Origin of the sequence: Ohtaekwangia koreensis, from assembly GCF_900167975.1 — a bacterium.
Taxonomy (GTDB): Bacteria; Bacteroidota; Bacteroidia; order Cytophagales; family Cyclobacteriaceae; genus Ohtaekwangia; species Ohtaekwangia koreensis.
Genome location: NZ_FUZU01000001.1, coordinates 1275980 through 1506665, shown reverse-complemented (window position 1 = coordinate 1506665; position 230686 = coordinate 1275980). Strand labels below are relative to the sequence as shown.

Below are 230686 nucleotides of genomic sequence, written 5' to 3'. Positions count from 1 at the left end.
AGAAAACACTTCCGGATATCAACGCACTCGTCCGAAGAAACATCCTGACGATGAAACCGTATTCATCGGCACGGGATGAATTTAAAGGCGAAGCAGAGATATACCTGGATGCTAACGAGAACCCTTATCAATCTCCCTATAATCGCTATCCTGATCCGCTGCAATGGAACGTGAAGAAAGAATTGGCAGCGATCAAGCATATAGATCCAAAACAGATTTTTTTAGGCAATGGAAGCGATGAAGCAATTGATCTCTTGATCCGTGCTTTCTGTGAACCGAACCAGGATTCTATACTCATTACAGAACCAACGTATGGCATGTACTCCGTATGTGCCGAAGTAAATGCGGTAAATGTTCAACCTGTGTTGCTTACACCAGACTTCGATATAGATCTCGATGCTTTCCCAAGAACGTTTGATGCTACTACGAAAATCATTTTCCTGTGTAGTCCTAATAATCCGACCGGGAATTTGCTAAGCCGCGATAAAATTCTTGAAGTTCTGAAGAGATTTTACGGACTGGTAGTTATCGATGAAGCCTATATAGATTTCGCGAAGAGTAAAAGTTTCATTGACGATCTCGCTAAGTATCCGAACCTCGTGGTGCTGCAAACTTTTTCAAAAGCCTGGGGACTTGCCGGTTTACGCCTCGGTATGTGCTTCGCTTCCGAAGATATAATCAGCATCCTCAACAAGATTAAGTATCCTTACAATGTAAACATTCGAACACAGGAGCTTGCACTCGACGCTCTTGAAAATGTTCGCGTCATGGAAGACTGGGTAAAAGAAATTATCAAGCAGCGCACGAAGCTTATGAAGTCGCTGGAAAAGTTATCGATCACCGAACGTGTTTTCCCATCCGATAGTAACTTTATACTGGTACGTGTGAAGGATGCACCGGCAGCATATCAATATTTACTCGAGAACAAGATCATAGTGCGCGACCGTTCTCGTGTAACACTGTGCTATAATTGTTTGCGTATCACAGTCGGTACACCAGAAGAAAATGACCGCCTCATTAAAGCATTGGAAGAATTATGAAAAGAGTATTATTCATAGACCGCGATGGCACACTCATCCTTGAACCTGCGGATGAACAAATTGATTCATTGGAAAAGCTTGAGTACTATCCGGGTGTATTTACCTGGCTTGGAAAGATCGCTGCAGAAACTGATTTCGAATTGGTGATGGTAACAAACCAGGACGGTCTTGGTACGAGCAGTTTCCCGGAAGATACATTCTGGCCTGCGCATACTAAAATGATGAAGACGCTGGAGAATGAAGGTATATACTTTCCGAAGATTTTTATAGACAGAAGTTTTCCGAAGGAAAATAAACCAACGCGTAAACCGGGCATCGGTATGCTCACTGAATTCTTCAGCGAAGCGTATGATCTTAAAAATTCATTTGTACTCGGTGACCGGCTGACAGATATAGAGCTCGCCAAAAATCTTGGAGCAAAAGGAATTCTCCTGAATGACGGAAGCCTCCAGGAAAAAGTGACAGCGCAAAATCTGGATGCACACTGCTCACTCACAACTACCAGTTGGAAAGATATATATACTTTCCTGACAAAGCCGTCACGAAAAGCCGTAGTGAAACGTACAACAAAAGAAACCGACATTGACATTGCGATTGACCTCGATGGAAGTGGCAAGTCCAGCATTGAAACCGGACTGGGCTTTTTTGATCACATGCTTGATCAGCTTTCCAGGCATGGAAATATAGACTTGACTATAAAAGTTAAAGGTGATCTTCACATTGATGAACATCATACTATAGAAGATACTGCACTGGCGCTGGGAGAAGCTTTTCTAAAAGCACTCGGTGACAAGCGTGGTATAGAACGCTATGGTTTTTGTCTGCCGATGGATGATTGCCTGGCACAGGTAGCTATAGATTTCGGAGGACGGCCATGGATTGTGTGGGACGCTGAATTTAAACGCGAGAAGATCGGTGAAATGCCAACTGAAATGTTCTATCATTTCTTCAAATCATTTTCAGATACATCCAAAAGTAATCTGAACGTTAAAGTAGAAGGAACAAACGAACACCATAAAATTGAAGCTATATTTAAAGCTTTCGCGAAAGCGATAAAGATGGCTGTAAAGAAAGAGGGCAACCAACTTCCGAGCACCAAAGGAATTTTATAAAGACAGATTGGCAATTTTGTGAAAGTATTACCGAAGGAGCACAAGTTTAAAACACCGCTATGAAGTTTGTAATCATCAAGTATAATGCAGGCAACATACAGTCTGTTTCTTTTGCGCTGGAGCGATTGGGAATTGACTTTACGATCACTGACAATGCCGAAGAAATCATGAAAGCAGACAAGGTATTGTTTCCGGGGGTTGGTGAAGCCAGCACCACGATGGCATACCTGCGTGACAAAAAACTCGACCAGGTAATTACCAACCTGAAACAGCCCGTGCTGGGTATATGCCTGGGTATGCAACTGATGTGCAAATATTCGGAAGAAAATAATACAGATTGTATGGGTATATTTGGTGAGAGTGTAAAACTCTTTATACCAAAAGACAATTTGAAGGTGCCACACATGGGATGGAATAATTTAACACTCTCCAGTGGATGGCTCGATCCTGCCATTGAAAATCAGTTCGCCTATTTTGTGCACAGTTATTATGTACCGGTCAATAGTTATACATCAGCTATCACAGAGTATATAAATCCTTTCAGTGCGGCCATGCATAAAGATAATTTTTATGCTGTCCAGTTTCACCCTGAAAAATCGGCAAAGACAGGCGAACTCGTCCTGAAAAGCTTTTTAAAAGTATAGCTATAGAATAAAGTATAGCACATTATCAACCAGTGACCTAACGATTCAACCCCATGAGAATTATTCCTGCCATCGACCTCATAGACGGTAAATGTGTACGCCTCACGCAAGGTGACTATGCACAGAAGAAGATATATAATGAAAATCCGCTTGATGTCGCGAAATCTTTTGAAGACCAGGGACTGCAATACCTTCACCTGGTAGATTTAGATGGCGCGAAGGCTGGGAAAGTTACAAACTGGAAAGTTGTTGAGAGTATAACAAAGCATACGAAGCTATTGGTAGATTTTGGTGGCGGTATCAAAACCGATGACGAGATGAAAAAGCTTTTTGATGCTGGCGTAAAGCAAGTAAACCTCGGAAGCATTGCTGTGAAGGAGCAGCAAAAAGTGATTCGATGGATCGGTGAATTCGGTTCAGATAAAATAATACTGAGTGCCGATGTAAAGAATAACATGATCGCAATCAGTGGATGGCAGGAAAACTCTTCACTCCCCATTACGGGTTTCCTTCGCGACTATGTTCAGAACGGAATACAGTATGTTACCTGTACCGATATCAGTACAGACGGTATGTTAACAGGGCCGAACATTGAACTATATAAAACATTAATCCTTAATTTTCCACAGCTTCACCTGGTGGCCAGTGGCGGTGTTAGTAACATGGACGACCTGCAGGAGTTGAGAAGAATTGGTGTAGATGGTGTGATTGTAGGCAAGGCTATTTACGAAGGACGCGTGAAGCTAGAGGAGTTAGCATTGCTCTGATTTATAGCCGCGCATATAACAACAAGTACGAATCAAATAATCTTATAAACAAAGAATCCAGTGCTGACAAAAAGAATTATACCCTGTCTTGATATTAAAGATGGTCGCACGGTAAAAGGCGTGAATTTTGTTAACATTCGTGATGCGGGTGATCCGGTAGAGCTGGGCACTTTATATGCGCAGCAAGGTGCCGATGAACTTGTGTTCCTCGACATCTCTGCTACCAATGAGCAGCGCAAAACTTTTGCTTCGCTGGTGCGGGATATAGCACGCCATATAAATATACCGTTTACGGTGGGTGGTGGTATCAGCAGCGTTGCTGATGTGGCGCCATTGCTGGAGGCGGGTGCCGACAAAGTGAGTATCAATTCTGCAGCGGTGCGCAACCCGAACCTCATTGACGAGCTATCGCGTGCGTTCGGTGCGCAATGTATAGTACTGGCAATCGATGCGCGTAAGATCGACAACCTATGGACAGTACATACACACGGGGGTAAAAATCCTACCGATAAAAAACTTTTCTCGTGGGCTAAAGAAGCGCAGGAAAGAGGTGCCGGCGAAATACTTTTTACAAGCATGGATCACGATGGTACAAAAAGCGGCTTCGCGAATGACCCGCTTGGCAAGCTATACGAGATGCTGCAAATCCCGGTGATTGCCTCTGGAGGTGCAGGCACGAAAGAGCATTTTATAGACGCCTTTGTACTCGGCAAAGCCGATGCTGCGTTAGCCGCGAGTATATTTCACTTTGGCGAAGTAAAAATTCCGGAACTCAAATCGTTTCTAAAGAGTAAAGAAATTAATGTACGAATGAACTAGGCGGTTGTTTTATAGTATATATACAACCGTCAACGACAATTTTAGCAAATGAAAGATCTCACTATAAATTTCACCAAGCTCAACGGGCTTGTTCCTTGTGTGGTACAGGATGCACGCACTTCGCGTGTTCTTATGCTGGGCTTTATGAATGAAGAAGCCTACCAGAAAACACTTCAATATAAAAAGGTAACTTTCTTTAGCCGGAGCAAACAACGGCTTTGGACAAAAGGAGAAACTTCCGGAAACTTCCTGGAGCTTGTAGATATATTATTGGACTGTGACCAGGATACGTTGTTGATAAAAGCGAATCCAAAAGGCCCTGCTTGTCACACGGGAGCAGACACTTGCTTTAATGAAAAGAACGACCACTGGGATCTTTCATCTCTGGAAGCAATCATCAAAGACCGCAAGGCAAATCCGCAGGCGGGTTCTTATACCAACAAACTTCTGGAATCCGGAATTAATAAGGTTGCCCAGAAAGTTGGTGAAGAGGCTGTTGAACTTGTTATTGAAGCGAAGGATGACAACAAAGAACTTTTTCTCGGTGAAGCATCAGACTTGTTATACCACTACCTCGTACTACTTACGGCCAAAGGCTATTCGTTAAATGAAGTATTGGACGTACTGAAGAAACGTCATTCAAAATAGATATATACCTCAGGGGAGAAAAAAATATATAGGGCAGCACGCAGGTGTTGCCCTATATATTTTAATGCGTTCTAAAATTTTATATCAGCATATATACCGCTCATGCTTGTACGGCACGAAAGTTTACCCTTCAACACATCCGGTTTAAAAAGAGATTTACCGAGTAACATACGCACGCATTCCTGTATGCCTTCCGTAATGGACGGATGGGGATGAACACATTCCGCCAGTTCTTCTATACCTTTATTCATCCAGATCAGTAACGCCACTGCCTGAATCGCGCTGGATGCCTGATTACCGATGATCTTCACACCGAGCACGTTCATCGGCTCATCGTTTGTCACCAACAGTTTAATAAAACCCTGCGTATTGCGTTTCGCTATAGCACGTGGTATACAGCTATAGTCCAGCGTCACCACTTTATAATCTATACCTTTCTCACGGGCTTGTGTTTCATTTAGTCCTACACCAGCAACCTCCGGACTCAGAAACATAATGGTGCTGATATTCTCATATACCAGCTTACGTTCGGGCTCGCTAAATATTTTTTCAACAGCATAGCGTCCTTCGAGCTCACCTACATTTACCAGGGATATATCTGCGGTAATATCGCCCACAGCATATATATTGGATATGTTAGTCTGTGTATCATTATCTTCAATACCGCGCTTCGAAATACTGATGTCTACATTCGGCTCCCAGAGGTCTTCGTAATTTGGAATTCGACCTACCGCTACAAGCGCCTTCTCAACATTAAATACCGACTTCGTTCCATCGTTATATTCCAATTCATACTCTACACGGTCATGCTTTATCTCCATGCGAATCAAGCGCGAATTCCGGTGGATCAGCACACCGCTGTTCTCCATGTTCCGTTCAATCACACGCACTACATCTTCGTCTTCAAAGGGAAGAATGCGATCACCTTTATCAATGAGATGTACCTTCGTTTTTCCGAAGCCAGAAAATATAGTAGCATACTCGCAGCCTATAACCCCCGCTCCTACAATCACCATGCTTTCCGGAAAATCCTCCATCGCCTCAATGCCTTCACTGGTCATCACAATCTTTTCATCGATGGGCAACTCCGGAAGGTAGCGTGGCCTGCTACCAGTAGCAAGTATAATATGATCAGCCCATACTACTTCTTTTGTAAGGTCGCTATATTCGATCTCAATTTCATTTTGACTGAGCAGTTTTGCAGTGCCTTTTTTAAATGCTAACAGATCTGCATAGTGCGACTCCTTCATCATTTGCAAATGTTCTTCCAGCATGCCTTTGCGTTCATCGATCGCACGCATTACCTCAGCCTGAATCTCTTTGTAATTAATAGTGGGCACCTGCAGATTAAATCTTTTCAGGTTCTTCAGGAATGAAGCCGTCTCTCGCGAAAGCTCCCACCACGTTTTGGATGACAAGGCACCATTTGAAACTCCGGCACCACCCACAATATTTTTTTCGATCAGAAGTGTTTTCTTTCTGAAATCCAATGCACGCATCGCAGCAGCATACCCGGAAGGTCCTGCTCCGATAACGACCAGATCATATTTCTCCATAATAAAGCACGAAAGACAGTAACTATTATTTATACCCCAAGGTACACTTAACCGCGTTTTATTAAAAGGAAATTTTAACACAACAGATGATTGGTATGTCTCAAATGATTAGTAACACGGCTAGCCTTTGTCAGCATTGTGTTTTACCCGAATTGTTGTTACCGTTTATTGTTTAAATTTGGAACAAAGCCCTTAATCGCTTGGTTTTTTTGGATGAAATTTATCTACTCGATTATCTTTTCCGGCCAGCACTTTACAAAGACGTTAACTGAAAGACGCGGAGTCGCTATCTCCAATGCTATTGGAATGAGTTTGCTTTTTTTAAGCCTTGTTCTCTTCGTCTTTTATTATATATGGTATGGATGGAGTATCGTAACAATCGCCATCCCTTTTGTTGGTCTGCTCGCATTTGGCACCGTGCTTTTAAACAGAGCAGGGCATATCTATAGCAGCCGCATCTGGACGTGCTTGATTATACCCGTTATCATTACAGCACTCTCTATATACTCCAAAACAATTTACTATAGCACCCCCGAAGAACTTGATTATTTTACATTCCGTTTTATAATTCTTGGAAGTTGTTCTTTCCCCTGGGTGTTGTTCTCTATATATGAAAGAAAATCTCTTCTATTCTGTTCACTGGCAGGTGTATTAATTCTGATCGGGTATGATCCTCTTCACGAATTATTCGGTGTAGGTTACTCGCAGGATACACTCAAGGCATCTACATATTATTTTGCCAATGTTGTGATTTTCATATCGTATTGCTTACTGGTAAGTGCACTTGCATTTCTGAAATGGATGTCGGAGCGGAACGAAATTAAAAACATAGAACTGATCGCTGAACTTAATAATACCAATGAAGTGCTCACGGAAAAGAATGCCGAAATCGAAGCACAGTCTTCGGAGTTGCAGGCACAAAGTGAAGCCCTCGAGGTGAACCAGAAGCAATTGATGAATGCATACCGGATGATCGAGGAACATAAGAACAGGTTGCTCACTCAAAACGAATCGCTTACATCCGAGTTACTGGAGAAGAATAAAGACCTGACGCAAACCAACACGGAGCTGATCAAACATAACAATGAGCTCAGGCAGTTTTCCTATACTGTATCGCATAACTTACGCGGACCTGTTGCCAGTTTACTGGGCTTGATTCACTTGCTGGAGCCTACACTTGTTAAACCTGAAGACTCGGAAATCCTTGATCACATACGCACTTCTTCTGAACGACTTGATGTGATCATCAAGGATCTCACCAAGATCATCGACATCCGTCATGATATTTTTAAGATCCGCCAGAAGATCGATGTAGAAGAAGAGATCGATGAGACCTTTAGCATCATCCAAAAAGAAGTAAAGCAATCCGGCATTTCTATCATCAAAAATATAGAAACAGAATATATATATTCCGTGAAGCCGATGATGCATAGTGTTCTGTATAATCTGATCAACAATGCGATCAAGTATAGATCAGCAGAGCGAAGTCCTGTCATTGAAATTTCTTCCCGCGAAAATAATCAATACTATATTCTACAGGTGCAGGACAATGGGTTGGGGATCGACCTGAAAAGGAATAAAGAGAATTTATTTAAACTATATAAACGTTTTCACTTTCATACAGAAGGAAAGGGGCTGGGACTATATTTAGTAAAGCTCCAGGTAGAGGCGCTGGGCGGCTATATTACGGTTGACAGTGAAATTAACCGGTATACAACTTTTACAGTATATCTTAAAAAGCCGGAAGACATTCAACGTCAGGTATTGTTCAAGGAACGTCACGCTGAAATTTTCTTCGATGCACATCTTAATTCCACGGGTATTATCTGGAACGGGCCTATAACCAGTGACCTGTACCGAAGTGCTTTTTCGAAAACACTCGATTTTGTAAAGATATATAACACACCCAACTTTATTACGGACCTTTCGCGTCAGGGACACATTGACAAAGAAGATCAGCTGTGGATGTTTCATGAAATTATACCGGAGGCGGCACGCAATGGACTAATCCGGATTGCTGCCATTCGCCCGGATGCTGCAGATGACCATATTCATGACTACCTTCGCAGCATGAATGAATCGATCCTCAAGCTTGGCATTGAACAACGGTTCTTTTTATCAATGAAAGAGGCGGCTGGGTGGATTGAATCTGAAAACGAAAAAATAGCTCTGAAATTAAAATCGAATGGAAACGCTGATTGAGCTCGATAAAAAATTAATGATATTCCTGAACGGTTTCCATACACCGTGGCTCGATCCTGTTATACTTTTTGCAACCCAAACGTTAACCTGGCTTCCCCTCTATGCCTTCCTGGTATATCTTATTATTAAAGAGTATAGAAGAGAAGTATGGATGGCGTTGATCGCGATTGCCATTACAATTGTGTTGGCTGACCAGATTACCAGTGGCCTGATGAAGCCTTACTTCGAACGGTTTCGCCCTTCGCATGAACCTAGTTTAGAGGGCTTGCTCCATTTCGTAACAGGACCTGACGGGAAAGTATATAAAGGTGGCCTCTATGGTTTTGCATCCAGTCATGCTGCGAATACATTTGGCGCAGCAGCTTTTTTCTTTTTCCTCTTGCGTAAAACCAGAAAATGGATTGGTGTATTGTTTGTCTGGGCGCTATTTGTGGCGTATACCAGAATATATCTTGGAGTACATTATCCGGGCGACATCCTGGTTGGCGGACTAATCGGGGTTGGATGCGGCTGGATCGGTTATCGGGTCTATAAATTACTGCATCATTGGTTTGGAAAGAAGCAACTTGAATCAGCCTGATATACCCGCAATTATATACCGGGTATATTCAGCAACCGCTTCACATACTTTCCGATAATATCAAATTCAAGGTTAACAACATCGCCAGGCTTTAATTTGTGAAAGCCTGTATTCTCGTAGGTATAAGGAATGATCGCGATCGTGAAACTATTCGCAGTTGAATTAAAACACGTCAGGCTTACTCCGTTGATCGCGACTGATCCTTTCTCAACCGTAACATTACCAGTAGAAGCATCATACTCAAAATCAAAAAGCCAGCTTCCTCCTACTTCTTTTATAGCCTTCACGATTCCAGTCTGGTCTACATGTCCTTGAACAATGTGGCCATCGAAGCGGCCGTTGTTCAACATGCAACGCTCAATGTTTACTTTACTTCCTTGCTTCAAATTTCCAAGATTCGATTTTTGTAAAGTCTCCTGCACCGCTACCACCCAATGTGCACCATCTTCAATCTTCACCACCGTGAGACAAACTCCATCGTGTGATACGCTTTGATCAACTCTCAATTCGCTGCTCAGAGCACTTTTAACTTTAAAATGACGGTTCGTACCCTCATTCTGAATGGCCGTTACTTCGGCTACGGTTTCAATGATCCCTGTAAACATGCTCCAAAAATAGCTAAAAAGCCGATATTCTAAATATTTTGGTTTATAACATAAACCAGTTTACATTTATCATCGTATAACCACCCTATATGAAAGAACCCGAGAATCTCAGCGCTCAACAAAGTCTGTCCATCATTACCAGCATGATCGATCAGGCCAAAGGAAATGTTCAACGTAACAGCTTCTATTTTCTTTTGTGGGGATGGGTAGTAGCGCTAGCCAACCTGGGCATGTTTGTGCTTTCCATGCTTGATTATCAACGTCCCTATATTGTTTGGGTCATCACGATACCTGCCTGGATCTATACTATATATAGGAGCATTAAACAGAACGCAGACAAATCTGCTTCGTCACATTTTGACCGGATCAGTGCTTCACTTTGGATGTGCTATGCTATCTGTATTTTTACAGTGGTAGCTTTTGGCTATAAAATCAATTTTCAGATCGGACCGATCATATTGATCATGAGTGCCGTACCAACCTTTGTGTCGGGTATAATTCTCCGGTTCAAACCTTTAATGATTGGTGGAATTCTGTTCTGGGTATTTGGAATCATCAGCTTCCTGGTGCCGAATGAAATGCAATCGCTTGCTGGTGCTGTGGCTATACTCTGCGGCTACCTGGTGCCAGGCTATATATTGAAGAACAAGCACGAAGATTAATGTTCAACGATCTCGATCCTCTGTTACACTCACAATTACGACTGGCGGTCATGTCTTTATTGATCAGTGTGGAGTCTGCTGAGTTTACCTTTTTGAAAGAGAAAACAAAAAGTACAGCGGGCAATCTAAGTGTACAACTTGATAAACTTTCAGAAGCCGGATATATACAAATCGTAAAATCATTCCGCGGCAAGAAGCCTCTTACTACTTGCAGCATCACAAAGAAAGGTATTAAGGCTTTCGAAGACTATGTTAATAACCTGAAACAATACATCAACAAATAAACACCCCCTATATGAAAAACCTTCTGATTTTAATTCTCTCCATTTTACTTCATGCAATTACTACCGGAACACTTTTCGCACAAGAGACAGGCGACAAGGAGAAGATGAAAGTATTTGCTGCCTGGGTTGGCCGCTGGCAAGGTGAAAGCTTCATGCGCATGGGGCCCGGTGAACCGCGCAAAGCAACCATGGATGAACGCATCGAATCAAAACTTGATGGAATGATATTGTTGGTTGAAGGAATTGGTAAGACATTTGATCCTGCCACCAAGCAAGACTTCGTTGTTCATCATGCGCTGGCTATACTTTCGTATGATAAAAGTACTGACCAGTATAAATTTAAATCATATCTGAAAGATGGCCGTAGTACAGATGCCTGGGTAAAGGTTACGGGAGAGAATACATTTCAATGGGGATTTGATATACCGGGGCGTGGAAAGATGCGGTATGCAATCGCGCTTGATCCTGTAAAGAAGACCTGGGACGAAACCGGTGAGTTCTCGCAAGACGGAACCACATGGAATAACTTTTTCAACATGCATCTTACTAAAACTGAGTAATCCAAATATACTATATCATATACGTATATAAATCACCAATACTATGAATGCAGCAACGGAACGAAAAATCATCCGGTGGTTTCACATTCTGGCAAGTATACCGATCATCGGTTTTGTATACGGCCCGGTATCGACTATAGCTGAAGCTGCTGCAATGGTTCGCTGGGTAATCCTTCCATTGGTTATACTCTCCGGTTTCTGGATGTGGAAGGGGCACGTTGTAAAAAAATGGTTGCGATAGCTCCTTCCAAACCTTTGGATAAAGTTTTCCGATACGGTATCTTTCACAATGGAATTCGGACGCATAACTTCAGAAGAGCTTGAGAAAGTTGATTTCAAACTTCCTCCTGATCGCCAGGAAACAACGCAGTTGTTAAAATCAAATGCTTCGAAGAAGAAGCCTGAAATTTTTGTTGGCTGTGCCAAGTGGGGACGCAAGGATTGGGTTGGAAAGATCTATCCGAAGGGAACCAAGGAAGCCGACTTCCTGAAGCACTATGCAAGTCATTTTAATTGCATCGAGTTGAATGCTACGTTTTACCGTATGCCTACCGTTGCACAGACACAAGGCTGGGCTGGTAAAGTGACAGAGAATTTTAAATTCTGTCCGAAGTTTACAGACCAGATCACACACATGAAACGGCTGAAAGATGTGAAGGAATTAACAGACCGTTTCCTGGAAGGTATATCTGGATTCAAAGATAATCTCGGTCCTATATTTTTGATGCCGCATCCGGGCATGGCTCCAAAAACACAAGATACCATCGAGGCGTTTATACAATCTTTACCAAAAGATATAGAGCTCTTTGTTGAGTTCAGACATGCTGAATGGTTTTCAAATGAAACTGCTTTTCAAGCTGCATTCAATATGCTGGAAAAGAATAAAGCCGGTGCCATTATTACGGATGCTTCCGGCCGCAGAGATTGTGTACACATGCGGCTCACAACACCTACTGCCTTCATACGTTTTGTCGGCAATGGCTTACATCCCAGTGACTATACGCGCATAGATGATTGGGTACAGCGTATTAAAAGCTGGATGGAGCAAGGCATTGAACAGGTATATTTCTTCATGCACCAGCACGAAGAGCTGCATTCACCCGAACTAAGTAAATACCTGATTCAGCAATTGAACAACCACTGCGGTTTATCTATACCCGAGCCGAAGTTCGTAGAGCAGGAAATGGAATTATTTGGAACAGCTGCAGAGCCTCCGAAAAAAAGAGCGCCTCGTAAAAAAGCTTCGTAAGGTTATCAGGATTAGAATAGTTTCTTTTGCAGACTATATAGTTAGCCTTTCAAATAACAACGTTCTAATTATTTACGACATCCCTAAGCCAGGCTAGCGCAAGCTGATCATCTTTGAAATACCTTTGAGTTAAACCATTATCTGCTTCTTCCATCATCTCCCGTATAGCTTCAACACTGGTTTGTGCCCACTCATTCTCGGGTATCACAACAGCAATATACCTGGCGTCAAGCCGACTGAGCCTCGGCGTCCAATCCTCCATCAGCCATTTTATATCTATCTCTAATAAAGGCTCTGCTTTCCCGGTATCCGTGAGAAGTCCAATTTTATTTTGGTGTAAAGGCATTTTTTCTTCCAGCAATTCCAGCAATTTATTATGACGACTTTTAACTTCTTCGCTCAGTGAAAAGCCTCGGATCACGCAACGCAAACAAGGAACATCCGGCATATACTCTATAAATCCCCAACTTGCTTCGTGAAGTATTTCGGTCGTAGTGTTTGATATACTCATAATTAACTTTTCACGCAAAGCTATGTCATAAACATCGCCCTGAAATCCCAACGAATACCGGTTCGCTCTTCAGTAGTTATACTTAGTTATGAAATATAGCAATTAGGAACATACTGGAATCGCATGACGAAGGCTTTACTATAGATGCACATACGCTAACAGCTAATCATAAGATCAGATTACCTACAGCGCATGTTTACCTCGACTTTTTTTCTGCGGATGATAATTCAGAGCTTGTCAGAAAAAAAGCCCGCAATTATTCTTCAACAGCTATAGTATCAGCATCTTGGGTTATTGTTATCAACGTTTCTTCAGCATCCTCTCCTGCACTTAAGAATTTTTGTACATCCTTCCAGGGTAATTGAATGATGGGCTTGCTGCTATAGGTGTATTCTTTCTTCTGTTTAATGATTTCGGCAGCGCGCTCTTTTGTATCCGGGTGTGTGCTAACCCATGCAAGCTCCTCCGGTATATCATCTTTTCTCGCCAGGCGAAAAAAGAAATTACTCAAGTGCTGCGGATCAATGTCTGCTTTTGCCAGACTTTCAACAGCGAAGGCATCCGCTTCACGTTCATGTTTACGATCAAAGGCCGTAGAGGACAACACCCTGGCTGTCTCACGCGATATATCATTCCCTGCATCACCGGCAGCTATAGAGAAAAGCATTTCAATACCGATCTCTTTCACCAGCTTTTTCATGACGTGATTCTTTTCCATGTGGCCGATCTCATGCGCCATTACACCCGCTACTTCTTCTGCATTATTAGCATAATCCAGCAAGCCGGTATATATCACCATGTGATGATCGGGTAATGCAAATGCATTGATATCACTACTGCGAACCAGATGTATCTTTATCTTATCGCAGTCCAATTTCTCGGCACGGCATATACGAACCTTGATGGAATCAAGTACTGCTTTTACTTTCTCATTATCGATCTCATCATGCGTAGCGGTAATCGTCTCCAGAATGATTTCACTGAGTTTACGCTCGCTCTCTTTTGCGAATCGCTGCACATCGCCATCACCTATATATTCGATTCTGCTCAGCAAAAACCAAACTCCGAAAAATGATATCGCAATAATTGCGAACTGTGTTAAGATCTTGCCAGCCATAATCAGGATTTACAAATTTGATCGGTTAACGGACCGAAGAACCAAAAGTATACATGTTTACCTTTGCGCGTATTGACAGCGGCATAGATCGTCATGCAAAACTCCGCGATATTAAAAATCACGATCGTGATGATATAGGCTATATAGGTATTGGAAATTGTATTATCACCAAAGATAATAGAGAGCGTCCAATAGAAGCCGGCACTGTTCATAAAGAGTATCAAGAGCTGTGAAAGCAACGCCTGCATACAATGCCAGCGGACAAAGAATGTTCCCTTGCGATTACTCAACCAGAAAAAACCGGTAGCCAGCAGGTTGACAATGGGCAACGGCAGTCCTGCAATGACGGCTATGAGCGACATGAGGTAACTGTTCGATGCCTTTTCACTTTCGTAGTCATCGGGGTGGTACGCGAACGAAACAACTTCAGCCATATATATTTATAAGTCTTTCATGATATTCCATCCCCAGTTGATAACAATCAGCAGGATCAATGGAATGTAAATTCTTTTTTGAGTACGGATCTTTTCTTCCGCCCATTGAAATGTTATACCCAGACTTTGCTGGTTCAACACGAGGTCACGCAGCAGCATCGGTGGAATTACAATCAGTAGTATAGCGGCAATTATACCCAGCGGATTTATTAAAATCGCTTGCCAGACATTGCCTTGAAGAAGGTAAAGTACTGACCGGGTAACTCCGCAGGAAGGACAAGGCAATCCTGTGATGTTCTTGAACATGCACAAGGTTACAGCCTCCTGGTGGCGATCATGCATTAGTAGATGATAGCCCAGCCATATATACCCGGCCAGTGAAAGAAGGAATAGGGTCCAATATATTTTCCGGTTCTTCGGATCCATATCGGAATTTATAGCGTCTTACCCTACAAGTTGAAAGAATTTCTGCGCGTTGATTTCGCGTGTACGGCCCATAATGATGAACCAGTCAACGATCGTCCAGATACCTAAACCACCGCAGGTCAACAATTTAGCAACCGCCAAACCTGTATCACCAAGCATGAAACGATCAATAGCAAAGCCACCACCAACGATCGATACAATCAGAATGGTTGTAGGATCTTTCAGGTTAATAGCGTGTAATTGAGCGAACCGTGATTCATCCAACGCCAGGAGTCTTTCGCGGATCATCGGGATTTGATGACCTTCGAAAAATTTCCCATTGGTCATAAGGTACATGTCAACTTTTTGTGCATCCATAAAATAGGTAGATTAAGATTTTGCTGAAAGATATTTATAAGCACAGTAAATTCCATGAACATGAGAGAAATGTTATGACTTTCAGCAAAATCGTACCTTAAAATGGGGCCATACCCAGAAAAAGTTTCTCTCAAACACCTGATATCGATACTGTCCTGGCCTTTCCTTGTGAATCGTACACAATAATCGACTTCACGCCTTTCGGAATGCTAACCTTGCGTGTAGACTGCGACAGGTAACCAGCTCCGTAATAAAACTCCACTTTCTGCTTGTGTCCATCGCTATATACAAACTCCGCATAGGCATCACGTTGTTCAGGTCTGAATTCCTGAAAAGCAGCCGGGCGGGCGGGCGAAAATACCTTCAAGCTATCTTTGTTTTGAGAGGCAATAAACAATTGCCCTTTTGTTCCTGATAAACGAGCCAGCGCTTTGGCATCACCGGGCACATAGAAACCACTCGTTGCTGAGGACATCACACTAAAGTCACCTTTACCATCGCCTAACAATACCAGCCCAGTAAAAGCATCGTAGCGACCAGCAAAGACTTCATTGCCATAATCATTACCGATCATGAGCACATCGAGGTTGCCATCGTCATTGATGTCGTAGGACACTAAACCCTTAACCGGAGCAACCTGCACTGGCATAGGCAACGCATGGAGCGCAAACTTGCCGTTGCCTTGGTTTTCTATATAGCTTGACTTCATGTTATTCGCTTCGAGCACTAAAGCATCTTTCAAATCCTCTTGTGGCAGAAGTTGTTCCATGGTTGCCTTACTATATTGTTTATAGCGTGAATACTTATTTCTGAATTTAGGGCTTTGAGAATTAAGTTCATCCCAGAAATGCACGGGGTATAAATGCATTTCGGCCACGTCCATAGACTGGCGCATATAGCAGGCCATCACAGGATCTACGCTTCCATTACCATCAAAGTCTTTCGCGAAAACTTTTAACGGAGATTTTTCCGATACCTGGTAATTATTGTTCAGTCCGAGATTTCCGGCTATATAGTCTACATCACCATCCTGATCGAAATCGCCAGCGGTTATACTATTCCACCACCCTATATTATTTTCAATTCCGGATGCCTCCACTTTAGTAAATTTATTGCCATCGTTTTTAAAAACCATGATTGGCATAAATTCACCGACTGCGATCAAATCAGTTTTTCCATCGTTATTGAAATCAGTCCATATAGCATCGGTGATCATGCCCGCGTTGTGTAGTGCCGGAGCTACATCTGACGTTACATCGAGAAATTTACCATTCTCATTTTTCAAAATATAGCTTCTGGCAGGCAAAGGATAATTACGGGCTACCACTCTCCCACCTACAAACAGGTCCAGATCACCATCACCATCGTAGTCTGATGCGCGCACACATGATCCGCTTGATTTTGTATCGGGCAACGCTTCTATAGCATTGCTGAAGTTCGCTTTACCGTCATTTATATAGAGCCTGTCCTGGTAATCATCATCGGTTGCACCTTCAATACTTCCGCTTACTATATATAGATCGAGGTCTTTATCACCGTCTGCATCAAAGAGCAGCAATGCCTCATCTTCCTCCGGTTTTAATTTTGCTTTTTGTGTGATTGATTTTTGTTCGAATGCCCCGGAAGCGCTTTGCAGAAATATAGTAGGCATTGAATTAACGGAACCTCCCACGACAAAATCTTCGCGACCATCCTGATTGACATCGCCTACGGCAATACCGGGACCATCCTGCGAAAACTTATGCGGCAATGTGCGTTGAAGATTGAAATCAATTTTATCCTCCTCTGTATGCTTAAAGTATATATTGAGTCCCGCAGAAGTCTCCTGCAACACATTTGGTTGAGATGCAGCAGGAGCTATCAACTGGCCATCTTTGCTTTCTTTATAATCTATGGTAATTAACTGATTAGCTTTTATGCTTTTCACAACGGATACCCTACCGTCCGGCCACTGCACTGCAACTGAATCGGCTTGTGCACCAGTACCTAAACCAAAATGAATTATACCCTCCACGGAAGATAAGAATCCGCGGTATATAGAGTTCTCCTGGTACTGGATTTTACCTTGTTGATAAAGCGTCACTTTTGCACCGAGGGCCTGCACGTTGTGTGCGGGTCCGACCAAACGAATACGCAGGTAATTATTCTTTACAGAATCCTTTTTAGCATCGTCAGTATACAGAGTATTCTCGTATACAAATGCATCTGCATTTATATTATTAATCACATAATCGAGATCTCCATCATTATCAAAATCAACAAAAGCAGCACCGTTGGAAAATGAAGGTGTGGTGAGTCCCCACTGCGTTGTGACATTGCTAAAGGTAAGATCACCGTTGTTGCGAAAGGCATAGTTGGGAATTTTTATAACGGGTATCGAATCATTCAAATGTCCGATGCTTGCAAAGTTTCCGACATCTGCGCGGTAGTTAGCAAAGTCCTTATCCGTTATATCTTTCGGAAATCCGTTGGTGATCAATATATCTTTCAAGCCGTCATTGTCAATGTCTGCCATGAGTGGCGACCAACTCCATTCTGTTTGGTGTACACCTGATAACTGCCCGATCTCACTGAATTTTATACCCTGCGCTAAACCATTATTAAGGTGAAGCATGTTCCGCACATACTGATATTCATATTTATACTGTTCTGTATTAATATAGGTTTGATAACTTTTATTGCTGATGGTTGTCTTCTTACGGTCATTGGTTTCCGGAAGCATATCCAGGGTAATGATGTCGGGCCATGCATCGTTGTTAAAGTCAGCAGCATCGTTCCCCATAGAGAACTGGCTTTGATGCCCTATATATTCCGCTGTCTTATTTTGGAATGTCCCGTTCTTTTGATTGATATACAGAATATCATTGGAGATATAGTCATTGGACACATATATATCCGGCCAGCCGTCTTTATTAAAATCAGAAATAGCTAAACCAAGTCCGAATCCCTCGAATGTTATACCTGCTTCGTTCGTAACATTGGTAAATGTTTCATCTCCGTTGTTTCGATATAGCCTGTCGTTATTGGGCGAACTGCCATCCGTTATTTTCGGGCGATAATTTGTTGGAAAGTTATTGAGTCGTTGATTGATTAAAACATACAGATCAAGATCACCATCGCGATCATAATCAAAAAAAGCAGCGGCAGTGCTATACCCTGAATCCGCCAGCCTATATTTCTCTGCCTGATCTTCAAAGGTGGGCACACCTTCCTTGTTAAGACCTTTATTGATCAGCAACATGTTTTTGCGATCGGCTGAATCGGCTTTCATCGTAGCCGTAACGTATAAGTCCATCCAACCATCGTTATTAATATCCACTACGGTAACACCAGAACACCAACGTCCGTTGCCTGATATACTTGCCGCGTCAGATATATCTTTAAACTTGAGATCCCCCAGGTTTATATAGAGTTTGTTGGAGACAAGGTTACCTGCAAAGAATACATCTTGTAACCCATCATTGTTAAAATCTGCTACACCAACACCCCCACCGTTGTAAATATACTCGTATGACAAAATGTTAAAGGAGTCGTTATCCTGAATCACGTTATTAAATGTGATTCCCGTCTCACCAGAGGGCAACAGCCGAAACAACGTTTTACTTTCTTTCTTACAACTGCTGATGAGCAGTGCTATAAAAATAATCGGGTAAATCAGGAAGGGCGTTTTTTTCATATTACTAAATAAAAAAAGCAAGGCCAATAAACATATTGACCTTGCTTCTATAATACAAACTATTTTCTATTAATAACCTTTGTTCTGTTTCAGAACGTCTGACCCTTGCAAGTCAATCTGACGTTGTGGTATAGGTAAGAACTGATCGGTTGCTGAAAAAGCAGCACCACCCAAGTTATTAGTAAGTTTACCGCCATCATAATCGAGGTAATCATTAAGCTCGTCTACAGCGATGCCCCAACGAATAAGATCGTAGAAGCGTTGGCCTTCAAGCGCCAGCTCAAGTTTACGTTCGAAGCGTACAGCAGCACGAGCTTCTGCAAGACTCAGCGCGCCATAGGTACCAATGTTATAGCTGGCAGCATCTTCATCCAAATCCATTATAGGCTTCTTATAGTCGGTCTTGCCATCTGTTGTTCCAAAGCCTGTTACACGTCCTTTAACACGTGTAGAAGTTTGCGCACGGTCACGAACCATATTGATATAGTCCACCGCGAGGGCAAGATCTCCGCCACCTTCAATTTCTGCTTCCGCAGCCATCAAGAGTACATCTGAGAATCTGATGATCATAAAATTGATAGAGTGATATCCAGGTGTCCAAGAGCTGCCATCCTGATATTTACCTTTATCAGATTTCCGATATGAGTATTTCTTCTGTGTAAACGGACCAGCGTATGATTGATCACGAATCCAGTCGAAGCCAGGATGCGGCATCCAATCCAGAAACTGTACATATCTGCGACCGATGGTAAGATCAAGACGTGGATCTACATCTTTCGTATAGTCAGCAGTAAACTCTTCATCACTTTTTATACCCTGATCATCGGCTAATTCATTGGAAGGATCTCTATAGCTGTTATCCAGTAAAGGCAAGCCACTGTCATCGGTTCTATATGAATTCACAAGATCGAAACTTGGCGCAAAAAATCCGCAGCACTCACCTGGTCCATTCGGGCCTGTGTTGTATGGATAGTTCATCGCTAAATCCTGGTTGGTGTTGTTGATATCACCGGTTCCTGCAGCTGCCTGAAAAGCAAATACAGATTCAGAGTGATTTTCTTTTTCACCTTTGAATACATCTTCAAAGTTCGGCAGCAATGCATACTTCAATCCATTGGTAGTGGTACCGTTGGTTATAACATCTGCAAACACCGTTCTTGCCTGAGTATATTTCGCAGGGTTTGTAACGATCACACCATCATTGTCCGGCCAGCTTGCCTCATATAAAAGGATCTTGCCTAAATATGCACCGGCAGCCCATTTGTTGGCACGACCTACTTCGCTTTGTGTTGCAGGAAGATTGTCGTACGCAAATTGCATGTCAGCTTCGATCTTCGGCCATATATCAACATTGTTTGGAATGTTACTCTTATCAATGATCTCCTGATCGGATTCACTGGCAGGACGGCTTGTTGTTTCATCTACCCAAGGCACATTGTTGAAGTTCTTTTTCAACTCGAAATAATAATGTCCTCTCAGGAATCTTGCTTCTGCTATGATTCTAGTCCTAACGTCTTCTGCTATATCCTCAAGAAGAACGTTATCCGGATCATCTCTCAACATGTATAGCACGTTGTTAGCACGGTTCACACCTTCAAAGCTACCTAGCCATTTGCCGTTCACTTCTCCGTTTACAGCATCCACTTCAAAGCGCTGCACGGGGTTCATGGCGTTAAAGTCACCAGCGTTGGTTCCTTTATTTGCATCACCACCACGAATACTTCCCCACATCCAGTTGGAAGCACCGGAGTGCCAGCCGTTGCCACGTCCGTTCAAAACGGAATACGCACCAATCAGCAAACCTTCCACGCCCTTCTGGTTCGTTATCTGTCCTTCCTGGAGTTCGCCCGTTACCGGCACCTCCAGAAAACTTTCTTTACAGGCGATGGGTCCCAGCACGATCGCTGCCATCAACACCAGTATAGCTGTTTTTTTATTGCTATATTTTAATTTCATATCTGTATCTCTTTTGATAATTATAGTCCCAGGTTAACACCGATATTGAAACCTCTTGTTACAGGAGGATTACCGAAGTCTAGCCCCAGCGTTGTATCTGCTTGTCCGCCTACACCTGGATCAAGACCTGAGTAATTCGAGATCGTGAACAAGTTGGTTGCCTGCAGATATATTCTGGCGCGTGTAACACCATAACGACTTAACATGTCAGAAGGTAAATTATAAGCGAGCTGCAAGTTAGTTAAACGTGCATAGTTACCTTTCTCGATGTAATAAGAGTTTGATTGTGTATTGGTACTGAAGTTCGAAACATTTTCAAAAATCGGAACGGTATTTCCGCCTCTCTCAAATGTCCAGGAATCTTTTACATTAGTCCCGATCGCAGCCCCGGTAAAGGAAGGGTAGAAATCAGTAAACCACTTGGAGAAGTTATAGTTCTCGAAGCCAAGGAATAACCCAAGGAATGTTTCAAGTTCAAAGTTGTGATACTTCAATTTGATGTTGATACCACCTGAGAAATCAGGAACAGGATCACCTAAATATGTTCTATCATCAGCATTGATCTTTCCATCACCCTGACCGGTCAGATTACCTTCAGCATCGCGGCCATTAATATCCGCATACTTGAAGCGGCCGGGAGCAGCGCCTTCCTGTGTAGGAGAGCCTGAAACATCGGCAGCATCCTGAAACAGTCCGACAACTTTATATCCAAAGTATGAAGATATAGCCTGACCTACCTGGTTGCGTATAACGTTACCGTTGCGGGTATTTCCACCATCAAAGTATTCAACACCTGGTACAAGCGATACGATTTCGTTTTTCAGGAATGATCCGGTTGCTTTTACTTCATAGTTGACACCAGAAGAACCTACGTCACCACGGGTAGTAATTTCAATATCCACCCCTGCGTTACGCATTTTTGCAATATTGATAGAAGGATCTGTCGCCAAAGGACCAACCAAGGCAGCAGTCTCAGAACCGTATAGCAGATCGCGTGTATTTTTTCTCCACACATCAAATGCTATATCTACTTTACCATCCAGTAAAGAAGCATCGAAACCTATATTGGTTGTAGTTGAAGTCTCCCACTTGGCGTTCGGGTTACCAATACGTGAACGATATAGTCCTGGCTGTACACCTGAGTTTGATCCTGTGATATCATATGCTGCAAGACCTAAGCTTGCATTCCATAAGCTATATTGGTTGTTTGGATCAACGTTGTTAGAGTTACCCATTTGTCCCCAACCACCACGGATCTTCAAATCAGAAATAAAGTTTACACCTTTCAGGAATTCTTCTTCAGACACTCTCCATGCAGCAGATACTGCAGGGAAAACACCGAATCTGTTTCTGGAAGCAAAGCGCGATGCGCCGTCACGTCTGATCACACCGGTAAGCATATACTTCTCATTGTAGTTATACTTCAATTGACCAAACGTTGAATAGAAGTTAACACCTTTGCTATACGTACTTCCGGTTACACGACCACCGGGCTGTGTATTGGTTACAGATATATAGTTTATATCGAAAAGGAAAGGATTCAAACCTGAACCATTTACGTTTCTTCCTGTACCCGTATTGAGGGCTTCAACACCTACCAGGGCGTCTATACTATGCGCACCAAATTTGTTTTTGTATTGCGCTGTATTTGTAAACGTCCATGTAGCAAAAGAACCAGCTCCTTCAGAATATGTGAATGAAGAGTTGTTTTCCGAATTCTCGTATGATGGAGGATTGTAGCTATTGAAGTAATTGTTACTGAATCCACCGCCAAAACTTGTACGCCATGTCAGGTGTTTCAGCAGATCGAGTTCCAGGTATATATTACCGAAACCAAGAATGCTGTAAGATCCATTGTCAGAAGCTCTGTCGCGTGCAGCCACAGGGTTGCGTGGGTTGTTGAAACCTTTTGCAATCGTTCCGGCATATCCACCGAAGGCATCATAAACAGGAATGATAGAAGGCATACGGAATGCAGACAATACATCGCTCTCTTCATTGGCAGCACCACGACCACCGCTACCGCCTATAATTCCTTTTCTGGAAAGATAGGTGAACTGAACGTTTTGTCCGATTCTTAAATTCTTAAGAACGTTGTGTTCAGAGTTGATACGGAAAGTATAGCGTTTGAAATTCTGGTGTGTCAAAATACCATCCTGATCATATAAACCAAGACTTACATAAAAAGCACTTCTGTCACCACCACCTGAGAAGCTCAGGTTATGACGATTAAGTCTTGCGGGGCGAGTGATCTCATCCCACCAGTTAGTACCTGCCTTGTTCGAAGGGATTACCAGATATACCGGTCCTTTAGAAGCATCGTTGTTATACTTAACTCTTTCAGCAGCGAGATCAAGCGTTCCGGTAACACCAGATGCATCACCAACTTTTAAATAGTCAGGCAATACAGGTGTAGTTCCGTTTCCATACTGATCACTTTTAAACTCAGGTGTCTGACCTAATTGCGTTGCTGTGTTACGAATTGCTTGCCAGGTCCAGTCTGCTGTTTCCTGAGGATTCAAAATGTTATCCACTTTGCCTGGAACAGTTACACCTAATACGCCATCGTAATTTATTTTCAGCTTGCCATCAGACTTCTTTCCTCTTTTGGTGGTATATACAATTACACCGTTAGCAGCACGTGCTCCATATATAGAAGCAGAAGCTGCATCTTTCAACACTGTAGTTGATTCGATATCATCGGGAGAAAGGAAATCACTGGCGCCTACTGGCAAACCATCGATGATGATAAGAGGATCGTTACCACCGAACGCACCGAAACCACGAATACGAACAACACTGGTTGTACCAGGCTGACCGTTGGTGATTACCGTAACACCGGGTACACGTCCCTGAAGTTGCTGCTCAACGTTACCAGAAGGAACAGCCACAAGTTCTGCAGGTCTGATCGTAGATACAGCACCTGTTACTTCGCGTCTGTTTTCAGTTGTATATCCAGTAACAACAATCTCCTGGAATGTTGTAACGTCTGGCTCCAACTGAACATCAACAACTGATTTTGCACCAACAGCAACTTCGGATGTAGAATAGCCAACAAAAGTCACAACTAATATGGCACCGTCATTTGGCACCGCTATTTTAAATTTACCGTCAACATCAGTTGCCGTTCCGAGAGAAGATCCCTTCACCAGAACGTTCACACCGGGCATCCCGGTACCTGATTCATCAGTGATTGTGCCGGTCACAACTCGCTCTTGTGCCAGCGCCACTGAAGCAAGCATCAGCATCATTGCCAATGACAAACTCAAGCTCCTGTAGAGTTTTTTCATAGATAGATTTTGGGTTAATTGATTTGGTTAAAACTGCATGCGCAAAACAAAATTCCGAATTGCGCATTATTCGAAAGTAAAAATTTTGATTCTTCGATTAACAAAAAGCACATAAAATACTTTCGTAAACGTTTCCACAATCGATTACGGATTCGATAGTGGAAGCGTTTGTGTACCCGGTTTCAGGAAAAAGATTGTTTTGCATTGTTGATTTTTAAGTTGATTGAGAAGAAAAAGAGACGAAACGTTGAATAAACGCTATGTAAACGTTTGCTAAGCTCCTAAATATTAAAAGATAAAGCAAGAAACCAAGAGAAAAGGTTTTGCGTGTGCACGGTAACACGAAGCTTTGTAAATATCATCATTTCATAAAATGTGTACCTGAGCGGCGTTGAATTTGTTAAAAAACACATAACGCATTCGCTAAAAGCGTTCGTTATCTTTTAAATAAGTATTTTGGCCGACTTTTTAAATTATGTCGCTTTACGAAAAATATCCGGTTCATCTGTCCAATTCTTTGGGAGGTAAAAAAGAATTATTTCAACCTGTTAACGCGGGCCATGTAGGCATGTATGTCTGCGGGCCTACAGTATATAATGATGTACATCTTGGCAACGTACGCACCTTTCTCACCTTTGATATAGTAACGCGTTACTTTCGCCACCTGGGATATAAAGTGCGTTACGTTCGAAACATCACAGATGTAGGACACCTGGAGAACGATGCCGATGAAGGAGAAGACAAGATCTCAAAGAAGGCACGCATTGAACAACTGGAACCGATGGAAGTAGTGAAGCACTATACCGAAGGATTCCACGAGGTGATGCGGCAATTCAATATACTGCCTCCAAGCATCGAACCCTCAGCAACAGGACACCTTGTAGAGCAAATTGAAATCACAAAGAAGCTGATTGAAAAAGGATTGGCGTATGAAGTCAATGGCTCGGTATATTTTGATGTTCTGAAATATCATGCGGATCATAACTATGGTATACTCTCCGGCCGCGTGATTGAAGATCTTATGGAAAGCGGACGCAAGCTCGACAGCCAGGATGAGAAGCGTAATAAAATCGATTTTGCACTTTGGAAAAAAGCATCGCCGTATCACATCATGCGCTGGCCTTCACCCTGGAGCGTTGGCTTTCCGGGATGGCATATTGAATGTACGGTAATGAGCACAAAATATCTTGGAGAGACCTTTGATATACATGGAGGTGGAATGGATTTGAAGTTCCCGCATCATGAATGCGAGATAGCACAAGCTGTGGGCGCGACAGGCAAACAGCCTGTTAACTACTGGATTCACTCGAACATGCTTACGGTAAACGGACAGAAAATGAGTAAGTCTCTTGGCAACTCGTTTCTACCGCGTCAGCTTTTTACAGGTGACCATCCCCTGCTTGAAAAAGGATTTGGCCCTATGCCGGTACGGTTCTTTATGCTGCAGTCGCACTACTCAAGCACACTTGATTTTTCAAATGAAGCGTTGAATGCTGCTGAAAAAGGATTTAAAAAATTATCCAATGCACTGGGTATATTAAAAAAACTCGTGCACCCGGGTGGTGGAACAGATGCGACAGAATTACGCGAAGATCTTCTCAGGATGATTGACGCTTGCTATCTAAACATGAGCGATGATTTCAATACGGCCAAAACACTCGCAGCTTTATTTGAAATGTCAGCACGTATCAACGATTTTAAATCGGGTAATATAGCGCTGAGTACTATTAGTGAAGAAACGTTTAATATTTTCAAAAGTACATATATAGGTATCATGGAAGATGTTCTTGGCCTTCGTGAAGAGGAAGAACATAATCATGAATTACTGGGTGGTGTCATTCACGTATTGATTGACTTGCGCAAAAAAGCAAGGCAGGATAAGAACTTCGCACTGTCGGATAAAATTCGTGACGATCTGAAAAACCTTGGTGTACAGTTAAAAGATGGTAAAGACGGAGAGATCAGTTTTACCATCGAATAAAATATAGGCCCTCATCCCGGAATCTTTCTTCACTAAAAATGATTCTGAGATGAGGGCCTATACATAATTCATGCTTCGTAAAATTTTCATATTACCCATCCGCTTTTATCAGCTCGCTATTTCTCCACTGCTGGGATCTAACTGCAGGCACACACCTTCATGCTCACAATACACCGTTGAAGCTATTCAGGAATGGGGTGTGGTGAAAGGAATCTGGCTCGGAACAAAACGAATAGCACGGTGCCATCCGTGGGGAACACATGGATATGATCCCGTGCCTAAAAACACACAGGCGCACAACACCGATCATCATCATAAATCGCCAAGTCAACACAAATAAGAAGTAGCATTTCACGAGGAAAGATTTACTTTTAGTTAAATCTTATACCTTATTATGCCCGATTTTCAAATTAAAGAAACTTCAAAATCGTACGATGTCTGCATCGTAGGTTCAGGAGCTGGTGGCGGTATGGCGGCTTATACGCTTGCTAACGCTGGTGTTAAAGTAGTGATCATCGAAGCAGGGCCGCTATATGATCCTGCCAAGAATGTAATGCAATTGAAGTGGCCATGGGAATCTCCCCGCAGAGGCGCGAGTACATACTATAGGGGCTTTGGAGATTTCGATGCTGCCTATGGAAGCTGGGAACTGGAAGGCGAACCCTATACGCACAAGAATGGAACACAGTTCGATTGGTTCCGCTCGCGCATGGTAGGTGGACGTACAAATCACTGGGGAAGAATTTCACTGCGCTTCGGTCCGAAAGATTTTAAACACAAGAGTATAGATGGTTTCGGAGACGACTGGCCTATAGGTTATGAAGATGTAGCTCCGTACTATGATAAAGTTGATCAGCTCATTGGTGTATTCGGATCAAAAGAAAATCTGCCCAATGAACCGAATGGTATATTTCTGCCACCACCGAAGCCGCGTCTGCACGAACTCTTTATTAAAGATGCTGCAACCGCGGTAGGTGTACCGGTAATCCCTTCTCGCTTATCTATACTTACAAGACCGCTATCAAACAACAAAGATCGTGGTGCATGTTTCTTCTGCTCTCAGTGTAATCGTGGTTGCACGGTACATGCCGACTTCTCTTCGTCTTCTGTATTGGTAAAGCCGGCACTGGCAACCGGCAATGTCGATATCATTCCGAATGCAATGGTGCGCGAAGTGTTAACCGACAACGAAGGCGTGGCTACTGGTGTATCTTTTGTGAATAAAGATGACTTTCAAGAATATACTGTTAAGGCGAAGATCGTAATTCTCGCAGCGAGTGCCTGTGAATCCGCAAGGTTGCTTATGAACTCGAAGTCATCACGTAATCCCAACGGACTGGCTAACACGAGTAACGTTGTTGGTAAATATCTTCATGATTCAACCGGCTCTGCTATGGGCGGCTTCCTTCCTAAACTTGTAGGACGCAAACGCTATAATGAAGATGGTGTTGGTGGTATGCATGTATATACTCCATGGTGGCTGGATAATAAAAAGCTGGACTTTGCGCGTGGGTATCATATTGAATATTGGGGAGGTATGGATATGCCGAGCTATGGTTTTGGTTTTGGTATGGATAGTCTCAATGGTAAATATCCAGGTAGCGATGGCAAACAAAAAGCTGCGGGTGGTTATGGTGCTGCGTTGAAAGATGACTATCGCCATTTCTTTGGAGCAACCTTCGGCATGGCCGGACGTGGTGAAGCCATTGCACGGGAAGATAATTACTGTGAGATCGATCCGACTGTTGTCGATAAGTATGGCATTCCTGTATTACGCTTCAACTATAAATGGAGTGATCAGGAAGTGAAGCAAGCCAAGCACATGCAAGAGACATTCGAAGAGATCATCCATAAGATGGGAGCTGAAATAACGTGGGGAAAAGTTGGTGCTGAAGGTAATTATGGACTCGAAGCGCCTGGTAGAATTATACATGAAGTTGGTACTACACGCATGGGCAATGATCCCAAAAAATCTGTGGTAAACAAATTCAACCAGGCACACGACTGTAAAAATCTGTTCGTTGTCGATGGAGGTCCTTTTGTGTCACAGGCCGATAAAAATCCAACGTGGACTATACTTGCACTTTCCATGCGAGCTTCCGAATACATTATTGACGAAATGAAAAAACAAAATCTATAAATGAATTAAGGGTTTCTGATAAGATATCTGTCTTATACTATAGGAGCCTTTCTCTAAACATCAACATCATGGATAGAAGAAAATATTTAAAAACACTTGCAGTCACTACGGCTGGCGCAGGTATACTTTTCCAGGCGTGTGATCCCGAAAAGAAAAAAGAAGTCGTAGAGGCTCCCAAACCCTTTACCATCGATCGTACAAAGGCAGAGCTTGTGCGCGAAGAAAAACTGAAAGGAGAAACTTTCTTTGATGCCCACGAGATGAAGACCATTACTGTTCTCGCGGACATCATTATACCGAAAGATGCTGTTTCCGGAAGTGCTTCCGATGCCGGTGTACCTGATTTTATAGAGTTTATCGTAAAAGATAAACCGGAATATCAGATCCCTATACGCGGTGGTATAAAGTGGCTTGATGTTCAAAGCATGAAACAATTCAATGCTGACTTTGCTTCGTGCTCATCACAACAGCAAATTGAAATAGTCGATGACATTGCCTATCCTGAAAAAGCAAAACCTGAATTGAAACAAGGTGTAGCATTTTTTAATACGATGCGCGATTTAACAGCCACTGGATTTTTTACCAGTAAAATTGGAATTAAAGATTTAGGCTATGTAGGAAACAGACCGAACCAATGGGATGGCGTTCCACAGGAAGTACTGGATCAGTATGGCTTGAAATATGACGACCGCACGCTGGAGATCAGTGTAAAATTTGATTCGTAGATATACTTGAAATTCCGGAGTGCCTATATATACTATCAATATACAGGAATCCGGAATTTCTTTTTTATTATATATAGATCATTAACCAAACCCACAGCCGAGATGCCACTAAAAAAATCAACTCCTCCAACCACCGATCTCTCCCGGAGAAATTTTATTAAGAACGCAGGGATGACTGCAGCTGCCTTTACCATTTTACCACGCTTTGTATTGGGTGGTAAAGGTTATCGTGCGCCAAGCGATACCCTCTACGTTGCAGGCATTGGAGCGGGAGGTAAAGGCGAAAGCGACATTGCTAATTTTGCGAAAAGTGGTAAAGCACAGATCTCTTATCTCTGCGATGTAGACGACCGCAGGGCTGCTAAATCTGTTGCTGCTTTTCCGAAAGCAAAATACTATAAAGATTTTCGTGCCATGCTCGATAAAGAGCATAAACACATTGATGCCGTATCGGTATCTACTCCCGATCATAACCATGCTATACAAGCACTCGCTGCCATGCAGTTGGGAAAGCATGTATATGTGCAGAAGCCTTTAACGCATGATATATATGAGGCTCGCACGCTTACAGAAGCTGCGAAGAAATATAAAGTTGTTACGCAAATGGGAAACCAGGGAGCGTCTGGTGACGATGTGCGCAAACTCATGGAATGGTATAATGCAGGATTGTTGGGAGATGTACATACGGTTTATTGCTGGACGAATCGTCCTGTATGGCCGCAAGGTATAGAGTGGTCTACGCAGAAAAAGGAAGTGCCTAAAGAACTGGATTGGAATCTTTGGCTTGGCACGGCTCCCTATAAAGAGTATGTTGATAAACTTGTACCTTTTAACTGGCGTGGCTGGTGGGACTATGGAACAGGTGCTCTTGGAGATATGGGTTGTCATATTATAGAACCACCTTTCCGTGTACTCGGTCTTCAATATCCTACCGATGTAACGGCTAGTGTTGGAAGTGTATATGTAGATGAATTCAAGCGCGGTTATTTTCCGGAGAGCTGTCCTCCCTCCTCTTATATAGTATTAACATTTCCTGGCAGAAACGGCAAACCTCCTGTAAAATTGCATTGGATGGATGGTGGCATTCAGCCTGAAAGACCTGAGGAATTAGACCCGAATGAACGCATGGGTGATGGCGGCAATGGTGCGCTATTTATAGGAACGAAAGGTAAAATGATGTGTGGCACCTATGGTATGTACCCATCGTTATTACCAACTTCTAAAAACAAGGAAGTAAATATACCACAGACTATAAAGCGTGTACCCGGTGGAGCAGATGGTCACTATGCACAATGGGTAGAAGCATGCCTGGCAGGGTATGGAAAGATGGAAGTAAGTTCACCCTTCGAGATTGCTGGCCCGCTGACTGAAACTGTATTGATGGGTAACCTCGCTATACGGAGCCATGATGTTCGCTACCCGAAGAAGGACGATCCGAATCAATTTGATTACCCTGGCCGCAACATCAAGTTGTTATGGGACGGTGCGAATATGAAAATTACCAACTTCGAAGATGCTAATCAGTTTGTGAAAAGAGAGTATAGAAAGGGCTGGTAAACCTATATGAACCTGTATATATGCAAAAAAAACCGACCCTTTTAAGGTCGGTTTTTTTACACATTCAAACTTCTCATTCGTCCCACCAAACAGCATCGCTCATATGAAGGGTTGCCGATGCAGCTTGTCTCTTTACAGCTTCATTTACATTCTCTGCGTTCAAGGCATATTCACAGCTTTTTTTTTCATTTATACTATATCTATCAATTTACTTTGTATCCCAGAAAACTCTGTTCGTTACAACATCACCACCGATGGCAGTAGCTGCAGAAGTATAATTATCACCATTTGCCGTTTGCTCGGAGTTCGGATACGTATAGCGAATAGGAAAATCGCCATTGGTTACCGGAGGTACGTTGAACGCAGGAAAATCCAGTCTTCTATATTCTGTCCACGCTTCCAGACCGCGATTGAAAAGTGCTATATATTTCTGACGTGCTATCTTCTCAAGATTGGTTCCTGATGCTGTCGCAAAAGCTATATTCGGGTCTGCTAAAAAAGCAGTAGCACTAACTTCGGTACCACCCCAATATGCAATGGAGGCACGTATACCTGCCTCATAATGTTCTTCAGCAGTCCCACCTACGTTAAAGCCACGCTCTGCTGCTTCTGCCAGATAGAACTCTGTTTCAGAATAATCCAACAGTACACCTGGAAAAGTTTCTGCAGTCATGGTCGTTCCTGCTTTTGAATAGGTTACGTAAGAGTTACTTCTTCCGTAAATACCACCGGAATAACCACCCGCATTATCTTTAGTATAGTATAAAGGAATGCGTGGATCATCTATCGCAGAACTTTGCATCAGGTCCATCATAGTATTGGAAGCTACGAAGTCTTCACGTTCGCTCTGAATCAGGTTAACCCATATCGGATTTGTATTGGGTGTTGTACCAAGATATACCAAGACTGCATTGTCGGAATTCGACTCAAACACATTTGCAGCAGCAGCTTCTGCTTCTGCTTTTGCCTTCGTAGGATTTATATCCGCCAATGTAACGGCCATACGCAATTTAAGTGTGTTACCAAATTTGGTCCATTTTTCAATGTCTCCATCATAAATCAAATCTGAGCCATCCGCAAAACTTTCTTCTGAATCATTCAAAGAGGCCAATGCATTATCAAGACGAACGAATAAGTCGTTATAAATAGCAGCGGCATCATCATACTCAGGCGTAAGGTTATCAGAATCCAAAGCTTCTGATTTTAAACTCGTATCTACAGCACCGGAGTATGGTATATTTCCATACGTATTCACGAGCAGAGAATATGTATATATCTCCACCAGTTCAATAATGGCAAGTTTATTTTTCGTTATGTCCGGATATAGGCCTGGATTTTCTGTTATTACAGTCTTTGCTTCTTTCAAATCAAGCAATACATCCCGGTATAGTGATACCCAGAAAGCACTACCAACATTCACCAGGTTATAGCTGCTGGCATCGAAATATGTTGTTTCAGCAAATTGCTGCGCCAGTATTTTGAAAGTCATACCATATGTGATGGCATCCACCAGATTTCTGCTGGCGTTGCTGAAGAACATTTCTCCGGGAACTGTTCCTGATTGGTATGCTTTCGGATTATTGTTCAAAGAGGTAATATCATCCAGGCAAGATGTAGCCAGGAATAACATTACTATATATAGTGATCGGATTACTATCTTCATACAAATACTTTTAGAATGTCGCTTTTACATTGAAACCTATCGTTCTGGTGTTTGGCAAACTACCTACCTGTACACCCTGAATATTGCCCGCACCCAGGTTGTCTTCCGGATCGGCATAAGGAAGGTTCTTATGAATGATCCACAGGTTTCTTCCTACGGCAGATATTGAGACACTCCGCAGTGGACTTAATTTTGCAATAAGCGATGAAGGCAGGTTATAGGTAAGAAGTACTTCTCTTAACTTCACATAGCTTGCATCGTAAACATATTTATGAGTGGGTCCGGTGGTCTGTGTTCCATTCATAGGATAATCCAGCATGTTCAAGCGCGTCTTGTTCGGACTTCCATCGGGGTTTACACCCGGTAAAAGTATACCGCCATCTTCCAGTACAGGACTTCTTACGAGTTTTCCCAATTCGTTTAAGCCAGCAGTTTCCTTATATAAACCAGTAGCCAGTCCGTAATACATATCGATAGAAAGAACATCGCCACCATGCTTTGCATCAATCAGGAAACTAAGGGATACATCTTTATAGGTAAATGTATTTTGAAAACCTCCTGTCCAATCAGGGTTGATATTACCAATGGGATTTGTGGCCGTTGAAGTCCGTTGATAACGTCCTGTTGCTGCATCAATCGTAGGCTGTCCATTGGTATATATATAGTCTGTTCCGTAGAGTGTACCATAGCTTCCTCCCAATGGTGCATTCGATGAACCACTTGCCTGGAAGTCTCCGTTAGGCAATGTAAAGTTCTTTACATCAGCATATAGCTCTGTAACCTTATTGCGGATACGCGTCCAGTTAACACTGATGTCCCATTTGAAAGATTGTGTTTTTATAGGCGTTCCCGTCAGCGTTAATTCGATACCTTTATTTTGAAGGGTACCTGCGTTAACATATTTAGAATTATAGCCTGTTGCTGTTGATACTGATACAGGTACAATCTGATCGACAGATTTGGAATCGAAATACGTTGCATCAAATCCAAGACGTCCGTCAAAAAATGTTAATTCTATACCACCTTCATAACTCTTGGTCCTTTCTGGTTTTAACTCCGCATTGTTTTTAGTACCGGGTACAGAGAACAACGGAATAGAACCAAAACCAGTGGGTTTATCATATTGATCAGCGAGTGCGTTAAACGGCGCATCGGCTCCTACCTCTGCATAGTTAAGACGTAACTTCCCAAATGTAAGCGTTGGATTTTCGGGTATAAATTTCGTAAAAACAAAACTGGTAGAGATTTGGCCGTAGTTATAGGCGTTGTTGCCTTTTTTCAGAGTTGATGAAACGTCTCTTCTGAACGATCCATTCAAAAACAAGAATTCTTTATAGCCAACTTCAGCGTCGGCAAAGAAACCATTTACCTGCTTGTCGAGGTAATAATCTTTCTCATTCGGAGCTTCGATGGGATTCACGGAATTTGACAACGCATAAATCTTAGGCACTACGAGTCCGCCATTGGTTTGCGATGAAACACCGTCCTGCTTGGTTCTTCTTATGTTTATACCCAATGCACCTTTTACGGAAACAGCATCATTAAGATTTTTATCTGCTGTCAATAAGAAATCATAATTATACTCTCTGAAAGAAAGATTACGTCTTATATACTCACCGGCTGGGAAATTTATACTTCCCACTGCAGTTCGCTCTTCCTGTATCTGATCGTAGGAGTCAAGGGAAATTCTTCCCATGGCATTCAGCCAGTCGGTTATTTTATAGTCGAGCTTTACATATCCCAGGTAACGCGATCGGTCATCGGTAGTATAGTTTTCATATGCAGCAAAGTATGGGTTGTCCCAGTATATTAATCCTGTACTTGCAGGTAAACCTGAAGACCAGTTCCAGGTCATATTCTCCCTTCTTCTGAAGTATGCACTCTCAAGTTCTTTAACATCAACATTCATTTGCCACCATTGACGGAAGCTGGAAATATTGTTATTACCGCCATACCCTATAGCATACCGGCCACGCCCTCCTACATCTGAGAAGTTAATAGCGGCTGTTGCTGTCAGTTTTTTTACGATCTCATAAGAGGCGCTGAAATTCAGATAATCCTTTTGAAGTTTGCTGTTGGGTAAAATACCGCTCTCTTCGTTTCTGGTATAACCAAGTTTAAAAAATCCTTTTTCACCACCACCATCAATCGTAAAGCTATTGCTATAGGTTACTGCTGTTTCATAATATTCATTGGGATCATTTTCAGCGGCTACCCAAGGAGTAGCCTGCCGATATTTTGGAGATGTAGGATCACCAAATGCATTCCACTGGTATACTAATAAATTCGGATCGAATGGCGCACCTACGGAAGCATCTTCATAGGTGGGTACTATATAATCAGCCTCGCCATCACCGTCTACATCAGCTTCGTCAAAATAACCATTCTTTGTTGGACCATAGTATTTACCGTACCCGCCACCATATTCTTTTTGATAATCGGGAAGTGTGCTCTTGTCTGCGAAGCCAAAGGTTACACCTGTATTCAGGCTAAACCCGATTCCTCTTTTGCGGCCTTTCTTGGTTGTAATATATACTACACCATTTGAAGCACGTGAACCATACAACGCAGTGGCTGCTGGTCCTTTCAATACTGTTGTAGATTCAATGTCGTCTGGATTTATATCCGCTGCAGCGTTACCAAAATCATATCCGGCAGTTCCTCTGCTGGTACGAGACGCGTTGTTGGTGGAGTTATCAATAGGCACGCCATCAACAACAAATAAAGCTTGATTGGATCCGTTCAAAGATTTCCAGCCCCGAATGATGATGGCCGTTGAGCCACCCATACTGTTGTTCTTTTGAATCTGAACACCCGCTACTTTTCCGGAGAGCGAGTTCACAATGTTTGCATCACGCGTGTTACTCATGCTCTCACCGCTAACGGTTTGAGCTGCATACGACAACTCGTTTTTTGATTTGAGTATACCTTGCGCTGTTACGATAATCTCCGTTAACTGCTGAGCATCCTGACTCATTTGCAAATCAACGGTAGAGCGATCACCGATTTCCACTTCTTGTGTCTTGAGGCCGATGAACGAAAAGACAAGTGTAGTTCCTTCCGCAGGCACTGATAAAGAATACAGACCTTCAGCATCTGTAACGGTACCGCTGGTGGTACCTTTCACTAATACGTTTACGCCTGGTAAGCCTGAGCCGTCTTCAGCGGATGTAAGCTTGCCTGTGATTGTTCGGTTTTGTGCTCGCACTTCATAGGATAGAAATGCGAACACAACTCCTAGCATTACTAGTAGTTGTTTCTTCATAAGTTTTAAAGTTTAGGTATAACCAAACTACTGGCAATATTTAAGACCGCAAAATCACAATACCACCAAACGAGGTATTGAATAATTCTTAAATACCAGAATAATCATCCGTTTTGCGGGTTAAATCGTTTGTGTAGAAAACTTGAAAAATTTGAAAATTATTTTGGGAGAGAATCCTGGAATCGATTCCGGAAAGTTATTTTGGGACGACCTACATTAAAATATAGTGTTATCTTAGAAGAAAAATAGCTTCATGAAAAGAATCCTCCCCCTTCTGCTGATGCTTGCCGGTTATTTTTCCAATGCTCAGCTAAGTATATTAAAAGACATAAACCAAACCTCCGACCCGAATAATTCAGGTATAGATGCCTACTATACTACATCAATAAACGGGGTATTATTCTTCAGTGGTCGCTCTGGAGCCGGTCAGGAACTTTGGAAAAGTGATGGAACTCCTGCTGGAACTATACTCGTAAAAGATATATATACCGGTAGTAACTCTTCAAGCCCAAGCAACTTCGTGGATGTTAATGGAACGCTTTTCTTTCTAGCCAATAATGGAACATCCGGATCAGAACTTTGGAAAAGTGATGGAACAGAAGCCGGAACCGTACTTGTAAAAGATATACAGGCAGGCTCCGGTTCATCGGCTATATCGAATATGATTGCTGTGAATAATATACTATTCTTTACGATTACTGACGGCTCTAATTTTCTTGATCTCTGGAAAAGTGATGGCACTGCTGCCGGCACAATTCTGGTGAAGAACAACATCATCACCACAGGCTCTCCTAATTTTGCCAATGTAAACGGCACACTTTTCTTTGCAGGTCAGGATGGCACCAACGGTGTTGAACTTTGGAAAAGCGATGGCACTGCAGCAGGAACTGTATTAATAGAGGATATATATACCGGCACAAACTCATCTGCTCCTGATAATTTCTATGCAATTGGAAATATACTATATTTCATAGCCAACAACGGTTCTTTAGGATATGAGCTTTGGAAAAGTGATGGCACTGCTGCCGGTACAGATTTGGTAGAGGATATTTTTAATGGCGTGTCGGGTTCATCTCCTGATAATCTTATAAACTACAACGGTTCTCTATTCTTCACGGCCTTTAACGGAATCAACAATGCATTGTGGCAGAGTGATGGAACAGAAGCAGGGACAACCATTGTCAAAAGTCCTTTTGATGAAAACAGCACTATAGACAACGTTACGGTTGCAGGAAATACACTATACTTTACAATCGATGCTTATGACCTTTGGAAAAGCGATGGAACTCCCGCGGGAACTACCGCCTTTAAAAATATAGGAGGCTATGCTGCAGACTTCACCAATATGAATGGTGAACTATATTTCGTTGCTCAGAAAGAACTCGCTGCCGGTAGCAGTTTTCAGATCTGGAGAAGTAATGGTACGGAGGCTGGAACCGTTCTGGTTACTGATCTACCGAAAGGAACAGCACCGGGCACACGGCCTCCCAACAGTCTTGTAGCGATAAGCAATACACTATATTTTGTAGCGGATGATGGTACCAATGGAAATGAGCTTTGGAAAACAGACGGAACTCCTTCGGGCAATATACGTCTTACAAATTTACCAGCGACTAGTGCATCGTCCGCTCCGGATTACTTTACCGAGTTCAATGGTAATCTATACTTCACGGCAACCAGCGGAGATTATGGTCGTGAACTTTGGACAAGCAACGGTACCTCGGCCGGCACAGTGTTGTTAAAAGATATAGCGGCCGGTGCTGAAAACTCATCTAATCCCGCACATTTAAAAAAGATTGGCGATAAGATATACTTTGTTGCCAAAACCGGAACAGATAACAAATTATGGGTAACGGATGGTACTCTTGCAGGAACCGTAGAAATAGGCGGTAATGTTTCAGATGGCTCTGAAATAACAAGTGCAGGAAGTCTGCTATTCTTCCCTAACTATTATATCAACTCAACGGTAGAATTATGGAAGAGTAATGGAACGACTGCCGGTACAAGCCTTGTAGATAATATAGGAGGCTCCATCAGCGCTAATCCAAATTCATTGGTAAACTTTCAGGACAAACTATATTTCATTGCGAATGACGCAGGAACATCTGGCTTGTGGACGAGTGACGGAACGGCTGCGGGAACTGAATCAATAAAAACATTTACATTCCTGAAAGGACTAAAGAATGAGAATGGTGCGCTATACTTCTTTGCTGATGATGGCACCAGTGGCCTTGAGCTATGGAAGAGCGATGGAGCATTGGGAGGAGCAGGTACTGTACTGGTGAAAGATATCAACGCAGGTGGAGCAGGCGGATTTGTGAGCACAGATATATTTCAATTTGAAACCGTTGATGGCATTGGCTACTTCGTTGCCAATGATGGCGCACATGGAAAAGAACTTTGGAAAACAGACGGCACAGCCGCAGGAACTACTTTAGTGCTTGATATCTACACGGGTGCTTCATCATCCAATATCAGCCAACTTACAAGTGCTAATGGATTGCTATACTTCACTGCCGACGATGGTATACATGGTGTAGAGCTTTGGAAAAGCGATGGCACGGAAGCAGGTACACAACTCGTTTCAGACATTTATACCGGAACCTCAAGCGCTTATCCCTACAACCTCCTTGAGTTGAATGGCTACCTATACTTCTCATCATTCGATGGAACCATTCGGACACTTTGGAAAAGTAATGGCAAAGAATGTGGCACAATCAAAGTAACAAACAACACAACCGTAAATGCCGGCGGGGTAAATGAAAAGATCATTGCTATAGATGATAATATATATATCACGGGGTATGCTGCTGGTCCTGGCAACGAAATTTTTATACATAATGTCGCTACAGATTTGTCATTGCCTGCAGGATGCCGTTCCCCACAAACTATAACCTTTACACTTGGAACAAAAACATACGAAGATGTTCCTTTTACATTGGGAGCTACCAGTGATGCTGGTCTGCCTATTGAATATGTTAGTTCCGATCCCTCCATTGCATCGATCAGCGGAGACATAGTAACCATTCTGAAAGCCGGCACTGTAAAAATTACGGCCAGCCAGGAAGGCGATGTAAATTATGAACCTGCTGCACCGGTTGAAGTTTCTCTTGTCATTAACAAAGCTACTCAGACCATTACCTTCCCTGCTATCACAAACAAAACGATGGGCGATGCTCCATTTACACTCACAGGCTCGAGTACTTCAGGGCTTGCGTTAAGCTATAACACGACTACACCAACGAAAGTGACAATTGCAGGTGATCTCGTTACATTAAAAGAAGCCGGCACTGTACGCATTGTTGCAAACCAGGCAGGGAATGAAAATTATAGTCCTTCCACTGCCGTAGAGCAAAACTTCTGTATAAATCCTGCGAAGCCTGTCATCACTCTCTCACAGGTTATAGGTTCGACCGGAACTCTTACGTCCAGTAGCCCAACCGGTAATCAATGGTTTCTGAACGGAACAAAACTTACCGATGAAAAAAATGTAACACTCACTGTAACGGAAGGTGGTATATATTCTGTACAGGTCACCATTGACGGATGCACCAGTGTAATTTCAGATAACGTCCCTGTGGTGATCACCGACATTGAAACACAGCTCGGACAGAGTGTATCGGTATATCCTAACCCGGTATATGATAAAATGACAATCTCACTTCCGGGTGCTGGCAAAAAAGAAGTGTCCATAGTTGGTATTCATGGTAAACAAGGACAACGCTTTATTACTGACCAATCCTCGCTTGAGTTGTCAGCAGAAAACTATTCTTCCGGTGTTTATACCATTAGCGTTAAGACTACGGGAGGAACATCCTATCTCAAATTTGTAAAACACTAGTTTAGTGTTGCCTTGAAGCTATAGCCCAGAACCTACAGCATGAACGCTATATTCTTTGTGATCTGATGTCAGATCACAAAGAATATAGTCGTCATCGTCATATATCCAGTGATTGAGATTGACCGTAAAAGGTCACAGTTGTTTTTTAATAGCTTCCGCTACTTCGGCGAGGGCTTCTTTTGAAGGGCTGAGTTTAGAACGTGTAAAGTTTACATCATCCGCAGAGTTCATGGGTACTAAATGTACATGCGTATGAGGCACCTCCAATCCGATAACGGATACACCAATCCGCTTGCACGGTACGGCGTTTTTTACAGCGATGGCTATCTTTTTGGCAAAGACCATTAATCCTGCCAGCGCTTCGTTTTCAAGTTCAAATATATAGTCCACTTCTTTTTTAGGGACCACTAGTGTGTGTCCTAATACCAGCGGACTTATATCGAGAAATGCTATATAGTTCTCATCTTCGGCAATGATATAGCCGGGAATTTCACGGTTAATGATGCGGGTGAAGATCGAAGCCATTGGAAATATAATTATATAGTATAGCTGATCTGCCTTTAATACCTAGGCAGTGATATTGACAACTTCAAATTCAATTTCTCCGGCAGGAGTCTGAATCTTGGCAACCTCGCCTTTCTTTTTACCAAGCAATCCTTTACCAATGGGCGACATGGTAGAGATACGACCTGCTTTCAAATCAGCTTCTTCTTCAGACACTAATGTATAGGTTACAGAAGCACCATTCTTCTTATTCTTGATTGTTACTTTAGAAAGGATCGATACTTTGGAAGTATCAATGTTATTCTCATCTAATAAACGCGCGTTGCTTACCAGGTCTTCCAATTGAGCGATCTTCGCTTCGAGATGTCCCTGAGCATCTTTCGCAGCATCATATTCCGCATTCTCACTGAGATCACCTTTATCACGAGCTTCTGCTATCTGGCGAGCTATATCTGCACGACCTTTAGATTTTAATTCGGCTAACTCATTTCTTAGTCTGTCCAAACCGTCTTTCGTATAGTATGAAACTTTTTTGCTCATAGCTCAAAGTAATTCGTTGCTGTTTTATTTGTTCTTGCTATCAAAAAAAGAAACAACGGTCTCGTCTCCGAGACCGTTGCTTTTGTAAAGGTAACACTTTTGTTTTTATCTCACAAAATCAGGCACCTACCAACTCCGGCAGATTCGTTTTGATAAGCTCCAATATTTCTTCATCGAACCGGGCAAGGTATAATGTTTTTACTTTGGCAAGTTGTTCAACACTTAATCCTTTGGCACCACGAAGGTCAGCTTTATATAGACTGGCATTTTCAAAATCAGCTCCCATCAGATAACAGTTCTGGAGGTTTGCTTCCATCAGAAATGCATTATTGAAATTCGCTTTGATCAGGAATGCATTTTCAAATTGTGACTTTATCAAAAATGCATCTTTGAAATTCGCTCCACTCGCATAGGCGCCTTTCAGGTTTGCCTGGTTAAGATTCGAGTTCTCGAAGTTCGTTTGATTCAGGCGTGCATTTTCCAGATTTGACTCGATCAATGTTGACTGTGATATATTTGCCGAGTTCATGTTGGATGCCGCCAGGTTTACATAGTTGAGGTTCGTTCGTGGCAAGTAACAATTTACCAGGTTAATCTCATGAATCTTATGACGATTCAGACGCTTGATATTACCCACTGTACGAAAGGCAGCTTCTTCCGATTCCCACAAGCGAAAGTCATCAATCTCATCTTTATAGGTACGAATACGCTGACGGATCTCCCCATTCTGATTCAGCCAAAAAATCAAAATACCAATCACAGCAATATCGAAGATCATCCCGTGTGCCTCCGCAAGAATCTGCGGCACGAAAGTATCAAACTCATGCAAGTAATATTTTAAGCTCAGCCCCAGTACAAGGACTGTGACCAACACGAGTACAAGCGAAGATGTCAGTAACGGTTTTTCAATGATCGAGTTAAAAAACTCATTTACACTCTTCATCCGCTTTTCTAAAAAACGCATGCGATAGCTTTGATTGTTTATTTTAAACTAATGATAACAAAATTAATGCACCAATTCAAGCGCCTTAATTTTCTGTATCAAAGCTACGTTAATTTTCACGTGCGACTCATACGTCCAGCCTGCAATATGAGGGGTGAATATTACATTGTCCTTTTTGATCAAGGTATCGAAGGACTCTTTTTGAATAGGGGTAAGCGTATTTAGTTTTTCATTTTCCAACACATCGAGCACTGCTCCGCGAACTTGACTTGTCGCCATCGCTTGTACCAGATCCGGCAGTGAAACGATTTCTCCGCGCGCTGTATTGACAAGTATAATTCTCTTCTTAAAACGATCTAAAAAATTACGATCAACAAGTTTTTTTGTTTCCGCTGTCAACGGAATATGAAGGCTTAAGATATCCGTTTCAACAAATAGATCTTCCATGGATGCCGCTTTACAGTATGCATTGGCATAAGCGGTTTTATATTTATCGTACGCTAAAACATTACATCCGAATCCGGAAAGACGCTTCGCAAATGCTTGTCCCATGTTGCCATAGCCTATTAACCCAACCGTTTTATCCATAAGCTCTTCGCCACGATTTCCTTCGCGCTCCCAAATCATCGTACGAACTTCACGGTTTGCTTTCGGAATGTTTCGCATTAAACTCAACAACGCTCCTATAGCATACTCTCCTACGGCATCCCGGTTTCCTTCCGATGCATGCAATACATATATACCTTTTTCTTTCAGGTAATCAAGATCAAGATTATCAAGCCCCGCTCCTGCACGACCGATAAATTTTATAGTAGGATTATCGCCTAGCAGATCACGGTCTATCGTTGTTTTACTTCGAACGATCAATCCCTCATAACCGTGATGTATAGTTTTGATTTCATCGCGTGTAATGGATGGAACTGATACTGCTTCCCATCCTATTTCCGTTAACATCGGAAAAATACTTTCATGCATGGGATCAACAATCAAACATTTCAAAGGAGTCATCAGAGGATAAGGTGGACAGTGAAAAAATAAAGTGTGAGGCCCAGCAGGTCGTTGGTTGTTGTAATGAACGGACCTGCGGCCAATGCCGGATTAAATCCAAAGCGATTTAAGATCAAGGGTGTGATCGTTCCTATAAAGGAGGCGAATAATACTACACTGAATAACGCGATCGACACCACGAACGACAAGCTATACTCCTGGAACAAGAGTATATTTGCGCCCAATACTAGTATTGATAAAAACAATCCATTCAGTATCGCCACAAAAAATACTTTCACAAGACGTTTCCATAAACCTTCGTCTACAAAATTAGGATTCGCGAGACTTTGTACAATCAAGGATGATGATTGGATGCCTACATTTCCGCCGGTTGCCTGAATCAGTGGTGTAAAAAAAGCAATCGCTGTTACACGTGCAAGCTCCGCCTCAAAAAGTCCCATGAACTTTGCATTCATCAACCCGCCAAATATACCGATAAGCAACCATGGTAAACGCGCACGCGTATTACGCCAGATGCTGTCGTCTTCTTCCACATTCTCACTGATACCCGCCATCATCTGACGATCTTCTTCTGCCTGCTCTGTAATCACGTCAACGATGTCGTCAATGGTAATTCTTCCGACTAGATATCCATGAACATTTACAACGGGTACTGAAACGAGTTCATACTTCTTCATGATCTCGGCAACTTCACGGTCCTCCATATAGGTCTCTACGGAAACTATATCTTTCTCATATATATCTCCTACGAGTTTACGTGCATCCGAAATGATAAGGTCTTGCAGGGATAATCGCCCCAACAATTTATCGGTCTCATCAACTACATATACCTGGTAAAACTTGGAAACATTTTCAGCTTGCTTGCGAATCTCCTCCACACACTGTACAACGGTCCAATTAACACGGGCGCGAATAAGTTCTTTCGCCATCAAACCACCCGCTACATAAGCTTCATAACGAAGCAACTCCGTTACCTGTCCGCGTAGTACCGGTTCAAGATCAAGGAGTACTTCTTCTCTTTCTTTTACAGGAAGTTCATGGAGTATATCTGCAATATCATCCGACAATAAATTATTCAGCAGAACCGATATATCATTCGGTTTATATAGCTTCAGATATCGCTTGCGTGTATCAGGCTCAAGATCTCGAATGATTTCAGATTGAACTTCAACGGGCAACAGATCCATAAAGTACTTGGATTCCTCTATGGTAAACTCATATAGTAACGTAGTTATATCCGCTGCCTTTACTTCATGGAGTATATTTTGGATGAACACATCATCATGATCATCCAGCGCCTGCTGAAAGCGGTCACGAAATTCTTTTGTCAACTCAAACTCCAGTGCTTGCTGTTCCACGGCTCGATTCGATTAATTGCGTGAGGTGTACAAACTCCTCCACGGAAAGCTGCTCAGCGCGTTTGTCAAGCAGTTTAAGGGACGAAATTTCGGGAAGCAAAGCTAGAGGTTTTAGGGCGTTGCGCAAGGTCTTCCTACGGTTGTTAAAACCTTGCTTTACCACCTTTACAAAGAGTTGTTCATCACACTCAAGCCGGGTTCTGCTATTGCGTTGAAGCCGTATCACAGCCGACATCACTTTCGGTGGTGGTATAAATACTCCGGGTGGTACTTTGAATAAAAACTCAATATCATAATAAGCTTGCAGCAACACGCTTAAGATGCCATACGTTTTGCTTCCATGTTTTTCAGCAATACGTTCGGCAACTTCTTTCTGAAGCATGCATACCACTTGATCAACCTGATCACGATGTTGAAGTACTTTAAAAAATATCTGCGATGAAATGTTATAGGGGAAATTACCAATGATCGAGAATTTACCAGGAAATATGTCGGTCAATTCCATCTTCAGAAAGTCACCTTCTATAATGTTACTCTTCAATGCAGGGTAATGTGTATGCAGATACTTCACTGAATCGCGATCAATCTCGATAAGCTTCAGTTGAAGCTTTTTATCAGTAACCATGTACTGCGTGAGCACACCCATGCCTGGACCTATTTCCAAAACCGGATGACTTTCGCCTTCAATCTTTAATGATTCAACAATTTTACGCGCAACACCCTGGTCATGCAAAAAATGCTGTCCCAACGATTTCTTCGCTCTTACTCTATAAATTGACTTGTCCATGAAGTGCTAAAAGTACAAAGAGAATGTAAGATGTGGGCTATGCAAAATTTAAGATAGGGAAGGTGAGACGGAAAGTCAGGAAGACGGGAAGTATACAGGGCCCTATAATATCGTAGCGCATGGCTATATAATTTATAGTCAGATGAATCAGCTTATCGTCTTCCTCTTTCAAACTTCTACATCCTTCTTCCGGACTTTTCCGTCTTCCAGACTTCCGGACTTTGCCACATTCAACACCTCTACTTTTCTCTCCTTCCGTCTTCCTGACTTTACGACACTTTCGGACTTTCCATCATTATTTACTAAATCGCAATGAATTCATTCCTTAGCTTACATGACTCAAACACAAAAACCTCGCATTGGTATTACTCTTGGTGACCTGAATGGCGTTGGGCCTGAAGTGGTGATCAAAGCACTGGCAGACAATCGCCTGCTCAATCTAATTACTCCGGTTATATATGGATCTGCACGGGCGATTTCATTTTATAAGAAGCAGTTAAACATTGAGGAATTTAATTACTCCCAGGTTCGTAACAAGGGACAGTTCACTGTGAAGACGATCAACGTGGTGAATAGTTGGGAAGATACTGTTGAGATCACTCCGGGAAAAGCATCCAAGGAGACTGGCAAGGCAGCACTGATTGCTTTAAAGCAAGCGTGTGAAGAATTAAAGGAAGGATTAATTGATGCGTTGGTAACGGCTCCTATCGACAAACTCAGTATTCATAGTGAAGAGTTTCCATTCAAAGGTCATACAGAATTTCTTACCACATACTTTGGCGCAACGGAGAGCCTGATGTTTATGGTAAGCAACACGCTGCGTGTTGGTTTAGTAACAGAACATATTCCGGTAAAAGATGTAGCAGCGGCTATATCAAAAGAGAAGATCGAAGCTAAGCTTCGACTCATGGAGCACTCGCTTCGTAAAGATTTTGGAATCGCTAAACCTAAGATTGCTGTACTCGGATTGAATCCACATGCTGGCGATGGTGGTTTAATAGGCCAGGAAGATGAGTTGATCATTAAGCCCGTGGTTAATGACCAGCGAAATAAAGGCAAGTTGGTATACGGACCGTTTCCGGCTGACGGCTTTTTTGCTTCAGGACAATATGCCAAGTATGATGCCGTTCTGGCCATGTATCACGACCAGGGTCTTATCCCTTTCAAATCTATAGCCTTTGATGAGGGAATAAACTTCACAGCCGGGTTGCCCATCGTACGCACCTCTCCTGACCATGGCACGGGCTATACGATAGCAGGTAAAAACCAGGCAAGTGAGAGCTCACTTCGCGAAGCCATTTATAGAGCACATGATATTTTTAAACATCGATTTGAACCATCCACAGAAAAATAAGCTTACTTAGGTAGGCCATTTTTACCACTTGACCAGACTGGTAAGGTTAGTTTTTATTAATGGTTATATTTGATCTTCAAGTATTAGTTGAAATGGATATCGTCACTAAGAAGCAACTGAACATACTTATTCAACTGGCTGAAGCCGACAAGCACTTTGCTAAGATCGAGCGTGAACTGATTTTTAAAATTGCCAGAGAGCGTAAATTTCCGGAAGAAGAAGTGCTGGAGCTAATCCGTAACCCAGAACCTATCGATTCGTTAGGTGCTCTTTCTTTGGATCAGAAGTTCGATTACCTGATGTCTAGCGTGGAGCTGGTGTTTGTGGATCAGAATGTATTTGAAAGTGAGATCATTTTCACAAAAAACATTGCGATCAAACTAGGTTTCAAAAAAGGTGTTATCGACTTTTTTATCGAAAACTATGGTAAAAAATCACGTCAGGAATTAAAGGATGTAGCCATCCATGAATACATCTAAATCTTTTCAGCTCGTATTCTGACCTGTTTATTACTTTAAAAATGCCGTCCTAGACGCCTGGAATTGATGATTTACGCAATTTCTGTACACGTTCGTGTAGAATTTCATTAATTCTCCTAAATTTGCCGACTAATTTTAAAAGCCTTTCGGGGCGCGATTTGTGGGGGCTTATAGCGTAAATATTATCAGCCTGAGCAACAAAATTCACCATTTCAATTATGATCTAGGTGATACGTTTTTCAGGGAATACGGAACTGACCTTGTTTCGCAAGGGAGCTTCCATGCTGATGTAGCGCTTAATAAACATGAAACGTTCATTGAAGCTGACTTTATAATTAAAGGAAACGCAGTGCTGACTTGTGACAGAAGCCTGGAACCCTTTGATTTTCCAATCGAAAGCGATCATCGTATTCTTTTCAAGTTTGGTGATACCAATGAAGAGATGAGTGATGAGATTATCATGATTCATCGCGATACCGCTACGCTGGAACTTGGTCAGTATTTATATGAATTCATTGCCCTGGCTATACCGATTAAAAAACTCCATCCGAAATTTCAGGAAGCTGAAGACGATGAAGATGAAAACCAGGAAGGTAAGATTGTGTACACCTCTTCTTCTGATGAAAAAGGTGGTGACAACGATGATAATGATGGAATCGACCCTCGCTGGAATATATTAAAGAAATTAAAATAAACAGTTTTTAGACTATGCCGAATCCGAAACGAAAAACCTCGAAAACCCGCAGAGATAAAAGAAGAACGCATTACAAAGCAACTGCAAAGCAGTTAGCGGTATGCCCTACTACGGGAGAAAACCACCTGCCACACCGTGCTTTCTGGCTTGAAGGCAAACTTTACTTCAATGGTAGAGTGGTGATGGAAAAAGAAGTTCTGGCGTAATTGCATGAACGGGTCTGCACTCGAAAACATTCAGTTCGCTGAACGTGTGGCGTATACTACAATCGGGAAAGACAATCACCCTATGATTATCTCGAAAGAGATTGATTAATTAAAAAAATCAATGCTCGGTGTATATATACACCGGGCTTTTTCTTTTTTATCGGTTGCCAGGGCTGACAACCATTCTTGAAATTAAAAACTTGTATGACTAAAATCAGAGCAGCCATTACCGGAGTTGGAGGATACGTTCCGGATTATATACTTACCAATCAGGAGCTTGAAACCATGGTGGAGACAAGTGATGAATGGATCACGTCACGCACGGGTATAAAAGAAAGAAGGATCCTGAAAGGTGAAAATCAAGGAGTATCTGTATTGGGTATAGCAGCTGTAAATAACATGCTGGCTAAAACCAAAATCGATCCGAAAGAAATTGATTGCGTCATCTTCGCTACGGTTACTGCTGACATGACCTTTCCTGCTACGGCTAACATCGTAGCCACCGCAGTGGGTGCTGTGAATGCATTCAGCTTTGATATGGGTGCTGCCTGCTCAGGTTTTATATATGCACTTACCACAGGCGCCAGCTTTATTCAGTCTGGTATGTACAAAAAGGTTGTTGTGATCGGTGGCGATAAAATGTCTGCGATCATGGACTATACCGACAGAAGTACATGTATCATTTTTGGTGATGGTGCCGGCTGTGTTTTACTGGAACCTACTACAGAAGATGTAGGCGTAATCGATGCAGAGTTGAAGAGTGATGGCGCGGGTGAAACATATCTGCATATGAAGGCCGGTGGAAGCCGCATGCCTGCATCACAGGAATCAATCGACAAGCGCTTACACTATGTATATCAGGAAGGCTCGGCTGTATTCAAATTCGCTGTAACCAACATGGCTGATGTAGCGGCACAAATTACTGCCAGAAATAATCTCACTCCTGAAAATATAGCATGGCTTGTTCCTCACCAGGCCAACAAACGTATTATCGATGCAACGGCACATCGTGTCGGCATTACAGAAGATAAAGTAATGATGAACATCGAACGCTATGGGAACACGACAGGAGGTACTATACCTCTTTTGTTATGGGACTATGAAAAGCAACTTAAGAAAGGAGACAATCTCCTGCTTGCTGCGTTTGGTGGTGGTTTTACATGGGGAGCTGTTTACCTGAAATGGGCTTATAACAGTTAATCGTTATCGGTTATTTGTTAATAGTATATATCCACGCGATTCACTATTAACAAGCAACGGGTATAACGGATAGGCAGCTGTCAACTTGTATTTATTTAATTGATTCGTAACTTAATGACCTAATTTTTTTATGGCAACCGTATCTGATTTAAGTAAGGGAAACTTTATGCGCTACAACGGTGAAGTTGTGCAGGTAGAAGAACTGCAACACCGCACCCCCGGAAACTTGCGTGCATTCTATCAAATAAAAATGCGCAACGTACGGAATGGTAAAGTAGCAGAGAACCGTTTCCGTCCTGGTGATGAAGTGGAGATTCTTAGAGTTGAAACAAAAGAATATCAATATCTATATGCTGATGGTGAAAGCCTCGTGTGTATGGATAACGAAACATTCGATCAGATTTACCTTGACAGAGCCTTACTGGGTGACGCTGTAAACTATATCAAAGAAGGTGTAACATTGCTGATCGCATTTGAGAACGGTGAAAGCGCTATCACTGCAGAAGCTCCTTCTCATGTGACCATGGAAATTCAATATACTGAGCCAGGCGTACAAGGCGATACCGCTACACGTACGCTAAAATCAGCTACGCTGGAAAACGGTGTAGAAGTACGTGTTCCGCTTTTTGTAAATACAGGTGATAAAATTAAAATCGATACACGCACCGGTGCCTATATCGAACGTGTAAAAGAATAAACGAAGGATCATGAGCAAAACCCCAGCATCAAAAACAACTGCTAAAAAAGGAACAACAAAACCTTCAAGGGCAACAACAGAATCTACAGCAACAGCATCAACGCAGACTGAAATGAAAACATCCGAGATACGCGACCTTATCGATTTCATCTCCAAGTCAGGCTTGAATGAAGTGGACATTGAAACAAAAGAATTGAAGCTTCATGTGAAGCGTGAGCCCGATCAGAAAATATTTAAGTCAAGTCCGGTAATGTCACCGGTAGCGGCTACAGCTCCGGTTGCTACATCTGCGGCACCTGCAGCACAAACTCCCGCTGTACAAACAAAAGCTGCCGAAGCACCTGCTTCCGGCAAGAAAACTATCGAAATCAAATCACCGATGATCGGTACATTCTATCGCTCATCAAATCCCGATACACCTCCGTTCGCTTCGGTAGGAGATAAAATTTCCAAAGGACAAACGGTATGCATTATTGAAGCCATGAAACTCTTCAATGAAATTGAATCAGAAATATCAGGTACCATTGTTAAGGCTCCTGTAGAAAATGCAACACCTGTAGAATACGACCAGGTATTGTTTGTAGTTGAACCTGATTAATATCGATACTAGTAATTTAAGGTTCAGGATTTAAAGTTGAGGCAATAATGCGCCCGGCCTTAAATTCTGAACCTTAAAAATTTCAACCTTGAAAGAGACAAGACTATGTTTAAGAAAATATTGATAGCGAACCGTGGTGAAATTGCGTTACGAGTTATTCGTACCTGCAAAGAAATGGACATCAAAACAGTGGCCGTATACTCCACCGCTGATCGCGAAAGCCTTCACGTACGTTTTGCCGATGAGGCCGTATGTATAGGAGATGCACCCAGTAAAGATTCTTACCTCAACATTCCCCGTATTATATCTGCAGCCGAAATTACCAACGCCGATGCTATACATCCGGGCTACGGATTTTTATCTGAGCGCGCTGAGTTCTCTGCTATATGTCACGAATACGGAATTAAATTTATAGGCCCCACACCTGCCATGATCAACGCGATGGGCGATAAAGCCACTGCGAAAGATACCATGAAGAAAGCTGGTGTACCTACGATCCCTGGTTCAGATGGCTTACTCGATTCAATTGAGCAAGGTATATCATTGGCAAAAGAAATCGGATATCCGGTGATTGTAAAAGCAACTGCTGGTGGTGGTGGTAAAGGTATGCGTATCATCAACGATGAAACTGAATTCAAGAAAGCATGGGACGATGCTAAACGTGAAGCCGGTGCTTCGTTTGGTAACGATGGACTATATCTTGAGAAATTCGTCGAAGAGCCACGCCATATAGAAATACAGGTAATGGGCGATCAGTATGGAAAAGTATGTCACCTTTCCGAACGTGATTGTTCCGTACAACGCAGACACCAGAAGCTTGTAGAAGAAACCCCCTCTCCTGTTGTAAGCCAGGAACTGCGCGAGCGCATGGGTGAAGCTGCTATAAAAGGAGCCAAGGCTATAAATTATGAAGGTGCTGGTACAATCGAATTTTTGGTTGACAAGCATGGTGATTTCTACTTCATGGAAATGAATACACGTATCCAGGTAGAACACCCGATCACCGAAGAAGTTACCGATTATGATTTGATCAAAGAACAGATTAAGTCTGCGGCAGGTGTTCCGATTTCGGGCACAAATTATTTTCCGAACCTATATGCGATGGAATGTCGTATCAATGCAGAAGATCCTGCAAACGGTTTCCGTCCTTCACCAGGAAAAATTATAAACCTACATTTACCAGGTGGCCACGGTGTACGTGTTGATAGCCATGTATATGCAGGATATACTATACCTCCTAATTATGATAGTATGATTGCCAAGCTGATCGTAAGCGGCCAGTCACGCGAAGAAGTAATTACACGGATGAAACGTGCACTCAGTGAATTTGTAATCGAAGGAGTAAAAACTACGATACCATTTCACCTCGCATTGATGGACAACGCTATATTCCGCTCTGGTAAATTTACTACCAAGTTTCTCGAAACATCATTTGATTTCTCTACGATTAAGTAGCGTTTTCTCCGAAAGGAGACCACTCACATAAACTAATAGCAAAGGATACCATTTTCGGTATCCTTTTTTGCTTTTTGGATAACTTACTATCCGAATAACTCATAACCTTAACTTCGATAACCTTGAAAAGACGAGATTTTGTTCAACTCGCAGGGCTTGGTATTGGCGGGATGCTACTACCATTCTCTACCTTGGGTAATCCGGTTCCGGTCGAGGCAATGTTGGATTCACCCCTGGATACATCACAAAAAAAACAATTGGCAGATGTAGCGCTTAATACAGCGAAGGCCGCGGGTGCAACGTATGCCGACATCCGTATCGGACGATACCTCAATCAGTTTATTACCACGCGCGAAAACAAAGTACAGAATCTTGTAAACACTGAATCGTTCGGTGCAGGGATTCGTGTTATCGCAAATGGTACGTGGGGATTTGCAGCTACCAACCTGGTTACGGCCGATGGCATTCGTAAAGCCACGCAACAAGCCGTTGCTATAGCAAAAGCAAATTCAAAATTTCAGAAAGAGCCGGTAAGACTCGCGCCTGTTAAAGGCCACGGGGAAGTAACGTGGAAGACACCCATTCAAAAAAATGCTTTTGAAGTTCCGGTCTCTGAGAAAACAGATTTACTTCTGAAAGCAAATGCTGCGGCACTTCAGAATGGTGCCAGCTTTGTAAACTCCAATCTCTTCCAGATCAATGAGCAAAAATACTTTGCTTCTACAGAAGGCTCCTATATAGATCAGGATATACATCGCATCTGGCCAACCTTTACCGTATCCGCTATAGATCGTGCTTCGGGTAAATTTAAAACGCGCGATGCATTGAGCGCTCCTATGGGGATGGGATATGAATACATGATCCCGAAGGCTGAAGATAAAGTAAAAGGTATAGCAGGCACCATGCTATATCGCAACAGTTATGATATAGTAGAAGATGCTGCCATTGCTGCCAAGCAGGCAAAGGAAATGATTACAACTTCTAAATCGGTTGAGCCTGGTAAATATGATCTCGTGCTTGAACCTAATCACTTGGGACTTACTATTCACGAATCAGTAGGCCACCCGTTGGAGCTTGATCGTATCCTCGGATATGAAGCGAATTATGCCGGAACCAGTTTCGCCTCATTGGAAAAATTAAAATCCGGTAACTTTAAATACGGAAGCAACCTGGTAAACATTTTTGCTGACAAGCAACAACCCGGTTCGCTCGGTGCTGTAGGATACGATGATGAAGGCGTAAAATCAAGACGCTGGGATCTGATCAAAGACGGCATCTTCGTCAACGTACAGGCTATCCGCGATCAAGTACATATGCTGGGACAAAATGAATCGCATGGCTGTTGCTATTCGCAGAGCTGGAGCGATGTGCAGTTTCAACGCATGCCCAACGTATCGCTTGCTCCCGGCAAAGATCCTTATAGTCCGGAACAAATGATCAAAGATGTAGAGAAAGGTATATATATAGCCGGTCGTGGTTCCTTCTCCATCGATCAGCAACGCTATAATTTTCAGTTCGGTGGCACGGTGTTCTACGAAATTAAGAATGGTCAGATTGCAGGCATGCTCAACGATGTAGCCTATCAATCGAATACACAGGAATTCTGGAACAGCTGCGCAAAAATCTGCGATGAAAAAGATTACCGTCTCTTTGGATCTTTCTTCGATGGCAAAGGACAACCCTCACAGGTAAGTGCAGTATCTCACGGTAGTGCAACGACTCGCTTCAATGGCGTAAATGTTATTAACACAGGCAGAACCATCTAACCCAATAGCCCATGAAGAGAAGAGATTTTATGCAACTAGCCGGAATGGGTGCAGGCGCCATGCTCCTCCCTATATCTGCATTCTCAAATCCAGTAGACCCGGCTCGCATGCTCGAGCCTTTGCTGGATGCAAAGCAGAAAAAGCAACTCGCAGATGTAGCCTTGAACACTGCTAAATCATTCGGTGCTACATATGCCGATGTTCGCATCGGGCGATACCTGAATCAGTTTGTAATCACGCGTGAAAAGAAAGTACAAAATATAGTCAACACAGAATCATTTGGTGTTGGCATTCGCGTCATTGTAAATGGTACATGGGGATTTGCAGCAACGAATAATGTTACTACCGATGGCATGAAGAAAACTGCAGAACGTGCTGCGATCATTGCCAAAGCAAATTCCAAATTTCAAAAGGAACCCGTAAAGCTCGCTCCTACTCCATCGTATGGAGAAGTGAGTTGGAAGACTCCTATAAAGAAGAATGGCTTCGAAGTTCCGGTAAAGGAAAAAGTTGATCTGCTGATGAATGCGAATGCCAAAGCAATGGAAAAAGGCGCAAGCTTCGTAAATAGTCTGATGTTCCTTGTGAATGAGCAAAAGTACTTTGCTTCAACGGAAGGTTCCTATATAGATCAGGATGTACATCGTACATGGCCCAGCTTTACCGTTACGATGATCGACCGCGCTTCCGGACAATTCAAGAATCGTGCGGCCTTCAGCGCTCCCGTTGGTATGGGATATGAGTACCTGGATGCACGGCCTGAAGATAAAATTGAAGGTCCCGGAGGAATTATACTATATAATAAATCTTATGATATAGTGGAAGATGCCGGTATGGCAGCTGAGCAAGCCAAGCAAATTATCGCAGCGAAATCAGTAGAGCCGGGTAAATATGATCTTGTGCTTGAACCATCACACATGTGGCTTACCATTCACGAATCTGTAGGACACCCTACTGAATTAGATCGTGTACTCGGATATGAAGCCAACTATGCAGGCACAAGTTATCTTACACTTGACAAATGGAAATCCGGTAAGTTTAACGCAGGCAGCAAAATTGTAAACTTCGTAGCCGATAAAACGCAGCCGGGTTCTCTGGGTGCTGTGGCTTATGATGATGAAGGCGTGAAATGTAAATCGTGGGATATCATTAAAGATGGAACACTGGTAAATTATCAGGCGATTCGCGACCAGGTAAATATCATTGACCAGAAAGAGTCACATGGTTGCTGCTACTCGCAGAGCTGGAGTGATGTACAGTTTCAGCGCATGGCAAATATATCTTTGAAACCAGGCAAGGAGCAGGTTACACCGGAGCAGATGATCTCCAATGTCGACAAAGGTATATATATCGTGAAAGATGGTTCGTTCTCCATCGATCAGCAACGCTATAACTTCCAGTTCGGAGGTGTCCTATTCTTTGAAATCAAGAATGGCAAGATCGCAGGCATGCTGAAAGATGTAGCCTACCAGGCCAACTCACAGGAGTTCTGGAATTCCTGTGTTCAGATCTGTGATGAACGTGACTACCGGTTAAACGGAGCCTTCAACGATGGCAAGGGACAACCGAGCCAGTCGAATGCAGTATCGCACGGATCGGCTACCACACGTTTCAACGGTGTCAGCGTAATCAATACAGGACGAACTATATAACTCATTTCGGTTTATGATCATGATCTATACCATCACATCATCAACCACAATCCTAAACTAAATCGTAAATCCCATGGCCATACTTTCAAAAGAAGAAGCTAAAAAGATATTGGAGAAAGTGATCAGCTTATCCAAAGCCGATGGTTGCTCGGTAACGCTCAACGGCAACGACAGAGGCAACATTCGCTATGCACGTAACAGCGTTTCAACCGCTGGCGAGAATAGCAACATTGTATTAGGTGTACAATCGTATTACGGTAAAAAATCCGGCTCTGCTACCATCAACGAATTCGATGATGCATCACTCGAAAAAGTAGTAAGACGCTCGGAAGAACTGGCCAAGCTTGCACCTGAGAATCCTGAGTTCATGGATCCATTGCCACAGCAAAACTATGGCCCTGATTCAAAAACTTTTTCGGAAGCCACTGCTAATATTACTCCTGACTTCAGAGCACAGGCTGCTGCTGATAGTATAAATCCCGCTGCAGCGAAAGATGTTACTGCTGCCGGCTATCTTGAAGACAGCCGCGGATTCTCTTGCATGATGACCAGCAAAGGTCTCTATGCCTATAACAAAGCAACAAGCGTTGACTTCACTGTTACCATGCGCTCGAATGATGGCACCGGTTCAGGTTGGGCTGCTGCCGATTTAAATGATGTAAGCAAACTGAATGCTGCAGACGTTTCGAAGATAGCCATTGACAAAGCGTTGATGTCACGCAACGCCAAGGCTATTGAACCCGGTAAATATACTGTGATCCTGGAGCCTTCCGCAGGAGCAGATTTGATTCGCCTGATGCTGAACATGAATGCGCGCCAGGCCGATGAAGGCAGAAGTTTTCTTTCCAAAAAAGGCGGAGGAACGAAGCTTGGTGAAAAACTGGTAGATGAACGCGTGAATATATATACTGATCCATGGAGTGAAGATGTACCCGCATCACCATGGTCTGGTGATGGGCTTGCACGCAAGAAAATGGATTTGATCCGTAATGGTGCCGTTGCAAACCTGATCTACGATCGGTATTGGGCAACACAGAAAAATGTAGAAGCCGTTCCGTTCCCGGGCAATGCTATTATGGATGGAGGAAGTGCATCGTTGGAAGACATGATCAAGGATACCAAGAAAGGTATACTGGTAACACGCTTCTGGTATATACGTCCCGTAGATCCACAAACGTTGCTATATACTGGTTTGACTCGCGATGGAACTTTCTACATTGAGAATGGTAAGATCAAGCATCCGATCAAGAACTTCCGTTTCAACGAAAGTCCGATCATCATGCTGAACAACCTGGAAACACTAGGACAGCAGAAACGTGCCGTAACCAGCGAAGGTGGAACCAATGTATATATACCGTACATGAAGATCCGCGACTTTACGTTCAGCAGTCTGTCAGACGCTGTTTAGTATATATTTATAAAAACCAGAGAGGCTGTTACTGCAAACAGCCTCTCTTTGATTATACCGGTCTGTGATCTTTACCTGTATATCTGTGATGTCGAATTTAACAGCACAAAAATCACGAAGCTTGCGGTATAATAACTCTTTATGGCTCTATACGTTTGCATAAGCAGTAAAGTATTCTCTATCTTAAAACAGAATTGACGATCAAGCTCATTAACCAATAACAACCCTTATGAAACGAAGAGATTTTATTCACCTGGCAGGCATGGGCGCATCGGCCGCAGTGCTTGCAGGAATTCCGTCTTTCGGGAAAGCCATTCCTCCCGAGCGGGCATTGGAAACCATTGATGTCGCGCAGAAGAAACAAATGGCAGATGTAGCACTCAACGCAGCACGATCGAAAGGTGCAACCTATACCGATGTACGCATCGGGCGTTACCTGAATCAATTTGTTATTACACGTGAAGACAAAGTAGAGAACATTGTAAACACGGAGTCGTACGGAATGGGAGTACGCGTAATCGCCAATGGCGGATGGGGCTTTGCTGCTACTGATAAACTGGATAAAGACAGCATTGCTAAAACTGCAGAACTCGCAGTCGCTATAGCGAAAGAAAATTCGCGCCTGCTAAGCGAACCCGTACAACTTGTTTCTCAAAAAGGATACGGTGAAGTAAGCTGGAAAGCTCCCATTGAAAAAAATTCATTCGAAGTTCCTCTAAAGGAAAAAGTAGATCTGCTACTCAGCGTAAATGATGCTGCCATCAAAGGAGGAGCTAACTATATAAATTCATTTTTGTTCACTGTAAATGAACAGAAATATTTTGCATCTACGGATGGCTCCTATATCGATCAGGATATACATCGCATCTGGCCAACGTTCTTCATCACGAAGATCGATGCTGCTACCGGAAAATTTGAAACACGTAATGCCCTCAGCGCCCCTATGGGAATGGGCTATGAATATCTCAACGCTCGTCCGCAAGACAAGATCAAAGGTCCTACTACACTATATAAAGGCCGCTATGATATGATTGAAGATGCGCGTGCCGGTGCACAACAGGCAGGCGAAAAATTAAAAGCTAAATCTGTTGAAGCAGGTAAATATGATCTGATCCTGGATCCTTCTCATTTGTGGTTAACCATTCACGAATCTGTAGGTCACCCTACTGAACTGGATCGCGTGCTCGGCTATGAAGCAAACTTTGCCGGTACCAGTTTCTTAACGCTTGATAAGTGGGAATCTAAAAAATTCAACTTCGGAAATAAAAATGTAAACCTCTTTGCAGACAAACAGCAAGTCGGTTCACTCGGTGCTGTAGGGTATGATGACGAAGGCGTACAGTGTGGCCGTTGGGATCTTGTGAAAGATGGTATACTTGTAAATTACCAGGCTATACGTGATCAGGCACACATCATCGGGCTGACAGCTTCACAAGGTTGCTGCTATGCCGATAGCTGGAGCAGCGTGCAATTCCAGCGCATGCCGAATGTATCGCTACAGGCAAGCAAAGAAAAACGCAGTGTTGATGACCTTATCAAAAATGTAGAGAAGGGTATATATATCATTGGCGATGGATCTTTCTCCATCGATCAGCAGCGCTATAATTTCCAGTTTGGCGGGCAGTTATACTATGAGATCAAGAACGGAAAAATTGCAGGCATGCTGAAAGATGTGGCCTACCAGGCAAACACACATGAGTTCTGGAATTCATGTGCCGGTACTGCCGATGAATCAGATTATCGTTTGGGAGGATCTTTCTTTGACGGTAAAGGTCAGCCATCGCAGTCCAGCGCTGTATCACACGGCTCTGCTACTACGCATTTTAAAGGAGTAAACGTTATTAACACATCACGCAACATCGGATAATATACTATGCCTATACTTACAAAAGATGAAGCACAGGCTTTACTAAAAAAAGTACTGAGCTATTCCAAAGCAGAACAATGCGAAGTGAATATATATGGCGGTGATAGCGGCAACATCCGGTATGCACGCAATTCGGTTTCTACCAGTGGTAACATAAGTCAGAGTACATTAATAGTATCATCAGCCTTTGGTAAAAAATTAGGAACTGCCACCATCAACGAGTTTGATGACGTCTCCTTGCAAAAAGTAGTAAAGCGTTCGGAAGAACTCGCACAACTTGCTCCGGAAAATCCAGAGTTCGTGCCTTTTCTTGAACCGCAGAAATATGCTGAGCCTATAACATTCGTTCAGGCAACTGCTTCCATTACTCCCAAGCAACGTACCGATGCTGTAGCGCAAAGTCTGCAGGTATCAAAAGATAACAAACAAGTTGCCGCAGGCTTCCTCGAAGACAACAAAGCATTTTCAGCGATGATGAATTCGAAAGGATTGTTTGCCTATAACACGGCCACCAATGTAAACTTTTCGATTACGGTACGCACAGCCGATGGTAAAGGATCAGGCTATGCGACACGCGGCTATAATGATTTCACAAAACTCGATACGAAAGCAGCAACTGAAATTGCTACACAGAAGAGTATGAAGTCTGCTGCGGCCAAAGCGATCGAGCCGGGTAAATATACTGTGATCCTGGAGCCCGCGGCTGCGGCTGTGTTGCTGGAAAGAATCCTTTTCGATCTCGATGCACGCCAGGCGGATGAAGGTCGTAGTTCATTTAGCAAAGCCGGTGGAAAAACAAGGCTTGGAGAAAAGCTGATGGACGAGCGTGTAACTATATATTCAGATCCGCTGAATCCTGAACTTCCTACCAGCACCTGGAATGGTGACGGACGCCCGCATGAAAAAACCACATGGATCGAGAAAGGCGTTGTAAAGAACTTTTCTTATTCACGCTATTGGGCACAGAAGAAAAATGTAAAAGCTATACCAAGCCCGAACAGCTTTATCATGGAAGGCGGAACCAAATCATTGCAGGATCTGATAGCGGGTACCAAGAAAGGTATTCTCGTTACGAGGCTGTGGTATATTCGCGATGTTGATCCGCAAACCTTGCTGTTAACAGGATTGACTCGCGATGGAACATTTTACATCGAGAATGGCAAGATTCAATATCCGATCAAGAACTTCCGCTTTAACGAAAGCCCCATCATCATGTTGAATAACCTAGAAGAACTAGGGGCAGCAGAACGTACGGTGAGTGTAGAATCCAATAATAATTACCTGATTCCGCCTATGAAAATCCGTGACTTTACATTCACGAGTTTATCTGACGCCATCTAGGTATAAAAGAGTATACAATCGAAAGAAGTCCCTTGTTATCGAGGGACTTCTTCATTTTCACACTTCCGAATTCGTTTCAGCATCCACTTATATAATTTTATTTTATCATTCAACAGAAAAAGGGAACTTGCCATTGTATATATGTCCGCGGCAAACAAGTTTTTTTTTACACGCCTTCAATATGAATCCGGTGACTGGGATGTAGACCAGCGCATGCCGTCTAACGTATTGAATTCTCTGATTGAGTATACCACGCTGAAAGTAGATACACAGGAGAATATTATTCCGCTGAGCGGTGATAAGATCTTTAGCTGCCCGTTCTGTTATTTGAGTGGACATAAACTGGTAGAGTTTACTGCAGCCGAGCGCGCTAACTTTGAAAAGTATGTACGCAACGGTGGGTTTGTATTTGTGGATGATTGTAATCATGACATCGATGGACTTTTTGCCAAGTCGTTTGAATCGCAGATGGAAGTAATTTTCGGTGCCAGTGCACTGAAGAAGATTCCGAACAACCATCCGATCTATTCCATGTTCTTTAACTTCGAGGGCCCTCCTACTACATCACAGGAATTAAATGGCTGGGGCGATGATATCGTTCACGATTACCTGAAGGCTGTGGAGATCAATGGAAAGATTGGCATACTCTATAGCAACAAAGATTATGGATGTGAATGGGATTACGACTTCCGCAATAAACGTTTCTATAAAATTGACAACACCCGCTTCAGTGTAAACATTGTTATGTATGCGATGATGCGATGATATACTATAGATCGGGATTTGGGAATCAGATCAGCTTAAAAATTTCTGCGTTAAGCCTTGGACTTAAATTCAGACTTAAAGCATAAACTATATTTTATGAAAGAATTAAAAGAAGTAGAGCAATCTGTACAGAGTATAATTGAAAAGCTCGATGCGTTGAAGCAGGAAATCGGTAAAGTCATTGTCGGGCAATCCGAAACTGTTGATCAGTTACTGATTACTTTTCTCGCAGGTGGACATGCTTTACTGGAAGGCGTTCCAGGATTGGCAAAAACGTTGATGATCCGATCTTTGTCGGAAGCAATAGAACTCCCGTTCAGACGCATTCAGTTTACTCCCGACCTGATGCCTTCCGATATTATAGGAACCGAGATCCTGGAAGAAGATCATACTACAGGCAAACGCTTTTTTAAATTCAATAAAGGTCCACTCTTCGCGAATATAATTCTGGCCGATGAGATCAACCGTACTTCACCGAAAACACAATCGGCTTTACTCGAAGCCATGCAAGAGTTTTCAGTAACGTATGGTGGTGTAACGTATCCATTAGAAAAACCATTCTTTATACTTGCTACTCAAAATCCGATCGAGCAAGCCGGTACATTTCCATTACCGGAAGCACAGCTCGACCGCTTCCTGCTATATATAAAGATCGGCTACCCTACTGCAGAAGAAGAAACCGCTATACTTGAAAGTACTACGGGTAAGAAAGCAAATAAAATAAATAAAGTACTGGAAGGAAGCGAGATCAAAGAAGCACAGGAACTCGTACGCGAAGTACATATCAGCCGCGATCTCATCGAGCGCGTAAGCAGTATAGTACGATTAACACGTCCTGATTCAAGCACTCCCTATGTAAAAGATTGGGTGCGCTGGGGCGCAGGTCCACGTGCCGGTCAGGCCATGATCATGACGGCAAAAGCGCGCGCATTACTGCATGGTAATTTTGCTGTAACACTGGAAGATATAGAACGTGTAGCCTATCCGGTATTACGCCACCGGATTCTCATGAACTTCCGTGCAGAGGCCGAAGGTGTTACTTCTGATAATATCACAAAGCATTTACTCGAACACGCACAGACACAAGCTAAATCTATATAGCGATCCGCTACGCATGAATTCACAGATACGATCTTTACTGAAACCGGAAGTGATCAACACCGTGAACGGGTTGGAGTTGATTGCACGTGTTATCGTGGAAGGGTTCATGAGTGGCAGTAATAAAAGTCAGGCTGTAGGAACGGGACAGGAATTCAGTCAGTATAGAAGTTATGAACCCGGTGATGACTTGCGTATGCTTGACTGGAAAATGTATGCGCGTTCAGGGCGATATTTTATCCGCCAGGCAGATATTGAAACGAACATCACCGTAAAGTTCATGCTCGATGCCAGTCATTCCATGATGTATACCGAAGACGGGCTGAGTAAATTTATGTACGCCAAGGTAATGATCGCGGCACTCGCATATCTTGCCCGTAAACAAAGCGATGCCTTTGGTTTATTTACAGTGAACGAAAAAGAAATTCATGAAGTACATCCGCGTTTTGAACAACAGCAGTTCATGCGCTTTCTCCATATACTCGCTACAGCAAAAAGTGAAGGCACCTGGAAAAAAGGAAACGGCCTCGAACATCTATATGATCATCATGGAAAAGAAATGATCATCTTCATAACTGATCTATATGATGAAGAGAACGATCTGCTACAATTTATAGCACGATTGAAAACCGTTCGAAATGAAGTGATCGTTTTTCATCTGATGGGTCGTCAGGAAACCGACCTGGGCTTTAAAGGTTCTTTTACATTTGAAGACCTTGAAACCAAAGTACGTTCGAAAGTAGAAACGACTACGCAGCAAAAACAATATAGCGAGCGCGTACAACAGTGGATCGCACATTCAAGAAACTGGATGTTGGAAAAACAGATCAGCTATGAATTGATAAACCTCAACGATTCGTTTGAGACTACCTTGCGAAATTTTTTAAAGATCCGAAAAACCCTGGCCCGCTGATGCAATTCGCGAATCCGATATGGCTTTGGGCACTGAGTGGGTTAGCAATCCCCATCGGTATACATTTGCTGAGCCGCAAGGAAGGGAAAGTGATCTATATAGGAAGTCTCCGTCACCTCGATGAATCCAACACAAAACAATTTCGCGCGCTTAAACTAAATGAAGTACTCCTGCTCGTGATACGATGTATACTCATTATCGTAACTGTACTATTACTTGCAGGTCTTCAGGTATTAAATATACCGGCAGCTTCATCAAAATGGTTGGTTATTGAACCCGGTATTCAAAAAGATGCGAGACTTAATTCATTAACCGATAGTCTTACTGCGGCAGGTTATGAAACACATTTTATGGCCTTTGACTTTCCTGTCAGAGAAGATACTACGGCTGTGAATACAGCAAATTACTGGCCATTGATCGAGCAGCTCAAAGCAAAAGTCATACAAGATATAGTAGTGATCTCACACTCTCACCTTAAAGACTTTACAGGTGAACGTATACCAGTACCCCCTACACTTAAATGGATCACCGTTGACGCTAAGCCTGGGCAAAGTATAGTTCTGGCGCAACGGTATACATCTGACTCCGCCACGGTTCGGCTCGCTAAAAGTGATGGTTCACAGATGCGCTATACCTATCAACAGACTGCTATAACGCCGGAGCAGAGAACGGTTACAGCTGAGGGAGCAACCGCACAACTTGGATCCACCGATACATTGCACGTGATCATCGCTTACGACAAGGCTTTTCAGTTTGACGCCAACATTGTGACCGCATCGTTAAAAGCCATCCGGAAAATTCCGGCAGCACCAATCGCCATACACATTACTCCGGCAGAAAATTTTAAATATACCTCTGCGGATTGGCTGGTCTGGTTATCGGAAAAGAAAATGACTTACAAAGACGCATGCCACAAGATCACTTATAAAAACAACGCAGCCTCGACCGATATACTATTGCAAGAAGGTCCGCAAAGTCCATTTCAACAATGGCTGCTCACATCTCGACTAACGATAGACATTGCTTTACAACATCATCTCACCACGCGATTGGCTTCCGTAATGTTAAACAATCCTGAGACTATAGCGATTGCCACGAAGGCCGATAAAAGAATTTTACCAGAAGAATTCCTTAGCGCATCGTCTGAGAAATATACTCCTGTATTGAAACGTGCAGCAGTAACCACTCCCTTGGACAAGTATTTAATAATACTACTCGCATTCATGGTATTAACGGAAAGATTACTTGCTTATCATCGGAATCAATGAGCGATATACAGGCACGATATCACCTTCACCAGCTTACGCGAAAGTATAAAGCAATTCGCATGAGCGAAGCGTTCCTGTTAGCGTTGGCACTCGCATCCGTCTCGTTTGTCATACCCTACTCGTTTCAAGTTCCGGTGGCGGGTTCTATTATACTCGCGCTAACGGGTGGTATACTCTTGTTTTTATACCGATGCCAACAGCTTCATTTATTTCAACTGGATGAACATAACATTACTCGATACCTCAATCAGCATTTTAGTACGCTTCAAAATAGCAGTGATCTTCTTCTGAAAGATGATGACGGGCTTTCTACCCTGCAACGACTTCAAAAGATAAAGACCACAACTGCCTTCGAAGCACTTTACCCTGCTATACGACTCCCCCATCGTCTGCAACACGCTATAGGTATATTTATCATCAGTATAGCAGCATCCGTTGCACTTATGTCTTTCGCTCCTTTTGTGTCGCATATTTCTGAAAGATCCATACAGGCCGGACCATCTTCTACAGCAGGAGCGACACCATATGCTCCTGCACAAGTGAAAGGCACGCAAATCACCATAACGCCTCCGCCCTATACAAAGCTAAAAACACAAACGACTCGCGCATGGTCATTGACGTTTGCCGAAGGAAGCACAATAGAATGGCAGATAGAATTTACAGCCGATGTGAAAAATCCCGCGCTTATCTTTTCAGGAAAACAAAATATACCCTTGAAGTCTGAGCAGGGATCCTATACTTTGAAGCGAACGATTAGTGAAACCGGATTCTATCAGCTTGCATGGACAACTGCGCAAGGTGAAACCAAGCATTCTGATTTCTATAAGCTGGAGGTCATTAAAGATATAGCTCCGGTTGTTACCATCAACAAGCTGAATCAATTCACCGAACTTGAATTTACCAGCAGGCCTACCGTTGATGTATACGCTACACTCGCGGACGATTATGGATTGGACAATGCGCACATTATAGCCACGGTAAGCAAGGGAAGTGGTGAATCGGTTAAATTCAGGGAAGATAAACTCTTCTTTGAAAATCCTTCTACTATTTCGGGTAAACATATAGATGCAACGCGAAGGCTGGATCTCCTAAAGCTGGGCATGGAGCCCGGAGATGAGCTATACTTTTACGTGGTGGCTTTCGATACCAAACGACCACTTTCGAACCGTACACGTACTGAAACATACTTCATTTCCCTGCGCGATACTACGCAACAGGAAACCGTAGTAGACGATGGCCTTGGTGTTGATTTGATGCCTGATTATTTCCGCAGTCAGCGGCAAATCATTATTGATTCCGAGAAATTACTGAAAGAGAAAAAACAAATCTCGAAAGAAACCTTTCAATCTAAAAGTAATGAATTAGGGTACGATCAAAAAGTATTAAGATTACGCTATGGAGAATTTTTAGGAGAAGAATTTGAATCCGGTATAGGGCCACAGGAAAACCCTGCTGAAGAAGATCATGACCATGAAGAAGAAGATATAGCGAAGAAGTATGGGCATGTGCATGATACCGAAAACGAGCACAACCTGGTACAAGAGAAAAAAGGTGATCACGAACATCAACACGCTGCGAAAGAAGGCGAAGACAAGAACGGTATACCTGCCGGGTTTGTGCATGAACACGACAGTGAAGAAGAGGCTACGTTCTTCACACAATCTATTCGTGCTAAATTAAAAGCTGCGCTTACCATTATGTGGGATGCCGAACTTCACCTGCGACTATATGAACCGGAAAAATCATTACCGTTTCAGTATAAAGCATTGAAGCTATTGAAAGAGATCAGCCAGGACTCACGTATATATGTACATCGCACGGGATTTGATCCACCTCCTATTAAAGAAGAGAAGCGCATGACAGGAGATTTGAGCGAAGTAAAGAATGCAACGGCAAAAGGTAGCTCGACAGCAAAGGAGAATTACCCAGCCATTCGCAGTGCGTTGCAAGCTATAGCATGGACGATGGCATCCGATCATACTGCTATAGATAAAGCTTTACAGAAAAAATTATCGCTGGCTGGCCAGGAGCTTGGACTATTGGCGATTGCACAGCCCGGGCTATATTTGAAAAGCTTATCGCGTATCCGCGCACTGACTGAAAATGAATTAAAGCCGGAAGAACAACGCGCGGCACTGGAAGAGATACAAATTTCTTTATGGAGAGCTTTGCCGCTTGCTCCTGCTTCACCTTCTTCTGCAACGCAAACGCTGCATGCACTCGATCGTGACTTCATTAAAAATCTTGAGCGACAATGAGTGATCATACCATGGTGACGCAACCTGTACTGGACGGCTGGTGGTTTCCGGGGATACTGATTCTGCTCGGTATATATTTACTCTGGAAGGAGTATAAGCGAAACATGCGCTTCAAGGTTTTACGACTGATTGCCGTGGTCGTATTGATAGCCGCGCTCATCGGATTGTTCTTAAGGCCCGCCCTAAAGGCAGACGAAGAACTCAGCGTTGTATTGCTCACAGAAGGTTACGAGAAGAAACAAGCCGATAGTCTTTTCGCTATAAATAAAAACTTACAATTCTTCCATCTGGCAGATGCCATGCCCTATATGCATTCCAAAAGAATTGCATCGCTAAACGGTATAGCTCCCATCGCGAATGAAGTCAGAGCTATCCTTGGTAATGGATTACCAGCCTTTGCGTGGAAGCAGATCAACGATTCCTCCGTCCACTATATTCCAGGACAGCTTCCTTCCGGAGTTACAGCGCTTCATATTCCGGAGAATATTTTCACAAACCGTGAAAGTAAAATTAACGGTATATATACCCTGAAAGAAAACCCGGTAACGCTTTCCCTTCGTTCCCCGGCAGGTGTGGAAGATTCTGTAACGCTAACCGCCGGTACGGGCAATCGCTCTTTTGCATTAACGTTTATCCCCAAGCAAGCCGGCAAGTTTATATACCAGCTCACATCAAAACAAAACGGGCAAACCTTAACAGAGGATTTTCCGGTGATAGTCAATGAAGGCACTCCCTATAAAACACTCTTCCTTCAGCAGCAGCCTTCGTTTGAAACCCAGTACCTGAAAAGTTTTCTTTCAAAGAAGAATCATAGCGTTGTGCTGCGCTCACAGTTATCCAAAAACATTTTCCGATACGAGTATATAAATCATGATGCAGTTAACATCACACAGCTGGCGAAGAGAACGCTATCAGTTTTTGATCTGGTTATACTCGATACCGAGACATTGCAGGCCCTGCCGCCAACCGAGATAAAGGCACTTGAAGATGCCGTGGCAGAAGGACTGGGCGTTATCGTTCTGGTGCAGGAGACTTCCGTTACCAATCGGAACTTTCATAAACTCTTTCCCTGGAAAACGATTCCTTTAAAAAGTGACACAACGCACCTGTTACTATCGGGTAAGCAAAGCAGTACCCTTTCCGTTGCGCCTTTCATTTTTTCCGATGCAGCTTCACTTCAAGCCATCATTCAAAATAAGCGTGGAGTGTTATCGGGCTTTACCAATAAAGGTTTTGGTAAAGCAGGATTCCAGTTGCTGCAAAGTACATATCCACTTATTCTGCGAGGCGATTCATTAGGGTATAGCAAAATCTGGTCACCGGTACTGGAACAAATCTCCAGAAGTAAAACTGTAAACAGTACTCTAACTATCACAAATACATTTCCGGTATATCCGGATCAGCCAATCGACATTGAATTAATTACAAACGGAAATAACCTTACTCTGCAAGATGATAGTATACATCTGCCGCTAATGGAAGATATACGCATCGATGACGTTTGGCATGCCACGACCTGGGCCGGTAATCCGGGATGGCATACACTCTCCACCCCGGACTCCGTACAACTCCCATACTATATATCGAAGAAGGATTCCTGGAAATCGCTCGAGGCAAGCAACCGGATCAGCGTTTCAAAACAATATAGTGTCACTGAAACGAAATCAATGAATACTAAGCATACAGTATATAAATCTGTATCTCCGCTGATTTTCTTCCTGGCGTTGCTATTGGCTTTCGGATTCCTTTGGTTTACACCCAAATTATAGCGTAGCTATTTTTTCTTCAAGGACAATATGCGTGCATCTATCCTGTATACATCTTCACGCCCGATTCGTCTGTCAATACCAGAAGGCCATGCTGTACGCGTAAAGTAAAAATATTTACCATCCGGACTCATGGCCGGTTGAAAGTCATTAACATCGGTATTGACTTCGGGGCCTAAATTTTGCGGTATACTCCACGTTTCGTTTTCGTTGTAACTGATGTATAGATCAAAGGCTCCAAACCCATCTGGACGATCTGACATAAAGATCATATAGCTCTCATCAGGCGCAATCCAGGGATTCGATTCGGAGACATCTGTATTGATGCCTTCCACTTTTACAGGCTCTTGCCATTCACCGTTTACACGTACTGACTTGTATATATCACACTTACTACTTCCACGTTCTGATGAGAAATATAGCGTGCCCTGATTGCTTGTAGTAGCGAAGTACTCGCCATATCCATTGTTGTTTACTTTTCCGGGAAGTGGATAAGGCTTTCCCCAACCATCAGCCGTTTTATCACTTATCCACAGGTCTTTGGATTTGTCTTCTACAGTGAAAATCATTTTACTACCATCGGGTATTATAAAGGGCAATCCGGTAAACGGAAAATTCTCCGAGAACGGAACCACCGAAGGCTCAGACCATTTTCCATTGATTAATGTAGATTGAAATAGCTTTACAACGGAACGGTTACTGTTCGACCGCGCTACATATACCGTCTTGCCATCCGGTTCAAAGGCAACGCTCATGGTGTTCCCCGTTGAGATCAATCCATCTTCAAAGATGGTTGCTTTATACATCACGCGTTGTTTCAAAGATTGTACAGGGAGATATACTTTGTACAAGTCTTCCTTAAAGCGTTTCTTCTTATCGAGGCGCGCAAAGTATAGTGTATCTTCTCCCGGAAGCATAAAGGGACAAAACTCGGAGATAGATGAGTTTACATTATTTCCCAGATTCCAGGGCTTTGTCCATTTTCCCCCGATATTAAAACTTATATACAGATCGTTATCACCGTAGTTTCCATCGATTTCCGTTGAGAAGATCAGAAAGCTTTCATCGTGCGCTATAAATGGATTTGTATCGTAATGGGTGGTATTGATCGTCATGCCTATGTTTACCGGCACTTGTCTCACACCATCTTTCAAGGTTGACGAAAAGATATCGAGTTTGCCATAGCTTCCTTTCCGCCCTGAGCCAAAGTATAGTGTACGCGAGTCGGTTACGGATGCAAAAGATTCCGAGCTATCGGAGTTAACAACATTACCGAGATGCTGCGCCTCACTCCATCCCTTCTCCGTTTTTGAAACCATCCAGATATCAAATTGCTTGCTGACAGAACCTCCCGGAGTGACCGGCCGGTTCGATTGAAAATATACCTGCTTGCCATCCGGCGTAATAAACGGATCGATGTCTTTCCACACACCAGGTTTTGATGAAAAGGATGCGGTAACAGGTTTCTGCCATTTCCCTTTTTTCCTGGTGACACTATAAATGCTCAACGTATCGCGTCCACCATGCGACCACACATAGAAAGCCTGGTCGCGGGCTTTGTTCATCGAAAATCCAAACGTTTCATTTTTGGGGTGCGGTGTATCGGTGATGCGTATAGCCTGTGCGAACAGAATTTGTGAAAAGATCAGAGAACATCCCGCGAGAATCAGTTTCTTCATACTTATTTTTTGAGCGTAAGTAGGCACCTGAATGATTGATTATCTTTCAGATTTATAAACCTGAACTACTTTTTTCAGCAATAAAAAGGACATTTTACCAAAACCTCGTGTGCTGAGAATCGTTATCCTGAACAACGCTTTACATTATGACATCAGCCATTATGGTCCTCCTGGGAGGTTATGGAATTCTTCAGAGCCTGTTTCTGAGTATATATGTTCTAACATCACAACTCCGGAAAGTAACCGCGAACCTGATCCTGGTCGCATTGAATCTCTTTCTGATTTTCTTCCTGGCAGATTCGCTTTACCTGTTCCTGGCCGATGGCAACAGTCTTCACTTTAACAGTATATCGTTAACATCGCTGGCGTTGATCGGTCCGCTTACGTTTTTTTACAGTCGCGCGTTTCTAAACTCAGATTTCAAAGCAGGCTTTACGGAACTGATCCAGTTAATCCCTCCCTTCCTTCCGCTTGTTTACCAGATGAATGTTTGCAGGCTTCACCTCCTGGCCATTGCAGGCTATATCATCCTATATATAGTTGCCAGCAGCATTCTTGTTTATCATACGGAATCACCCTCCCGAAAAAAAATCTGGCTCTATGCCCTACTCGGCAGTATGGGTACCGTTGTATTGCTGCTCACATTTTTCTCCATGAATTTTCTTTGCATCATCGGCATTTCGATCGGCTTCTCCATTATGGTTTATCTAATCAGCTACCTGAGCATTCGTTTTTACAAGGAGCTTTTCGAACCTATAGCAAAGAAAAATAATCACCCCAAGGCGATTGTCCAGGAGACGCGCGCACTTTTCGAACAATTGTCGGAAGAGATTCTTTCCAAAAAGCTATTTAAAGACCCCGAGCTCACACTACCCAAACTTGCTACGCTGACCAATATGCACACGCATAAACTGTCTCATATCATTAATCAGGAAACAGGAACAGGCTTCCCGGAGTATATCAACTCATTACGTTTGGATGAAGTAAAAAAAATACTACGCGAAACCGATATGAAAGTAGCGGCCGTTGCTTTTGAATGTGGCTTTAACAGCTTGTCATCCTTCTATACCTACTTCAAGAAAAAAGATAGAATGACTCCCAGTGAATTTAGATCGTTACCGGAAGTTGATCTGGAGACTTCGGTCAATCAATCGGAATAAACTGTTATTTTCGCATCGTCTATAGTTTGTTAAAATATGCACCCTCAAGAAGAAACCCTCTCCGGCTGGGGAAATATCCCTGCCAACACCAGTAAAGTTGTTTACCCGCGCACCATTCAAGATGTAAAGGGAACATTGACCCTCGATAAACTTCTGCCTCGCGGTCTTGGTAGAAGTTATGCCGATCAGGCTACGAACCTGAATCGCTCCGTTGTGAAAATGGAAAAACTCAATCGCTTTATTTCATTCGATCAAGAGAAAGGTATATTAGAATGTGAAGCTGGTGCGAACCTCGAAGACATCATTCAATATCTTGCTCCACGCGGATGGTTCCCGATGATTACTCCGGGCACAAAGTATATAACGATTGGCGGTGCTATAGCCAACGATGTTCATGGCAAAGCGCATCATGCCGATGGCTCCTTTGTAAATTGTGTTTATGATTTCACGATCATGCTTGCGGATGGCCGCATTCTAAAAGCGAGTCGCGAAGAAAACAGCGATCTCTTCTGGGCTAATTTTGGCGGACTCGGGTTGCTGGGTACAATTCTCACGGCCAGAATTCAACTTCGAAAAATTGAGACAACGTATTTTGTACAGAAAGCTGTGGCTGCCAAAAATCTGGATGCCATGCTTGACGCTATAGATGAAAGTGATAAAGACTACAGCTCCTCCGTTGCGTGGCTTGATTCAATGGCAAAGGGAGCAAGCCTCGGTCGCGGTGTGTTAACAATGGGCAATCATGCTAAACTTGCCGACCTCCCTGCAAATCTTAAAGCTGATCCGCTAAAGCTTGGCAAGAAAGCTAAACTCAGCGTTCCTTTTTATCTGCCGAGCTTTTCACTGAATACACTTTCCGTTAAAGTTTTAAATACTGCGCTATATATCATGCAAAAGGGTGGCAAACCCATTGCGCATTACGACAAGTTTTTTTATCCGTTGGATATGATCAACAACTGGAATCGAGGCTATGGCAAGCGTGGCTTTATACAATACCAGTTTGTTATACCGATGGAGAATGGCAGAGAAAATATCAGAAAGATCCTTACAGAGATAACGAAAAGTAATTGCGTTCCCTTTCTGAATGTACTCAAGAAATTCGGTAAAGGTCAGGGAGGATTATTGTCCTTCCCGTTTGAAGGCTATACTTTCGCGATTGACTTTCCGATCAAAGATCAACTGAAGCCCTTTACACAGAAGCTCGACCAGATGGTATTGTCTATGGGAGGACGTATATATTTAGGTAAAGACGCTTACCTGGATGAAGCCACTTTCAAAGCAATGTATCCACAGTACAAGGAATGGCTTGAGATCAAACGGAAATATGATCCCAACAATGTCTTTAGCTCTGACTTGTCACGCAGGATTGGCTTAGAATTATAATTCACACTATATACCATGACGATGGCATTCGCTCCACCGTCATGGTCTCTATATACTTGCTATTCACTCCGCACATCATTTTTTCATCTTCAACCCGAATAGAGGTCTGATGATATTTATTCTTCGAATGAACAATTCATAAAACACAAAGCACCCTATAGCCGTAAACAGCAATACGAAAGTAAACTGAAGCTGTACGGCTATCGTCAGCGGAAATATGAGCATCGATCCCAGGAACAGAAATATCATATGCAGTATATATACCGGGTATGCAGCCTCACTCAGGTAACGCAGCGTTCTACCGGGATGGTTCAGATATTTATAGCCAAATGCGAAAACTGAAAAGATCCAGACACAAGACTCGATAGCCAACAGATGAGCAGGCACATGCATTTGAAATTGAGTTAACCGATACCTAAAAAGTATACTGGCCACTATCAAAAACAGCCATCGCCATTTCAACATCATGTTCCAAAAAACCGGACCGCTTAACACAAAGCAAAAACCAAAGAAAAACGCCAGCAGCCCAAGTACAAACCCGTGCCAGGTCATAGCATACATTTCATAAGGATGCGGATCAATAAATACTACTTCCGCTATAAATGTTAGGATAATCACCAGCAGGCCAAGCGGATTACTCAAAAGCCTTTTTATACCGATAACAATTCGTCCTTCTTCATTTTTTTTCAGATAAAAGAAAACTGGTAACAGAATCACAACATAAGCAAAGATATTCCCTAAAAACCATAAGTGCGCTGGTCCGTAAATATAGTTTGACGGCAATTGGTAGTAATGTTGCCATATATATACGTGAATGGGGGCAATTACAAAAATACCAAACACGAAGGGTATAAGAAGCCGGCCTCCACGCTCTATGAGTAGTTGTTTCCAGTTTCTATTCTGAATCGCAAAATATACTCCCATACCGGATACAAAAAACAAAAGCGGAATTCGCCATACATTTAGCATCGTCATGGGAATCCACAAAGATTCCCATGTGCCCTTGCTTACTATAAATCCAATCATAATACCCCAGGCTTGAAAACCGATTGCTACATGATACACGAGGAGTAAACCTATAGTGATCACCCGTAACCAATCAATGTCGTATCGTCTGCTATATGCTTGCATATTACTTCAACATTGCGGCAATCTCCGGTCTCGTTTTTTCTATATAGGGAAAGTCAAGCACAAGCCCCATGGGCGCAAGCATTTTTCCCAGCATCTCATATGTACTCTTCACATCTTTGAATTCACCGGCAACAGATTCATACGCGGTGCTGTTGTATTTATTTTTTATAGACTTATCTGCTTTCTTGTCCAGCAACAACTTTACAATTTCTGGTCGGCAAAAAAATGCAGCTGTATGCAATGCCGTTGAACCATCATTATTCTGAAAGTTGAGATCAGCCCCGGCATCGATCAGTATTTTAGCCATTTCAGTTTTACCGAACAGTGTCGCAGAGATCAGAGGACTTGAACCTCCGAACGGGTCCTTCTCATTTATATTGGTGCCGGCCGCTATATGTTGTTTAAGTGCCTCTATATTTCCACTGATAACTGCAGTGTGAATATCAATTTTCGGTGCTTTACCCTTTGATGCCGTAGCCGTGTTTTGCTGCGCAGAAACTTTCTTCTCTGTACAGGCTCCGAGCATCAATACGGTTGCTAAAAAGATGATTGTAATAATAGATGCTCTGGAATTGTTTTGTTGAGTTTTCATAGTTTTTAGTAATGGTTAAGACATAGATTTATCAGCATCACTCATATTTGTGAATGAAGTACAATACGATTATAACATGGTATATCTGAAGCGTCAGGTTTCCGGCTGACCTGACGAGGTATATAGGATTAAAGACTACTCGTCTTTTTTATAGTTTTCTATTTCCTGAAGAAACGAAGACGCCTGTTGTAATTTTTCAGCACCAAACCATTTATCAACACGCTTTACCCAATGCTCAGATTTATTCTTGTCAGATAATTTGCTGAACAAGTAAACAGACAATGTTGTAAGAATCGCTACTACTGAAAGGTTAATAGCCCAAAACAAAAAACCTCCACTCCTCACAAGTTCCTCAGTATACCACCAGGTGCAGTAAAATGGAGTTTGTAAAAGAAGCACACGCCCCACCTGGCTATACGATGTTTGCACCTGGATCAATTTAGTTTGCGTGTCCGTGATACTTCCTGCTATATCTATCTGATTCAACATGATGATATGACGAAGGTATAGCGCCACAGCGAATATGTTGAAGAGTATAATCATGCCTACCGAAACTGTGAAGAAAATATTGGAATGCGCATGATATAGTATAAATCCCAAAAATAGTATCCACACTATACCGAAGAGCATAACGGCTAAATGGTTCCTCTTAAAAGAGCGTATCTTTGACTCTGCCTTCTCCGTTTGAATGGCACTGAGTTGCAGCTTGTTGATCTGTAAAATCTTATCGATTTTTTTATCGTATCCCTGCCAGATTTTTTTCAAGTCGAGCTCGTCCATATCATTCATTCGTTAATGAAAATCTCTTTTTTAGCTTCTGTTTGATGCGATCTACTTTTGTAGACACATTCGATTCACTTAGCCCCAGAATATCCGCTATCTCCTTTTGACTTTTCTCCTCCAGGTATAAAATGATCAGCGCCCGGTCCAACTCCTTTAGCTCGGAAATAAATTGCTGAAGCTGATAGAGCTGCCCTTCTGTTTCACTCGGTTCATCGTCTGGTATAATTTCTATTAAATCGTCAGAAAGAATTATAGTAACGTTCTTTCTCCTGGAATCTCTTCTGTAAAAAGATATAGCCACATTCAACGCCACGCGATACATCCAGGTGGAAACTTTAAATGCCTGATCATACGAAGGAAAGGACCTCCACAACTGAATGATAATTTCCTGAACGAGATCTTTTCGCTCATCGGCATCTTTACAATAAGCATTCGCCACCTTATAGATAATTCCCTTGTGCTGCGTAATGAGCATTTCGAAATTAGTTTGAACAGGGTTCATGCCGGTAAAGTGAAGTTACCAGTGCTATATAAATCAAGGAGCCAGACTCGTTCAGACAACTTCATCTCCAAGTAGCAAATGTATATACATGCTATAATCAAAGTAACGCTCAATATCATAGAGAACTCTATCATCTTATTTTACTCATTATTCGCAGACATAAGTTAAATCTCACAAAATCCTCAAAATTTATTTTTTTGGTGATCCAGTAAATATGGTGCAGTTATTACGACATAATGCTGCTGCGAATTGAGAAACCTCTCGATTCGTATTGATTCGATTTTAACGTCATTAATAACAGCAATCAAATATCAGTAATAAATTATTGATAAACAATAAATAAAACATGAAATACAATAATATTAAAACTACTTCAAAGTTCAGAATTCGAGTAAAACGCTAAATTCCGGGGCAAATAGGCGTAAAAAAACACGGTCTTGAGTATCAACCGTGTTTGCTATATATATGATGTAAATTATTTGATCGGGATTATCCGCGAGAGTGGGGTGAAGATATGTTTAGATATATATCTTCAATTATTGATACGTAGTAAACGGGAGTATAAATAGTAATCGTGAATCACTCCTTACTTTTCTTCGTCTTGGGTTTTTCTTTAGGCTCTTGTGGAGTTTCGATTACCTGCACAAGTTCAGTATACCATTTCTCCCCGTACTTACGAATCAATGGATCTTTCAGGAATTTATATACCGGTACTTGTAATTCTTTTCCGAGCGCACATGCAGGCGAGCAGATGTGCCATTTATGGTAGTTCAGCGCTTCAAAATTTTTCTTAGACGTAATGCGTATCGGGTATAGATGACAGGAGATCGGTTTCTTCCAACCAATTTTACCATCCAGATATGCTTGCTCGATGCCACACTTCAAAATACCTTTCTTATCATAGATCGCATAAACACATTCGCGACCATCGATTACGGGTGTGCACAAATCACCATCATCATCTGTAGTATGCGTGCCTTCCTTCTCTATTACTTTGATACCTTCTTTGGTCAGGTATGGCTTTACAATGGGATATATTTCTTCAAGGATAGCCAGTTCATCTTCATCCAGCGGTGCACCGAAATCACCCTCCACACAGCACGCACCTTTACACTTATCCAGGTTGCAGACAAATTCCTTTTCTACAACATCATCTGATACGAGTACCTCTCCGATTTTTATCATACTGCAAAGTTACAATTTTAGACGAATGTATATTGAATGCTGTGCTATTCGATTTACGATTTCCTCAACGCTGCTGTCACCACAATTCAAACTGCACGTGCTCACTTTCATTTACGGCGTTCAATACAGCTTTTGTAGAGAACTTTTTAGAGAAGAAGCCTATATAGTAAGCGGGCAACTCCATGAGCCGTGATTCCACTTTATGAACTGAGAGTGCTGTGTTCAACCCCAACACAAGCATGTTGTTCTGGTAAATGCGTACGATGTGTTTATAAAACTGTTGGTTGCTTTGCACAGCCGCCAAACGTTGCAGGTCGGCAATGCCCAGGTATTGTTTTATTTTCTCGCGATGTTCTTCCAGGTAATAAGCATGACTCATGCGCTGATTCATCATCCACGTAAAAGGCATCAGAAAGCTGAAACCTATAGAAGCAAGTTTGTCGATGGTTGTATATGGAATCTCGAATGAAAACGGATCCACAATACAAAGCACTGCTGTTTTATTGCCACGCGTCTGTGGAATCAGCGATTGTAGTTTACCCGCTAAATCATCAACCGGTTCATCGAGTATCGTTACATTTTTATTTCGGAAGTAATGTGCTACACGGCTCTGCAATGCATATACCTGATCGTGATCGCGCTCACAAAAAATCCATCGCGATATTGGAAGGTTTGCTGACAACAACGACAGACATGGGCTTGCAAAAATTTCTTTTTGATGTCCAAAAGAAAACAATCCGCTTCCTGAACACAAGTCAACCAACACAATGTCATCAACTCTTCCGGCTGCATTTGCAATGAATGATTGCACGTAACGTTCGATGAGCTGAACCTTTACTTTAAACCACGGTTCTACTGCCGTAATGCTTAGTCCATCGGACTGAAAAAATGGAACTTGCACAGGAGGTTTATAGTTCAATTAAAAAGATTTTCTCAAAAGTACTGAAGGTTGAAATTGATTAAAAGGAAGTCAACCTTTAATGTTTAATTTGCGCCCTGATATGATTGATTATTTAGACACTCTTAACGAACCGCAGCGCGAAGGCGTACTTACAACCGATGGACCATGCATGCTTATTGCAGGAGCTGGCTCTGGAAAAACACGAGTATTAACATATCGCATTGCTTATCTTATTCAACAAAAAAATGTTGATCCGTTCAGCATCATGGCGTTGACCTTTACAAACAAGGCTGCCAAAGAAATGCGCGAGCGGATTGAAAAAGTTGTCGGTCATGATGCCCGTAATTTATGGATGGGAACTTTTCACTCGGTGTTCTCAAGAATCCTGCGTGCAGAAGCACATCACCTGGGCTATCCGCATGACTTTACCATTTATGATTCTGATGATTCTAAATCACTCATCAGAAATATTGTAAAGGAAATGGGACTTGACGATACAGTCTATAAACCCAACACCGTATATAGCCGCATCTCGGCCGCTAAAAACAGATTGATCAGCTGGGAAGATTATCTGCGCAATGCAGAGTTGATGGGCGATGATGCAGCAAATCTTCGCCCGGAGATCGGGAAGATATATAAAACATACGCCATGCGCTGCTTCAAGTCTGGCGCGATGGATTTTGATGATCTGTTGTTCAACACCGATAAACTTTTTAAAGAACATCTCGAAGTGTTGAATAAATATCAGCACCGGATTGAATATGTATTGGTGGATGAGTTTCAGGACACCAACCTGTGTCAGTATTTTATTATTCGCAAGCTTTCTTCCGTAAAGGAAAATGTTTGCGTGGTGGGCGATGATGCGCAAAGTATCTATGCGTTTCGTGGTGCCGATATCACGAACATCCTGAACTTTGAACGCGACTATCCTGATCTGAAAGTAATAAAACTGGAACAGAACTATCGTTCCACTCAAAATATAGTGCAGGCTGCTAACTCGGTGATCAAACGAAACCGTGCACAGCTTCCTAAAAATGTATGGACTGCCAATGAAGAGGGCAATCTGATTGAACTGATCAAAGCTGTTTCTGATAATGAAGAAGGACGCCTGGTGGCTACTTCTATATTTCAGGAGAAGATGCAGCATCAAATGAAGTTTAGCGACTTCGCGATTTTATATCGCACGAATAGTCAATCGCGTGCTATAGAAGAAGCGCTCCGAAGAATGAACATCAAGTATAAAGTTGTTGGTGGGCTTTCATTCTATCAGCGTAAGGAGATCAAAGACCTCCTCGCCTATTTGCGCTTTACCATGAATCAACAGGATGAAGCATCCTTCCGGAGAATTATCAATTTACCCAAGCGTGGCATTGGCGATTCTACAGTTGATAAAATTGTAGTGGCGGCAAATGATCATGGAACTTCCATTTGGGAGATTTTACAAAATGCTACTCCGTTTGTGGGTGGAAGAGCTGCTGGCCCTATAGATGATTTCGTGGCGATGATTAAACGTTTTTCGTTGGAGACACAACGTAAAGATGCTTATGATGCTGCGTTTGAAATTGCAAAAGGTTCTGGTTTGCTTCGCGAACTATATGAAGATAAAACAGTAGAAGGATTAAGCCGCTACGAAAACGTTCAGGAATTATTGAACGCGATCAAAGAATATGTAGACGACCCGGAGCGTCAGGATAAAACATTGGGTTCTTTCTTACAAGAGGTATCGCTCGTTACCGGTCAGGACGAGGACAAGGATAAAGATCCCGATAAGGTAACGCTTATGACCATTCACATGGCGAAGGGACTTGAGTTCAAGTATGTATATATGGTGGGGATGGAAGAGGATCTTTTCCCTTCTCAGATGATGATCAGTAGTCGGGCAGAACTGGAAGAAGAGCGAAGATTATTTTATGTAGCGATCACACGTGCACAGAAGAGATTGTTCTTGTCCTATGCCTTGACGCGTTATCGTTTTGGACGTTTGAAGAATTGTGAGCCAAGCCGTTTTCTGGATGATGTAGATCAAAGCTTCATCAAGGTGAGCACCAAGTTTGCTGGTTTGGAATCCGCTCCGCCAAGCAGTCAGTATGCAAAGAACCTCGTAACCGGAATCAAGAAAACAATTGCCTCTGCTCCGGCTGCTCCGAAGCCAACAACCTATAAAGCTCCTGCAGACTTTACTCCGAGTGATACTTCCGCTTTGAAAGAAGGCATGAAAGTGGAGCATCCGAAATTCGGTTTTGGAACAGTCTTGCAAATGGATATGTCGGGGGCAGACCGCAAAGCGAAGATCAATTTCACAGAAATCGGTGAAAAAACGCTGCTGTTAAGCTTTGCCAAGCTTCGGATCATAGAAAACTGATTTTGTCATTTTTATATATTCCTGTAGATTTGTTACAAGTGGAGACTAAAAAGAACATACTTAAAACTTCCAGGCCTAAGACTTCTTCTAAAAGCCGTTTGACCGAAAAACAAAAGAAGGCCTTGAAATTATTAGAAGACCTGAAAGGTATAGGGACTGGTGTGTGGAAAGAAGATGCACAGGAGTATGTAAATCGACTAAGGAGTAATGACAGGTTCTAAAGCATTTATTGATACAGCTCCTATAATTTACCTTGTCGAACAAAATCCTGAGTACTTTGAAGCGGTGAGTTTATTCTTTGCAGATTCAATCCGTAATAATATAGCTTTAACAACGAGCGTTTTAACGACTGCTGAAGTTGAAATTAAACCTCGGAAGCTTGGCAAGAAAGATCTCACGATTAAGTTTGAAAAAACTATAAAATCGCTTTTTGAAGTCTATCCAATTACTTGGGAAGTTGCACAAATATCCGCTACATTGCGAGCGAAATACTCCTCCCTTAGGGCGATTGATTCTCTTCAGATAGCCTGTGCCTTGCACAAAAAATGTGGCACCTTTGTTACAAATGACAAACGCCTCAGGATAATTAAAGAAATACCAATAGTACTTATCAAGAATTTATGATCGGAGAATATAACAGCCAACGTCCGGGTATCATTTTAAAAGAATACGGACGTAACGTTCAGAAGCTGGTGGAATACATCAGAAGTATACCTGACAAAGAAAAGCGTACGGAGCTTTCCTATACATTGATTGAGCTCATCAAACAACTTACTCCTTCCATCAAGGAGCAAGGCGATGACCCGCAACGTATGTGGGATGATCTATATATCATTGCGGATTTCAACCTGGATGTAAACAATCCTTTCCCTATACCAGAGCGTGAGATTCTTTTCAAAAAGCCGATGAAGGTTGAGTATCCTCAAAGCAATATCCGCTTTAAGCACTATGGCAAGAACATAGAGAAGCTTGTGAAGGAAGCATTGAAAAAAGAAGATCCGCAAGAGCGCCAGGATGCCATTATATACCTGGGCAAATTGATGAAAACTTTCTACGCTAACTGGAACAAGGAGCCGTTGGATGATTCTGTTATACTTCGCGATATAAATCAAATGTCGGGTGGTGCATTAAACATGACCATCGATAAAATACGTGAAGACAATCTGTTCGAGAAATTATATAAAGAACGCAAGAAAGCCAGACCGCAGAGCAGTGGTGGCCATCAGCATCAAAGACCTGGAGGACATCGCCCGTTCAACAAGAACAAAGGCGGTGGTGGTGGACAGAACTTCCGTAGAAGAAGAGATCAGTAAAAAGATCTGTCTTAAATCAGAAAAACCAATCGGTCAGGTACGATTTTGTCAATTGAATCATTGATAACTGTTATTGCTTTTAGATGAGTGTATTCAAAATAAAAGGCGGGAAGAAACTAAAAGGTGAAATCATTCCGCAAGGCGCCAAGAATGAAGCCTTACAAATTGTAAGTGCTGTTCTTCTTTCATCAGAACCCATTACAATTCATAACATCCCGGACATCGTGGATGTCAACAAGCTGATCGAATTGATTGGAGACCTCGGGTGCAAAGTTGAGAAACTGGGAACAGGTTCATATCGCTTTGCAGCATCCAACATTGATACTAACTTTTTAGAAACAGAACAGTACCGTAAAAAAGCGGCTGCGCTTAGAGGTTCCGTTATGTTACTCGGTCCTATCCTGGCTCGTTTCGGTAAAGCAAGTTTACCAAAACCAGGTGGTGATAAAATTGGCAGACGCAGATTAGATACTCACTTCCTGGGTTTCCAGAAGCTTGGAGCAAAATTTAATTTCGATTCCAGCGAACATCTTTTTCACATCGATGCCTCTGAATTAAAGGGCTGCTATATGCTGCTCGATGAGGCTTCGGTTACCGGAACAGCCAACATTGTAATGGCTGCTGTACTAGCAAAAGGTACGACTACTATATATAACGCTGCTTGTGAGCCTTACCTTCAGCAACTGTGTATGATGCTGAACCGCATGGGTGCCAAGATCAGTGGTGTAGGATCAAACCTGCTCACCATTGAAGGCGTTACCAAACTTGGTGGCACTGAACATACCATGCTGCCGGATATGATTGAGATCGGAAGTTTTATCGGGTTGGCGGCAATGACGCAATCTGAAATCACGATCAAGAACTGCCGCATTGATATGCTAGGCGTTATTCCGGAAACCTTCAAGCGATTAGGAATCAAGATGGAATTCCGTGGTGATGATATATATATACCATCGCAGGAACGCTACGAGATCGAAACCTTCATTGATGGGTCTATATTAACCATTGCCGATGCGCCATGGCCTGGATTTACACCCGATCTTGTAAGTATAATTTTAGTGGTAGCAACACAAGCCAAAGGCTCTGTACTCATTCACCAGAAAATGTTTGAAAGCCGTTTGTTCTTCGTAGATAAACTCATTGACATGGGTGCGCAAATTATACTCTGCGATCCTCATCGGGCTAACGTCATTGGACTTGAGCGCAAGCAACAACTAAAAGGAATTAAAATGTCGTCACCGGATATCCGTGCAGGCGTTTCCTTGTTGATTGCAGCACTGTCGGCCAGCGGCACCAGCGAGATTTCCAACATCGAACAAATCGATCGCGGTTATCAAAACATTGAAGGTCGCTTGAAAGCACTGGGCGCTGAAATAGAACGAGTTTAGTTCTTTACAATAATTTCATTGATATAACGGAACAGCATCGCGAGATGCTGTTCGTCTTTTAGACTAAGGTTATTCTTCTTTATATAGGCGTCCACCTCTCCTGCGTACTCAGGAAAAGCACTTTGAATTGATTTCCTGTTTTTAAATTCCAGCAACAGCTTCCCTTCTATCAGCATGAAGTATTTCTGATCATCCAGGAATACATCGTGTTCACGACCTGCACTATAGGCACCGCTATAGTTTGCTTCCTTAAAAATCTTGATATTCTTCTTAACGAGTTGAACTTTGCCTTTCACCAATTGCTGATAGTAAAGTTGTTTACCTTCTTCATTGATGATCTTCTTGAAATATAGGGAATCAGTACCTGTCCATAAACTAAACCGGTCTACTACATTTCTACTGATCACATATTCACTGGCCCCGCGCTTTACGATCAACTCATTCGCGAAAGCATCGAAGTTTACTTTGGGTTGTACCGCTGCGCGATTATCCGTTGTATAAATTTTACCTGTAACAAATTCCGGAAGTATAGTGACTTGTCCTTTTACGCCCTTATAGCGATTATCAAATGTCCGCGCAGAGTAATTGCCGCCTCCCAACATATCGAGATTGGTTCTTGATTCTACTGTGGCATCTTGTGCCAGGGAAGGTGAAGCTATAGCCAATAGCAGCAATAAGTATATATACCATTTCATACTATAATAGGGAGTTTATATGCGTGAACATCTTAAGCAGATCTACAGAATCTTTAAAATTGATATGATTATCTTTTACAAAGTCGCTCACATCCACTCCATGCGCGGCTTTTAATTCATCAACGAATGTCTTTTTGTTTTTAATTTCTACAGGAACACTTTCACCAGATTGCCAATAGTATGTAACCGATTCTTCAAACTGGCTATATACTTTCCCCGAGCTGTAAGCTCCGGTATGGTTGGCTTGCTTTATACTTTTAGAATTGAGCTTATAAAGTTTCAACCTTCCCTTTAGCAACTCTTCACAGAATTTCTCTCCGTCTTTGAATTGTACTTTAACGAAATATAGCGAGTCCTCCACATTCAAAAGTACAAAGCTCTTCACCATACTTCTTGAGACAACAACATCCAGATTGTTTCTTCTAACTACGAGCTCATCACTGAAGATATCATAATTCACCAGGGGATGTACAACCTCTCTTCCGCGACTCAGTGTAATTTTCCCTGGCACATACTGTTCAAATAATGTAGGGTATCCTTCCACTCCCTTGAACCGGTCATCGAAAGAGCGAAACATCTCACTACCTGAAGCGAGTGACTGAAGATTGGAAAAGCCATCCGACCCACCGATCTGTGAAAATGACAGGAATGGAAAAAAGAGTAACAGTAAAAGGCTATAGCGCATATAGCATGAGGTTTGGATTAATAGAAACTGTAACCTCTTCAAGATACAATTCCTGCTATACTTTTACTATCAAAAAATATTGATGGAGTTACAATTCTATCTGAAGGGCTACGGGACAATGATCTGACCCCAAATACTGATTATAGATGGCCGCATCTTTTACTTTATCGATCAACGATTCAGATACCAGGAAGTAGTCGATCCGCCAACCTACATTCTTTGTACGGGCATTGAAGAGGTAATTCCAATAGGTATATTTCACCTGCTCCGGGTAGAAGCGTCTGAAGGTATCGATGAAACCCGATTCGAGTAAACGGGTGAAGCCGTCAATTTCACGCTGGGTATAACCTGCAGATTTATTATAGTTCTCTTTCGGACGAGCAATGTCGATGGCCTGATGTGCAACGTTAAAATCACCACAGGTAATAACAGGCTTTCTTCGCGTTAACCAGTTTACGTATTCTCTAAACTCTTTATCCCAACGTTCGCGGTAATCGAGTCGCGCAAGACCTTCGCCAGCATTCGGAGTATATACAGTTACCAGAAAAAATGTAGGATACTCAGCAGTGATAACACGTCCTTCCTGGTCGTGCTCTTCCTGTCCCATATCATACGTTACCTGAATCGGTTCTTCTTTTGAAAGAATGGCTGTACCTGAATAGCCTTTACGTGCCTTTGACGAATTGATATATACATGATAGCCCGGCAACAATTCCAGTGCTGAACGCACCTCTTCCACTGCAGCTTTTGTTTCCTGAAAACAAAGAATATCCGGATCCATTTCCTTGACATCCTTTAAGAAATCCTTCTTGATGATTGAGCGTATTCCGTTTACGTTCCAGTTTACTAAATGCATGAATGAAGACGTTAGATGTTAGACGTGAGGTTGGAAGTATACCTCCACCAAACTCAATGCTATTTACTATTCGGGAGGAAAACAAAAAAGCCCTGCACGTTCATGCACAGGGCTTCTTGTTATGCTGTCACCAGATTAAGCTTTCTTCGCAGCCTTAGCTTTGAATTCTTCTTTAATCTGTTCGATGTCTACGTTCTTGATAACCGGTTTAGCATTCTGGATTTTAAGCGATTGGCGTCTTACAGCTGATTTCGCTTTATCTTTACGGTTTTTTCTCTTAAGTCTTGTTACGGCCATGGCACTATTCTTTAAAAGGAGCGCAAAAATAACCTCGTTTTTCTGAATTGCAAAGTGTTAATCTATTTTTTTATTAAATCCATTACACCGAGTTCGCGAAGAAAAACACAAAGGTCCACCAAGAAAATCCTTTCGTGCTTCTCTGTGGCTCCTCTGTGTTCTTTGTGTCATGGATTTCAAACCATCGTCCTTCAATTCCTCAATTTCCTGTTTAGCTTTGCGGCCACATTATGGAAAAACCAACATTACCTAAAGGAACACGCGATTTCGGGCCGGCTGTAATGGCTAAGCGCCAATTCATTTTCGAGAACATAAAAAAGGTATTTCAGAAATATGGTTTTCAGCCACTGGAAACTCCCGCCATGGAAAGTGTAAAAACGCTTACAGGGAAATATGGCGATGAAGGCGACAAGCTTATTTACAAGATTCGAAGCAACAAGAATCTCTTAGAACACTATCCTCAACTACAAGACTGCGATTGTCTTCGAAGTGTTTACAACTCCAATTGGATTCCAATGGCGTCCGATAAAGCTCTTCGTTACGACTTGACTGTGCCATTTGCTCGCTATGTCGTAATGAATAGAAACGAGATTAGTTTCCCTTTTAAACGTTATCAAATACAACCAGTATGGAGAGCTGACAAGCCCCAAAAAGGAAGATATAGGGAGTTCTATCAATGCGATGCTGATGTTGTGGGCACTGATTCCCTGATCTGCGAAGCTGAGATCATTCTCATGATCAAAGAAGTATTCAAGGCTATAGGTATCACAGACTATACTATAAAAATAAATCACCGTGGTATACTCTCGGGTATAGCAGAGCATGTAAAAGCAGAAAACGAAACTTCTCTATTCGTAGCTATTGATAAGCTGGATAAGATTGGTGAAGAGGGTGTGAAGAATGAATTGCGCGGTAAAGGCTTCGATGAAAAAAGTCTGACAACACTTTTCCATATTCTGAATGTAAAGGGATCACTCACAAACAAGATCGCTTTCCTGGCTGCAACACTTGACACCACGCAACATGGCATGAAAGGATTGAGAGATCTGCAAGAGGTATCCAACATCCTGAAAAGTTATGGTGCTACCGATGAACATGTAGAGTTTGATATAGCGCTCGCCCGCGGACTAAGCTATTATACTGGGTGTATCTTCGAAGTAAAGATCAACAACGTATCCATCGGTAGCGTAAGCGGTGGTGGCCGATACGACAACCTTACAAAAGCATTTGGAGATAAAGAAAACTTGTCGGGAGTTGGCTTTTCATTTGGTGTCGATCGCATCTACGATGCCATGGAGGAACTACAACTATTTCCAAAGGACGCACAGATTTCATCGAAAGTATTGATCTGCCATTTTGACGATGAGAGCTTTCATTATGGCTTGGGAGTGCTTACCAAACTTCGTGCTGCCGGTATAGCTTCAGAGATCTATCCCGATCAATCCAAACTAAAAAAGCAACTCGACTTTGCCAACAAAAAGAGTATTCCGTATACGATCGTGATTGGATCAGAGGAAGTTAAAAGCGGCGAACTAGCCATTAAGAACATGGAGAAAGGCGAGCAGGAGAAACTTACCATAGATCAAATCATCTCCAAACTATAAATTAAGATTCAGCTTCAGGTTAAGGTACTGGTTACTGTCGGCCTTAAACTTTACTTTTAAAATCTGATACTATATATCATGGCAGTACATTTCATATCCGGTAAGCAACTCACGCTTCACGACCTTTCATCGGTTCTGGCCGGAGAAATTACGCTGCAACTTTCCGAAGAAGCTAAGCATAAAATAATTCGCTGCCGCGAATACCTCGATCAAAAACTGGAAACATCGCGTGCGCCTATATATGGTATCAACACAGGTTTTGGCTCGCTCTATAATCGAAACATTTCGCATGATCAGCTAGAGAAGCTCCAGGAAAATCTCGTGAAGTCACATGCCTGTGGTACCGGCCCCGAAGTGCCTTCCGAGATTGTGAAGCTGATGCTTTTTCTAAAGGTACAGTCATTGGCATACGGGTATTCCGGTGTACAGCTCGTTACAACGGAACGGCTGCTGAACATGTTCAATGAGAATATATTTCCGGTTATATATGAGGCCGGTTCATTAGGTGCTTCCGGTGACCTCGCTCCACTTGCGCATCTTTCATTGCCATTGATAGGATTGGGAGAAGTATACTATAACAACGATCGGTTATCCGGATCAGATATCAATCAGCGTTTCAATTGGTCTGCTATACATTTTCAGGCGAAAGAAGGATTAGCGCTATTGAATGGCACACAGTTTATGAGTGCCTATGGAACATGGTGTACATTGCACGCCCACCGGCTGATGCATCTCACTAATGTTATAGCAGCGCTTTCGCTCGATGCTTTTGACGGACGCATCGAACCGTACCTGCAACAAGTGCATGCCATTCGTCCGCAAGCCGGACAAGTAAAGGTAGCCGCAGCAATACAAAAACTTTTGGAAGGCAGTGAACTCATCGTTCAACCCAAGAAGCATGTACAGGATCCATATTCTTTCAGATGTATTCCACAAGTACATGGTGCGAGTGCAGATGCTATAGGGTATGTTACAAATGTTATGCTCACTGAGGTGAATAGTGTTACGGATAATCCCAATGTTTTTCCGGATGATGACATGATTGTCTCTGCAGGTAACTTTCACGGACAGCCGCTTGCACTGGCATTGGATTTCCTATCTATAGCATTGTCAGAGTTAGGAAATATATCCGAGCGCAGAACTTACCAGCTTATTTCAGGTGTTCGCGATCTTCCAAATTACCTCGTAGCAAATCCGGGTATCAATTCCGGATTAATGATTCCACAATATACTGCTGCATCCCTGGTGAGTCAGAACAAACAGCTTGCATCACCGGCTTCTGTTGATTCGATTGTATCATCGAATGGACAGGAAGACCACGTGAGCATGGGGGCAAATGCTGCTACAAAAGCGTACCGGATTGTCAACAATCTTTACTCTATTCTGGCCATCGAACTCATTACTGCTGCACAGGCACTCATGTTTCGCAGGCCTTTAAAAACTTCTGCTTATCTTGAAGAGTTTGTTCATACTTTCCGCGATCATGTTCCGTTTATTGAAGATGACCGCGTATTACACAATGACATTAAAAAGGCGGAAATGTTTTTAAAGAAATTCCCGGTTAATTATCCCGCATGAGAGGCAAAGTATGTATTCTGTTTATAGTAGGTCTGCTCATCTCCTGGAAGGGCTGGTGTCAATATACCAGTACCAATAGTAAATTCACTGTTAATGAAGTCAAAGGTTGTACCGGATTAAACATTCAGGTAACACACAACGTATTACCTGCGTGTGGGAGCGGTGGTATTTTTTGCGTTATTGATTACGGAGACGGTCGCCCTGGCCAGCCTTTTGTGAATGGTGATATAGCCAACTACCCCACTGCCGGAAATTTCAAATTAAAAATTATATACTCTACCACCACTGTTGATAACGATAGTATACCTGTTTCCATAACAGCCAATGAACCTCCGGCATTTGAACCCTATTCATGCAATGGCAATCAAGTATCTGTGAAGGTGACGGAGAGTAACTATGCTTACTATATTTTCAACTATAACGATGCTACAGCCGAAGTAACAAAGCCCGCGAATTCTGCTACGGATATTCATACGTATGCTACATCTTCTGTACGCAACGTTTCTGTGCGCGGTTACAACGGTCCGGGTACTGCTGATAACTGCGTGAGCAATACATTGCCTGTAACGGTGGCTGCCGTATTACCAGCGGCTAAGATTTCACAGGTCGAGGTACTAAACACCACGGATGTGAAAGTTGATTTCGCCTCAGATCCTTCCATCCAATACCGGCTCATGATTGGCACCAACAACGCTACGAGCTTCCAACAGTATAAAACGATATATAGTCCCGCGGCAGCAACGCTTACAGAGACCATTCCGAACATCAGACCGGACGATAATTTTTATTGCTTCCGGGTAGATACTTATAATCCTTGTGGCAATAATGTGGCTGCCAGTTCACCGATAGTATGCAGTACAAACTTTGATGTGGCCGCGCAAAACAATCAGAACAATTTAACATGGAATACAGCTACTGCCTCGGGAGCACATCCGCTTGCCAGTTTTACGGTTGTAAAAAACAGTGCCGCTTTAACACCAACGCTCGCTGCCAGCCTGCGTGCGTATAGTGATACCGATGTAGTGTGCGGCACTTCATATACCTATAGGCTGGAGTCCAACTATCCCGGCAATGTTAAAAGTCTTTCGTTACCCAAAACGGTAACAGCATTCTCAACCGATATACCCGCTGCTATACAAAACATCAGTGCTGCTGTAAATCCTGCGGGCAATTCCGTGCAACTCTCCTGGGTGCAGGACCCGGCTTTCAATGCCGCGGAGTATACTATACTTAAATCTGAGAACGGAAGCTATACTCCGCGCAGTACCACTACACAAACAAACTTTACGGATGATCAATATAGTACCGGCTCAGGCTCTTGCTATAAGATACAGTATACAGATGCCTGCAACAATAAAAGCCTACAGAGTTTGGAAGCATGTCCTTTAGCCTTAACCGGAAATGTTCAAGGTGACAATGCCATCAACATCAGTTGGACACCTTATACCGGCTGGACGGGTGGTGTTAAGAATTACTTCATTGAAAAGTATAATGCAAATGGTGAATTGCTTCAAACGATCGATGCAGGCTCAAACACAAGTTACGCAGACAATGGACAGGATCTTGTAAACCAGGTATACCGATATATTATTTATGCTTACGCGAATGATGGCACGATAACTCAATCCGTATCGAACACGCTGGAGATGATCAAGCGTCCGAATATATTTTATCCAACCGGCTTTACACCCAACAACGATGGGCTCAATGATACCTTTACAGTCTTCGGACAATTTGTTACGAAGTTTGAAATGGGGATTTTTAATCGCTGGGGCGAGATGATGTATACCACTGAAGATATTGATGGAGCTGGTTGGGATGGCACCTACAAGGGGGCGCTCATGCCCGAGGGCACTTATGTTTTTAAAGCAACGATCACTGACCTTACCGGAAAAACCTTCGAACGTTCAGGCGCGATATTCCTGATTCATAAAAAATAAACAAGACGTAAGCACAACAACCAAGTGCAAGCGACTTCGTAAATCGAATTTACAATTTGTATTTTTGACCTTTCAAATTCGTACCTCGTAAATCGTACCTTATGTTTGACATGATGAAAATGATGGGCAAGATGAAAGAAGTTCAAGCCCGAATGAAAGAAGCGCAGGATAGTCTTGTTAACGTGCGCGCACAAGGCGAAGCTGGTGCCGGCATGGTAAAGGCAACTGTGAATGGTAAAAAGCAATTAGTAGCATTAGACATCGACCCTTCTCTATTGAAAGGCGATGATAAAATAATTGTACAGGATCTCATTGTTGCCGCTGTTAATAAAGCATCGGATGAAGCTGAGATTCTGGCGAAAGAAGAATTACGTAAAAGCACCGAAGGTTTACTGCCCAACATTCCAGGCTTAGATCTAGGCGGCCTGATGGGATGAGTCAGACGGCAGTCGTCATTCTGAATTACAACGGGGAGAAATTTCTAAGACAGTTTCTCCCCTCTGTTATTACACATTCTACAGGAGCGGAAATTATTGTTGCCGATAACGCTTCAACCGACCAGTCCGTCTCCATCCTTGAAAACGAATTCCCAACGATCCGAATCATCCGGCTCGATCGTAACTATGGTTTTTGTGGCGGGTATAACCGTGCACTTCAGCAAGTGAAAGCCGACTACTATATACTTCTGAATTCAGATATAGAAGTCACAACGGGGTGGCTGCAGCCGATGATCAATCTACTGGATACAAATCCGACAATTGCTGCAGTGCACCCTAAGATTCTCTCCTATCATCATCGACACTTATTTGAATATGCAGGAGCTGCAGGGGGATATATAGATACATTAGGATATCCGTTCTGTCGTGGAAGGATCTTTGATTATGTAGAAGAAGATAAAGGGCAGTATAACGATGTGCGCCAGGTATTCTGGGCAACCGGTGCGTGCCTCATGATTCGCTCAAAAGTATATCATCAGTTCAACGGCCTTGATGAAGATTTCTTTGCTCACATGGAAGAGATCGATCTCTGCTGGAAACTTCAGCGTGATCAGCAACAAATATACTATTGCGGCAATAGCACGGTGTACCATGTAGGGGCTGGTACTTTGGGATACGACAATCCGAAAAAGACATATCTTAATTTCAGAAATGGCCTATCGCTTATCTTCAAACATTTCGACACGGGAGAATTGCTCTATAAGTTTCCGTTACGGATTGCTTTGGATTTACTGGCAGCTCTTAATTATCTATTTAAGGGAAAGACTGGAAATGCAGGCGCAGTGATAAAGGCTCACTGGAGTTTTATAAATAGTATATCGAACAACTGGCGGAAGCGTCAGGAATTGCGTGAACACTACCCTCATTATATAAAGACCATGATATATCCGGGAATGATCATCGTGGACTTCTTCCTCCGCGGCAAGCGAAAGATCAATTAATAGTCCCAAATAGGTTTACGCTTACGCAGATGTTTGCGCATATTCATCACAAAAGCCAGGGAAAGATATACGATCAGCGGAGAGCCGAACGTTATAAAGGATGTATAAATAAAGAATAAACGGATACTGGAAGTCGCTACTCCCAGCTTTTCGCCCAGATGTGTGCATACTCCGAAAGCTTGTCTTTCAAAGAAATGCTGGATTTTATCGGTTAATTGGTTCATAGTGTCTTCGCATTTAAACTTTCAACTTGTCAAAAAGTTGATTTATCGAACAAAAATCCGGCTTACAAATATAACAGCCTCAGTCCCTTATTATTACCCCTCTCATCTTATTTTTTTGAGTATAATTGCAAAAAAATACACATAAGTATAGTTTTGCAACCTGTTTAAAATCAAACAATAAACCACAATCCAATGAGAAAAGTAGTTTACTCATGTCTGGTCCTCAGTACATTGACCCTTGCGGGATGTACGTTGCCCAAGATGGTGAAGATGTCGAAAGATCAGCAACTCACTGTTACACCCAATCCTCTGGAAGTTCACAAAGACACTGTGGCCTTCGAAATGGCCGCTAATCTCCCTGTTAAAATGTTGAAGAAAGGTACTGTTTATACAGTAAACAGCTTCTACAAATACGGAGATAAAGAACTTGCTCTGGATCCTATTCCATTCAAAGCTGAAGATTATCCTAATAGCAAGACCGAACAACCTAAAGTTACAAAAAGCTTCTCATTTGCTTATCAGCCTGCTATGAAGACTGGTACATTGGAAGTTGAAGGTGTTGCTTCTAAAGGTGAGAAATCAAAAGCATCTCCACGTCTTCCTGTAGCGACAGGAGTAATCACTACTTCTAAACTTGTTAAGCCAGTATATTTTGCAGCTTACGCAGGTCATGGTTATAACAACCAGGAAGAACTTGTTCCAGTTGTAATTCCTGATTTCATCTTCGAACAAGGTAGATCAGTACTGAGAACATCTGAAATTAAAAGCCCTAAAGGCAAGCAGTTAGATGCGTTCATCGCTTCTAAAAATGCTACCCGTACGGTAACGATCACTGGTACCCACTCACCTGAAGGTGCTGAGCGTATCAACAGCAAACTGTCTCCGGATCGTGCTGCTGAGATCGAAAAATTCTACCGTAAGGAAATGAAGAAGTACGATTACAAAGGTAAAGCTGATTCTATTCAGTTCATCCTGAAGCCTGTAATCCAGGACTGGGCACAATTCAAAGTTGAATTGGAAGCTTACACTGGCATCTCTTCTGAAGAGAAAGCAGAATACCTGAACATCATCAACGGTGGTGGTACTTTCGAAGATCAGGAAAAACAAATGAAAGGCTTGAAGACTTACAAGAAGATCTTCAAAGATGTATATCCTAAATTGAGAACTGCAAAAACTGAAATTCTTGTCGTAAAAGAGAAGAAGACAGATGCTGAGATCTCTGTTTTAGCAAAACAAGTAACACAAAATTCAGTAAGCGCTGATACACTTTCTTTCGAAGAATTGATGTATGCTGCTACGCTTACTCCTTCTTTAGATGAGAAAGCTGCAATCTACGAAGCTGCTACTAAAAAAGGCTCTAACTGGAATGCTCACAATAACTTAGGCGCTGTTTACATCGCTCAGGCTATCGAAAATCCTAGCAATGCTGCTGCTCTAGCTGACAAAGCTCAGGCTCAATTAGACCTTGCTGTTAAATTGAACGAAGCTCCTGAAGTTCACGCTAACCTTGCTTCTGTATCATTGTTGAAAGGCAACGCATATGCTGCTTACACACATGCAAGCCAGGCGCTTAGCGCTGGTTTAACAGGCGATAACGCTGCTGGTGTAAACGGTGTGAAAGGTGCTACTGAAATTGTAAAAGCTCAGTACGCTGCAGCCGTTAGCTCTGAATCTAATGCTACAGACAACGCAGACAACCTGTTCAACAAAGGTTTAGCACAAGTATTGAATAAAGATTACCAAAACGCTTTGACTTCTTTTAACGAAGCTATCAGCAAAAACAGCAACCTTGCTATCGCTCACTACGGTGCTGCTGTAGCTTCTGCAAGATTAGGTCAGGCAGACGGTGTGGTTAGTCACCTGACAGAAGCTGTTAAAACTGATCCATCTTTGAAAGAAGCTGCTCTTAGCGACCTTGAGTTCGCGAAATTTTCAGCTACTGAATCTTTCAGAAACGCATTGAAATAACAGAATCTCATTGGAATAACAATAGGTAGAAAACCCTTCCGAATGATCGGAAGGGTTTTTTATTTGCCCAATCCCTCCCCGGATACTATTTTTACACGCTTTTCAAAATACCGACATGAGAGAAATCCAGTTCAGAGAGGCCTTGCGCGAGGCCCTCAGCGAAGAAATGCGCAGAGACCCCAGTGTTATACTGATGGGTGAAGAAGTTGCCGAATACAACGGTGCCTACAAAGTGAGCCAGGGTATGCTGGCAGAATTTGGTCCTGAGCGTGTGCTGGACACTCCTATTTCAGAACTTGGCTTTGCTGGTATAGGTGTAGGGGCTGCCATGAATGGGCTGCGACCGATCGTTGAATTCATGACATTCAACTTTTCACTGGTTGCCATCGATCAGGTTATTAACTCTGCTGCTAAAATATATTCTATGTCTGCAGGCCAGTATAGCGCTCCGATGGTATTCCGCGGACCAACTGGTAATGCAGGTCAACTTGGAGCACAGCACTCACAGAACTTCGAGAACTGGTATGCAAACTGCCCTGGGCTAAAAGTAGTAGTACCTTCAAATCCTTATGATGCGAAAGGTCTTTTAAAGGCTTCCATTCGTGATAACGATCCGGTTATCTTCATGGAGTCTGAAGTAATGTATGGCGACAAGGGAGAGGTACCTGCTGAAGAGTATATCATTCCGATCGGTCTTGCCGATATTAAGAAAGCGGGTACTGATGTTACCATCGTTTCATTTGGTAAGATTATGAAAGTAGCTTTAGCTGCTGCCGCTGAATTAGAAAAAGAAGGTATATCTGCTGAAGTGATCGATCTTCGCTCGGTTCGCCCGATCGATTATGCAACGGTGGTTGAATCTGTAAAGAAAACAAACCGCCTGGTAATTGTAGAGGAAGCATGGCCATTATCATCTATCGCTACGGAGATAACCTATCATGTACAGAAGCATGCTTTTGATTATCTGGATGCTCCTATCCATCGTATCAATAGTATGGATGTTCCGCTCCCGTATGCTCCTACACTGATTCAGGCAATTTTACCGAACGTAGAAAGAACTGTTAAAGCAGTGAAGGCTGTGCTGTACAGAGACTAATTTTTAATAATCAGAAATAGTATAAAAAGCCGTGTCTTCAAGATGCGGCTTTTCTTTTTAATGCATGTATAGATACAAGCTATACTTGTTCAATCGGCCACGGTCTTACGCCCAATCATTGCGTCCCCCATATTAGTATCAACGATTTACTTAACTTGCAGCAAGTAACAACATCATGGAACTGCTGTCCTACATTACCTCGAAGGTTAAACTCGATCTGGACGTGTGTGCCGATATAGCCGCTGCATTCAAGACAGAGTCCTATAGCAAAGGGTCCCTCCTGATAAAGCCCGGCAGTTTTACATCAAAAGTATATTTTATTGAAAAAGGGCTTATCCGCACGTTTTACTATAAAGATGAACGGGATATCACGCAGTTCTTTTTTGATGCAGGCTCATTCACAACTCCGTTAAACAGTGTATTCTACGGTAAACCTGAACCTTATGGATGGGAAGCGTTGGAAGACTCCATTGTAAAGGTAATTCCATATCATGAACTGGAAGCCATGTCTATCCGGATACCGGCTCTTCAGCAAATGCTTTTTCACGCAGCAATCGACACGTTGAATATTTTCGCTATCAAACTGGAATCACTTCAATTTCAAACAGCTGAGCAACGCTATAGTACCATGATGGAAATGTATCCGGAGATACTGCTGCGCGCTCCGCTCGGTCTTATCGCCTCTTATCTCGGTATAACACAGCAAACGTTAAGCGTAATCCGGGCCAGGCGGTAAATTCCGTTCCCTCCGATTCCTTTTTTAATATATATTAAAAAACCCGCCCTTCCTTATTACTTCCTTTGCTACTGCTAAAGTAGAAAGGCAATTCATGAAAGATGGAGTAAACAACTACGCAAGGAAAGCCAATCGAACCTATTTGCTTGTATTAATTGTAGCGTATGTAGCTGGGGCGAATCTTTTTGTTCTTCTCAAAATGCTGGGACTAAAAGAACTGAACGAAGTTAATCTTCAAGCTCAGCAGGCATTACTCCCGCTTTCTACTTGCATGGGGTTGCTTGTTGCCATGGGCATAGCATTCATGGAGATAAATATCTTCACCCGGTGGGAAAGTTATCCCTTCCGTAGATTTATACTTTACAAGTACAGCATCATTATCCTTATGATAACGACAGGATGTATTCTTATATTTATACTCTTCTCGCTGCTCATCGAAAACAAATCATTGACTTTGTCACTTCAGTCTATACCGGAATTTCTTCAAACCGAAATATTCCTTTCTGTATTCCTGTACCTGATACTCTTCAGCATACTGCTTAACATGATCAAAACAATATGTGACTACTTAGGTCCTCAAGCAATTATAGGAGCCTTGTTGGGTAAATATAGCAGGCCCGTAGAAGAAGACCTAACCTTCTTGTTCATCGACTTGCAAGCATCTACCAGTATCGCAGAACGGTTAGGGCACGCACAATATAGCCGTTTTATTGAAAGCAGTTTTCAATTATTAACGGAGGGTATATATCAGCACAATGCAACTATTTACCAGTTTGTGGGAGATGAAGCCGTGTTGCTGTGGCCAACACGCAAAGCGCAAACAACACTCGCTCCGCTCAAGCTATATTTCGATTTTATCAACCTAATTGAACAGAAGCAAAAATATTTCACAGATACATTTGGAGAGGCGCCCCGTTTTAAAGCAGCCATTCACACAGGCGTAGTTACCGTTACTGAAATACGTACAGTAAAAAAAGACATTGTATATCATGGAGATGTACTAAACACCTGCGCCCGCATGCTCGAACAATGCAATCTACTAAGGAAAAGTCTATTGGTATCATCACCTGTAGCCGGATGGCTTACGGAAACAGATAACTTCTCTGCGTCACAAACTTTGCAACTGGCACTGCGCGGCAAGGCCATAGAAACCACTATATACGAAGTCACTTCCTTAACGATATAGCAATACGCTGTTCGCATCATATATACATAGTCGTTTCAAACAAAAATCAGCCAGCATAGACTGCTTTCATTCCTCGAAATGGAAGCAGCCTATGCATGTATAGCTTGTTATGAATGACAGTGTATAAGCCTTTGCTCTGCATTATATATACACGTCTGAAATTAAACCCACACATCTTTTTTTGCTTTTTAATATATATTAAAAAAGCGATCAAATCTTGTTACTTCCTTTGTTCAGGAAAACAAAGAGATACCAACGAAGCAATGAACAATCACCAGGTATATATTACAGATGAAGCAGGAATGGCGTCCGTGTTTCCACGACTGAAAGAAACCCTTGCAAGATCACCCCTAACCGCTATAACGGTCCTTTACCATTCGCGCGAAAATTTTGCTTTCCATAAAGAGTTTAACTTCCTGGAGCGGCACTTTCCTACCAGGCTTTACATAAGCTATGAGCGTTTAGCAACAGCCCCTACCTATATACTGAATCGCGAAGCAATAGAGGCTGTTATCAATGCCAACACTATACCGGCAATAGTATTCATTATTTCTGGTAGTACTGCATTCACGGAAGAATCAAAAGCAACTATTGAATTTCTCCATACCGGACCGATCATTATCCAGGAACAACAATTCACCTGTCTGTAAACAAACCGCTCTACACAACACTTTATCACCAATAAATATATACTATATGAAATACACTCCCTTTCTTTTGGTCATGCTTCTCATTGCCTCCTGCACTGGTAATCGGGAACAACCACAGGCAGATCAAGACAGCGCTGTCGCTGTAGAAGTGCGAACAATCGCTACACAAAAAATATCCGGCACGATCTCGCTGAGTGGAACCATCGAAGGCAAAACAACGGTAAGGCTAGGCTTTCTGGTACCTGGCAAGGTTGAATATATCGCCAAAAAAGAAGGTGAACTTATAACACAAGGCCAGCTACTATCACAACTCGAACCTACAAATTATACCCTTGCTCAAAAGCTTTCAACGGTACAAGCGGATGCAACAAAAGATGAGCTCGACCGACTTGCCCGGATGTATAAACAAGGCAGTGTAAGTGAAAGCGACTATACACAGGCTTCTTTTTCATGGCAGCAAGCTGATCTTCAGCAAAAGCTCCAACAAAAGAACCTCACCGACACAAAGCTATACTCACCGCTAACGGGTATACTATTAAACAAGCAGGTGGAGGTTGGCGAGATCATCGCTGCCGGCACGCCCCTGTTTGTTGTGGCGGACATAAAAAATGTTACCGTCTCAGCATTTATACCTGAAGGAGAATTACACCAGATCAAGCTGGGTCAATCTGCAGAGATCAGCATTGCGGCCTTGAATAAAAATTTCACCGGAAAAGTAACAGAAGTAGGCGCTATAGCGGATGCCACATCACGGGCCTTTACAATAAAAATAGAGATTGAAAACAACGGTATGCTTATACGCCCGGGTATGATCGCGGAAGTAAAGCTTGCCGGAAATCAAAATGAAACAGGCATTCTCGTACCGGTAGAATTGATCGTACGTGACACTGATAACCAGAGCTATATATATGTATCCGATCGTGACAAACGCAAGGCTTTCAAGCGCAAGGTGAGTCTTGGTAAAATGCTTGAAAACAAAATTCAGGTAATATCCGGTTTGTCAGCAGGCGAAATCATTGTAACGGCTGGGCAGTCAAAGCTCTCCGATGGTATAAACATTACAGTCGTTAAATAATCAATCATGAATTTTATAGAAGCAGCTCTCAAGTACAAACAGGTTACGCTGGCCGTATTACTCATGTTATTTGCCGTGGGCATTAATTCACTGCTTAACATGCCCAGACGTGAAGATCCGAAGATCACCATACGGCAAGGTTTAGTGATCGCTTATTTTCCCGGTGCCGATGCCACCCAGGTTGAAGATCAGGTCACTAAAAAATTGGAGCAGTATCTTTTTCAATATGAAGAAGTAGACAAAACAAAAACAACATCGGCTACCAAAGATGGTATGGTGGTGATCACCGTGGAGCTGAGCCAGGATGTTAAGCACCCGGATATATTCTGGAGTAAACTGAGACATCAACTATTGATTGCACGTGAACTTGATTTGCCTGCAGGTGTTAACGGCCCCATCGTAGATTCTGATTTCGGTGATACTGAAGCGATGGTTATTGCACTGAATTCCCAGGAAGCCAGTTACGAACAACTGAAGCGCTATGCGCAGAAAGCAGAAGATCTGATCCGCACGATCCCAGCCACATCCAAAGTAAAACGCATCGGAGATCAGCGTGAGCAAATTGTAGCATCATCAAATTCCGCGAAACTCTCTCAATATAGTATACAACTAAACCAGGTTGTGCAACTGCTGCAATCTCAAAATAACATAAGCGCCACCGGCGAAATGAAAACGCTAACCAGCAAAGCACCGCTTTATACACACGGCTACTTTCATACAGAACACGACCTGTCCAACCAGGTAGTGGGTACATCTTCTGCCGGTGCTATTGTACGATTGGGAGATGTTGCATCGCTGAAAAGAGACTATGCCGAACCGGAAAGTATTATTACAGCCAATAGTAATAAATCTATTATGCTGTGCATTCAGATGCGCGAAGGAAATAACATTGTAGACTTTGGCAAGGCTGTAGAAACGAAAATACAGGAAGCCAGAAAGATCATTCCCGGAGATATAAATATTACTACACTTGTATCACAGCCGACATTGGTCGATCAGAATATATCTCACTTTATAAAAGAATTCTTTCTCGCTATAGCTTCGGTAATTATCGTAGTTATTCTGCTATTGCCTTTTCGTATAGCATCCGTAGCAGCAATGGCAATACCGATGACGGTGGCACTCACCTTCGCCTTGATGAACACGCTCGGCATTGAATTGCACCAGGTATCATTAGCAGCATTGATTCTGGTACTCGGCATGGTAGTGGATGACGCTATTGTGATTGCCGATAACTATGTTGAGTTACTCGATGAAAAAGTTGATCGCTGGACAGCTGCCTGGCGTAGTGCACACGACCTTATTATACCGGTACTGGCTGCTACCATTACGATTATAGCATCCTTTATACCCATGATTCTAATCAGTGGTTCTACCGGTGAATTTATAGCGACACTTCCGGTTACGGTGGCCATAGCACTTGTAGCGTCCTATTTTGTAGCACTCTTTCTAACACCGCTGCTTTGCTATACATTCATCAAAAAAGGTTTGCATCAGCACGATGCTATATATACCGGTGAGCAGAAGAAAACAAAAAAATCGGTGCTCACCTATATGCAGGAAGGATATAACACAGCGCTGGACTGGTGCATTCTGCATCCTAAAACCACGGTTATCGGCAGCTTTTCTTCCCTCCTGCTCGTAGTCTTACTGTTGAAATTCGGTGTGCGTGAGTTATTCTTCCCTCCCGCAGAACGCAATCAGTTTATCGTTGAACTCTGGATGCCTACCGGCACAAAACTCGAAAAGACAAATGAGACTATATTAAGAGCTGAACGCATGATAAAAGGTGACGCACGCGTAACATCGTATGCGACCTTTACCGGAACATCAGCGCCTCGCTTTTACTATAACTTTACACCTGAATTCCCAACCAGCAATTATGCACTCATACTGGTAAATACTACTTCAGAAGCAACATCAGAAGAACTAGCGGAAGAACTCACAACGAAGGTAAGAAGGATTGCTGCTGACGGCACTTTCTTTGTAAAACTGATGCAGCAAGGTTCATCGCTCAGTGCACCGGTTGAAGTCAGAATCATAGGTGAAGACATTACACGACTCAAAGAAATCAGAAATGATGTTCGCAAAATTCTGAAAGCCACGCCCGGCAGTCTCTTTGTGCGGGATGATTTTTCGGAAGACCATTATGGTATAGGACTCGAGCTGAACGAAGAAGCAAGACGTCTCGGGTTCACAACTTCGAGTGTAGCACAATCTGTATTCACCGGCTTTAACGGTGCCCCTATATCTACCCTGTATGAAGGAAGTACACCGGTTGATATTGTCTTGCGACTGGATGAGAACAACCGGCAGAACACCAGCGATCTTCAAAATATATACCTCACCTCTCCTGTTACCGGTGCTGAATTGCCTTTGAGACAAATCGCTACACTTGTACCACAGTGGCAATCGGGAAAGATCATGCATCGAAACGGAGTACGTGCACTTACGGTTCAAAGCGAAACACAACCCGGTATATTACCGGCAGAACTTCTGGAAGCTATAAAACTTAAAATCGAAAAGCTCATGTTGCCGGCAGGTTACCGTATTGAATATGGAGGCGAAGAAGCAAACAAAGATGAAGTCCTCGTTGAAATGGTTACGGCACTACTCATCAGTCTGGTGCTCATATTCCTGATACTTCTGTTCCAGTTTAAAAACATCAAAGAGACCATTATAGTCATGTTGACGATACCTCTCAGTTTATTCGGTGCTATACTCGGGTTGGTAGTAACTGGCAACAACTTCAGTTTTACGGCCTTCATCGGATTAATTGCGCTCTCTGGAATAGTTGTGCGAAACGCAATTATACTGGTAGACTATACAAACATATTGCTACGCCAGGGAATGGACATTAAGACCGCTGCCATTGAATCTGCCAAAAGAAGACTGCGTCCTATATTTCTCACGGCGATGGCAGCAGCGATTGGCGTGCTTCCCATGATCATTTCACAATCCGGTATGTGGGCACCTCTAGCAAGTGTACTTGCCTTTGGTGTTGTCTGGAGTATGGTCATGGCACTGCTCACCGTGCCTATCCTATATATAGCGATGATTCGCAAACACGATAAATCACATTCCTAAAACCTCGTCAACACCTATATCATTATGAATTCATACATCAAGCGTTACATCCTGCTTGCCGTGATCTTTATTGCCTCCGGCTTTGGACTTCGAGCCCAAAACAAAATGCAATATTCGCTGCAGCAACTGATCGACTCGGCGGTTTCCAAAAATCATCTGGTGTCGATTAAAGAATGGCAGTTGCAGGAAAAGACAAGTAAACTCAAAGAGGACGCCATCAAGCGATACCCGTCAGTTACACTTGGAGGAAACTATCAGTATAATTTTTCTCTAGGCGACTTAAATATACCGGCAGGTGCTATTGGTAGTGTGACCACCAATGCAGGAACCAACCAACTGCTTCCAGCAGAGGATACAAAAATGCAGGTTGGGCAACATGCCAATTATAGCACAGAGGTATCGCTATACCAACCCTTGCTGCAACAACCAAAAATTAAAACCGGGTTGGATATTGACCGACTGGATATCGCGCGAGCTGAAAAAGAAAAGATAAAGATGGTCCGTGAATTGAAGCTCGGGGTTCAAAAATTATACTATGGAATTATGATCACGCAAAAACAATACGAAGAAGCAACCAACCGGCTAGAACTTGCGCAAGCTAAACTTGCTGATGTAGAAAGTGCAACCGCTGCCGGTAAAGCTATAGCTTCGAATCTTGCAGGGTTGTATGCGCTCGTTGCCGAGGAAGAGCAAAACGTTTTAAAGCTTGACATTCTGCTTCAGGATTACAATCGTGAACTCGCCAACATTGCTAATATACAGGACAACACGGTTATCAGCCTTCAACCCCTCGATACAACAGCGATGTCTGTGCAAACAATAGCGTCTGTAGAAATCTACACGAATACAATGGCTGCCAACACCGACCTACAGATTGCACGGCTTGACCAGGAGAAAGCCATACTGGGTATAAAAGCTGTCCGGAGAAGCAATCTTCCGGATATAGGATTAATCGCAGGATACTACTATCAAAAAGGCAATCCTATATTACCAACATCAAGTCCTTATATAGGTATAAATTTGCGATGGAATCTTCAGGACATATTCACGAATCATGAAATAAAGTATCAGCGCGAATCACAGCTAAAACAAGCCGAGCATCAATTGGCTTACCAGCAACAACAAGTCCGCTCCAATCTCGAAAAAGCATATCGCAAAGTAAATCAAAACCAGGCACTGATGCGTGTTGCGCAGAAGGCCTTGCGATATCGCCATGAAGAATTGAAAGTTCAACAGGACAAACAGGGGTCAGGTCTCGCTATAAAAAGTACTTTACTGGAAGTGAAAGCGAATGTAGCGAAAGCTGAAGCAGACTTCTATGCAGCGCGTTTATCGTGTTTGCTGGCATTCGCTGAATTAGAAAATCTGGCAGGTCATTAATAGCGCATCACGTCAAAAGTAACCATCATCAAATAGCTATACCTCTATGATCATACTTCTTTTCAAAACCAACCTGGCGTGTAGCCATGACGTAGATCGTGTTACCCAAGATCTGAATCAACTTACCGGTAAAAATAATTGGTCTGTTGATATCGGAGACGAAGACAAAGTACTACGGATCCTCGTGAACACTGATGTTACAAATGAAATTTTCCACCTGTTGAACAAAAATGGATATACCTGCGAACCTTTAAAATAACACCATGACAAAAACAATAACACTTTATATACTGGCGCTGTTCTTCGTTATACCGGCAACTGCTCAGATCGATTCAGTTGAACATTCCCGGAAGTTGCTGTACTACTTTAATGGAGGAATTGGACTCTATCTTCCTACATCTACGCATGGTGCACTTCATGAGACAGGATTTGCGAGCAGCTTCCAATTTCAGGTTGATTATAAGAAACATTATTTCAGCCGCCTGTTTCTCGATCAGTATAACATAGCATTCAGCACAAAATTAACAGACAACGATGGCTCACAACTAACCCTGAAGGGCAAGGTACCTACCACGATGATCGGACTTGACGCAGGCTATAACTGGCACATCAAAAAATTCTCACCCTATATCTTTACAGGTGCAGGCATAGCCATTACCGATGTACCTATACTGGAGCAAACGTCCAAGCCCGGCAATACTACATTAACAACTCAATCACAATCCGCATTTTCATTTCGTGGTGGCGTAGGGGTTGACTATAAAATCAGCCGTTTTTTCATTCTATACTTCGAATCACAATTTCTCAGTTTTCCCATTACCACACAGATATACAATGGGAATTTAAATGGCATTAGTTTACAGGTAGGATTTAAGACTCCACTGCAGTAGCAAGTTTGTGTATATAGCGATATTCAATATGCGAAGTATTCTTTGCATATTGAAATATTTGTATTTTATCAAGATTGCCGCAGTGGTGGTATATATTCCCTATACCGTCCCTGGATATTTCCACTCGCCCCTATACGCCCGACTTAAAAGTTTGTTTGCTTCTGCATCATTGTCAATCAATCCCTTGGTTCCATCCCATTGAACACTCCTCCCTAATTTCCAACTGAGCATACCGAGTAAACTCATGTTGGTAGAGCGTTGTCCTATCTCGACATCGCATATAGGTAATTTATTGGTCTTTATAGATTGCAGAAAATCGGACCACAAACCTGCTATATTTTGCTGATCAGGTTCGTCAAGCTTAGGTTCCTGGTGTATAATTTGTTTTTTGGTATCCGAAGGATAGAACGTCCATCCATCAAGCCAGCCCATGTGAAATGTACCTTCGGTGCCATAGAAATAGCATCCTATATTAGTCTTCTCCGCTTCGTTGCCAGCATAGAGCCGATGCTCCCACGTGGCAATGAAAGATTCAAATTCGAAATTAACCGTCTGCGTATCCGGAGCGTCCGTACTGTCCTGACGTATATACCTCCCCCCTGTTGAAAATACTTTCTTCGGATATTTCTCTTCCGTCCACATCAGGATTTGGTCCATCCAATGTATACCCCAGTCACCAAGTTGTCCATTTGCATAATCAAGATGTGTACGAAAACCTTTCGGATGTATAGTCTTGTTGAATGGTTTTAGCGGAGCAGGTCCGCACCACATATTCCAATCCAGTGCTGCCGGTGGTTCACTATCCGGAATCTTTGTACCAGGACCACCCGGATAATGCACAAAGGCACGCACCATACCAATCTTACCTGCCTTGCCTGATTTCAAAAAATCTATACCGGATACATTATGCGGAGATACCCTGCGATGCGTGCCTACCTGCACAATACGTTGCGTATCTCTGGCCGAAGCCACCATGGCCTTGCCTTCATTTATAGTATGGCATATAGGCTTTTCAACATATACATGTGCACCAGCTTCCATAGCCGCTATAGCAATGAGTGGATGCCAGTGATCGGGCGTTGCTACAATTACTATTTCCGGTTTCTCCTTGAGTAGTAGTTCACGGTAGTCGCGGTATAGCTTGGGTATATCTCCATTTAATTTCTTTACTTCTTCAGCAGTTCTGTTCAGGTGACTGGAATCGACATCACACAGTGCTACAATTTTACTTTCACCCGCTTGTATGGCGCAACGCAGAATGTTACCGCCCCACCAGCCACTTCCAATAAGTGCTGTTTTATACTTCTTGTCCTTACCAAAGATTTTTATGAGCGGTGCTGTAGCCAGAGCTGCCCCTGTAGCCACAGAAGTTTTAATAAACTGTCTTCTCTGCATGTGAATATAGTTTGATGCAAGAAGTTAAAAACTTTTTATCAAAAGATCACATGCTTTCTACATCAACGGTTAATGGCTTGCAGACGCTTCAATAAAGGGGGATGTGAGTAATGGAAGAATACATATACCGGATGTGGATAGAGATCACTTAGATTATCCACCGACAATTTCTTGAGTGCATTGGCAAGCGCATTTCCATTATACGTTTGTCTTGCATAGGCATCGGCTTCAAATTCATTTTTGCGGCTTAGCATACTCATCAGCAAACCGGTTACACCAGATACAGGAGAGAATAAAATAGCAAAGGCGATCAGATTCAAATGAATGGCCTGTTGTGAACCGCCCAATGCAAGCGAGAGATTTTCATTGAATATCATCTGCGAAAGCACGAAGAGCATGAATACAATCTGGACCACCGACAATATATAGCTCCACACGATATGCTTCTTCTTAAAGTGTCCAACCTCATGCGCGAGCACGGCCACCAGCTCATCCGTTGTGTGATTGTTAATGAGCGTATCATATAGTACAATCTTTTTCTTTTTGCCGATACCGGAGAAAAAAGCATTCGCTTTACTCGAACGTTTCGATCCATCAATGACGAAAATATTGTCCAATGGGAAATTTACAGTCCTGGCAAACGCTTCTATAGCCGACTTCAATTCACCTTCGGGAAGTGACGTAAGCTTATTGAACAACGGAAGGATTACAGAAGCATAAAACATATTCATCAGTAACATAAAAGTACAGGCAATGAGTGCAAACCAGATCCAGAAATCAGGACCGATTACCTGTACCAGATAAATCAAGACGGAAAGCAGGGCGCCACCGATGAGCGCACCGAGTATATATCCTTTCAACTTATCAATGATAAACAACTTCACCGTAGTTTTATTGAAACCGTATTTCTCTTCAATTACAAAGGTACGGTGCCATTGAAACGGTAGCGTGATAATATCCGACACAATCATGATCACGCCAAAAAATGCAAGTGCGAGAACAATTTCATTTTGGACTACATTTCGTAAAATGCCATCGAGCCAACCGAAACCACCCGTTAACAACATGGTGATTGAAAGCAAAAAGCTGAACGCTGATGTTATAAACGAGAACCGGGTCAGCTCGCGGTGATACTGAAGAGACTTGCTATATTTATCACGATCATAAAAGGATGCAATCTCATCGGGAATTTCTTCACGCTGTGATTTCAGATTGATATACTCCAGCGCTTGATCAAAGATATAGCTGACGGCAGTAATGCCTATGATAATATACAGAATGGTTAGCGGTTGCATGTGTTTGAATTGTAGCCGCAAAAATCATCAAGATTTACGAGTTAACCAACCGCTATTATTTCCGGAGCCGTGAGAAGTTATAAGCAAGAATTTAAAATGACTCAGTCATTTTTGTCTTTGTCCTTCTCGCTGCTGTCTTTGTCTTTCTTTTTTGATTTACTTTTTTTGTCCTTGGATTCTTTAACCTTGTCTTCCTGGGCTTTCTCACCTTTATCTTTCACAGCCTTCTCGTCATTTTTAACATCAGCATTTTGCTTGTCATTAGAGTTTTTTGCAGCCTTCTCAGAACGTGCAGAAGAAGCGCTCGCACTACCTCTGCGAGGTGCCGGTGAGCCCGCCATGTTGGGCGTACTGCGTTGAACTGTATTTGTGCCATCACGATCCTTACCATTATCATCCGATATTGTACCGGGCGATCCTGCGGAACTTGTGCCGGTCTCAAAAATTGATACAGCATTTGAGTTCGTTGGACTATTCGGATTATTGTCTCCTTCTGCCTGGTTAACATCATTCTTCAGCGCTTTATTTTCACCAGGTTGCTTACGGGCATTTGCACCTGAGGCCGAAGTTGTATCTGCTTGTGCTCCCTTGTTTCGCTTACGGTTCATTTGCAATTCGAGAAGCTCCTTATCGCTTGGCTTCTCTTGGCTTTGATTTATAGTCGGGCGCCTGCTCTGTGTTCGTTTGGTCGAGTCACTTACTTGTGCTTGCGCGCACGTTACTGTCAATGCTATCGCTACCGAAAAAAGTATTGATTTCATGTTCACTCAAATTTGATGTTCATCAACTTCACATTAATAACTTACTACTTTGAAAGTTCCTGTAGTTTGTGGCAATACATTTTTAACCAATTTGCTTTTGCTGACCAAGGCATTTACCACGCAATACCCCGTGATACCTCTGGCGACTAAATATGCTCCGCCAAGAACCAGTGAAATACCATTACCTTTTTTAAAGTTACGTATACCTGCTGTGGCAAGTGCCAATCCACTGAGCAGGGAGATCATGCGCTCTCCCGGATTAACATTCGTAACGGTTGAAACAGAAGCTAACAAAGCACCTGTCGATCTTTCTTCTTCGGAAGTGTTATATTCATTCATAGTATTTGTCTTAAAGTAGTTTATAAAGGTTTACGCGCATTCCATAAATAAGCGATGTCCTAATGAACGTTTAAAAAAATATACCATTAACATGGCTGAAGGATGGGTTGATCATATTAGTAACTGTAAACCGCTTAATCAGTGTTGCTTAAATTCCCCAGCCCTAAGGTTTATCTTTGAAATAAAATCCAGGAATCTGGTTTGGATTGATTGAAAAAATTAAGATTTCATAAAATATAGAGGATGTAATATTCGAAATACATTTAAGTGGTTGCAACATGTGTTCTCTTCGCAACTTTGTAATAGAAAAACACCCCTCATTTCATTATGCGTAACCCCTACTTATCCCTTCTTAAAACTGCATGGAAATATGCCCGTCAGGAGAAGAAGCGATTTATACTAGTTTATAGTATGTTCGTTATCTCCAACATCATTGTGGCAATTAATCCACTATTCTATGGTTGGTTCGTCAATTCACTTCAACAGGATGCTGCCGGTACATTACACAGTGGCTGGATCTACGTTGGTGGTTTCCTCGGACTTCGATTATTGGAATGGGCCTTTCACGGTCCGGCCCGCGTCATGGAGCGCCAGGTCGCCTTTGGTGTTGGAAAGAATTTTATTGAAGAACTATATCACAAAGTTTTACACCTGCCCGTAAAGTGGCACCAGGATCACCACAGTGGCGCTACGATCAGCCGACTGCGTAAAGCACACGAAGCACTCCGCGATTTTTTTCAAAACGGATTTATATACATGTACTCCTTCGGAAAGTTTTTCTTTTCGTTTAGCGCCATGCTTTATTTCTCACCATTATTTGGAGCCATCGGCATTGTATTGGGGGCGCTTACTGTATTAATCATTATCCGGTTTGATAAACCATTTATTGCATCTTTGAAAGAAGTGAATGAAAGAGAGCATGAAGTTTCATCTACCTTGTTCGATAGTCTTTCAAACATCGTAACGGTTATTACACTTCGTCTTGAGAAAAGAATTCAAAAGAGTTTCATGGAGAAACTGATGAAGGTGTTCCCTCCTTTCAAACGCAATGTTACTATCAACGAATGGAAGTGGTTCATCGCCCAGATGATGGTGGGACTCATCTATGCTGTAACAACCATTGGCTATCTATATCAGCACTATACTCCTGGCGAGACATTTTTCATTGGTGGCCTTGTGATTCTGCTCGGCTATGTAAACCAGTTTACCAGTGTATTCAATGATATAGCATCACACTATACACAGATCACAAAGTACGATGCTGAGCTCCAGAATGCACGTGAAATTGAGATCGCATACGATCAACTACATCATGTGCAGGAAGAAAGACTTTTACCAAAAGACTGGAAGCAACTTGAAATTCAAAATCTGAATTTTCAACGAAGTGGGAAAGGATCCGAACGTGTTTCCGGGTTGACTGACCTGAACATGCGTATTGAAAGAGGACAACGTATCGCATTGATCGGCGAAAGCGGAAGCGGTAAAAGTACATTACTTGCTTTACTCCGCGGTCTATATACTCCGAAGGAAGGATCAACCGTGGTAATGGAGAATGGACAGCTCAGTGATTTTGATAGCATCGCTAATGCCGTAACATTATTTCCGCAAGACCCGGAGATTTTTGAAAACACAATCCTGTATAACATTACGCTCGGATTACCCTTTACAGAACAGGAAGTAATGGAAGTTTGTGAAGCAGCTCATTTTGCAGATGTGATTCGTAAACTCCCTCACGGTCTTGAAACACATATACAGGAGAAAGGTGTTAATCTCTCGGGTGGTCAAAAGCAAAGATTGGCTTTAGCGAGAGGTATATTAGCTGCCCGCAGCAGCAGTATTATTTTGATGGATGAGCCTACGAGCAGCGTTGACCCGCGAACAGAGAAACTGATCTATAACAACTTGTTTAAATCATTCAAGAAAAAGGCTGTAATATCTTCGCTTCACCGCTTGCACTTGTTGACGAAGTTCGACTATGTATATATTTTGAAAAACGGTTCAGTCGTAGCGGAGGGAACGTTTGAAGAATTGAAGCGAACGAGTCTCGTGTTCAAAGAACTTTGGGAACACCAGGTATCGGAAGTTGCTACGGAATCTTCAAATGAAGATCCGCAGCCACTACCAGTTGCCCTGTAAGATATAATATATACCTATACCTGCAAGAAGATCAATATGTTTTAGTCGGATCTTCTTCCAGTTTTTCTTTTCCATCCCCTCCGAGACTATAGGAATTATTCTCTTCATCTTCGGAGCCTACCATTTCATTTCGATCATCTAGTTCGCTGCCCGGTATATCCAGATCACGCGCTGTGAAATCTACGGGCCATTTCCGATGCTTAAGCTGTTCATCATCACCTCCGTCAAGACTCAGATCTTTTGGTCCGAGGGCTTCTTTATCTTCTTCTGTAAGATTCGATTCATTGTCAAGCGGACGCGGTGCATCTTTAACAACTTCAATGGGTGTTGCCCGTGACAGGCTCAAGTTATCGAGATCGACATGAACACGTTCAGCATCATTGATCGGATTCATGATGTCTTCGCTTGGAGGATATTCACCCGGAAGTTTGTTTTCCTTACTCTTCCCCGCCTTGCTTTCCGAAGTTACTTTATTCTTTCTCATGGCTTTTTACATTTAAAGGTTTGTCAATTCAACTCTCTTGCCTGTTCTTGCGGCTTCGTAGATTGCCGTTAATATCCTGACATCACGTAAGCCCATTTCTCCAGGCACTTTACTCTTTTTCTTTTGCAGAACACAATTGGCGAAATCATCCATTTGCAATGCTTGCTGATTAACCTGCGCTATATTTAGTTTGCCGAGGTTGGTTTCCCCCTTTAGATCTTTATAGCCATATGCGGGCTTCAACTCAAACCATCCGTGTTCAGCATCTGCGCGCAGCAGGTTCATTTCTTCCGCGTAGCTACATTCGCAGTTAGCAACTATACCTCCCGGAAATTCAAGCTTCCAGGTAAGCGATTGCTCCACCTGACTGAATCGCTTCATATCCGTTTTAGGGCCTTCCTTGGCTGTTACTGCTATTGGATTTTTACCCACAGTATATAATGCACCTTGCACACAATATATACCGACATCCATCAGCGGCCCTCCACCTGCTAATTTCTTATCAAGCCTCCACACGCCAGGCTCTATATCCATTCCGTCTTTCGCTGTGATGACCTTTACAGCACCATGCGTTTTCTTCGCTGCGAATTCAGTCATGGTGAGATTATAAGGTTCGAAATGTAAACGATAGCCAATTGACAATAAACGATCTGCACTCTTACATGCCTGTATCATGTCCTCACATTCTTTTACAGAAACAGCCATTGGCTTTTCGCAGATCACGTGCTTGCCGGCCTTTGCAGCTCTAATGGTATACTCTGCATGCATCGAGTTGGGAAGCACAACATATACTATATCTATAGCCGGGTTATCCTTTATAGAATCAAAATTCTGATAGCTATAAACATTCTTCTCCGGAATATTGTATTTACGTTTCCACTCCTCAGCTTTATCTGGACTGCCTGTTACTATCCCGACAAGTTTACAACGCTGCGTTTCCTGCAATGCAGGTGCAAGTTGATCGGTGCTATATTTGCCCAATCCCACCAGTGCTACGCCAAGCTTTCGCGTAGGTTCCTGTATCACAGCAGACGCTGCTGCTTCTTCCTGAAGTGTAAACCCTTTGGAAAAAGCGGGTGTTGCAAATGCCAGAAAGGACGATCCGATCGAGCACGAAACCTGTTGAATGAATTTTCTTCTGGATGAAGTGTAATCTAAATTCATAAAGCATGGGATGTATATCCTTTGGGGTAAAAACCATGCCCAATGCTTTTAAATATAATGTGTGGCCGAGACTGATTTCTCGTAGCGTAAACTTATGGAATCAAATCGATGATTTAATTCTACAAACAAAACAGAAAGGAAGGTACTTTTTGCTTTGTTTATGAAATCAATTTCTCAATTGCTTTTTCAGACTTCGAAAACTGAAACGTTGCAAGTGTCCCATCCATCATTTTGCGAATCGCATCAAGGCTAAGGTTGCCAATGCTTCCTTCATGTGTATGATTGACTGTTGTCTGCGGATTGTAGTTACCTTGTTCTATATCCAGTCCAACTTTTTTATAGGCATCGCGAAAAGGTATACCTGATAAAACAAGTCTGTTGACTTCTTCCACGCTGAAAAGGAATTTATACTTTTCATCCGCCAAAATATTTTCTTTGACCGATATATTTGACAACATCAACTGCGCCATGCGTAAGCAGTCTTTGAGGCGTTGAATGGCCGGGAACAAAATCTCTTTTAGCAATTGCATGTCGCGATGATACCCTGAGGGTAAATTAGCAGTTGACAACGCAATATCATTGGGCAATGCAGCCAATTGATTGCAGCGTGCACGGATTAATTCAAATACATCGGGATTTTTCTTATGCGGCATAATGCTCGAGCCCGTTGTGAGTTCGTCCGGAAAACTGATGAATCCAAAATTCTGATTCAGGAACAAACAAGCATCCATTGACAATTTACTCAGCGTCAATGCTATATTTGATAACGCCGCAGCTACGATGCGCTCCGCCTTGCCACGTCCCATCTGCGCATATACTACATTGTAGTTCAGATCATCGAAACCCAAAAGCGTTGTTGTCAGCGTTCTATTTAACGGAAACGAAGATCCATATCCTGCAGCCGATCCCAACGGATTTTTATTGATCACTTTATAGGCAGCCTGCAGTGTAATAACATCATCTACCAAGCTTTCGGCATACGCTCCAAACCAAAGTCCGAAGGAAGAAGGCATCGCCAACTGTAGATGAGTATATCCCGGGAGAAGATGATTTTTATACTTGTCGCTTTGCGCGATCAACAGATCAAACAGATTTTTAACTTCTTCTGTTACTTCCTTTATCTCATGGCGGAGATAAAGTTTTATATCTACTAAAACCTGGTCGTTGCGGGAACGCCCACTGTGAATTTTCTTTCCTACATCGCCCAGCGTTCGCGTGAGCTCAAGCTCTACCTGCGAATGTACATCTTCAACACCTTCGTCAACTTTAAAATCACCTGACTGAATTCGCTTGTATATACTCTTTAACTCCGCAGATAAAATCTCAAGTTCATTCTTCTCCAGCAACCCTATAGATTCAAGCATGGTGATATGTGCGAGCGAACCCTGAACATCAAAAGGAGCCAGAAACATATCCATCTCCTGATCTCTGCCGACGGTAAATTTCTCTACTTCTTTAAGGGATGTTTTATCTTTTTGCCAGAGCTTCATGAATAGAAAAATTAAATTTAGAGTGAATTCGTTGATATATAGTTTAAGACTTCGTCTGTTGTATAGATCGAAGCATACTCATCTTTCAAATGCGACAGCGATAAACTATGGACCAGCTCAGATGAATAGGTAGTCCCATCTATACCTGTTTTATCAAATGCCGCAGTCGCATCCGACACCACCGTTGTTACAAAACCGAGATCACCAGCCATACGCGCAGTGGCCTCCACCGAGTTATTCGTTACAAAGCCAACAATGACAAGTTCTGAAATATTATTGTTATGGAGTGTCTGTTGAAGATCGGTTTCAACAAAAGCATTGGTAGTAGATTTTTGAAAAACTTTTTCAGAAACAAAAGGTTTTACAAACTCTTTCAAATCATTGCCAGGATAGCCCGGACGAAACGGAGATGACGGAAATATAGAGCAGTGTTGAACTATAAAGATAGGGAGATTTTTTTTCTTCCAGGATTCCAGCAGCAATGCTATATTTTGTTCAGCGTTGGTATTATTACGATTCCCGCCCCAATGGTTAGTTTCATCTATACCTTTCTGAACATCGATTACGATCAGCGCGGGATTCTTCATACCTACAGAATCACTTCGTTGAGAACCTTGATATAGGTATCAATGCCCTGCCGGATTTCATCCGCATATATAAATTCGTCAGCAGAATGCGAACGTGCAGAATCACCAGGTCCCATTTTAACAGAGGGAGTTGGGATCAATGCCTGATCGGATGTAGTAGGTGAGCCATAGCGCTCGATACCCAGTTTAATTGCAGCCTGTACCAACGGATGATCTTCCGCTATACCGGAAGGACGCATGCGCATGGAACGTGGCGACACTTCACTTTTTACATTTTGCTTGATCACTTCGAGAAGCTCTTCAAGACTATATGCATCGGTAACGCGAACATCCACTGTATAATGACATTCCGCAGGCACCACGTTGTGCTGCTTGCCGGCATTGATAATCGTTACTGTCATTTTTATCGGACCGAGTGTCTGAGATATAATTGGGAACTTGTAATTACGGAACCACTCAATATCCGGCAAGGCTTCATATATAGCATTGATGCCTTCTTCACGTGCAGCATGTCCGGCCTTACCGCGAGCAATACAATCCAACACCATCAAACCTTTTTCAGCTGTTGCCATCTGGCAAAGTGTAGGCTCTCCTACGATAGCAAAATCAATAGAGGGCAATGACGTCCATATACTTTCAACACCCCCCGTACCGGAGATCTCTTCTTCTGCTGTAGCTGCCAGCACTATATTATACTTCAGGTTTTGCTGAGGATAATAATGTAAGAATGTACCAATTAATGAAACCAGTGGTCCGCCTGCATCATTGCTTCCTAAACCAAACAATTTACCATCTATAATTTCAGGCTTGAACGGATCGCGTGTATACTGCGGATTTGGCTTTACGGTATCGTGATGTGAATTTAACAGAACGGTAGGTTTCGCAGGGTCAAAGTATAGATTCTTCACCCATACGTTGTTGCCTTTACGGTAAGAATGAACCCGCTCTTTCTCAAAAAATTCTTCCAATACTGAAGCTACTTCATCCTCCTCCTTGCTGAACGAAGGAACAGCAATGAGTTTTATCAACAGGTTCGTAGCTTTTTCGTATAATGAATCCATAATTTAATTGCTTAGAGCTGCGAGCTTATTGCTTCAAGGCACTTTCTCCTCAAATCACTTCACTTACCCGAGACTTACGTTCAAGCTTACAGCTTTTATATTGTTATTAACGTTCCCTCTGTTACCGGTCCGGTATTTTTCACGAGGTCTTTCGCTTCTCCTATCAAAACCTCTTTTACTCCGGTTTGTATAGCAGTATATGCATTTTCCAATTTCGGAAGTATACCATCAGCAAATATACCTTTAGGCAACAGCTCATCGTAGCGATTCTTTGGCAAGTGCGTGATCACAGAATCCGGATCATTAACATCCATCAAAACACCTTTCTTCTCAAAGCAGAAAATGAGTCGTACATCAAAATGCTTGCTTAGTGCAACGGATAATACCGAAGCTATAGTATCAGCATTTGTGTTCAGCATTGAACCGTCTGCATGAGTCAATGGCGCGAACACCGGCACTATATCTTGTTTCAAGAGTAAAGATAGCAACGATGCGTTCACTCCTTCTTCCTTGACATCGCCTACAAAACCGTAGTCTATATCTTTCACAGGGCGCTTCACGGCTTTGATCAGATTACCGTCTGCACCGGTAAAGCCCATGGCGTTGCAATTCAATGTCTGTAACGTGGCTACGATCTGTTTATTTACCAGCCCGCCATATACCATCGTCACTACATCCAGTGTTTGTGCATCGGTAATTCTTCTTCCATTTATATACTTTGACTCGATGCCTAACTGATCGCCAAGTTTCGTGGCAATCTTTCCTCCACCATGAATCAAAATTTTTGATTCTTTGATCGAAGCAAAATCTTTTAAGAAAGAACTTAATGCCTGGGGATTATCCAGCACATTTCCTCCAATCTTTATAATGAAAAGCTTATTCATGAACACTCCGGTTTACTGAAGCTTGTTTGTTAATAACTCATGAAGTACTGCCTGCGCAGCCCACACGCGGTTCGATGCTTGTCGCGTTACAACGCTGTTGGCACCATCCAATATCTCATCGCTTAATTCTACATTGCGTCTTACAGGAAGGCAATGCATAACCTTTGCGTTATTCGTTAACTGTAATTTATCATTAGTCAACATCCACGAAGGGTCGTTGCAATAAATTCTTCCGTAGTCGGTATATGTACTCCAGTTCTTGACGTAAACAAAGTCAGCATCTTTCAAGGCTTTCTTCTGATCGAGTTCTATACTTGCTCCTTTGGTAAATTTCTCATCCAGTTCGTAGTCTTCCGGATGCGTGATCACAAAATCAGATTCACCCCAGGCGTTGATCCACTGTGAAAAACTATTGGCTACACATTGGGGCAATGCTTTAACGTGAGGTGCCCATGTTAATACAATTTTGGGCTTTCGCTTTTCGCGGAATGTCTCGCGAATGGTAATGATATCGGTAAGACTTTGCAGCGGATGCAGCGTTGCACTTTCAAGACTCAGCACCGGTATACCTGCATATTTAATAAACTGGTTGATATATAGTTCGCTATAATCATCAACCTTATTCTGCAACGAAGGAAATGTACGTATACCCAACACATCAAAATACTTGCCCATAATCGGAGCGGCATCTTTAACGTGCTCAACTGTATTGCCACTCATGATCGCTTCATCTTCAAACTCAAGCGCCCAGCCATCCTGACCAACATTAAATACGATGACCTTCATGCCGAGATTCTCAGCGGCAATCTGTGTACTCAATCTTGTGCGCATACTTGGATTGAGAAACAATAAGCCGATACGCTTATTCGAACCAAGAGCCTGGCTCGTAAGCGGATTAGCTTTAAAGTCGAGTGCCTTTGCTACGAGGGCATCGATGTCTGCCACATCGTTGACGGAAATAAAGTTTTTCATTTCAGTTCTTCGGTCAATGCTGTTAAAAATAGATCAGCTTCTTCTTTTGTTAAAGCCAATGAAGGCAGCAAGCGAATTGTATTCGGCTTGGCTTCTCCTGTAAATATCTTATGTTTTTGTAAAAGATCGTTACGTACGGACTTTTTCTCTTCCGGCAAATCAAAACCTATCATTAATCCTCTGCCGCGTACGTCTTTTAGTGAAGGGTATTTCTTAAGTGCAGCGATCCAATAATCACCCTGCACAGCTGCGTTGTGAATCAAGTTCTCTTTTTCCATTACTTCGAGTACAGCGAGACCAGCCACAGACGCCAAGTAATTTCCTCCGAATGTAGTTCCCAGCATACCGCTCCACGGTTTTATATCCGGATGAATCAGTACGCCTCCTATAGGAAATCCATTGCCCATACCTTTCGCAGTAGTGATCAAATGTGGCTTGACACCTGCATGTTGATGCGCGAAGAATTTTCCGGTTCTTCCGTAGCCACATTGAATTTCATCGAGTATAAAAACAGATCCATTCTCTTTGCATTTCTTTTCAAGGAACTGAAGAAAAGAATCGGAAGGCAATTGTATACCTCCAACACCTTGTATACCTTCTATAATAACAGCCGCTATAGTATCATCAAGCACCTCGTTAAAAGCAGCTTCATCGTTCATCGGAACAAAGGCTATATCATGACCTGCATTGAAAGGTGCCACGATCTTTGGATTATCTGTAGCCGCGACAGCTCCTGATGTTCTTCCGTGAAATGCTTTTTTGAATGCTATAACTTTTTTACGCCCTGTAATAAAGGACGCAAGCTTCAATGCATTCTCGTTCGCTTCAGCACCGGAATTACAAAGAAAGAGTTGATATTCCGGATAGCCCGAGAGTTGCCCTAACTTGTCAGCAAGCTTTTCCTGAATTGGATTTTGAACGCTATTGGAGTAAAATGCAATTTTACCAAGCTGATCATTCAATGACTTTACATAATGAGAATGTGAATGGCCGATTGAAATAACGGCATGACCTCCATATAGATCCAGGTACTTTTCACCTTTGTCATCCCAAAGCCATGAGCCTTGCGCTCTTTCCGGAGTTATATTGAATAAGGGGTATACATCAAATAATTTCATTTCAGTAGAGCGTTTTTCGCCGAAAGCTTAAAGAGGAAGCTGAAGGCGGGTTTTGGGTTATAATTTAAGTTCCTTTCTTATTACGTCCAGTAATTGATAAGCATGCTTTACTTCATTTATATCTTTACCTATACTCCGAAAAACACAGATAAAGATATATACCTTAAAACACAATGCTCTTCAACTTCAAGCCGGTCGTTTCTTCCAAGCCAAAAAGCAAATTTATATTTTGAATAGCCTGACCGGATGCGCCTTTCAGCAAGTTGTCGATAGCAGAATGAACTACTACTTTATTACCTTCTTTTTCTATACCGATCAAACATTTATTCGTATTCACGATTTGCTTCATATCGATCGTATCATCGGAAACGATCGTAAAAGGATGACCTGCATAAAAATCTTTATATATACTCTTCAGGTCATCGAGTGAACGATCCGTTGTAATGCAGGAGCTCACAAAAATTCCGCGCGCAAAATCACCGCGCCATGGAATGAAATTTATAGCATCGCTGAATCCAGACTGAAGTTGTTTCAAGGATTGATTGATCTCCTTCAGATGCTGGTGCGTAAGCGTTTTATAGGCCGATATATTATTCGCACGCCACGTAAAATGCGTAGTATCCTGTAACTTCTGCCCGGCTCCGGTAGAGCCTGTGATACCCGTTGCAAAAACTTCTTTTAATATACCTGCCTTTGCTAAAGGAAGTAATCCAAGCTGAATAGCGGTAGCGAAGCATCCCGGATTCGCTATATTACTTGCCTTCTTTATAGCTTCTCTGTTCAACTCTGGCAATCCATATACAAATGATCGGCCCTGAACGGATTCTCCTAATCTGAAATCCTGACTGAGATCTATAACTTTAATCCTGGCATCAATAGCATTGTCCTGAAGAAACTTTTTACTTTCCCCATGACCAAGGCATATAATTAATGCGTCTACATCCTGCTGCAGTGTATCTGTAAATTTCAGTTCAGTATCACCCTGCAAATCTGCGTGCACAGAGTATAGCGGATTACCTGCATTACTCCGGCTATGAACAAAAGACAACTCGGCTTGTGGATGGTTCAGCAACAACCGGATCGTTTCACCGCCTCCGTATCCTGCACCGCCTATAATGCCTACTCGTATTTTTGTGTTCGTCATTTCTTTATTTTTTAAGCGGAATAGAAAAACTAAAGCCTTGGCCTACGCCTTTAGCTTTTAGCTTCATTCTCTTCCTTCACCTGATGATATATAGCAGTCTGGTTGCCGAAGATCTTCGTGAAGCCTTTCACATCATCGCCCGTCCAACCGAGATTCATTTCACCGTACTTGCCAAACTTCGATGACATGAGATCATAGGATGATTCAATGCCCAGCACCTGGTATCTATAGGGATGGAGTTGTATAGTAACATCACCGGTTACATTTTGCTGAGCATTCGTGAGGAAAGCCTCGATGTCGCGCATGATCGGATCCAGGTATTGTCCTTCGTGTAACCAGTTACCATAAAATTGTGCAAGCTGATCTTTCCAGCTGAGTTGCCATTTGGTAAGCACGTGTTTCTCCAGTGCATGATGCGCCTTCAACACGAGTATAGGAGCGGCAGCTTCAAAGCCTACGCGACCCTTTATACCTATGATCGTATCGCCTACATGTATATCTCTGCCAATCCCGTAAGGGCCTGCTATAGACTGCAGGTGTTGAATTGCTTCTACCGGATGGGCGAAACTTTTATCATTTATTTTCTTAAGCTCACCTTTCTCGAAAGTAAGTTTCACTTGTTCACTTCCTGCCTTCGTAACTTGTGTAGGCCACGCTTCTTCGGGCAACATGCCCAGCGACTTCAATGTCTCCTTCCCTCCTACAGATGTTCCCCATATACCTTTGTTGATGGAGTATATCGCTTTCTCGAAATTCATTTGTACACCTTTCGATTTCAGGAAAGCAATTTCTTCTTCACGTGACAGTTTCAATTCACGGATCGGTGTGATGATCTCTATACCGGGCACAAGTATATTCAGGATCATATCGAAACGAACCTGGTCGTTACCAGCTCCAGTGCTTCCGTGTGCCACTGCATCAGCTTTAATCTCCTTTGCATAGATCGCCACAGCCAACGCTTGCGACATACGCTCGGCACTTACACTAAGCGGATAGGTATTGTTCTTTAGTATATTTCCATAGATGAGGTAGCGGATTACCTTCTCGTAATAGTTCTTTGTTTCGTCTACTGTTTTGTGTGAAGCAACGCCAAGATTTTTAGCACGCGCTTCAATCTCTTTGATTTCCTTTTCATCAAAACCACCGGTATTTACCGTGATGGTATGAATCTCATATCCTTTTTCTTCACCTAAATACTTTACACAATACGAGGTATCAAGACCTCCGCTGAATGCTAATACGACTTTCTTTTTACTCATCTGTATATTTTTTAAAGCTGTGCCTGGGTGTGTTTGTTTATGTGTGCGCTTCCTTTAAGCGAAGCTAAATTTAGACATACCTATCTTATACAAAACTATATGCTGACTTAAATCAACACTGTTTAGTATAGACTTACTTCTCTGCTTCTGATTTTACCAAAAGAAGAAAAAGCTTAACAAAGATTTCCTATCGGATTTATCTCCGTTGCCTTCGTCTTTTTTACGGGAGGATTTCAACAGAACGAATTGTTTGAAGCGCACCCAGCGTTCAAACAGTTTGAAGTTGCCTTTGAACTCGCGATGGCGATGTGTTACCAGTTCTCCTTCAGGCGTCACTACTGTCTCAGCAACTTTCACAGGCGTTGCTTGTGTCAGAGCTTTGGCAGCTTCTGCTGCTTTGATCTTTGCTTCTGCTTCTGCAGGGTCAAACAACATGGCAGTACACATGCAGTTCTTTCTGCCTTTGCTCATCAGTATCTCATAGTTCACACAGCTCTGGCAGCCTTTCCAAAACTCTTCATCGTTGGTAAGTTCAGAATAGGTAACAGGCTCGTAACCAAGATCAGAGTTGATCTTCATTACTGCGAGACCGGTAGTAAGACCAAATATTTTAGCGTGAGGATATTTCTCACGTGACAAGTTGAAGACTTTGTGTTTGATTTCCGTTGCTACACCTGTCTTACGAAATGCAGGAGAAACAATAAGACCGGAGTTGGCTACATACTTATCATGCTCCCATGCTTCTATATAGCAAAAGCCAACCCATGTACCCTGATCTGTTACAGCGATGATCGCTTTACCTTCTTCCATCTTCTTCTCGATGTATAGAGGTGAGCGCTTGGCAATACCGGTACCACGCGCTTTTGCAGATTCTTCCATCTCGTTTGTGATGGTCTCTGCGTAATGTTTATCGTCAGCTGTTGCCAGTCTGACAATTATAATTTGATTTTCCAATGTGAATTCTGAATTATAAAGTGATGATGAATTGAAAACTCCGTGCCCGGGGAAAAGCACAAAAACGCAATGTCCTTGACATCACGTTAAATCAACAACAAGTTGTATGATGGAGGTATCAGATACGCGCAAAGCGTACGGGTCGCGGTCGCCTGGTCACCATACAGGCGTTAAATAAGAACTGGAACGTTCTATCAGATTGGTAAGCAGCCTTAGCAGCTTTTATTATGGTGAACAATGTTTTCAATTTCTTTTCAAGCGTTAAAGTGAAACGTTAGATGAAAATCATTCAGTTTATGTTTTTGTTTTCTTTCTAAATCCAAATGCAAAATTAAACGGAAAAGTTTGTTTAATGGCAAACATTTGCATAAGAACTTTACTTTTTTTTTACAACCACTAACTTCCGTTAGTAAATCAACCGCTAGAGAGGCGCAATATTAACCGAGAATTTTTGCTTCAATCGTGACGGCTAGACGCTTTGATCTTCATGCTGCTCACACTAAATCTCAACGTTCCTGTATAGGCTATAGACTCATAAAGTAATCAGATGTTACTATCTAAAATCATACATCAGATAGGTATGATGCTCTCTTCAACTTTACTGACTATGCTATAGCAACAACTATAGGTTATAACTTCAAACAACTATTTCAACTCAGGCAACGATAATTTGAATTTTACCGCTACGATGCGGATGGCGATGATAACGCCTGCAGAGATTAGAAGCGTAGTGTTTCGCTCCATGGAAGTATGCAGATCAAGTAACAGGTAACACACTGCTCCTGCCAGACACGCTGTCGCATAGATCTCTTTTCGAAAGATTACCGGTGTCTCGTTGGTAAGTGTATCGCGGATCACACCTCCCATAATAGCCGAGAACATTCCCATGATTGCAGCGATCTCCGGGCGAACACCAAGACTCAATGATTTCTCGACACCGAGCACAGTAAAGAACGCTATTCCAAAAGTATCGAAGAGGAAAAATGTTTTACGTAACCGAATGATATACCGAAAGAAAACTATAGCTGAAATTACACCGGCTATAATGCTGTAGAGAAAATTTATGTCACCAACCCACACAAGCGGATAACTTCCCAGGATCATATCGCGTAAACTTCCGCCTCCTATAGCGGTAACAAACCCGGTGAAGCCGGCACCAAACCAATCGTGTTCTTTGTCCTGGATGGCAAGTGCTCCGGATATAGCAAAGAAGAATGTACCAAAAAGCTCCAGTGAATATTGAAGATTCATGGTGTTAAAGTTAAGAGAAGTATTGGTCTGAATTATATCCTGACAGTGAATACAAACAATCACTGAAAATATCAGAGTGGTACGCTCATAAAAAAGCTTCCATGAGGAAGCTTTTTTATATCGGGATCATGTCCACTAAAAATCAGGACAAGGAATAATAAGTTTATCCTTTGGTGGCTTACGGGGGTTCCGCATGGGCCAGGTATATACAAGGCTGAATTCGTGAGCACCACCGCTACCGGAGCCAAGCTTGGAGATAGTAAAGTCGTAGCTATAGCCTATGTTGATAGCATCTTTTGCTCCGAGCTTGGTAAAGCCAAGAAGCAATACGATCGACTCATTGTTAACAACACCTCCTAAATTTTTAAAAGGTACTCCACGATACCACGTTCCAAGAACGAGTGGCTCAAAAGTAAAATACATTCCGAGATCAACCTGATCCCATTGTCCCTGGTGACGATATTGAAAAGCCGGTGCTATACTTCGCTCGGATTTACGGGCATATACACCGCTTCCTACTACTCCAGGCTTCATGTAAAATTTGAATCCACCATGCACCGACATCTTTACCGGCAGTTTGCTTTCTTCTCCTATCAAGCTTTGATTAGGGCGGGTAAGGTGCCACGTTGAAACTCCGAGCCATGCATTCCTGGTAAAGAATACTCCACCAAAAGAAAGATCAACAAATGTTCTGCTGGATTGTGTATTAAATGTTTCTGCCGTTTCGCTGCTAATGATCTGTCCTGTGCTCTGATCGAACTGATCACCAAAAGTCAACTTATCAAAGTTTACATCACGGTTAAACAATGCGATCTGTACTCCGGGACGGAAGCCCAGATATTTTGTAAGTTGAAGTTCATATGAGTATTGCAACCCAAGACTAATGGATTGCAAGCCAGCCAGTCCCTCGCGGTCACGCGTAAGAATAACACCAATACCACTGTTCTTGTCTTCGATAAAATAATCGAAGTATGCGGACATCGTAGTGAAGTTCGCATCAATAGCGGGCCACTGATTTCTATAATTTATACCAGCTCTTGCCTGGTTCGTAGCCCCGGTAAGTGCAGGGTTCAGATATAGGGGAGCAGCATAAAATTGAGAAAATTGAGGATCCTGGGCAGTTACCGCACCAACCAGCACCAGCATTAATATACCTGAAAGCAGGAGTATCCTGTACATCGAGTCGTGTTCTTTTAAAGTGTGCAATCGGGGCAAAGTAATAAAAAGTTATTCGTTATCCGTTATCCATCCGCAGAAAAACCGTTATCCGTTAACCGTTCAGTGTTCAGTTGTATCAAACACCGATTAACACGACTATACCCGGTATTGTCGATTAACAGCAAGCAGCAAACGATTAACGGTTAATTTTAACTCAAATTGTATACTTTAAAACAACTTGAGCGTTTTACATTTGACACATTATTGAGAAGATTGGTAAGTTACAGAACCTAACACTGAACGAACGTGAGAAAAATTTTTTACCGGTTTCTTTTTTTTATAGCAGCAGTCATACCGGTCTGCTCCATGGCACAGAACTTTGCCGGTCATAACTGGTACTTCGGTAACAGTAATCGAGGCATACGTTTCAGCCGCACTGACAACTCCGCGTCTCTGGTAACAAATCAGTTTACACCTTTTGGTACAGGAGGAAGCGCCGTAGCAAGTGATCCGGTAACGGGTAATTTGTTTTTCTATACCGATGGAACACGCGTGATCGATGCATCACATCAGGCGATGCCGAATGGTGCTATAACGGGAGACAACACCAGGAACCAACCCGTTGTTATTTGTCAGAATCCGGCGAGCTCCAATCAATACTATATCTTTCATGCTGATGCTGCCGGAACCGTCCGGTTCAGTATCGTTGACTCTCTTCAAATCGGTAACGCCACTAACTTCGGTCAGCCTCCATTAGGTGATGTTACTACCAAGAACCAGGTAATTGCCAGCTTGCCGTCCAACCTTTCTGAAGGGATGTTGATGCTTGCCGATACAACCGGCAGTGACTTTTGGCTGATGACCCATGAGATTAACACGACAAACTATCATTTTGTAAAGATCAGTACAACGGGCGTTACATACGAGGGCAGCGTATCCATTGGGTTAATTGAGAATGCTGCAAACTTTGCTTACAACGCAGCGACTAAGCGCATCGCTGTTTCTCCGAAGGAAGCCAACCGTGACCTGGAAATTTTTGACATTGCTTTTCCCGTAGCACCCGCTACATTACCAACGCTTACCGGCACACGTGTGAACAATTCTGCTGTGAGCGGGGCCATTACACAAGCTATATATGATGCTGAATTCAGCAGCAATGGACAATACTTATATATCTCTGTTTTTGGTGAAGGAGCCGCTACCGGAGATGTACTTCAATATGATCTCACGGCACCAACACTGTCTCCTGTTTCTGTTTTAACAACGAAGCCTGCTGAAAGCTATGGCTTGCAGATGGGGCCTGACAGTACGATCTATCATTTATACCAGTCAGGCGGATCTTTCTTCCTGGGTGCGATCACAGATACTGATACAATAGCCAGTGAAGTTGAATATGCTTCTACAGCCTTTACCGGGAATTTTGGTGGAAGGCAATTTCCTTCCTTCGCACCACGCGATAGCGTTAAGATGAAAGTATATTTTGAAGCAAAAGGATTTTGTGCGAACGCTCCTACATCTTTCTTCCCAACGGTAGCACCAGGCGCAGACAGCCTCACATGGGATTTCGGGGATGGTACATCTTCCAGTGACTGGAGCCCGGTATATACCTATCAGGCAGGAGGAACCTATGATGTAACGGTTACCGCTTTTCTCAACGGACAACAAAAAGATACTACACAAGCCATTACTATAAATGATTTTGATACGCAGATCAACCTGGTGCAAGACACTACGGCCTGTAGCTGTGAACTTCCATTTCCAAAGGCATCTAACCCACCACCTCCTTGTAACCGGTTTAGTGTAACGGCCCAGATTCAGGGAAGCGGTACTCCTACCTGGCAATGGTTTGGACCTGCTGGTGCAATTGGCGCTCCTTCTTCCGGAACAACGGCTACCCTTCAACCTGACTCTGCCGGATATTATTATCTCGTAGCGACCGTAGGAGGTTGTTCTACTTATGCTGGTGTAAACATTAAAGAGTACGATGTTCAGGACCAACGCGCCAACATCTGGTACTTTGGACAGAATGCCGGTATAGATTTTAATCCATTGTTTGACGTACCCGCGGGACCAGCACAGGCAATTTCAAATCCTGTTATGAATGCACCGGAAGGAACGTCTACAATCTCTGATCGTAATGGTCAGGTAATTTTCTTTACGGATGGTGATAAAGTCTGGGACAGAAGCTTTACAGAAATAGCTGCAGGTATAGGTGGAGAACCCGGTGCTGCACAATCTGTGCTGATTATACCTGTACCTGGCGATGAAACCCTATACTATATATTTACTACACAAGAGATCTATGGCTCCTATACATTCCGCTTAAGCTATTCTTTATTCGATCTTAAATTGAATAATGGAAGTGGTGGACTTGTTGAACAAAACGTTACACTCTTTACGAAGAGTACGGAAAGAATTACCGGTAATGGTAACTGGCTGATTGCACACGAATATGGAAACAACTCCTTTCGTGCTTATCAGATCTCCACATTAGGAATTGGTAATCCTGTTATTTCAAGTATAGGCTCAGACCACTCTATGGCCAGTGCACAGAATGGACAAGGCTATATGAAGCTGGGTGCTCAGAACAGATTAGCCGTTGCGCTCTCGACTCCCGGAGTTTCCAACATCGTTGAGATTTTTGACTTTGCGGATTCAAGCGGAGCCGTTACAAATTTCCGTTCTGTTAATTTAGGAAGCACCACCGGACAAGTATATGGTGTTGAATTTGGTGCAGGTGGTAACAAACTTTTTGCAACGTTACTAGGCTCGACTTCTAAAGTATATGAATTCGCGTTCGATACACTCGGTATACCATTCGAAGTAGATGGACCTCCTGCTATGTCTGACACCGATTATAATGAAGAATTGGGTGCTATACAGCTTGGACCTGACGGACAAATTTACGTGGCCGTTAACAACAAGCCATACTTAGGTGTGATTCAAGTAAACGCTGATACAACGATTGCCTCTACCTTTAACGTGAGCCAGTTTCCACTTCAGCCTGCGGTACCAGCAGCCTCTACGTTGAGCCGCCTGGGACTGCCAAACTTCATACAAATTATCTCCGATCCAATACAAGGCCCGTCTATTGTTGTGACGGGGCAATGTTTGGGAGACTCAACAAATTTCTCGGGATCAGGAACCGATCCAATCGATTCATTCTTCTGGCAAATCACGTCATCGGGCGGAGCAGTGGTAACAACATCCACAGAAGAGACCTTTAACTTCCTGATGGGCGCTGCCGGATTATATACTGCTACATTACAGATCACAAATCGTTGCGGTCTGGATACTACATTAACACAACAGTTCAGAATTTATGCACCTCCTGCAGATCCTTCAGCAACGCTGGCACTTTGTACTCCTCCGCTTACGCTGGATGCAAACCCAACCAACGCGGCTGATCTCGCGTATCTTTGGGAAACAGGTGATACTACTAAAACAATCAGCATCAGCCGTCCAGGCTTCTACTCAGTAACTGTTACGAATACAATTTCAGGATGTACTACCGATGGACAAATTGATGTATACCCTTCATTAACAACGATAGACTTTGGACCGGATTCGACAGTGTGTTCTGCAGCAGGAGCAGGTATAACTTTGAATACAGGTATAAATCTCCAGAATCATGTTTGGAAACTGAACGGTGGCACTATAGCAGGTAACACTGGCCCAACACAGGCTGTAGATTTTACAACAGCGGGAGTGTTTGAATATCTGGTAGTATATACGGATCCAACAACATTGTGTATAACAAGTGACACGGTGGTGTATACTGTGAATCGATCTCCAATGGTTGCACTTACGCCAGGTGGTACTATTGCCTGCGGAGCGTTAACGGGAGTCGTTTCGATTAACATCTCGCAACCTGTTGGTTCGCCTGTTTCCTATACTATGGCAGGACCAAGCTATACGGATAGTCAATCAAATATAGCCGTGCCATTCTTAGGATCAGCCACAGGCTTGGGAGTAGGTACATATTCAATACAGGTTGTAGATCAGGTAACAGGATGTTTTACAAATGATGCAACCACGATAAGTACGAATACATTTACAGTCAACAATACATCCGCTACAATTTGCGATACCGCACCTCTTTCAATCAGTACAACTCCGGCTACCACAGGTACCTATAAAATCTTTGCCGTGGCAAACCCGACTGTCGCCGTTGAGAGTGGAAGTCTTACTACAAATCCTCAGGCAACTACCGGTTCGTATACTCCTGGTGACTATGTAATTGAAGTAACGGACGCAGGAAACTGCGTGGCAGGAGCAACTGTAACGTTGACGCAAGGCGCTGTTATAGCAAATGCAGCTATTAACACAACCAACCTCTGTACTTCTGCTCAAGTCACAGCGACAGGCACAGGTGCAACTACGTTTGCATGGACATCAACGCCAGCCAATGGTATAAGTACCGATCCTTCACAGGCAACTGTTACGATAAATGAAGGAACGTACAATTTACAAGTGGTGATTGATGATGGCCCTGCTGGAGTTTGCCCTGCAACTGTGACACAAACAGTGTCCGTAGATAACTTCGTTCCTGACTTTACATTCGACCCTTGTACAACACCGGTTATACTTGTAGCCGCACCCACCGGAAATGCAAACCCTGTTGGAAGTTACTTCTACATATGGTCATTAAATGGATCCGTAGTAGGCACTGGTCAACAGTTTAGCGTCACAACTTCAGGCAACTATACACTTAGCATGCAAAGTCCAATCTCTGGTTGTGCACCTAAAACAGTACTGAAACCTGTGACTATATCTGGACCGCTGAGCGTTACTATATCAACGGTAAATCCTCCGTGTGACGGATCTCCATTCGCACTGTTAGCAACACCAAACAGAGCGGTGAGCAGTTATACATGGTCATTGGATGGAACGGCTATTGCCGGAGGAAACACTGCTCAACTGGATGGCCAGACGCAAGAAGGACTATACTCTGTAACTGTATCTGATGGTATATGTCCGGCAACGGCTGACCTTGATATACTCCTTGCGCCTTCAACGCCTGGTAAACTTACCGATACACGATTGATCTGTCCGGATGAGGCAAACCCCGATGAGAACACACGTGTAGCGATTCTTGATCCTGGACCTGACTTCGTAAGCTACGAATGGTTCGAGGTAATCAGTGGTTCGGCATCTCCATTAGGTGAAACAACACAAACCTATACAGCAGATCGTGCTGGTATATTTCAGGTAGAACTTGAAAATGCATTTGGATGCTTCAGTTCAGATCGTACAACCGTAAGTGTTCAGTGCGATCCGGTAATTGTAGGACCGAATGCTTTCCGACCTGTAAATGGTTTAGAGGAAAACGTAGCGTTCAAACTCTTTACATTCTTTATCGATGATGACGGCTTCCAGGTATATATCTTCAATCGCTGGGGCGAGATGGTATTTGCATCTACCGATCGTCAATTCGAATGGAATGGTGGCTATAATAACAATGCCGGGCAAATCTTGCCAGCAGGCACATATTCATACGTTGTTCGCTACAAGAGTTCCTACCGCCCACAAGACGGAACAAAGGAAAAACGAGGTGGCGTTCTGTTGGTGAGATAGAAAATTAAAAGATTCAATATGATCAAAAAATGCCGGGCAAATCGTCCGGCATTTTTCTTTTCATGCAGCCCTTTCGACCCGCTATATATACGGTTGGCTTTTAAATTTTTAGCTTCGAATCACCTTCCCTACTCCAATTCTACCACGTAATCCCCAGTCATCACAAGCACACAGACACACCTTTCACTTTCGTTGGTTATTGGAGATTGTTTTTCTATACTGCATAAAACCAATCAATCAGACTTCATGAAAAAACTCATCTATCCCTTCGTTGTCTTGCTTCTGCTGGCAGGATGTTCGAAGAAAGAAGAACAGAAGGAAGCCGTTACTATACCCGGCATCATTCCCAAACCTGTTTCATTAACACCCGGCAATGATCATATACATTGGGACAAATCGGTTGCTATCATTGCGAAATCTGCCGATGAAAAAAATGTAGCGGATCTGCTTGCTATATTTCTCAAATCAAAAAACATTGACGCCACGGTTTCCGAATTCACCAAAGATGAAAACCAGATTGCCTTATATACCATAGAAGACTCTACGCTTCACGAGGAAGGCTATAAACTTACGGTTGACGACAAAGGTGTAAGTATACAAGCCAACAGTGGTGCCGGATTATTTTACGGAGCACAAACGCTGCTACAAATCCTTACGGAGAACAGTAAAGAAGTTCCATTCGTTACGATTACCGATTATCCGCGCTTCGCCTATCGCGGACTTCATCTTGATGTAGGCAGACATACATTCCCTCCGGAGTTTATCAAGAAGTATATAGATCTCCTGGCACATCATAAATTCAATCGCTTTCACTGGCATCTTACAGAAGACCAGGGATGGAGAATCGAGATCAAAAAATATCCGAAGCTCCAGGAAATAGGAGCCTATAGAAAGGAAACGGTTATAGGCCACGCACGTACCGCAGATCGTAACAACGCGAAGAACTTTGATGGCAAACGATACGGTGGATTCTATACACAAGATGAAGTGAAAGACATCGTGAAGTATGCAGCCGATCGCTATGTGACCATCATTCCGGAGATCGAATTGCCGGGCCACGCACTTGCGGCACTCACAGCATATCCCAATCTTGGCTGTACCGGTGGACCTTACGAAGTCGCTACTACCTGGGGCGTTTTCGATGATGTATTCTGCGCAGGCAAAGAAGATACATTTGTTTTTTTACAAGATGTACTGGATGAAGTTCTGGAACTTTTCCCAAGCCAATATATACATATAGGAGGCGATGAGTGTCCAAAAACACGCTGGGAGAAATGTCCGCATTGCAAAAAGCGCATGAAGGAAGAAAAGCTTAAAAATACGCACGAGCTTCAGAGCTATTTTATACAGCGCATAGAGAAATACCTTAATGGAAAAAACCGCCAAATTATTGGGTGGGATGAAATCCTCGAAGGTGGTCTTGCACCGAATGCTACTGTAATGAGCTGGCGTGGTGAGGAAGGCGGCATCGCCGCTGCCAAGCAAAATCACGATGTGATTATGACTCCAGGTAACTGGTGTTACTTTGATCATTACCAGGATACAAGTAAGTCTGAACCTCTGGCAATCGGAAATTATACTCCGGTGCGTGAAGTATATTCATACGAACCTGTTCCGGCACAGCTTACGGCTGACGAGGCTAAACATATTCTGGGAGCACAAGCCAATGTGTGGACAGAATATATACCTACCAGCGACCATGCAGAGTATATGGTATACCCACGCGCGTGCGCGATGGCAGAAGTGGTATGGTCTCCGAAAGAAGGCCGCGATTACAAAGACTTCCTGACGCGTATGAATACCCATTTTAAAAGATTGGATGAATGGAAGGTAAACTATGCCAAACACATCCAAAAAGAAATAGACAGTTTAAACATCTCAAAGAAGTAATTGACCACTAGCAGAGCACTTCATTTTTGTAGTGCATAAAATAAACTTTAAGCTTACCTTCGGGCTGCTGGCAGATGTCGGCAGCCCTTTTTATTTTCGATTCCAAAGGAATAAGAAATGTGCTATAAATTGTATTTTAAAATCTAAATAGTATACAACCATGAAGACAACCTTCAGATTTATTGCAGCCATAAGCTTCCTGCTTGTTGCACTCAGTTTTCAATTGATCAAAACACAGCTTACCATTACAATCCGAAATGATTTAGGCAATACAGAGCAAGGCACAACGGTACAACTATTCGAAACCGAAGATGACTATAAAGCAGAGACGAACCCTGTAGCAGAAGGAAAGACCGATGCGAAAGGCGTTGTGAAATTCAAAGAACTGAAAGCTATTACGTATTACGTTATCGCCCGCAAGGATGATAAAGACAATACTGGAGGTGGCGAGCAAACCGGTAAACTCGAAGCCAATCGCATTAATAAAGTTACCATCGTTATTCAATAAGACTATGTGGGAATGTCCGACATGCGGACGAAGCTTCAGAGGCACCAACCAGCGACATCACTGCGAACGTACAACAGCAGGTGCTCAATTAAAAAATCAACCAGAGGTGATCATTGAAATATATGATCACCTTTTACATATCGTTAAAAAGACCGGTGTATTTTCAGTGAGTCCTATAAAGGACTATATCATGCTGAAACATAAAAGTACATTTCTCACAATAAAGCCTCGCAAAAAATATCTGGATATTTCATTCTTCCTGCCTGAAAAAACTGAAGAGTTTCCAATCTTTGCCTCCAGGCAACAATCGAAAAATCGTGTACTGCATGCCGCACGATTTGAAAAACCCGAAGACATTACCAAGCCCGTGATTCAATGGATCAAACAATCATACGACCTGACAAAACAATGACCTATACACGTCAGATTTTAGTAGAGGCACTTACCAGCTATACCACATCGTTCGCGGAAGAGAAAAATTTCGTTCAGCAATTTCTGGATTTACTCACGCATGATCGTGCCTTCCACCGCGATCACTTGCCCGGACACATCACAGGTTCAGCATTCATTACTGACTCTTCAAGAAGTTCTATACTCCTCACACATCATGCGAAGCTTGACAAATGGCTCCAACCGGGTGGCCATGCTGATGGCGATGAAGATATATTGGGAGTAGCCTTACGCGAAGCAGAAGAAGAAACCGGGCTCAAGAAATTTAAACTTCTTGACAAGTATATTTTCGATTTGGATATACATACCATTCCTGCCCGAAAAGATTTTCCGGAGCATTTACATTATGATGTTCGTTTTCTGTTCGAGGCCGACCAGCAGGAAAAACTTCTGATCACGGAAGAATCCATCGATTTAAAATGGTTTCCCATACAAGAGGTTTCTGCCTATACATCGAATGCCTCCATTGACCGAATGTTGAAAAAGCTATAGAGGATTAATAGATCTGCACGTGAATATGATCGTCATGACGCACAGCCTGGCAACCATGAAACCTGATCTTTGCTGACCTCAGTTTCAATCGCTCTTTTAAGTGCGGCTCGATAAAGATCTTCTGCACGTCTTTATTTTTCGATACTATATTTACAAAATCGGCGGTTCGGTTTGCATCAAATATATAGTCGCGTTTTTTGCTTTGTGAAACGATGCGCTCCATGATGCCATACTGCCAGAACCCTTTGCTAGCACAGCGCTCGGGGTAATTTACTTCCGATGTTCGTGGAGATTCATACACCCCATACCCTATCACTGATGGAGCGTCATCGAGCTTGCTCCCGTTTACATCCTTGTAGAAAAAAGCGATATCCAGCTTACGTCCGTCATTGTGACTGAGATGTGGAAGCAATGGAAATCCATCGTAGAAAGGGAAACCACCATCGAGGTAATTCACTATACTTCCAGTGTGTTTCTTCTCAATCGCCAGGGACGCCTGCGTAACAACATCTCGTAACGCGGGTATTACATAATGTCTGTTCAATAAAACAGTGCTTATCATAAGTGGCTTTATCTTACCGTATAATGGCAACGGCACGCGTCCGAATGGCTTTGCAGTCCTGGGTATAATCAAGAATGTACCCGATATATACAGGCAGGTGAATATTAAGAAAGCAGATATGTATTGCGACCATACCGATTTAAGTCGCTTTCGGAGAATCGAAACTATACCCAGTGTCAGCAGCAGGATAATACCACCCACCTGCGTTACCACGGTAAGTATAGCCAGTAAAAAAGCAAACAGCAGTATTTTTCCGACTATCCGGATCACGCTTATTTACTACTGATTAAAAGCAATCCAAACGCTATTACTACAATCCAGAACTTATATACCGTAATTACGGGAATAGCCACCCATCCTATATGCATCAGTACGGCAAGCAATACTAAAATTACAGCAATAGCTTTGAGGATAGATCTGGTTTTGTTACTCATGGTAGTTTTGGCATCAGTTATTATTGCAAAGCTAAAAATATACTATTAGAATTTATATAATATTGATATCGTGACGCGAAAAAATTACTCCTTCAATAACAACTGAGGGACGGATGATAGCAGCGATTAGTTCGATCAATTTATAATAACTGATTCAGTTAAATTTATCCTACATATTAAGTATTTCAAACTTCCATCTGTGTAATTCGACCTTTGTTTAATTTCTTTAAATAGTCCAGCCAACTTTTTGCTGTCATTGTCAGCCAGTTTTATTTTAATTGGAGTTGCTATATTTCCGTCTGTTCCACTTTCCAGCAATTGAATTCTATTTTGATGTTCCTGATTATTATTATAGAAATGTAATAATAGTGCGACAACATAGAGTAGATTTCGTCCGTAATCATTTTTTATTTCTAAGGGCATTACACTGACAAAACTGTCGCTTAACTCCTGAATTGTTAAAGCATTGTTCTCTATTTTTTGATAAAGCTCAATTTGCAATGTTTTAATATAAATCAAAACAAAGAGTAGATGCGAAAAAGTATATTGATTAGGTTTAAAGGAATTTAAAATCAATCGAGTCTGACCGAATATTTTTTCTTGTTGTCTAAGTGTTGGATTTGTTTTATTGAATAACAATTCAGCTACGTCAAGCAAATCGGTAGCATCGCTTTGTAGCTCACCGTATTGTATTCTTTCTTTAGAATAAAAAAATTTATCTAACTCATAATAATCAAATAAATATTTAAGAAACAATTTATTTGAAGGTCTAGGAATCGAATACTCTAGATCAATAAAGCGCCTAAGATATTCTTCAGTATTAATTTTCTCACTTCCATAAAACCCTCTTACAGAACTGGCTAAATGTTTTTTGTCTATTGACAGGACAAATACGATTCCATTAACAGAAAAGAAATGCTTCAACTGTTCCAAAACTTCAACTGCATAATTCGGCCGACAACGATCTAATTCATCAATAATAAAAATAAGTGGTTTATTACCTCCCTTTTTCTTGACGAATTTTTCTAACTCGGTTCGAAATTCTGTAATGGTCTTCTTTTTATCCGAGTATTCTTTGATTTCTTCTTCGAGTATCTCTGCAGCAGCTTTCGTAGTATTTTCAATGGCGTCAACAATATATTTCTTTATCAAAGACCTTGCTATAGCAGGGGCAACATTTTTTGTTAAAACAGCCCCCTTCTCAACAACTGATTTAAACACCTTTTCGCCATTAATTATACCCTTGGTTAGTGGTTTTAATTCCGACATTAACGCCACAAGTGGATTATCATTGAAATCGTTTTCCCAAGCATTAAAATAAATAGTTTGAAATCCCTCATTGTTCAATTGCTGTCTCCACATTTTCACAAAAGTGGTTTTTCCTGTTCCCCACTCGTTGTTAATAGCCAAGACAAAACCATCCGCATAACTGTTAACTATTTCAGTGAGGACTTTTGCATAAGGTTCTCTATTAAGCTTACAATTAGTAAACGGAGCATCCGTTACTACTTCTATTTCATGATGCTTTATTTTCATTTAAGAATATATCTAAAAATATACTATCAATTTATATACTTTAAATGGTTCTAAAAAATAAAATAACCAAGAGGCATTATCAATACCACTCTTCAATTCCCTTCGCTGGTTTCCATTTGGAGTCTGGCTCAAAGTAATTCCAGAGTAAAGATGAAACTTTGCGGATCAATACCCAGCCTTCGTTATTGATGGTCCAGCTTTCATCTTTTTGATTTTTAGTGATGACGCAAAAAACATAATCACCATGTGGTGCATTTACCAAAGCAACTTCCGATCGAGATTGGTTTACTGCCCCTTGCTTTGAAGCAACCTGAACGTACGGTGGGATTTGTGACAACGCCTCTGTGTCCCAGTATATACGAATCAGGTTCCTATAGATACGTTCGCTTACCCGTGGACTAATTACTTTTCCTTCGCGAATGCGTACGACAAGTTCTGACATTTCTTTAGGAGTGGTTTGCCCCCAGCCATATTTTGTACGATTCATTTCGCGCCCCGGAGTTCTTGAATTGACGCGTGTTTGTTTGAAACCATTATTGTCGAGCCAGGCATTAATCGTTGTCCCCTTGCCTGCCATCAGCTGGCACCATAAACTGGCTGTATTGTCACTCGTGGTGATCATTAACATCAGCACTGCTTTTAGTGCAATCTTCTCACCGTCCTTAAATGAACCCAGCAAATCTTCACCTTCATATAGCAGGGAATCTTTATAGGTAAGCATGGAGTCATAACGTATCTCCTGCTTTTCAATTTTATCGAACATGCCAACGGTAATCGGCACTTTGATCATGGATGCCGTAGGGAATAAAGTATCAGCATCAATCGCAGCAATTTTTCCAGTCTTTAAATTCCGAACATAAATACCGACATCGCCTTTAAAACCCTTTACCAGTTCCTGTAATTTTTGTTGCAAAACTTTATCCTCTTTTTGTGCTTGGCATACAAGCGAAAGCAATGCGAACACTACGACAAAATATACCCGCATGTTGTAAAATTTTTAGTGAATACAACTTACTTCCTTTACGCCATGGTAACAAATAAATTTTAGCTTTGCGGTCGATGGCAGAGATCGGAACAAATATTGAGTACGCCAAAACACTGCTGGAGCAAGGCGAAGTGGTGGCAATACCAACCGAAACAGTTTATGGGCTGGCCGGAAATGCACTGAACGTTTCCGCTGTTACAAAAATATTTGAGGTCAAGAACCGACCACAGTTCGATCCCCTTATTGTTCATGTACCCGATCTTGAGGCAGCGCATGAGTATACCCTGGATATACCTGCTGCAGTAAAACGATTGACGGACCAGTTTTGGCCCGGGCCACTTACATTGCTTCTCAAGAAGAAGAGTATAATTCCTGATCTTGTTACTTCCGGTTTAGACACGGTAGGAATTCGTTGTCCGGATCATGCATTGACACGACAACTCCTCTCTGAACTTTCATTTCCATTAGCGGCTCCGAGTGCAAATCCGTTTGGGTATGTGAGCCCTACTACACCTCAACATGTCAATGAACAACTCGGTGACAAGATTGCCTATATACTGGATGGTGGTCCGTGTCGCGTAGGTATAGAATCTACAATAGTAGGTTTTGAAAATGATATACCTATAGTGTATCGTATGGGAGGATTAAGCCTCGAGCAAATTGAAAACGTTACAGGTCCTGTTCAGGTACAAGCGCATTCCACGTCTAATCCACAGGCCCCCGGTCAATTAAAAAGTCATTATGCTCCGGGTAAAAAAGTTATTATAGGTAACATTATAGATCTCCTTCAGCAATACCCGGCACACGCTACGGGCTTGCTTACATTTCAGTCTGACTTTAATTCCCCCTTTCAATTTGTACTCTCACCTTCCGGTGATCTTGAAGAAGCAGCGCAAAATTTATTCACTGCACTGCGTGCCTTCGACAAAATGCCGATCGACTATATACTTGCTGAATTTGTTCCTGACGTTGGATTAGGTCGGGCAATCAATGACCGTCTCAGAAGAGCAGCAGCGGTGGATAGTTTTTAACATGATCATAAAGATCGTATTATATTCTTGCACGCCCTGTTCTGCCAATCATGCGATGATTTGAAAAAGATCATTGTCCATTTTGCCTACTGCTTACTTTTTAGTTGCTTTATATAAAACACGGGCCTTATATCAGTATGGAGAAACCTAAAAAAATACTTATTCTCACCGGTGGTGGTGATTGTCCTGGATTAAATGCTGTGATCAGAGGTGTAGCCAAGCGCGCACGCAAGGAAAAAAACTGGGAAGTATATGGAAGCATCGAAGCGTTTAACGGTGTATTGAATGATCCTCAGGAGATCGTTAGAATCACCAGTAAATTTACGGCAGGTATACATGTGCGTGGTGGCACAGTATTGAAAACAACAAACAAATCGAACCCCATAAAATTCCCGGTACCACAAAAAGATGGCACTGTAAAATTTATAGATCGCTCAGACGAGCTTGTAAAGAAATTAAAAGCATTGAAGTTTGATGCCATCGTCAACATTGGTGGTGATGGTTCGCAGAAGATATCGAAAGTACTATATGACAAAGGTATTCCCATGATTGGTGTACCGAAGACTATAGATAATGATCTCTCGGCAACGGATGTCACGTTTGGTTTTCAAACCGCTGTACAAATTGGTACAGACAGCTTTGATAAACTGGTAACAACCGCAGAGAGCCATCATCGTACGATGATCATGGAAGTTATGGGGCGTGATGCCGGGTGGATCGCATTACATACTGCTATAGCAGGTGGTGCAGAAATATGTTTGATCCCCGAGATACCCTATGATATACATAAGCTGGTAAAACGTATTAACCTTCGCTATAAAAAAGGCAGAGGCTTCGTAAATATAGTGGTAGCCGAAGGAGCAAGACCTAAAGAAGGAACCATTACATCTTCGGCCGGAGATAAGGGATCAGAACACGTACGCCTCGGTGGTGTTGCGTTCCAACTCTCAAAGCAATTGAAAGATGCCGGATGTACTGCAGAGATTCGCGAAACTGTATTAGGACACGTACAACGAGGTGGCACTCCGGTAGCGTATGACCGTGTACTCGCTACATTGTTTGGCGTGAAAGCTTTTGAACTCGCACTCACCAAAGATTTTGGTAAAATGGTTGCGTTCAAAAATAATGAGATCACTGCTGTATCATTGGAAGAAGCAACGCAAGACTATCACGGAGTAAACAAGGATTCATACCTGGTGCAAGCTGCCAAAGGCCTCGGAATTAGTTTTGGAGATTGAATTTCAATTTCAGTTCCCTCCAATAACGAAAAGTTGATTAAAGGAAATCACCATTTAGCAATCGTTTGTTTTGAGAAATTTCCCGAATACCAAATAGAATCCGGCTTTTTTGTCTGTTCACATTACCGTAAAAACGCAAAAATCTTAGCTTTGCTGTCCGTAAAAATTTTACAACAAACTACATCCGACCATGAAGACAATTAATGACATCAATTTTAACGGCAAGCGCGCGCTCATTCGCGTTGACTTTAATGTTCCGCTCGATAAGAGTTTCAACGTTACTGACGACAACCGTATCAGTGCAACTATCCCTACCCTTACAAAGATTTTGAATGACGGAGGAAGCTGTATTTTGATGTCACATCTTGGCCGCCCGAAAGAAGGTCCTGAAGATAAATATTCATTAAAGCATACCATCAAAAAAACGGAAGAGCTCTTGGGTCGCCCTGTAAAATTTGGTGGTGACTGTATCGGTGATGAAGCGTTCAAACTTTCTGCTGCGTTGAAACCAGGAGAAGTACTTTTGCTTGAGAACTTACGCTTCTATAAGCAAGAAGAAAAAGGCGATGTCGCTTTCGCGGAAAAACTTTCCAAGCATGGTGATATATATGTGAACGATGCCTTCGGAACAGCACACCGCGCACATGCTTCGACTACTATCGTAGCGCAATTCTTCAAAGATAAATGTGCTGGTTACGTAATGTCTGCTGAACTTGAGAACGCAAAGAAAGTTATAGGCAATGCTGCTAAACCTTTCACTGCGATTATGGGTGGTGCAAAAATTTCTGACAAGATCCTGATCATCGAGAATTTACTTGATAAAGTAAACAACCTGATCATCGGCGGTGGAATGGCCTATACATTCTTTAAAGCATTGGGTGGTAACATTGGTAATTCATTAGTGGAAGCCGATAAACTTGATCTTGCAAAAGAGCTTATCCAAAAAGCAAAAGCAAAAGGTGTTGAGCTTTTATTGCCGATCGACTCTATCGTTGCTGATAAATTTGCAGCAGATGCCAACACAGATATAGCGAACAACAACGCTATAAAAGATGGCTGGATGGGACTTGACATTGGCCCTGAAGCAACACAGGTGTTCGCGAAAGCAATTGAGAACTCCAAGACTATATTATGGAACGGCCCGATGGGTGTATTTGAGATGGAGAAATTTGCTGCCGGCACAAAAGCTGTTGCCGAGGCCGTTGTAAAAGCAACCAAAAACGGAGGCTTCTCTCTGATCGGTGGTGGTGACTCTGCTGCGGCTGTTAATCAATTCGGATTCAATGACGATGTAAGCTACGTATCCACCGGTGGTGGTGCGCTGCTTGAATATTTTGAAGGCAAAGTATTACCGGGTGTAAAAGCACTGGAATAATCATCTTCGAAAGATATACCTATATATAGCAGCCCATAGTTTTACTGTGGGCTGTTTTGTTTTAACAACAGACCTGAATAATCAAACTCCTCATCACGATTCATCAAATTATTATAGTTTTGCTGCCGAATCTATCATCATGACCCTTTTAAAATTTATTACTCGGTTTACTGTCATTAATCTTTTCTCGCTGCTAACCATAACACAAAGCTGGTCGCAGACTTTAACGCCTGTCGAGTTGAAAGGCTGCTATTATCAACGTTTTGAAATTAATCTTGATTCAACAGTTAGCAGCATCGAGTTGAATGTATGTCTTAACGATCAGTATCAATTTTCTCTACAAGTTTCTGCAGAGAAGCTTTCCAGAAATTATTGGGGAACTTACTCCATCGTAGACGACACTATCCATCTTTCGATCGATCCTTACTTTCAGGAATTTCATGTCGGGATGCGCTATAACAAAAAGATAAAGAATGGGCTTATTAAAGTTTCCGTACGTGATACACCTATATCTTCGTATGGTATACTGGTGACTACATTGGATAAGGACAGCGTATCAAATCCGTATTACGTCACAGACTTTGAGAGCCAAGACTCTATATACTCTCAACTTATTAAAGCATTACCTGGAGATAAAATTCAATTTCTTCACCAGGGTTATGGAAGTGAAAGAACGTATTCCTATACTATACCAGATAAAGCGAATGACTTCTACGTCATCCGTAACATTGACAATACCTTCACCACAAGTTTAATTGCCTGGAAAACAGATATAGGGCTTGCCTTAACAGAGTCGCAGGGAAACAAAGCCAATAATCGCATCGACACGCTACGATATGTCTCATTTGATGAAAATATGTTTCAGGCAAAACCACAGCATTACCCCATGCTTAAAGAGTATACTTACCTTCCGATTTCTGAGTTGATCGATCCGCCAGCAGATCTTTACAACTACGATGCCTATACCGACACTACCACCTACCCCGTTGACGATTGGTATAGTCATGACACGGTTCGATACGTAACAGACTATAAAAAAGCCTTGAAGCAAGCACAGGATTCCGCCCGATATCTTGTGCTATATTATCATCCCAGCAACTGCAAAGACTGTGGTTCCAATACGCTAAAGGATGCGATGCAAGGGCTAAACAATCCGTACGATTACTCTAATTTACCCGCTGCCTTTAACAGCCGGTATATACTCTATATGGCACCTGATAAAGACAGCCTCCGGTTTCGTACGCTGGGCGCAAAAGAATTCCCGGCAACGGTAGTGCTTACACCTGATGAAAAGCTGCTATACATAGCCTACGGCGAAAACTTCAACATCACGAAATCCGGTTATTGTGGTTACGACTCAGATACGTTTTATCAAAAGCTTGAAATTCACAATGCTTTTACATTCCTGCCGGATAAGATCAAAGCGAGCGGTTTTGATAGCACCTATATCAATAAATATTTGAAATACGTGCCACTTTCCGGACAATACAAAAATGAAATTCAATATGAGAGCATCGTCACGGATATTCCACCGCCAGTCCCTGTATATGAAGATTCGGTCGTCTCACCAGCGTACGATGCCATAGTCGATGTATATAGTGAAGACACAAATATTGACACTTTGTCGTATGATAGTTTGGCCTATACAGAATCGCCATATTATTATGCATTGCCGTTAGATGACAGCTACCATAGCGACTTCACTCTTCGTGCAGATACTACTTTTGCGCAGGCAATTCTTGATTCGTTGGTGGCGAAGTACTATATACATATACCAGCCGACAGCGCTATGGCAGCGCAGATAATATATATCGTATACCAATTCGATGATTACTATTGTCCTTATTACAGCAGCGCTTTTCTTACACAGAACGATACATTGTTTAATCCCCGGATATCCCTTCGGTACCTGGTGCAGAATTACAAAACGCTTTCTGCGTATGCATACTCTTCCTATGCATATTCTTATTCCGGATATACAATTTCGCTATATGAGCTCATCAGCAAGCGCGTAAACCGGTTTATCAATTATATAGACACCTCTCCTGCAGAGAAACAAAAGGCACTTACATTTCAAAGAGAATTGATCAAACGCCTGCCACCACTCAAAGCATTGGAGATGCCGCTCTATATCAGTAACCAGGTTGCCTGGTATGATACACTTCATAACAATGACCTGGAGCAACCTTTTGTAACCGACTACCTGAATGAAATTGGAGGCAACCCTGATGCAGCTATCACAACCACAGATGCTATCATGAAACAATTAAACCGTGATAATATACCGGAAGCAATGAACTATGATTATTCCAATAATTACTATTACTTCCTCGGTGGCAATTACCGGTATAATACAGATGAACTTGCCAATACAAAGTATGGATACTTTAAACATGCCGAGGCACTCAATCATGTAGCGTGGCATTATTATCAACACGTTGCTGATAAAAATAAACTTCAGCAGGCCCTTACCTGGTCCAAATCTTCCCTTATACTTGACCCTAAAAATCCTTACTATCTGGATACCTATGCCCACCTTCTGTATAGAAGTGGAAAGTTAAAAGAAGCAGTAAAGTATCAGAAGAAGGCAGTAGCAGAACTCGACAACAAAAAATCGAACTATCAAATAGATGAAATCCAGGCAGAGACCATTCGCGCGGATTATCAGAAAATGAAGACTAAAACTTTATAAAAAAAATGCCCTGATAAATCAGGGCATTTTTTTTACTATATATAAAGCTGATTCTCTATTCAAAGAGCACAGCAAGGCGATCGCCCAATTCATTGAATCCTCTTTTTACATCTTTAAAAGTATTGCGGGCACTTTTGCGCACATCTTTCCAAGTTTCTTCAGAAGAGTTCTCAACTTTATCCAACGCTTTCTCTACGCGCGCACGTTCTTCTTTCAGTTCATCATTCGCTTTATTGAGTTTTCTTTTTCCATCTTCGGATGCATCATCCATTTTATGATTTACAGCTTCAATTTTTTCATCAATAGCATCGCGTAGTTCGCGAAGGTCTTTTGATAATTCTTCACGTTCCTCTTGTATATTTTCTTTTGTTGCGTGGAGATCTTTCTTTAAACCTTCCACAGTTTCGCTTTTCCTCGACTCGCAGGCTGACAATATCAGCAAACCATACGTAAGCAAAGCAGAAACAACTATTCTAAGCAAAGTCTTCATATCAATATATATTTATAGCGTATTCAAAAATTTAATAAGGTCTAATAATTCCTTTTTATTCTTTTCTATTTCTGTGTATAGGGATGTATGTGCATCGCACAGCATCACAGCAGCAGAAGTCCTATAATTTCTTCTTCTAAATATGTTCTGAACTCTTTTTAAAAAGATCATAGGATATAAATAGGTAATGGGTAATAATTATTAGCATCTATCGTTCTCCCTATGCCAATGAATTCAAATTTAGTGTGGCATAAAAATTTCGGTTACTCAATGATTTTAATGTTCCTATAATGAGAAAGAAATTTAATCAAAGGTGTTTTTGGATTGGATCAATATTTACAATCATAATAACACTTCTGTTGTATTTTACTGAAGACAAACCAATGCGTAACAGCACGCAGGCAAACGCTCAGAAACTATATCAAAAGAGCATCTACCTTCCTGCCAGAAAATAGCAGGAATCCTTTACATGTATAGGAGATTAAATTTCACAGATGGCTATGCCATCGCTTTGTTTACCAAAACTTTAGAAGACGCCCGGTCCAACATCTGCTTCCGCATATTGCGGATTGTAGTCGTGTGACGAATCTTCTTTAAGCTCTTTTCAGTTGTGTCTTCCAGGGGGAAGAAAACCCGTGCGAGAAAATAAGTACCTGTGATAAACACCACGTAGGCTACTACAAAAGTTAAGATGATCGTTAAAACATTCATAGACAGTAAAATTTAAACACTGTCAGTGAAAAATAAATGCCAGAAAAAACAGGGCTTTCAGAGGCACTCAAAACCGGCTTGTGCTGAAATTGTCTACAATTTTGCGGACACTATTCCCCACTTTACACCACTCGATTTCTCATTTTGAATGTGGACATTAATCCAGTAGCACATCTTTTAATACTGCCATTTAACCAGGCATGGTATACCATGGCATTAGTTTTTATATCTACAGATAAACAATATTTATGGGAGACTTACTATATATCATCGCAGTCATCCTGATTATAGGATGGGTATTGGGAGCTTTTGTATTCAGTGCTGGAAGTATAATTCATTTACTTTTAGTGATTGCTATTATAGCTATACTGTTGCGACTCATTCGCGGCAGAAGTGTTTAGCGGTTATTCTGGATTCATTCTATGGGCAAGGCCTCACACCATCGTGTGAGGCCTTTTTTATGTACTACCCATCGTCAATAATTATCGCAGTATCTGAAGTATTAATTCGCTATATTAGTGTATACGAAGTCTTCTATATACATAATTTAATTACTTAACATTTTGTATCATGAATATTTTTGTCGCAAAATTAAACTTCAAGACACGCAAAGAAGAACTTGAAGCTGCCTTCGCAAAGTTTGGTCAGGTTACATCCGCCAAGATCGTTCGCGATAAAGAAACCGGCCGCTCGAAGGGCTATGGTTTTATTGAAATGACAAATGATGACGAGGCCAATAACGCTATTGCGGCCCTCAACGAAAAAGAATTTGATGGCAAAGTAATCGTAGTAAAGCCGGCTAACGCCAAGCCTGCTGCTTCTGGTAATTATTAATTCTTGTTGTTACTTCTATTAATAAAAGGGTCCTCTGATATGCAGGGGACTTTTTGTATTTATAGATATACCGCTTAGCATTTCTAAAAGTTAATTCTATATTTAACATCACTAACATTAACCCACACGTGAACAAGCAACTCCTCTCAGCACGCGTCATTGGTTTTTTTCTTGGCCCGCTATTATTTCTTTTTGCACTATTATTTATACCCGCAGATTTTATTTCGCCAGGAGCCAACAAGGTATTGGCTGTAGCTGCAATGATGATTACATGGTGGGTAACAGAAGCCGTTGCTATACCCGTAACAGCTTTACTGCCACTTGTACTGTTTCCTTTCATGAATGTGATGAATCCGAAGGAGGCAGCTTTACCGTATGCAGACCCTATTATATTTCTTTTTATGGGTGGCTTCATGATCGCGATGGCGCTCGAAAAACATAAGCTTCATGAACGCATAGCACTCAATCTCATTCGTATTACCGGCACGTCCGGTAATGGTATAATTATGGGATTTATGATTGCGACAGCATTTATCAGTATGTGGATCAGTAATACAGCTACGGCCATGATGATGTTGCCTATTGCGCTATCAGTTATAGAGCTTGTAAAAAAAGATAAAACGCAGTTGCCACATGAACTACCAAAGGCAGAGCGGAATTTTGCATTGGGACTAATGCTTATGGTAGGATATGCCTCTACGCTTGGCGGACTTGCTACCGTGATTGGCACACCACCAAACGTTGTTTTCAAAGGACTGCTTGAGCGCTTCTATCATGAAAAGATTGATTTTGGAAAATGGATGTTGCTCGGTGTACCGGTCGCTACAACTTTATTGTTAATGACGTACTGGATGATTACCCGATTTCTTTTTCCAAATCGTCTTGATAAAATTGAAGGATCTGATAAACTCATTGCAGACAAGCTGAAGGAAATCGGAAGCATTAAAAAGGAAGAGAAATATGTACTCGCCGTTTTTGCGATCACTTCATTCTTCTGGATTTTTCAGGAAGCTATAGATACCTATATACTTGGTAAAGAGATTCTGAATGACACAAATATAGCGATGATGGGAGGCATGCTCATGTTCCTGATACCGGTAGACCTGGCGAATAAAAAATTTCTTCTGGAATGGAAGGATACCAAGCAGATGCAGTGGGGTATATTACTTCTTTTCGGAGGCGGGCTTTGTCTGGCGGGCGGGCTTGAGCGTACCGGTGTCATTCAGGTTGTAGGCAACTGGATTGCCGCACAGAGTACATTTAATGTTTGGCTGGTTTTTATGCTGATCACAGCCGGTGTCGTGTTATCGGAATTCATGAGTAATGTTGCTTTGGTACAGATTTTTGTTCCCGTAATCTTTGGCATTGCAGATGGTTTAAAGGTGAACCCCATATTACTTGCGCTGCCGGTTACACTTAGCGCCAGCATAGGCTTTATGTTCCCGGTGGCAACACCTCCTAACGCGATCGTTTTTTCAAGTGGCTATATCCGGATAAAAGATATGGTGAAAGCTGGTTTTCTATTGGATGTATTGTCCATCCTGATCATACTCCTGGCATCTGTAACGTTGCTGGTATGGATATTCGGATAACCGCTGTAGCTTTGTATTCGAATAAAGGACATTGAGTTTTCCGGAAAATATACTTCCAAAGAGATTAAAAACATTCTGTCTGAAAAGAACCCGGGATGATGGCGGTTTACAGGTATATAACTGGTAAATTTAGAGACACATTCCGGTGAACTGATCATACGGGAAAGTGAATTGACAAACGATGCAATATTTACGCGACAAATTATACCCTACATCCATGAAGCAAAAAGTGCTGGCGGGCTTCCTGTTTGCATTTGTTGCTATCATACTGGCGTTAGGCATCACACATTTTTCTTTTCGCGAGATTCTGAATACGGTAGATGAACTCTCTGCTCCAAACGAAAAGATTACGATACTGAGCCGTGTATTTGAAGAGATCACTACGCTCGATCAACTCCAGCGAGCCGAGGCTATCAAGAATCCGCAAAAGCCTTATAAAGCTTTTCTGAATCAGTCCAAATCACTCTCGGTTATGATTGATTCATTAATGCTGATGTCATGGGACACGTTGCAACTGGAGCGGCTCCGGTCCATGAAAGATATACTTCATCAACGTAACAAACTTTTCTTTTCATACCTGAAATTAAAATCCAAGTATGCCGAGAAAAAACAATTCACCAAGCGACTCGATACACTTTCTACGATTATCGAACAAAGTCAGATTGACACCAGCGTTGTTACGACCCAACGCAAGACGATTACCACGTATACCGATTCCATCGTTCAAAAGGAACAGGAACGTTCAGGTCTAGGGAAGCTATTTGGAAAAAAGAAAACAACAGCTGTCCCTGAAACCCACATCAAAGTACAGGAAGAGTATAGTGTTAAAGTGGACACGCTGGCTTTTGCACGCCAGAATAAAGCACTGGAAGAAGTTGAGCGCATCATGCTTGACCTGGAAGCCAGCCAGCAGTCACAAAGTAAAAAACTACAGCATCGCGAACTGGAACTCATTCATGCAAACAGTCTTTTCATAAATCGTCTGCTGAATACATTGCATGAAGTTGAGAACGAAGAACTACAAAAAATGCGCGACAACAATAATCGCGCAGGTATACTCTTCAATCAAAGTATATCACGCATGAGTATATTGGTGATCGCGTTCTTCCTGATCGCTGCTATCCTGGTATATTTCATCTGGATCGATATCAGTAAAAGCAATTATTACAAAGAGCAACTGGAGCATGCACGTGATGAAGCGGAAGAACTTAGCAAGATCAAAGAACGCTTCCTGGCCAACATGAGTCATGAAATCCGCACACCACTTCAATCCATCATCGGTTTTGCAGAACAGTTGAAGAACAACCCGAAAAGTAATCACGAAGCGGCAGATGCCATCTATAGTTCATCTGAACATCTTCTGCATATTGTTAACGAAGTATTGGATTACAGCAGAATAGCTTCCGGTAATTTTTCGATTGTCAGTGAGCCGTTCAGGTTGCTGGAATTGGTACAAGAGGTTGAAGACGCGATGCATGTACAAGCCGACAAAAAGAATCTTACGTTTCTACTCGACACTGAACAAGCCACCGAACATACGGTTATAGGCGATCCATTTCGTCTTCGCCAGGTATTGTACAATTTATTGGGCAACGCCATCAAGTTTACACATCACGGCTTTGTAAAACTTACCATTAAAACGATCGAGTATGCCGATACATTAGCATGCAGGTTTGATATACATGATACGGGAGTTGGCATTCGTCCGGAGGACATTAAGAGAATTTTTAATCAGTTTGAACAAGCCGGATCCTCTATTCTGCAACAGCAAGGTGGTGGTTCTGGTTTAGGACTTACCATTGTGCGCTCGTTGGTGGAAGTACAGCATGGCACGCTGGAAGTATATAGTGAACCCGGTGTTGGTTCTACCTTTACGGTTCAACTTACTTTTGCAAAAGCTCCCAGCAATTCTGTTATACATGACCAGAGTCATGAATATATACCCTCCTCGCGTGCTGCTAAACCATTTCAAGGTAAAGTAATATTAGTAGATGATGATACCATGATTCTGAGGCTGGGCACACTCATCCTGGATAAGCATGCTATACCCAATACTATATATCAGCAATCTGAAAAATTATTGGCAGAACATCCTGACCCGGAAGTAACGCATATACTGATCGACATTCGCATGCCTAATATCAATGGTATAGATCTTTGCCATGCGTTGCGCAAAAAATATTCCAGTACCACAAAATTTATAGGGCTCACTGCTCACGTATTCCCACAAGACCAGCAAAAATTATTGGATGAGGGCTTTGATAAAGTATTATCGAAACCATTCCATGAATATGAATTGCTGAATGTACTCGATATCTCTGCAGCAGTATCTACGGCATCCCTGGCAGAAAGTGCTGTCATCGATTTTTCAGCGGTGCGCAAAATGACCATGGGCGATGAAGAGTTATTCCAATCGATCATCAATCAGTTTGTAGAAGAGACCGAAGCCGATCTTAATCGTCTTGAAGAGCAATTGATTTTAATGGATGCCGATCCTGTTCGCGAGATCATTCATAAACTCGCTGGCCGCGTAGGACAGATGGGCGCAGTTGCACTCAGTAAAAAACTTCGCAATATGGAGCACATCCTGATTGGTGGCGAGAAATTGAGTGCCCTATCAGACGAGATCAATGTCTTAAAAGATGAAGTCGAGACGCTGGTAAAAGGTGTTCGTGTAGCCGCAGAATAGTTTATTCTATACCGTACTTTTCCATTTTCAGGTATAGCGTTTTGCGATCGATGTTTAGTATACGCGCTGCTTTCGATTTATTATAGCGTGCTTCCTTCAAGGTACGAACGATCATTTCACGCTCTTGTACTTCCTGTAATGCCTTGAGATCATATACCGGTGCAGCGGGTTTACCTTTTGCCTCCAGTTCTTTTATCGCAGCAAACATCTCCGAAGGTATAGCTTCGGCATGCACCAGCTCACCTGTGGTAAGCAATACGGCACGCTTCACTACATTTTTAAGTTCACGCAGGTTGCCCGGCCAATCGTATGATGCAAAAATCGAACGCACTTCATCATCAAAGCCAATCACATTTTTGCCTAACTCTTTATTCGCACTGGTTCTGAAAAAATTCAGGAACTCCTCCACATCGTCATGTCGCTCACGCAAAGACGGAACGCGCATCTTAAATTCATTCAACCGGTGATAGAGGTCTTCGCGGAATTGTCCTTTGCGAACGCTTTCCTGCAGATCATCATTCGTTGCTGTAATGATGCGTACATCCACCCGGATCTCTTTATTACTTCCTACAGGCTGCACAATGCGTTCCTGTATCGCGCGCAGTAATTTTACTTGTACTTCATATGAGAGATTACCAACTTCATCCAGGAACAATGTACCACCATTGGCCATTTCAAACTGACCTGTCTTATCTTGTGAAGCTCCTGTAAAAGCGCCTTTCACATGTCCGAACAATTCACTTGCTGCAAGATCTTTTGAAAGCGCTCCACAATCTACCGCCACAAAAGTCTGCTTCGAACGTTTACTCTGCTGATGAATGGTTCGCGCTACATATTCTTTTCCGGTTCCGCTTTCTCCTTCGATGATCACCGACATATCGGTGGGTGCTACTAATCTTATATATTCGTGAAGTTGCTCGGATTGTACACTTTTACCTTGTACAAAGGCTCCGTTCGTTACCGGGGCAACGGACACTTCAGATATATTTCTCTTCTCTTTCTTTAAAGCCTGCAAAACGATCATGAGCAGTTCGTCCGGATTTACCGGCTTCGTGATATACTCGAATGCTCCGGCTTTAATAGCTTTTACAGCGGTGCGTATATCGGAGAAGCTTGTCATGATAATAACCGGAGTTTCGGGAGATATACTCTTGATCTCGAGCATTACATCCATACCGGTAGCATCAGGCAAGCGATAGTCTACCAGCACCAGATCAAATGAGCCTGAGGAGAAAGCCTTTACACCCTCCTTCCCTTTATGACTGAGTTGAACTGAGTATTTATGTTTTTTTAGAAACCCTTCCAATATCCTTGAAAAGGTAAGATCGTCTTCAATTACTAATATGCTTGCCATACTGGCCCGAAAAATAAAAAAGAAAGCCGGATAATTTCCGGCTTTCTTTAAATAAGGATTGTTTGGAAGAACAATTAGTCTACTTTCTTACCTTCTTTGTCGAACTTCACAGTTTTAGTTTCTGCTCCGTTTTTCAGTTCAACTTCGTATGTATTCTTTGTTTTGTCATGGTAAGCAGCATTGATCAACCAACCACGGTAATCTTCACCCTCCAATTCTTTTTTCACTGTTTGAGGCAGTTCTTCAGCCTTAATTTTAACTTTGTCACCTTGCAGTTGTGTTGACTCAGTAGCTGCAGCTGGAGCTGGTTCACTTGATACTTGAGCATTTGCAGCACCTATACCTGCAACTAAAGCGAAAACGAACAATACTTTTTTCATGGTTTTAATAATTAAGTTAAACATTCATTCTGTATAACTAATTATACAATTGTATGCCAGCGAAGACCAATATCAATAAATTACTGCATAACAATCACTTACATATCTTATAAAAAATAATTCCTGCAGTTTGTGTTGAATAGTTCTACAACCTGTTGGAAATCGTATACGTTTGTCTCATAGCGTAACACACTATATTTAGTGAAAGCACTTTATACCTTAGCGTTATCGTAACACATAGAAAATGTAGACATAAAAAAAGCTGACAAGCAATATTGTCAGCTATTCATGTTACGACATCAATGACTATAAATTTCTTTCCTTGATATTCTTATTTTCTTCAATTATGTATGCTAACCCCAAGCCTATACCACCGAAAATAAAGAGCATCGAGAAATAAGCTACTTCCTCTTCGAGATTAAAGTTACGCTCCAGTATATGACCGATAAAAAGACCGAGGCCCGCTCCTATTAATAATAAAGAGGCACGAAGTGGAAAGGATGTATTCCTGGGCTTCTTTATATTCAGAAATTCCGGACTCACGCCTTTTTCTATCATTGCCATACGTTCGATGTTATCATACTTGCGCAAGTAGATGATCATGGTAAAGACTCCGATAATAGCGATTATAGGAATCATGATTGCAAGAAATTCAATATTCATAGTGCTTCATTTATGGATTTGACGCTTTGACGCAACCTTTTATTACTTCGTTACAGCTCGCCTTGAAAAAGCTTTACAAAAAGTATATCAGGTAATTTCCGAAGAACGTGTAACTTCATTTAAATAACCTGCGTCAAACGGCAACATGATAATTGATCCGGATCTACCGTTTATTGACAGGATTCTGGCCGGGGAGCAGAACGCTTATGCCGAACTCATTGGTCGGCATAAAAGCTATGCATATACTATTGCGTTTAAGATACTACAGAATAGACCTGAGGCAGAAGAGGCTGCGCAGGACTCGTTTATTAAAGCATATCAGAATCTCAAGACCTTTAACCGGGAGGCCCGATTTTCTACATGGCTGTATAGAATTGTCTTTAATACTTCGATCAGTTATAAGCGAAAGAATAACAAAGTATTTCAAAGTATAGAGAATACGGTAGTGGTATATACTCAGGAGGGCGAAGGTTTACTTGAGAAAACGGATAAGACCAAGTACCTTAACCTGGCGATGGCCAAACTGAATGAGGCAGACCGGACTGCATTGTCTTTGTTTTACCTCGATGAATTTTCACTGGATGAAATTGCAGCGATCACAGGTATGCAGGCAAATACAGTTAAGGTCCGTATTCATCGCGCGCGCCAGCGACTGGCAGACGAATTGAAAGTTATATTGAACCACGAAGCATTAACTTTGTAGGACATGAAAAGAATATCACAAGCACAGGAAGATAAATTGTTGGATTACCTGGATGGCAACCTTGATGCTATAGTGGAGAAACAATTTGAGGATGAGATCAGCAGCAATGTGTTATTGAAAACAAGGCTCGAAGAATTGCGTGCTATGAATGCTATATTTCAAAACTTGTCATTAGAGCAACCTTCAAAAAATTTCACAGAGCAGGTTATGATGAAACTGGACAGTGCGCCAGCGTCATCAACATGGTCCATACGAAACGGTGTGCTTTTATTGGTTGGTGTTCTGGCTGCATTAGGTGCTATATCATTATTACTCACCACAGGTATATTTGATAGTACCACTACCATTAATCTGAATCAATCTGAATTGCCCAACAAAATACTACGTGAGCAGCTTCCATCTTTTACATTGAGCGGCAAGTTGATGATCAACATTATTATCCTGCTGAACATTGTACTGGCATGGATTGTTCTTGACAGGACAATTCTACGTCCTTATTTCCAACGAAGAATGCAGGCGTAGGATACCAGTGGCAATTCCTGCACGTATATAGTATATAATCCAGGGTATACTATAGAGGCTGCTAAAGTCCGCCTTCCGGTTGCTCCTTCGGCTCGGGGCATTCAATCTTCCATTCTCTGGAAAGAGCTATGGTTCCTTCTTTCGCTTTCTTGATTACTTCATCGCGCTTCTTGCTGAATTTACAGCCGATGTCCACGTAGCGATACTTGGCACCGTCTACCTTGAAATTGAAATGACATGTATTGGATGCCTTGTGAGTTTTCATACAGGAGAATTCTATATTCTCACCCTGATCATATCTTCTGAAACCTGTTATTACAATAATGGAAAGAAGAATACAATAAAAAGACGTTTTCATATTTTCAATTTCTATTATCCAAAGATAACAAAGGCAACAAGGATTTTAAAACGGCTCATATACAGCTGATCGGTTCTATAGACCACATAAATGATTTCAAAGCAGGCAAATGTATAGCACAAAAAAAAAGTCCATGATTAAAATCATGGACTTCAAATTTTGATCTCAGAATATATTAATACCTGTAGTAGTCAGGCTTAAAAGGGCCTTTCACTTCTACACCGATATATTTAGCTTGTGAATCGGAAAGTATATCCAGTTCAACACCAATTTTCTTCAAGTGGAGGAATGCTACTTTCTCGTCCAAATGCTTTGGCAACATATATACCTTGTTCTCATACTTATCAGAATGATTCCAAAGTTCCATTTGAGCCAATGTCTGGTTTGTAAAGGAGTTAGACATTACAAAAGAAGGGTGTCCCATAGCACAACCCAGGTTTACCAGGCGGCCTTCAGCCAACAGAATAACCTGACGGCCATTCTTCAATGTATATAGATCTACCTGAGGCTTAATCTCGTCTTTCGTAGCGTTCTTATTCAACCAGGCAACATCGATTTCATTATCGAAGTGACCGATGTTACAAACAATCGCCTTGTCCTTCATGTTCAGGAAATGACGATCAACAACAATGTTGAAGTTACCGGTTGCCGTTACCAGGATGTCAGCTTCTTTTACTGCATCATCCATTCTCTTAACAGCATAGCCATCCATAGCAGCTTGTAACGCGCAGATCGGATCGATCTCTGTTACGATAACACGCGCACCAGCACCACGCAAAGAAGCGGCAGAACCTTTACCTACATCGCCATATCCCGCAACCACCGCTACTTTACCAGCGATCATTACATCAGTAGCTCTGCGGATTGCATCAACGCAAGATTCTTTACAACCGTATTTATTATCAAATTTTGACTTTGTTACAGAGTCGTTGATGTTGATAGCAGGCAACGGCAATTTGCCATTGTGCATACGTTCAACAAGACGGTGTACACCAGTCGTAGTTTCTTCAGATATACCACGGATACCAGCCGCCAATTCAGGGAAACGGTCTAATACCATGTTGGTAAGATCTCCTCCATCATCGAGGATCATATTCAAAGGCTTGCCATCTTTGAAGGCATATAGTGTTTGTTCAATACACCAGTCAAATTCCTTTTCATTCATTCCTTTCCAGGCAAATACAGGAATTCCGGCAGCAGCAATAGCAGCAGCAGCGTGGTCTTGTGTCGAGAAGATGTTACAAGATGACCAGGATACTTCAGCGCCAAGCTCAACAAGGGTCTCAATCAATACAGCAGTCTGAATAGTCATGTGAAGACAGCCAGCGATACGAGCGTCTTTTAATGGCTTAACTTTGCCGAATTCTTCGCGAAGGGCCATTAAACCTGGCATTTCAGCCTCTGCTAACGTGATCTCTTTTCTTCCCCAGGCAGCCAGGGATGGGTCTTTCACCTTGAATTTAAGTTTTTCGTCTACAGTCATTTTTAATATGGATTTTTCTTTAAACTGGGAACACAAAAGTACAACAAAGGTTTGACATTGATGGCAATAAAGGTGAGCTACTGGCAGGCTTCATAAGCTTCATATCGCTCTGAACTATTGATTTTGGATCGCTGTTAGGCAGTGGAAACAAAAAATAATGGAGAAGCCTATTACGATGAAGCCTATTACAATTTTAAATAAGCCTACGATCAAAATTGATGTTGTATCAGACGTGGTGTGCCCCTGGTGCTATATAGGAAAGCGCAGGTTAGAAAAAGCGATGCAGGAACTCTCAGCTAAATATACCTTTGAAGTAGAATATCATCCCTTCGAACTGAATCCGGAGATGCCCGTAAACGGCACAAATCAAAAGGAATATCTTACTGAAAAATTTGGAAGTGAAGATCGTTATGAGCAGATCACAAACCATACTACACAGGTTGCTGCCGCTGAAGGATTAAAATTCGATTTCGATAAGCAAGCTATATCTCCCAACACACGAAAAGCACATGCGATTGTCCAGTTAGCAAAATTAAAGAACAAAGCTATAGCAGTCGTTGAAAATTTATTCAAAGCATACTTTACGGATGGTGTAGATCTTTCAGACGATAAGAATTTGATCGCAATAGCTGTTCATGCAGGCCTGGATAAACAAGACGTTGAGAAAGTTTTAGCAGAGGAAGCTTCGTTGTTGCAGGTGGCTTTACTTGAGAAAGAGATGTCTAAACTCGGTATCAGTGGTGTGCCGTTTTATATTATCAACAACAAGTACGGTGTTTCTGGAGCACAACCTTCAGAAACGTTTATAAATGTTTTTAAAGAAGTAAGTAAAGAGGTTGCCGCTGGTGACGCCTGTGATGTTGATGGTAAAAATTGCTGATCTTATAATAAAAATAGAATCGTTGTGATATAGATCATAACGATTCTATTTGATCTTCGCCAGGTCTTCGTGTGTTACTATGGCTGTAACGACACTTGCCTTATCACCTTCGATCCTCGTCCATACCGAAGTAATCGTACCTTTGTTAGCAGATGTGTAGCAAGTAGCAGTAGCAAGGTTTGTTGTGGCAAACGGGGTCTCACTGATCTTAATGTTTTTAAAACTGGATCCGCCATCGATTGAGTATGCGAGATAAACATCTGTTTTATCATCCTCGTCTTTCCCGAAATATACTATATATACATAACCCGTAACCTGATCTACTGTGAGCCAGGGACTATACTGATGCCCTATAGCAGCATTGTCATTTATAGCTAGCAAGGAAGTCCAGTTATCCCCAAAATTATGAGACCGAACAAACAGCACGTCACTCTCCTGGTGTAGCCAATCTGACCATACTAAATATAGACTTCCTCTGTAAGGGCTTTTGCTTCGATCTGTAGATAGTACAGGTGCGCTATAGCATCGCTTACCACCTTGCGTTTTTTCATCACATCCTTCCGACTGCCTCACAATGGCTATATCATTTGAAAGCCAAAGCTTTCCATTGAATGAACGATCTAAAAAGATCTTACTTTGATTTGACCATGCACAATACTCCTTGCCGTCAGCACCGATGGTAGTCATAGCGCCCATAGTGGTGTTACGATCATCGATACAATTTCCAGGTGTTTGTGAAAGCTCGAGTGTTGAACTCCACTTCTTGCCGTTCGAGGATTTACTTAACTGAATGTAAGAAAGGCAACTGGCCTCCGCACTGCTATATTTATCGAACTGTGCATAGGTAAGATAAATGTTGTTCTTATCATCGATGATGGCGTTAGGACCAACCTGATCTTTGGTCGATTCGGCATTTACAGGAATTCCTTCGCTCCAGGTTACACCTCCGTCATCAGATGTATAGCTTATAATTCTATGAGCTCCATTTTCGTTTGCCTGTAAAAAGTAATACAAGCCACCTTTGCTATCTGCGATCAGTGTAGAGTTATTACCGTTTTTAAAAACAGTGGATGCTTTCTGCCACGCAGTGCCGCCATCAATACTATAAAAGACAGTGTTGCCTGCTGCTACGGCTATATTTTTAGGATTTCTGGGGTTGAATGCGATTGAAGTTTTACAACCTGTGTTTTCTACTTCAGCAACTTTTGTGTTTTTAATCTGAGCGGTAGCCCCGATGAATTTCAAAAAAACGAGAAACGCAATAAATACTTTACGCATACGGTAGGTATAATGTACGCTATAAAAATAGTATACACCGGCATAACTATAGCATCTGCCGTATCAGATATTCTGAATTTCATCTACATTTCTTTCCAGAAGATAGTGATTACTGTTTTTTCTCGACAGAAACAGAGCCTGTTTTAGTTTTAATAAGATATAGACCGGAAGGCAATGACGACAAATCAATTTCAAGCTGTGTTCCTGAAAGCACCTTTATAACAACTTTGTCATTAACCGATTTTCCTGAAGCACTGAACACCATGATTTGATCGAGATTAAGGTTGTCATCATTACTGGTCAGTATCACGTTCCCCACCGTAGGATTCGGAAATATAGTATTCTGACGTGCGATGTTCACGCTCTCTACAACAGAGTATTCATACACACCATCGTAGTCAACTTGCTTTAATCGGTAATAGCTTGTACCCAGCATAGGCAACTCATCTGTCTCTTCATAGTTTACTTTCGTATTTGAGTTACCTGATCCCTTTACTTTGTTCAGATTTTCCCAGAGCGCACCATTTGTTGACCGTTGTATTTCGAAGTAGTCGTTATTGGTTTCAGAAGCAGTCTCCCAATTCAATTTTACTTTTCCTTGCACAGCCGTTGCTTCAAATGAAATAAGCGTAACGGGCAACGGTGTTTGACTTATACTGGCAGTGCCCAGCGTAAATCTTCTGCCGTTTGTGATAGCGGTTACACCTGCAAATTGATATATATTACTTCCTAATGAAGTGGCCCCTGATATTGGAGTCTCATCGTTGAATAGACCATCATTATCTGTATCTACTAAAAGTCTTAAATCGGAAGTTGTTACTGTACCCTGGCCCGTTAAGTCCCAACGCATGGTAATACTTCCTACATCTACTGCTGTACCCGCTGCGTTTGTCTCTGTAGCGCGCCATACGCGGGTGTATCTCGCCTGCACTCCGGCAGGAACATCTGAAGAATTCAGAGCACGCAGATTTCCATTGTCATGCCCCCAGATTAAAAATTCATTATTACCCAAATTACTCGGAGTCGACACTCTTAAAATTCCTGCTCCTTGAGAGTCGTTGTGTATATTCGAGGCATCTACTCTTCCTATCCCGGCAACATCATAATCATAGTTTCCGTTGGCCGGATTATCCATAGTATATATATCATTGCTGGATAGGGTGAGGCTATATTTTGCGGCCAGGTAGTTATTTACCATAATCCGCTGAGCGGAATTCAGGATCGTCGAATATACGATTACTTCACCGATTGTCGCCTGAGAATTCAGTGTGAAACTGTTCCATCCGCCAATCTGCAAACTACCCAGAACTGTATTTGGGGTTGCCGTTCTGCTTACGCTTAACGTACCATTGATGTGAATTTGCTGAGAACTAGAGCTGGACTGATACCATGTGTTGACAATTTTCATTTGTCCTGCCGGTAGCCATCCATTGGCGTCATCAAGGTCATTATTATAAAAATAATTCCTGACGCCTCCACTCGCTAATTTCAGAATTCCATAAGACTGATTATTGTTTGTGGATCCATAAAAAAAGAGTGCATCATCTGTTGCCGTTGTTGGCGTTGATGCACAGATAAAAACAGTCCTATCGGCAGTGCCTGACGGAAAAGTTGCATCGCTGCCCGTTAAGTACCCTGTATTATTGAATGTAACTCCGCTTGCACTATAGGTGGCAACGTTCGCTATATTCTGCGTTACGTTCACGCCATTACCCGATTTATCGTACCAGGTAGTAACGGTACTGCCAACAGTCGGATTTGAACCATTTGAATTTACCCGTTGCCCATCAAGCCATAGTTCCAACGTACCTGTTCCGATGCCTACACCACCAGGACCAGTTTGCGCTAAAACAGGAATTTTAGCGAATAACGCTAATTGGGCTATTGCCAGGCAGGTATAGAATATCTTTATCATAGTCTTCTGATGCCGTAATGAAAAGTGATCTGACGACCACAATTTTACAAAGGCATTCAACAAATGAAGGAAGTAAAGTTAGAAATACACTTACAAAAAGAGAAATTAACTTTTACTCAAATACTGACAAACGTGATGTTTTGCCGAAACGCGTCAATTAATAGCTACGGATTCTTAATTTTACAGATACATCTTATAGAGGTATTATTAAAGTATAAAATGGACGTTAATTGAGTTCAAATTCTTTGTTATAAATACAAGATTTAGCTTTCTTGACGCCTCATAAACCTAAAAATCATGGTAAAGAAAATTTTTACAGTTATGTTACTCGCCTTGTCACTTACAGGGTATGCGCAAAAGATCAAAATCGTTGAAGGCAGCTTAGCGCCTTTGAAAGGACAAAAGTCTGTAAACACTCAGTTCACTTATGATAACATGCTTATCGGTGGAAAGGGTCTGGAAGAAAAAGCTTATATCGAAAAGAGAAAGAAAGAGCTTGACGAAAAAGAAGCCGGAAGAGGTGATAAGTTCGAGCAAGCTTGGGTCTCAGACCGTAAAGAACGCTTCGAACCTCAGTTCCGCGAGTTATTCTCTAAGCATTCCGACCTTTCTACGGTTGATGAAAAAGCTCAATACACTGTAATATTTCACACTACTCGTACAGAGGTTGGATTTAACGTTGGTGTAGCAAGCAAACCTGCTTACATCGATGCGGAGATACTCGTGGTTGAAACTGCTAATCCATCAAAAGTTATTGCTAAAATAACAATGTTGAAATCTCCCGGAGCCCAGGCTATGGGAATGGATTTCGAAACCGGAGCACGTTTACAAGAAGCGTATGCTAAGGCTGGTAAAGAGTTAGGTAAACTAGTTTCCAAAGAGACAAAATAATTCTTCCACTGTGTATATTCGAAGAATATTATGGGCAGCCTGTTAGGCTGCCCTCATTTTTTCTCAGAATCCTCCCCAATGTGAGTAATATTTACACAACATACCAATAAGTGAGCTTTTGGCCGTTTCTCATTTCGAAGCCATAAATACGATATCAGTCGCTATAAACTACTGCTTATCTCCGGTTTAGTAAACCTCTCAACAGATTGTACAAAAGTTTGAAGAAGGGTTATCAAAACTAAACAATAAGGCTATGATCAAGAGAATAGTATTTGCACTGCCCGTTATAGGTATGCTTTGGAGCTGTGGTACCAAAGAGAAAGAACAACTTCGTGCACAAGTAGATTCACTTCGCACTGAACTTCAAATGAGCCAGCAAACTGCTGCTACATTAGAAGAAGTTGGTTCACTTATAGATTCTATCGATGCAAGCAGACAACTGCTTCGCACAGATGTTGTAGAAGGAACTTCTTATAAGGACTATAAGAGCCGTCTGCAAGCTATCAACCGCCACATCAGAGATACAGAAGCTAAAATTGCTGAGCTTGAAAAATCAGTGAAGACTTCCAAGAATTCTTCTGCTGGCTACAACGCTACAATCAAGCGTCTGAAAAATGATCTAGAAGTAAGCACTCAACAAATTGCATCACTGCAAACAGAAGTTGAGAAAATGCGTGGTGAGAATCAACAACTTGCTATGACTGTAAGCCAAAAAGATTCTACTCTTGCTGAAAGAGAAGGCATGATCAAAATGCGCGAACAGGATGTAGCAAATCTTGAGAACAAAGTTGTTGAAATCAACGCTCAGGCTAACAAAACTCAGGCTGACATGTACTATGCACAAGCTGCTGCTTTAGAAACTGCTGCTGCACGTACAAAGTTTGCTCCTAAGAAGAAGAAAGAGACTCAACGTGAAGCTTTGGAATTGTACAAGCTTTCCTTATCACTTGGTAAGACTGAGGCTCAAACTAAAATCGAAGAATTAGAGAAAGCAATAAGTTAGGTTAATTGCTCAGACAGGTAGGTTAGAGTAGAGTTAAGGTGGCACCCAGGTGGGGTGGCACCTTTCCTTATTTATAGGGGTTCTGTATCTATACTATTATAGATACAGTTTGATCTATAGACTATTACTTCTATAAACCTATACTATCTGTTATCAATAAACTTCCTGATTTTCCGATCGATCTTACCAAACTGAAGTTTCTCTAACTCTTGTGCGGTAGCAAAGTATATCTCAGGAACAACGCGAAGGCGTGCCTGAAATATCGCAAAAAGTTTTTGTTTGATGTCTTCCTTCATTTCTTCGCTTACTAGCAAATGAAGTTTTAACTCATCGGTACCGAGTTCTCCTGTGGATGCTTCCACTACGTAATCACGAATAGAAGACATCTCATTCAGCAACTCAAACACACCCGGAGGGTATATCGTAGTTCCTTTTAGCTTGATGAGTTGCTGTTTCCGTCCGAGTACCGGACCTAGACGCGATGTAGTTCTGCCACATGCACAAGGCTCGGTATAGGCAACCGCTATATCTCCAGTCTTATACCGTAGCAGTGGCATACCCTGTACCCCTAGCGTTGTAATCGTCACTTCACCAGGTCGACCGTTGCTTACCGGCATACCATCATCACCGATCACTTCTAGTATCAACAATTCCGGATGATGGTGCCCTCCTGCTCCATGCGTACATTCTGTAAAAGCAGTTTGCATCTCAGTAGACGCATATGTACTATATAGTTGAATATTCCATGAGTCCTTAATTCTTTGGCCGATGATATTCAAATCAAATGAGCCAGTACGCAATCCCTCGCCTATACATATAGCTTTCTTCACTGAGCTCTTGTTGGGATCAATACCATTTTGCTTTGCAAACTCGATTAGCTTAACAATGAAAGAAGGTACCGCTACCAACGTTGTTGGATTCAATCGTTCGATCGTCTCCCACTGCATTGCGGGAAGCCCCGGGCCTACACGCACGAGGCCCGCACCAAGTTTACGAATACCTTCATAGTACGCTATACCTGCCATGAACTGCCGATCGAGAGTAAGCATCAACTGGTATAGATCATCTTGTGTGCCATCAGCACATGCGAATGATATACATTCGTTGTATGCCAGGCGATGGAGATCACTATCCGTTAACGCGAGCGTTACCGGTTTACCTAACGTACCGGATGTACTTGCGAATTCAACGATCTCGCTTTTAGGAACACACAAAAAATCCCAGTTATATTGCTGAAGATCATCCTTTGTCGTTGCCGGAATGTTGACGAGATCCTCCAGGCTTTTTATAGCCGCTATATCTATATTGTTCTTTGCAAAATGTCTTTGATAAAAGAGAGAATACTCCTTCAGGTAAACCAACAGTCCCTGCAGTTTGCCTTCCTGAAATCTTTTGATTTCAGCTTTTGATTTGAATTCTATTTCCGGTGTGTGTTTCATTGCTCAATAATGACTACTGCGCACGCCATAGCTTTTACGTGCGAGAGTGATACATGTATTCTATTCCAGTTATTCTTAACAGCCTGATCGTAAAAATTACCATGAAGTTTTATACCCGGCCTTCCAAGTTCATCTTGAATAACCTCAATCTCATAGAGATCATGCCCAGCTAGTAAACCTTTTCCAGTTGCTTTTAAGAAAGCTTCCTTCGCGGCAAACCTTACCGCATAATGTTCATGTTTGTTTGCTTTCGATTCACAAAAAGAAATTTCTGCTTTCGAAAAAACTTTTTCTGTGAATCCATTTCCCCGGCCGATATGCGCTGCCACACGCTCTACTTCAATAATATCGATGCCTGTGCCCAGAATCATTTAAGTTGCTCCTCAGCTTTTTTAAGATTCTTCTCCATGTGTTCGCGCTCCTGGAGTGTGGCAACCTCTTTTGTTAAGCCCTCCCTATATTTCTGTGCAGCAGCACTATATTGCTCATGATCGAGGTAGTAATCTCCCGCCAGCATATAGGCATGATATGAATTAGGATTCCACACCACAAGACTATCAGGTTGTATATCTGTTCGCGGATTAAATGGAAAGCGATACGGATGGAACTTACGATAATCCTTATAGGCAGATGTAGTCAAAAAAGTATCAGCAGGAATCGTCAACGTAGCTTCATAAATTTCTTCATCACGTTCCATCTTTCTTGCAAAAACTTTATTCAGATCGTAACAAACAAATTTACCCAACTGCCAGGGCGCAGTAGAAATCCACACGAGTCTTTTTTCAGGTTGAAAAATTATACCGTGATGTGCCACGAGTTGGTTAATAAGTTTTTCGTTACCCAACCCTATATCTTTACCACCCAATCCTTTTTGATTACGAAGTATAGATGCTGTTTTTAACACGGAGTTCTTTCCGTTTTCCTGCAACAATTCCTCTACACGCTGAAATCTATAAGGTGAAGCGCTGGTACGAATGTGCTCCTGGTTGAGTGGAGTTTGTCCTAAAACTTTTCCAAGAAAATGATTTGTACTAACAATCTGATCGCCGTTTACTTCGTAAAAATCTATACCCTCAGGAGTCTTCTCAATGATAGAAGCTTTTCCATCTTTTGCTGAGCCTATCAGAAAAGATTCGGCTACGAACATTTTATGTTTCTCTGCTATAGTATACGCTTCCTTTATTGTAGAAGCATACTGTAATATTTCTCGCGCTACCAAGGAGACAGGTGTTGCTGAAGCAGACGGCACATCTGATTTCGCAGCATTGATCGTAACAGTCAACCCTTCCGCATTCATACCCGACAACACTCCGGTCATACCACCGAACGTTACCATCATAAATTTATAGCCCTTATCAGGATTATAGAAAGCAACGATCTTATCACGTGCAAAATCATCTCCTACATAAAAATCAAAATTACGACCGATGATTAATGTACTGTCCTCCGAGCGTGAATCCCAGGTAGCAAAGGCAGTGCATCCTACCAGCGACATGTTTTGCAACGCATGCCCTATATCATGCGCTGCATGATAATTCAGAATACGCTGATATGGTGGGGCGATGTCATCAAAGTCGTGGGAAGCAACTTGTGATACTCCATAAATCTCAAGTTTATACTCGTCAGATATATTCTTGTCCAGATCGCGGTTAAACCATCCTACAAAATACTTCAGTATACTCAGATAAAAAGAGGAAGGAACAAGACGATGGAGCTGATTGGTAAAAACCTCTTCTTGATATTGCACCAATTCATGTGTAAGCTTACCATTCACTACGCCACGTTCAAACGGAGCTCCCTCTATATATAGTTCATATAAACCACTCTCACTTTTACGAAACCAGTTATTGCCGATGATATATAAACCCGAATCAGGTTGTGTAACTTTTACATCCAGTATAGCCATGGATGCCGGTACCGGAGGATCAACTTTGGCAACACTGCGTACATATAGCAGCAGAATTACCAGAAGCAACACCAGGACAGCGAGAATCCACGCGAAAATCTTAGCTAACTTTTTGAGCATCTTTAATTTTTTCAATCAGGTGATCAAGACCAACAAGCTGCGCACACGTCATAATCGCGCTGATCGTTACTCCCAATACACCGTGCATGTTTATATTCTGTCCTGTTAACAACAGGTTTGGGATTTTCGTTTGAGGCGCTATAAAAGTCTTTAATGGTTCGCGATAATCCTTGGCATAGCCGTAGAGGGAACCATCGTCTGTACCAATATAATCGCGCGCTGAAAGCGGTGTAGCACAGGTATAGGACTTGATGGATTCTTTAAAACCTGGAAAATGCTTTTCAACCATATCAAAAAGCTTCTCTGCTTTTTCACGTTTAAAAGCTTCATAATCTTCTCCACGGTTATCTTCATGCGACACCGTGTTAAATGTATTCTGCCATTTTTTAACGTCTTCCATTTTCATGTACGACATCACCGTAATACCTTCTGCATAATCAGGTGATCGTGATGAAGTGGTAAAGAATAGTGCATATCCTTTCGGCCACGTTTCATCGGTATATTTATCACCACACCAGGCGTTCTCTTCAGAGAAATAATAGAAGTTGCTATTGATATACTTGAAGGAGTCTTTCTTCATTACCACGTTCGCATAGAATACAGATATCGTGCTCTCCAAACTTTTCAATCTTGAGCGATATGCGTTTTTAATCATCTGCGTCTCCGTCATCTCCACAGTCTTCAGTGGATGTACGTTGGAAATAAAAGTGTTTGCGTAATAACGTTCCCCACCTTCCGCTTCAGCGTATACAATCTTTCTGTCCTCTTCTTTCAGCTTCACGATCTTCACATGCTTCACCACTTTACCACCCCGTGATGTGATCTCACGCGCGAGAAGTCTGGCGATCTGCGAACCTCCATCTACAAATTTCCAGGAGCTTTCAACATAATGATTTACGATCAATGCATGAACAAAGAGCGGAGTCTTGTATGCATCACCGGCATATAGCAGATTCGTGCCTGCCAATACCGTTTGTAACTTCTTATTCTCCGTTAAAGATTCAAGGAAAGTTTGTGTATCCGTCTGGTATGCTTTTGACGAATCGGTGTATGATCCAGCCTGTACGTTGTAAAGCGGAAAGTTCTTACAGATGTCTTGTATCGTTTCGCAATATTTATGAATGGCAGGCCCTTCATTCGGAAAGTACTCCACCATCTGGCGGATAAAATTATCATAGCCTTGCGCATACTTATAAATGGTAGGATCTTCCCCGAAGATTAATCCATCAACAAAATCCTCGTCCATTTTACGCAGCTTCAGTTTATCCATAATACCGAAGTATTTGAAAAACTGGTATAGGTTCTGTCCTTCGTTAAGACCGCCAACGTAATGCACGCCCGTGTCGAATATTACTTTCTCGCGTGCAAAGGTTTGGAGCATACCTCCTATCTGTTTGTTCTTTTCAAGGACACAGACATTATAACCTTCCTTGGCCAGGATTGTACCACAGGCGAGACCGCCCAATCCGCTACCAATAATTACTACATCGTATTGCTGCATTTGCTATTTGCTACTTATCCGAATTACTACCATCAATCTTTACTAATGTCCTTGTCGTCTGTGCCTGTTCATGAGGCTATTTTCCGAATCACAAAAATAACATTGGAAGTAAACTTTGTATCATCTACCTCCTCTACTTTCATCCCATATTCCTGTGCTAAATGCCTGATTTTCTTACCTGAAATGAAATTAAGCTCATTTTCGGATTTATTAAACTTCATTACTTTAATCGAAAAGAATTCGGTGAGCTTTGTTCCCTTGTGACGCTCCTTGAGATCTGCATTCCCATCGCGAAGAATGAGCATGCCCCCGGGATTCAAAGCGAGGAAACATTTCACCAGGAGTGCATCTTGTGCTGCGGTGGTGAGATAATGAAGTACATCGCTGATGATGATAACATCATAATCTTCTACCGGGAAAGTTGTTGCATCACCACAAAAGAATCGAAGGCGATCTGTTTTCAGATACCCGTTGCTCGCTGTGGCTATTTTATCTTCATCGTAATCCACACCTGTAATGGTGCGCTCCTCTGACATGAACTGGAGCATATAGGATAAGAATCCATATCCACAACCCATATCAAGAATAGAAGCCTTGGCAGGTATCAGCTTCTCGAAAGGTATATAGTTCTTTTCCAAACGAAGCTTCACGCGCATATACCACTCCAGCACCGGACCTTTGTAGATATAGTTTGAGATCAATCGCTTTGCAAAGTAATCGGGTGTTTCAAGTTCACGCGACAGGGTTTTATACTCTTCTTTAAAATACCGGCTTACTTCTTTGGTGCGCTGCGAATACTTTTCACCAAAGCGTATATCATTCGCTTCTATAGCCGGAAGAAATTTTAATGTGAGCGGTTCTGCGTTTAGAATAAAACTGCCTTTTGGTATAGCATCACTTGCACCATGAATCAGCAATGGTCGAATAGGAATCTGAAATGTTTCTGCAAGATAGAACGCACCTTTGTGAAAGCGTTTGATCTTGCCATCGGCAGCGCGCGAACCTTCCGGGAATACAACAATGGAGTAACCTTCTTTCACACGATCTCTTAATCGCTCAACACTGTCTTCTGCACCTTCACTTACGGGATAATAATCTGCCAGCCGAACAACACCTCCAAATATAGGTGAGTCCCAAACCCACTGATTTGTAAGCAATATAAGTTTGGGGTGCAACATTACGGTGAGTAAAATATCAAGGAAGGATGTGTGATTGGCAATGATCACACTGGGGCGCGCAAACATGTCGGGAGTCAGCCCTATAATTCGTTTCTTAACATTGGGCTCTACATATATAACAAGCCACGCGCACGCTTTGAGTAATGTGTGATAGAACAGTTTGATCCGTTGCTTACCTACCGGGATGAGCTTGAGAACAAAGCCTAATACTGTTAACAATAAAGCACCGCCTACAAAAAAGCTATAGGTAACAAATGTTCTAAAAAAACTAAGTAAAGTAATCGGTGTAAAACCTTTTGCAGTACGATTTGTAATTAACGTACGGAACAAAAACGGCATAATCGTTTGCGCCATTATAAACACGCATACTATACCAATGATAGATATAGCCGCTATAGACCTTAGTGCAGGATGTTTTGCAAAGATGAGTACACCCAAGCCGCAGATCGTTGTTATAGCAGACAGAAAAATAGATGTTCGGATTGTAGACAGGACTTTCTTGCCTGTTTGATATTCCTGCTGTAAACCATCCATGGTAAAGATGGAATAATCATCTCCCAAGCCGAAGATGAACGTTGAGATCATTACATTGATGATGTTAAATTCGATGCCTGCCAGTGCCATGATTCCCAGAATCCAGATCCACGTAATGAGCATGGGCACAAACGTAATCAACGTAAGCTCTATACGCCCGTAGGAAATCAACAAAGCGACAAACACGAGAATGGAAGTAAAGGTCACGATGAAATTAAAATCACTATGAACATACTCCACAAACAAGTTGGTCATCATCTGGCGGTCGACTCCATGTGCGGGTGTTCTCTCCAGTTGCTGGTATACCGCCTTCTTATTTTCAGGCTTTACATTCGCTAAAGTTATCACGGTAGCAACACCATCCTTTTCAATAATGAAGTCATCAAAAAAAGCTGTGCGCAATGACTGTGCATCTTCGGATGATATAGGTTTAAAAGTGCGCGTGATCAGCGTATCAAAATTTTGCAATACCCGTGGTGAAAAGTGCAGCGTCTCTCCTTCTTCGTGTACAACTTTGCTGAGGGCTTCTTTACGTGAATCATTCCAGAATGTATTCCAACGTGCTATACGTACCTGCTGCAGCGAATCAGAAATCATAAAGGATGAAACCGATGACACTTTCGTGACCAATCCCGATCGTTTCAACTCATCAAGTACGGGCATGGTTTGTTCATTCCTACGAAGTGCCTTCTCCAATGTATTTCCATCCGATACTACATATACTGCAGTAAGCGATGATTTACTGATTGTCTCGAGCCGTACTTGTGCTGCCTGGGTTTCCGCCTTCATGAAGTTGAGCTTGCTCATGTCTGAGTTGAATTCAACTTGCCCTGCGAAGTAAAAGAACACTGGTGTTAAAATGAGAATGCCGTATACCAGATATTTATTGGATTCAAAAGAAAAAGACGTGATGCGTTCAACACGGGCGTTGCTTTTATGACCTACAAACAAATCTTCGCGAACCAGGTGAGGTAAAAAGATCAGCGAGCATAACGCTGCACCAATCAAACTCAATCCAGCAAATAAACCTATATCCCCTAATACTGTAGCATTCGTAAACTGAAGACAAAGAAAAGCGAGTACCGTGGTAGTGCTTCCAATCGTAAGCGGCTTCGCTAACTCTTTGATAACATGTTTGGCAGAGTGTTCTTGCCGCAGTATAGTTAGGTAGTGTAATGAATAATTAACTGCTATACCCAAGACTATAGCTCCAACTGCCAGTGCTAAAATTGAAAGCGTGCCTTGCATCAACGCAATGCAGCAAAGCGAAAACAAGGCGCCAAAAAATACCGGCACCATCATCAGTAAAGGCACGCGCTTCTTTCTGAAGAAACCGAGAATCACCACCATGAGCAAAATCATCATGATGCTTAGTGTAATGATCGTATCGCTTCGAAGTTGTTGTGCATTGCCTACCGCTACTATAGCCGCTCCGAAATAAGAAGCCATTAACTGGTCGTGGCCTACAGAAGTCTCATCAACAATATTTTTTAAAACCTCCACAAATTCAGAGTTGTGGCGCGTTTCGGCAGGAGGATACGCTGGCTGTAAAAAGAATAGTATATGCCGGTGGTCCTTTGTAATTATATAGTTATCGTATAGCTCAAAGTTTTCATCGTACTGAAGCTGCTGTAACTTCTTAAGTGCAAGAAAAGAAAAGCCAAGCGGATCCTGCACAATGATTCTTTTGGTAACTATACCGGAAGGCGATATCAATTGCTGATAATTATTTTGAAGAACCTTGCGTGCAACTTCGGGATGCGTCAGTGAATCGAGTTGCTTGTAGTCCTTTTCATCCAGGTATATAGGCAGCGCCTGTTGTATGGAGTTAAAGACTTCCATCACTTTTTGATCATCTACTTTCGCAGAGATCTTTTTCACAAAAGGCTTCAGTTCGCTTTCCATACGCACAACCAAGGAGTCCGCGAAAGCAACTAAACTATCCGGCTGTGGCTGTGATGTACTGTCCTTCATGGACACCATAACCACTACGCGCTCTACAAACTTTGAATTACGGAAGATATAGTTCAGCTTTTCTACACGCTCATCATCCGGGAAAAATTTAGTAATGTCTTCTTCCAGCTCAATGCGGGAAGCACCCCAGCTGATCAGCACAAGGGTACCGACAAAGACAGCCCAGAAGGTTTGCCTGCGTCTTTTAAAAAAATTATAAATGGCTAAAAAAATCTGTTCCATAAAATACACGCATCGGATATAGCATCCGTGTTATATACTACTTTATACTTTGTCTGCTATATCTCGGCTCTTAACTGCATCAATCTTAAAAATCTTCAGCAGTATATAGGTTACCAGTCCAAAACCAATTCCTGCAACAATGGAAAGTGTTACCGCGCCCACTACATACTGTATAAAATTATTATGAACCATCTCCAGTGTAATGCCACTGGTAAATGAAATCAATTGCGCCTGATCGCCCATCCAGATCGCTCCTGTTCTATGGCTTAAAAAAAGAATCAGCGGGATCATCGGAGGAATACTAATGTTCGCGGCAATAATGACCAATGCTTTATTGAGACGAAACGCAAACGCCAACGCTATTGCTATGGCAAGTTGAAATCCCCACAATGGCACAATTCCCATGAAAACTCCAAAACCGACGGAGGTAGCCTTTACTGCTGCGGACTCGTCAGGATTGAGAAGTTGCTCGCGAACTATTTGCCTGAAGTTTTTTTTTTAATGCTCCGGTATAGATCGCGGGGTTTATAGTATAGGAGGGCTAACGTGACGAGTACTGTATTCAGAATGCTGATCCTGGTAAAATCTTTAAAGGGACGAAAGTGTGAAATGCGTTCACCTTTCTCCGCATAGAAAACGCGTACAGGTACTTCTGTAATTTCTATACCACTCCATACCGCACGTACCATCACCTCGATTTCAAATTCAAACTTCTTCGTCATGAATTTAAAATTCTGCAACAGTTTAACAGGGTATAAGCGATATCCGCTTTGCGTATCGCTCATCTGCACTCCGGTTTCAACCTTAAACCAGAAGTTAGAGAACTTATGTCCGAAACTACTTTTACCAGGAACACTTGCCTGGTCCATGTTGCGCGCGCCCATGATGATAGCCTGCGGGTGCTGCTTTAATTTTTCAATAAACTTCGGGAGGTCTTCAGCAAAATGTTGTCCGTCCGAATCGATGGTGATTGCATAATCATATCCATACTCAACGGCTTTTTTAAAACCCAGACGCAGTGCATGACCTTTACCTTGATTCTTTTCATACTGCACTACTTTTACCGATGGATACTTGCTAAGTATAGCGGGCGTGCTGTCGGTGGAACCATCGTTCACTACCATGATGTGTGTTGTAAAGCGCATCACATCTTTCAAAACATTCTCTAATGTCAGGTGGTTATTATAGGTGGGTATAAGAACACAGACCTTATGTTTTTCGAATGCTTCGTTCATATAGCCTGCAAGGTTCCCTTGAATTTGAAAAATATAGTCGCTCCTGCAAAGAGCGTAGCAGTCACGATATAGGTATCATTTTCTTCCTTAGTCGTTAGCGTCACTTCTATTTCACTATTCTGACGTGGATCAATGATGGAAAGAAATTTCAGGTTATCGCCTTCTATAATTCTTAACTTTTTAGAGACTGCCATCTCCGTGAGTTCGCGTACGATCTGCATCATGCAAACTCCCGGCACAACCGGTTGTCCTGGAAAGTGCCCTTGCAGAATTTTGTGTTCAGCGTTGATCGCTATAACAGCAGTTCCTGCTCCAGCAGACAATTCCTTTTTCGTTATACTATAGAAGTTATCCAGTAACATTTTAGCGTTCAATTTTCTTCAAACCAATCACCATATTGAAAGTATAGTGTTTCACTTTTACAGAATCCGGAGCAGTGCGATCGCTTCCCCACATTTCAACAGTAACTTTCTTCTTGCGTTTGGAGCCCAACTCTATTCTTCGCAAAGAAGCACAATCTGCGCCTGTAATGAAATAGGCCGTTTCCTTTTTTTGAGGTGCGCCAAAATAGCGTTCTCCATCCTGCCCCCATGCTTCTGAAATCCCCTTGCGGAAAGGAATGCCCAACATCAGTTCAAAGTCTTTACGCAATACTTGTACAACCGCTTTTTTATTCAATTGTTTAATGACCTGCTTTACCTGAAAAGATCCATCAGCACGGAATTCAAAATCGAGAAATGTAACACCTGCCTCATTGGTAAACACAACCCGCTTGGAAGAATCCGGCATTTCTTTCATCAGCAACAATCCGCTGATATGCTTTCCGATAACATCTATATGTGTAGTATACCAGGACGTTTTGATTCCTGGCGGTTTGATCTTTTGAATACAAACTTCATCAAGCGATGCCGGCTTACGGGTTTTATACTCGGAAGCACATGCTATCAAAAGCAACAGTAAACTATAGTGCAAATACCTCATCGGCCACTGTTGCGTTCAGCACTTTATTGGAAAATGTAATAGTCGTTTTATCTCCGGCAGGTTCGTTCATGTCGATCGACTTTACGGAATAATCTTTCTTCTCCACACTTAAAACTATAGTCTGGAAAAATTCTTTCAATGCCTTGGACACAGGAGTCATCTCCAGCAAAAATGTTTTATCGTTTTCAAAAACCTTCGTTGTGAAATCTTTACTATCAAGTATAGTTCCCTGTACACAATCAATCATGATCTTATTGACTTGCTGAAAAAGCTTATTCGACTTCACATTGATGCGACTTTCCTTCTGATCATCCTTCACCATCATTTTATCTCCGTTCATTACCATGCGGTAAGTGAATGGTTTGGTATAGTCTATACGCACGCGGTTGCTTCGCTTAAACCAGAATTTACCGGAAGACGTAATCGTCTCCGTTAATGCCATCAGTTCTTTTTGTTGAACAAAGTCACTGGTGATGGATTGTACTTTTGCTGATTCAGTTGCGAACTGTTTCTTGAAGGCTACTAAATCGTTGATCGATTTATATCCAGGATATTGTGCAAATGCCGAAATTGAAAAAAGCATTAAACCGAACGCAACAACGTACAGTCTACCCGTCCATTTCACTTGCTTCCCATATCTTAATTTTTCACACATACGCTTGCTCATTTAGTAATTCATCTACTCTTACAACTTTCAAACCAAGTTTGGCAACGTGTTTCAGGAAGTCAGACAAGATATCATGGGTGCTTTCGCTGTAATCGTGGAAGAGAACAATGTCTCCACCTTTCAGCGAACGCGTAACGCGATTAAAAAGCTTTGCGCGATCTTTGATAACGGTATCAAACGAGCGGACGCTCCATCCGATCACTGTATAATTTCCGCGTTTTATTCCCGTAGCTACCATCGGATTCGTAACACCATACGGAGGCCTGAAAAATTTTGGCTTTACACCTACCGCTTTTACAATAGCCTTGTCAGTGTCCTCAAGTTCTTTTGCTATAGTATTCCCGGATTGTAAATCGAAAGTTGCCTTGTGCCAGTACGTGTGATTGCCCACCAAATGTCCTTCATCGTGCAAACGTTTTGCAAGCGATGGCTCACGTGCTACCCGATGTCCAATACAAAAGAAGGAAGCCTTAACGTTGTGCTCTTTCAATATCGATAATATATTCTCAGTCATGCCGGCAATCGGGCCGTCATCAAACGTAATGGCTATAGCTTGTTGTGGTTTCCCCTGCGAGCGCACGGGTATAAAAAACTGCATGGACAATATGATAGACCCAAGCGTGTGAATGGCTATAAATGGAACGACCAGTGCAACATACCACCAGCCGGATATACTATACGTTGTGTCAATGCTATAGAGCGCGGTCAACAGAACAAAAAAGATAATATTGGTTATCCAGAATCTCGACATGATTTAAGCAAGATGAAGGAATGATGTGTACCAAAGTATTGATTATAGATCAGCACATTGTTCAACGAACGATTGGCATTCTTCAAAATTACTGACGAAGGAATCGTCTGCTCCTGCAACATCTTTACTCCCAGCCAAAATGCAAAGGCGGATGCTACCGGATGCTCTCCACATAGATGTTTAAATGCACCCGTTGAACTCTTTGAAAATAGTACGGATGCGTGATCTTGTAATGCTTTATCGTTATGCTGATCTCCGCTGTTGCCGAGTAAAACAAAATCTATATCCTTTGTTGTAAGTCCGGCCTGCTGCAACAAATCGTTGATTCCACTTTGAAGCGTTTCTGCATCTGCTTTATAAAACGTACCCACGAATTCCATGCTTACCGCACTCTTGTCACTTTTTTCTCCGGAGAGAACAAAGTATGCAGCGCCTTCACCATTCAAGGCACCATCTTCTGTTTTATAAAGATTGAGATTGGACTCAGAGCGTTCTCTGAATTTCCCGAAACGCTTTTGAATGGTATGACTATAATCCGTTATCTCATCTACACCACCGACCAAAACTTTTAATGCTGGTTCTTCTTTTACCATCAGCAATGCATCGAGCAGTGAATTCTCAAATGAGAAAGCGCCTTGCGTATAGGTCTGATTATACCCCTGGCACTGTAGCATAAGTGCAATGAGTGAACCTATTGTATTATGCGTTGACTGTATAAATGGTGTGGGATTTAACGCCTCCTCTTTATTCTCCACCATTTTAGAAAGAAATATACCGGTGTCCTCAAGGCAACCATATCCGGTTCCGGTAATGATCGCATCAGGTATTGCTATATTTGCTTCCTTCAACGCAATCGACCCGGCTGCGACTCCCATTTTCAACACGCGACTCATTCTTCGTAATTGACGCGGATCAAACCATTGGGTATAATCAGGCTCTACGCAGGTGAGCCGTTCGTGTATATGCTCTGTCACCTCCGACAATAACGGTGCACCACCCCAGGTTTTCTGTGGTGAAATGTTGCCCATGCCTGTGATGAAGATTTTAGACATTCAATGAGGGGTATATATATACTAGGTTTACTTCGAGAAAATAATTGACGAACAATTTCCGCCAAAGCCGAATGAATTGCTCATGACATGGTTTACAGTTGTTTCTTCAAATTTTTGCTGCGGAACTATATCTACTTCTGGCATCGCAGTCTCAAACCGAAGGTTTGGAAATACACATTGGTGCGTTAACGCCAATACCGAGAACACAGCTTCTATACCTCCGCTTGCACCCAGTGTATGGCCGGTAAATGCTTTCGTTGAGCTCATCTTTGGAAGACGTTCTCCGAAGAATCTTTTTACCGCCGTACCTTCTGATACATCGTTATTCAATGTACCCGTTCCGTGTAGGTTAATGTAGTCTATAGCATTCACATCAAGCTTACTCATCTCCAGCGCTTTCTGCATTGCAGAATACGAGCCTCTTCCTTCCGGAGATGAAGCCGTCTGGTGATACGCATCATTTGTATTGCCATAACCGGACACTACTGCCAGTGATTTTTTCTTTTCCTGTTGAAGAACACGATCCGAAACTATAACTACAAAACCTGCGCCTTCGCCAAGGTTCAATCCTTTACGCGTTGCATCAAATGGTCTGCAAGGTTCCTTGTCAAGAATCATCAGGCTGTTAAAACCATTCAATGTAAATTTTGACAATGCATCAGTACCTCCGGCTACGACTATATCCAGCATGCCGTGGTTAATAAGACGAGTACCCAATGCTATAGCATTTACCGAAGAGGAACATGCCGTGTTGATAGTTGAAATGAAATGACGAATGCCAAGATCATCGGCCATCAGTTCGGTTGATCTTCCGCATTCATGATTCACTACATCGTGCAATTTTCCCTTGCTATGATCTTTACTGAAATCCGGAAAGAAAACTTCGGTTCGGTCCATTCCACCAACAGTGGTGGCAGATATTAAACCGGTGCGCCATTTTTTAAGATCGATTCCTGCATGCGCCACAGCTTCGCGTGCAGCTTGTATGGCGAGCAACGCTGTGCGGCTCGTATGCTTGGGGAGCCAAAGTGTATCAGCGAGTTCTTCGTTGGATACCTTCACTTCTCCAACGGGCAGCACACCACGATGAACGGAATCAAATAAGGTTATATCTCCTATACCGGAAGTATGTTGTCTGAAAGAATGCATGCATTGCTCCACCGTCTTTCCGATGGCGGCTATCACACCTATACCAGCAACATGAACAGGACCTTTCAACGTGATCAGGCAGTTTGGTTTGCGCGAATATACTCTGCTATAGATTTAACAGAGCGAAAGATTGTTGGTCCATCCTGTGGATTATCAATTTTCACTTTGTAGCTCTGCTGCAGAAGCACGATGAGCTCCAATGCATCAATAGAATCCAGGCCCAGGCCATCACCAAACAAAGGCTGGTCATCGCCTATATTCTCCGGCTTCAGGTGTTTTAAATTCAGTGCTTCAATGATCTGCTTTTTCAGATCGGCCATCAACTGTTCCATAATTACTTACCGATATAGTTTTGTTAATTCTTCTGCTGTATGTGGCAACGCCAACCCACGCTGCTCTTTCTCTACCAAATATAAGAAAACATCATGGTGGCTGTCCATTACATCGATCCACCCTGCTATGCATGCATGAACAGATGGTTGCATCATCACCTGATCAACATACGCAGCAAGCAATTCCGCATCGAAGGCAGGTGATATAAAAAATGTATTCTCACCTTTGATCCGATGCCGGATACAAATCTCGCCCGACACAATGTTTGGTAATGTATATACAAACAATGCAGGGCTGGAGGATGTTTTGGATGATTCATGATACCGTACATCCGTATCCATACTTGCATGTGCGTTGGACAATACAAGGGAAACACTTTCGGGAGAATATTGTTTGATCGAAAAATCGCTTAACAGAAATTCTGTCGCCAGAAAACCAAGTTGCGCCAGCCGATCCATTTTATAAAACTTCGGATACTCAGGAGACAGATAATTGTAAGCACCTGTTAAAAAATCATCCAGTGAAACAGATTTATTTTCAAACGCTAATGCACCTTTATGGATGACAGTTTGCTTACGGATAATGCTCGTTCCTGAAATAAACATAAATCAGTTTCGGGAGATCCGCTCATTTACATCGATCAATTTTACAAGGCGCTTAAGCGCTACATGGTGCTCGCGAACATATGGGTTTGTTTGATCCCATACATAGCCCGCCAATACAGAACACACCTGACTCTTGATCAGTGGATCCGGATTCTTGGAGAAGAATACTTTCTCCAATGTTCCATCATACCAGGCCATTACATAGGTACGGAATACATCTACACCTTGCTGTACCACTTTTGTATAGTCAGTATCCCAATCAACTGATTCACCTTTGAGTTTGCGGATTACTTGCTTGCTGGCCAGGTGACTGGACACTGTGGCAAACATAACCCCGGATGAAAATATAGGATCGAGGAATTCTGTTACGTTACCGGTTAACACAAATCCTTTACCATAAAATTTATCGGTAGTGGCAGACCATGCTTCTAATTTGCGCGGCTCCCATACCCACTCTACATCTCCAAAACGTTTTTTCAAATATGGATGACCTTCAATGCAAGCTTTATATTGTGCAGAAAGATCACCGGGTATAGCATTGAAGTAATCAAAACTTCCTACAAATCCCAGTGAAGTAACACCATTGGAAAACGGAATGATCCATGTCCAGAAACCAGGAGCATACATGATCGCGATGATGCGATTCGGTTCATCAAAGTTATCGCGGTGTATATCTTTTACATGTGCAAAAACAGCTTTGCGTGGATCCAGGTTGGACGGTTTATCCAGGTTGAACAACCTGGGGATAACGCGACCATATCCGCTCGCGTCGATAATGAAACGCGCTGCGATCTCTTCTGTTGATCCATCCAGACGTTGTACTGTTGTTACAGAACTTTCGTCATCAAAAAATTTTATAGCCGTTACAGTTGTCTCAAAATCTACTTGTACACCTTTACGCTGAACTTCGGTTGCCAATGTCAAATCAAACTCTGCGCGTTGCACCTGCCATGTCCAATTCCAACCTTTTGAAAACTGATCACTGAAATTAAAATCTGCTACGTTTTCTTCCTTCAAAAATTTAGCTCCAAACTTCTGTTGAAAATTTTTGGCTTTCACAGCTTCTAACAATTCAGCATCCTCGAGCACTTCCATACAACGTGGCAATAAACTTTCGCCAATAACAAAGCGTGGAAATTTCTCACGCTCCACAACCCTTACACTTAATCCAGCTTTATGAATCATGGAAGCAGATATACTTCCGGCAGGGCCTGCTCCGATTACCAAAACGTCAATTTTTTCTTTCATTGCTGACAGTTCTTAGTGGAATTCTTTTTATTCTTTAACTTCCGTTGAAGTAGTTTATACTTATCTATATACTTATGCTGGCTTACAAACCAACAGCGTGTTACCAACGCCCAGCATATCTTTTTGCTCCGCTACCATGAAGCCAGCTTCTTTGATGAAGCCTTTGAAAATTTCAGAGTGATACATCTGACTATTTCCGTTGGCCATAGCGGTGAAGTATATAGAAGTTTGCTGTAATGCAAATGCTCCTACCTGGAATCGCTGGCAATCCCAGAACGGCTCAAGTATATATACACTTCCATCTGGATTCAGTGCCTGACGGCAACGTTTCAATATAGAGATGATCTGCTCATCTGAAAAACAATCCAGGAACTGACTCATCCATATAGCATCAAAACCTTTCGGGAATGGAAGGCTTTCATCCAGTATATCACTTTCATGAAAACGGATACGATCGCCAAAACCTTTCTCGGTAATGTTCTTATTCGCCATGTTCACTTGTCCTGGCAAATCAAAGATTGTAACGACTACATCCTGATCATGCTGAAAACATTCCAACGCCCACTTCCCGGTATTACCTCCTATATCCAGCAACGACTTTGGCTTATGCTTGAATACGATGGGCAATACATCTGCGAACGATGCATCTGAATAATAATGATCGAATGCCAGCCAGCTCTCTCTCACCTTCGGTGGAAAGTGTGCCAGTGCGCGGTATAGTGTTGGCCAGTCACCGAATACTTTCAATCCTTCAGGCTTGCCGTTTTGTATACTCTCATCTAATGTGAACAGACCGTTGTAACACACATCGTTCATGAAATCAAAATTCACTTGTGTGAGTTTATCGTTCAGGATGAACGTTGCTGTTTTTGTTACCTTATACACGTCATCTTTACAGGTTAACAAACCTATGCCAAGCGCAGCTTCCATAAGTACGCGCACACCATACTTGGATACATTCGTCTTCTCAACAACCTGTGCTTGTGTTAAGCCTTCAGGGTGCTGTTGAATAGTTTGCAGTATACCGGTTTCGCGCAGCACGCGGGTTGTCTGAAAAACAGCCGGTGCAAAAGCGATCCACTGTGCCTTTTCAATTGATTGTAAAGCGGTGAGTTTGTCTGTTTCGAAAAAATTCATAGAAGATTATTGATTAACTTTTTCCACAACTAATGCGGCATTGCACCCGCCAAAACCGGACGCAGTTTTTAAAATTCTTTTTAGTGGTTTTGATTGCAGCTGACTGCAAACATTTATTTCTTTTGGAACGCCAAAAGTATCAAATCCCCGTGTGGGTATCAATTCGTTTTGCAACAGGCCATGTATGGTTATGATCGTTTCTATTACTCCTGCAGCTCCCAATGTATGACCGTAATATCCTTTCAAACTATTAAGTGGAATTTTACTCATGCCTGCATAATTAAATGCCTTGGCTTCCATCTCGTCATTATAAACTGTAGCCGTTCCATGCGCGGAGATAAAATCAATATCATCGGGTGTGAGTTCCGAAGTCTTCAACGCCTGGGCTATTGCTTGTGCCAGTTCTTCGCCTGTGCGTGAAGGGCCCGAAATATGATTCGCGTCATTGCTTACGCCACTGCCCAGTAAACGAACCGAACTTTTTGATCCGAGCATCTTTGGATCAGTTGATAATATCATTACACCCGCTGCTTCTCCGAGATTTATACCGGTACGATTTGCATCAAAGGGTTTACAGGGAGAAGCACTGATAGCTTGCAAGCTCTGAAAGCCTGATACAACAAATTGACTTAGTACATCGGCACCAAGCACAACGGCATGGTCATACGCACCGCCCTCTAAAAAACGTTTGGCTATAATAAGCGCAAGCACACCTGAGATACAGGCATTTGATACTACTATATTTCTCTTGAAACCAAATTTATCAGCCAGGTATGCAGCAACGGCATGGAGATGAATTCGTGGATGATCAGCTTCTTCGCTGTCCAGAAGATCTATATTTCCCTTTGTTGTTGAGAGAATAAAAATGGTTTTGTCGGATGGTAATGTATGCGATCCTAAAGCTGTCTCCAGTGCTTTGATGGCCATCTGTTCAAAACGCGTTGTAGCATCAGATGATGTTAATGTTTCCAACGCGGATGCCATAAATGAATTTGCATTCCACTGCGGATTGCTTGTCGACTTCACGCCCGAAAGACCTTTCCGGATATTGCTATAGTTTTCTTCGCTGGTAAATCCTAGCGGAGAAATTATACTATCTGCTATGGACCATACTGCACGTGCCATTACGCTTCCCACTTGGTTTTCCAGGCTTGAAAAAACTCAGGCACCGTAAGCTGCAGTTGAAAATTTTTGATGTCGACAAATACCTGAACGGTATTACCGGTGGCTACCAAATCGCCCGTTACTGATTCATACATGTTATAGCTGAATTTCAGTTTGGCTGCGTTCGTTGGCTCGTATATAGATTCGACAATCACAGAATTGCCGTAGCGCAAAGGCTTCTTGTAATCACATTGGACAGACACCACTGGAACAGCCAATGCATTTTTGTAAAAATCGAGATATGAAATGCCGTACTTGGTTCCGAACGCCTCGCGGCCATCTTCAAAATATCGGAGGTAATGGCCGTGCCACACAATACCGAGCGGGTCGGCTTCATTGAATCGCACTATAACTTCTGTTCGGTAAATCAACACGATTGGGGGATATTAAAACAAAAGCACAAAGCTAAAAGCTTATTTGATAAAACTTCCAGCTTTATGCCTTTGGAATCTTACTTTTTGGTCTATGATCTTACGGACGATAGTATTTTTTGCGCCACATCTCATATTCTTTTTTCTTAATTCGCTCGATGGCAACAAAAAGTGCTCCGCCCCAGAAATTACGCATGCCGAATCCGCGAGGCTCTGCTGTTACCCTTTCCGAGAAGAGTACTTCTTTCGTGTCGATGTTTATGAAGGTTACCCAAATGGAAGCTTCTTCATTGAGTTTACTAAAGCTTTCAATGTTGAACATAAGTCCAATTCCGGATAGTCCTTTAAAATCGTAAGAAGCAATGATCTCTGCTACGCCATCACGGTTCAGATGCAGATAATCTTTTTCAGCATTGGACAGCATGGATAGTACTTCGAGTGTAGCGTTATGATCCAGTGTTGGTTGAATGTTTTTTTCGATTTTCTTTTTCTCGATTGCAAGAGCGATATCAAATTTTTCTTCTTCATTCACAATCAGCTTGTTCCAGGATTCCAGTAAATACCGGATGTCTGATTCAGAGCCGAGCTTTTCACGATCACCAATGAGTTTAGCCTTCGAAAAATCGAGACCAAGCCATGTGATTTTCGTGTCCGCCTTAAACACATCACTACGATCTTGCGCAGTAGTAACAGAAGCGACAAACAAGAGAATGATAAGGGTTTTGAGTTGTTTCATAAATCGAATGGGTATATAAATGAAAAATGAAATTTATAGGTTGTGTGTTATGGGACCTGAATTTTGGCAAAGATTCTCATCTCGCAGGAACAAAGAACTTGCCCGTCCTGCTCCACTTTACCTTGAGCAATTGTAAGCTCCAGCACTTGATTTACGATTCGAATGGAGGTGGTAATCGTTGAGTTTTCCTTTGGCAGTATATTTATCTTCAGATCACGAACAGCAGCGATATAGCCTATAGGAACAGGTATATTTTTTTGTTTACACTGATAGCCGACATGAACTGCAGCAGTCTGTGCTATATTTTCTACCAATCCGGGTTCAGCAAAATATCCTTCCGACACAAATACATTCTCAGGTTCGATCGCCAATTGTGTAACGGCATGTTCATCGCTTACCTCCACAAGATTGTGAATCATAACGATTGGTTCACGTTGTGGAATGTATTGGGTAATGGTGGATTTTGTAGCGAGCATGAATTATTGGGTTCTAAAGTTCATGGTTCCGATACGGCACCACTGATTTTTATTTTGCCCAAAAGTTATAATAATTAAACCACTGTATGGGGTATAGATGCACTTTTTGTTCGAGTTCTCCCGTAAACGCGTTCATTAGTTTATCGGTGAACTCTTGCTTCGGCTCATCGTCTTTCCGTTCAAAAAGCGGACTGCCAAAAAAATGATAGTGTGTAGGTGATTCTTTAAATGCAAATACAATCGAGACGGGTACTTTAAATCCGGCAGCAAGTTGAAAAGGTCCTAACGGAAACAGTGCCTCCTCTCCTAAAAAATTCAATGCCTTGGTTTTATTGCCTTCCAGAAATCGATCTGCATGCAGGCATATTAATTCATTGCGCTGCAGCGCCTGACCGATAGCATATACGTGAGAAATATCATTTTTGATAACGATGACATTGAAGTTATGGCCGCCCGTTACTTCTTGCAGATATTGTTTGATTCGTTCATGTTCACCATCAAACATCACTACGTTAACGCGTGTATTCAGGCGCTTCAATAAATGTCCGGCAGCTTCCCAATTGCCTACGTGGCCACTCAGTAAAATGCCGCCTTTACCACCCTTTACAATGTCACGGAGATTTTCTTCACCATCAAAATCATAGGTGAACTTGTTATCGATGCCAGCCATTACAATGACTTTGTCCAGCAACGTCTGACCAAAAACGTAATAATTACTATAGATCTTCAGGAGTGAAGAAAGCTTTCCATACCGGAGCCGCTGGCGGAAATAGGCATAGATATGTTTTGATGAACTCCAGGATGCGAGGAAATAATAACCTGCAACAAACCGTAATAAAAAGTACGCAGGTTTAACCCCCATGTACTTTATGACATAGACAAAGATCCTATAGCCGAGTTTGTTTCCTTTGGATTTACCTTGCCATCGCGGCATAGGATCAAGAGGTTACTTTCTCAGCTACGCGACCCGCTACGTAGTCATAGAAATTCTGAAAAGTAGCTATGTTCACAAAGTCTTCAGGCTTTACTTTAAAACCGAAGTTGCTTTCAATTACCACTACCAGGTCAATGTAGTCGAGGCTATCGAGTTCAAGCGTCTCACGCAAGTTAGCTTCCGGAACAATTTTACCGGGCTCTACCTCAAATTCTTCTACCAAAAACCCATTGATTTTTTCAATGATTGCTGTTTGATTCATCGCTATTGCTTCCACTTTTTAACTATTAAGGTCGAGTTCGTTCCTCCGAATCCGAAAGAGTTTGACAAAAATACGTCAATATTTTTATTCTGTGCCTTCGTTACAATATTCAGGTGTCTGGAGTCCTCGTCAGGCGTTTCAAAATTGATATTTGGAGCCATGAACGAATTTTGCATCATCAAGAGAGAATATACAATCTCACTTGCTCCTGCCATCCAACACTCATGTCCGGTCATCGATTTGGTAGAACTTACCGGAGTACCGGCATCTCCAAATACGTCGAAGATCGCCTTGGCTTCACTGGTATCTCCTGCCGGTGTTGAGGTAGCATGCGCGTTGATATAGTCGATGTCAGAAGCCTTCAGACCAGAATCTTTCATGGCTATACGCAGCGAACGTGCCGGGCCTTGTACACTTGGATTTGAGATGTGCTCTCCGTTCGAAGAGAATCCGTAACCAATAACTTCACCTAATATCGTAGCACCTCTCCGTTGTGCTGATTCCAGACTTTCGAGTATCACCGTAGCAGATCCACCACTCGGTACCAGGCCGTCTCTATTTTTATCAAAAGGTCTTGATGCTGCTGTCGGGTCGCTTTCGCGGATTGAGAATGCACTCAACGCATCAAAATTTCCCATGGAGTATTTGTTAGTCTCCTGCGCACCGCCGCAGATTATACAGTCCTGCATTCCATTCCGGATGAACATGGAAGCTAGTCCTATAGAATGTGAACCACTCGCACACGCTGCGCTCACGGTAAAGTTTATGCCCTTCAAACGGAAGATCGTTGCCAGGTTCATGTTTACCGTAGAGTTCAACGCCTGGAACACAGAGCCTGACCCAATGAGCATTGTATCTTTTTTCTCACGGATGATATCCGTTGCCTCTATCACAGGCTGAGCCGAACTATCATTACCGAAAATAATTCCGATTTCGTTTCTGTCGATATAGTCTTGATCAAGACCAGCACTTTTCAAAGCTTCTGTTGTAGACATGAAAGCATACTCACCTTGTTCAGGCAGCATGATGCGTGCACGTCTGTCCAGCACGCCTTTTAGCGAAGGTTTCTCAACTTTACCGGTCAAACCCGAACGATAGCCCATTTCCTTTCGGACAGGATCGAGCCAAATGCCAGATTTGCCATCATAAAGTGATTTCGTTACTTCTGCCAGGTCTTTGCCTATGCAGGAATAGATACCAATTCCGGTAATAACAACTCTATTCATAGAGGAGGTCAGGGTTGTTTAAGTATTCGCCCTTAAAAAGTCAGGCTATACTGTCTTTTTTGTTTCGCAAAAATAATTTTTTTAATTCTCAATGCCAGTGTCCAATAACTGTAGCACCAATAAGATTTATTAGTAGTGTACCTTTTTTTCGAAGAATCTACGAATATAGCCCCCCATTAATGGACAATACGGTACCGGTTATGTAGGATGCTTTGGGAGACGCCAGGAAAACTATTGCTTCTGCTACTTCGTCTGGTTCACCAAAACGCTGCATGGGTATAAGTGCTTTTAGCTCCTGCTCGTTCAAATCCTGCGTCATATCGGTTCGGATGAACCCCGGAGCTACAGCATTTACGGTGATGTTTCTACGGGCTACCTCCTGCGCCAAGGCCTTCGTTGCACCGATCACACCGGCTTTCGCAGCCGAGTAATTTACCTGACCTGGCATTCCTTTAATCCCCGACAGGGAAACAACATTTACAATTCTGCCGTAACGCTTCTTCAGCATACCATTCACCACCAACCGCGTTACATAAAAAAATCCGTCAAGGCTTGAGCCCAACACTCCATCCCACTGCTCATCGGTCATCCACATGAGCAAAGTATCCTGACGAACACCAGCATTGTTTACAAGAACTTCAATCTGCTTATCGGCATTCTTTTCGATCCAGACACCCAACGCAGCTTCAACCTCAGCCTTACTGGAAACATCAAACTTTAACAATTCGCCAGTTACATTTTTGGACTGCACCAACTCTTGTGTTTTCAGAGCTTCGGTCTCGTTGCTCTTATAGTTGATCAGAATATTATACCCTTGCTCAGCAAGTTTGATAGCAATGGAACGGCCAATGCCGCGGGAACCTCCTGTTACGAGTGCGTATTTCATTTAACAGATTTGAGTATATAACGTGAGATTTTTATTAGTTCAATGGGAATGTTGATCCCAGGTTCACCAGGTATTTACGTATTGTCTGAATATCGTTATACCGAGGTTTATCTTCCAGCACAGGCCCTACTAGCGCGCGGAATTCTTCATATACTTTTGTTGTAAACGAAGACAAACGTGTTTGGCATTTCAAATAATCGATCGCCTGCACGACAGCGAAAAGCTGAATGGTGAGTACGTCAAAACTATTATCAATTACCTTTTTCGCCAAGAACGCGGAATTGCAGCCCATGCTTACAATGTCCTGATTATCATTGTTGTTCGATATACTATGAAGATACATCGGGAACGACAACGTCTGGTTTTCCGCAGTGGTAGATGTGGCCATAAACTGCATTCCCTGCAAGCCAAAGTTTAATCCCAGTGTGCCCAGGTTTATAAATGGAGGAAGCTTTTGATTGAGCTTATCGTTCAGCAAATAATTCAACTGGCGCTCTGATAGCATCGTGAGTTTCGTGATCACGATCTTCAGCTTGTCCATTGCAAGTGATACATAGTCACCGTGGAAGTTACCACCGTGATATACCATTTCGCGTTCGTGATCGATCACCGGGTTATCATTCGCAGAGTTCACTTCATCTTCGAGTACGCGTTGTACTTCCGCCAACGTATCGTATACCGGCCCGAGAATCTGAGGAACACAACGGAGTGAGTAGTACTCCTGTACTTTATCCGTAAAGACAGCTTCCACAATCTTACGATGGTATAAATGCTCCGGACGTTTGCGAATAAGTTTACTATCTGCTAAAACCTTACGTATACCGGCTGCGATCTTCGTCTGTCCTGGATGAAGTTTCACATGGTTAAGTTCTTCCGAGAAGTGATCATCGAAAGATTTCATCAACTCATTTGTGATGGCCGATAAAATCGTAGCACAGGACAACAAGCGTTTCGCCTGAATGAGGTTTACCATACCAACACCCGTCATCGCAGATGTACCGTTCATCAGTCCAAGTCCTTCACGCAAGTATATATCCAGCGGCTTGATCTGTTTTTCGGCAAACACTTCCTTTACCGGACGAAGTTTTCCTTCCGAAAAAACTTCTCCTTCGCCAATAAGATTCAACGCGAGATGAGCGAGCTGCACCAGGTCACCACTGGCACCAACGCCACCACGCTCAAAAATACAAGCACTGATTTTATTATTGAGCAGATCACGAATAAGATCTGCAGCATCAACGTGCACACCAGACACACCTTGCATGAGACTGTTCAGTCGGGCAAGCATGGTAGCACGGGAAAGTTCTTCTGAAAATGGCTGGCCTGAACCAGCACTATGACTGCGTATAAGATTAAATTGTAGCTGCCGCTGATCTTCCTCGCTTATTTTATATTGCGCCATAGGTCCAAAGCCGGTATTTATACCGTAGATAACTTTGTTCTGCGCATACGCTTGCAAGAAGTCAAAGTTAACTTTTACTTTTTCGCGGGCAGTATTATCCAATACAACTTTACTGTCCTGGTAAAGTAATTTTTCGAAATCGTCAACAGACAATTTTCTGTTCCCAACAGTGATCATAAAACTTGATTTAGGCAAAAGTCGCGCAAAATAACAAAGAGAAAGTAATAATCACATCGGTGTATTACTGAAGGTTAATTTTTGTTCTATCTGTCCACTAAAAATTGTCATTTTATCGAGACAAGCTTAAACAGATAGTGCTTCAATAAATGATTAATACTATTTTGAAGCCGCATGCAAAAATACTGGATTACAGTTATCTTTTTTATCATTGCCAGCACCTTATCAGCACAACCAAAAATCGGATTGACCTTAAGTGGCGGAGGCGCTAAGGGCCTGGCTCATATTGGTGTTCTGGAAGCAATTGACAGTGCAGGTCTGAAGATCGATTACCTCACCGGTACAAGTATGGGCAGCATCATCGGTGCGTTGTATGCCGCTGGTTACTCCGGAAAGGAAATTGAGAAAATTGTCAGAGACCTCGATTGGGGAATACTTTTCTCAGGCAAGCCATCCATCAGTAATGTAAACATTGATGAGAAGAAAGACTTCGGCAACTATGCAGTTGAAGTTCCATTCGAGAATCGAAAATTTAAGATCGCATCGGGTATCATTGAAGGACAAGAAATCTGGTTGAAGTTTCAGGAATTGCTCTTGCCAATTTACGATGTTAAAGACTTTTCAAAATTTCCGATTCCATTCAAGTGCGTTGCTACGGATGTAGGGACAGGTAAAGCTGTATTGCTGGACCAGGGAGAACTCGTTACTGCTATCAGGTCGAGTATGGCTATACCTTCTGTTTTTACTGCTATAGATTACAAAGATACCAAGCTGGTAGACGGAGGAGTTGTTCGGAATTTTCCGGTGAGCGATGTGAAAGCGATGGGCGCTGATATCATCATCGGTGTTAACCTGTCGCAAGGGTTAAGACCTGCGAAAGACCTCAACAGTGCAATTGACATTTTATACCAGATCGGTTTTTATAAAGATGCTGATAACTTTGATCGTGAACGAAAACTTTGTGATATACTGATCGAGCCGGATCTCAATGATTTTACTGCGGCCAGTTTCAGTAGTGCCGATAGTATCATTCAACGTGGTAAAGATGCAGGCGACAAACTATACCCCACCTTTAAGCGGCTCGCGGATTCACTAAAGCGCGTATATCCCAAATATAAAGCGATGTCCAAACGTCTCCCCGCGATCAAGAAGATTACACTGGATGGCATGAACATCGATGGTCTTCACCATACTACCAAAACTTCCTTCATTAACAGGCTACATCTTGAAAAAGGTAAGGCGTATGACGGCATTGAAGTAGCCGATGCCATCCGCAGAGTATATGGTTCACAGAACTATAGGCGTATCGCCTATGAATGGCAACCGACAACAGCCGGGAAAGCAAATCTTAAATTCAATGTGATCGAACAACCGCTTACCTATTTCAAGTTTGGCATTCACTATCACACCTTCAGCAACGTAGCGCTCATTGCTGCAGCCTCTTCTAAAAACTTTTTATTCGATCGTTCGAAGACTACACTGAAAGTAAATATCAGCGAGAACTTTCGCCTTCTCGTTGAACACAACCAGACGTTTGGCGTAGCCGAGAATAATAACCTTATTCTCTCCATGTATCATGAACGTTTCCGATTTCCGATCTATACCGATTTTGAACTGACCCAATCATACCGCAGCCGCTATGCTGATTTCGATGCGAAACTCCAGCATACTTTCGGCTTTAGTAAAGCTATAGGTATAGGAGCATCGTTGGAGTATTTCAAAGTAAAACCAAAGATCCGCGCAGATGTTGAAGCTGAAGCCAGCAACAGTTACCTGACAAACTATATATACTATCAATATCACACTTTAAATAAGGCTAACTTTACTACGCGTGGCTGGAATATAAAAGGACAGTTAGGCTGGGTATATGCACAAGAACCGCGTAGCGTCATTCTAAATTCAGATTCAATTTCACAATCTGATTCAACCAACTTAAAAAATTATTTTCAGCTTCATTTTAAAGCGGAGAACTTCAAACCAATCAATCCGCGGTTGACATTGCTCACACAATTTAATACAGCGATCAACTTCAATCCGCGTGCAGCATACCTTAACTTTTTTAATATAGGGGGAATCAATGATTTCGTCCGGAACCAGGTTCCTTTCACAGGTCTCAATGAATATCAACTAACCTCGCATAGCGTTGCTGTATTCATGACAGGATTTCAATACCAGATATCGAAAAGCCTATATGCTACCGCGCGCATCAATGGAGCCGTGTATAATTTCATGGATAATGACGATCAGCCAACAAAATATTTATCAGGCTACGGACTATCGATCGGATATGACTCGGGTATAGGACCGATCAGTCTATCGATCATGTATAATGATCAGTCTACAAAGCTGTCGGGCTATGTAAACATCGGATTTCACTTCTGATTATAGCGGCCACGGATCCGGAAATATACTCCCGGCATGAAAGTTCTCTACTTCATCGTCTGTGAGCAGACATGCCTGAAGTTCATTCCGCACCAATTCTTCATCTAATTGTGTTCCTATAATAACCAGTTCATTCAGACGATCACTCCATTCGGCACTCCATTTCTTCATAATGCTCGCGCGGTCTTGTATGAACGATGGATTCTTTACACGCTCCACTTCCGGTATTGATGCCCACCACTTACCATATACTTCTGCTTGTGACGATCCTCCAGCTTGGCTCCAGATCAGCGCATAGTCAGGTCGCGATGCAAGCCAGAATATACCTTTACTTCGCACTATATTTCCCGGAAAGTCTATTTGTATGTACTTCCACAGTCGCTCCGGATGAAAAGGGCGGTGTGCCCGGAATACAAAGGAAGCTATACCATATTCTTCAGTCTCAGGAGTATGCTCATTGTTTAATTCTTTAATCCAGCCTGCTGCTTGTGACGCCTTTTCATAATTGAATGCACCAGTATTGAGAATAGCACGTGGATCTATTTTTCCAAATGACGATTTAATAATACTGGCGCCTGGATTTAGTTTATGTAAAATGCCTTCAAGCAGTTTCAGTTCGTTTGCTGCAATCCGGTCAGTCTTGTTTAGCACAATAACATCGGCAAATTCAATCTGATCGGTAAGGAGGTTTACAATGCTTCTTTGATCTTCTACATCATCGGTGAGATTACGTTTCAACAGTGTCTCTGAACTCCCAAAATCTTTAAAGAAATTAAGTGCGTCCACTACCGTCACCATGGTATCAAGTTGTGTGATGAATGAAAGATCATATAGTGTATCGCCCGTATCGAAGCTAAAGGTCTGAGCTACAGGTATAGGTTCTGATATACCTGTGCTTTCAATGAGCAGGTAATCAAATTTATTTTGCTTCACCAATTTTTGCACTTCAAGAATAAGGTCGTCACGCAGCGTGCAACATATACACCCATTGCTCAATTCAACCAGTTTTTCCTCTGTGCGCGATAGTTGGACTTCGTTTGTAACCAAACGGGCATCGATGTTTACTTCACTCATGTCATTTACAATAACAGCCACTTTTAATCCCTGCCGATTGTTTAATACATGGTTTAGCAATGTAGTCTTACCGGCTCCCAAAAAGCCAGACAATACTGTTACCGGAAGCTTCTTCCTTGATTTAAAAATATCCTTCATAAAATATAGTATAGAATATATACAGGCTTACGCAGATTTGTTTATAGTCTGGCAAACCATTACTCGCTATGTACGCGTGGACCTATATACTTTGTGTCAACAAACAAAACACATATTTACTTTATGAGCTCTGCGTCTTTCAAAATAAAATTCATGTGCTCGATATCACGATCGTTAAGTTTCAAAATGCCTTTTATAGTGATGATCTGATCGGCTTTGAACTTGGGCGGCTTTGTCTTAAAATATACTTCTGCTACAGACGCAGGGCTGGCACCTCCACAGAAAAAACACATCGAGTATGGAAATTTGGAAAGGATGATTGTACTACTATTGTCAAGATCCATTGGCAGATAATGTCCTTTCAGCGTGAAGTCTTTACCTTCATATGCACGAATCTTACTATCGAAAAACGGATAGAGGTAATATTCATTCTCTTCTTTATGAAACTTCTCCGTGAATTTTACTTTCGCCAATATCTCCCATCCATCCTCGCTTAAATAAGTGCGTGCGGAAAATAAATCCGTGAACAAAAATAGAATCAGTACATACCTCATAAATGCAACAACGATGCAAATATAATTACACAAACAATAAATGCAACATAGTTGCAAATAATAAATTTTCTGATTCTTGTGAGACTATATACTTTGTATGAATACTTGAGTGGCTTCCGCCAGCTCTTGTATCAGTTCGTTCTTTTTTACTTTGAATGAATGATCAGCACCTTCAAAAGAGACAAGCTTTGCTTTGGGTAATGTTGCGCACACTTTCGTGATTAAATTCAATTCACTTAAAGCATCGCGTGTGCCCTGAAGAAACAGCATGGGTATAGGAATGTGCTGAAGGTGTTCAGCGCGTTCGATGGCTGGCGCTCCTGCGGGATGAAGTGGAAAGCCATAGAAGATGATCGCCTTAACTTTATCAAATGTTTTCTTGGAGAGCAGTTGAGACGTCATGCGTCCACCAAAAGATTTACCGCTTACAAACAATGGTATGCCTGGATAATGCTCTAGGGTATATTCAATAACACGCTCTATAGCCTTGTGCGCAACGGCTGGGGTATCCGGTCTTTTCTTTCCCTGTTCCATGTATGGAAGATTAAACCGTATCGTACCGATAGAAAGATCGCCCAATGTTTCGGCCAAGCGCACCATAAAAGAATGATTCATACCCGCACCGGCTCCATGAGCAAGCGTCATCATCGCCACCATAGCAGGTGGCTCTAGTATACTGGCAGATACCTCGCCTATACTATCGGATATAAAAATCTTTACTTCCTTCATATATGATTGCACCGTGAAAGGTGCAGATGTTTATACCCTATTTGCTAACCAGCACGGCATCTGTTAAAATGAAATTCACATGGTCAAGATTGTCGGCATTAAGCTTTAACTTTCCTTTCACCGTGATCAGATCATCTACCTGAAATTTACGCGGCTCTTTCGCAAAGTTCACTTCGGCAATAGATTCCGGACCACCACCTCCACAAAAGAAGCACTGACTCATGGGATACTTGGAGATAATTATATAGTTACCATCCTCCGGAGCAAAAGGAACGTAAAATCCCTGCACGGTAATCTCTTTACCTTCCAACGCCTTGATGTCTGCAGGAAATGTAGGATAGAAAAGATACTCTCCTAATTTCTCGTAGTACTTGGGTTCGAATTTCGTTTTGGCAAAACTCTCCCACATATCCGTTTTCCCCTGCGCCAGTATACTTCCTGCGCACAGTAACAATGCTCCTATCAAACTAAGTTTACGCATATTAATCTTTAATTTTCCTGATGCTTACTTTACAAACTATATACCTATATCTTAATTTTCTCTGGCTACCCAGCCCACTGTCGTCAACACCATTAATTTCCTGCCAGCACCTTCGATATATCGGTACGATACGCCTGTATTGCTGGAATAACAGCGCATAACAACCCTAATAACAAACTTCCGACCAAAATTATCCACTCTTCCGGATAGAAAACAAATCCATCAATGCCCGCTTTTTGTGTTTCCTCCACCAATGCTGAGAGCAGCACCAATACTCCGTGTCCCATCAGCAAGCCGATAACACTGCCCAGCAAGGTTAATATTCCTCCTTCGAGTAAAATAGAAACAAACAGTTTTGTGCGCGATGCTCCCATCGAACGCATAATGGCCAGATCATAGCGTCTCTCTTTTAAAGAGTTATACAAGGCAATAAATATACTTAACCCCGAAATAAATATGAGCACGTATGCAAAGGCCATCAGTATATCTACACCTACACCCATAATCGAAAACAACCGTGCCGTTTCGAATGCGGGAGATGCTGCCTGCAGGCTGCTTTGTGAATTCACCAGGCGTGGTAATTGTATAGCCCCCATGGGAGAACGGTATTGAATCAACATGGAGGTAATCTCTTTTACAGAGTCTCCTTTGGCGATCGATGGCACCAAAGGTGAAGGTATAAAACTTGAATCGCGAAGCTCGGCATGATCTTCATGCGCCTCTTCTGAGTCATGCTCTTCGTGCATTTCCCATACACTTTCCACGTTGGTAAGAATCAAATTGTCCAATACAGTATTGGTTCTTTTCATTACACCTACTACATGATATTGATGTTCGTTGTGTGTATGGCCGCCTTCGGCAAGCCCGTGAGCACTGGCAAATTTATCACCGATCTTAAGCTGCGCTATAGTCGCTACGTTCGCACCTATAGTAACGTCCAATGTATTTTTCCACCAGTTGCCTTCCTGTAACTCTGCTTTATATAGTTCAGCGTATTGTTGAGATGTACCAACAATTCTATACGACTGATAACTATCGCCCAATGCCAGGGGAATAGCGCGCTTTACAAGTCTGTGTTTCGCGAATCGTTCTGCTTCGTTGAGTTTGATATTCCCGGTAGGGAAATCTACATGAAATATATTACAGAGTATAAGTTGCAGCGGGCTTCCTTTTGCTCCTACCACGAGATCTATACCACGTGCATTTTCAGTGATCTTTTGTTCGAGCTGCTTATTAAAGAGTAACAATATTGTGATAACCGCTATACCCAATGAAAGCAACAGAATATTGATAGCCGTATTGAGAGGTCGTGCTTTGAGGTAATTCCAGACGAGTGTGAAGATAGACATGTGATATTATATTAGTCGTGATATAGTATATACAAACTGCAAGGGGTATATACTTATGAAGACGATAATTTTACCTGTTTCGAAATTTTATCTTTGAGCCGTTGATCATGCGTGGCAACCAGCAACGTTGACTGATTCTGTGCCGCTACATCCATCAACATGTGAATGACGCGATCACAATTCTTGTCGTCCAACGCAGACGTTGGTTCATCTGCAAAAATGATGGAAGGTTTATTTAATACGGCACGCGCAATCGCGACACGTTGCGCCTGGCCGTGGCTTAACTGCGTTACGCTGCTTTTGCGTTTCTCTGCGAGTCCTAATCCGGATAGCACTTCCGTGATACGTTCGGTGTTTATTTTCAAGCCTGCGAGATAAGGAGCGAGCATCAAATTCTTTTCAACAGATAAGGCTGACACGAGGTGGTTGCGTTGAAAAACAAAACCGATATGCTGACCTCTGAAACGATCGAGTGATGTTTCTGATAACTGCGCTAACTCTGTATTATCCACTTTAACCGAGCCTGCGTAATTACGCAGTAAACCTCCGAGTAAATGAAGCAGTGTAGTTTTACCACTGCCGGATTCTCCCAACAGCAAACAATGTTCTCCCTTTGTTACCGTGAAATCGGGAAACCGGATGCTATTGCCTGCGCTATATTGAAATGAAAGATCGTGAATTGAAATCATACCTGTGGATTGCGTTTCAATATATATGTGATGATGAAATAAAAAAACCTTCCTGTGATTAACGGAAGGTTATGTTTTACGGAATCGTTATTCTTTTCTTTCCTTTTCCTTTCTGTCGCTCTCTTTACTACCTGCGTATAATTCATATTCCAGCAGGCGGCAGTCAAGTTTGGCATTGTAGAATTCTATTCTTCTTCGAGCCTTTAAGCCAATCTTTTTAGCAAGATCCAGATTGCCGGTAAAGATATAGCCGGTATATCCTTTGCATTTCTGTTTCAGAAAATCACCGATGCGGGCATAGGTTATCTCCAACTCATCAATCTCCCCTAATCGCTCGCCATACTCGGGGTTAAAGTATACCACGCCACTTTTGCCTTCCGGAACTTCCGTTAAGGCAAAATCGCATTGAGCAAACTGAATATACTTTTCAACGCCTGCTATACCTGCATTGATCTTTGAGATATTAATAGCATCATCACTGATGTCGGTTGCCTCAATCAACAAATCGGGCACTTCTTTAATCTGATCATGGAGCATGCGTAATTCCGTCTGGTATACCTGCTCGTCATAATTCTTTAAGTGCATGAAAGAATAATTGCTGCGATATAAACCAGGCCTTCTGTTGGTAGCGAAGAGCGCAGCTTCAATCGCCATGGTTCCTGAACCACACATCGGGTTGATAAACGGTGACTGGCGATCCCACTTGCTAGCCATGATCGTTGCTGATGCAAGCGCTTCCAGCATGGGGGCTTTTCCGGGAATCTTTCTATAGCCGTGCTTGGCCAACGTTTCACCGGAAGTATCAATGAATACTTCACCCCTGTCTTCTTTCCAGTATACGTGAATCACAACACCGGTCATATCAGGGCCAGAGTCAGGGCGAACGCTGGTTTCTCTTCGCAGACGATCAACAATAGCGTCCTTCACCTTAACGTTTACAAACATCTCGTTATTCACGGTAAGCTGATCCACTGTACAGGTAACAGATATATACTTATCGTTGGACAGTATATTTTCCCAGGGCATTCTTACCAGCACATCGTATAATGCCTCAGGATGCTCTGCGTGAAATTCTTTGAGTGAATAGTGTACCTGGCTGGCACAACGCAGATTAAGGTTCAGGCGGATACAATCGGCTACCGTACCTTCAAGCTCGACTCCTGTTTGAAATGTTCGGGTAAGTGTAAAGCCAAGGTCTGTTACCTCGAGCTCAAGATAAGGTGTTAACCGTTTGTTGCACGTAATGATGATACGACTGCGATCAGAAAAAATATTCATGGTGCAAAGATGCTGGAATAATTTTCACCTTCATTATTGCACATAACTGATTTCCTTCAGGTCGAAAACTTGCACAGCATTATCTTCCCGTTGCACCTTAAGCCTGCCCGTATCATCAATCCCCACAATAGTTCCAGAAAAATTTTGTCCGTTTGAACTAAAGAGATGATTTTTTCCTTTCCAGTATAGAACGGCCAGATAATCATTTTTTATTTTATCGAGCGCGTTCTGGCGAAGTCGCAGGTAACGAGCTTCGATTTTTTGTAAGAGAAGTTCCAGTTCATCCTGCAGTGTATATTGAATTCCTGTTATCATGTGCAACGAAGTAGCTGTGCCTACACCAAAATGTTGCTGATTGATATTGATGCCCATGCCTGCTACAGAATGTACGAATTGAGACCCTTGTATCTGATTTTCGATTAAGATGCCACAGAGTTTTTTGTTGCCGGCCATCACATCATTTGGCCACTTGATATGTATATCGGTAATTTTTTTCGTTATAAAGTAATCGTAAACACCTAGTGAAATAATCATGTTCAAAAAGAATTGATCCTTCAGATTTAGAAACACAGGTTTCAAAATCAATGAGAGTGTCAGATTTTTCCCGGGCTCCGCTTCCCATGCATTTCCACGTTGGCCGCGGCCAGCAGTTTGATTATTGGTAATTACCAAAGTACCTTCCGGAGTTGAAGATTGCTGGCATAGTTGCAGGGCAAGTGTGTTAGTTGAATGACATTCCGGCATAAAAACTAAGTTGCTTCCCATGAAAAGGGTACTGGCAGGGATTTTATACAAGGTATTTTGATTAATTTTGATGGTTTAATCTAAAAACGAATATAGTTTAATGGCAAAGAAACGGAAGGGAGCCAATTCAGAAAAGCTAAGTGAAGTGATTGTGAAGGGCATGCAAGAGAAAAAAGCATCGGACATCGTTATCATGGATCTTCGAAAGGTAAAAAATGCTGTGGCTGACTTCTTCATTGTTTGCTCTGGTAATTCGGACAGGCAACTCGATGCTATCGCAGATTCTATTGATGCTGAAGTTTTCAAAGCGCTCAAAGAAAATCCATGGCATGTAGAAGGAAAAAACAATAAAGAGTGGATGCTCCTCGACTATACAGACGTAGTAGCGCATGTGTTTCGAAAAGATCGCAGAGAGTTCTATGCTTTAGAACGCTTGTGGGGAGATGCTGACATCACTGAAATTGATGGCGATTGAACTAAAAGCTTTTTAACTCGTTAATGTTTTGATATTTTTAAATTGATTGAATAAGAATAATTAGAAATGGCTGACAAGAAAGAAAATAATAAACCGCTGTTACCAACCAAACCGCCGAAAGGCAACTACCAGATTTGGGTAATAATTGCAACGATAGCTGTGATTTTTGGTGTGATGTATTTTAACTCTGCCAACAGTCTCAAACCTCTCCGCTATGATGACTTTAAAGAGATGGTTAAGAATGGCGATGTGCGCAAGGTAGTGCTGGTTCAAAATCAGAAATTTGTTGAAGTAACGTTGACTTCTGCAGCATTGCAGAATGCAAAGTATAAACAAGATATAAGCAACGGTCCGCTAAGTTCAGGAAACTCCGGTCCTCATTATATTTTAAAAGTTGTTGACGCTGGAAATTTCGATCAGGAGTTTCGCACATTCATCGACAAACAAGTATCGTCAAGTCAGCGTCCTGAATATGATACTGAAGATCGTGGTGACTATGTAAGTCAACTTTTTCAGTGGGGACTTTTATTCCTCTTGCTGTTTGGATTCTGGATGCTGATGCGCAGAATGACCGGAGGCGGTGGCCCTGGCGGACAGATCTTTAATATAGGGAAGTCTAAAGCTGCATTGTTTGATGCCGAGAATAAAGTAAAGATCACATTCGACAATGTAGCCGGATTGGATGAAGCAAAAGAAGAAGTAAAAGAGATCGTAGATTTCTTAAAGACTCCTGGCAAGTTCACAAAGCTTGGTGGTAAAATTCCAAAAGGTGCTTTGCTTGTTGGCCCTCCCGGTACTGGTAAAACATTGCTTGCAAAAGCGGTTGCCGGTGAAGCAGGTGTTCCTTTCTTTTCTTTATCAGGATCAGACTTCGTTGAAATGTTCGTGGGTGTTGGTGCTGCACGTGTTCGCGATCTTTTCAAACAAGCAAAAGAAAAAGCTCCATGTATAGTATTCATCGATGAGATTGATGCAATTGGTCGTTCACGTGGTCGTGGACAATTACCTGGAGCGAATGATGAACGTGAGAATACGCTGAACTCATTGCTTGTGGAAATGGATGGTTTCGCTACGGATTCAGGTGTAATCATTCTTGCAGCAACGAACCGTCCGGATGTATTAGACTCAGCGTTGCTTCGTCCAGGTCGTTTCGATCGTCAGATCAGTATAGATAAACCAGATATCGTAGGGCGTGAAGCAATCTTCAAAGTACACTTGAAGCCTATCAAGCTTGATACAAGTGTAGACGCTAAAAAACTTTCGGCACAGACTCCCGGATTTGCCGGAGCAGAAATTGCCAACGTATGTAACGAAGCTGCACTCATCGCAGCACGTAGAGATAAGAAAGCAGTGGAGATGATCGACTTTCAAGATGCTATTGATCGCGTGATCGGTGGACTTGAAAAGAAAAATAAAATCATATCTCCTGAAGAAAAGAAAATCGTTGCCTTCCACGAAGCTGGTCATGCAGTAGCAGGCTGGTTCCTGGAACATGCAGATCCATTGGTGAAAGTGAGTATCGTACCGCGTGGTGTTGCCGCGTTGGGTTACGCACAATATTTACCAAAAGAGCAGTTCCTGTATCAGACTGAGCAAATGCTGGATGAAATGTGCATGGCCTTTGGTGGACGTGCGGCAGAAGATATAGTCTTCGGCAAGATTTCAACGGGTGCCCTAAGCGATCTGGAACGCATTACCAAGATGGCGTATAGTATAGTAACCATCTATGGTATGAACAAAGAGATTGGTAACATGTCGTTCTACGACTCTAAAGCCAACGATTATTCATTCCAGAAATCATATTCAGAAGCAACATCAGAAAAGATAGATCGTGAAGTGAAGCGCATTATTGATGATGCGTATGAACGCACAAAATCATTGCTGATGAAGCATCGTGAATACCTCGATGTTATCGCACAGGAATTGCTGGAGAAAGAAATTTTATTCCAGGCAGATCTTGAGAGATTAATTGGAAAGCGTCCTTTTGAAAAGCTTACTACGTATCAGCAATTCACCAACGGACAGGGCAAGTACGAGAAGAAACAACAGGAAGGCGAGCAACCCGGAGTTGATCCAACGCCAACATTGGAAGGCGATAAGCCAGACGAGCTTGCTAGCAATCAATAGAACATAAAGGAATTCTTTCCTTATTTTTGGACTCAGGTATAAACTACCTGAGTCTTTTTTTTACCTATATTCAACCACAGGCAAAATATAGAATCGATTCATTGTCCTTGCAACGCGGTATGATTGCCGGTTGGATCATGTGATATATCAACTATGCTCGAAAAAATCTCAGACCTACAAAATAAAAAGATCTTCTTCGCCTCAGATTTTCATTTGGGAGTGCCCAATCATGAAGCCAGTATAGCAAGAGAGAAACGAATTATCGCATGGCTCAATTCCATCAAAGATGAAGCGCATACCATTTATCTGTTGGGCGATATTTTTGATTTCTGGTTTGAGTATAAACATGCTATTCCAAAAGGCCACATCAGGTTGCAGGGAAAGTTAGCAGAGTTACGCGATGCCGGAATTTCAATTGTATTTTTTACAGGTAATCATGACATGTGGATGTTTGATTATTTTCCGAAAGAATTGGGTATACCGGTATATCGTGATCCTCAACTTTTGGAAGTCGGCTCACAACGCTTGCTCATTGGACACGGTGACGGATTAGGCCCTGGTGATCACACCTATAAAATTCTCAAGAAATTTTTCAACAGCAAGTTCTGTCAATGGTTGTTCGCACGCATTCATCCTAATCTTGGTATAGGCATTGCTAACTATTGGTCAAAGAACAGTCGTCTGGCCAATTTAAAAAGCGAAGAAGGATATCAAAATAACGAGAGTGAATTTCTGTGGGTATACTGTACTGAGTTGGAGCAAAAAACTCATTACGACTACTATATATTCGGCCATCGTCATTTACCGTTAGATCTTCCAATTTGTGATAGAAGCCGGTATGTAAACCTGGGCGAGTGGGTACATTTCAGCACGTATGCTGTATATGATGGAAAAACAGTTGAGCTTAAAACTTTCGAATCGTGATCAATCTTAATCAAAGTATATTTCAATCATATTATCGTAAAAGCGTAACCGTATTCCTGGTTGTGTTCATCAGTATGCTGACAACGGTCGGGTCGGCGCAATCAAAAAAAATTAAGACCCTCGAGGTAAGCGATACAATCGTATATGCAGCAGTCGACCGCCCGGGTGAACTATATATTTTAACTGCCTCCGGCCAGCTGCAGAAGTTTGACACCAATGGCAAGTTGCTCAGCCTCCATAAAAATAAACCATCTCCTACCCTGTTTGATCCACGTGATGGCAGCAGACTTTTTGCATTCTTCCGCGAATCACGCCAGTATCATTTTCTTAATCCATCGCTAGAAATTGTACAAGCTTTCTCCATCGACTCAGCCTTCGCTATAGATCCATGGCTGGCCTGTATATCCGGTGATCATAATGTATGGCTTGTGGATGCCGCGGATTGGACCTTAAAAAAAATCAACACGTCTAACGGTGCTGTATCAATCGAAGAGACGATGGATGTTAAGCCTAAAAAACAAAAAACTGATTTTACTTTTCTGCGCGAGTATCAAGGATTCGTTTTTCTGCTGGATGCATCCGAGGGAATTTTAATTTTCAACAGTGTTGGCAAGCTTATCAAAACCATTAGTGTTAAAAAACTCAGTTACTTCAATTTTCTCGGTGAAGAATTATATTATCTCCAAGGCGATGTGTTAAGATTCTTCGATCTCTTCACAGCAGAAACGCGTGAACAAAAGCTAACGCAGCCAGGTAACTTTGCATTGATAACCGATGAGCGTTTTTTCTTAATTCGAAAAAACACCATTGAAATATTCGGAGCACAGTAATGAAGAGAAACCGGATATAAGATTTCTAAAACTGTTCATTTTTGAACATCTTTGTACATCCTGGAACAGGAATATAGGCTAAAGAGAATCAAAAAGGCTTATTTTTTTCTTGGCATAAAATTTCTGACAGGAAAGCGTTTTCACCTAAATCTATTAGTACTGTGAATTTGGAAGGCGGTAAAATTTTGATGATCGATGACGATGAGGACGTACTCCTCGCAGCGAAAATGTTATTGAAGAAGCAAGGTCATCATGTGATCATTGAAAAGAATCCCAAGAAAATTCCTTTTCTACTTCACAACGATACATATGATGTTATTCTGCTGGACATGAATTTCAGCAAAGACATCACGAGTGGTAAAGAGGGCTTCTATTGGCTCGAACAAATCCTAGGACATGATCCTTCAGCTGTAGTTATTCTAATCACTGCGTTTGGCGATGTTGAAATGGCTGTGCGTGCATTAAAGGCTGGCGCTACTGACTTTATACTCAAGCCGTGGCAAAATGAAAAACTTGTCGCTACTATATCTACCGCTATACGATTAAAGAAATCGTACAATGAAGTTGATAAGTTGAAGAAGGCAAAGGAAATGCTCGAGGAACAAATCGGCAGACCCTTTGGTGAAATTATCGGACAGAGCAAAGCGATTCAGGAAGTGTTCACGCTTATTGATAAAGTAGCGAAGACGGATGCCAACGTTTTGATTTTAGGTGAGAACGGTACGGGAAAAGAATTGATCGCCCGCGCCATTCATCAACGCTCTCTTCGAAAAGACAACAGTTTTGTTTCTGTGGATATGGGTGCTATCACTGAAACTCTTTTTGAAAGTGAACTCTTTGGTCACAAGAAAGGAGCCTTCACCGATGCACGCGAAGATCGTCCGGGAAGATTTGAACTTGCGAATAACGGAACACTCTTCCTTGATGAGATCGGTAATTTAAGCATGAGTCTTCAAAGCAAATTACTCAGCGCGCTGCAATCACGTCAGGTAACACGTGTTGGTGCCAACCAATCGATGGCGGTAAACATTCGCCTGATCTGCGCTACCAACATGCCACTTCACAAGATGGTACAGGAAGGAACCTTCCGCCAGGATTTACTATACCGGATAAATACGGTTGAACTTCACGTGCCACCGTTGTGCGATCGCGTGGAAGATATACCGATGCTGGCCCAGCACTATCTGAATTACTACGCCAAGAAATATCACAAGCATGTTACTGCCATCACCCCCGAGGCAACCGACAAGTTAAAGCGGTATGCGTGGCCCGGAAATATCCGTGAGCTTCAGCATGGTATTGAACGGGCCGTGATCATGACGGACTCGGCAACATTACAGGAAAGTGACTTCCTGTTAAGTCGCACGGTCTCATCAAGTCCAAACAGCAATACACTAAACCTGGATGAGGTAGAAAAGACGGCCATCGTAAAAGCACTCAACATGCATAATGGAAATATATCAAAGGCTGCCGATGAACTGGGACTAACCCGTGCATCACTATACCGCAGGATGGAGAAATACGGAATTTAACAACGGTATAGCTCTAAATACATAACAGCTTCGCGTATAGAAAACGCGAAGCTGTTATCTTTTGTAGTAAGCCATAAAAAATGTAAATTAGACAGTATAATAGTGGGTTACCACTTTTTTCATATACTTATACAGTACATACGGCATTCCCGTCACCGTTTACTCAAACAGCCGGCAGTAGTAATTTTGAAATTTGTTGTATATTTTGTTAAACCTATGCATTGGTACAGATTTGTACATATATTTTTATTGTCGTGTTTGATCTTTGCCTGTAAGGATAGCAACTATACTTTACCCTTGTCTCAAAAGCAGGAAATCTTTACATATCTAAACGACTCTTTACAATCCTGCTATTCAAAATCACCTGACTCTATACTAGTGTGCTCTGATATCGAAAGTCGAAAAGCCTTCCTCCATAGCTTAAGACCATCTGCGAAAGCACAAGAAATATGGATAAACTTTGCAAAGGCACATTCGCTGTCAGAAAGTAATTTTGGCGAAGAATCTATAGAGATCATTAATAGTACATTACCCGAAACAGAAGACTATACCTTCCTTTACGAACGAGCCCAACTATTATCACTACGAAGCTTCATCAATACCAATCATTTCAATTTACAACTGGCTGCCTATGACGCATATCAGGCTGCGGATATTTTTTTAGAACTCGGTTTGACAAAAGAAGCTGCCTCCAAGCACCTATCGATAGCAAACCTGCAGTATAATACCGGTAACTATGAGATCGCTATTGAGCATATAAAAAAAGTAGTGAAGTACTATAAAACCAACAATCTTAAAAGAGACGATTCGATCCGCCTCATCAATGCATACAATACATTGGGGATGTCGTATGTTAACCAGAACGATACCGACAGTGCCCGCATGACCTACAACACTGCACTGGTCCTGGTTCGTATGTCGCACAGCGAAATTTGGGAAGCACTTATCCAGGGCAACATTGCTCAGATCGATTACCTGGAAGGGTATCTGGATGAGGCGCTGATAAAGTATAAACAAAAAGCAGAAGTATGCCTGAAGCATCGAGAGTTTGCTTCGGCAGGTGAAGCACTCACAGGTCTCGCAGAAGTATATAGTCAGAAAAAACAGTTTACCACAGCACAACTATACTACGACAGTGCATGGAAAATGATGCGCAAAGAGCTAAGACCAAACATTTGGGTAATGTACTATAAGAGTCTGCACGATTGGTTTAATTTAAACAAGCAATACGACTCAGCACATATAGCGTATAAGAAGTATATCACTTTACGCGATTCTACACAAAGCAGACAGAGCTTGCAATTAAACAAGCTGCAGAAACAATTACAATTCGAGAAGCAGCTGAATTTACTCCGCACAGAAAATGAGCTTAAGAAAAATGAACTGAACACAAGCCGGATTTTAATTGCATCCTTTATAGCTATCCTGATATTACTCTGTGTACTGCTTTATATCATCCGAAAAAGTTACCGTAAAATAAGAATGCTTAACGCTGACCTCGAGAGTAAAGTAAGAACCAGAACGGCTGACCTGGTAAAACTCAATAAGGAACTTGACACGTATCTATACCGCGCCTCCCACGATGTTCGCAGACCCATCCTTAGCATCATCGGGCTTGGACAACTTGTAGGCTTAGCGCACGATGAATCTGAGCGAAAAGCTATTCAGCAAAAAATTGACGATACGGCCCGTGATATGGACAAGATGCTTTCCAAAATACACATGGCCTATGAACTGGATAAACTGGAAGGCGATCAGCTTATCAACATAAAAGAATATACCATTTCATTAACGCACCGGTTCAAAGTACTGTACCCTAACATTACTTTCAAAGAGGAACTTGAGGACAATATCGTTATTAACACCAACATCAAACTGCTGGATATCATTTTCATCAACATACTTGAAAATGCCTGCATCTTCCGAAACCAGGTAAATCCCGAGATTACCATCAAATTGTTCAAGACGGATAGCTATATAGAAATATACTTTAGAGACAATGGCATTGGCATTGATCAAAAGTATATAAAGGCGATCTTTAATCCATACGCCCGGTATAGCGATCGCTCTGTAGGAAGCGGGCTTGGTTTGCACCTTGTACAAAAGGCGTTGATAAAACTAAAAGGGTATATTTCAGTAGAAAGCACTCTATATATAGGGTCGGAATTCAAAATTACATTGCCAATCTATAAAGATGGACTATCAGAACTCCATTCTGCTTTAAACAACAGCATAAAGATGAATTAACAAGCACCTTATTTGCTGATCTCCGTCAGATGTTCTTCCACGTTCCATCCACTGATCGAGATCAACGGTGTTGCTTTGTCATTTTCAGGATGATATTCCAGATATATAGTTTTTTGTGAGCCCGGAGTAATAGAGATGTAATTATCACTATAGAATACCGGGAGCAAACGCTTCTTAGATTTAGGATCTATCAAGGAAATTCGATTGAAAAATGCCACAGGGCTTTCAGAAAAATTGGACAGCTTCAGTTCGATCTTTCCCTCGGCAAGCCATTTTGCTTCGGCCTGGATCTTGGCAGCCTTCATTTGATTAAGACCAGTATGCATTCCGTTGTTGTCCGGAAGCCAGTAGAAATTTTCACTTAGAATTTGCTTGTTCAGATCAAGCAACTGCAATGATAAGAACACACCTTTATCTTTACGGAGTGAATTCAACATTCCCTTGAGTGCTAAATATTTCTTGGAAATTGTCGGTTCAATACCTACAAAAACCTGCGAGAGAAGACTGTCTTTTCCGTTCATATCATAAGTTTTGATAACTAGCATTAAATCCTGATAAGCCTTCACTGTGTTGTTGGCAATCATCACCATTCCATCGGTAGGACTATACATTACATGCAACGGTTCACTTCCATGACGCAAGCCATACAGGCAAGCGTTGGGGTCCAGATAGTAATCATACATTTGTCCACGCATAGCAGTCCATGGGTTTTGTGTTTTCCAAATGATCGTGCCGGTATACCACTCCCACATGTGCGAACTAAATCCTTCTATCAACGCGCGGTACTGATCATAATTTACCAATTGAGCTTTCACAGCGAAATCTTTTACACTCTTCGGCTCACCATAGGGATTTATATACTGATCATACCCTATATATTTATGATAGTCCCACACCGGATCAACTTTACTGGGATGCTTGGGTGCAACCATATTCTCAGCTGGTATAAATCGTTCAAGCGATTCGTAATCCCCTATACCTACAGAACCTACTTCAGAATTAAATGGAAAAGTTTGTTTATCCCAGAATGATTCAATAGGCTGAATCCCGTAAGGGCCATCACCATTTCCTCCGATTGAGTTAAAAGACATACTATCGGAATTCGAATACTCCACAAACCAGCGCGTACCATCGAGCTCTGGTATAATTGAATCACGCAAGGGAGTAAGTATATCTTCCGGTGGAGTAATTTCATTTCCACCACACCACATGCCCAGCGAAGCGTGGTTCCGAATCATCTTGATCTGATCTATAGCAGAGGTAAGAAACAATGCATGGTCATCGGGATATTTTCTTCGAGTCCATTGATCTTCCGTTTTCTTCGGGTCTGTCCAACGCCCATTGCAATCACCCGACATCCAAAAATCTTGCATTACCAGCAATCCATATTTATCACAAGCGCTATAAAATTCCGGACGCTCAATCAATGCACCTCCCCAAATGCGGATCAGGTTCAAATTCATATCACGGTGAAATCTTATCTCGGCATCATACCGGGCGTCTGTAAACCGAAGCATGGCATCTGAGATAATCCAATTTCCTCCTTTAATAAAAATGCGCTGACCATTTACCATCACCTGGCGACTACGAGTCTCATTATTCCATTTGGTCTGAATCTCTCTTACACCAACCGAAATATTTTCTTCATCCGAAACTGTTTTTCCATTGATGAGGAATTGAAGCTTTAAAGTATATAGGTGCTGCTCGCCATAACCATTCGGCCACCACAGTCGTGGATTCTTAATAGTATAGTCTGGTAATGCTACCGTGGTTGTAGAGAACGGAGCCACCGTTACTTTTTGAGATATCGTGGTTCCCTCCCAGGTATAGCTCGCTATACCATTCACACTTTTCGCAGTCGGGTTTTCGAGTTCGGTCGTAACTTTCAGCGTAGCGGGTTCCTGTTTCCCTTCGGGCAATCGCTTTCCGGAAACCTTCGTTACAATGTGTGGATTTTTTAAGTTTATAGCTTTCGTCTTCTCAATAAAGACTTTGTCCCATATACCTGTATTCCGATCGCGGATCGGTTGAATCCAATCCCATCCGGCTACATATTGATGCGAAACATTTTTGGCAATCATGCCATCACCACCTTGACCGCCATTCGGATTACCAACCGGGTCGGGCGGATATACTATAACTGCAATCCGGTTGTTCCCATTTGCTGATAAATGGCTTGTTATATTATAGGATTGCCGCAGAAACATTCCTTTGTGCGTTGATGGGTTCAGCTTTTTTCCATTGAGAAAAATATCACAGCTATAGTTTACACCACGAAGGTGTAACCACACTTGATCACCTGGTGCTGACGATGACTCCACAAAATCAGTAACAAACCAATAGGTATATTTCTCGCGACCGGTTGTATAGATGTCAGGGATTTTTTCATTGTTCATACCATACAACGGATCGGGTATGCGCTTGTTATTGAGTAACGTTGTCAGCACCGTGCCCGGCACGGTAGCAGGAAGCCAGTCTTGAATTTTATAGGATGCCTGCGACAGCGCAATTCCATCTTCCTTTACTTCGTCTATATTTTTGCAGCGCCAACCCGAATTGAGTTCATATTGAATTTGCGCCAATGCTATATGATGTGCATACAAGGAGAGGACAATGGTAACAAACAGGGGTTTGCATATATTTTTCTTCATAAGGAATAATAAGCATTATAAAGTTTGAATCCTCCCGCCCTTCCCATTACAGAAGGACAAGGAGGACTCCCAAACCCAACTACGTTCACAGACGTTACCAAAACTGTGTCGTAGTTCTGTGCGGTAAACGAACGTTGGGCGCAATTCTACTCTTACTTTAATCAAAAAGTATAAATATTTTTTTTCGGATGGAGTGAAAAGAATCCTGTAAACGTTTACAGATTCATGAGTGATAACACGATTAGCAGAATGGTTTGCATTTGCTTACGAAGAGAACGAAGTGCTTTGAACACTGCGTTATATACAGACTGAATAGTAATTCCTAGTTCATCGGAGATCTCCTTATTGGAAAGCTCTTTATAATATTTCATGTGTAGCAACTTCTGTTGATGATCTGACAATGTGCTAAGCGCTTTCAACACTTTTTCCTTTTGCCAATGCACAACCTCTTCGTCAGCTACACTTCCATCTTCCTGATCAAAGTCCATGAGATCTTCCTCTGCCTTTAACCTTACATGAGGAGATTTCAGGATATCAAGTAATTTTCTTTTTAACGAAGTAAAGAGGTAATATTTAATAGATGTAGTCTCATTCAGGTTTTCACGATTGTTCCAAATTTTGACAAACAACTCTTGTATACAGTCTTTGATAAGCTCATGATCGGAGCTTAATTTTTTCCCATAATTATATAGTGCAAAGAAGTATTTACGATAGATCATCGCATAGGCAGCAAGGTCTCCTGACTTGAACTCTTTCCAGAGTATATAATCATTCATGGAAATCGATCGGCTCTCCGATTGTGCCGGAGCGATGGCTTCATCGATCTTTCTTGCTGCTTCCATTTTGACTCTGTTTGGGTTGAAACTGCTTCGTAAATGGTTCCGTGTGCGGAAACATAGTACAAAATCGATATTTTAACGGTAAAAATAAAATGCTATTGGCCAGATTATTTACGTAGCCAAATAATCTTCGGAAGTCCGGTATTTTTGAACTTCTTGATTTATTAAAACATCCAAAAAAACGTTTACAACGATGATGTGTGATGTGTCTTTTAATTCAATTTTAGGAGACTATATTAAAATTTTGAATCGCTGATAAAATTTTATTTAAGATTTTAAAAAGTCAGCCGACATTACAGAAGATCAATTCTGATTTCAATCACAATTTTCGGACGATGTTAAATGTTATGGCGTCACTATAAAGCAAGGCATCGAACGACATCAAACTAAATTTCTAACCTCTTCAATAATTTTAACCTTCATTAAATATACTTGCACCTTTTACGGTAATAATGAATGGTATGAAAAAGAGTGATGGAATTTTATTAGCGTGTATACTGATGGTTACGTTTCTATCGTGTAAAGAAACGGAACAGAAGAGCACGGCAGACACGGCATTGAGTCTCACACAATATGTAGACCCTCTGATTGGAAGTGGTTTCCATGGACACGTATTTGTTGGGGCAAGCGTTCCTTTCGGAGCTGTCCAATTGGGACCAACCCAACTTTCAGAAGGATGGGATTGGTGCTCCGGTTATCATTATTCAGATTCGGTGATCATCGGTTTTTCACACACACATTTAAGTGGAACCGGTATAGGCGATCTCGGCGATGTATTGTTGATGCCCGTGACGGGTGATACTAAATTAACGAAAGGAACACCACAGGCTATTGAAAGCGGATATGCTTCCTTATTCTCGCATGCGGATGAAAAAGTAACACCAGGATATTATAGTGTTAAACTAAAACGCTATAACATAGAGGTTGCTCTCACGGCATCCGAACGTGTAGGGTTTCATAAGTATATATTTCCAAAAGGCGAGGACGCGAAAGTGCTGGTCGATCTGAAAGAAGGTATAGGATGGGATGGCGCCTATGAAACATCGCTTGAGAAAGTAAATGATACTACATTTACAGGGCACCGGTTTTCAAAGGGTTGGGCCGAAGATCAGCATTTATACTTTGCTATAATTGTATCATCGCCTGCCACGCAGCTTGAGCTTTTTGATGATGAACAGAAATCCGTACAAGGAATCTCTGCAACGGGCAAGAAAACAAAAGGCGTCCTGCATTTCGGAAGTGCCTTTGACAAGCCATTGCTTGTGAAAGTGGGTATATCTCCTGTTAGTACGGCAAACGCATTACAAAATATAGAAGCGGAGATACCACATTGGAACTTCGATAACACCGTAAAAGAAGCGGATGCATCTTGGAATAAGGAACTGAACAAAGTACAGATCAAAGCGAGCGAAGAACGGTTGAAGAAATTCTATACGGCACTCTATCATACTATGATAGCGCCTTCTGTTTTCAATGACCACAATGGCGATTACCGTGGCACCGATAAAAAAATATACCACGATACCACGTTTACAAACCTGACTACGTTTTCTCTTTGGGATACTTATAGAGCTGCACATTCACTCTTTACTATAGTGCAACCAGAACGTGTTGACAACATGGTAAATTCAATGCTGAAAATTTATGAACAGCAAGGAAAATTACCGATCTGGCATTTGATAGGCAATGAGACTAACACCATGCCCGGTAACAGTGCCTTTCCGGTTATTGCCGATGCATACTTGAAAGGCTTCCGCGGATTTGATGGCGCGTTGGCATTAAAGGCTATGAAGACTTCTGTACTTCGTGATGAGCGTGGTTTAAAGTATGTGCGTGAACAAGGCTATATACCGGCAGATGCCGAAACTGAAACAGTAGCCAAGGGTATGGAATATTCTATAGACGACTGGTGTGCTGCACAGCTGGCACAGGCATTGGGCAGCCAGGAAGAGTATATATATTTCAACAAGCGTTCACAGAACTATAAGTACTACTTTGATTCCACTACACATTTTGTGCGTGGCAGGATTTCAGATACCAAATGGCGCACACCATTCAGTCCGTTCGCTGCGCGACACATGAAGGATGATTTCAGCGAAGGAAACTCATGGCAATATACCTGGCTGGTGCCGCATGATGTGGAAGGGTTGATCAAACTTATGGGTGGCGAACAGGCATTCCTCAAAAAACTTGATTCATTATTCGTTGTTAAAGGTGACATGGGAGAAGAAGCATCCAATGATATTACGGGACTCATTGGTCAATATGCACACGGTAATGAACCCAGTCACCATATTCCATATTTATATGCCTATGCAGGACAACCCTGGAAAACCGCAGAGAAAGTCCGGTATATTCTGGACAGCCTATATACGGTTAAACCCGATGGATTGTGTGGCAACGAAGATGTAGGGCAAATGTCTGCATGGTATGTACTTTCATCACTGGGATTCTATCCTGTTAATCCTGCAAACGGCCGGTATATTTTTGGAAGTCCATTGATGGATGAAGCTGTGATCAACTTGCCCGGGGCAAAGAAGTTTACGATTACTGTAAAGAACAACAGCGATCAGAATATCTATATACAAAAAATTACTTTCAACGGTAAGCCGTACACGAAAACATACCTGCAGTATAGCGATATCATGAATGGAGGCGATATGATTATAGAAATGGGAAGCAAGCCTGGTTCACAATGGGGAATTGATAAAGCCGATTGGGCATTCTCTTCATTGAAGTAGAATCCAAATAAACCAGTCAAGTATATCAAACAAAAGAGCGGGATACCAACGTATCCCGCTCTTTTATTTCTTATCGATCACGATTCATAATTCATATTACAAATTAAGTATATATCTGTATCAATTTACTTTCGCTATCCAGAATGCTATGCGTTGTCTCTTCCAGGTATAGGTCAACGCTACAGTGTCGTGAAAATGGATGATGGCGGGATACGAAAACTCATCGCCCTGTTGTCCGGTTTCAAGATCAGTAATGAGCGGCCACGTCTTTCCGTTGTCTTTTGATATAGCAATCGAAACTGGTCTACGTGCGCCCCAGTTTTTTCCATCGCGATTAAAAACAAGCACCAATGTTCCATTGTCTAATTTTGTGAGATCTATACCGCTATTCGGATTCGGTAAACTTGTTTTATATACAGGCGACCATGTTTTACCATAATCCTCTGAATCACTCCGACAAATTACTCCGGCAGAACTCCGTAGCAGCATATGGACGGTCCCGGGAACGGACTCCCATAATGTAGGTTGTATCACACCCTCCCCCTTTATAGAATCACGATTAAGTGTGACGAATGATGTAGCCTGCCATGTCTTGCCTTCATCTTCACTCCGATCTACAAATGCATTCCATACACCTTTCAATTCGTTCGATGCCGGAGCGAGCCACGCACCATTGGACAGTACTATAATTTTATTTCTGACAGGTCCCCTGCCTCCCTTATCACCGGGCACAAGTTCTTTTGCCTGCGACCATGTATCACCATTGTCCTTTGAAACTATATACCATGTCTCCCAAAGATCAATCAGTTTTCCTACTTTAAAATATAGTATAATATCGCCAGAGGATGTTTTATGCAGCACGGGATTCCAATGTGGATCTTCGCGTAGCTTGGCTATTTCAATCGGCGTAGACCATTGTTTGGAATTCCCCTTCGATAACCAGATCCCAACATCATCATGTTTCTCGTGAGTCCCTCCAAACCAAGCCACGATAAACTTGCCATCGTTGGTTTTTATCAACGTTGAAGCGTGACATTGCTGAAAAGGGCGATCATCCCCAAAAACATAATCCTGCTGCAGAAGGGTAATACTGTCTTTTCTTTCCACGTTAGAAACTATTTCTTCTTTCACGGGGCTCTGTTTGCAAGCCGACACCATTACTAATATATATAGTATTGAAATAAGCCGAACGCCATTCTTGCTCATAGTGCTATTATAGTTTTTAATTCTGATCTGATACCAAAGTTTCAAGTACAGGTTCTAAAGTAGATTTGAGAGCCTTCATGGGCACATCGTTCTGTTGTTCAAAAACGACAACTTCATTCTTCCCCTTTTTCAACCAACATCCAGGTAAATATAGCGTTTGCTGCGGCCCTACTTTCCAATAGCGACCTATATGTATACCATTCACAAACACAATGCCTTTACCCCACCCTTGCATATCCAGAAACACATCGCCTGGTTCCTGGACCTCGAAGGCAGCTGTATAAAAAGTTGGCAACCCAATGTTATTCTTATTTATATTTTTTGCAAGATCCGGCACTTTGTCAAAGGGAAGCGAGTACATCTTCCATCCACCCGTAATTTCAAAATCGTTGATCATTACAGGAGCAATGATTCCTTTCGTGCTGTTGATGATATCAGCACCGTAATTTATACGCCCCATGTTTTCAACCAGAATATCCAGGCGTCCGTTGAAAGGTATCTCAATCGGAAGAGTATATTTCTTATCCTGACGATTAAGCTCTCCCACTTTCTTGCCGTTCACAAATACGATGGCGTAATCACGAAGCCCCTTTACCTGAAGCTCACCCTGAATCGGCTGCGTAAAGTTTTTACTATAGAGCACATAGCCAAAGCCCTGTCCTAATTCTTCGAACGACAAAGGGGATGCATTCACAACAGGTTTGACAGTATTCTTCCATTCAAAGAAGTCAACCGCTTTAGTCAATGCTATATCTGGCAAAGCAATAACCGGGATCTTCGCGGGAATTTCAGGGACAGTATATTTAACATACTTTTTCATCAATTCACGTATAGCAAGATATTTGGGTGTTGCCCAGCCTGCTTCACTGATCGGAGCATCATAATCATAGCTTGTAATATCAGGCTGTATATCGTGCTCATCGTTATAATTGGCACCCGATGTAAAACCGAAGTTTGTTCCGCCATGCACCATATAAAAATTGAAGTGAATGTTATTTTGGAGATACTGCTCCGTCTGCTTTACTATTTCATCAGCACCAATTCGCGTAAACGGTTCAGCCCAGTGATCGAGCCATCCCGGATAAAACTCTGCTACCATGTATGGCCCTTGGTTGTTGTGATATTTATTGACGGCCTTTTTCAGGTTATCAATATTACCTTCTCCGTTGGCAGTTGGTAATATACCTTGCAAGGAACCACCCTCGAACAACCAGGTTCCATCGGATGTAAAGAAAGGGCCATCGAATCCGGCCTCACCCAACATTTTCTGTATAGCCAGGTTATACTGCCGGTGTTCCTCTATAGGTATATCTTTACGCTGCGAAACATACGATCCGAATTCATTCTCTACCTGTACAAGAATTACAGGCCCTCCTTTACTTACCTGTAAATGTTTTACTTCCTGTGCAAGCTTGTTTATATATACCCGGCATGAATCCAGAAAAGGTTTATTGTTAGCACGAATAACAAGGCTCTTGTTTTTCTGCAGCCACCAAGGGTATCCTCCGAATTCCCACTCTGCGCAAGCATAGGGCCCTGGACGAAGTATAACATTCAATCCTTCTTCTTTGGCAATCGTAATGAACTCACTGATGTTTCGATTGCCGGTTTTAAAATCCCATATACCCGGAGCCGTGTTGTGATAATTCCAAAATACATATGTGGCGATCGTATTGAGTCCCATAGCCTTCGCCATCTTCAGGCGATGACGCCAGTACTCTTTTGGAATACGGGCATAATGGATTTCACCGGAGTGAATTTGTATCGGTTTACGGTCGTATAAAAACTGTCCCTCCTTGATTTCAAAGGTATGTGCCTTCTTTTGGGCAGTAATGCTGTAGGACAAACAAGCCATCAGCATTACCATGATAATCCTTTTCATTCTCTCTCTCACATTTATAGCAGTATCTAAAACACTTCTACTGTCGATATCAGCGGGCAAGCTTTTGAAGCTGTGATGTTAATCCGGATTTTGCCTGTCTCCACCGGATCGATCTTCAATATTCTTTTATAGCCTATTGTAGTGGCATCGGCTACTTTCTGCCAGCTATTATCTTTCCAGACCTCAACATTGAATGACTTAACACGTTGTCCTAATTTGATATACTCCTGCAGCACTATATATTTTACAGGTTCTACTTTCTCTAATGAAATTTCCAGTGCTCCGGTGGTAACATTATCATCGGTTGCCCAATATGTCTCTTTGTTGCCATCCGCTATATTGCTGGCAGCATATACATCTGATTCGCCACGATAGGATGTTGCTTCGGTTTTTGCTTTGGCAGCCAGGTTGGTTTTGAATTCTGCATCCAGCATCGCGCGCCATTCCTTCAAAGCTTTCACGTCATTCTCATGTACAAGTCCACGTTTGTCAGGAGGAACGTTCAACAGCAGATTAGAGCCACGACCAACCGAAGTAAGGTATATATCGAATAATTTCTCTGGCGTTTTTACCAATGAATCTTCTTTAGCATGATAAAACCATCCCGGACGAATTGATACATCTACTTCAGCGGGAATCCAATGTGTACCATTTTCGCTTCCGGTACCTAACAATTTTTCAATGCCTCCTTTTCCGGCATATAGTGTATCGGGTGTGATTGAATTCCAGTTCGTCTCTCCCGCTATACCGTTCTCGTTTCCTACCCAGCGTACACCAGGACCTGCATCACTAAAGAAGATTACATTGGGTTCCATTTCACGGACCATGCTTAATGTTGTTGGCCAATCATAGTACGTAGCACCGTTGATCTTTCTCTTTTCGTTGGCACCACCGTAATAACCGTCACCACCGTTTGCTCCATCAAACCACATTTCGAACACCGGGCCATAGGTTGTAAATAATTCTTTCAACTGATTACGATAATATTCCACGTATGCAGGTGATCCATAGTCTGAACGATTTCTATCCCACGGCGACAGATATATACCGAACTTCAGACCGTGCTTTTTACACGACTCTGAAACTTCTTTCACTATATCACCTTTACCTCCTTTATAGGGACTATTTTTTATAGAGTGCTCCGTATATTTCGAAGGCCACAAGCAGAATCCATCGTGATGTTTGCTCGTGAGTATAACACCTTTAAAACCAGCATCCTTTAAAGTGGTGACCCACTGATCAACATTAGTTTCTGTCGGGTTAAACACTGTAGTTTTTTCATCTCCGAACCCCCACTCCTTATCTGTAAATGTATTGGTCGTAAAATGGACAAATGCATTCAACTCCATTTCGTGCCAGGCTAACTGCGCATCACTCGGTACAGGCAACACCGCTTGAGGCGCTGCTACTTCCTTTTTTGCACAGGAAGCGAGTAAACAAAGCAAGAATAAATTGAGAAGTTTAAACGTTGTTTTCATTTGTAAAATGTTCCTTGTTGTTGAATATAAATAGCGTGAGCTCCAAATATAACCTATACATGCACGCGTTTACTATAAGATTAAACGAGCGGTAGTATAGTTTATAACTTCGGACGCAGACTTTATTTTTTAGCGGTCGTTTTACGGTTTGACACGTTCGTAGTTGTCAATTGAAATACTGTAGCGTCTTCATTATTACGCGACACAATTAATCTGCGAGGAGCTCGCTTGAATTTTGTCATCGCCATGTCGCGTATATCTCCCGATAACCAGAGCGGTTCACTGGCATTGTTTGTTTGAATGCTTCCATCTTTGAACTTTAGCAGGATTCCGAAGGAAGCATCACAACGTCCGAGCTGCACACGGTATGGATAGAAATTACCAGCGGCCAATACTTCGGCAATGCCGTCACCATCAAAGTCATCAAAAACAAATGCTTGCGTAGACGACAACTGTGCCATTGGCGGCAAGGGCTTCATCACGAATTTTCCATGTCCATCGTTTTCAAACCATGAAGATTGAAGGGTGGTGGCTTTATATATAGCCGCACTGCTCAGAAGATCTTTTCCGATCACATCCTCAATGGTTGCCGTTGCATAATCGGCATAGCGGATAAATTTCTTCCGGAGTGGAGTCACTTGATCCAAAAGTTCATCACGGCTTGGCAGCGGGTAACTTTTGCCTTGTATATAGGAGCAGATAATCGGATCTATTTTACTATCCTTATTTATATCCGAGGCATATAGTTGTACCGGCTCCTTGGCAGATATATGTAGTGGAAGATTTATACCAGCATTGCCCGCAAGCAGGTCTATATCTCCATCGTGATCTACATCGGCTGCCAACAGCGAGCTCCACCAGCCCTGCGTATCCGCAAGACCAACGTCTGCTGTAACGTCTTTAAACTCTTTACCTTGTATATTTTGAAAAACGCGTACGGGTATCCACTCGCCTGCTATAATGAGGTCCGGCCATGTATCTTTATTAACATCTGCCCATATAGCATCCGTTATCATTCCAGCATTCTGAAGTATAGCATTTGTCTTCGTGGTAATATCTACAAAATGTATCTGGCCGTCATGTGAATCATTCCGTAGTAACATACTCTGCGGTGATGTCGGATAAGCATCCGGCACTAAGCGTCCTCCTACGAATAGATCGAGATCTCCATCTTTATCGAAATCAGAAGCCTTCACGCTGCCACCACTTATGCTTTCAATTGGCAATGCATTTTTAATTTTCATAAAACCACCTTTACCATCACCTTTATAGAGCCGGTCCTGGTATAGAGTATCACCGGGCATAAACTCATTTCCTCCACTCACAACATAAAGATCTTCGTTGCCATCTCCATCAGCATCAAAAAATATAGAGCCTATATCTTCACAATATTTATCGGCGGCCCATGGAGCGGCTTCAGCTTCTGTAAAAGAGCCATCGTCATGTCCCATAAAAAGTTTTGCTGAATTTCCATGTGAGCCTTCAAAGAAGACGTCATCATTTTGATCATGGTTTATATCTGCCACACTTAATTTACCCCCGAGGTGTGATAGCTGGTAAGGAACAAGTCGCTGAACTTTGAAATCGACAAAGTTATTTTCAACGTGCTTATATTTCAACCCGGCAGAGGAAGTTTCATCCACAAGTATAGGCTTATGAATTATAGGGCGCTCATTTTCGTGTGGCACTGCTTGCTGTTGCGCTATTGTTACAAGCTGATTGGGTTTTACATTTGCAAGAGTGGAAACTCTACCGTCAGTCCACTGCACTTTTATCTCCGGTATACTGGCAGTCGTCCCTATACCAATGGTAAGAACCGGATCAACAGACGACTGATATCCGCGGGTAAAGTATATTTCATGAACCAATGTTTTATCGGCGAGTTTTACCGAAACCTTTGAGCCCAAAGCCTGTGTATTCGGTTTAGCACCCACCAGTTTAATTCTCACAAAATTATTCTTCTGTATTTTTTCCTGGTGATTCTGAAGTATACTGGCGTCATCGTTAAGATTATTAACGACCAGGTCATAATCGCCATCGTTATCCAGATCGGCATAAGCAGCTGCATTCGAAACGGTTTTACGATCCAGGCCCCACAAAGCAGATACGTTTTCGAAACGCAGTCCATCAGTATTCTTAAATATATAGCGGTTTGTTTTCGTTGATTGCATTTTCTGAACCATTGCCAAAACATCTACCGGGCGATTTTGAGCATTGGCCTCCTGCGACATATCATTAACGGTATATTTCAAGAAATCAAGATTTGTAAAATCTTTTAAATAACCGTTCGAGATGAAGAGATCTTTCAGTCCATCATTGTCATAATCTGCAAGCAACGGAGCCCAGCTCCAGTCGGTATGAGAAACACCCGCGATCTGTGCCACTTCGCTAAAACGAGGAAGACTGTCAGAGGCGAAGCCGCGGTTAAGCTGAAGTGTATTGCGCATATACTGATGATAATATCCGCTATCCACTGCAAGCGTATATTTATCGTACTCATCGGCTCCTTTCAAAACCTTTTGCCGATAGTTATCTTCCGGTAACATGTCGGCAACAAATATCTCGGGCAATCCATCATTGTTAATATCCGCTATATCGGAGCCCATTCCGAATTTGGACAGATGTCCAAATAAAGTATGCGACATCTCCGTAAATGTACCGTCACGATTATTGATGTAGCAGAAATCCTGCTCTTCATAATCATTGGTAACATATATATCTGGCCATTGATCACCATTCAAGTCACTGACGGAAGCACTTAACCCGAAATTCAAACCACTTCCATGAATCTTCGCCCGCTCGCTTACTTCTACAAATTTATTAGCATCATTTCTGTATAGTTTATTTCCGAAGTATGGATGCCGCAGGTTGCGCAATCGTTTCACATTAAAGTATGCGGAATAAAACATGTTCGCATGATTGAGCAGAAACAGATCCAGATCTCCATCACGGTCGTAGTCAAAAAAATAAGCTTGTGTGGAAAATGTACCTTTCGCATCAACACCATACTCCCGAGCCTGTTCAACGAATACGGGAACACCTCCCTTTTCACATCCCTGGTTGATAAACAGTTGATTCGCACGTTTCGGATGATCGCGAATAACAGGTTTATTATACCCTTCGCCATTAGCATTACCGGAATAACAAACATATATATCCAGCCAGCCATCGCCATTTATATCCACCATTGTTACGCCGGTTTTCCAATCGAGTGGTCTGCCGCTGGTTCCGGATTGCTGGGTTATGTCTTCAAACTTCAGATCGCCATTGTTCAGGTATAGTTTATTCGGAACCGTATTTCCCGAAAAGTATATATCTGCCAAACCATCGTTGTTTACATCGCCCGTAGCAACACCGCCACCATTATAGGTGTACTCGTAGGTCATAATGTTGGTAACCTGATCTTCCTTTATGTCATTCCGGAAATCTATACCTGCGTCACTCAAATCAACTTCACTGAATTGTTTCGGTTGTCCGCATTGCTGGAAAAGAGCCAGTGTAAGAGCACATAACAAACTATAAAGGGTGTTCCGGAAGATCATTATTAAAATTCTATATTGTTCAGCTACCAATCAAATCCATGAAAGAATAAAGGAGGTATCTACCTACCCATATCAGTTCTTCATAAAGATAAGGATATATTAATATCCGGAATTTTGGGTAAGTGAATTTTAGAATTATGAATTACCTTGGAATGCATTAAAAAATGCTTTCTCATAACTTGTACCAATCGGAATTTCTTCTCCGGCAACGGTTATGATCTTGTTACGGATGTTTGCAATCCGGGCGATTGCTACAATATAAGAACGGTGCACGCGGACAAACCCGTGGAGTGGAAGTTTCTCGAGCATAACTTTGAGGGTCATGCGGGCAACAACAGGCTTTTGATTTTGTAAATGAATGCGGAGATAATCGTCCAGTCCTTCTATGAAAAGAATATCCGCTACACTAATCTTGATAAGACTATAGTCTGCGCGTATAAATATATATTGTTGTTCAGGCTTACTCGTTTGGTGCGTATGGCTATAGTATTCTTCTGCCTTTGTAACAGCCTGTAAAAAACGCTCGTATGTAAAAGGTTTGAGAAGATAATCGATCGCACTCAGATTAAATCCCTCAACGGCATATTCGGTATAGGCCGTTGTAAAAATAGCCATTGTATTTTGTTTCACCTCCTTGTATAAATCAATACCTGTTAGGGATGGCATGTTTATATCCAGAAACAACAAGTCTACCGGAAATTTATTTATATACTTTAAAGCTTCATTTGGTTTAATGAATGTTTTCTCCAGCGAAATAAAATCGACACGCTGGCAAAAATTTTCAATTACCTGCAGTGCAAGGGGTTCATCATCTATAGCAATGGCGTTTATCATTTCAATTGTATAGTAAGTGAAACTGAGAAATCGTTCTTATTATCTGTAATGATCAGCGTATGTCGTTTTGGATATAGTAGCTGCAGCCTGTTCCGGGTGTTCTCAATTCCAAGTCCGCTTTTTTCTTCTTCTCCTCTTGTGAACACTTTATTATTGAATACTTCGAGTCGCAATTCATTATGGTCCATTTCTATGGAAACTTTAATACGCGAGCTTTCCTCGGCATTTATACCATGTTTAAAAGCGTTTTCAACAAACGGGATCAAGATCAGTGGAGCAATTCTATTTGTGCCTGCGTTTCCATGGACAAAAAACAAAAGCTCGATGGCATCTCCAAAGCGGAGTTGCTGCAATTCAACATAGTTACGAATATAGCTAAGTTCCTTTTCAAGCGATACAAAATCACGATTCGATTCGCTTACAACATAGCGCATCATAGACGACAGTTTTACAACCGCTGAAGGTGTATGATCAGACTTTTGAATGGCCAGCGAATAAATGCTATTCAAAGTATTAAACAGGAAATGCGGATTGATCTGCGCTTTGAGATAAGAAAGTTGTGCAGTGAGTTTATCTTGCTCAGCTTGCTTCCAGCGATTACTGATTTTTAATGTAAGGGATATAAACGTTACAACGGAAAATCTAAAAAAGTTATGGCCGAATTCAAACAGTATAGAACCTTCTTCTGCCCGCTGCGGCACCGGAGGTATAGGAGAAGAGAACTTCGGATGATTGGGTAGCAGTAAAAACGGTACTAGTGTTGTTATCATAAAGCATCCTGCAATGATCAGGAAATAGAGAGTATACTTTTTAGTAAAATAGAATCGTGTTATTAAGACCTGGACGTTAAAATAGAAATAAGCAATCAGGAGTATACATGCAATCATCTCACGCTGCATAAACCCTCCAAAAAAAGTATGCACAGAAAATGCCGGCCCCGGTGAAAACACGATTGGGATAACCAGGAAGAGTACCCACCCCGTTGTGTGAATAAGAAGATTTCTGCCTTTACTCATCTTTCAGGTTGAAGGTCCTGGCACAATAGACCGCGTCATACATAAAGTAATAAATCATTTCACAAATATGATACGAAAAGTAATGACAAATAGAAAACTGAACATTATTGCGGCAATAAGGCTAAATGTGTCGGTTTTTATTGGTTGAAGATGTAAATATGTTTAGTACCTTAACATATGATGTAACAAAAAAAAGCTTCCGGAAATCCGGAAGCCGCTCACAATTACTAATGTCATTTATATTACTTCTGAAAGGCAAACGCCAATGCAGAATAGGTGTTGTTTTGTTTCAGGAAAGATGCCGGTAAATATACTTTCACCTTATCCCCTTCTTTTTTCCACTTCACCGTTGCCCCTGTACTGAGAAGTTTCACACGTGATCCAGCTGCGGGTATATTTCCAGTCCATTCAACGGTTGCTGGTATAGCTTGTCCTTCTTTCAATTTAACCAAGGCAAAGATGCTATTGTCTTTACCGGCTGTGAAATATGTATCACGGTCCTTATCATAATAATAATCCGTAGTACGCGTATTATAAATAGCACCTCCATTCACGCTTAGCCATTGTCCAATTTCTTTCAGACGTTGAACTTGCATATCGTTGAAAGTTCCGTCTGTTCCAGGACCAACCCCGAGTAATAAACTTCCTCCCTTCGCTACGATTTCAATCAATGAATGAATTACTCTGGTGCTGGACTTATAGTTTTCGTTCGGTACATAGCCCCAGGCATTCCCCAGTGTAATACAGCTCTCCCAGGGATGGTCCAGCTTTTCTTTTGGTATACTCTGCTCGGGTGTTTGATAATTTTCATATGGACCGTGTACTGTGCGATCCACAACTAAAAGTCCAGGTTGTGCTTTGCGTGCCATGGAAGCAATGCGCGGCATATCTATATCCTGACTCCATGCCGGTATAGCTGCACCCCATGCTCTTACTTCGTCCGTTACGGTTTCAAGTGGGCGCACCCAACCGCCATCCAGCCATAGTATATCTATCTTTCCATATTCGTTCATTAACTCACCAATCTGGTTATACGTAAAATCCTTGAATTTATTCCAGCGCCACGGATTCTTCCTGATGTCATAATTTACATTGCGATCTGCCGTTGCATTCCGTGGCCACCAATAATATTCAGAATGCCAGTCTGGTTTTGAATAGTATGCTCCGATCATCATTCCTTGCTTACGGAAAGATTCAAATACATACTTGGCAACATTCGCTTTGGGGTGGTTTGCAAACGGCCCATTCGTAATTTTAAAGTCCGTCTGTTTTGTATCGAACATATTGAAACCATCATGATGCTTCGTGGTGAACACCACATAACGCATGCCCGCATCTTTCGCAGCTTGTGACCACTGATCAGGATTAAAATTTACCGGATTGAATTTCTTGCTCAATCCCCAATACCATTTCTTGTAATCATCATATGCAATCGTGCTATCACGACTGATCCAATCTTCAGAACAAAGCTCCCATGACTCAATGATTCCAGGAACAGCATACAGCCCCCAATGAATGATCATTCCAAATTTCTGATCACGCCATGTTTCAAGTTTTTCTTTTACCAACGGGTCTGAAGGCCATTGATACGTGGTGGATTGCTGATGGACGTTGCCTTGGGCGTGAGTGTATTGCACACACACCATCATGACAAGGGCAACTATACCATATGTGTATATCGATTTTCTTTTCATAGTCTTACGTGCACCTGTTGATTAAAAGTTGAATAGCCTTTTCATACTTAAAGACTTGTATTCACGCGAATCTAACAGGAAACGTAAAACTATGCTAAATCTACCCTTGCTTGCAGAAAAACAATGACAACTATTTTACGACAATGCGTTTGTAAAGCGTTTCATGCCCGGCTTCCAATACAAGGAAGTAAATGCCGGAAGGAATACTTTGCAACGCAGTCTGAATCGTATAGGCCGAAGTATCTGTTATGGTTTCCCTAAAGACGTTTTTGCCGGATGTACTGATCAAGCGAAGTCTCCCGTTCACAGATTCCGAAAACTCAACTTGCACAGTAAACTCACCATTGTTCGGATTCGGAAATATATCAAAGCGCTGTACAAGTTTTGCTCCTTGTCTCCCCCCTGTGGCAGGCTGACCTTCCATGATTGTGATACTCTTTGTATAATTATCCATACATTCACCCAGGTGCGTGTTTAAAATAACTTCATACTCTCCCGGATTCTCAAATATTATTTCAGCATATACATCATCGCTGTTAATTATTTTAGCTTCTGCAGGGATTGACCAGTCGATCGCTTCAGGTATAGGCCAGCTTACATCAATCAATATCACGGTATCACCAGCATAAGCCTCTGCTGCCATGAGGAAATCTGCTTGCAACAGATCGTTGGAAGTAGACAACACAAAGCTATCGAGGGCTTCACAACCGTTCTGGGTTATGACTTTCAAAGTATACTTTGCAGGAATTGTTAATATAACTTCTCTATCTGAATTCGTGTAGCCCGCATCTGAAGTCCAAAGATAAGTTGCATTGTCCTCTTGTGCCCTCACACTTAGCTTTTGCCCCACGCAAATTGTGCGATCACCACCGGCATCCACTACAAATAACGGAGGATCGGGTAACACTATATCCTGAATCAATTTACAATTCTTACTGTCTGTTACCGTAATCTGATATGTACCAGCCTTAATTCCAATTAATGATGTAGCTGTACTTCCTGTCGACCATATATAGTTATAACCACCCGCGTTACCACCCGATGCAACGATCGATATACCACCATCAGCATTACCGGTACATAACGGCATTGTATTTATATACTCTACAGCGATGGCTGACGGGAATGCTACATTAAAAACTTGCTTGCCGCGACAACCTTTGGAATCCAGCACTTCGACCCAATGCTCACCTCCGGTTACGTTCGTAATTCCTGTTGTAGTTGCTTGTGTATCCCATTGTATACTATAAGGAGGAAGACCCTCGCTAACACTTATAGCGATTTCTCCATCATTGCTTTCAAAACAGGTAAGTCCTTTTAGCAACTGCTGCGCAATCTTAGGACCATCCGAGTCGTTAATGATCACTGCTATATTTGTTACGCAGCCATTACCATCTTGTACTACTGCTTTATAATCACCACTGGCCAGTGATGGTATTGCACTCTCTTCTCCGATCTCTGCATTCGTGACATCGAACCAGCTATACTGATAGTTGCCTGCTCCACCACTTGCGCCAACTTCGGCACTGCCGTTTGCTGCACCGCATGAAGTATCTACTTTCTTGCTCAGCGCTAATACAAGCAGCGGTGGCTCTGTCAATGTATGATTTACAGTATTACTCACACATCCATTCCCATCACGCATATGTATAGTATATCCTTGTGCTTTCAATCCGTCAAACAAATCTTCATCTTGCCAGGTGCTGCCATCAAGTGAGTATTCATAGTAGCCCACGCCTCCCTGGGCAACGCCCTGCAGTTCTCCATTCGAACCGCTATAGCATGATATATTTTTAAAGATCCCCAAAGACAGTGCTACAACGGTGGGTTCAGTTACAGAAATGTTAAGTGATGATGCTTTGCAGCCATGGGCATCTGTCACATGTACATCATAGTTACCTGCAACGAGGTTTGCTATATCTTCCTGTATACTTGTCGTTGACCATGCATACGTGAAAGGTCCCGTTCCTCCCAGCACCGTAAGATCGATGGCCCCGTCTGTTGAACCCTTGCATGACACACCGTAACCGGAATGGTTCAACACAGTAGGCTGCAATGTAAGAACTGCCGGCTGTTGAAGATCATAATCAAAACTTTTCAAACAGCCTTTGGAATCTTTAATTTCCACAGTATATAGATTGTCCGTAAGGCCCGCTATATCTTCTGTAGTAGCATTGGTAGACCATTTAAATGTATAGGGTCCTGTACCGCCACCCGGTGTCAGGTTCAACGCACCATCTGTATCTCCATTGCAACTGATGGGATTTGATATTGCAAATGTACCCGTAATGGCAGGACGTGACGGAAGGAAATAAGGAGCCGTTACTTTACAACCCTGAGCATCTTTGGTGTACAACGTATAGCTACCGGAAGCAAGTCCTGTAAACTGTATGGTAGCAGTCTCCGGTATATAATTAGTATCATCAATAGAATATGTATGCGTTCCTGTACCACCTGTGGAAGGAAGAAGGCTGATCATACCATCCAGTATTTCAGGACAACTCTGCGGTGAGTTGCCGATCGTTGAAAATACAATGGCCGAAGGTTGATTAATGGTTTCTGTAGATACAGTCTTTACACATTGATTCTTATCACGGATTATAACACTATACGAAGCTGCCGATAAATTTTTGAATTCCGGATCAGCCTGATACGAAGCGCCGTTATTATTGGAATACTCAAGTGGGGCTGTGCCTCCTGCTCCTCCAATCACCTTTAACGAGCCCGTAGGTATACCGTTGCAAACAAGATCAACCTTGTCCACACCTGTAAACACTATATCTGCTGGTTGTGTGAGTGTGAAAGGATCAAGTTGTGTCTGGCAGCTATTTGCATCCGTGATCCGGATGGTATAGGCCAGATTTGCAGACAGTGTTCCTATAACCGGTGAACGATCTGCACCTGAAGCTGATACCGCAGCACTATTCAACGTATAACTAAACGGTGCTGCTCCATAATTCACTTGTAAAGAAACCGAACCGTTGGCCCCATTATAACATGTTGGATCTTTCAGCGTAACAAAATCAGCAGATAACGCTTCAGTTGCCGGTGTCTGCTTCAACTCTATATCTGCAATCGGTGCATCCGTATCACAGCCATTGCTGTCCTTAACCTTTAATACATATGTATTCGCCGTAAGGTTTGTAAAGGTAGGTGGAGCATTGACATCCGGGGCTCTGTCTACATTGTTAATGTTATAGGTATATGGACCTGTGCCTCCAGACACCGAGAATGAAATCTGACCACTATTCCCTCCGTAACAAATGATATGATTACCACTTCCGTTGGGTGTATTCGGCGATGCTGAAGCTGTAAATGCTCCTGGCGCTCCGATCTCATGAACAACAGCTTGTGTGCAGGGATTCGTTATGCCTTGATTCTCTACTTTAATCTGATATATACCGGTCGTCAAATTATCAAATGTAACAGCGTCTGTACCCGGCCCGGTTTTATTATAGGTTGCAGTTCCAGGACAATACTCAACACCATTATGGGTTATACGGGTCTCCACAGGACAATCTACCCCGGCCCCGGCATTGCGAGGAACAAGCTTTGTTACACTGTATACATATGTAGCGGCAGAGCCGGTAATTGTTGGGATAGTTAATGTGCCCGTTGCGGGTTTGGCAGTACAATGTGGTGGGGAGGACGTGACCGCGTCGTTCATTACTGGCGAAAGCGGGTTCAAATAATACGGAGCTGTCCATGCGGTGGTAAGGCCGGGATATACACTATAGTATGTATGCGTACAGGGCGTGCTCATATAGTCAAGCTTTCCCCTATATACTATATATTTTCCTGTATACGTAGCATAATCGGCCCCCAATCCGGTTTTTATATTAAAAGTCCCTGTTCCTCCGGGATATGGACCTGAGTTGCTGCCATAGTGATAATATATACTCTTGATATTTGAAACCGTACCTGTGCCTGGATCAAATATGCCGGCCTCTACATAATAACTTCCATACTGTTCCATAGCGCCAACGTTGACCTGTACGTTGTCTGTTAAACAACTCGGCGCTGCTCCCATTGACAGAGGCGCAATTTCAAGAGGTTCCAGATAAACATTAAAAGATATACCATGCCCGGTATTTACACCGGAGCTATAGCTATACGTACCTCCACAACCCTCTGTATTGGTAAGGGCCAAATTTACCGTATAGGTTCTCGTTCCACTGGAACTTCCGGAACACCTATATTGTCCAAAAAAGTTAAGAGACACTAAATCAGGTAAAGGTCCAACGACTTGACCTACTTCAAAAAAATTATTAGAGTTAACGCCGTCAGGCACGTTGTAGGTTGTGTTACCAACTTTTACTTTCATACCAATCATGGTAAGGGTATAGCACCATAGTTCCGAATTATTCCTGCCAAACCAGACCCTTACTCTATACTTGGTAATCGCCTGCCCTTGCACTTCTGCAGCAAACAGGCCTAACAGACCAATGAGAACAACCAATATTTTTTTCATATTCATACCTGAATAATTTTTTCAAAAACTAACACCAACTTCTTTACTAAAGGGAGTTTCAGTCCCATCCTTAAAAATTACTTTAATTCTATATTGATAGGATGTCGCCATTTTCACCTGCGCATCATTGAATCCACGACTTGTTGCTGGCAATGATTTATATAGTGACAAAGGTTCGCCTGCAGAACTTCGATAGATGCAAAACTTTTGAATGTTATTCCAGGAAGGATATTCCCATCCCAACGCTATTTTCATTCCGGTCCTATCGGGAACCGCTGTTAACGTACTGATCTGAAGATGATCCGTTTCTGCCTGAGTTCGTATCATGATGTCTTTTGAGACAACCGATTTGTTGCCGGCCGCATCAACGGCTATAATTCTATATTGATATTGCGTTGAAGGCTGAACACTCTTGTCTTGAAACGTCACAGTATCAACCGGAAAATTTCTCAGCGGTTGCCAGCTACCTGTTCCTTCTTTACGGTATAGCAGCTGTTCCTTTACATCGTTGCTGCTGCTCCTCTTCCACTCCAGCTTAACACGTTTATAGCTATTCAGGATATTCGTAAACACGGGCGGAACCGGTGCAATTTTATCAGGTTTGTCCAATTCAAGTATGGTCGAAAATTTTGACTCATTATACCGGGTGTCCAATGCAGTAATTTTGTAGTATACTTTTTTATCGAGTGATAATACATTGATGGTATCCTGATAGTTAGCCCCCTTTAGAAACGTGTGAGTAACCTGGGAATACTCGGATGATTTATAGTTCGATCGGTACACGCGATATCCTACAAGATCGTCCTCGGTATTCGCACGCCATTGTAGTCGCACCATGCCGGCTGTGTCAACAATACCGGTAAGACCAAGCGGAGAAGATGGCGGTATACTATCTTCCAACTGTACCAGAACCGGAAAAGAGTTGATAGTTTGTCCATCGCTGGTAAAGGCAGACACCATGTAATAATTTGTAGGGCGCGGAGACGCATCCGTAAAATTTGAATTCGATGATGCTATATTATCCTTTACAACCTCATATTTACCCGTTACCGAATTAGACCTGAAAAGTTTGAACTTTGTTACTTCACCCTGTTTACTCTGGGGCTCAAGTGTCCATTCAACCCGTATCTGTTGATTATTGATTACCTCTGAACGGTTAATTTGAACCTGGAAGCTACTCTTCCCTTTCCCCATCCCGGATATAGTCTCAGATGGCGGTCCTTTTTCTCCAAATGCATCTATACCAATTACACGGTACACATAACGTTTATTATTTTGTGCTAAAGAGTCCGACCTATACATGTAGGGTGAACTTTGAGTTCTCTCCGGCATGGTCATAACAAAAGGAAGTTTATTAATCGGATTAAAACTCTTTCCTTCGTCTTCAGACTTTTCTACTATATAGCTGTTATAAATCCGTTCATGGTATACTTTGTTCCAACTCAAGCTTACAACTTTATCCGAAAAAGTAGCTTTGAGATCCAGCGGCTGTGGTAGCTCATATTTTTCATCTGTCCCGATGTATACAAAACCAGTATCAATTTTGATCGGCAATGCCTTGCTCGGATATATTCTATATAGATATCGTTCTCCAGGTCGCACTGCACCGTCTTCAAAACCAAGCGCGGCTGCTTTCGCTACTTCAAAAGATTGATCTGCTACAAACAATAAAAAAGAAAAACGCAATTCCTGTTGCTTCGACATATTCATCATCTCCACAACATCACTGTTACCTTTCTTTTGATTAATAACCGAGAAGTCGTCACCATATAATGATTGAGCTCCTATAGCAAAGTAATCATCATTCTCAACTCTTGGCTGCCATGCTGATGCGGGCCAGGGTTTCAATGGTTGACTGGTGAGCTTCAGACGCTCTGGCAATGGGAGTATAGTATTGTTTCGTGATATCGTTATTCTTTCGATCGTCACTCCATTTTTTACAAGGTATTGCCAGGCCACATCATTGTCCGGACCCCAGCGCAGCTGTATCTTGTCCTTTGAAGGTTTCGCTATAACATAGATCTTACCACGCTGCTGCTGTGAAAACGTTGGAGTTACTCCTGCCAGAAGGAGTGACATTATTAATATATAGTATATACGCAATTTCATTCTTGATCGCATTATGGCTTAATGGTATTACTCATCTGTACAACTTGTTCGGAGGTCACGATGTCTTTGCCTGGCAAAACATACTGCACTTTGACGGCATAGTTTCCGTCGGATAGTATCGGGAAAGGTGACAGCAACAGCGACTTCACGCGCTCACTCGCAACACCTGTATTTATATACTTGTTTACCATCCGGCTCTGAATGTCCCGGAAATCATACTCCAGGTAATGTGCTGCATTGTAAACAAAGGCTCCTTCATTTGTGCTGAAGCTGAACGTTTTTGCCTGGACATCGCTATCCGTCATAACTATGTTCGATGGATATTGACGGATGTAGGACACATTCTTTACAGGGGGTACACCAATCTCCTCCGGATTGCGCCACGTAATAACCCCTATATTTTCAAGTGGATAACCTTCATAGATCAACGGATATACCTGGTTTTCATAGTAGTTATTATTCGCCATGATCGCTTCGAAACGTATCAGTGCTTTCGTACCATTATTGTCACCATATATTTCCGATTGACTGAAGACTTCATTTGCATTTACCGTTACACCCAGTTCATGAACATAATTACGGATTTGCCTTCTCCACGCTGGTGAGTATTGAAGACCATTAATTTTTTGTGCGAATGTTCCATACTGACTGGTTCTGAAGTTTGTCTGGAAGAATGTCTTTTCCTGTAAGATCTCTAATGTACCTTCTGCTTTTTTGCCTTTCAACTCAAGGTCAACATTTTGATCACCCCCCACTTTTGCAACATTTTCAGAAACGTTTTTATCAACCGATGTTGTTGCATTGGCAGGAAGATTTACTAGCTCCAGCGAATATAGCTGACTGTTCTCAAGTGCTTTCGGTATATCGAAGGTTACCTCTCCGGATTGATATTGAATATCCACCAGAGTTGTAGTGCCGTTGGCAATCATCCGGCCTTTTTGTTTCCATTTGCTATCCAGATTAAAGAGATACGGCTGATCCTTTTTTAATTTGATATACCCTTTATTATGTTCCTGGGTATAGAAGTTTACATGATTCAATTGAGGGTAGCTATAGGCAACGTTGTTCAACGGTATATAATCCGGAGCCGCGCCTGTAGTAAAGCTGCTTTCCATCGTGTGAACAACTTTCTTTCCTTCTACAATCACCGGTTTCCAGATACCACTTGCAAACTCTTCGAAGCTAACTTGTACCAACGCTTTTAATTCTTTCTGCGGTGGAAGCGTTTCAAATGAGTTGAATGCTGCTACATCCAGATTTTCGTTCCACTCAACAGAGCCTGGAATTTCACGCGTGCCTTCCTTCACACCAAAGTACTCGAGCTTAACACGGAACGATTTAGGTTGTTCATCTATATCTACCAGATTAAACTGCTTTCCGACAGCAAAGTTAAATACCGCCTGCGGAGCATTGAATACATCTATATCTTTCACACCATTATCCGGTGTTAACTGTGCAATTACCTTTATATCTTCGACTACGCTTCCTTCACGTTCGATTTCACACTTATCTCCAAGTGTTACCTGGAATTTACATTGTCCGCGAACCAAACCGCCCAGTACACTGAAGTGTCCTCCTACGGTACCTTGCATCCATATAGGGTTTGGCAACTGTGCCTGTAAAAGAACCGCTGCACCTATGCTGAGAATACTAATGTTCCTTTTAAATCCGAATACTTTAACACGAATCCCTACATCACCATCGAAGTAAGCATAGGATTGTCCATTGGCATACCAGCCATTTATACCAAGCTTACCGCTTTTGCCTTTACACTTTACATCACCGTAGTCCTTCAGCATAATGTCGAAGCCGAGTCCTGCTTCAAACTTTGCATAGAACATCAAAAAGGTTAGATTACCAGTATTGATGCTCAGTGCCGCACCAAAACCAAACCCTCCGCCAGTACCCAGTGCGTTGAGGTCTTTCATGTAATCATAGTCCCCTCCTCCCAATATGCGTGTAACAGCTTCTGGTGGTGGTGGACTATCCAGTATTTTCGAGCCTACCATGAAGTAGCTTGTCGCACTGGCCCGAATCGAACCAATGCCCAAACTTATACCGATCCTGTCAGAAGGTGTACCTACATATATATACCATTCATCTGGAGCAAAGTGTAATACCGACCATCCAGCCCTTCCGTTGGGGCCAACTCCCTTTATCAGACCACCCGCTACATTTACCCACACTTCGAACGTTCCGTGCAATACTCTATTTTCGAAATCATAGTCAATCATCACCTTCGCGGATATCTGACCTTTGTCTCCGGCCTTATCACCAATTTCTCCAAAAATTTTCGTCATCGAATTTTCACTGCCTGCACTCTTTACAAGACCGAGACTGGCATCTGACATTTTACCTTCGAGCTCTTTTACAGCGCCTACCATTTTGCTGGCGGCTCCTTTCATTTTGTCCAAGTTGAGATCAAGCCCCGGTGTTACGAGGTATCCATTGCCACCGAAAGCTATATGCCTTACACCCCCTCCTTTGAAAAAGGATATTTCGAAGGTTACATCTGCATTGAAGGCTTCAGGCTTCGGATAAGATGCAATGTTTATAATGGCTTTCAAGCCTAATCCTGCTTTTGAATCCGGCACATATACCACACCAGAAGAGGTTCTTCCAAGATCACTGCCAATGCCTTGATTATCCATCTTCATGGCGTAATATGCTCCTCCACCAAATCCATATATACCTACGCCCGTGAAGATTGGTATGCCAGAAGGGAAGTTTACCATGGCATCAGCATACCAATAGCGCATACCCGTTACGCTGCCAAAGATGGCATTTGCAGAAACTTTTATACCGGGCGTAAATTCCGCTTTAACAGATCCGTTAAAGCCATCACCATACATCACATCGTTGCGATAGAATTTTAATCGTCCATTGATCTTGAAAGCACCTCCATCAATATCAACTCCAATCTCGTTTACAAGTATGGTTTTATACTTCCAGCTTTGAAGTCCCTTGTCTGAGTTTATGTTGCCCACCAGTGTAAGACCGGCATCTGCTGCAAACGAGCCGGCACTCTCTCCAACCAGGTTTAGCTTCAATTTGAAATCCAATCCTACCTCAGTGTCCGATATACTTCTCAAGCCTATATCTTGTATACTTATCGGGAACCCAGCCATCTTTTGCTGCAACGCTTCGGAACCGAATGAGAAGGAACCAACTTTAATATAGGGTTTAACCGACTGTATCTCCAGATTCTCGAATGTTATATTCGCGAGTTCAACACCTTGTCCACCTTCGCTCAGCTTGGCCGCTATACTCATCTCGCCATGCAGATTTGCCTTCGGCAGAAACTTGCCATCCTGTATCTTAATCTCCAGATAGGAAGCATCATATATCTGTACTTTACCAGCTCCCCATAGCGGGAAGGTCATGTTGCTTGCAGGAGAAACATTAAAGAGATAATTACCCCCCGTGCTAATGAGTGCAGAGTAATCAAATGGCTGATCCTCTTTTCCTATAGGTATAACAAGTCCGCCTGAGAAACCGGCTTGTACAATTTGATTTGCGCGAAGCTCTATGGCGAGTGAGTCGAGTGAGAACGCCCAACCGTTCATGTCGCCTTGATTTAACGGAATTAAGTTGGTTCCGGTAAATTTACCAGTGATCCCCATGTTGTCGATGAGAACATTCTCGGCAGAAAAAGTAGTGCGGGTTGTTGCTCCTTTCTT

At 42.3% G+C, this 230686-nt stretch carries 193 protein-coding genes (2 of these 193 cut by a window edge); 87 read left to right on the top strand and 106 right to left on the bottom strand.

The window, feature by feature from the left end; genetic code table 11:
- The 6 genes in view from hisC to hisIE are tightly spaced (at most 60 nt apart) and all read left to right on the top strand, a layout consistent with a single transcriptional unit that may run on beyond the window.
- Positions 1 to 1040 carry the 3' portion of a histidinol-phosphate transaminase gene (gene hisC / locus B5Y40_RS06380; protein WP_079685844.1) on the top strand. 10 nt of this gene lie to the left of the window's left edge, so the window shows 1040 of its 1050 coding nt (coding positions 11-1050); its start codon lies off the left edge, out of view; its stop codon occupies positions 1038 to 1040.
- Positions 1037 to 2152, top strand: a complete 1116-nt coding sequence (gene hisB, locus B5Y40_RS06375; protein WP_079685843.1) for a bifunctional histidinol-phosphatase/imidazoleglycerol-phosphate dehydratase HisB — start codon at positions 1037 to 1039, stop codon at positions 2150 to 2152. The genes hisC and hisB overlap by 4 nt, the downstream gene beginning before the upstream one ends.
- A gap of 59 nt (positions 2153 to 2211) precedes the next feature.
- Positions 2212 to 2796 carry an imidazole glycerol phosphate synthase subunit HisH gene (hisH, locus tag B5Y40_RS06370; protein WP_079685842.1) on the top strand — a complete coding sequence of 195 codons (585 nt, stop codon included), beginning with the start codon at positions 2212 to 2214 and terminating at the stop codon, positions 2794 to 2796.
- A 53-nt stretch (positions 2797 to 2849) separates the two neighbouring features.
- The gene (hisA, locus tag B5Y40_RS06365; protein WP_079685841.1) at positions 2850 to 3563 is read left to right on the top strand and encodes a 1-(5-phosphoribosyl)-5-[(5-phosphoribosylamino)methylideneamino]imidazole-4-carboxamide isomerase; all 714 of its coding nucleotides are present in this window, start codon (positions 2850 to 2852) and stop codon (positions 3561 to 3563) included.
- A gap of 60 nt (positions 3564 to 3623) precedes the next feature.
- On the top strand, positions 3624 to 4382 hold the full coding sequence (gene hisF, locus B5Y40_RS06360) for an imidazole glycerol phosphate synthase subunit HisF (protein ID WP_079685840.1): 759 nt from the start codon (positions 3624 to 3626) through the stop codon (positions 4380 to 4382).
- Positions 4383 to 4430: 48 nt separating this feature from the next.
- Entirely contained in the window at positions 4431 to 5030 is a 600-nt protein-coding gene (hisIE, locus tag B5Y40_RS06355) for a bifunctional phosphoribosyl-AMP cyclohydrolase/phosphoribosyl-ATP diphosphatase HisIE (RefSeq protein ID WP_079685839.1), read from the top strand.
- Positions 5031 to 5101: 71 nt separating this feature from the next.
- Here hisIE and B5Y40_RS06350 read toward each other — a convergent pair whose 3' ends face one another.
- A complete protein-coding gene (locus B5Y40_RS06350; protein WP_079685838.1) occupies positions 5102 to 6586 on the bottom strand; it encodes a dihydrolipoyl dehydrogenase family protein in 1485 nt (494 codons plus the stop codon).
- A 213-nt stretch (positions 6587 to 6799) separates the two neighbouring features.
- On the opposite strand from B5Y40_RS06350, the gene B5Y40_RS06345 reads away from it, so the two are divergent.
- Both B5Y40_RS06345 and B5Y40_RS06340 read left to right on the top strand, forming a co-directional pair.
- Positions 6800 to 8788 carry a sensor histidine kinase gene (locus B5Y40_RS06345; RefSeq protein ID WP_079685837.1) on the top strand — a complete coding sequence of 663 codons (1989 nt, stop codon included), beginning with the start codon at positions 6800 to 6802 and terminating at the stop codon, positions 8786 to 8788.
- The gene (locus tag B5Y40_RS06340; protein ID WP_079685836.1) at positions 8772 to 9368 is read left to right on the top strand and encodes a phosphatase PAP2 family protein; all 597 of its coding nucleotides are present in this window, start codon (positions 8772 to 8774) and stop codon (positions 9366 to 9368) included. Before B5Y40_RS06345 ends, B5Y40_RS06340 begins: the two co-directional genes overlap by 17 nt.
- A gap of 11 nt (positions 9369 to 9379) precedes the next feature.
- Here the strand turns inward: B5Y40_RS06340 and B5Y40_RS06335 are convergent, their stop codons facing one another.
- Positions 9380 to 9973, bottom strand: coding sequence for a riboflavin synthase (locus B5Y40_RS06335; protein WP_079685835.1), 594 nt, complete (start codon positions 9971 to 9973; stop codon positions 9380 to 9382).
- 89 nt (positions 9974 to 10062) lie between these two features.
- Here B5Y40_RS06335 and B5Y40_RS06330 point away from each other — a divergent pair, with 89 nt between their 5' ends.
- Genes B5Y40_RS06330 through B5Y40_RS06310 form a run of 5 tightly spaced genes read left to right on the top strand, consistent with a single transcriptional unit; the run spans position 10063 to position 12728 of the window.
- Entirely contained in the window at positions 10063 to 10635 is a 573-nt protein-coding gene (locus B5Y40_RS06330) for a hypothetical protein (protein WP_079685834.1), read from the top strand.
- Entirely contained in the window at positions 10635 to 10919 is a 285-nt protein-coding gene (locus tag B5Y40_RS06325) for a winged helix-turn-helix domain-containing protein (protein ID WP_079685833.1), read from the top strand. The genes B5Y40_RS06330 and B5Y40_RS06325 overlap by 1 nt, the downstream gene beginning before the upstream one ends.
- Positions 10920 to 10930: 11 nt before the next feature.
- Entirely contained in the window at positions 10931 to 11479 is a 549-nt protein-coding gene (locus tag B5Y40_RS06320) for a DUF1579 family protein (protein WP_079685832.1), read from the top strand.
- 43 nt (positions 11480 to 11522) lie between these two features.
- Complete coding sequence (locus tag B5Y40_RS06315; protein ID WP_079685831.1) at positions 11523 to 11720, top strand: hypothetical protein; 198 nt, start codon at positions 11523 to 11525, stop codon at positions 11718 to 11720.
- A 48-nt stretch (positions 11721 to 11768) separates the two neighbouring features.
- Positions 11769 to 12728, top strand: a complete 960-nt coding sequence (locus B5Y40_RS06310; RefSeq protein ID WP_079685830.1) for a DUF72 domain-containing protein — start codon at positions 11769 to 11771, stop codon at positions 12726 to 12728.
- A gap of 64 nt (positions 12729 to 12792) precedes the next feature.
- On the opposite strand, the gene B5Y40_RS06305 is transcribed toward B5Y40_RS06310, so the two are convergent.
- From B5Y40_RS06305 to B5Y40_RS06270, 8 genes are all read right to left on the bottom strand, one after another.
- Positions 12793 to 13239, bottom strand: a complete 447-nt coding sequence (locus B5Y40_RS06305) for a hypothetical protein (protein WP_079685829.1) — start codon at positions 13237 to 13239, stop codon at positions 12793 to 12795.
- Between the two features lie 256 nt (positions 13240 to 13495).
- The gene (locus tag B5Y40_RS06300; RefSeq protein ID WP_079685828.1) at positions 13496 to 14356 is read right to left on the bottom strand and encodes a M48 family metallopeptidase; all 861 of its coding nucleotides are present in this window, start codon (positions 14354 to 14356) and stop codon (positions 13496 to 13498) included.
- Between the two features lie 2 nt (positions 14357 to 14358).
- On the bottom strand, positions 14359 to 14790 hold the full coding sequence (locus B5Y40_RS06295) for a magnetosome magnetite crystal formation protein family (protein WP_079685827.1): 432 nt from the start codon (positions 14788 to 14790) through the stop codon (positions 14359 to 14361).
- A gap of 6 nt (positions 14791 to 14796) precedes the next feature.
- The gene (locus tag B5Y40_RS06290; protein WP_079685826.1) at positions 14797 to 15216 is read right to left on the bottom strand and encodes a DUF2752 domain-containing protein; all 420 of its coding nucleotides are present in this window, start codon (positions 15214 to 15216) and stop codon (positions 14797 to 14799) included.
- 18 nt (positions 15217 to 15234) lie between these two features.
- Entirely contained in the window at positions 15235 to 15573 is a 339-nt protein-coding gene (locus B5Y40_RS06285) for a TM2 domain-containing protein (RefSeq protein WP_079685825.1), read from the bottom strand.
- A 130-nt stretch (positions 15574 to 15703) separates the two neighbouring features.
- Entirely contained in the window at positions 15704 to 19249 is a 3546-nt protein-coding gene (locus B5Y40_RS06280; protein ID WP_079685824.1) for a VCBS repeat-containing protein, read from the bottom strand.
- 69 nt (positions 19250 to 19318) lie between these two features.
- Positions 19319 to 21205 (bottom strand): RagB/SusD family nutrient uptake outer membrane protein, encoded by a 1887-nt coding sequence (locus B5Y40_RS06275; protein WP_079685823.1) that lies wholly within the window; start codon positions 21203 to 21205, stop codon positions 19319 to 19321.
- Positions 21206 to 21225: 20 nt separating this feature from the next.
- A complete protein-coding gene (locus tag B5Y40_RS06270; RefSeq protein ID WP_079685822.1) occupies positions 21226 to 24495 on the bottom strand; it encodes a SusC/RagA family TonB-linked outer membrane protein in 3270 nt (1089 codons plus the stop codon).
- Between the two features lie 475 nt (positions 24496 to 24970).
- Here B5Y40_RS06270 and cysS point away from each other — a divergent pair, with 475 nt between their 5' ends.
- The 5 genes from cysS to B5Y40_RS06245 all read left to right on the top strand — a co-directional run bounded on the left by cysS (position 24971) and on the right by B5Y40_RS06245 (position 30898).
- On the top strand, positions 24971 to 26476 hold the full coding sequence (cysS, locus tag B5Y40_RS06265) for a cysteine--tRNA ligase (protein WP_079685821.1): 1506 nt from the start codon (positions 24971 to 24973) through the stop codon (positions 26474 to 26476).
- 70 nt (positions 26477 to 26546) lie between these two features.
- Positions 26547 to 26816, top strand: a complete 270-nt coding sequence (gene yidD, locus B5Y40_RS06260; protein WP_079685820.1) for a membrane protein insertion efficiency factor YidD — start codon at positions 26547 to 26549, stop codon at positions 26814 to 26816.
- A gap of 54 nt (positions 26817 to 26870) precedes the next feature.
- A complete protein-coding gene (locus B5Y40_RS06255) occupies positions 26871 to 28616 on the top strand; it encodes a GMC family oxidoreductase (protein ID WP_079685819.1) in 1746 nt (581 codons plus the stop codon).
- Between the two features lie 68 nt (positions 28617 to 28684).
- Entirely contained in the window at positions 28685 to 29341 is a 657-nt protein-coding gene (locus tag B5Y40_RS06250; RefSeq protein ID WP_079685818.1) for a gluconate 2-dehydrogenase subunit 3 family protein, read from the top strand.
- Between the two features lie 102 nt (positions 29342 to 29443).
- Entirely contained in the window at positions 29444 to 30898 is a 1455-nt protein-coding gene (locus B5Y40_RS06245) for a Gfo/Idh/MocA family protein (RefSeq protein ID WP_079687105.1), read from the top strand.
- Positions 30899 to 31106: 208 nt separating this feature from the next.
- Here the strand turns inward: B5Y40_RS06245 and B5Y40_RS06240 are convergent, their stop codons facing one another.
- Together B5Y40_RS06240 and B5Y40_RS06235 are read right to left on the bottom strand one after the other, a co-directional pair.
- Entirely contained in the window at positions 31107 to 32561 is a 1455-nt protein-coding gene (locus B5Y40_RS06240) for a SusD/RagB family nutrient-binding outer membrane lipoprotein (RefSeq protein ID WP_079685817.1), read from the bottom strand.
- 10 nt (positions 32562 to 32571) lie between these two features.
- On the bottom strand, positions 32572 to 35826 hold the full coding sequence (locus B5Y40_RS06235; RefSeq protein ID WP_079685816.1) for a SusC/RagA family TonB-linked outer membrane protein: 3255 nt from the start codon (positions 35824 to 35826) through the stop codon (positions 32572 to 32574).
- Positions 35827 to 36079: 253 nt separating this feature from the next.
- On the opposite strand from B5Y40_RS06235, the gene B5Y40_RS06230 reads away from it, so the two are divergent.
- The gene (locus B5Y40_RS06230; protein ID WP_079685815.1) at positions 36080 to 39667 is read left to right on the top strand and encodes an ELWxxDGT repeat protein; all 3588 of its coding nucleotides are present in this window, start codon (positions 36080 to 36082) and stop codon (positions 39665 to 39667) included.
- A 132-nt stretch (positions 39668 to 39799) separates the two neighbouring features.
- Here the strand turns inward: B5Y40_RS06230 and B5Y40_RS06225 are convergent, their stop codons facing one another.
- From B5Y40_RS06225 to rsmA, 6 genes are all read right to left on the bottom strand, one after another.
- Positions 39800 to 40192 carry an HIT family protein gene (locus B5Y40_RS06225; protein ID WP_079685814.1) on the bottom strand — a complete coding sequence of 131 codons (393 nt, stop codon included), beginning with the start codon at positions 40190 to 40192 and terminating at the stop codon, positions 39800 to 39802.
- Positions 40193 to 40234: 42 nt separating this feature from the next.
- Complete coding sequence (gene greA / locus B5Y40_RS06220) at positions 40235 to 40711, bottom strand: transcription elongation factor GreA (protein ID WP_079685813.1); 477 nt, start codon at positions 40709 to 40711, stop codon at positions 40235 to 40237.
- A gap of 118 nt (positions 40712 to 40829) precedes the next feature.
- On the bottom strand, positions 40830 to 41675 hold the full coding sequence (locus B5Y40_RS06215; RefSeq protein WP_143785632.1) for a pentapeptide repeat-containing protein: 846 nt from the start codon (positions 41673 to 41675) through the stop codon (positions 40830 to 40832).
- 42 nt (positions 41676 to 41717) lie between these two features.
- Positions 41718 to 42662, bottom strand: a complete 945-nt coding sequence (locus B5Y40_RS06210; RefSeq protein WP_079685812.1) for an NAD(P)-dependent oxidoreductase — start codon at positions 42660 to 42662, stop codon at positions 41718 to 41720.
- Positions 42662 to 44020, bottom strand: coding sequence for a magnesium transporter (mgtE, locus tag B5Y40_RS06205; protein WP_245840483.1), 1359 nt, complete (start codon positions 44018 to 44020; stop codon positions 42662 to 42664). The genes B5Y40_RS06210 and mgtE overlap by 1 nt, the downstream gene beginning before the upstream one ends.
- Positions 43995 to 44807: a 16S rRNA (adenine(1518)-N(6)/adenine(1519)-N(6))-dimethyltransferase RsmA gene (rsmA, locus tag B5Y40_RS06200; RefSeq protein WP_079685811.1), complete on the bottom strand. Its 813-nt coding sequence runs from the start codon at positions 44805 to 44807 to the stop codon at positions 43995 to 43997. Before rsmA ends, mgtE begins: the two co-directional genes overlap by 26 nt.
- 142 nt (positions 44808 to 44949) lie before the next feature.
- Between rsmA and B5Y40_RS29540 the strand changes: the two genes are divergently transcribed.
- From B5Y40_RS29540 to B5Y40_RS06105, 20 genes are all read left to right on the top strand, one after another.
- The gene (locus B5Y40_RS29540; protein ID WP_159453617.1) at positions 44950 to 45123 is read left to right on the top strand and encodes a hypothetical protein; all 174 of its coding nucleotides are present in this window, start codon (positions 44950 to 44952) and stop codon (positions 45121 to 45123) included.
- A gap of 18 nt (positions 45124 to 45141) precedes the next feature.
- Positions 45142 to 46161, top strand: coding sequence for a 4-hydroxythreonine-4-phosphate dehydrogenase PdxA (gene pdxA / locus B5Y40_RS06195; protein WP_079685810.1), 1020 nt, complete (start codon positions 45142 to 45144; stop codon positions 46159 to 46161).
- Positions 46162 to 46253: 92 nt separating this feature from the next.
- The gene (locus B5Y40_RS06190) at positions 46254 to 46640 is read left to right on the top strand and encodes a TerB family tellurite resistance protein (RefSeq protein ID WP_143785631.1); all 387 of its coding nucleotides are present in this window, start codon (positions 46254 to 46256) and stop codon (positions 46638 to 46640) included.
- A 160-nt stretch (positions 46641 to 46800) separates the two neighbouring features.
- Complete coding sequence (locus B5Y40_RS06185; RefSeq protein ID WP_079685808.1) at positions 46801 to 47334, top strand: YceD family protein; 534 nt, start codon at positions 46801 to 46803, stop codon at positions 47332 to 47334.
- Positions 47335 to 47348: 14 nt separating this feature from the next.
- Positions 47349 to 47540, top strand: a complete 192-nt coding sequence (gene rpmF / locus B5Y40_RS06180) for a 50S ribosomal protein L32 (protein ID WP_079685807.1) — start codon at positions 47349 to 47351, stop codon at positions 47538 to 47540.
- Positions 47541 to 47744: 204 nt separating this feature from the next.
- Complete coding sequence (locus B5Y40_RS06175; protein ID WP_079685806.1) at positions 47745 to 48740, top strand: beta-ketoacyl-ACP synthase III; 996 nt, start codon at positions 47745 to 47747, stop codon at positions 48738 to 48740.
- Between the two features lie 130 nt (positions 48741 to 48870).
- Positions 48871 to 49437 (top strand): elongation factor P, encoded by a 567-nt coding sequence (gene efp / locus B5Y40_RS06170; RefSeq protein WP_079685805.1) that lies wholly within the window; start codon positions 48871 to 48873, stop codon positions 49435 to 49437.
- A 112-nt stretch (positions 49438 to 49549) separates the two neighbouring features.
- Positions 49550 to 50035: an acetyl-CoA carboxylase biotin carboxyl carrier protein gene (accB, locus tag B5Y40_RS06165; protein ID WP_079687102.1), complete on the top strand. Its 486-nt coding sequence runs from the start codon at positions 49550 to 49552 to the stop codon at positions 50033 to 50035.
- Between the two features lie 105 nt (positions 50036 to 50140).
- Positions 50141 to 51490: an acetyl-CoA carboxylase biotin carboxylase subunit gene (gene accC / locus B5Y40_RS06160; RefSeq protein ID WP_079685804.1), complete on the top strand. Its 1350-nt coding sequence runs from the start codon at positions 50141 to 50143 to the stop codon at positions 51488 to 51490.
- A gap of 122 nt (positions 51491 to 51612) precedes the next feature.
- Positions 51613 to 53256, top strand: a complete 1644-nt coding sequence (locus B5Y40_RS06155) for a TldD/PmbA family protein (RefSeq protein ID WP_079685803.1) — start codon at positions 51613 to 51615, stop codon at positions 53254 to 53256.
- A gap of 11 nt (positions 53257 to 53267) precedes the next feature.
- Positions 53268 to 54908: a TldD/PmbA family protein gene (locus B5Y40_RS06150; protein WP_079685802.1), complete on the top strand. Its 1641-nt coding sequence runs from the start codon at positions 53268 to 53270 to the stop codon at positions 54906 to 54908.
- A gap of 73 nt (positions 54909 to 54981) precedes the next feature.
- Positions 54982 to 56316 carry a TldD/PmbA family protein gene (locus tag B5Y40_RS06145; RefSeq protein WP_079685801.1) on the top strand — a complete coding sequence of 445 codons (1335 nt, stop codon included), beginning with the start codon at positions 54982 to 54984 and terminating at the stop codon, positions 56314 to 56316.
- Between the two features lie 229 nt (positions 56317 to 56545).
- Entirely contained in the window at positions 56546 to 58183 is a 1638-nt protein-coding gene (locus tag B5Y40_RS06140) for a TldD/PmbA family protein (RefSeq protein ID WP_079685800.1), read from the top strand.
- 6 nt (positions 58184 to 58189) lie between these two features.
- Complete coding sequence (locus tag B5Y40_RS06135) at positions 58190 to 59524, top strand: TldD/PmbA family protein (protein ID WP_079685799.1); 1335 nt, start codon at positions 58190 to 58192, stop codon at positions 59522 to 59524.
- Between the two features lie 141 nt (positions 59525 to 59665).
- Entirely contained in the window at positions 59666 to 60289 is a 624-nt protein-coding gene (locus B5Y40_RS06130) for a DUF4159 domain-containing protein (RefSeq protein WP_079685798.1), read from the top strand.
- A gap of 96 nt (positions 60290 to 60385) precedes the next feature.
- Positions 60386 to 61390, top strand: coding sequence for an AAA family ATPase (locus B5Y40_RS06125; RefSeq protein WP_079685797.1), 1005 nt, complete (start codon positions 60386 to 60388; stop codon positions 61388 to 61390).
- A 13-nt stretch (positions 61391 to 61403) separates the two neighbouring features.
- On the top strand, positions 61404 to 62300 hold the full coding sequence (locus B5Y40_RS06120) for a DUF58 domain-containing protein (RefSeq protein ID WP_079685796.1): 897 nt from the start codon (positions 61404 to 61406) through the stop codon (positions 62298 to 62300).
- Positions 62300 to 63568 (top strand): BatA domain-containing protein, encoded by a 1269-nt coding sequence (locus B5Y40_RS06115; protein WP_079685795.1) that lies wholly within the window; start codon positions 62300 to 62302, stop codon positions 63566 to 63568. Before B5Y40_RS06120 ends, B5Y40_RS06115 begins: the two co-directional genes overlap by 1 nt.
- Entirely contained in the window at positions 63565 to 65826 is a 2262-nt protein-coding gene (locus tag B5Y40_RS06110) for a hypothetical protein (RefSeq protein ID WP_079685794.1), read from the top strand. The genes B5Y40_RS06115 and B5Y40_RS06110 overlap by 4 nt, the downstream gene beginning before the upstream one ends.
- Positions 65823 to 67595, top strand: a complete 1773-nt coding sequence (locus B5Y40_RS06105) for a hypothetical protein (protein ID WP_079685793.1) — start codon at positions 65823 to 65825, stop codon at positions 67593 to 67595. The genes B5Y40_RS06110 and B5Y40_RS06105 overlap by 4 nt, the downstream gene beginning before the upstream one ends.
- A gap of 5 nt (positions 67596 to 67600) precedes the next feature.
- Here the strand turns inward: B5Y40_RS06105 and B5Y40_RS06100 are convergent, their stop codons facing one another.
- Positions 67601 to 69271: a TolB family protein gene (locus B5Y40_RS06100; protein ID WP_079685792.1), complete on the bottom strand. Its 1671-nt coding sequence runs from the start codon at positions 69269 to 69271 to the stop codon at positions 67601 to 67603.
- A 146-nt stretch (positions 69272 to 69417) separates the two neighbouring features.
- Between B5Y40_RS06100 and B5Y40_RS06095 the strand changes: the two genes are divergently transcribed.
- Entirely contained in the window at positions 69418 to 70431 is a 1014-nt protein-coding gene (locus B5Y40_RS06095) for a helix-turn-helix domain-containing protein (protein ID WP_079685791.1), read from the top strand.
- Positions 70432 to 70467: 36 nt separating this feature from the next.
- On the top strand, positions 70468 to 71814 hold the full coding sequence (locus tag B5Y40_RS06090) for an FAD-binding oxidoreductase (protein WP_079685790.1): 1347 nt from the start codon (positions 70468 to 70470) through the stop codon (positions 71812 to 71814).
- Between the two features lie 75 nt (positions 71815 to 71889).
- Here B5Y40_RS06090 and B5Y40_RS06085 read toward each other — a convergent pair whose 3' ends face one another.
- The 6 genes from B5Y40_RS06085 to tcmP all read right to left on the bottom strand — a co-directional run bounded on the left by B5Y40_RS06085 (position 71890) and on the right by tcmP (position 76908).
- Complete coding sequence (locus B5Y40_RS06085) at positions 71890 to 72945, bottom strand: acyltransferase family protein (RefSeq protein ID WP_079685789.1); 1056 nt, start codon at positions 72943 to 72945, stop codon at positions 71890 to 71892.
- A 1-nt stretch (position 72946) separates the two neighbouring features.
- The gene (locus B5Y40_RS06080) at positions 72947 to 73537 is read right to left on the bottom strand and encodes an ankyrin repeat domain-containing protein (protein WP_079685788.1); all 591 of its coding nucleotides are present in this window, start codon (positions 73535 to 73537) and stop codon (positions 72947 to 72949) included.
- Between the two features lie 135 nt (positions 73538 to 73672).
- Entirely contained in the window at positions 73673 to 74317 is a 645-nt protein-coding gene (locus B5Y40_RS06075) for a hypothetical protein (RefSeq protein WP_143785629.1), read from the bottom strand.
- A gap of 1 nt (position 74318) precedes the next feature.
- Positions 74319 to 74822, bottom strand: a complete 504-nt coding sequence (locus tag B5Y40_RS06070; protein ID WP_079685786.1) for an RNA polymerase sigma factor — start codon at positions 74820 to 74822, stop codon at positions 74319 to 74321.
- Between the two features lie 579 nt (positions 74823 to 75401).
- Complete coding sequence (locus B5Y40_RS06065; protein ID WP_079685785.1) at positions 75402 to 76007, bottom strand: DUF3109 family protein; 606 nt, start codon at positions 76005 to 76007, stop codon at positions 75402 to 75404.
- Between the two features lie 76 nt (positions 76008 to 76083).
- Positions 76084 to 76908 (bottom strand): three-Cys-motif partner protein TcmP, encoded by an 825-nt coding sequence (gene tcmP, locus B5Y40_RS06060; RefSeq protein ID WP_159453616.1) that lies wholly within the window; start codon positions 76906 to 76908, stop codon positions 76084 to 76086.
- Positions 76909 to 77011: 103 nt separating this feature from the next.
- Between tcmP and B5Y40_RS06055 the strand changes: the two genes are divergently transcribed.
- The 4 genes from B5Y40_RS06055 (at position 77012) to murA (ending at position 81971) form a co-directional block, all read left to right on the top strand.
- Entirely contained in the window at positions 77012 to 79270 is a 2259-nt protein-coding gene (locus B5Y40_RS06055) for an ATP-dependent helicase (RefSeq protein WP_079687101.1), read from the top strand.
- Between the two features lie 207 nt (positions 79271 to 79477).
- Positions 79478 to 79894, top strand: a complete 417-nt coding sequence (locus tag B5Y40_RS06045) for a type II toxin-antitoxin system VapC family toxin (RefSeq protein WP_079685782.1) — start codon at positions 79478 to 79480, stop codon at positions 79892 to 79894.
- A complete protein-coding gene (locus tag B5Y40_RS06040) occupies positions 79891 to 80583 on the top strand; it encodes a DUF4290 domain-containing protein (RefSeq protein ID WP_079685781.1) in 693 nt (230 codons plus the stop codon). The genes B5Y40_RS06045 and B5Y40_RS06040 overlap by 4 nt, the downstream gene beginning before the upstream one ends.
- An 83-nt stretch (positions 80584 to 80666) precedes the next feature.
- Positions 80667 to 81971, top strand: a complete 1305-nt coding sequence (murA, locus tag B5Y40_RS06035) for a UDP-N-acetylglucosamine 1-carboxyvinyltransferase (RefSeq protein WP_079685780.1) — start codon at positions 80667 to 80669, stop codon at positions 81969 to 81971.
- On the opposite strand, the gene B5Y40_RS06030 is transcribed toward murA, so the two are convergent.
- The 4 genes from B5Y40_RS06030 to B5Y40_RS29765 form a co-directional block, all read right to left on the bottom strand.
- Positions 81968 to 82666, bottom strand: a complete 699-nt coding sequence (locus B5Y40_RS06030; protein WP_079685779.1) for a hypothetical protein — start codon at positions 82664 to 82666, stop codon at positions 81968 to 81970. The two genes, murA and B5Y40_RS06030, sit on opposite strands and share 4 nt — an antisense overlap.
- A 1-nt stretch (position 82667) precedes the next feature.
- Positions 82668 to 83351 (bottom strand): hypothetical protein, encoded by a 684-nt coding sequence (locus tag B5Y40_RS06025; protein WP_079685778.1) that lies wholly within the window; start codon positions 83349 to 83351, stop codon positions 82668 to 82670.
- 88 nt (positions 83352 to 83439) lie between these two features.
- A complete protein-coding gene (locus B5Y40_RS06020) occupies positions 83440 to 84207 on the bottom strand; it encodes an exodeoxyribonuclease III (RefSeq protein ID WP_079685777.1) in 768 nt (255 codons plus the stop codon).
- 135 nt (positions 84208 to 84342) lie between these two features.
- Complete coding sequence (locus B5Y40_RS29765) at positions 84343 to 84504, bottom strand: hypothetical protein (RefSeq protein WP_185145720.1); 162 nt, start codon at positions 84502 to 84504, stop codon at positions 84343 to 84345.
- Positions 84505 to 84734: 230 nt separating this feature from the next.
- Between B5Y40_RS29765 and hisS the strand changes: the two genes are divergently transcribed.
- From hisS to B5Y40_RS05995, 5 genes are all read left to right on the top strand, one after another.
- The gene (gene hisS, locus B5Y40_RS06015; RefSeq protein WP_079685776.1) at positions 84735 to 86108 is read left to right on the top strand and encodes a histidine--tRNA ligase; all 1374 of its coding nucleotides are present in this window, start codon (positions 84735 to 84737) and stop codon (positions 86106 to 86108) included.
- A 78-nt stretch (positions 86109 to 86186) separates the two neighbouring features.
- A complete protein-coding gene (gene hutH / locus B5Y40_RS06010; protein ID WP_079685775.1) occupies positions 86187 to 87686 on the top strand; it encodes a histidine ammonia-lyase in 1500 nt (499 codons plus the stop codon).
- Positions 87683 to 89626 carry a T9SS type B sorting domain-containing protein gene (locus B5Y40_RS06005; protein WP_079685774.1) on the top strand — a complete coding sequence of 648 codons (1944 nt, stop codon included), beginning with the start codon at positions 87683 to 87685 and terminating at the stop codon, positions 89624 to 89626. Before hutH ends, B5Y40_RS06005 begins: the two co-directional genes overlap by 4 nt.
- Positions 89627 to 89727: 101 nt before the next feature.
- Positions 89728 to 90063 carry a YbaB/EbfC family nucleoid-associated protein gene (locus B5Y40_RS06000; protein WP_079685773.1) on the top strand — a complete coding sequence of 112 codons (336 nt, stop codon included), beginning with the start codon at positions 89728 to 89730 and terminating at the stop codon, positions 90061 to 90063.
- On the top strand, positions 90060 to 91064 hold the full coding sequence (locus B5Y40_RS05995) for a glycosyltransferase family 2 protein (protein ID WP_079685772.1): 1005 nt from the start codon (positions 90060 to 90062) through the stop codon (positions 91062 to 91064). Before B5Y40_RS06000 ends, B5Y40_RS05995 begins: the two co-directional genes overlap by 4 nt.
- Here B5Y40_RS05995 and B5Y40_RS05990 read toward each other — a convergent pair.
- The gene (locus B5Y40_RS05990) at positions 91061 to 91288 is read right to left on the bottom strand and encodes a PspC domain-containing protein (RefSeq protein WP_079685771.1); all 228 of its coding nucleotides are present in this window, start codon (positions 91286 to 91288) and stop codon (positions 91061 to 91063) included. The two genes, B5Y40_RS05995 and B5Y40_RS05990, sit on opposite strands and share 4 nt — an antisense overlap.
- Before the next feature lie 192 nt (positions 91289 to 91480).
- On the opposite strand from B5Y40_RS05990, the gene B5Y40_RS05985 reads away from it, so the two are divergent.
- From B5Y40_RS05985 to B5Y40_RS05940, 10 genes are all read left to right on the top strand, one after another.
- Positions 91481 to 93256 carry a tetratricopeptide repeat protein gene (locus B5Y40_RS05985; RefSeq protein ID WP_079685770.1) on the top strand — a complete coding sequence of 592 codons (1776 nt, stop codon included), beginning with the start codon at positions 91481 to 91483 and terminating at the stop codon, positions 93254 to 93256.
- Between the two features lie 115 nt (positions 93257 to 93371).
- Complete coding sequence (locus B5Y40_RS05980) at positions 93372 to 94352, top strand: pyruvate dehydrogenase complex E1 component subunit beta (protein ID WP_079685769.1); 981 nt, start codon at positions 93372 to 93374, stop codon at positions 94350 to 94352.
- A 175-nt stretch (positions 94353 to 94527) separates the two neighbouring features.
- Positions 94528 to 95088, top strand: a complete 561-nt coding sequence (locus B5Y40_RS05975) for a Crp/Fnr family transcriptional regulator (RefSeq protein ID WP_079685768.1) — start codon at positions 94528 to 94530, stop codon at positions 95086 to 95088.
- A gap of 94 nt (positions 95089 to 95182) precedes the next feature.
- Complete coding sequence (locus tag B5Y40_RS05970) at positions 95183 to 96274, top strand: adenylate/guanylate cyclase domain-containing protein (protein WP_079685767.1); 1092 nt, start codon at positions 95183 to 95185, stop codon at positions 96272 to 96274.
- 263 nt (positions 96275 to 96537) lie between these two features.
- Positions 96538 to 96924, top strand: coding sequence for a hypothetical protein (locus B5Y40_RS05965; RefSeq protein ID WP_079685766.1), 387 nt, complete (start codon positions 96538 to 96540; stop codon positions 96922 to 96924).
- A 46-nt stretch (positions 96925 to 96970) separates the two neighbouring features.
- Positions 96971 to 97999 carry an efflux RND transporter periplasmic adaptor subunit gene (locus tag B5Y40_RS05960; RefSeq protein WP_079685765.1) on the top strand — a complete coding sequence of 343 codons (1029 nt, stop codon included), beginning with the start codon at positions 96971 to 96973 and terminating at the stop codon, positions 97997 to 97999.
- Between the two features lie 6 nt (positions 98000 to 98005).
- On the top strand, positions 98006 to 101086 hold the full coding sequence (locus tag B5Y40_RS05955; protein WP_079685764.1) for an efflux RND transporter permease subunit: 3081 nt from the start codon (positions 98006 to 98008) through the stop codon (positions 101084 to 101086).
- 24 nt (positions 101087 to 101110) lie between these two features.
- Entirely contained in the window at positions 101111 to 102466 is a 1356-nt protein-coding gene (locus B5Y40_RS05950) for a TolC family protein (protein WP_079685763.1), read from the top strand.
- 46 nt (positions 102467 to 102512) lie between these two features.
- Positions 102513 to 102725 (top strand): hypothetical protein, encoded by a 213-nt coding sequence (locus B5Y40_RS05945; RefSeq protein WP_079685762.1) that lies wholly within the window; start codon positions 102513 to 102515, stop codon positions 102723 to 102725.
- Between the two features lie 4 nt (positions 102726 to 102729).
- Complete coding sequence (locus B5Y40_RS05940) at positions 102730 to 103356, top strand: outer membrane beta-barrel protein (RefSeq protein ID WP_079685761.1); 627 nt, start codon at positions 102730 to 102732, stop codon at positions 103354 to 103356.
- A 99-nt stretch (positions 103357 to 103455) separates the two neighbouring features.
- Here B5Y40_RS05940 and B5Y40_RS05935 read toward each other — a convergent pair whose 3' ends face one another.
- From B5Y40_RS05935 to B5Y40_RS05920, 4 genes are all read right to left on the bottom strand, one after another.
- Positions 103456 to 104751, bottom strand: a complete 1296-nt coding sequence (locus B5Y40_RS05935) for a Gfo/Idh/MocA family oxidoreductase (protein ID WP_079685760.1) — start codon at positions 104749 to 104751, stop codon at positions 103456 to 103458.
- A 62-nt stretch (positions 104752 to 104813) separates the two neighbouring features.
- Positions 104814 to 106046, bottom strand: coding sequence for a M48 family metallopeptidase (locus B5Y40_RS05930; RefSeq protein WP_079685759.1), 1233 nt, complete (start codon positions 106044 to 106046; stop codon positions 104814 to 104816).
- 101 nt (positions 106047 to 106147) lie between these two features.
- A complete protein-coding gene (locus tag B5Y40_RS05925; protein WP_079685758.1) occupies positions 106148 to 106807 on the bottom strand; it encodes a hypothetical protein in 660 nt (219 codons plus the stop codon).
- A 33-nt stretch (positions 106808 to 106840) separates the two neighbouring features.
- Positions 106841 to 107146: a YgaP family membrane protein gene (locus tag B5Y40_RS05920; RefSeq protein ID WP_079685757.1), complete on the bottom strand. Its 306-nt coding sequence runs from the start codon at positions 107144 to 107146 to the stop codon at positions 106841 to 106843.
- A gap of 327 nt (positions 107147 to 107473) precedes the next feature.
- On the opposite strand from B5Y40_RS05920, the gene B5Y40_RS05915 reads away from it, so the two are divergent.
- The gene (locus B5Y40_RS05915) at positions 107474 to 109282 is read left to right on the top strand and encodes an ABC transporter ATP-binding protein (protein ID WP_079685756.1); all 1809 of its coding nucleotides are present in this window, start codon (positions 107474 to 107476) and stop codon (positions 109280 to 109282) included.
- Between the two features lie 31 nt (positions 109283 to 109313).
- On the opposite strand, the gene B5Y40_RS05910 is transcribed toward B5Y40_RS05915, so the two are convergent.
- The 13 genes from B5Y40_RS05910 to B5Y40_RS05850 all read right to left on the bottom strand — a co-directional run bounded on the left by B5Y40_RS05910 (position 109314) and on the right by B5Y40_RS05850 (position 122829).
- Positions 109314 to 109766 (bottom strand): hypothetical protein, encoded by a 453-nt coding sequence (locus B5Y40_RS05910; protein ID WP_079685755.1) that lies wholly within the window; start codon positions 109764 to 109766, stop codon positions 109314 to 109316.
- Between the two features lie 12 nt (positions 109767 to 109778).
- Complete coding sequence (locus tag B5Y40_RS05905; RefSeq protein WP_079685754.1) at positions 109779 to 110930, bottom strand: Gfo/Idh/MocA family protein; 1152 nt, start codon at positions 110928 to 110930, stop codon at positions 109779 to 109781.
- 158 nt (positions 110931 to 111088) lie between these two features.
- Entirely contained in the window at positions 111089 to 112420 is a 1332-nt protein-coding gene (gene argH, locus B5Y40_RS05900; protein ID WP_079685753.1) for an argininosuccinate lyase, read from the bottom strand.
- A 17-nt stretch (positions 112421 to 112437) separates the two neighbouring features.
- Positions 112438 to 113007, bottom strand: a complete 570-nt coding sequence (locus tag B5Y40_RS05895) for a cysteine hydrolase family protein (protein ID WP_079685752.1) — start codon at positions 113005 to 113007, stop codon at positions 112438 to 112440.
- Positions 113008 to 113009: 2 nt separating this feature from the next.
- Positions 113010 to 114068 (bottom strand): M20 family metallo-hydrolase, encoded by a 1059-nt coding sequence (locus B5Y40_RS05890; RefSeq protein WP_079685751.1) that lies wholly within the window; start codon positions 114066 to 114068, stop codon positions 113010 to 113012.
- A 95-nt stretch (positions 114069 to 114163) separates the two neighbouring features.
- The gene (gene argB, locus B5Y40_RS05885; RefSeq protein ID WP_079685750.1) at positions 114164 to 114952 is read right to left on the bottom strand and encodes an acetylglutamate kinase; all 789 of its coding nucleotides are present in this window, start codon (positions 114950 to 114952) and stop codon (positions 114164 to 114166) included.
- Between the two features lie 12 nt (positions 114953 to 114964).
- Positions 114965 to 115924 carry a Rossmann-fold NAD(P)-binding domain-containing protein gene (locus B5Y40_RS05880; RefSeq protein WP_079685749.1) on the bottom strand — a complete coding sequence of 320 codons (960 nt, stop codon included), beginning with the start codon at positions 115922 to 115924 and terminating at the stop codon, positions 114965 to 114967.
- On the bottom strand, positions 115921 to 117042 hold the full coding sequence (locus B5Y40_RS05875) for an aspartate aminotransferase family protein (protein WP_079685748.1): 1122 nt from the start codon (positions 117040 to 117042) through the stop codon (positions 115921 to 115923). The genes B5Y40_RS05880 and B5Y40_RS05875 overlap by 4 nt, the downstream gene beginning before the upstream one ends.
- A 163-nt stretch (positions 117043 to 117205) precedes the next feature.
- Positions 117206 to 118186: an N-acetyl-gamma-glutamyl-phosphate reductase gene (argC, locus tag B5Y40_RS05870; RefSeq protein WP_079685747.1), complete on the bottom strand. Its 981-nt coding sequence runs from the start codon at positions 118184 to 118186 to the stop codon at positions 117206 to 117208.
- Positions 118187 to 118236: 50 nt separating this feature from the next.
- Entirely contained in the window at positions 118237 to 119445 is a 1209-nt protein-coding gene (gene argG, locus B5Y40_RS05865; protein ID WP_079685746.1) for an argininosuccinate synthase, read from the bottom strand.
- 153 nt (positions 119446 to 119598) lie between these two features.
- Entirely contained in the window at positions 119599 to 120399 is an 801-nt protein-coding gene (locus tag B5Y40_RS05860; RefSeq protein WP_079687100.1) for a GNAT family N-acetyltransferase, read from the bottom strand.
- 645 nt (positions 120400 to 121044) lie between these two features.
- Positions 121045 to 121650, bottom strand: a complete 606-nt coding sequence (locus B5Y40_RS05855; protein WP_079685745.1) for a trimeric intracellular cation channel family protein — start codon at positions 121648 to 121650, stop codon at positions 121045 to 121047.
- A 135-nt stretch (positions 121651 to 121785) separates the two neighbouring features.
- The gene (locus B5Y40_RS05850) at positions 121786 to 122829 is read right to left on the bottom strand and encodes a PorP/SprF family type IX secretion system membrane protein (protein ID WP_079685744.1); all 1044 of its coding nucleotides are present in this window, start codon (positions 122827 to 122829) and stop codon (positions 121786 to 121788) included.
- Positions 122830 to 123174: 345 nt separating this feature from the next.
- On the opposite strand from B5Y40_RS05850, the gene B5Y40_RS05845 reads away from it, so the two are divergent.
- The 5 genes from B5Y40_RS05845 to B5Y40_RS05825 all read left to right on the top strand — a co-directional run bounded on the left by B5Y40_RS05845 (position 123175) and on the right by B5Y40_RS05825 (position 131725).
- Entirely contained in the window at positions 123175 to 128385 is a 5211-nt protein-coding gene (locus tag B5Y40_RS05845) for a T9SS type B sorting domain-containing protein (RefSeq protein ID WP_079685743.1), read from the top strand.
- A gap of 246 nt (positions 128386 to 128631) precedes the next feature.
- A complete protein-coding gene (locus B5Y40_RS05840) occupies positions 128632 to 130275 on the top strand; it encodes a beta-N-acetylhexosaminidase (protein WP_079685742.1) in 1644 nt (547 codons plus the stop codon).
- Between the two features lie 160 nt (positions 130276 to 130435).
- On the top strand, positions 130436 to 130783 hold the full coding sequence (locus B5Y40_RS05835; RefSeq protein WP_079685741.1) for a hypothetical protein: 348 nt from the start codon (positions 130436 to 130438) through the stop codon (positions 130781 to 130783).
- Complete coding sequence (locus tag B5Y40_RS05830) at positions 130698 to 131195, top strand: DUF5655 domain-containing protein (protein WP_159453615.1); 498 nt, start codon at positions 130698 to 130700, stop codon at positions 131193 to 131195. Before B5Y40_RS05835 ends, B5Y40_RS05830 begins: the two co-directional genes overlap by 86 nt.
- Complete coding sequence (locus B5Y40_RS05825; RefSeq protein ID WP_079685739.1) at positions 131192 to 131725, top strand: NUDIX hydrolase; 534 nt, start codon at positions 131192 to 131194, stop codon at positions 131723 to 131725. Before B5Y40_RS05830 ends, B5Y40_RS05825 begins: the two co-directional genes overlap by 4 nt.
- Before the next feature lie 4 nt (positions 131726 to 131729).
- Here B5Y40_RS05825 and B5Y40_RS05820 read toward each other — a convergent pair whose 3' ends face one another.
- From B5Y40_RS05820 to B5Y40_RS05810, 4 genes are all read right to left on the bottom strand, one after another.
- Positions 131730 to 132557: a hypothetical protein gene (locus B5Y40_RS05820; RefSeq protein ID WP_079685738.1), complete on the bottom strand. Its 828-nt coding sequence runs from the start codon at positions 132555 to 132557 to the stop codon at positions 131730 to 131732.
- 2 nt (positions 132558 to 132559) lie between these two features.
- Positions 132560 to 132721, bottom strand: a complete 162-nt coding sequence (locus B5Y40_RS29535) for a hypothetical protein (protein WP_159453614.1) — start codon at positions 132719 to 132721, stop codon at positions 132560 to 132562.
- 135 nt (positions 132722 to 132856) lie between these two features.
- On the bottom strand, positions 132857 to 134257 hold the full coding sequence (locus B5Y40_RS05815) for a KAP family P-loop NTPase fold protein (protein WP_079685737.1): 1401 nt from the start codon (positions 134255 to 134257) through the stop codon (positions 132857 to 132859).
- 79 nt (positions 134258 to 134336) lie between these two features.
- Positions 134337 to 135242, bottom strand: coding sequence for a serine hydrolase (locus B5Y40_RS05810; protein WP_079685736.1), 906 nt, complete (start codon positions 135240 to 135242; stop codon positions 134337 to 134339).
- A 74-nt stretch (positions 135243 to 135316) separates the two neighbouring features.
- Here B5Y40_RS05810 and B5Y40_RS05805 point away from each other — a divergent pair, with 74 nt between their 5' ends.
- The 4 genes from B5Y40_RS05805 (at position 135317) to B5Y40_RS05790 (ending at position 141578) form a co-directional block, all read left to right on the top strand.
- Positions 135317 to 136273: an L-threonylcarbamoyladenylate synthase gene (locus B5Y40_RS05805; RefSeq protein WP_079685735.1), complete on the top strand. Its 957-nt coding sequence runs from the start codon at positions 135317 to 135319 to the stop codon at positions 136271 to 136273.
- Positions 136274 to 136410: 137 nt separating this feature from the next.
- A complete protein-coding gene (locus tag B5Y40_RS05800; RefSeq protein ID WP_079685734.1) occupies positions 136411 to 137511 on the top strand; it encodes a 6-phosphofructokinase in 1101 nt (366 codons plus the stop codon).
- Between the two features lie 190 nt (positions 137512 to 137701).
- Positions 137702 to 138886, top strand: coding sequence for a phosphoglycerate kinase (locus tag B5Y40_RS05795; RefSeq protein WP_079685733.1), 1185 nt, complete (start codon positions 137702 to 137704; stop codon positions 138884 to 138886).
- A 139-nt stretch (positions 138887 to 139025) separates the two neighbouring features.
- Positions 139026 to 141578 (top strand): hypothetical protein, encoded by a 2553-nt coding sequence (locus B5Y40_RS05790; RefSeq protein WP_079685732.1) that lies wholly within the window; start codon positions 139026 to 139028, stop codon positions 141576 to 141578.
- Between the two features lie 55 nt (positions 141579 to 141633).
- Here B5Y40_RS05790 and B5Y40_RS05785 read toward each other — a convergent pair whose 3' ends face one another.
- Positions 141634 to 142068 (bottom strand): sll1863 family stress response protein, encoded by a 435-nt coding sequence (locus tag B5Y40_RS05785; protein ID WP_079685731.1) that lies wholly within the window; start codon positions 142066 to 142068, stop codon positions 141634 to 141636.
- A 498-nt stretch (positions 142069 to 142566) separates the two neighbouring features.
- Positions 142567 to 142779, bottom strand: coding sequence for a hypothetical protein (locus B5Y40_RS05780; RefSeq protein ID WP_079685730.1), 213 nt, complete (start codon positions 142777 to 142779; stop codon positions 142567 to 142569).
- A gap of 248 nt (positions 142780 to 143027) precedes the next feature.
- Here B5Y40_RS05780 and B5Y40_RS29320 point away from each other — a divergent pair, with 248 nt between their 5' ends.
- The 4 genes from B5Y40_RS29320 to B5Y40_RS05765 all read left to right on the top strand — a co-directional run bounded on the left by B5Y40_RS29320 (position 143028) and on the right by B5Y40_RS05765 (position 147894).
- Positions 143028 to 143180, top strand: coding sequence for a lmo0937 family membrane protein (locus B5Y40_RS29320; protein ID WP_143785626.1), 153 nt, complete (start codon positions 143028 to 143030; stop codon positions 143178 to 143180).
- Positions 143181 to 143349: 169 nt separating this feature from the next.
- Positions 143350 to 143613, top strand: coding sequence for an RNA recognition motif domain-containing protein (locus B5Y40_RS05775; protein ID WP_079685729.1), 264 nt, complete (start codon positions 143350 to 143352; stop codon positions 143611 to 143613).
- A 128-nt stretch (positions 143614 to 143741) separates the two neighbouring features.
- On the top strand, positions 143742 to 145205 hold the full coding sequence (locus B5Y40_RS05770) for an SLC13 family permease (protein ID WP_079685728.1): 1464 nt from the start codon (positions 143742 to 143744) through the stop codon (positions 145203 to 145205).
- Between the two features lie 217 nt (positions 145206 to 145422).
- The gene (locus B5Y40_RS05765) at positions 145423 to 147894 is read left to right on the top strand and encodes an ATP-binding protein (protein WP_159453613.1); all 2472 of its coding nucleotides are present in this window, start codon (positions 145423 to 145425) and stop codon (positions 147892 to 147894) included.
- A 1-nt stretch (position 147895) separates the two neighbouring features.
- Here B5Y40_RS05765 and B5Y40_RS05760 read toward each other — a convergent pair whose 3' ends face one another.
- The 3 genes from B5Y40_RS05760 to B5Y40_RS05750 all read right to left on the bottom strand — a co-directional run bounded on the left by B5Y40_RS05760 (position 147896) and on the right by B5Y40_RS05750 (position 150291).
- Positions 147896 to 149248 (bottom strand): sigma-54-dependent transcriptional regulator, encoded by a 1353-nt coding sequence (locus B5Y40_RS05760; RefSeq protein ID WP_079685726.1) that lies wholly within the window; start codon positions 149246 to 149248, stop codon positions 147896 to 147898.
- A gap of 74 nt (positions 149249 to 149322) precedes the next feature.
- Entirely contained in the window at positions 149323 to 149628 is a 306-nt protein-coding gene (locus B5Y40_RS05755; protein WP_079685725.1) for a hypothetical protein, read from the bottom strand.
- Between the two features lie 306 nt (positions 149629 to 149934).
- Positions 149935 to 150291 (bottom strand): DUF6249 domain-containing protein, encoded by a 357-nt coding sequence (locus B5Y40_RS05750; protein ID WP_143785625.1) that lies wholly within the window; start codon positions 150289 to 150291, stop codon positions 149935 to 149937.
- A gap of 145 nt (positions 150292 to 150436) precedes the next feature.
- On the opposite strand from B5Y40_RS05750, the gene B5Y40_RS05745 reads away from it, so the two are divergent.
- Both B5Y40_RS05745 and B5Y40_RS05740 read left to right on the top strand, forming a co-directional pair.
- Entirely contained in the window at positions 150437 to 150994 is a 558-nt protein-coding gene (locus tag B5Y40_RS05745; RefSeq protein WP_079685723.1) for an RNA polymerase sigma factor, read from the top strand.
- 3 nt (positions 150995 to 150997) lie between these two features.
- Positions 150998 to 151516, top strand: coding sequence for an anti-sigma factor family protein (locus B5Y40_RS05740; protein WP_079685722.1), 519 nt, complete (start codon positions 150998 to 151000; stop codon positions 151514 to 151516).
- A gap of 61 nt (positions 151517 to 151577) precedes the next feature.
- On the opposite strand, the gene B5Y40_RS05735 is transcribed toward B5Y40_RS05740, so the two are convergent.
- Positions 151578 to 151874 carry a hypothetical protein gene (locus B5Y40_RS05735; protein ID WP_079685721.1) on the bottom strand — a complete coding sequence of 99 codons (297 nt, stop codon included), beginning with the start codon at positions 151872 to 151874 and terminating at the stop codon, positions 151578 to 151580.
- Between the two features lie 175 nt (positions 151875 to 152049).
- Positions 152050 to 153357: an adenosylhomocysteinase gene (gene ahcY / locus B5Y40_RS05730; protein ID WP_185145719.1), complete on the bottom strand. Its 1308-nt coding sequence runs from the start codon at positions 153355 to 153357 to the stop codon at positions 152050 to 152052.
- 157 nt (positions 153358 to 153514) lie between these two features.
- On the opposite strand from ahcY, the gene B5Y40_RS05725 reads away from it, so the two are divergent.
- The gene (locus B5Y40_RS05725) at positions 153515 to 154237 is read left to right on the top strand and encodes a DsbA family oxidoreductase (protein ID WP_079685720.1); all 723 of its coding nucleotides are present in this window, start codon (positions 153515 to 153517) and stop codon (positions 154235 to 154237) included.
- Between the two features lie 45 nt (positions 154238 to 154282).
- Here the strand turns inward: B5Y40_RS05725 and B5Y40_RS05720 are convergent, their stop codons facing one another.
- Both B5Y40_RS05720 and B5Y40_RS05715 read right to left on the bottom strand, forming a co-directional pair.
- Entirely contained in the window at positions 154283 to 155515 is a 1233-nt protein-coding gene (locus B5Y40_RS05720; RefSeq protein ID WP_079685719.1) for a sialidase family protein, read from the bottom strand.
- 109 nt (positions 155516 to 155624) lie between these two features.
- Positions 155625 to 157430 carry a T9SS type A sorting domain-containing protein gene (locus B5Y40_RS05715; protein WP_079685718.1) on the bottom strand — a complete coding sequence of 602 codons (1806 nt, stop codon included), beginning with the start codon at positions 157428 to 157430 and terminating at the stop codon, positions 155625 to 155627.
- 297 nt (positions 157431 to 157727) lie between these two features.
- Here B5Y40_RS05715 and B5Y40_RS05710 point away from each other — a divergent pair, with 297 nt between their 5' ends.
- Together B5Y40_RS05710 and B5Y40_RS05705 are read left to right on the top strand one after the other, a co-directional pair.
- Complete coding sequence (locus tag B5Y40_RS05710; RefSeq protein ID WP_079685717.1) at positions 157728 to 158321, top strand: hypothetical protein; 594 nt, start codon at positions 157728 to 157730, stop codon at positions 158319 to 158321.
- Positions 158322 to 158574: 253 nt separating this feature from the next.
- A complete protein-coding gene (locus B5Y40_RS05705; RefSeq protein WP_079685716.1) occupies positions 158575 to 159324 on the top strand; it encodes a hypothetical protein in 750 nt (249 codons plus the stop codon).
- Between the two features lie 143 nt (positions 159325 to 159467).
- Here the strand turns inward: B5Y40_RS05705 and B5Y40_RS05700 are convergent, their stop codons facing one another.
- The 26 genes from B5Y40_RS05700 to B5Y40_RS05580 form a co-directional block, all read right to left on the bottom strand.
- Entirely contained in the window at positions 159468 to 160763 is a 1296-nt protein-coding gene (locus B5Y40_RS05700) for a flexirubin biosynthesis putative acyl-CoA ligase FlxY (protein ID WP_079685715.1), read from the bottom strand.
- Complete coding sequence (gene acpS, locus B5Y40_RS05695) at positions 160760 to 161134, bottom strand: holo-ACP synthase (protein ID WP_079685714.1); 375 nt, start codon at positions 161132 to 161134, stop codon at positions 160760 to 160762. The genes B5Y40_RS05700 and acpS overlap by 4 nt, the downstream gene beginning before the upstream one ends.
- Positions 161131 to 162789 (bottom strand): C45 family autoproteolytic acyltransferase/hydrolase, encoded by a 1659-nt coding sequence (locus B5Y40_RS05690; RefSeq protein WP_079685713.1) that lies wholly within the window; start codon positions 162787 to 162789, stop codon positions 161131 to 161133. The genes acpS and B5Y40_RS05690 overlap by 4 nt, the downstream gene beginning before the upstream one ends.
- Entirely contained in the window at positions 162770 to 164290 is a 1521-nt protein-coding gene (locus tag B5Y40_RS05685; RefSeq protein WP_079685712.1) for a phytoene desaturase family protein, read from the bottom strand. The genes B5Y40_RS05690 and B5Y40_RS05685 overlap by 20 nt, the downstream gene beginning before the upstream one ends.
- A gap of 68 nt (positions 164291 to 164358) precedes the next feature.
- Complete coding sequence (locus B5Y40_RS05680; RefSeq protein WP_079685711.1) at positions 164359 to 168198, bottom strand: trifunctional MMPL family transporter/lysophospholipid acyltransferase/class I SAM-dependent methyltransferase; 3840 nt, start codon at positions 168196 to 168198, stop codon at positions 164359 to 164361.
- 42 nt (positions 168199 to 168240) lie between these two features.
- Entirely contained in the window at positions 168241 to 168678 is a 438-nt protein-coding gene (locus B5Y40_RS29900) for a DUF2062 domain-containing protein (RefSeq protein WP_317043553.1), read from the bottom strand.
- The gene (locus B5Y40_RS29895) at positions 168675 to 169433 is read right to left on the bottom strand and encodes a glycosyltransferase family 2 protein (RefSeq protein ID WP_245840481.1); all 759 of its coding nucleotides are present in this window, start codon (positions 169431 to 169433) and stop codon (positions 168675 to 168677) included. Before B5Y40_RS29895 ends, B5Y40_RS29900 begins: the two co-directional genes overlap by 4 nt.
- Entirely contained in the window at positions 169430 to 169795 is a 366-nt protein-coding gene (locus tag B5Y40_RS05670; RefSeq protein WP_079685710.1) for an ApeI family dehydratase, read from the bottom strand. The genes B5Y40_RS29895 and B5Y40_RS05670 overlap by 4 nt, the downstream gene beginning before the upstream one ends.
- Position 169796: 1 nt before the next feature.
- A complete protein-coding gene (locus B5Y40_RS05665; protein WP_079685709.1) occupies positions 169797 to 170414 on the bottom strand; it encodes a flexirubin biosynthesis protein LolB2 in 618 nt (205 codons plus the stop codon).
- A complete protein-coding gene (locus B5Y40_RS05660; RefSeq protein WP_079687098.1) occupies positions 170395 to 171069 on the bottom strand; it encodes a flexirubin biosynthesis/transport protein LolA2 in 675 nt (224 codons plus the stop codon). The genes B5Y40_RS05665 and B5Y40_RS05660 overlap by 20 nt, the downstream gene beginning before the upstream one ends.
- Entirely contained in the window at positions 171062 to 171832 is a 771-nt protein-coding gene (locus B5Y40_RS05655) for a polysaccharide deacetylase family protein (RefSeq protein WP_079685708.1), read from the bottom strand. Before B5Y40_RS05655 ends, B5Y40_RS05660 begins: the two co-directional genes overlap by 8 nt.
- On the bottom strand, positions 171814 to 172884 hold the full coding sequence (locus B5Y40_RS05650; protein ID WP_079685707.1) for a beta-ketoacyl synthase N-terminal-like domain-containing protein: 1071 nt from the start codon (positions 172882 to 172884) through the stop codon (positions 171814 to 171816). The genes B5Y40_RS05655 and B5Y40_RS05650 overlap by 19 nt, the downstream gene beginning before the upstream one ends.
- Before the next feature lie 27 nt (positions 172885 to 172911).
- Complete coding sequence (locus B5Y40_RS05645) at positions 172912 to 174102, bottom strand: beta-ketoacyl-[acyl-carrier-protein] synthase family protein (protein ID WP_143785623.1); 1191 nt, start codon at positions 174100 to 174102, stop codon at positions 172912 to 172914.
- Positions 174103 to 174107: 5 nt separating this feature from the next.
- The gene (locus B5Y40_RS05640; protein ID WP_079685705.1) at positions 174108 to 174365 is read right to left on the bottom strand and encodes a phosphopantetheine-binding protein; all 258 of its coding nucleotides are present in this window, start codon (positions 174363 to 174365) and stop codon (positions 174108 to 174110) included.
- Positions 174366 to 174371: 6 nt separating this feature from the next.
- The gene (locus B5Y40_RS05635; RefSeq protein WP_079685704.1) at positions 174372 to 174971 is read right to left on the bottom strand and encodes a beta-ketoacyl-[acyl-carrier-protein] synthase family protein; all 600 of its coding nucleotides are present in this window, start codon (positions 174969 to 174971) and stop codon (positions 174372 to 174374) included.
- Between the two features lie 3 nt (positions 174972 to 174974).
- Positions 174975 to 176219, bottom strand: coding sequence for an NAD(P)/FAD-dependent oxidoreductase (locus B5Y40_RS05630; protein WP_079685703.1), 1245 nt, complete (start codon positions 176217 to 176219; stop codon positions 174975 to 174977).
- Between the two features lie 72 nt (positions 176220 to 176291).
- Positions 176292 to 177356: a methyltransferase gene (locus B5Y40_RS05625; RefSeq protein ID WP_079685702.1), complete on the bottom strand. Its 1065-nt coding sequence runs from the start codon at positions 177354 to 177356 to the stop codon at positions 176292 to 176294.
- Between the two features lie 6 nt (positions 177357 to 177362).
- On the bottom strand, positions 177363 to 178481 hold the full coding sequence (locus tag B5Y40_RS05620; protein WP_079685701.1) for a beta-ketoacyl synthase N-terminal-like domain-containing protein: 1119 nt from the start codon (positions 178479 to 178481) through the stop codon (positions 177363 to 177365).
- The gene (locus tag B5Y40_RS05615) at positions 178481 to 178894 is read right to left on the bottom strand and encodes an acyl-CoA thioesterase (RefSeq protein ID WP_245840480.1); all 414 of its coding nucleotides are present in this window, start codon (positions 178892 to 178894) and stop codon (positions 178481 to 178483) included. Before B5Y40_RS05615 ends, B5Y40_RS05620 begins: the two co-directional genes overlap by 1 nt.
- A gap of 97 nt (positions 178895 to 178991) precedes the next feature.
- Positions 178992 to 179627 (bottom strand): hypothetical protein, encoded by a 636-nt coding sequence (locus tag B5Y40_RS05610; protein ID WP_079685699.1) that lies wholly within the window; start codon positions 179625 to 179627, stop codon positions 178992 to 178994.
- 47 nt (positions 179628 to 179674) lie between these two features.
- Positions 179675 to 180103 carry a hotdog family protein gene (locus B5Y40_RS05605; RefSeq protein ID WP_079685698.1) on the bottom strand — a complete coding sequence of 143 codons (429 nt, stop codon included), beginning with the start codon at positions 180101 to 180103 and terminating at the stop codon, positions 179675 to 179677.
- A 49-nt stretch (positions 180104 to 180152) separates the two neighbouring features.
- Positions 180153 to 181037: an LpxL/LpxP family acyltransferase gene (locus tag B5Y40_RS05600; RefSeq protein WP_079685697.1), complete on the bottom strand. Its 885-nt coding sequence runs from the start codon at positions 181035 to 181037 to the stop codon at positions 180153 to 180155.
- A gap of 4 nt (positions 181038 to 181041) precedes the next feature.
- Positions 181042 to 181314, bottom strand: coding sequence for an acyl carrier protein (locus tag B5Y40_RS05595; protein ID WP_245840479.1), 273 nt, complete (start codon positions 181312 to 181314; stop codon positions 181042 to 181044).
- On the bottom strand, positions 181302 to 182525 hold the full coding sequence (locus B5Y40_RS05590; RefSeq protein ID WP_079685695.1) for a beta-ketoacyl-[acyl-carrier-protein] synthase family protein: 1224 nt from the start codon (positions 182523 to 182525) through the stop codon (positions 181302 to 181304). Before B5Y40_RS05590 ends, B5Y40_RS05595 begins: the two co-directional genes overlap by 13 nt.
- A gap of 157 nt (positions 182526 to 182682) precedes the next feature.
- Positions 182683 to 183411, bottom strand: coding sequence for a flexirubin biosynthesis SDR family reductase FlxB (gene fabG, locus B5Y40_RS05585; protein ID WP_079685694.1), 729 nt, complete (start codon positions 183409 to 183411; stop codon positions 182683 to 182685).
- A gap of 34 nt (positions 183412 to 183445) precedes the next feature.
- Positions 183446 to 184990, bottom strand: a complete 1545-nt coding sequence (locus tag B5Y40_RS05580; RefSeq protein ID WP_079685693.1) for a flexirubin biosynthesis tyrosine ammonia-lyase FlxA — start codon at positions 184988 to 184990, stop codon at positions 183446 to 183448.
- Between the two features lie 174 nt (positions 184991 to 185164).
- On the opposite strand from B5Y40_RS05580, the gene B5Y40_RS05575 reads away from it, so the two are divergent.
- A complete protein-coding gene (locus B5Y40_RS05575; RefSeq protein ID WP_079685692.1) occupies positions 185165 to 187372 on the top strand; it encodes a patatin-like phospholipase family protein in 2208 nt (735 codons plus the stop codon).
- Here B5Y40_RS05575 and B5Y40_RS05570 read toward each other — a convergent pair whose 3' ends face one another.
- The 8 genes from B5Y40_RS05570 to B5Y40_RS05535 form a co-directional block, all read right to left on the bottom strand.
- Positions 187373 to 188584, bottom strand: coding sequence for a GTP-binding protein (locus tag B5Y40_RS05570; RefSeq protein ID WP_079685691.1), 1212 nt, complete (start codon positions 188582 to 188584; stop codon positions 187373 to 187375).
- Positions 188585 to 188700: 116 nt separating this feature from the next.
- On the bottom strand, positions 188701 to 189138 hold the full coding sequence (locus tag B5Y40_RS05565; protein ID WP_079685690.1) for a hypothetical protein: 438 nt from the start codon (positions 189136 to 189138) through the stop codon (positions 188701 to 188703).
- 84 nt (positions 189139 to 189222) lie between these two features.
- Positions 189223 to 189867 (bottom strand): alpha/beta hydrolase family protein, encoded by a 645-nt coding sequence (locus B5Y40_RS05560; protein WP_221408872.1) that lies wholly within the window; start codon positions 189865 to 189867, stop codon positions 189223 to 189225.
- Between the two features lie 37 nt (positions 189868 to 189904).
- Positions 189905 to 190348 (bottom strand): hypothetical protein, encoded by a 444-nt coding sequence (locus B5Y40_RS05555; protein ID WP_079685689.1) that lies wholly within the window; start codon positions 190346 to 190348, stop codon positions 189905 to 189907.
- A 92-nt stretch (positions 190349 to 190440) separates the two neighbouring features.
- Positions 190441 to 191697 (bottom strand): ABC transporter permease, encoded by a 1257-nt coding sequence (locus tag B5Y40_RS05550; protein ID WP_079685688.1) that lies wholly within the window; start codon positions 191695 to 191697, stop codon positions 190441 to 190443.
- A 53-nt stretch (positions 191698 to 191750) separates the two neighbouring features.
- The gene (locus B5Y40_RS05545; RefSeq protein WP_079685687.1) at positions 191751 to 192386 is read right to left on the bottom strand and encodes an ABC transporter ATP-binding protein; all 636 of its coding nucleotides are present in this window, start codon (positions 192384 to 192386) and stop codon (positions 191751 to 191753) included.
- An 87-nt stretch (positions 192387 to 192473) separates the two neighbouring features.
- A complete protein-coding gene (locus tag B5Y40_RS05540; RefSeq protein WP_079685686.1) occupies positions 192474 to 193664 on the bottom strand; it encodes a THUMP domain-containing class I SAM-dependent RNA methyltransferase in 1191 nt (396 codons plus the stop codon).
- 33 nt (positions 193665 to 193697) lie between these two features.
- On the bottom strand, positions 193698 to 194429 hold the full coding sequence (locus B5Y40_RS05535; protein WP_245840478.1) for a biotin--[acetyl-CoA-carboxylase] ligase: 732 nt from the start codon (positions 194427 to 194429) through the stop codon (positions 193698 to 193700).
- A gap of 79 nt (positions 194430 to 194508) precedes the next feature.
- On the opposite strand from B5Y40_RS05535, the gene rsfS reads away from it, so the two are divergent.
- From rsfS to B5Y40_RS05505, 6 genes are all read left to right on the top strand, one after another.
- Positions 194509 to 194883 (top strand): ribosome silencing factor, encoded by a 375-nt coding sequence (rsfS, locus tag B5Y40_RS05530; RefSeq protein WP_079685684.1) that lies wholly within the window; start codon positions 194509 to 194511, stop codon positions 194881 to 194883.
- 66 nt (positions 194884 to 194949) lie between these two features.
- Positions 194950 to 197010 carry an ATP-dependent zinc metalloprotease FtsH gene (ftsH, locus tag B5Y40_RS05525; protein WP_079685683.1) on the top strand — a complete coding sequence of 687 codons (2061 nt, stop codon included), beginning with the start codon at positions 194950 to 194952 and terminating at the stop codon, positions 197008 to 197010.
- A gap of 153 nt (positions 197011 to 197163) precedes the next feature.
- Positions 197164 to 197934, top strand: a complete 771-nt coding sequence (locus B5Y40_RS05520; protein WP_079685682.1) for a UDP-2,3-diacylglucosamine diphosphatase — start codon at positions 197164 to 197166, stop codon at positions 197932 to 197934.
- Entirely contained in the window at positions 197931 to 198764 is an 834-nt protein-coding gene (locus tag B5Y40_RS05515; protein WP_079685681.1) for a hypothetical protein, read from the top strand. The genes B5Y40_RS05520 and B5Y40_RS05515 overlap by 4 nt, the downstream gene beginning before the upstream one ends.
- Before the next feature lie 188 nt (positions 198765 to 198952).
- A complete protein-coding gene (locus B5Y40_RS05510) occupies positions 198953 to 200296 on the top strand; it encodes a sigma-54-dependent transcriptional regulator (protein WP_079687096.1) in 1344 nt (447 codons plus the stop codon).
- A gap of 216 nt (positions 200297 to 200512) precedes the next feature.
- Complete coding sequence (locus B5Y40_RS05505) at positions 200513 to 202543, top strand: ATP-binding protein (RefSeq protein WP_079685680.1); 2031 nt, start codon at positions 200513 to 200515, stop codon at positions 202541 to 202543.
- An 8-nt stretch (positions 202544 to 202551) separates the two neighbouring features.
- Here B5Y40_RS05505 and B5Y40_RS05500 read toward each other — a convergent pair whose 3' ends face one another.
- Entirely contained in the window at positions 202552 to 205194 is a 2643-nt protein-coding gene (locus B5Y40_RS05500) for a glycoside hydrolase family 2 protein (protein ID WP_079685679.1), read from the bottom strand.
- A 215-nt stretch (positions 205195 to 205409) separates the two neighbouring features.
- Positions 205410 to 206036 (bottom strand): RNA polymerase sigma factor, encoded by a 627-nt coding sequence (locus B5Y40_RS05495; RefSeq protein ID WP_079685678.1) that lies wholly within the window; start codon positions 206034 to 206036, stop codon positions 205410 to 205412.
- Positions 206037 to 206494: 458 nt separating this feature from the next.
- Here B5Y40_RS05495 and B5Y40_RS05490 point away from each other — a divergent pair, with 458 nt between their 5' ends.
- Positions 206495 to 208774: a GH92 family glycosyl hydrolase gene (locus B5Y40_RS05490; RefSeq protein ID WP_079687095.1), complete on the top strand. Its 2280-nt coding sequence runs from the start codon at positions 206495 to 206497 to the stop codon at positions 208772 to 208774.
- 120 nt (positions 208775 to 208894) lie between these two features.
- On the opposite strand, the gene B5Y40_RS05485 is transcribed toward B5Y40_RS05490, so the two are convergent.
- The 10 genes from B5Y40_RS05485 to B5Y40_RS05440 form a co-directional block, all read right to left on the bottom strand.
- On the bottom strand, positions 208895 to 209980 hold the full coding sequence (locus tag B5Y40_RS05485) for a sialidase family protein (protein WP_079685677.1): 1086 nt from the start codon (positions 209978 to 209980) through the stop codon (positions 208895 to 208897).
- A gap of 16 nt (positions 209981 to 209996) precedes the next feature.
- The gene (locus tag B5Y40_RS05480; RefSeq protein WP_143785622.1) at positions 209997 to 211862 is read right to left on the bottom strand and encodes a beta-galactosidase; all 1866 of its coding nucleotides are present in this window, start codon (positions 211860 to 211862) and stop codon (positions 209997 to 209999) included.
- A gap of 26 nt (positions 211863 to 211888) precedes the next feature.
- Positions 211889 to 213340: an alpha-L-fucosidase gene (locus B5Y40_RS05475; protein ID WP_079685676.1), complete on the bottom strand. Its 1452-nt coding sequence runs from the start codon at positions 213338 to 213340 to the stop codon at positions 211889 to 211891.
- Positions 213341 to 213462: 122 nt separating this feature from the next.
- Positions 213463 to 216882 (bottom strand): VCBS repeat-containing protein, encoded by a 3420-nt coding sequence (locus tag B5Y40_RS05470; protein ID WP_079685675.1) that lies wholly within the window; start codon positions 216880 to 216882, stop codon positions 213463 to 213465.
- A 135-nt stretch (positions 216883 to 217017) separates the two neighbouring features.
- Positions 217018 to 217716 (bottom strand): LytR/AlgR family response regulator transcription factor, encoded by a 699-nt coding sequence (locus tag B5Y40_RS05465; RefSeq protein ID WP_079685674.1) that lies wholly within the window; start codon positions 217714 to 217716, stop codon positions 217018 to 217020.
- Positions 217713 to 218732: a sensor histidine kinase gene (locus B5Y40_RS05460; RefSeq protein ID WP_079685673.1), complete on the bottom strand. Its 1020-nt coding sequence runs from the start codon at positions 218730 to 218732 to the stop codon at positions 217713 to 217715. The genes B5Y40_RS05465 and B5Y40_RS05460 overlap by 4 nt, the downstream gene beginning before the upstream one ends.
- Positions 218733 to 218974: 242 nt before the next feature.
- Positions 218975 to 220426, bottom strand: coding sequence for an alpha-L-fucosidase (locus tag B5Y40_RS05455; RefSeq protein ID WP_079685672.1), 1452 nt, complete (start codon positions 220424 to 220426; stop codon positions 218975 to 218977).
- 130 nt (positions 220427 to 220556) lie between these two features.
- Complete coding sequence (locus tag B5Y40_RS05450; protein ID WP_221408871.1) at positions 220557 to 224897, bottom strand: T9SS type A sorting domain-containing protein; 4341 nt, start codon at positions 224895 to 224897, stop codon at positions 220557 to 220559.
- 21 nt (positions 224898 to 224918) lie between these two features.
- On the bottom strand, positions 224919 to 226976 hold the full coding sequence (locus B5Y40_RS05445; protein WP_079685670.1) for a fibronectin type III domain-containing protein: 2058 nt from the start codon (positions 226974 to 226976) through the stop codon (positions 224919 to 224921).
- 41 nt (positions 226977 to 227017) lie between these two features.
- On the bottom strand, positions 227018 to 230686 hold the 3' portion of the coding sequence (locus tag B5Y40_RS05440; RefSeq protein WP_143785620.1) for a hypothetical protein. It continues 984 nt past the right edge of the window; 3669 of the gene's 4653 nt are visible here — the last part of the coding sequence; its start codon lies off the right edge, out of view — the gene reads right to left on this strand; it ends in the stop codon at positions 227018 to 227020.

Coding starts and splice junctions, on each gene's coding strand:
- hisB (WP_079685843.1), top strand. CDS start 1,037: ATGAAAAGAGTATTATTCATAGACCGCGATGGCACACTCATCCTTGAA.
- hisH (WP_079685842.1), top strand. CDS start 2,212: ATGAAGTTTGTAATCATCAAGTATAATGCAGGCAACATACAGTCTGTT.
- hisA (WP_079685841.1), top strand. CDS start 2,850: ATGAGAATTATTCCTGCCATCGACCTCATAGACGGTAAATGTGTACGC.
- hisIE (WP_079685839.1), top strand. CDS start 4,431: ATGAAAGATCTCACTATAAATTTCACCAAGCTCAACGGGCTTGTTCCT.
- B5Y40_RS06350 (WP_079685838.1), bottom strand. CDS start 6,586: ATGGAGAAATATGATCTGGTCGTTATCGGAGCAGGACCTTCCGGGTAT.
- B5Y40_RS06345 (WP_079685837.1), top strand. CDS start 6,800: ATGAAATTTATCTACTCGATTATCTTTTCCGGCCAGCACTTTACAAAG.
- B5Y40_RS06340 (WP_079685836.1), top strand. CDS start 8,772: ATGGAAACGCTGATTGAGCTCGATAAAAAATTAATGATATTCCTGAAC.
- B5Y40_RS06335 (WP_079685835.1), bottom strand. CDS start 9,973: ATGTTTACAGGGATCATTGAAACCGTAGCCGAAGTAACGGCCATTCAG.
- B5Y40_RS06330 (WP_079685834.1), top strand. CDS start 10,063: ATGAAAGAACCCGAGAATCTCAGCGCTCAACAAAGTCTGTCCATCATT.
- B5Y40_RS06325 (WP_079685833.1), top strand. CDS start 10,635: ATGTTCAACGATCTCGATCCTCTGTTACACTCACAATTACGACTGGCG.
- B5Y40_RS06320 (WP_079685832.1), top strand. CDS start 10,931: ATGAAAAACCTTCTGATTTTAATTCTCTCCATTTTACTTCATGCAATT.
- B5Y40_RS06315 (WP_079685831.1), top strand. CDS start 11,523: ATGAATGCAGCAACGGAACGAAAAATCATCCGGTGGTTTCACATTCTG.
- B5Y40_RS06310 (WP_079685830.1), top strand. CDS start 11,769: ATGGAATTCGGACGCATAACTTCAGAAGAGCTTGAGAAAGTTGATTTC.
- B5Y40_RS06305 (WP_079685829.1), bottom strand. CDS start 13,239: ATGAGTATATCAAACACTACGACCGAAATACTTCACGAAGCAAGTTGG.
- B5Y40_RS06300 (WP_079685828.1), bottom strand. CDS start 14,356: ATGGCTGGCAAGATCTTAACACAGTTCGCAATTATTGCGATATCATTT.
- B5Y40_RS06295 (WP_079685827.1), bottom strand. CDS start 14,790: ATGGCTGAAGTTGTTTCGTTCGCGTACCACCCCGATGACTACGAAAGT.
- B5Y40_RS06290 (WP_079685826.1), bottom strand. CDS start 15,216: ATGGATCCGAAGAACCGGAAAATATATTGGACCCTATTCCTTCTTTCA.
- B5Y40_RS06285 (WP_079685825.1), bottom strand. CDS start 15,573: ATGGATGCACAAAAAGTTGACATGTACCTTATGACCAATGGGAAATTT.
- B5Y40_RS06280 (WP_079685824.1), bottom strand. CDS start 19,249: ATGAAAAAAACGCCCTTCCTGATTTACCCGATTATTTTTATAGCACTG.
- B5Y40_RS06275 (WP_079685823.1), bottom strand. CDS start 21,205: ATGAAATTAAAATATAGCAATAAAAAAACAGCTATACTGGTGTTGATG.
- B5Y40_RS06270 (WP_079685822.1), bottom strand. CDS start 24,495: ATGAAAAAACTCTACAGGAGCTTGAGTTTGTCATTGGCAATGATGCTG.
- cysS (WP_079685821.1), top strand. CDS start 24,971: ATGTCGCTTTACGAAAAATATCCGGTTCATCTGTCCAATTCTTTGGGA.
- yidD (WP_079685820.1), top strand. CDS start 26,547: ATGCTTCGTAAAATTTTCATATTACCCATCCGCTTTTATCAGCTCGCT.
- B5Y40_RS06255 (WP_079685819.1), top strand. CDS start 26,871: ATGCCCGATTTTCAAATTAAAGAAACTTCAAAATCGTACGATGTCTGC.
- B5Y40_RS06250 (WP_079685818.1), top strand. CDS start 28,685: ATGGATAGAAGAAAATATTTAAAAACACTTGCAGTCACTACGGCTGGC.
- B5Y40_RS06245 (WP_079687105.1), top strand. CDS start 29,444: ATGCCACTAAAAAAATCAACTCCTCCAACCACCGATCTCTCCCGGAGA.
- B5Y40_RS06240 (WP_079685817.1), bottom strand. CDS start 32,561: ATGAAGATAGTAATCCGATCACTATATATAGTAATGTTATTCCTGGCT.
- B5Y40_RS06235 (WP_079685816.1), bottom strand. CDS start 35,826: ATGAAGAAACAACTACTAGTAATGCTAGGAGTTGTGTTCGCATTTCTA.
- B5Y40_RS06230 (WP_079685815.1), top strand. CDS start 36,080: ATGAAAAGAATCCTCCCCCTTCTGCTGATGCTTGCCGGTTATTTTTCC.
- B5Y40_RS06225 (WP_079685814.1), bottom strand. CDS start 40,192: ATGGCTTCGATCTTCACCCGCATCATTAACCGTGAAATTCCCGGCTAT.
- greA (WP_079685813.1), bottom strand. CDS start 40,711: ATGAGCAAAAAAGTTTCATACTATACGAAAGACGGTTTGGACAGACTA.
- B5Y40_RS06215 (WP_143785632.1), bottom strand. CDS start 41,675: ATGCGTTTTTTAGAAAAGCGGATGAAGAGTGTAAATGAGTTTTTTAAC.
- B5Y40_RS06210 (WP_079685812.1), bottom strand. CDS start 42,662: ATGACTCCTTTGAAATGTTTGATTGTTGATCCCATGCATGAAAGTATT.
- rsmA (WP_079685811.1), bottom strand. CDS start 44,807: ATGGACAAGTCAATTTATAGAGTAAGAGCGAAGAAATCGTTGGGACAG.
- B5Y40_RS29540 (WP_159453617.1), top strand. CDS start 44,950: ATGAATCAGCTTATCGTCTTCCTCTTTCAAACTTCTACATCCTTCTTC.
- pdxA (WP_079685810.1), top strand. CDS start 45,142: ATGACTCAAACACAAAAACCTCGCATTGGTATTACTCTTGGTGACCTG.
- B5Y40_RS06190 (WP_143785631.1), top strand. CDS start 46,254: ATGGATATCGTCACTAAGAAGCAACTGAACATACTTATTCAACTGGCT.
- rpmF (WP_079685807.1), top strand. CDS start 47,349: ATGCCGAATCCGAAACGAAAAACCTCGAAAACCCGCAGAGATAAAAGA.
- B5Y40_RS06175 (WP_079685806.1), top strand. CDS start 47,745: ATGACTAAAATCAGAGCAGCCATTACCGGAGTTGGAGGATACGTTCCG.
- efp (WP_079685805.1), top strand. CDS start 48,871: ATGGCAACCGTATCTGATTTAAGTAAGGGAAACTTTATGCGCTACAAC.
- accB (WP_079687102.1), top strand. CDS start 49,550: ATGAAAACATCCGAGATACGCGACCTTATCGATTTCATCTCCAAGTCA.
- accC (WP_079685804.1), top strand. CDS start 50,141: ATGTTTAAGAAAATATTGATAGCGAACCGTGGTGAAATTGCGTTACGA.
- B5Y40_RS06150 (WP_079685802.1), top strand. CDS start 53,268: ATGAAGAGAAGAGATTTTATGCAACTAGCCGGAATGGGTGCAGGCGCC.
- B5Y40_RS06145 (WP_079685801.1), top strand. CDS start 54,982: ATGGCCATACTTTCAAAAGAAGAAGCTAAAAAGATATTGGAGAAAGTG.
- B5Y40_RS06140 (WP_079685800.1), top strand. CDS start 56,546: ATGAAACGAAGAGATTTTATTCACCTGGCAGGCATGGGCGCATCGGCC.
- B5Y40_RS06135 (WP_079685799.1), top strand. CDS start 58,190: ATGCCTATACTTACAAAAGATGAAGCACAGGCTTTACTAAAAAAAGTA.
- B5Y40_RS06130 (WP_079685798.1), top strand. CDS start 59,666: ATGTCCGCGGCAAACAAGTTTTTTTTTACACGCCTTCAATATGAATCC.
- B5Y40_RS06125 (WP_079685797.1), top strand. CDS start 60,386: ATGAAAGAATTAAAAGAAGTAGAGCAATCTGTACAGAGTATAATTGAA.
- B5Y40_RS06120 (WP_079685796.1), top strand. CDS start 61,404: ATGAATTCACAGATACGATCTTTACTGAAACCGGAAGTGATCAACACC.
- B5Y40_RS06115 (WP_079685795.1), top strand. CDS start 62,300: ATGCAATTCGCGAATCCGATATGGCTTTGGGCACTGAGTGGGTTAGCA.
- B5Y40_RS06110 (WP_079685794.1), top strand. CDS start 63,565: ATGAGCGATATACAGGCACGATATCACCTTCACCAGCTTACGCGAAAG.
- B5Y40_RS06105 (WP_079685793.1), top strand. CDS start 65,823: ATGAGTGATCATACCATGGTGACGCAACCTGTACTGGACGGCTGGTGG.
- B5Y40_RS06100 (WP_079685792.1), bottom strand. CDS start 69,271: ATGAAGAAACTGATTCTCGCGGGATGTTCTCTGATCTTTTCACAAATT.
- B5Y40_RS06095 (WP_079685791.1), top strand. CDS start 69,418: ATGACATCAGCCATTATGGTCCTCCTGGGAGGTTATGGAATTCTTCAG.
- B5Y40_RS06090 (WP_079685790.1), top strand. CDS start 70,468: ATGCACCCTCAAGAAGAAACCCTCTCCGGCTGGGGAAATATCCCTGCC.
- B5Y40_RS06085 (WP_079685789.1), bottom strand. CDS start 72,945: ATGCAAGCATATAGCAGACGATACGACATTGATTGGTTACGGGTGATC.
- B5Y40_RS06080 (WP_079685788.1), bottom strand. CDS start 73,537: ATGAAAACTCAACAAAACAATTCCAGAGCATCTATTATTACAATCATC.
- B5Y40_RS06075 (WP_143785629.1), bottom strand. CDS start 74,317: ATGGACGAGCTCGACTTGAAAAAAATCTGGCAGGGATACGATAAAAAA.
- B5Y40_RS06070 (WP_079685786.1), bottom strand. CDS start 74,822: ATGAACCCTGTTCAAACTAATTTCGAAATGCTCATTACGCAGCACAAG.
- B5Y40_RS06065 (WP_079685785.1), bottom strand. CDS start 76,007: ATGATAAAAATCGGAGAGGTACTCGTATCAGATGATGTTGTAGAAAAG.
- B5Y40_RS06045 (WP_079685782.1), top strand. CDS start 79,478: ATGACAGGTTCTAAAGCATTTATTGATACAGCTCCTATAATTTACCTT.
- B5Y40_RS06040 (WP_079685781.1), top strand. CDS start 79,891: ATGATCGGAGAATATAACAGCCAACGTCCGGGTATCATTTTAAAAGAA.
- murA (WP_079685780.1), top strand. CDS start 80,667: ATGAGTGTATTCAAAATAAAAGGCGGGAAGAAACTAAAAGGTGAAATC.
- B5Y40_RS06030 (WP_079685779.1), bottom strand. CDS start 82,666: ATGAAATGGTATATATACTTATTGCTGCTATTGGCTATAGCTTCACCT.
- B5Y40_RS06025 (WP_079685778.1), bottom strand. CDS start 83,351: ATGCGCTATAGCCTTTTACTGTTACTCTTTTTTCCATTCCTGTCATTT.
- B5Y40_RS06020 (WP_079685777.1), bottom strand. CDS start 84,207: ATGCATTTAGTAAACTGGAACGTAAACGGAATACGCTCAATCATCAAG.
- B5Y40_RS29765 (WP_185145720.1), bottom strand. CDS start 84,504: ATGGCCGTAACAAGACTTAAGAGAAAAAACCGTAAAGATAAAGCGAAA.
- hisS (WP_079685776.1), top strand. CDS start 84,735: ATGGAAAAACCAACATTACCTAAAGGAACACGCGATTTCGGGCCGGCT.
- hutH (WP_079685775.1), top strand. CDS start 86,187: ATGGCAGTACATTTCATATCCGGTAAGCAACTCACGCTTCACGACCTT.
- B5Y40_RS06005 (WP_079685774.1), top strand. CDS start 87,683: ATGAGAGGCAAAGTATGTATTCTGTTTATAGTAGGTCTGCTCATCTCC.
- B5Y40_RS06000 (WP_079685773.1), top strand. CDS start 89,728: ATGTTTGACATGATGAAAATGATGGGCAAGATGAAAGAAGTTCAAGCC.
- B5Y40_RS05995 (WP_079685772.1), top strand. CDS start 90,060: ATGAGTCAGACGGCAGTCGTCATTCTGAATTACAACGGGGAGAAATTT.
- B5Y40_RS05990 (WP_079685771.1), bottom strand. CDS start 91,288: ATGAACCAATTAACCGATAAAATCCAGCATTTCTTTGAAAGACAAGCT.
- B5Y40_RS05985 (WP_079685770.1), top strand. CDS start 91,481: ATGAGAAAAGTAGTTTACTCATGTCTGGTCCTCAGTACATTGACCCTT.
- B5Y40_RS05980 (WP_079685769.1), top strand. CDS start 93,372: ATGAGAGAAATCCAGTTCAGAGAGGCCTTGCGCGAGGCCCTCAGCGAA.
- B5Y40_RS05975 (WP_079685768.1), top strand. CDS start 94,528: ATGGAACTGCTGTCCTACATTACCTCGAAGGTTAAACTCGATCTGGAC.
- B5Y40_RS05970 (WP_079685767.1), top strand. CDS start 95,183: ATGAAAGATGGAGTAAACAACTACGCAAGGAAAGCCAATCGAACCTAT.
- B5Y40_RS05965 (WP_079685766.1), top strand. CDS start 96,538: ATGAACAATCACCAGGTATATATTACAGATGAAGCAGGAATGGCGTCC.
- B5Y40_RS05960 (WP_079685765.1), top strand. CDS start 96,971: ATGAAATACACTCCCTTTCTTTTGGTCATGCTTCTCATTGCCTCCTGC.
- B5Y40_RS05955 (WP_079685764.1), top strand. CDS start 98,006: ATGAATTTTATAGAAGCAGCTCTCAAGTACAAACAGGTTACGCTGGCC.
- B5Y40_RS05950 (WP_079685763.1), top strand. CDS start 101,111: ATGAATTCATACATCAAGCGTTACATCCTGCTTGCCGTGATCTTTATT.
- B5Y40_RS05945 (WP_079685762.1), top strand. CDS start 102,513: ATGATCATACTTCTTTTCAAAACCAACCTGGCGTGTAGCCATGACGTA.
- B5Y40_RS05940 (WP_079685761.1), top strand. CDS start 102,730: ATGACAAAAACAATAACACTTTATATACTGGCGCTGTTCTTCGTTATA.
- B5Y40_RS05935 (WP_079685760.1), bottom strand. CDS start 104,751: ATGCAGAGAAGACAGTTTATTAAAACTTCTGTGGCTACAGGGGCAGCT.
- B5Y40_RS05930 (WP_079685759.1), bottom strand. CDS start 106,046: ATGCAACCGCTAACCATTCTGTATATTATCATAGGCATTACTGCCGTC.
- B5Y40_RS05925 (WP_079685758.1), bottom strand. CDS start 106,807: ATGAAATCAATACTTTTTTCGGTAGCGATAGCATTGACAGTAACGTGC.
- B5Y40_RS05920 (WP_079685757.1), bottom strand. CDS start 107,146: ATGAATGAATATAACACTTCCGAAGAAGAAAGATCGACAGGTGCTTTG.
- B5Y40_RS05915 (WP_079685756.1), top strand. CDS start 107,474: ATGCGTAACCCCTACTTATCCCTTCTTAAAACTGCATGGAAATATGCC.
- B5Y40_RS05910 (WP_079685755.1), bottom strand. CDS start 109,766: ATGAGAAAGAATAAAGTAACTTCGGAAAGCAAGGCGGGGAAGAGTAAG.
- B5Y40_RS05905 (WP_079685754.1), bottom strand. CDS start 110,930: ATGAATTTAGATTACACTTCATCCAGAAGAAAATTCATTCAACAGGTT.
- argH (WP_079685753.1), bottom strand. CDS start 112,420: ATGAAGCTCTGGCAAAAAGATAAAACATCCCTTAAAGAAGTAGAGAAA.
- B5Y40_RS05895 (WP_079685752.1), bottom strand. CDS start 113,007: ATGAAGAATCCCGCGCTGATCGTAATCGATGTTCAGAAAGGTATAGAT.
- B5Y40_RS05890 (WP_079685751.1), bottom strand. CDS start 114,068: ATGGATTCATTATACGAAAAAGCTACGAACCTGTTGATAAAACTCATT.
- argB (WP_079685750.1), bottom strand. CDS start 114,952: ATGAATAAGCTTTTCATTATAAAGATTGGAGGAAATGTGCTGGATAAT.
- B5Y40_RS05880 (WP_079685749.1), bottom strand. CDS start 115,924: ATGAAAAACTTTATTTCCGTCAACGATGTGGCAGACATCGATGCCCTC.
- B5Y40_RS05875 (WP_079685748.1), bottom strand. CDS start 117,042: ATGAAATTATTTGATGTATACCCCTTATTCAATATAACTCCGGAAAGA.
- argC (WP_079685747.1), bottom strand. CDS start 118,186: ATGACGAACACAAAAATACGAGTAGGCATTATAGGCGGTGCAGGATAC.
- argG (WP_079685746.1), bottom strand. CDS start 119,445: ATGAGTAAAAAGAAAGTCGTATTAGCATTCAGCGGAGGTCTTGATACC.
- B5Y40_RS05855 (WP_079685745.1), bottom strand. CDS start 121,650: ATGAATCTTCAATATTCACTGGAGCTTTTTGGTACATTCTTCTTTGCT.
- B5Y40_RS05850 (WP_079685744.1), bottom strand. CDS start 122,829: ATGTACAGGATACTCCTGCTTTCAGGTATATTAATGCTGGTGCTGGTT.
- B5Y40_RS05845 (WP_079685743.1), top strand. CDS start 123,175: ATGGCACAGAACTTTGCCGGTCATAACTGGTACTTCGGTAACAGTAAT.
- B5Y40_RS05840 (WP_079685742.1), top strand. CDS start 128,632: ATGAAAAAACTCATCTATCCCTTCGTTGTCTTGCTTCTGCTGGCAGGA.
- B5Y40_RS05835 (WP_079685741.1), top strand. CDS start 130,436: ATGAAGACAACCTTCAGATTTATTGCAGCCATAAGCTTCCTGCTTGTT.
- B5Y40_RS05830 (WP_159453615.1), top strand. CDS start 130,698: ATGATAAAGACAATACTGGAGGTGGCGAGCAAACCGGTAAACTCGAAG.
- B5Y40_RS05825 (WP_079685739.1), top strand. CDS start 131,192: ATGACCTATACACGTCAGATTTTAGTAGAGGCACTTACCAGCTATACC.
- B5Y40_RS29535 (WP_159453614.1), bottom strand. CDS start 132,721: ATGAGTAACAAAACCAGATCTATCCTCAAAGCTATTGCTGTAATTTTA.
- B5Y40_RS05815 (WP_079685737.1), bottom strand. CDS start 134,257: ATGAAAATAAAGCATCATGAAATAGAAGTAGTAACGGATGCTCCGTTT.
- B5Y40_RS05810 (WP_079685736.1), bottom strand. CDS start 135,242: ATGCGGGTATATTTTGTCGTAGTGTTCGCATTGCTTTCGCTTGTATGC.
- B5Y40_RS05805 (WP_079685735.1), top strand. CDS start 135,317: ATGGCAGAGATCGGAACAAATATTGAGTACGCCAAAACACTGCTGGAG.
- B5Y40_RS05800 (WP_079685734.1), top strand. CDS start 136,411: ATGGAGAAACCTAAAAAAATACTTATTCTCACCGGTGGTGGTGATTGT.
- B5Y40_RS05795 (WP_079685733.1), top strand. CDS start 137,702: ATGAAGACAATTAATGACATCAATTTTAACGGCAAGCGCGCGCTCATT.
- B5Y40_RS05790 (WP_079685732.1), top strand. CDS start 139,026: ATGACCCTTTTAAAATTTATTACTCGGTTTACTGTCATTAATCTTTTC.
- B5Y40_RS05785 (WP_079685731.1), bottom strand. CDS start 142,068: ATGAAGACTTTGCTTAGAATAGTTGTTTCTGCTTTGCTTACGTATGGT.
- B5Y40_RS05780 (WP_079685730.1), bottom strand. CDS start 142,779: ATGAATGTTTTAACGATCATCTTAACTTTTGTAGTAGCCTACGTGGTG.
- B5Y40_RS29320 (WP_143785626.1), top strand. CDS start 143,028: ATGGGAGACTTACTATATATCATCGCAGTCATCCTGATTATAGGATGG.
- B5Y40_RS05775 (WP_079685729.1), top strand. CDS start 143,350: ATGAATATTTTTGTCGCAAAATTAAACTTCAAGACACGCAAAGAAGAA.
- B5Y40_RS05765 (WP_159453613.1), top strand. CDS start 145,423: ATGAAGCAAAAAGTGCTGGCGGGCTTCCTGTTTGCATTTGTTGCTATC.
- B5Y40_RS05760 (WP_079685726.1), bottom strand. CDS start 149,248: ATGGCAAGCATATTAGTAATTGAAGACGATCTTACCTTTTCAAGGATA.
- B5Y40_RS05755 (WP_079685725.1), bottom strand. CDS start 149,628: ATGAAAAAAGTATTGTTCGTTTTCGCTTTAGTTGCAGGTATAGGTGCT.
- B5Y40_RS05750 (WP_143785625.1), bottom strand. CDS start 150,291: ATGAATATTGAATTTCTTGCAATCATGATTCCTATAATCGCTATTATC.
- B5Y40_RS05745 (WP_079685723.1), top strand. CDS start 150,437: ATGATAATTGATCCGGATCTACCGTTTATTGACAGGATTCTGGCCGGG.
- B5Y40_RS05740 (WP_079685722.1), top strand. CDS start 150,998: ATGAAAAGAATATCACAAGCACAGGAAGATAAATTGTTGGATTACCTG.
- B5Y40_RS05735 (WP_079685721.1), bottom strand. CDS start 151,874: ATGAAAACGTCTTTTTATTGTATTCTTCTTTCCATTATTGTAATAACA.
- ahcY (WP_185145719.1), bottom strand. CDS start 153,357: ATGACTGTAGACGAAAAACTTAAATTCAAGGTGAAAGACCCATCCCTG.
- B5Y40_RS05725 (WP_079685720.1), top strand. CDS start 153,515: ATGGAGAAGCCTATTACGATGAAGCCTATTACAATTTTAAATAAGCCT.
- B5Y40_RS05720 (WP_079685719.1), bottom strand. CDS start 155,515: ATGCGTAAAGTATTTATTGCGTTTCTCGTTTTTTTGAAATTCATCGGG.
- B5Y40_RS05715 (WP_079685718.1), bottom strand. CDS start 157,430: ATGATAAAGATATTCTATACCTGCCTGGCAATAGCCCAATTAGCGTTA.
- B5Y40_RS05710 (WP_079685717.1), top strand. CDS start 157,728: ATGGTAAAGAAAATTTTTACAGTTATGTTACTCGCCTTGTCACTTACA.
- B5Y40_RS05705 (WP_079685716.1), top strand. CDS start 158,575: ATGATCAAGAGAATAGTATTTGCACTGCCCGTTATAGGTATGCTTTGG.
- B5Y40_RS05700 (WP_079685715.1), bottom strand. CDS start 160,763: ATGAAACACACACCGGAAATAGAATTCAAATCAAAAGCTGAAATCAAA.
- acpS (WP_079685714.1), bottom strand. CDS start 161,134: ATGATTCTGGGCACAGGCATCGATATTATTGAAGTAGAGCGTGTGGCA.
- B5Y40_RS05690 (WP_079685713.1), bottom strand. CDS start 162,789: ATGCTCAAAAAGTTAGCTAAGATTTTCGCGTGGATTCTCGCTGTCCTG.
- B5Y40_RS05685 (WP_079685712.1), bottom strand. CDS start 164,290: ATGCAGCAATACGATGTAGTAATTATTGGTAGCGGATTGGGCGGTCTC.
- B5Y40_RS05680 (WP_079685711.1), bottom strand. CDS start 168,198: ATGGAACAGATTTTTTTAGCCATTTATAATTTTTTTAAAAGACGCAGG.
- B5Y40_RS29895 (WP_245840481.1), bottom strand. CDS start 169,433: ATGAACGAAGCATTCGAAAAACATAAGGTCTGTGTTCTTATACCCACC.
- B5Y40_RS05670 (WP_079685710.1), bottom strand. CDS start 169,795: ATGTTACTGGATAACTTCTATAGTATAACGAAAAAGGAATTGTCTGCT.
- B5Y40_RS05665 (WP_079685709.1), bottom strand. CDS start 170,414: ATGAGGTATTTGCACTATAGTTTACTGTTGCTTTTGATAGCATGTGCT.
- B5Y40_RS05660 (WP_079687098.1), bottom strand. CDS start 171,069: ATGTGTGAAAAATTAAGATATGGGAAGCAAGTGAAATGGACGGGTAGA.
- B5Y40_RS05655 (WP_079685708.1), bottom strand. CDS start 171,832: ATGTCGAGATTCTGGATAACCAATATTATCTTTTTTGTTCTGTTGACC.
- B5Y40_RS05650 (WP_079685707.1), bottom strand. CDS start 172,884: ATGTCTAAAATCTTCATCACAGGCATGGGCAACATTTCACCACAGAAA.
- B5Y40_RS05640 (WP_079685705.1), bottom strand. CDS start 174,365: ATGGAACAGTTGATGGCCGATCTGAAAAAGCAGATCATTGAAGCACTG.
- B5Y40_RS05635 (WP_079685704.1), bottom strand. CDS start 174,971: ATGTTTATTTCAGGAACGAGCATTATCCGTAAGCAAACTGTCATCCAT.
- B5Y40_RS05630 (WP_079685703.1), bottom strand. CDS start 176,219: ATGAAAGAAAAAATTGACGTTTTGGTAATCGGAGCAGGCCCTGCCGGA.
- B5Y40_RS05625 (WP_079685702.1), bottom strand. CDS start 177,356: ATGAATTTTTTCGAAACAGACAAACTCACCGCTTTACAATCAATTGAA.
- B5Y40_RS05620 (WP_079685701.1), bottom strand. CDS start 178,481: ATGGCACGTGCAGTATGGTCCATAGCAGATAGTATAATTTCTCCGCTA.
- B5Y40_RS05610 (WP_079685699.1), bottom strand. CDS start 179,627: ATGAAACAACTCAAAACCCTTATCATTCTCTTGTTTGTCGCTTCTGTT.
- B5Y40_RS05605 (WP_079685698.1), bottom strand. CDS start 180,103: ATGCTCGCTACAAAATCCACCATTACCCAATACATTCCACAACGTGAA.
- B5Y40_RS05600 (WP_079685697.1), bottom strand. CDS start 181,037: ATGCCGCGATGGCAAGGTAAATCCAAAGGAAACAAACTCGGCTATAGG.
- B5Y40_RS05590 (WP_079685695.1), bottom strand. CDS start 182,525: ATGAATAGAGTTGTTATTACCGGAATTGGTATCTATTCCTGCATAGGC.
- fabG (WP_079685694.1), bottom strand. CDS start 183,411: ATGAAATACGCACTCGTAACAGGAGGTTCCCGCGGCATTGGCCGTTCC.
- B5Y40_RS05580 (WP_079685693.1), bottom strand. CDS start 184,990: ATGATCACTGTTGGGAACAGAAAATTGTCTGTTGACGATTTCGAAAAA.
- B5Y40_RS05575 (WP_079685692.1), top strand. CDS start 185,165: ATGCAAAAATACTGGATTACAGTTATCTTTTTTATCATTGCCAGCACC.
- B5Y40_RS05570 (WP_079685691.1), bottom strand. CDS start 188,584: ATGAAGGATATTTTTAAATCAAGGAAGAAGCTTCCGGTAACAGTATTG.
- B5Y40_RS05565 (WP_079685690.1), bottom strand. CDS start 189,138: ATGAGGTATGTACTGATTCTATTTTTGTTCACGGATTTATTTTCCGCA.
- B5Y40_RS05560 (WP_221408872.1), bottom strand. CDS start 189,867: ATGAAGGAAGTAAAGATTTTTATATCCGATAGTATAGGCGAGGTATCT.
- B5Y40_RS05555 (WP_079685689.1), bottom strand. CDS start 190,348: ATGCGTAAACTTAGTTTGATAGGAGCATTGTTACTGTGCGCAGGAAGT.
- B5Y40_RS05550 (WP_079685688.1), bottom strand. CDS start 191,697: ATGTCTATCTTCACACTCGTCTGGAATTACCTCAAAGCACGACCTCTC.
- B5Y40_RS05545 (WP_079685687.1), bottom strand. CDS start 192,386: ATGATTTCAATTCACGATCTTTCATTTCAATATAGCGCAGGCAATAGC.
- B5Y40_RS05540 (WP_079685686.1), bottom strand. CDS start 193,664: ATGAATATTTTTTCTGATCGCAGTCGTATCATCATTACGTGCAACAAA.
- B5Y40_RS05535 (WP_245840478.1), bottom strand. CDS start 194,429: ATGGGAAGCAACTTAGTTTTTATGCCGGAATGTCATTCAACTAACACA.
- rsfS (WP_079685684.1), top strand. CDS start 194,509: ATGGCAAAGAAACGGAAGGGAGCCAATTCAGAAAAGCTAAGTGAAGTG.
- ftsH (WP_079685683.1), top strand. CDS start 194,950: ATGGCTGACAAGAAAGAAAATAATAAACCGCTGTTACCAACCAAACCG.
- B5Y40_RS05520 (WP_079685682.1), top strand. CDS start 197,164: ATGCTCGAAAAAATCTCAGACCTACAAAATAAAAAGATCTTCTTCGCC.
- B5Y40_RS05510 (WP_079687096.1), top strand. CDS start 198,953: ATGATCGATGACGATGAGGACGTACTCCTCGCAGCGAAAATGTTATTG.
- B5Y40_RS05505 (WP_079685680.1), top strand. CDS start 200,513: ATGCATTGGTACAGATTTGTACATATATTTTTATTGTCGTGTTTGATC.
- B5Y40_RS05500 (WP_079685679.1), bottom strand. CDS start 205,194: ATGAAGAAAAATATATGCAAACCCCTGTTTGTTACCATTGTCCTCTCC.
- B5Y40_RS05495 (WP_079685678.1), bottom strand. CDS start 206,036: ATGGAAGCAGCAAGAAAGATCGATGAAGCCATCGCTCCGGCACAATCG.
- B5Y40_RS05490 (WP_079687095.1), top strand. CDS start 206,495: ATGAAAAAGAGTGATGGAATTTTATTAGCGTGTATACTGATGGTTACG.
- B5Y40_RS05485 (WP_079685677.1), bottom strand. CDS start 209,980: ATGAGCAAGAATGGCGTTCGGCTTATTTCAATACTATATATATTAGTA.
- B5Y40_RS05480 (WP_143785622.1), bottom strand. CDS start 211,862: ATGAAAAGGATTATCATGGTAATGCTGATGGCTTGTTTGTCCTACAGC.
- B5Y40_RS05475 (WP_079685676.1), bottom strand. CDS start 213,340: ATGAAAACAACGTTTAAACTTCTCAATTTATTCTTGCTTTGTTTACTC.
- B5Y40_RS05470 (WP_079685675.1), bottom strand. CDS start 216,882: ATGATCTTCCGGAACACCCTTTATAGTTTGTTATGTGCTCTTACACTG.
- B5Y40_RS05465 (WP_079685674.1), bottom strand. CDS start 217,716: ATGATAAACGCCATTGCTATAGATGATGAACCCCTTGCACTGCAGGTA.
- B5Y40_RS05460 (WP_079685673.1), bottom strand. CDS start 218,732: ATGAGTAAAGGCAGAAATCTTCTTATTCACACAACGGGGTGGGTACTC.
- B5Y40_RS05455 (WP_079685672.1), bottom strand. CDS start 220,426: ATGAAAAGAAAATCGATATACACATATGGTATAGTTGCCCTTGTCATG.
- B5Y40_RS05450 (WP_221408871.1), bottom strand. CDS start 224,897: ATGAAAAAAATATTGGTTGTTCTCATTGGTCTGTTAGGCCTGTTTGCT.
- B5Y40_RS05445 (WP_079685670.1), bottom strand. CDS start 226,976: ATGTCACTCCTTCTGGCAGGAGTAACTCCAACGTTTTCACAGCAGCAG.